Here is a 228,306-nt window from a genome sequence, read left to right on the forward strand (position 1 = left end):
CCGACAAGACCCTGCGCGATGACGACAAGCTGGGCGAAGAGCTGAAGCGCATCGCCCGTAAGTCCTCACAGGATGAACTGGGGCGTCGTCCAGAAGTGACCGTGGTGGTCAGCCGCCTAGAGTAACTGCGTATGCTCCGGACGGCTTAATTGTCGTCCGGCGGCACAAACAGTTCATGGAACCCGGCGACAATGCGTCCGGCCTGTTCAGATACCACGAAGGTGGCGGCAAACATCTCGTCCCCGCTCCAACATGTGGTGAGTTTGACTTCCGGCAGACCTTCGAGCTTCACCGCTTCGACCTTGTCGGCCTGTCCAATCAACAGGTCTGAGGCGACACGGCAGCGAAACCCCTCGAACGAGAAATCGACGATTTCCGCGGGAATATGCGCGGCGCCCACGATCAGTTCGCACTGATTGCTGATCTTTTGGCGCTTGCGCGCGCGGCGCTCGGGCAGATTCTGGTTCATTGTCGTCCCTTTCATGGCAGCTGTCTTGGCGACAGTATCGGCCAAAGGGCATAACAAATTCTTACCCCCAGCCGGGGCGGGTTGCGACAGGGCAGGGGTGATTTGCAGGGATCAGTCGCCGCGGCGTTCTTCAAAGCTTTGCGCGATGAAACCGGGCATGTGGTCACCCATGCCGACGACTTGCTTGCCACCGCCTGACGAGCGCGATGAGCGGCTGCGTGATGACGAGGACCGCGAGGACGACGACTGCGAGGGCGACGACTGTGACGTGGGTTTCGCCTCGGGCTTGCTTTCCGGCTTCGCCTCAGGTGTCACCGGTGCCGCAGCTTCGGGCTTCGGCGCGGGCTTGCGGCTGCGCGCGGAGGACGAGCGGTTTGTGCTCTTCTTCTCGGTCTGCTCAGGCGCGTGTGTCTCGGTTATCGGCTTAGCGCTGCGGCTGGTCGGCGTGACCGGGTTTTCCAACACCGGGATCTGCTGTTCGATCAGGCGCTCGACCGCGTCATAGTTCTTTTCGTCGCGCGGCTCACAGATCATGATCGCCTTGCCTTCGCGCCCGGCACGACCCGTGCGGCCGATGCGGTGCACATAGTCTTCGGCATGGCCCGGTACGTCGTAGTTGAGCACGTGGCTCACGTTCGGAATGTCCAGCCCGCGGGCGGCCACGTCCGAGGCACACAGGAACCGGATTGTTCCATCGCGGAATCCCTGAAGGACCTCCATACGCTTGGACTGGTCCAGGTCACCGTGGATCGGTTCTGCGTTATATCCGTATTTTTTCAACGACTTGGCAACGATGTCTACATCCGTCTTGCGGTTGCAGAAGATGATCGCGTTGGTGCAGGCCTCGCCTTCGCTGTCGATGATTGCGCGCAGCAGTTTGCGTTTCTCCGTTGACGCGCGGTCGCGGCGTGAGGCTTTGAACATCACCGCGCCCTGGGTGATCGTCTCGGAGGTCGTGGCCTGACGTGCCACTTCGATCCGCGCCGGGTTCGACAGGAACGTGTTGGTAATCCGCTCAATCTCGGGCGCCATCGTGGCCGAGAAGAAAAAGGTCTGGCGCGTGAACGGCACCAGGCCGAAAATGCGTTCGATATCCGGGATGAAGCCCATGTCGAGCATCCGGTCGGCTTCGTCCACCACCATGATCTGAACGCCGGTGAGCAACAGCTTGCCGCGTTCGAAATGGTCCAGCAGACGGCCGGGTGTGGCAATCAGAACGTCGACGCCCCGGTCGATCAGCTGATCCTGTTCCTTGAAGCTGACGCCGCCAATCAGCAGCGCCTTGGTCAGTTTCACGTTCTTGGCATAGGTGTCGAAGTTTTCCGCAACCTGGGCGGCCAGTTCGCGCGTCGGGCACAGAACCAGCGAGCGCGGCATGCGCGCACGGGCGCGGCCACGGGCCAGCATGGAAATCATCGGCAGGGTAAAGGCGGCCGTCTTGCCGGTGCCTGTCTGGGCGATGCCCAGGACGTCACGTCCTTCCAATGCGGGCGGAATGGCGCCGGCCTGGATCGGCGTGGGGGTGTCATAGCCGGTCTCTTCGACGGCCTTCAGGACTTTGGGGCTGAGCTTCAGGTCAGAGAATTTGGTCATTTATATCCGTGTTCCACGGACGCGTGTGGCCCGCACGTATGGGAAGGCAGGCCCGGTTGGCCAAGCGCAGCAGTCGCGCCCCTTCAGATGCCCCGTCCCTAAAGAAAAAACCGGACCGGGTCAATGATGGCCACATGTTCGGAAACAATGAGCGGAAACGCGGGGCAAATGTATCTCAACCCCGTTGATATTCCGGGAAAAAAGCCAGCGCGCTGGGGTGCAGAACAGGGCGGTATCCCTGCGCCAGAACCCGCAGAGTCGGGCTTGGTGTCAGGACCGAGGATTCCCTGTCTCCGCGCAGCTCCGGCGCGCCGTAGCCGTCGGGCGACCACGGCAGAAAGGCGTCTGCCAGCGCCAGATGAGGTTTCCCACCGTGCAAACACATGGCCCCGTCCGGCAAAACCGAAGGCGCGGCAAAGGTCCGCTTCTGGTCCCGGGTGCCAGGCACGATCCGGGCGGCGTGCAGAACGCGGTCGATCTCGGGGGCCGATGCGCCCTCGCCCCAGAACGCGCGAAAGCTGGTGTAGGCCGCGCGCCTGCACAGGGCACAAGGGCGATGCCCTGCCGCCAGCGCGGTGGCTTCGTCCAGAAAGAACAGCTCGGTCCAGCGGTTCGGCGTCATCACCTCGCGGTGCCAATCCTTGTGTGTGAGCGTGCAGATGATCCAGGCGTGGTGTTTCCAGCGTGAGACGCCCAGCGTCTTGTCAGGCCGATGCAGCACGCCGCGATTCCCAGTGAAGGTGCCGCGCGCTTGGATGGCGACGATGTCCCCGGTGGGCAGCACGCGGTTTTGCAGCGGACGGGTCAATCCCGAAACGATGCGCCATCGGCGGCGGGAAGGGTGGCAGAGCTGTCCATGTCGGGGCCGGGCGCACGGGCGGATTCAACCCGGTTCCAGATCGGGCGCCCTTCCTGTCCCTGGGGCCAAACCCCTGATAACACATATCGAAACCGCGGTGAACGGCGGGCCAGAACCTCGATCCGGTCGATGAACTCCGCGCCCGTGTCGGCGATCAGGTCCTCCATCGGACCCGAGGCCACCACCGAGGCCTGCAGCGGTGTTTCCAGCGTGTTGATCATCAAAAGCGTGACGTGAAAGGCCCGCTCCGGATCATCGATCAGCATGTCAGACAGGCAATTGAAGGCCCAGAACAGCGCATCCGCCGCGGCATCATCGGTCTCGCGCAGGGTGATCATGTCCAGATAGGAGCGCGCCAGATAAGCGGCGTCGAACTGCCCGTCAGGGGCACACAGGCGCTGTTTGCGTCCGGCGCAGTCGAAACAACGGGGTTCAGGAGTGCTCACACCATCATCTCTTTCGTTGCGGTCAGCTTCAACTCGGGATGGTCGCGTTCGATCCGGTCGATGTCCCATTGCAAGCGGGTCATATAGACAACGTCGCCGTCATGGTCATGGGCGATGTGCTGCTTGTTGACGTTCACGAATTTTTCCACGTCTGCCTTGTCGCCCGACACCCAGCGCGCGCTGGTGAATTGGGTTGCCTCGAACCGCACCGGCAGTCCGTATTCCATCTCGATCCGGCTGGCGAGCACTTCGAATTGCAACTGGCCGACCACGCCAACGATGAAGCCCGATCCGATGTTGGGTTTGAACACCTTGGCGGCACCCTCTTCAGCAAATTGCATCAAGGCTTTCTCCAGATGCTTGGCTTTCATCGGGTCGCCCGCGCGCACCGATTGCAAAAGCTCCGGCGCGAAGGACGGGATGCCGGTGACGCGGATCGCCTCGCCCTCGGTCAACGTGTCGCCGATACGCAGTTGGCCGTGGTTCGGGATGCCGATGATGTCGCCCGCCCAGGCTTCTTCAGCCAATTCGCGGTCGGACGCCAGGAACAGCACCGGGTTCGACACCGCCATCGGTTTTTTCGTGCGCACATGGGTCAGTTTCATGCCGCGTTTGAAGTGGCCTGAGGCAAGGCGGACAAAGGCCACGCGGTCGCGGTGTTTCGGGTCCATGTTGGCCTGAACCTTGAACACAAATCCCGCGACCTTCTTTTCTTCGGGCGCCACGGCGCGCGGCTGGGCGTTTTGCGGCTGCGGCTCGGGGCCGAACTCGGCAATCCCGTCCATCAATTCCTTGACGCCAAAGCTGTTGATCGCCGAGCCGAACCAGATCGGCGTCATGTGCCCTTCCAGCACCGACTGCGGGTTCAGCGCGGGCAACAGCTCTTTCGCCATCTCGACCTCTTCCCGCAGCTGCGCGACCAGGTGGTCCGGGATCAATTCGTCCAGTTTCGGGTCGTCCAGCCCGTCGATTGATATCGTTTCTGCCACCACGTTCCGGTCGGCGCGATCCATCAGCTCCAGCCGGTCATGCAGCATGTCGTAACAGCCCATGAAATCGCGGCCCACCCCGATGGGCCAGCTGGCCGGGGTCACGTCGATCGCCAGGTTTTCCTGAATTTCGTCAATGATATCGAATGTTTCGCGGCTTTCGCGGTCCATCTTGTTACAGAAGGTCAGGATCGGCAGGTCGCGCAGCCGGCAGACTTCGAACAGTTTCTGCGTCTGGCTTTCCACGCCCTTCGCGCCGTCGATCACCATCACCGCCGCGTCCACGGCGGTCAGCGTGCGATAGGTGTCTTCGGAAAAGTCCGAGTGGCCGGGTGTGTCGACCAGATTGAACCGATAGGGGCCGAAATCGAACGACATCGCCGAGGCGGACACGGAAATCCCCCGGTCCTTCTCCATCTGCATGAAGTCCGAGCGGGTGCGCCGGGCCTCGCCCTTGGCACGGACCTGACCCGCCATCTGGATCGCGCCGCCATAGAGCAGGAATTTCTCCGTCAGGGTGGTTTTACCGGCATCCGGATGCGAAATGATCGCAAAGGTGCGCCGCCGCGCAATCTCGGCGGGCAGGTCGGGGCGGTTCGGGGAAGCTTGATCCAACATGGGCGCGATATAGCGCCGCGCGGGCCGGCCCGCAATGTCTGCGGCATATGCGATGGGTGAAAAAGAGCGTGCCGTGAAGGATTGCACCCATCAAACAAACAAGCGTCGCGTCAGCGACCCCGCCGGATTACAGCGCGGCAGACGCGCGCCGCAGCAGGTCCACGGTGTCCGAGGAACGCAGATCCCCCTCGCGCAACTCGCGCGCGCCATGGCTGGCCTTGGTGTCCGCGCGCAGCCGGCGACTGACCTCTTCGGGCAAGGCTGGTCGGGTGGCAGTGTCGATGAACTGGCTCTCCGAGGCGATGCCCTCGGCATAGATTATCTCATGCTTGTCAAAAAGCAGTTGGTAGTAATCGACGAAGCCGCCTTCGGATTGCACCACGGTTGTGCCGTTGACCAACAGACGCGCCTTGACCAGCACCTCCTTGCGCCCCGCTTTCACCGCGTCGACGCGTTGATAGATGAACAGGCGGTGGTTTGGGCTCAGCGTCAGGGCATGTTCGTTGTTGAGCGCGCCCGCAGCGATGCGGATCGGCGCGAATGCCCCTGTGGCGCGTACGGTCTGGTGCCCGACCCAGCGGATTTCCTGCGGGCCAGAATCGCGCGTCAGCACCCGGTCTCCGACCTGCAATCGCTCGATCGGCATCTGGCGGCCATCCGCCAGGGTGATGCGGGTGCCTTCGGTAAAGGACACACAGGCGCTTTCTGCCAACTTTTCGCGCGCGGCGCCGGTGTCGATGGTCACCAGCGTATATCCGGCCCGCGCATGCAGCGGCGTCAGAGCATGCAGATAGATTTCGGCAATGGCGCCTTCGGGATCGACCTCGACCAGCACCAGGGCTTCGTCATGCGACCCGTTCGGCCCCATGAAGGTCACCAGGCAGTCCAGGAATAGCCGTGCGCCGGACTGTCCCAGCTCACTGTCGGCGCCGATGATGAATTCTCCGGTCTCTTCCTTGGTGGCAACCGCCAGGCGCCCGGTATGGGCGGCATCGGACAGTTCATAGATGTCTTCCATGACCAGGTCGGACGCATCACAGATCGCGTCACCTTCGTTCACCCCATGGATCACGCGAAACATGTCCGCAGGATAGACCGTCAGGTTTTGGACGGGTAGGGGAGAGGTCAGGCTCTGAAATGACATAGGCAGCACCTTCGATTTCGATCATGAAAACCGGCTGCTTGCCCCGATCCGCCCCCACGGACCTGTCGGCAAACACCCCACCACCAGTGGCACAAGGATAGGTACCAGCGGTGCCTTGGTCAACGATCCCCTAAAGGCTTGGGCGCCAAATGAACGGGGAATTGGCTTAACTGTTTCCCTTTTGGGAACGGGGGCAGGGTGCGGAGCGGCTTTGTTGCGCCGGGCCGTGGGGCGGCGTCGAATCGCATCACCGGTCTTTTCCCGGGGGCGAACCGGTGGTAACCCGTTTGGACCACAGGACGACAGGGAGGTCGAAATGGATCTGGGATTGAATGGAAAACGCGCACTTGTCTGCGCCTCCTCCAAGGGGTTGGGGCTGGGTTGCGCCCGCGCACTGGCCGCTGAAGGCGTGAACCTGGTGATGAATGCCCGCGGCGTCGAAGCGCTTGAAGCGTCGGCCGCTGCGATCCGCAACGATTTCGGCGTCGAGGTCACCGCGATTGCCGCTGACATCACCACCGAAGAGGGCCGCGCCCGCGTGCTCCAGGCGGCTGGCGCGGTGGACATTCTGGTCAACAATGCAGGCGGTCCGCCGCCGGGTCTGTGGACGGACTGGGAGCGGGACGATTTCATCGCAGCCCTCGACGCCAACATGCTGACCCCGATCGCGCTGATCAAGGCGCTGGTGCCGGGTATGATGGAGCGTGGCTGGGGCCGGGTGGTGAACATCACCAGCCAGGCGGTCAAGGCGCCGATCCCGGTGCTGGGCCTGTCCAATGCGGCGCGCACCGGGTTGACCGGCTATGTCGCTGGCACCTCGCGCCAGATCGCGGCCTCGGGCGTGACGATCAACAACCTGTTGCCGGGGCTGCATGACACTGACCGTGCGGCGTCGCTGGACAAGGGCGCGAGCACCGAACAGGGCATCACGATGGACGAGGCGCGCGCCGCGCGTCAGGCGACGATCCCGGCCCGGCGCTATGGCACGATCGAAGAGTTCGGCGCCACCTGCGCCTTCCTGTGCTCGCACCATGCAGGTTTCATCGTCGGGCAGAACATTCTGCTGGACGGCGGCGGTGTGAACGCGACGCTGTAAGCTGGAAGGGGGCAGATGCCCCTTTCTTCTCTCCGGAAAGATCCTCGCCAAAGGCAATTAGATCGCCGAACGGGGCCAGGACCACGACCTTTCGGACCTTGCCTCCGCGCGGGCGTCAGCCCGCGCGCCCGCGCGCCCCCGAAGGCGGGGGCGCCACGGCAAAGCCGCCGTCTTTGGGCAGCACCTGCCAGTCGCGCGGCGGCTCCTGCCGGTCGCGCAGGCGGTTCAGACGCCAGCGGGTCACGCCCGGCGCATGGTCCGGGGCCATCTGCCAGCGGCTTTCCACGCCCTGTGCCGCGCCTTCGGGCGTCAGGATCAGCCCCAGCGCCCGGCCATCGCCGCGCTTGCCCCCGGCTTCGCCCGCCAGGTGCATGCGCCGGACCGGGGTCAGGCCGGGTGGGCCGGGCAGATCGCCCACCATCAAGGGCACGATGCCCGCGCGCAGCACCTCCTCCAGAGTCCACAGGATGTCCTCGGCCCGATCCGCGCGCACGAAGGTCACGCGGCCGGGGTCCAGGAACGACACCATGCCGGGGCCATAGGGCTGCGCCGGGGCCCAATCAGGCGACACCCAGAACACCGGCCCCTGCATCGCGCCCGCGATCATCATCGCCAGCGTGTGTCGCGCCGGGCCGATCAGCTCATGCACCCGCCCGCGCGCCAGCGACAGCGCGCCCAGAAAAGGTTGGCCCGAACTGGGACGGTGCGCGCGGCGGGTCAGGGGCGGGTGTTGCATGGGGAAACCTAGCGTGTTCGTGATTTGTTCTCAACCCGGAATTCGCCTTGCGCTTGGGGGCGCAATCGGAAACCCTGTGGCCCAACAGGGAGAAACGCGATGCGCATGAACACACTTGCAAACGGCACGCTGGAGGTCAGCGCGCTGTGTCTGGGGTCGATGACCTGGGGCTCCACCAACACGGTGGCTGAGGGCCACGCCCAGATCGACATGGCGCTGGATCACGGCATCAACTTTGTCGATACCGCCGAAATGTATCCGGTGAACCCGATCAGCGCCGACACGGTGGGGGACAGTGAACGGGTGATTGGCGCATGGTTGGCCAGGACGGGCCGGCGCGATGATCTGGTGATCGCCACCAAGGTTTCGGGCGACAATCCTGGCTGGGTGCGCGACGGGCGCGGCTATGATGGGGATACGATTCGCGAAACCGTCGATGCCTCGCTGGCGCGGCTTCAGACCGATCATATCGACATCTACCAGACCCATTGGCCCATTCGTGGCAGTTACATGTTCCGGCAGAACTGGGGGTTCGACCCCTCGTCGCAGGATCGCGCGACGACCGAGGCGCACATGCGCGATGTGCTTGCAGCGATGGCCGACGTGGTGGCCGCGGGCAAAGTGCGCCATTTCGGCCTATCGAACGAAAGCGTCTGGGGGACCGCCCAATGGCTGCGCATCGCGCGTGAGATGGGCGCGCCTGAGGTGATCTCGATCCAGAATGAATACAGCCTGCTGTGTCGGCTGGCCGACACCGACCTGGCCGAGCTTTGCGTGAACGAAGATGTGGGCCTGCTGGCGTTTTCGCCGCTGGCGACCGGGCTTTTGACCGGCAAGTATCAGCACGGCGCGCTGCCCGATCATTCACGCAAGACCACCCAGCCCGAACTGGGTGGGCGGGTCACCGAAAGGGTGTTCCCGACGGTCGAGGCCTATCTGCAAGTTGCCGAAAAACACGGGCTTGACCCGGTGCACATGGCGCTGGCGTTCTCCGTGTCGCGTCCCTTCATGGGCTCGACCATTTTTGGCGCCTCCAGCCTGGCGCAGTTGGAGCGTATTCTGGCGGGCAAGGATCTGGTTCTGTCCGATGAGGCGCTGGCCGACATCAACGCGACCCACAAGGCCCATCCGTTGCCGTTTTGACCCGCCTTAGCGACCACGCCTGAGCGCGCTGACCGATTGTCCATGCGCCTGTTTGAACGCCCGCGCGAAGGCGGCTTGAGAATTGAACCCGGTCGCCAGGGCGATCTGGGCCACCGGCTGCGATGTGTCCAGCGCCAGCCGCCGCGCTTCGCTTAAACGCAGGTTCAGGAAAAACGCACCGGGGGTGGTTCCCAGGGCTGCCCGAAACCGGGTTTCCAGATGGCGCGGGGTCAGCCCGACCTGCGCGGCCAACTGCGCAATGCGGGGCGGGTCGTCCAGATGCTGCTCCATCATACGGATCGCCCGTGCCACTTTCGGGGCCCGCGCCCGCAACCGCGCGGGGCTGGCCAGGCTTTGCGGCGCGTCGCCTGCATGCACCGGGTCATAAATGAACGCCGCCGCCACCCGCATCGCCAGTGCTTCGCCATGGCGCGCGCGGATCAGGTGCAGCATCATGTCCAGCGCGGGCGAGGCGCCGCCGGTCGTTGTCCGCTGCCCATCGATGACATAGCGGTCGCGCTGCGCATCGATCTCGGGAAATTCCTGTGCGAAACGCTCAAGGTCTTCCCAATGGGTGGTGGCCTTGTGCCCGTTCAGAAGCCCCGCGCGCGCCAGGATCCAGGACCCGCCGTCGATCCCGGCCAGCGTCTGCACCCGCGTGGCCTGACGCCGCAGTCCGGTCAGCAGGGCGGGGGTGGATTGTTCCTCCAACTGAAAGCCCGCGACCACGAACAGTGCGTCCATTTCGGGCGCCTCGATCAGCGGCAGACCGGTCACTGGCAGGCCCGCGGTCAGGGTCACGGGGCACGCGTCTGGCGTCAGCAGGGTCCAGCGAAACACATCGCGCGCCGCGCGCCGGTTTGCCGCCCGCATCGGGTCCAGCACCGCCGACAGCGACAGCATGTTGCAGCTGTCCAGCACCAGAACGCCGACATGAAGTGGGGCGGATTCGGGTCCGAAGATGTTTTTTGCGCTTTTCATCAAGAAATGAGCGTAAAAGGTAAAGTCATTCACTGCAAGCCCGGCACAATGGCCTGAAAGAGGAGAAACGCCATGCCCCTGACCATGAACCGAGAGGTCTTCATCACTGCCGCCGTCACCGGGTCGGGCAGCACCCAGGACCGCAGCCCCCACGTGCCGCGCAGCCCCGAGGAAATCGCCAACAGCGCCATTGACGCCGCCCGCGCCGGCGCCGCTGTGGTGCATTGCCATGTGCGTGAGCCTGACACCGGCGTGCCCAGCCGCCGGTTGGAACTGTACCGCGAACTGACCGCGCGCATTCGCGAAAGCGACGTGGACGTGGTTCTGAACCTCACCGCCGGGATGGGGGGCGACATGGTGTTCGGCCCGACCGAACGCCCGCTGCCGTTGGCTGAGGCGGGCACGGATATGGTGGGCGCCGCGGAACGCGTCGAGCATATCAAACAATGCCGCCCGGAAATCTGCACGCTGGATTGCGGCACGATGAACTTTGCCGAGGCCGATTATGTCATGACCAACACGCCAGGCATGTTGGAGGCGATGGGGCGCATGATGACCCATCTGGGCGTGAAGCCCGAGATCGAGGCCTTCGACACCGGCCATCTGTGGCACGCGAAGCAGCTTGTGGCCGACGGCGTTCTGGACAGCCCCGCGCTGGTTCAGCTGTGCATGGGCGTGCCCTGGGGCGCGCCGGATGACCTGAACACCTTCATGGCGATGGTGAACAACGTGCCGGACGACTGGACCTTTTCCGCCTTCGGATTGGGGCGCCACCAGATGCCCTATGCGGCCGCCTCGGTGATGGCGGGCGGCAACGTGCGCGTGGGGCTGGAGGACAACCTGTTCCTGGATCGCGGCGTCCTGGCCACCAACGCGCAATTGGTCGAGCGTGCGGCCTCGATCGTCAGTAACATGGGCGCACGGGTGATCGGCCCGGAGGAGGTGCGTGCAAAGCTGGGTCTGGTGAAACAGGCGCAAGAAACCGTTTAAGTGTGATCCGAACCGGGGGGGCGGGCCGTATCCGGTCAAACCCCCTGTTTCGAAAGGAAACCCCATGTTTGCCCTTCTTCGCGCTGCTTTGATCGCCCTTCTTGTCCTGCCCGCCTCGGCACAGGCGGCCAGTTACCGGGACAAATCCGTGCCGATCACCGTGTCACCCAATCTCGACCTCACCCGATATCTGGGCAAATGGTACGAAATCGCCCGTTTTCCGAACCGGTTCGAAAAGGGCTGCGTCGGGGTGACTGCGGAATATGCGATGCGGTCCGATGGCAAGGTGAGGGTGCTGAATACCTGCCGCAAGGGCACGATGGACGGTGAGGTGCAGCAGGCCGAGGGGCAGGCGAAGGTCGTCGCCCCCGGCAAGCTGAGCGTGACTTTCGTGCCCTGGCTGCCGTTCGCCAAGGGCGACTACTGGGTGCTCTATGTCGATGACGCGCATAGTCTTGCGGTGGTGGGCGAACCCAAAGGGCGCACCGGTTGGATCCTTGCGCGCGACCCGGCGATTTCCACGACCGCCTATGACACAGCGTTGCAGGTCCTGATCCGAAATGGCTATGACACCTCGAAGCTCCTGCTGGTCGAGCAGGGGCAGTAGGGAAGGATCCGCGTGGCAAAGATCGGTCTGAAACTTCTGGCACTGGGCGCCCTCGTGGCGCTGTCCGCCTGTCTGGGCGGCGCGGGCGACAGCTTGTTTTACCGCGACACCAAGGTGGCGATCGCCTCGTCCACTCGGTACGAGGCCGACCGGTTTTCCGGTATGTGGCAGATCCGCGGAGAATTCGCCGAGGACAAGGCCGACGTGATCCGCGGCGCGGTCGAATTCCGCCCGGGGCGCGACGGCCGCATCGCGCAGATCGCCATTTTCGGTCCGCGCCGGGGCGGCTGGGGCGTGCTGGACGAATATGACGTCGACCAGCCGATGCCGGCCCGTTTCGTGGCGGGAGAGCCGCCATACGCCACCGAATACTGGGTGCTGTGGGTCGATGACGATTACCGCACCGCCGTGGTCGGCACGCCGTCGGGCAGTTTCGGCTGGATTCTGGACCGTAACCGGACAGGTGGCGAGGATCGGATCACGGCCGCGCGCCGGGTGCTGCAATTCAACGGCTATGACCTGTCGCGCCTGGTGACACAATGAAGCGTGGTGTCGCTCTTATCGCGCTTATCGCGCTTATTACCCTGACCGCCTGTCAAAGCGACCGCAATCCGGGCGACCCGCCCGCCGCCGAATTGCGCCAAAGCCGCGCGGCTTGCGAGGCGGACGGCGGTTCGTTCCAGCGCGGCGGCTTGCTGCAACAGTATTTCTGCCGCAACGCGCTGCCTGATGCGGGTCAGGCCTGCTCCACTTCGGCGGAGTGCGTCGGGTTTTGCATGGCGGACACACGCACTTGCCAGGCGGAAGGGCCGATTTTCGGCTGCTTCGCCTATATCGAAGACGACGGCGAAACCGTCGAAATTTGCATCGACTGAAGGATCTGAACATGACACGGACAGCGACAATTGTTGGCGGGGGCGTTATTGGCGGCGGCTGGGCCGCGCGGTTCCTGCTTATGGGGTGGGATGTGCGGGTGTTCGACCCGGACCCCGAGGCCGAGCGCAAGCTGGGCGAAGTGCTGGCCAATGCGCGCCGTTCGCTGCCCGGCCTGTCTGATGTGTCGATGCCCGACGAGGGGTGGCTGAGCCTGCATACCGATCTGAGCGAAGCCGTGCAGGGCGCGGATTGGATCCAGGAAAGCGTGCCGGAGCGGCTGGCGCTGAAGCTGAAGGTGTATGCCGAAATCCAGGCGGCGTGTCGCCCGGATGCGGTGATCGGCTCGTCCACCTCGGGGTTCAAGCCCAGCGAGCTGCAACAGGGCGCCGCGCGGCCCGGCCAGATCGTCGTCGCGCACCCGTTCAACCCGGTCTACCTGCTGCCGTTGATCGAACTTGTGCCGACGGCGGCGAACACGCCAGAGTTCCTGGACCACGCCAAACAGATCATCACGGGGATCGGCATGTATCCCCTGCATGTGCGCAAGGAAATCGACGCGCATATTGCCGACCGGTTCCTGGAAGCGGTCTGGCGCGAAGCACTTTGGCTGGTCAAGGACGGCATCGCCACCACCGAGGAAATCGACAACGCGATCCGCTATGGCTTTGGCATCCGCTGGGCGCAAATGGGGCTGTTTGAGACCTACCGCGTCGCCGGGGGAGAGGCCGGAATGAAGCATTTCATGGCGCAGTTCGGCCCCTGCCTGAAATGGCCCTGGACCAAGCTGATGGACGTGCCGGAGTTTACCGACGAGTTGGTGGACATGATCGCGGGCCAGTCGGACGAACAATCCGGCATGCATTCGATCCGCGAGCTGGAGCGCATTCGCGACGACAACCTGGTGGGCATGATGCGGGCGCTGAAGGCGCGCGACTGGGGCGCCGGCGCGCTGCTTAATGCGCAGGACAAGCGGATGAAAACCGGTGCGGGCGATCTGTCGAAACCCGTCGTCACGCTGCGCCGGGCGATCCCGGTGGATTGGCTGGATTACAACGGCCACATGACCGAAAGCCGCTATCTGCACGCCTTCGCGGATTCCACCGACAGGTTCATGGAGATCATCGGCTGCGATCAGGATTACATCGCCACCGGTGGGTCGTACTTCACCGCCGAAACCCATATTCGTCATATTGACGAGGCGCATCTGGGCCAGCGTATCCGGGTCGAGACCACCTGCCTTATGGGGGCGGGCAAGAAGATGCACCTGTTCCACCAGATGTTCGAAGGCGACCGCCTGCTGGCGACCGGGGAGCACTTCCTGTTACATGTCAGCCTTGAAACCCGCCGCCCGTCGCCGCCGTCACCCGCGATTGAGGCGAAACTGGTCGAAATTGCCAGCGCGCACGCGTCGCTACCGCGCCCTGATGGCGTGGGTCGCGCAATTGCGGTGAAGCCTTGAGTGCGCGGGTTCTGATCACCGCAGGCGGGTCTGGCATCGGCCACGCGATGGCGGACGCCTTCGCGGCGTCTGGCGCGCAGGTCTGGGTCACGGATGTGAACGCCGACGCTTTGGCGGATCTGCCGGACGGCTGGATCACCCGCCAGGTGGATGCCTCGGAAGAAGATGCCGTGTCTGAATTGTTTCGTGAAATCAACATAGAATGGGGCGGTCTTGATGTTCTTTGTGCCAACGCGGGCATTGCCGGGCCAACGGCTCCGGTCGAGGATATAGCCCTGTCGGACTGGCAGCGCTGTGTCAGCGTGAACCTGGAAGGCGCGTTTTTAGCGGCGAAATACGCGGCCCCGATGATGAAGGCGCAGAAGGCGGGCTCAATTGTGATCACAAGCTCGACCGCGGGGCAGCACGGCTATCCGAACCGGGCGCCCTATGCGGCGGCGAAATGGGCCAAGATCGGGCTGATGAAGACCCTGGCGATGGAGCTGGGCCCTTACGGGGTGCGCTGCAACGCGATCTGCCCTGGTGCTGTGGAAGGCCCGCGAATGGAGGGCGTGTTGGAGCGCGAGGCGGCGGTGAAGGGCATGACGCGCGACGCGGTGTATCAGGGATATGCGGCGGGCACCTCGATGCAAAGCTTCGTCGAGGCGCGCGACATTGCCAACATGGCGGTGTTTCTGGCCTCGGACGGCGCGCGGTTGGTGTCCGGCCAGGTGATCGCGGTGGATGGCCACACGGTGAACCCTGACCCGCAGGTCTGATGCGGGGGCGCCAACTCCACTTATTAATTGGGGCGCCACCGCAAACCCCCGGTTTTTTTCTGGAAATCTGACTTCAGGGCGTGAGGCTGTCCAGAAATGAGGGCAGATTGCGCGCAGGCACTTTCGCTTCGCGCACAAGTTGATCGAAATGACGCGTAAAGGCCTGCACCCGGTCGCGATCGCGAAAGGCGACGTAGTTGGCGCCCAGATACAGGACTGCAAGAAGCGGACCGAAGACGGTGATGGGCGAGGAAAACAGCTGGCGCGCATCGAAAAGGTAGAGGCGCAGTGACGGGTAGAGCTGTTCGTGCAAGTTGCGCAGGTGGATGAGTTGCGCCGCGCGGATGTCATCGGGCAGGCCCTGATAATACCCGGTTGCCGTGGTGAAACTGGTTACCTCGTGCAGGGGCAGAGCGATTTCGTAATCCGAGCGGCTGTCGCGCATGAAGGCAAGCCGATCTTCCGAGGCGCCGATCGCCTGATCGGTGGTCCGGCCAAGGTGCGGGGTGTATTCCCATTCCAGCATCGCACGGGTTTTCAGCATGTCGGGCAGGGCGGCGGGCACGTGGCGGATCTTGTAACCCGCGGCCTCCTGATGCCAGGCGAAGATCTGTTCATCGACCAGCGCGCGGCGGGCCTTGGTCAGGGTCAGTGAAGTGGCCAGCAGATCGGCCGCGCTTTCGGGGCGTTCGGACAGGCCCAGCAGCCAATCGGCAGAAACCCCCAGATGCGCCGCGCATTCCGCCACGAGCTGGGCATTGGGCAGGCGTGCGCCTTGACCCTTGAGCAATTGCGAAATGGTAGAGCGATCCACCCCAGCCGCGCGGGCCAACGCGCTTTGCGTGGTGTGTTTCGCCTCCAATGCCTGCGCGAGACGGGCGCGAAACAGCTGTGCGCGGGTGCGTTTGTCGGTTTTTTCGATCATTTGGTGATAAATATCATGAATGATGGAAAATGTTAACTACTGACAGAATGCCTATCCGTCGCGGCAACTGCTAGCAGGGTCAGGACGAAAGGGAACAGATGGAAACGGCACGACGATCCTGGCTGAAGGCAGTTTTGTGGAACCTGATCGGGTTCGTCTCGATGTGTGTTGTCGGTCTGGTGATGACTGGGTCCGTCGCGGTCGGGGGTGCGATGGCGGTGGTCAACACTGCACTGGGATTTGCTTTCTACGTTGTCTACGAACGGGTCTGGGCGCGAATTGCCTGGGGGCGACATGGCTGAACGCGGCTTGCGCGACGAAGTGCCGATTCTGGCCGTTTTGGTTCTGATCTATGGCCTTTATGCCTTTGCGACGATCTGGGTCGCGACATGGTCGGTAGGGCTGGCCATCTTGTTGGCGGGGTTTGCCGCGGCATTGCATTCCTCAGCCTGTCATGAGGTTTTACATGGCCATCCGGTGCGAGCGCCTTGGATCAACGGCGCGCTGGTGTTTCCGGCGCTGAGCCTGTGCATCCCCTACCTCCGGTTTCGCGATACGCATCTGGCGCATCACTGCGATGATCGGTTGACCGACCCTTATGACGACCCGGAAAGCAATTTTGTGGACCCGAAGCTCTGGGCGGGGTTGCCGCGGTCCGTGCGGGCGCTGCTCCGCGTGAACAACACGCTGGCAGGGCGGATGCTGCTGGGGCCGGCTATCGGGCAGGTGGCGTTCATGTGGACGGATGCGCGCGCGATTTGGCGGGGGGAGACCCGCGTGTTGGCGGGCTGGGTGCTGCACTTGCCAGCCGTTCTTGTTGTGGTCTGGTGGGCCGTGAGTGTCGGGCATATGCCCGGCTGGGGATACCTTGCGGCGGCCTACCTGGCGCTGTCGCTTTTGAAAATCCGCACCTTTCTGGAGCACCGCGCCCATGAGTGCGCCCCCGGTCGCACTGTGGTGATCGAAGATCGTGGCATTCTGGCGTTTCTGTTTCTGAACAACAACTTCCACATCGTGCATCACAGCCATCCCGGCGCACCCTGGTGGCGTTTGCGTGAATTGTATGACACCGACCGTGCGGGGTACCTGCGACTGAACCACGGTTATGTCTATCCGACTTACCGCGCCGTGTTCCGGCGCCATTTCCTGCAGGCGAAAGATCCAGTGCCGCATCCGCTCTGGCCCGATAGAGGCTGACATGGCATGACGGGGGCCATGCAAGCCTGGATCCCCATCACCATCGCGGCGGCGTTTTCGCAAAACCTGCGCTTCATGCTGCAAAAGCGGCTGAAGGATACGAAACTGTCGACCGCTGGCGCGACCTTTGCGCGGTTCGTGTTCTCAGCGCCCTTGGTGGCGCTGGGCGTGGCAACTTATTTGGGTGTGACCGGACAAAGCGTGCCGGCGTTGTCGCCGCGGTTCTTCCTGTTCGCCCTGACCGGTGGCATCGGCCAAGTGCTTGCAACGATGTGCGTCGTGGCCTTGTTTGCCGAACGCAACTTTGCCGTCGGCATCACCTTCAAGAAAACCGAAGTGATCCTGACCGCACTGATCGGTTTCCTCGTGTTGGGCGAGGGGCTGTCGGCCTCGGGCACAGTGGCTATTGCGATCGGATTCGTCGGGCTGGTGCTGCTGTCCGACCCGCCCGGCGGCGGGCAGGGGCTGGGCCGGTTTTTCAACCGGGCGGCGGCGCTGGGATTGGGCGCGGGGTTTCTGTTCGGCATCTCAGCGACAGGGTATCGCGGCGCCACGCTGGAATTGGGCGTGCTGGATGTCATCGCACGGGTCGGGCTGACGCTGGCCATCGTGACCGCGTTTCAATCCACCATCATGGTGCTGTGGATGCGCCTGCGTGAACCGGGTGAGATCGGGCGCGTGTTTGCCAATTGGCGGGTCGGCGCCCTGGTTGGCGTGACCTCGATGATCGGGTCGTTTTGCTGGTTCACCGCCTTTGCGCTTCAGAACGCTGCGCTGGTCAAGGCATTGGGGCAGGTTGAGCTTGTCTTCAGCTTCGCCGCCACGATTTTCGTGTTCAAACAGGTGGTTACACGGCGCGAATGGATTGGCACCGCGCTTCTGGTCCTGTCGATCATCGTGCTGGTTTTGTGGCTCTGAGCCCTTAATCCCCCAACATCCGGCTGACCATTTCCTGCGTGTCGCGTGAGATACCCGGGGTCTGGTGAATGCGCTCAAGCTCGGCACAGATCATGCCGCGCCGATCGGCGTCATAGCGTTTCCAGGTTTCGAATCCGGTCGTCATGCGCGCAGTTATCTGCGGATTTACCGGATCCAGCTTGATCAGCCAATCGGCCAAGAGGCGATAACCCGCGCCCGACACCGTATGGAAGCCCGCCGGGTTCATCATCAGCGCGCCGAAAAGTGAGCGGAAGCGGTTCGGGTTTTTCCAGTGGAAGTCCTTGTGAGTGCTGAGCTTTTCGACCAGCTCCGCGGCTTTTTCCGGGGCGGCGTGGGCGACTTGCATCGAGAACCATTTGTCGATTACCAGATCGTCGCCTTCAAATTCATGATAGAACCGCGCCAGCGCCGCGTCGCCGTTTTCGGCGTCCAGAAGGCAGCCAAGCGCGCCCAGTTTCAAGGTCATGTTGTCGGCCGCGTCATACTGCGCCTGTGCCGCAACACCACCATCCAGCCGCGTGGTCAGGGCCAGAAGCGCGAGCCCCAAAGCGCGTTTGCCGGCCTGTTCGGCGCCGGGATCGAACGGCGCGGTCACCTGCATGTCGGCCGACAGGCGCGGCAGCAGGTCCTGCAGATGCTCAGCCGTAGCCTGGGCCAGGGTTTCGGACGCGCGATAGATCGCCTGCGGGTCGGGTGTGACGCCCGCGTCCGCCAGGGTTTGCGCGATGTCGTCCTGGCCGGGTTGGCGCAAGGCAAGGGCGCGGAAGGCCGGGTCCAGGCTGTCGTCGCGCAGCATCGTGGCCAGCGCGTCCAGATAGGCCGCATCAGGGGTCTGGCCGTGGGTGACCATGCCGACCAGCACGTCCTTGGCCAGGGCGCGCCCGGCCTCCCATTTGTTGAACGGGTCGGTGTCGTGGGCCAGGAGGAAAGCGCGTTCCTGGGCGTCGGTCTTGCGCTGCACGATCACGGGCGCCGAGAAGTGGCGCAGGATCGACGGGACGGGCTTGGACGAGAGCCCCTCGAAGGTGAAGCTCTGCGCGGCCTCTGTCATCTCCAGCACCGTGGTTGGAACCACCTCATCGCCGTTTGCCCCCAGCAGGCCGACCGCGATCGGAATGACCCGCGGGTCTTTCACATCCTGACCGGGTGTGGATGGCGTTTCCTGTTTGAAGTGAAGCGTATAGGCGCCGTCCTTGAAAGTGTCCGTGACACTCAGACGCGGGGTGCCAGCCTGGGAATACCAGCGTTTGAACTGGGTCAGATCGCGCCCTGTTGTGTCCTCGAACACCCGCACCCAATCCTGGATCGTGGCCGCCTCGCCATCATGGCGGTCGAAGAAGAGCGCCACGGCTTTGTCATACATCTCGTCGCCCACAAGCGTCTTGAGCATGCCGATGATCTCGGCGCCCTTTTCATAGATCGTGGCGGTGTAGAAATTGTTGATCTCGACGAAGTGCTCGGGCTGGACCGGGTGGGCCAACGGGCCGTTGTCTTCGCGGAACTGACGTCCGCGCAGGGCCATCACGTCGTTGATCCGGCAGACCGCTTTCGAGCGCATGTCGCCTGAAAACTGCTGGTCGCGGAACACGGTCAGGCCTTCTTTCAGCGACAGTTGGAACCAGTCGCGGCAGGTGATGCGGTTGCCGGTCCAGTTGTGGAAATACTCATGCGCAATGATCGCCTCGATCCGTTCGAAATTGGCGTCGGTCGAGGTTTCCGGGCTGGCCAGCACGGCGGAGGTGTTGAAGATGTTTAACCCCTTGTTTTCCATCGCCCCCATGTTGAAATCGGACACGGCGACGATCTGGAAGATGTCGAGGTCGTATTCGCGGCCGTAGACCTGTTCGTCCCAGCGCATCGAGGCCTTCAGCGCCTCCATGCCGAAGGCGGTCTTGGCCTCGTCCGGGCCGGGACGGGTCCAGAGGCGCAGGTCAACGACTTTGCCCGACATTGTGGTGAACGTGTCGTGACGCGCGACCAGGTTGCCCGCAACCAGCGCGAACAAATAGGCGGGCTTGGGCCAGGGGTCGGTCCAGACGGCGAAGCCTTCGTCGATGTCGGTGGGGTTGCCGTTGGACAAGAGCACGTCCTCGTCACCCTCGATGCGCACCGTGAAAGGCGCCATCACGTCGGGGCGGTCGGGGTAGAAGGTGATCTTGCGAAAGCCCTCGGCCTCGCATTGGGTGCAATACATGCCGTTCGACATGTAAAGCCCTTCAAGCGCGGTGTTGGTCGAAGGTGAGATTTCCACCTCGGCCTCCCAGGTGAAGGCGCTGTCGGGCACGTCTGCGGTGAGACCACCGTCGACCAGACTGGGGGTGATCGCCTGCCCGTCGATTTTCGCGCTGATCAGGGTCAGGTCTTCGCCGTGCAGGAAAAAATCGCGCGCCGGGGTTGCCGGGTTCGGTGTGAAGCGGATGCGGGCGGTGACGCGGGTGGCGGTGGGGTGCAGTTTGAAGCTCAGATCGACCTGTTCGATCAGCCAGGTCGGCGGGGTGTAATCGGCAAGGTAGATCGGCTGCGGCGTCGGCTCGGTCATGCTGGGCTCCTGTTGGTGTTGGCGCGACGTTACAGGCGGGGGCGGGGGGCTTCAAGCGGGGCCGGGTCGGCACACGGTCCACCCACCCACCCCCGTGCGCCGACCCGGCCAATCGAGGGCCGGTGCGGCGGGTGTTTGAACCCTGCCGGCATTCTGCTAGAGAGGGGCAACTGCGCGAAAGGCCCCTTTCATGACCCGTCCGATCATCGGCATCATCGGCAATTCCTATCTGCTCAATGACCAATATCCGACCCATGCGGGCGGCACGATGAATTCGGCCGCGATTTCGGACGTGGCGGGCTGCATGCCGATGATTGTGCCGTCCGATCCGCGCTATGTCACGGTCGAGGAATTGTTGCAGACCTGCGACGGGTTCCTGTTGACCGGCGGGCGCCCCAATGTGCACCCCGAAGAATACGGTGAACCGCCCACCGCGGCGCATGGCGATTTCGACCGCTGCCGTGATGCGATCACGTTGCCCCTGGTGCGCGCCTGTGTCGAGCGTGGGCAACCGTTCTTCGGCATCTGTCGTGGCTTTCAAGAGGTCAACGTGGCGATGGGCGGCACGCTCTACCCGGAAATCCGCGACCTGCCCGGGCGCGACAACCACCGCATGCCGCCCGACGGCACGCTGGAAGAGAAATTTGCCATCCGCCACGCGGTGCATTTCGACGACGGCGGGCGTTTTCACGCCCTGTTGGGCGCGACCGAGGTGATGACAAACACGCTGCACGGGCAGGGGATCAAGACCCCGGGTGCGCGCGTGGTGATAGAAGGCCACGCCGATGACGGCACGCCTGAGGCGATCTGGATCAAGGACGCGCCGGGCTTTACCCTTTCGGTGCAGTGGCACCCGGAATGGAACGCGGCGACCGACCCGGTGTCGCGCCCGCTGTTCCAGGCGTTTGGCGATGCCGCGCGGGCCTGGGCGGCTGGCAAGAGCAAACAGGTTCTGAGAAGCGCTTGACGAATACCAACCCGAGGCATGGGGACAGAAAGGTAAGGCCGTGAAACGTTCGCGTATCAATCACATCATGGCTGAGGCGGACGAGATGATCCGCGCCTTCGGTTTTGTCCTGCCGCCTTTTGCCTATTGGACGCCAGATCAGTTCCTGGCCAGGGCCGACCAGGCGCGCGGGGTGATCGACGGGCGTATGGGTTGGGACATCACCGACTATGGCCAGGGCGATTTCGACGCGTTGGGTCTGTTCCTGTTCACCCTGCGCAATGGCCGGCTTTCAGACCTGAAGGCGGGCGGGGGCATGTGCTATGCCGAAAAGCTGTTGATCTCGCGTCGCGACCAGATCAGCCCGATGCATCGCCATGTGCTGAAGGCCGAGGACATCATTAACCGCGGCGGCGCCACGCTGGCGATCGAGCTGTTCGGCTCGGACGACCAAGGCGGGTTTGGTGGTGCCGCGGGGGGCATGGTGCGCTGTGACGGGGTGGAGCGGCACTTTGCACCGGGCGAAGTGCTGCACCTGGCCCCGGGCGAAAGCGTGACCCTGATGCCGGGGGACTGGCACGCCTTCTGGGGCGAAGGTGGTGACGTGTTGATTGGTGAGGTGTCGACGGTGAACGACGACGAGACCGACAACATCTTTCGTGACCCGATCGGCCGCTTTGCCGAGATCGACGAAGACGAAGCACCCAAGCACCTTCTCGTGTCGGACTACCGTGGCTGGTTGGGCTGAGGCGGCCCCCGGGCGTTTGGCGGCTCACGCCGCGATCTTCAGCACCCGCGCCTCGAAACCACGCAGAACCGGGCGGGCGGTATCGCCATAAGCACCCATGTCCGAACGCAGTTGTGGGAATACCCGGAACAATTCGTCCCGCGCCGCGCCGTCCACCGCTTTCAGGCCTTGGTGGCCGGGATGGAAGCTTTCCGATGCCGCACCGTTGGCGAACACCACCTCATGCCTGTCGAACAGCATGTGGTAATAGGTGACCTTGTCCTGCGCCGTCTGGGTGATCGTCGTGCCGTTTAGAAGGTGCTTGGCCGGGACCATAACTTCAGGGCTGTCGAACATCAAAACCGCGTCCGAACCTTGATAGACCATGCGGTGCTGCGGCGACACAAGAAGCGCATCTGTGTTGCCGAACGCGCCGGGCGCAAAGCGGACCGGCGCCAGATTACCCACACCCGGCACGCGGCTTTTTCCGATCCAGCGGATCGGCTGCGGGCCATGGTCGCGGGTCACAACCAGATCGCCCGCCCGCAGATCCTGAACCCGACGGTCGCCGTGCGGCGTCAGGATGCCGGTGCCGTGGGTAAAGCAGATGATGACGTTTTCAATGTTGGTGAAGGTCACCACGGTGCCATCCGACAGGGTCGCGGTGCCGTTCTCCGGGTTCCCGCCGTCAAACACCACGTCAGACCAATCGTCGACCAGGTGGTTGAAGGTCAGCGTGTCGGTGTCGCCATTGTCACCGTCTTCGCCGCCATCAATGGTGATGGTGCCGCCCGATCCGTCCAGCGCGTCGACCACGTTCAGGTCAATGGAGTCCGAGCCGAAACCGCCTTGGACCGTGTCGCCTGCGCCGACGTTCAGCGTGTCATCGCCGTCGCCGCCAAACAGGGCATCCTCGCCGATGCCGCCGGTAAGGGTGTCGTTGCCCGCTTCGCCATAGATCGTGTCATTGCCAACGCCGCCATCGATCACGTCGTTGCCACCGCTTTCGGCATCAACAAGCGTGTCGAAATGCAGGTCCGTGACCCAAAGGGCCTGACCCGCAGTATTCCCATTGGAGTAGATGATTTCGATCGAGGCAACCGGTCCGCTGATGACGATTTCGGCCGACCCATCCTGTTCATCCGGATTGTCTGCACCGGTGCCGGACGTGATGGTGTTCCCGGACACCGTATCCGTCCCATTCACAGTGATCGACACCGGAACAGGGTTTCCGTCGGCGTCATAGCCGTTGACCGTAATTATGTCCTGCCAGCTTGAGGTGTCGATGTCGTTGATGCGGAAACTGACATTTTCGACCTCGTCGGAAATGCCGTCGATGGTGGATGAAAAATCGATCGACGTGGTCGACGTCGGGCCAAGGCCTGTGCCGCCAAGAAACAAGCTTGAAGTGGTGTTGTAGGGGTCGCCCGCCCCGACAAAGTTGGTGCTGACACTATCGACCGAAATATCAGTCGAATTTCCGTCGTTGGTAAAGCTCACCGTTGCATTCATTTGGCCGGTGCTTTGGATGAATCCGGCAGATAGGTCTGCCCCATCGGAACCTGCGGCGTCCCAGTTCAAGCTTTCGGCGGTGGCTGCCGGGGCAGAGGGGCCAAGGTCACCATAGATCGTGTCGTCGCCGGTCCCACCGTCGATTGTATCGTTACCGCTGCCGCCATAAACGGTGTCGTTTTCTGCGCCGGCATCAATCGTGTCGTCGCCGCCGTAGCCATAGATCTCGTCTTCGTTACCAGCCGTCCCGGTGCCATCGCCACCGTCGACAACTTCGCCGTCTTCGTCGGTAAAGGTCGCGTCGATCACATCGGCCAAGTCCGAACCGGTCAGCTGGCCATCATACGAGGAATAACTGGGTGCCGAGACGACAGACGCCGAGGAGATCGTGTCCACCGCGCCGAAATCAGATTCGAAATAAACGTTCCCATCCGTTGCAAGGTAATAGGTGCCCGGCTCGGTCTCGTTCGTGTAAGTGGTCCCGCCGAAGGTCCCCGACCAAATCCATTGACCGGTGCCCAGAACGGTGTCCGTGGTGAAGGTGACCAGCGGACCGCCAATGCTGTCCCCGGTGTCCAGAGACCCATTCCCCAGTGTTACCAAATAGCCTTGTGGCATACTTAACCCTCATATTCACCCGCACGCGCTCGATGCATGCGTTCCCGTAGATGTCGGTTGAAAATGGGGCGGGAATACGGGAGAGATTCAGGCATTATTGAGGTTTCGCCCGCGGATTGAGGCCGCGGGCGTCACATTTGCTCCTGGTGGAGGTGAAATCTCTCAAAGATTTCGGGTCGTGATCTTTGCAAGGAAACGACGTTCGCAGTGCTGTCAGGTCAGGAAATCGAACTGATCTCCAAGCGGCAAGCGCCGCGCCCGTTCTCCGGTCAGGTCGAACAACGCGTTGGCCAGCGCAGGGGCGGCGGGCGGGGTGCCCGGTTCCCCGACACCTCCAATTTTCAGTGCGTTTTCAAGGATTTCAACGTGGAATTTGGGTGTGTTCAGCATGCGCATCGCGTCATAATCCGGGAAATTCATCTGCTCGGCCATGCCGTCCGAGAACGTCACCTGACCATGCACCGCCGCCGAAAGCCCAAAGACGGCGCCACCGGTCAACTGTGCCTCGGCATTGGCCGGGTCCAGAGCGACGCCCAGATCGGCGGCAATCCACATGTCCGAGATGCGGATCAGACCGTCCTCCTCGCGCAGTTCAATCACCTGCGCGCAGGGGGTGCCGAAGGAATAGGTGAACGCCACGCCGCGCCCGACACCTTCGGGCGTCTTGCCGGTCCAGCCGCACATGTCGCGTACGGTTTCCAGAACCTTGGCCGAACCCGCGTGTTCCGGGCGGATCAGCTCCACCCGAAACGCCATCGGGTCGGCGCCCGCCGCATGGGCAAGCTCATCAATGAAGCTTTCGTGGAAGAACGCGTTTTGCGAGTTGCCGACAGACCGCCAGAACCCAACCGGGATCGACACATCCGCCGAATGTCCGGTAATGCGCATATTTTCAATGGCATAGGGCTGATCATGGGCGCCTTCGGTCAGGGTCTGGTCCGCGGGGGCCATGTTCATGCCGGTCATCTGCTGCATCATCTGCGCCATGATGGATGGGGACGCTATGCGGCCCTCCAGCGCCACCGGCTTGCCATCTGCAAGCTTTGCCTGCATCCGAGCAATGGCGGCCGGGCGGAACACGTCGTGGGTCATGTCCTCTTCACGGGTCCAGGTGGTTTGCACCACGCGACCCGGCATTTCTTTCGCCACTCGCGCGGCCAGCACGGCGAAATCGGTGGCCGAGCGGCGACCAAATCCGCCGCCCATCAGCGTCGTGTGTACGGTCACCGCGTTGCCCTTCAGCCCGACCGCCTTGGCGCAATCGGATTGCACCATGACAGGCGCCTGGTTGGGCGACCAGATTTCCAGCGCGTCACCGGTGAACCGCGCGGTCGAGTTCATCGGCTCCATCGTCGCATGTGCCAGATACGGCACGCGGTATTCGGCCTCGATCACGTCGCCGCTCAGCGCCGCCATGTCGCCCTGATCACGCAGGGACACATTCGGGTCGGTGTCGAACGCCTCGGCGATCTTGTCGAAAATCTCTTCGTTTTCAGACGGGTAGGGGGCGTCGCCCCAGGTCACGTCGATCGCGTTCACCGCCTGCATGGCCAGCCAGGTGTTGCTGGCAATCACCGCAACCCCGTCACCCAGATCGACGATTTTCTCGACACCGGGCATCTTTTCGGCCGCGCTGGCGTCAAAGCTGTTCATGCCCCCGCCAAAGCGTGGGGTCATGCGGACCGAGGCAAACAGCATGTCCTTTTCGCGCACATCCATGCCGAAGGTGGCGGTGCCGGTGGCCTTGCCGGGCTGGTCCAGGCGGGGCTGCGATTTGCCCAGAATGCGCCACTCGGCGCGCGGTTTCAGACGCGGCGATTTCGGCGGGGCAATCTCGGCGGCGGCCTCGGCCAGGTCGGCATAGGGGATGCGGGTTCCATCAGGCGCGATCACCGCGCCGTTGTCGGTCTTCAACCGGTCCAGCCCGGTGTTCAGCCGGTCGGCGGCGGCCATCAACAGGGTCTGGCGCGCAGCAGCCCCTGCGTTGCGCATCTTGTCAAACGCATCCACAATGGTGGTGGACCCACCGGTGACCTGCAGCGACAGGATCTTGGGGAAGGCTTCGCTCATCACTGCCCCCAGGCCCGAGGGCTGTTCATGTGATGCAGAATAGTGCCGGTCGGCCATCAGCGCGCCGTTGTAGTATGCCTGCGCGGGCGGGCCGTGGTGGGTGGCGACATCTGCCAGATCCACGTCCAGCTCCTCGGCCACCAAAGCGGCCAGCGTGGTGTGCACGCCCTGACCCATCTCGGCGCGCGGGGTGATGATGGTGATGCCAGACTGGTCAATGATCAGCCAGGGGTTCAGCGCCACGGCGTCACCGCCGGGTTTCAGCGGGTTTTGCGGCGTACGCATCACCTGGTAGGTGCCGAAGGCCACGCCGCCGGCGACAGCGACCGATCCCACGATGAACGCGCGGCGGGTGAAGGTTCTCAGACGGCCCATGATCACCCCTCCTGCATCTGTTTGGCGGCCGCGTGGATCGCGGCGCGGATGCGCGGATAGGCGCCGCAGCGGCACAGGTTGCCCGACATGGCGTCATCGATCTCGGCGTCATTCGGGGCCGGGTTTTCGGCCAGCAAAGCGGCGGCGTTCATGATCTGCCCGGACTGGCAGTAGCCACATTGCGCCACTTGATGGTCGACCCATGTCTGTTGCAGCACTGACATCGTGTCCGGTGTGCCCAGCCCTTCGATCGTCAGGACCGCGCCATCCACGTCCTCCAATGCAACCTGGCAGGAGCGTTCGGCCACCCCGTCGATCTGCACCGTGCAGGCACCGCAGGCGGCCACGCCGCAACCGAATTTCGTGCCGGTCAGCCCCAGCGCGTCGCGCAGCACCCACAAGAGCGGCACGTCGCCCGGCAAGTCGACCGCCTGGTCGGTGCCGTTGACGTTGATGGTGAAGGACATGCGCGTCTCCTGCTGTGAGGTTTTCTCTTCGCTCTATATACGGTCGCCACGGCGGTTGGATCAAACACCATTGCAGGTCTCCGTCGCGTCACCCTTCAGCCGCGACCTTCCATGAAGCGGGTCAAGCGAGCCAGACCTTCGCGAATATCCTCGGTCGCGCGGGCATAGGAAAAGCGCAGCGTCTGATGGCCGCGCACCGGATCGAAGTCCAACCCCGGCGTGACCGCAACCCCTGCCTTTTCAAGGATTTCTGCGGCAAAAGCGCGGCTGTCGTCGGTGTGGGCGCTCACATCCGCATAGATGTAGAAGGCCCCATCAGGCGGCGCAAACCGGTCGAACCCGGCGCGCGGCAACCCGTCGATCATCAACTGGCGGTTCTCGGCATAGACGGCCAGGTTCGCGTTCAATTCATCGTGACAGTCCATCGCGGCCAGGGCGGTGACCTGGCTGGCATGGGGCGCGCAGATGAACATGTTCTGGGCGATGCGTTCGATCACGCGCACGTGGTCTTCGGGGACCACCATCCAACCCGCGCGCCAGCCCGTCATGCTGAAATACTTCGAGAACGAGTTGACGACATAGACGTCGTCGGAGACCTCCAGCGCCGACACCGCGCGGCCTTCGTATTGCAACCCGTGATAGATCTCGTCCGAGATGAAGCTGGCGCCCATGTCCTGCGTGGCACCGATCAGCGCCGACAGGTGGTCGTGATCCAGCATCGTGCCCGACGGGTTGGCGGGGGATGCGGTGATCAGCCCGGCCAGCCCCGGCGGCAAGTCGGCAGGCACCGGTTGCAGGCGGTTTTCGGCCGATGTGGCGATGCCGACCGGCTCCAGATCCAGTGCGCGCAGGATCTGGCGATAGGACGGATATCCCGGTTCGCCCAGCCCCACCTTGTCACCGGCGTCAAACAGCGCGGTAAAGGCCAGGATGAAAGCACCAGAACTGCCCGGCGTGACCACCACGCGGGCCGGATCCAAGTCAAGATTATACCAATCTTTATATAGGCTTGCGATACGTTCGCGCAGCTCGGGAATGCCAAGCGCGACGGTGTATCCCAGTGCATCACTTTCCATCGTCGCGCTCAATGCGGCGCGCGCGCCGGCGGGTGCCGGGGTGCCGGGCTGGCCCACTTCCATGTGGATGATGTGGCGCCCGGCGGCTTCGGCGGCGCGGGCGGCTTCCATCACGTCCATCACAATGAAGGGATCGACGCTGGATCGGCTTGAGTTTCGCATGGCTTCCTCACTAGTGTCGGTCCACGGGTCGCACCACGGGAAGGCGGAGTCAATGGCAGGCAAATGGATCGCAGCAGGGTTGGCGATGGTGGTCGCGATAACGCTGGCCGTGGCCGCCGAGGCCCGCGCCACGATCATCCGAGACCCCGACATTGAACACGCATTGAGCGAACTTGCGCGACCCTTGATCAACGCGGCAGGGCTCAGCCCCAGCCGGGTCCAGATTCTGGTGATCCGGGATGACAAGCTGAACGCCTTCGTCGCAGACCAGGACCACGTGTTCATCAACTCGGGCCTGATCCTGCGCCTGAAGTCCCCGGCTGAACTGCAATCGGTGATCGCCCATGAACTGGCGCATATCGCCAACGGGCACCTGTCGCGGCGCGCGGCGAATTACCAGGCGGCGCAGAACGCGGCCAAGATGGGCCTTTTGCTGGCGGCGGTGGCGGCGTCGGCGGGCGGGGGGAAAGCCGCGGTGGGGCTTGCCGTCGGCACGGCCTCTTCGGCGCAGCGCTTGTTTCTGGCCCACACCCGCGCTGAGGAGGCCAGCGCGGACCAAAGCGCCCTGCGGTATCTGGCGGCCAACCGGATTGACCCACAGGCGATGGTCGATGTGCTGGAGGTGTTTCGTGGGCAAGAGGCGCTGTCGGTCGGGCGCCGGGATCCCTATGCGCTGACCCATCCGCTGAACCGCGACCGCATTCGTGCGGTCAAGGGATACGCGGCGGCGGGCAAAGCGCGTGCGCAGGAAAGGCCCGATGACGCCTATTGGTTTGCTCGCGCCCAGGGCAAGCTGGAGGCTTTCATCCGCGCGCCCAAAGTCACGTTGCGCAAGGTCGGGCGCAAGGTGGGGCAGGGCAGCGAACTGGAGCGGATCCGCCGCGCCGTGGCACTGCACCGATTGCCGAAACCGGATCAGGCGATTGCGGAAATCGGGGCTTTGGTCGCGGCCAAGCCCAACGATCCCTACTTGGCTGAACTGCAGGGGCAGATCCTGCTGGAAAGCCGACAGTTCAACGCGGCGGTGACAGCCTATGGTCGCGCCGCCCGGCTGGCGCCGCGCAATGCGCTGGTGCTTGGCGGCTATGGTCGCGCACTTCTGGCGGTGAACTCTGCCGACAGCAACGCCCGCGCTCTGGGCGTGTTGCGCAAGGCCTATGGGCGCGATCCCTATTCGCCGATCATGCTGCGCGATCTGGGCCTGGCCTATGCCCGTGCTGGGCAGCCGGGTATGGCCTCGGTGGTGACGGCCGAGCGTTATGCGCTGATCGGTCGCTTGAAAGATGCGGTGCCTCATGCCAAACGGGCACAGGGGTTGTTGCCACGCGGAAGCGGCGGCTGGACCCGCGCCGAGGATATTTTATATGCCGCGCAGGTGGCAGCCAAATGACGGAGAACCAGACATGAAACGCTTTGGGCTTGCCCTGACTGTTGCCGCGGGCCTTCTGGCCGCGCCGCTTGCCGCCTCGGATCTGACCGGGTTGACCGATGACGAACGCGCCGCGTTCCGCAACGAAGTGCGTGCCTACCTGCTGGAAAACCCCGAGGTGCTGATGGAAGCCATCGAGGTTCTGGAGCGCCGCAATGCCGCCGAACAGGTGGCCAATGACGGCGCGCTGGTGGCCCACAATGCCGAAGAGCTGTTCAACGATGGCTTTTCCCATGTCACCGGCAACCCTGACGGCGACATCACGATGGTGGAGTTCGTGGACTATCGCTGTGGCTATTGCCGCAAGGCGTTTCCCGAGCTCAAGGAGTTGATCAAGACTGACGGCAATATCCGCGTGATCTATAAGGAATTTCCGATCTTGGGCGAGGAATCGACCCTGACGTCGCGCTTTGCCATCTCGGCTCAGCTGCTGGCAGGGCAGGAGGCTTATGGTCAGATTCATGACGCGATGATGGTGATGCGCGGCAATGCGACGCCGGAAACACTTGTCACGCTGGCAGGGTCGCTGGGGCTGGACGGCGCCGCGATCCTGGATGGTATGAGCAACCCGCGGGTGGATGAGATCATCGGCCAGAACCACCTTTTGGCCCAACGTATGCAGATCTCTGGCACACCGACCTTCGTGATGGAAGACCAGCTTCTGCGTGGCTACGTGCCGCTGGATGGCATGCAGCAGATCGTTGCAGAGTTGCGCGCGGCGAAAGACGGCTGACGCCTTTGGGTGCGCATGGTAGGCTGCGTTCAAAAGGGGGCCAACCCGTGCACAGGCTGATCCGGTATTTCACCATATGGACCGTTGCGGTTCTGCTCTCTGCACTGGTTTCGGCGCAGGGACAGGCTGTGGGTCAAACACAGGAGCTCAGCGCTCTGGCGCGGCTGGTGGGCGAGGGTGTGACACTGGACGACACGCGCCGGGGCATGACGCTGGATCTGGGGCTGAGCCAGCCGGTGCCGTGGCGGGTCTTTACCTTGGACGCCCCCCCCCGGCTGGTGCTGGATTTCTCTGAACTCGACTGGACCGGTCTTGACCCGGCCGGACTGCTTGCGGGCAGCGACCGGGTCGAGTCTCTGAATCATGGGCTTTACCGCCCTGGCTGGACCCGCCTGGTGCTGGAACTGGCCGAACCTCTGGCGGTGGAACAAGCCGGGATGCGTGCGGATGCGACCGGGGCCCATGTCAAAATCGTGCTGGGAAAGACCGATGCCGAGGCATTCGCACTGGCAGCCGGCGCGCCCGCCAGCGCGCTGTTTGCTGGCGAATTGGGCGCGGAAACCTTCGAGGCGAAGGCGCGTCAGACCGGTGACCAACCACTGGTCGTCGTGCTGGACCCGGGCCACGGAGGGATCGATCCGGGGGCCGAGCGCGATGAGGTGATTGAAGCCGAATTGATGCTACAATTTGCCCGCGAGTTGAAAGAGACCTTGCTGCGCACCGAGGGTTTCGAGGTCGTGCTGACGCGTGACGACGACCGGTTTGTGCCGTTGGAAACCCGCGTGAGCATTGCGCGCCAAGCCGGGGCCGACGTTTTCCTGTCATTGCATGCCGATGCGCTGGCCCAGGGCCGCGCGACCGGGGCGAGCGTCTATACGCTCAGTGCCGAGGCGTCGGACCTGGCGTCGCAGAAACTGGCCGAGCGCCATGACCGGGCCGACCTTTTGGCTGGGGTGGACCTGAGCCAGCATGATGATGCGGTGGCGCTGGTCCTGATGGACATGGCGCGCGTGGAAACAGCGCCACGCTCGGCCCGACTGGCCGATGCGCTGGTTGAGGGGATCCATTCCGCCACCGGTTCAACCCACAAGACGCCACGCCTTGAGGCAGGGTTTTCCGTGTTGAAAGCGCCTGATATTCCGTCAGTTCTGATCGAGCTGGGCTTCCTGTCGTCCGAACAAGACCGCAAGAACCTGGTGTCGCAGACTTGGCGCACTCGGGCCGCCGAGGGGATCCGGGACGCGCTACTTTACTGGGCGATCGAGGACGCGGCCGAGGCTGTGCGCCTGCGTCAGTAAAGTTCCGCGGTCACGTCAGGCCGGCCGCACGACGCTCTCCCCGTCAAACTCTTCGCAAGAATTTGCCTGTCCCGTGGATGTGCGCCTTACAATCCCTTGGCGCGGTAGCTTGCAGCCACGCGGTCGATGGCGACGATATAGGCCGCCATGCGCAGGTCGGTGACGTCGTCGCGGCCGTGCCAGACCTCGCGCATCGCCTGATAGGCTATGCGCATCGTGTCATCCAGCCCCGAGCGCACCAATTCCAGCTCATCCGCGCCACGCAGGTACTTGTTTTTGAAATCGGGCGACAGCGACCAGGCCTTGCCCATGTCATCGGACAGCCGTTCAAGTTCGTCCACCACAAGCTGGTGGCGGCTTTCCTCCTGCCGCCGCTGCATCCGGCCAAAGCGGATATGCGACAGGTTCTTGACCCATTCAAAGTAGGACACAGTTACACCGCCGGCATTGGCATACATGTCGGGGATGATTACCGTGCCTTTGTCACGCAAGACGTCATCGGCGCCGGCGGTTACCGGCCCGTTCGCGGCCTCGATGATCAGGGGCGCCTTGATCCGGTCGGCATTGGTCAGGTTGATGACCCCTTCCAGCGCGGCCGGGATCAGGATGTCACATTCGTTTTCCAGCACCAAAGCCCCGTCGTCTACATGCGCCGCGTCGGCATAGCCGGTCACGCCGCCGTGTTTGGCGATCCAGCGGTGCACTGCTTCGACGTCCAGCCCCGCCTCATCCACCAAAGCGCCATCGCGTTCGATGATGCCGGTCACCCGTGCACCGTCTTCCGAGGTAAGGAACTTGGCGGCGTGAAATCCCACGTTTCCAAGGCCTTGCACGATCACACGCTTGCCGTCGAGCTTGCCCGACAAGCCCGCCTTCGCCACATCCTCGGGGTGGCGGAAGAACTCGCGCAGGGCGTATTGCACGCCGCGCCCGGTCGCCTCGACCCGCCCCGCGATGCCGCCCGCATGGGGCGGTTTGCCGGTGACGCAGGCGCGCGCGTTGATATCGGTCGTGTTCATGCGCGCATATTGGTCCGCGATCCAGGCCATTTCCCGTTCGCCGGTGCCCATATCGGGCGCGGGCACGTTTTGCGACGGGTGGATCAGGTCGCGCTTGGCCAGCTCATAGGCGAAGCGGCGGGTGATCAGCTCCAGCTCGTGTTCTTCATACTGACGTGGGTCGATGCACAGCCCGCCCTTGGAACCGCCGAACGGGGTTTCGACCAAGGCGCATTTGTAGGTCATCAGCGCCGCCAGCGCCTCAACCTCATCCTGGTTCACGCCGATTGCATAACGAATGCCGCCCTTGACCGGTTCCATGTGTTCGGAATGGACCGAGCGGTAGCCGGTGAAAGTCTGGATTTCGCCGCGCAAGCGCACGCCGAAACGCACGGTATATGTCGCGTTGCAGACCCGGATCTTCTGTTCCAGCCCCGGCGGCAGGTCCATCAGACCGACGGCCCGGTTGAACATCAGGTCAACGGATTCGCGAAAGCTTGGTTCTTGCTGTGTGGTCATTGGACCCTCCGACGCGTGAGAACGACTCACATGAACTGCGACATTTTTACGCAGAGCCTAGGCGGGATTGGTTAACAAGACACCCTGAAATCACCGGACTTCCTGCAAAAATGGAATGAATGCGACCTTGGTTTTTGTTTCCTAGAACGCGACAAACCGCGGTGCTGCCACAAGATTACCACCTAAACCGCCACGAATAGCCCTTATTCTTCAGGCTCTTGCCCTAATTTTGCCACACGTTCAGGGGATAAAAGCAAGGCTATGGGTGTGGCAAGAATTTGGGTGTCTGCGGGGTATCGCAGGGAAAGGTCAGCGATGACACGGCTTGGGAAGTTGGAAAACGGCAAACGCGATCATGAGGCTGCGACCGGCAAACGGCGTGGTCCCCTGACCCTGTTCAAGCGCAACGAGGACGGCTCCTTCGTCATCCTCAGCTTGTTCGTGTTCGTCCTGATGCTGATGATCGGCGGCTTGGGTGTGGACCTGATGCGCTATGAGGCGCAGCGCGCGCGTTTGCAGGCCACGCTGGACCGGGCCGTTCTGGCCGCAGCGTCGATGTCGCAGCCGCTGCCGCCCAAAGAAGTCGTCATCGACTATTTCAACAAGGCAGGGCTGGGTCATCTGATTTCTGAAGACGATATCAGCGTCACCAATTTCATGACCTATCGCCGGGTCGAGGTTGACATGAAGATGGTCGTCCCGACCACTTTCATGCGCTTGATGAGCATCAATGACCTGACGGCCCCTGCCGCCGGGGCCGCCGAAGAAAGCGCGACCCAGACCGAGGTATCTCTGGTCGTCGATGTTTCGGGCTCGATGGGCAACGCGTCCGCGTCGGGCAACTCCAAGATCTATGAGCTGCGCAAAGCGGCCAAGCAATTCGTGAACCTGCTGCTGTGCGATCCGGCCGATCCGGACAAGGTCACCGGGTGCGTGGTTGAGCCGGGCAAAGTGTCGATCAGCCTGATCCCGTATTCCGAGCAGGTGGTGGCGGGACCAAAACTGTTGAAAGTGCTACCGGTGACGGAAGAGCATAAAAGCTCGTATTGCGTGGATTTCACCCCGACCGACTATACCGTGCGCAATTTCAACCTGTCCGATCCAGGTTTCATCTTGCAACGTGCTGGCCATTTCGATGGCTGGAGTGGTCGCAATAACAATCCCTCGAACTTCACCTGCCGCATTAACAACAGCTGGCGTGAGATCCTGACCTTCGGGCATTCGCATACCCAGTTGAATGCACAGATTTCACAGTTGAGCTCCGGTGGTTGGACGTCGGTGGACACCGGCATGAAATGGGCCGCGGCGCTGATTGATCCGTCGTTCCGCCCGATCCTGGACGAAATGCAAACCCGCAACTGGGTGCACGATGATTTCGCAGGCCGCCCGTTTGATTACAGCGAACCGGGCACCAAAAAAGTGATCGTGCTGATGACCGATGGCGCAAACACCTACCAGAACTATCTCAGGGACGGATACCGTGAAGGGGCGTCTGAGATCTGGAATGTGGAGTTCCGCGACTTCCGGTACCGCCGCAAGAAGTACTACTCGATCTACAGCGCGTCGCGGAACCAGTATTACTGGCCGCACAAGGGCAATTGGTACGGCCACGCCTATGGCGCGCTGGACGCGGACGGCAACAAGTACCAGGAACGCATCTGCTATGACGGGTCGTGCTGGTGGCAGGACGAGGCCCTGAACCACAAGAGTAGGTACGTTCCTGCGGACGCGAGCAAACAGGTCACTGCGGTGAACTGGGATTTCCCGACGCTTTGGACCAAGCACACGACCGAATGGTACAAGCAATGGTCCTGGTTGGGTGACCCTGATGGTCGCTATAATGGTGGCAATAAGGATGACCATCTTGAGGACATCTGTGACGCGGTGAAAGCCACAGGCAAGGTCACGATCTTCGCCGTGGGCTTCGAGGTCGGCGAACATGAGGACGCAGTCATGTCCAATTGTGCCACCTCGGTGAACCACTATTTCGCCGCGGACGGGTCAGACCTGGCCGAAGCCTTCGCTGCCATTGCCCGCGACATCTCCAAACTGCGGTTGGTGAACTGATATGAAACGCAACGGCCTTTTAACACGCTTCGCGCACCGGTTCCGACGCGACGATGGCAATGCAACGATTGAATTCGTGATCCTGTTTCCGGCAATTCTGATGTTGTTTCTGTCGGCGTTCGAGGTCGGAATCTTCCTGACCCGATCGGTGTTGCTGGACCGGGCGCTGGATCTGAACGTGCGTGCTCTGCGTCTGGGCCATCTGAACCCGGCAACGCATGATGAGCTAAAGCGCCGGGTCTGCGAGGATTCCCTGATCTTCCAGGATTGTCCGAATGCCGTGTCGCTGGAACTTCGGCCGATTTCGAACAGCAGTTGGGATCTGCCGATGGGGAGAATCCCGTGCGTCGACCGCAACGAAGACATCCAGCCGGCGGTCGAGTTCAATACAGGCGGCGACAACGAGATCATGCTGGTGCGTGCCTGCGCCGTCCTGGACCCGTTCTTTGGCACCACGCCGTTCGTGATCAACTTGCCGCGCGATGAAAGCGGCGGGATGGCCATAGCGTCAATGTCCACTTTCGTGAACGAACCGTAACGGGAAGGAGCATGTGATGTTCAAATCCATTTTTCACAAGCTGCGCCGCAAGGCTGATCGCTTCCATGGCGACGATGAGGCCAGTTTGACGATCGAAGCTGTCATCATGTTGCCGCTTCTGTTGTGGGCATTCCTGGCCACCTTCACCTATTTTGACGTCTACCGGGCCAAGAACCTGGCCCTCAAGGCCAACTATGCGGTGTCGGACCTGTTGAGCCGGGAAATCAACCCGATCAACATGAATTACATTCATGGGCTTGAGGACGTGTTCGCCTATCTCACTCGGGGCGGCGATCCGGCTTGGTTGCGGGTGACCGTGGTGCGTTGCCATGACAAATGCGACCTGCCCAACGACCGGGATCTGCGCCGCGACTGGTCGAAGGCCACGGACGGCATGCCGACCCATTCGAACACCACGATCCGCAAGGTATACCGCAAGGTCCTTCCCATGTTGTCCAAGGGCGAACGCGTCATCATGGTGGAAACCATGGCGGGCTATGAGCCGCCGTTCCCACCTGGCATGACTGGTGTCAGATCGCGACAGATGCGGGACATCGTGATGACCCGCCCGCGTTTCGCGCCCCAGCTGTGCTGGGAAGGCCAAGGCTGTGCCAACTAGCGCGTACGCGCGGCCAGCAAAAAACCGATCTGGTCTGCCATGATGCGGGTCTCAGCCGGTTGGGTCGCGCCGCCGATCGCCAGCCGGTTCCCGACGCGCCACCACAGGCCGGGCATCCAGGTCAACGGGCCAGGCGCGTCCAGCCGCAACATGAACCCATTCGAGGGTTTGAAGGCAAAAGCGCTGCGATCCACGCTGCGTATATCGTCCATACGCACCAGTATGCGCCCGGAACTGTCGCAAAGCGTCGTGTCGGTCAGGATCAGCGCCAGGTGCCAGCTGCGCAGACTGCGCGCCGCGATCCACAACGTGGCCAACCCCAGCACAAGCGGCAGCACCGCGCCGGGCAGCGAGCTGGCGGTCGCCGCCATCCATAAAAACAGCACCGACAGCGCGAAGATAAGCAGCGTCGAAAGACGGCGGCGCGTAGAGGTCGGTGACAGCGTGGCAAGTGGGGCAGACATAGGACCGTGTCTAGCGCGACAGGGGCATGGGCGCCAGCCCCGTGCACGCCAATGTCCCGGCGGCGCGTGGCCTCAGCGCCCTTTCGGAATGACCTCATAGCCGGCTTCCTCGGGTTCATCATCCAGCATTTCCGGCGGAAAGCCCGGTGCGGTGATATCCAGCCCCGTTGCGTCCTCAAGCCGCTTGATGATGTTTGGGCTCAACTCACGCGGGCCATAGCGGCTGATCCCGTCCTGAAAGATCTCGATCATTTTCGGGTTCAACTCCAGCGGCACACCGGCGCGGTCGGCGACCTCCTGAAACAGGCCGATATCCTTGGCGACAAGGTCCATGGTGAAGGAAATGTCACGGCTGCCATTCAGAATCACCTGGCTTTCGGTTTCGTGGCTGAAGCTGTTGCCCGAGGAGACGCGGATCGCCTCATAGGCCACGTTCAAATCCATACCGGCGGCTTTGGCGGTCACCAGGGCTTCGGCGCTGGCGACCAGGTGGGCGGTGGCCAGGTAATTGGTCACCACCTTCAGAACGCTGGCGCTGCCCAGGTCGCCGGTGTGCAGGATGCGCCGGCCCATCGTGGTCAGAAGCGGCAGGATGCGTTCAAACGTTGCCCGGTCGCAGCCGGCGAAGATGGCGATGTTGCCAGTATCGGCCCGGTGGCAACCACCCGAGACCGGGCAATCCACCGCAGCCCCACCCGCCGCGATGACCTCGGCGCCCAGACGGCGCACTTCGGCTTCGTCCGTGGTGGACATCTCCATCCAGATCTTGCCGGGGCCGACCTCAGGCAGCATCTCCTGCATCACCGCCGCCGAGGCCGCGGGCGAGGGCAGGCAGGTGATCACCGCGTCGCAGTCGCGCATGAGCTGTGCCGCCGAGCCGCCCGCCGTGGCCCCGCGCGCCACGAAGGCGGCAACCAGGTCGGGGTCCAGGTCGTGTACGCTCAGGTCCATACCGTTGCGCAAGAGGCTGCCTGACAGTTTCCCGCCGACATTGCCAAGCCCGATAAATCCGATTTTCATGTGAGAGTCTCCCTGTCTCTTTCGGGTGATGCTGGCGGTCAATCAGCGACAGGTCGCCTGCGTTTGCGACATTTTGTTCTGTGCGTTTTTGCAAAAAGGTCTTGCGCCGGACGCCAATTGTGCGCCGGTGTGGCGTCGCCTAACTTGATGGCAAAGGAGATCTGCCATGTCGATCCGTCCCGTTCTGTCCGCTGACACCGCCACCCCCACGATGGAGGGTGCTGGTGTGCATCTGCACCGCGCCTTCGGGTTTCACCAGCCCGAGGCGTTCGATCCGTTCCTTCTGTTCGATGATTTCCGCAATGACGTGCCCGCCCATGTGACGAAAGGCTTTCCCTGGCATCCGCATCGTGGCATCGAAACCATCACCTATGTGCTGGCGGGCGAGGTGGATCATCAGGACAGCCTGGGCAATGCGGGCACGCTGGGGGCGGGCGACATCCAGTGGATGACGGCCGGATCCGGCATTATGCACCAGGAAATGCCGCAGGCGAACGCGGCGGGGCAGATGCATGGGTTCCAGCTTTGGGCCAACTTGCCGCGTGATCTGAAGATGACCGCGCCGAACTATCAGGATGTGCCGTCGGTCGAGATCCCCGAGATCCAAGAGGACGACGGCACCGTGGTGCGCGTGGTCGTGGGCGCGTTCTGGGGGCGGACCGGCCCTGTGGACGGCATCGCCGCCGATCCGCTGTATCTGGACATCACGATCCCTGCGGGCAGGCAAAAACGCTTTCCGGTCGACACAAGGCGCCAGGCCTTTGCCTATGTGTTCGAAGGGGCAGGCGCCTTCACGGACGCCGCCGACCCCACCGGGATCTTGCTGGAGAAAGAGCTGGACGGGCAGGAGCTGCACTTGCGCGACATGTCCGGCAACCGGACACTTGTGCGGTTCGGGGCAGGGGATGAGGTCGTGGTGCAGGCGGGCGAGGAAGGTGTGCGGTTTCTTCTGGTCGCGGGCGCGCCGCTGCGCGAACCGGTAGCCTGGCATGGGCCGATCGTGATGAACACGAAAGAGGAACTGCGCACGGCCATGCGTGACCTGCGCGAGGGCACGTTCATCAAAGGCTAGGCTACGCGGCCGAAATCAAGCGTGCGTGTTGAACAGGGCCACGGTCTGGTCATAGATGCGCGCCCGCAGCTCAGGGCCTTCCATCAGAACCTCATGCTCGGCGCCGCCGATCATCTCAAGCACACCGCCGGACCAATCGCTCATCCGGGCATGGATCGGCGCGGTGTCGACGATGCGTTCGTTGGTGCCCAGAAAGGTCAGGCTGGGCATTGCAGGCGCGGGCAGGCGGGCCAGATCGCGCGTCTCGGACAGGGCAGCGAACAGCCAACTCAGCGACGGCCCCCCCAGCGCCAGCGCGGGGTGCGCGCGGGCCTGACGTTGCATGAATTCATACATCGGGCGGTGGGTGGTCAGCTGATTGTCGTCAAACGGGTTGGCGGTGACATAGGTCTCGGACCCCGTACCGGGGGCGTAATTGTGCCCCATGTTGCTGTGATGGCTGAGCCAGCTGAGCCCCCAAGCGAAGGGGCGCACGGGCGGGGCAAGTTGAATGCCCCACATCGGTGCGGAGAACATGGACGCCTGAACTGCCAGCCCCCGGTGTAGGGCCCGCAGCCCGATGCAGCCGCCCATCGAGTGGGTCAGCAAGAAGAACGGGCGCGGCAGATCCAGATCATGGGCCGCCTTAGCCAACGCATCGACATCCAGTTGATATTCGTCGAAATGATGCACATGGCCCAGATTGCGATCGTCATGGGCGCGATCCGCCAGACCCTGACCGCGAAAATCGACCGTGATCGTGGCAAAGCCGCGCTCGGCCAGATCACCGGCGGCGGGGCCGTATTTCTCGACATATTCGGTGCGGCCAGGCAACAGGAACACCGTGCCCTTTTCCGTCCCCCCGCGGGCAGCAGGCCACAGGCCAATCCGGATGCGCACGCCGTCCGCTGTCGTCAGCCAATAGGCCCCACCACCGCGGGGCCCCTCGGCCAGCTCTTCGAAGAACGGCGCACGCTCCATGATCAACTCAGGGCGGCGCCCAGCTGCATCGCCAGGCCCATGTCGCCGTCAACCGCCAGCTTGCCAGTCATGAAGGCGGTTGTTGGGTTCAACGCGCCCGACATCATGTCCTGGAACGCTTCCGCGTCGGCGGTCAAGGTCACGTCGGCGTCATCGTCGCTGGCGCGTGCGCCATTGCCGTCCACCACGACCGCGCCTTCGCCCTCGATCACAAACTTCGCCGAGCCTGCAAAGCCGCCATCCATCTTTTCGTTCAGTGCGGCAACTGCCGCTTCGATCACGTCGCTCACGTGCAAATCCTCCAGTACAAGGCGCGTTTCGCCTGTTTCTACGCTGCCAAGTTTAACGCAGGGTTGCCACTGCCGAAAGGGGCGCGGCGGTGAAGTGACGTGCGGGAAATTGGTCACGCGCGCGAATGTGAGCGTGCGTTTGCCTGCGGGACAACGCCGGGGATGGCGCGGCGCCAATCGCTGCGCTAGGCTTTCGTCATGTCGATCCGTGCCCTCATCCTTGCCGCCCTGCTTGCCCTGCCGCTGCCTGCGCTGGGCGATACGCTGGATGATCTTTTTGCCGCGCTCGCCGCGTCAGATGATACCAGCTGGGAGGTGATCGAGAACGACATCTGGCGTGAATGGTCGCAATCGGGATCGCCGGCGATGGATCTGCTGTTGGAACGCGGCCGCGCGGCGATGAACGACGAGGAACCTGCGCTGGCGCTCGAACACCTGACTGCGCTGATCGATCACGCACCGGGGTTTGCCGAGGGTTGGAACGCGCGCGCCACGGCCTTCTTCCAGCTGGGCCAATACGGCCCCGCGCTGGCCGATCTGCACCGCACCCTGACGTTGGAGCCACGCCATTTCGGCGCCTTGTCCGGCCTTGCGCTGATCCTTGAGGAGATGGGCGACGCGGCCGGGGCGCTGGCCGCCTACCGCGCGGTGGTCTCTATACATCCGCACCAGCCGCACATAAAAGAGGCCATTGCCCGGCTGGACGCTGCCACGGGTAAGGATATCTGAAGCGCGGATAAAGGGCAGTCGCATGGCCGAGATGTCAAGGATCACGGCGGTCCTGGGCCCCACAAACACCGGCAAGACGCATTACGCGATCGAACGCATGCTGAGCTATCGCTCGGGTGTGATCGGGCTGCCGCTGCGGCTTTTGGCGCGCGAGGTCTATGACAAGATCGTTGCCATTCGTGGCCCGAACGTGGTGGCGCTGGTCACTGGTGAAGAACGGATCGTGCCCGACCGGGTGCAATACTGGGTTGCCACAGTCGAAGCGATGCCCGAGGCGATCGGTGCGGATTTCGTCGCGGTGGATGAGATCCAGCTGTGTGCCGACCCGGAACGTGGCCATGTCTTCACCGACCGGCTTTTGCGCGCACGCGGCACGCATGAAACCCTGTTCATGGGGGCCGATACGATGCGCGGGGCCATCGCGTCGCTGGTGCCCAAGGCGCAGTTTTTGCACCGCGAACGGTTCAGTGAGCTGGTTTATGCCGGGTCGAAGAAAACCAGCCGAATGCCCGCGCGCAGTGCGATTGTCGGCTTTTCCGTCGACAACCTTTATGCGGTTGCTGAGCTGATGCGCCGCCAGAAGGGCGGGGTTGCGGTGGTGATGGGCGCGTTGTCGCCGCGCACCCGTAACGCTCAGGTCGAGATGTATCAGAACGGCGACGTGGATTACCTGGTCGCCACCGATGCGATCGGCATGGGGTTGAACCTGGACATCAACCACGTGGCCTTCTCGGCGTTGTCCAAATTCGACGGGCGTCGGATGCGGATGCTGGCGCCCAATGAGCTGGCGCAGATCGCCGGGCGCGCCGGGCGGCACATGAACAGCGGATCCTTCGGCGTGACTGGCGAAGCCCCGCCCTTGGACGACGAAGTGGCGCAGGCGATCATGGATCACCGGTTCACGCCCTTGAAAAAGCTCAACTGGCGCAATTCCGACCTGCAATTCGGGTCCATTGCCCGGCTGATCCAGACGCTGGAGGCGCCCACGGACGATGACCGTCTGGTGCGCGCGCGCGAAGCGGATGACGCGATGGCGCTGAAGGCGTTGGCCGCGGACGCCGAGGTCGCGGCCCGTGCCAGCGACGGGCCCTCGGTGCGGCTTTTGTGGGATGTCTGCCGCATCCCCGATTTTCGCGGCATCAGCCACGCCGAACACGCGGGGCTTCTGACCTCGATCTACAACGACCTGCACGAACATGGGCGGGTGAACCGCGACTGGTTTGCGCGCCAGGTGAAATGCATCGACCGAACCGACGGCGACATCGACGCGCTGTCGAAACGGCTGGCATTTATCCGCACATGGACCTATGTCGCACAACGTCAGGACTGGGTGGACGATGTGGCCCATTGGCGCGGCGAAACACGTGGTGTAGAAGATCGCCTGTCAGATGCGCTACACAGGGCATTGACGCAAAGATTTGTTGACCGGCGCACATCCGTGTTGCTGCGCCGGTTGAAGCAGAAGGAGGGCCTTGTGGCCGACGTGAACGACAAGGGTGAAGTGACGGTTGAAGGCGAGTTCGTCGGCCGTTTGGAGGGGTTCCGGTTTTCTCAGGATAAATCGGCCAGCCCCGAGGAAGCAAAGACCTTGCGCGCGGCGTCGCTGCAAGCGCTGGCGCCAGAGTTCCATCTGCGCGCCGACCGGTTCTACAACGCACCGGACACCGAGCTGGATTATACCGAGCAGGGTGGTCTGATGTGGGGCGAGCTTGCGATGGGCAAGCTGATCAAGGGCGACGAGGTTCTGAAACCGCGTGTCGAGGCCTTTGTCGATGAAGAGGCCGGCGCGGACGTGATCGAAAAGGTCACCCGCCGCCTGCAGCATTTCATCGACCGCAAGGTGGCCACCTTGTTCGAACCGATGCTGAACATGCAAAAGGACGAAGAGTTGACCGGGCTGGCGCGGGGCTTTGCCTTCCGCATGGCCGAGGCGCTGGGCGTGCTTCCGCGCGACCAGGTCGCGGGCGAGGTCAAGGACCTGGACCAGGACGCCCGTGGTGCGCTGCGCAAGCACGGCATCCGGTTTGGCCAGTTCACCATCTTCATGCCGCTGCTTTTGAAACCCGCACCGACGCGGCTGCGTCTGGTGTTGACCAGCCTGTTTGCCGATCTGGCCGAGTTCCCCGAAAGCCCGCCCCCGGGTCTGGTGACGATCCCGGCGTTGCCGGGGGTCGAGGCGCAGACCTATATGCTGTCGGGCTACCGCGCCGCCGGTGCACGTGCGATCCGCATCGACATGCTGGAACGCCTGGCCGACCAGCTGCGCAGCGAAGACAGCCGGGGCGGCTTTGAAGCCAACCCCGACATGCTGTCGATCACCGGCATGACGTTGGAGCAATTCGCCGACCTGATGCAAGGCCTTGGATACAAGGCCGAAAAGGGCGAGCGCGCGAAAGTGAAAGCGGCCCCCGCGGGCGAAGATCCGACCCCCACGGGTACCAGCGAGGCCGAGGCCAAGCCGGGCATCGATGTGACCGGTGACGCAGAACCAGGTGCCGCTGGCGCCTCGGAAGCCGATGCGCAGCCGGAGGCCGAAGCCCCGGCAACGCCTTCGGTCACGGTGGACGATCTGCCTGACGCTGCCCCCAGTGAAGCCGACGCGCAACCCGGCGCCGAAATGCCTGCCGAGGCGACCGATGATGTCCCAGGTGCCTCGCAAGTCGATGCCAAAGCCGAGCCTGAGAACGAAGTCTTCTATACTTTCACCTGGGGTGGCTTTGGTCGCCGTCAGAGCGGCGCCCGCAAGGGCGGTCGTCCGCAGGCCAAGCCGGGCGGCAAACCCGGTGGAAAACCGCGCGGCAAACGTGATGATCGCGGCGGCGGCGGCAAGCCCAAGTCGTTCCAGGCCCGCCCGGCGCGCAAGGAAAAGCCGATCGACCCTGACAACCCCTTCGCCGCCGCGCTGATGGGGCTGAAGGACAAAAGCTGAGTGGCGGACAAGTCCACGATGCGCGCCGACAAGTGGCTGTGGCATGCGCGGTTTTTCAAGACCCGTGGCCTGGCCACCAAGGTGATCGCAGCCGGCCACCTGCGGGTGAATTCCGAAAAGGTGGGCAAACCTGCCCATCCGATCGGCCCCGGTGACGTTTTGACCTTTGCCCAGGGCCATACGATCCGGGTGGTGAAGCTTTTGTCGCTGTCCAACCGGCGCGGACCCGCCCCCGAGGCGCAGGCGCTCTATGAGGACCTGACGCCCGAGACCCCCCGACCACCGCCAGTCGCCCCGCGCGTGGACAACCGCCGCCCGACCAAGCGTGATCGTCGGGTGCTCGACCGGATGCGTGATCGCGACCCGGAGTAGGACGCAGGCGGGCAGGGGGGAAAGATCGTCGCACGCCGTTTCTTTCCGCGCCTTGCCATCTTGATTGATGCGCCGGGCTGAATTACTCAGGCGCAAGCGAACGACCTCAAGGTGACCCATGACCTATATCGTCAACGACAAGTGCATTGCCTGCAAATACACCGACTGCGTCGAAGTCTGTCCTGTGGACTGCTTCTATGAGGGTGAGAACATGCTGGTGATTCACCCGGATGAATGCATCGATTGCGGCGTGTGTGAACCGGAATGCCCGGCCGACGCAATCCGCCCCGACACTGATCCCGGCGCCGAGAAATGGGTTGAGTTCAATCGCAAATACTCCGAGCTGTGGCCGGTCATTGTTGAACGCAAGGACCCGCTGCCCGAGGCCGAAGAGCGTGACGGGGAAGATGGCAAGCTTGAGAAGTACTTCTCGGAAACCGCCGGGGGCTAAGCCTGACGTGATTCGTCCACTCCGTGCGGCTTTCACCTTTGCGACCTGAAGAACGCGACCTAATCTGCCTGAAAACAAGAGAAAACCCGCTGTTCTGCGCTGCGGCGCTTTAATTGGGCGTGATTTTCTGCTATGGTCACTGTTGAAGAAAACACATGGGCTTGATGTGACGCGGGTGCCAGAGGCACGCGTATGATCCGAACAGATGACAATGCGCCAGGGGGTATGTGCATATCCCCGGGGTGTTCTTGTCACTCTTTTCCAAGCCTCGCGAAAGGGAGACTGAAGATGAGCAAAGCCAAGAAGCTTGATTTCCGCCCGAACGAGTTTGTCGTCTATCCCGCACATGGGGTGGGCAAGATCATCTCGGTCGAGGAGCAGGAGGTCGCCGGGCTGACGCTGGAGCTGTTCGTGATCGCGTTCGAAAAGGACAAGATGACGCTGCGCGTGCCCACCAACAAGGCGACCGAAGTCGGCATGCGCTCGCTGGCATCACCCGACGAGGTGTCGAATGCGATGGACACGCTGAAGGGCAAGGCCCGCGTGAAACGCGCGATGTGGTCGCGCCGCGCTCAGGAATATGAACAGAAGATCAACTCGGGCGACTTGATCGCGATTGCCGAGGTCGTACGCGATCTGCACCGCACCGATGATCAACGTGAGCAGAGCTACTCGGAGCGTCAGTTGTACGAAGCGGCTTTGGAGCGTCTGACCCGCGAAGTCGCCGCCGTGGGTGGCGGGGACGAACTGGCCGCGCAGAAGCGGATTGGCGATGTGCTGGTTTCGCGTGCCGCTGCGGCCTGACCCCAGTATCGGAGTGCATGAAGCCGCCGTGCCCCCAGGGTGCGGCGGTTTTTCTTTGTGCGGGCGGGATCCGGTGGTGTGGCTGCGCCACGCTTGATTCTGATTGGCGTCAGGTGGCGAGCGATGCGAACACCGCCAGCGTGGTGATCTCGGCCAATTGTTGGCCTGCGCCCAGGGTATCCCCGGTCTGGCCACCGATTTTGGACTTGGTCAGTGCGGCCAGGGCGATTCCGCTCAACGCGATCCAGAAGCCGGCCGCGATCACGACCCAGCCCGCGAGCACGAAGCCAACCGCGAGGGCAAGCGCCACTGCTTGCATCGCGACCGCTTGATCGGGGCGCCCGACGCTGTGCGACAGGCCGGTGTCGCGCGCATTGGGCAGTGCGGACGCTAGCACGGCCATTGGCGCCCGGCTAAGCGCCCCGGTGGCGACAAGCGCGACCAGAAAACCACCGGTGTCCAGAAGCAGGGTCATCGCGCTCCACCTGAGAAGCAGCGACAGGACCAGCGCGATGACGCCATAAGCGCCAATCCGGCTGTCTTTCATAATCTCAAGACGGCGGGCCGTGTCATGCCCGCCCCACAGCCCGTCCGCGGTGTCGGCCAGACCGTCCTCGTGCAGCGCGCCAGTCATCATGACCTGAGCGGCAAGTGCCAGCCCTGCGGCAATGGCAGACGGGGTGCCAAGCCAAAATGCCACCAACCCGACGCCCGCGGCCATCCCTCCGACCAGGGCGCCGGCCAAGGGCCAGGCCCAGGCGGCCTGTGCCCCGCGTGATTGCGCGTGCTCGGCATCCAGCCGCACGGGCAGGCGGGTCAGAAGGCCAATGGCGGCGGCAATGTCGCGATGGGGCATGAAAGCTTCCGATCCGGGCTGTTGCGGCTGGTGCGTCATGGGTAAAGAGGGACGGAACGGGAATCAATCGGAGAGACGACATGGGCGAGGCGCCATTTTCCACGCTGGCGGAGTTTCAGGCGATTCTGGCCGGGGCAACGAGCCCGGACGGGGCGGCCCGTATGGCGGCCGAGGCGCGCAATGGGCAACTGACCAAACCCCCCGGCGCACTGGGGCGGCTTGAGGATCTGGCGATCTGGTACGCGGCCTGGCGCGGCGACGCTCAACCCCGGATTGAAGCGCCCCAAGTGCTTGTTTTTGCAGGAAACCACGGGGTTACGGCCCGCGGTGTTTCGGCCTTTCCAGCCGAAGTGACCGAGCAGATGGTACTGAACTTTCAACACGGCGGGGCAGCGATCAACCAATTGTCGCGCACGTTCGGCGCGCGGCTGGAAGTGCATGCCCTGTCGCTGGACACTCCGACCGCTGATTTCACCCAGGGGCCAGCGATGTCCGAGGACGAGGTTGTCTCGGCGGTGTTGGCGGGCTGGGGCGCGGTTGACGCGTCGGCGGATCTGTTGGTGACCGGCGAAATGGGGATCGGCAACACCACGGCCGCAGCGGCAATCTGCCTTGCGCTGTTCGGGGGCGATGCGGGGGACTGGACCGGGCGCGGCACCGGGGTGGATGACGCCGCATTGTTGCTAAAAACCCAAGTGGTCGGTGATGGCCTTTCGGCCAATCCCGGGGCATCCGGCGACGGGTTGCAGGCGCTGCGCTGCTTGGGTGGGCGTGAATTGGCGGCGATGGCTGGGGCGATTGCGCGGGCGCGGGTTCTGGGCATTCCGGTCATTCTGGATGGGTTCATCTGCACCGCCGCTGCGGCCTGCCTGGAGGTCTCCGTGCCCGGCGCGCTGGATCATGTGGTTGCAGGCCACGTCTCGGCGGAAGCGGCCCATGCCAAGGTGCTGGACGCCCTTGGCAAGGTGCCACTGCTGGCGCTTGATATGCGATTGGGGGAAGCGTCGGGCGGAGCGTTGGCGATAGGGATCCTGCAGGGCGCGGTGGCGTGCCACTCTGGCATGGCCACCTTTGCCGAAGCCGGTGTGAGCGAGGGTTGAGACCCCTGCGAGCGCAGCGAGCCACCGCCCCGCAGCCGCAATAATAAAAAATTTGACGAAAAAGGGGCATCGCGACGCGCGGGGAACGTCGGGTCAGCCGCCTGATTTGTCGCCCTTGTCCAGGTCTTCGCCAAACAGCTTGGTCAGAAGCGCGGTCTCCATGTCCTTTTCCAGCTCCATCGAGCGTTGCACATAGCCTTCGTTTTCTTCGATCGGCGTGTTCGGATCCCAAAGATGGGCCAGTTCGCGCACAGCATAGCGGTCGTGCTTGAAATACATGCGCTCGGCTTCGCTGGCTTCGAAATCAGACAGGCCAATGTTTTCAAGCGCGTAACGTCCGGCGCGCAGGGAGCTGTCGAACAATTCCCGCACGATGTCGTTGGCGCCCGCTTTGTAGAGCGCAAAGACATGCGCCCGGTCGCGGGCGCGCACCACGATGTGCAGATCCGGACGCTGTTGGCGGGCATGGCGCACGATACGGGTGGCAGCCTTGTGGTCGTTCACCGTCACCACCAACACGCGGGCGGTGGCAAGGCCTGCGGCGTTCAGCAGGTCGGGTCGGGTGGGATCGCCGTAAAAGCTTTTCACCCCGAAACCACGCATCAGCTGAATCGTTTCAAGGTCGTTGTCCAGCACCGTGGTCTGAAACCCGGCCGAGCGCACCAGCCGGTTCACCACCTGACCGAAACGGCCAATGCCGATGATGATCACGCGATGTGTTTCCTTGATCTTGTCGGGCGCGCGGTGGGGGCGGTGCTCGGATAGGTATTTCGACAGGATGTCGTAGAAAATGAAAAACAGCGGTGTCAGCAGCATTGATAGGGTGATGACCAGCAGCAGTTCGTTGGCCAATCCAGGCGCGATCACGCCCTGGCCCAGGCTGAAGGACACCAAGACAAAGCCAAATTCCCCGGCCTGTGCCAGGCCCAGCGTGAACAGCCAACGATCCCGGCCTTTCAGACCGAACGCCAGGGCAAGACCGAAAAGCACGGCACCCTTTACGGCCATCAGCGATAGGGTGAGGGCCAGAAGCTCTCCGGGGTTTTCCAAAAATCGGGCCATGTTAATGCCCGCGCCGACGGTGATGAAGAACAGGCCAAGCAGCAGGCCTTTGAACGGTTGAAGGTCGCTTTCCAGCTCATGCCGGAATTCGGAGTTGGCCAGGACGACGCCGGCCATGAAGGTGCCCAGGGCGGGCGACAGGCCCACCATGTTCATCACAACCGCGATGCCAACGACGATCAGAAGCGCGAATGCGGTGTGCATTTCGCGCAGACGGGCCGCGTCGATGAAGAAAAACAGTGGGCGGATCAGGTATTTACCGGCCAGGATCACCGCGCCGACCGCGCTTAGGGTCACAAGGGTCACGCCCCAACCGGGCAGGCCATCGACCAGTGACAGCGCCACGTGGTCGGCATCATGCACAACCTGTCCGGCGGACAAAAGCGGCAGCACCGCCAGCATCGGGATCACTGCGATGTCCTGGGTTAAAAGGACCGAGAAGCTGGAGCGCCCGCCGCCGGTCGGCATCAATCCCTTTTCCGTCAAGGTCTGCAACACGATCGCGGTCGAGCTGAGCGCCAGCATCATGCCGATCGCCAGGGCGGTGGGAAAGCCCTGGCCAACGGCCAGAAGGGCCGCGGTGACCAGCGTCATCGTCAGCGTGATCTGAAGCCCGCCAAGGCCCAGAAGACGGTGGCGCATGTCCCACAGCGCGCGGGGTTCCAGCTCCAACCCGATCAGGAACAGCATCATCACCACGCCGAATTCGGCAAAGTGCTGCAAATCCTGTGTCTCGGAGCCGACCAGGCCCAGAAGCGGGCCAATCACCAGGCCCGCCAGCAGGTATCCCAGAACCGACCCCAGGCGCAGGCGCGAGGCGATGGGCACGGCGATCACCGCCGCGCCAAGATAGATCGTGGCCTGAAAGAGGAAACTTTCCATGCATCCGATATTGCAGCGTGTCAGGGACTTGGCAACGGGGAAATGTGCCGCGGCGGGGTCAGGGCACCGGGTTCAAAATGGTGTGGATGAGCCGCGCGTTCTTATCAATATGCCCGTCTGGATCCGGTCCCACAGTTCCCAGAACAGGTACTTCGGCGTGCCGGGGTGACGGATGACCTTGTGCGGTGCGCCCAGAAGTTCATCCCATTCAAAGCCCGAAACCCGGCGAAACACGTAGTTTCCCGTCTTAATCACATCGCGACTGTCAGCACTGGAGGAGAGGACTTCATCCAGAACGAACGTAGCCACGCCGCGGGTCGGGCGAAGTCTGATACGGCGGTCGACCTAAGGGACGGTTGGGGCACGCTCCTGCTTGGGCGGGGTTGGGGTCGCCCCCATGCGGAATCGACAGGGTTTGCCGTGTGGCAAACGCCGCGATGCTCCCGTCAGGTTGGCAGCGGCGCGTCGGGTTTCATCTGATCCATGACGATCTGGCTTTGCACCCGCGCCACGGACGGATGCACCAACAGCACCTCGTGGATCAGCGTGTTCAACGCGGGCAGGTCTTCGCAATACACCCGCAGAAGGTAGTCGGCTTCCCCTGTCAGGGTCCAGGCTGAGATCACCTCGCGCCGGGCCGCGATCAGCTGGGCGAAGGCGCGCGCGGCCTCGGGGGCGTGGCTGGCCATCTGCACCTGCACGAAGCTTTGCACGCTCAGCCCGACGCGGGCGGGATCCAACCGTGCGGCATAGCCCAGGATATAGCCCTGATCCTCCAACCGCTGGCGCCGTCGCCCGGCTTGGGAGGCAGACAGGTTTAGCCGTGCGCCCAGCTCCTGTGCGGTCAGGTGGGCGTTTTTCTGGAGCGCATCCAGAAGGCGGGAATCAGTGTCGTCCAGCATGCGGGAACCTCGCGTGTTTTCGCCACTATACGCGCAGAACCCGCGAAATTTAGCAAGTAAATCGGGTAATACGCGCGCAAACCCCGCACGACCTGCGTCAAACTGTCAGCGAAACGCTTAACATGTTACAGGAGACGCGCGATGGGACCTTTCCCGCATGATGCCCCGAAGGCCACGATTTCCGAAGAAAACCCCGCCGGCACCGACGGGTTCGAATTTGTCGAGTTCGCCCACCCGGATCCGCAAGCGCTGCGCGATGTGTTCGTGAAAATGGGCTTTACCCACACCGCCAACCACAAGACCCAAAAGGTCGAGCTGTGGCAGCAGGGCGATGTGACCTACCTGATCAACATGGAGCCGGGCAGCCACGCGGCCGAATTCATCGACACCCACGGCCCCTGTGCGCCGTCGATGGCCTGGCGCGTTGTGGATGCCAGAGTGGCGTTTGACCACGCCGTGGCCAATGGCGCGCGTCCCTATGAGGGCGACGGCAAGACGATGGATGTGCCCGCGATCTATGGTATCGGCGACAGCCTGCTTTACTTCATCGACACGTATCATGACACCTCGGCCTATAACGCCGAGTTCGACTGGATTGCCGATGCGCATCCGGCAGGGGTCGGGTTCTATTACCTCGATCACCTGACGCACAACGTGTTCACGGGCAACATGGACAAGTGGTTCAAGTTCTACGGCAATCTGTTCAACTTCCGCGAAATCCGGTTTTTCGACATTCAAGGCAAGTTCACCGGGCTGTTTTCCCGCGCGCTGACCAGCCCCTGCGGCAAAATCCGCATCCCGATCAACGAAGACCGGGGCAAGGAAGGGCAGATCGTTGCCTACCTCAAGAAATACAACGGCGAAGGCATTCAGCACATCGCCGTGGGCACCGATGACATCTATGCCTCGGTCGACCTGATCGCGGATCGCGGGTTGAAGTTCATGCCGGGGCCGAACGAGGCCTATTACGACATGTCCTATGACCGTGTGAAGGGGCACGCGGAACCCAAGGACAAGATGATGAAGCACGGCATCCTGATCGACGGCGAAGGCGTCGTGGGTGGGGGCGAAACGCGCTGCCTGCTGCAGATCTTCTCAAAAACCGTGATCGGGCCGATCTTCTTTGAGTTCATCCAACGCAAGGGCGATGACGGGTTCGGCGAAGGCAACTTCAAGGCTCTGTTTGAATCGATCGAGCGTGAGCAGATCGAAAACGGTGAGATCAGCGCAGCCGAATAGGTCTGATCCAACGGAGTGCCTTCGGCACGCTTGATATTTTGATGGGCGCCCGGCTTTGTCGGGCGCCTTTCTTCATCCGAGCGGCAGGACTTCAAGGGTCAGCGAGCGGCTGCCCTTCTGGTAGACCAGCTTGTTGCTGGAAATCGCGGTGACCTTGCCGCCGTCCAATCGGTCCCCCACACGCACTTTCACGTAGCGGCCATTGGACAGGCGGACCAGCGCGCGGCGGGAGTTCGACGCACCGTAGATGCCGATCAGGTTTACTTTGCGCAGGTTGATCGCGTTCTTCACCGTGGCCTGCTGCGCGACTGACGCGCGGGTCGGGATTTTCGGCGTCGTGGTGGCGGCCGCGGCCGAGACCGAGCTGCCATCCGAGGCGTTGGCGTTTTCACGCGCGCGTTCGACGATGCGGGCGAAGTTGCGCGGGCGGTGGTCGGGCTTGGGTGAGGTCGCAATGGCTTGTTCGGTGGGGGCAGCGGCGATGTCTTCCTCGGCCTGTTCGGCGGCTTCGGCCAGCGCCTCGGCGACCGCATCCGGGTCGGGTTGCGGCGGCAGCGCGCGTTCGGGGCGACGGCTGGGCCGGATCGCGGCCAGCTGGGCGCGGGTATAGCCCCCCAAGGTGGCGCGTTCGTTGCCCTCAACCAGACCTTCGGGGCGACGGTTGGGGCGAATACGTGGAATGTCAGGCTGATCAGGCACTTCGACCGCCGGGGCGGTGCCTGGGCGGCGTCCCGTCACAACTGGTGGCCGTCCTGCAAAGACAAAGACCCCGTCCGGGGTCAGGGTGCCTTCCGGCGTGGCGCGAACCAGACCGCGCTCATCAAGGTCGAAGGTGCTGCCACGGGGCGGGGGTGGGGCTTGCGCCGGTGGCCTGGGATCAGCGCCCGCCAGACGTTCAGGTGGTAGTGCGATGGCATCATGGCTGTCGGTGCGCGGGTCGATCGAGGCGACATAGAGGTCGTCGATCCGCCCGCCTTGTGCCTCGACCGGGGGGTCGGGCGCGCGCTGCCAGATGCCAGTGGCGGCATAGCGCGCCTCGGCAGCGGCCCGGGTCAGCGGGTCGGGGGTCTCGGGGATCGGATCAGGCGCCGCGGGGGATTCATCCAGGGCGGGCGCGAATTCCTCGGCGATGATCGCGTCGGTCGGATCTTCGTTCAGCGGTCGGGTTTCGGTTGTCGGGGTTGCAACTGTGAAATCCGGCTCGTTTCCGCCAAACAACGACGCGTTGTCATCGCTGAGAAAGAACATCGACCAGACCGCCGCAATGGCCATTGCCAGTAGCAAAAGCAGGGTCAGCATCAGACCCAGATAAGGCGGTTTGCCACCGACGTTCTGATTGTTGCGTGCTCCGAAGACGGTCAGGCTGTCCGCCTCCGAAGGCTTCGGCGGTGGGGCGACACTGGTATCGGTCGCGGTGGCATCCGCCGTGCGCTTGCCCAAAGCGGGCACGAAGGGGCGGGCAGATTTCGGCGGTTTGGACGTTTCCGGAACGGGAGCAGCTGCGACTGCGGCGCGTTTGGCGTCGCGCCGTTCGGCCGCTTTGTCACTGGCTTTGGACGCGGCCGCCTTGCCAGCCTTCGCTGCACCGGACAACCCCTTGCGGGTCGCTGACAAAAGCGCGGCACCGGACGCGGCGGCCTTTTTCGCAACGTCGGATGTGTTGGGCTCGGGCTCTTTCGCGACAACACTGTCATCGGCCAACAGGCTGGGCGCGGTGACCGGAACATGTGGTTGCGGCACATCGCGTGAGGCGACGCCCAACTTGGGCGCGCCGGGCTTGGCCGTGTCCGGGCCGTGGATCTTGGCGTCAGCGGCCGGGTGCTGAACCGGGGGCGCCATGGAGACGCGCGGCGCGATTTTGTCGAGCGAGCTGGGCGCATCAGCATCAGACGCATCCTCCGGTCCCGGCACAGTGCCGCGGCGGGTTGCGAAAGCCGGGGGGGCTGTGTCCACGGGCGGATCGTCCGGGGTTCGGTCCTGGGGCGCCGTGGCGGCAAGTTCAGCGGTGTCAGATGAGGCGCCTGGCGCCACCGGCTCAGATTTCGCCTTGGCAGGCTTTTTTACCTTTTTCTTCCTGGGCTTGGGCGCTGGCGGTGTGTCGTCTTCGGGCAAATCACGGATCACCGGGGTGATCGGTTGCAGCGGTGCGGGTTCGTCGGTGTCATCCGGCGTGGGCGGGAAGGGGGCCAGAACCGGTGAAGGGTCAGGCGCGGGTTTAGCTTTTGGCGCTTCGGGGGCGGGGGTCGGCTCTGCCGGTTCGGGATCAGCCGCGGGATCGGGCACCGAGTCCAGAAGCGCATCGATCGAGTCGTCCGTCGGGGGTGTGGGATTCGATGCAGGCTCTGGTTCCGGCACGGGGTCCGGCTCTGGAACGGCGACAGGATCCTGCAATATCGCAGCTTTGGTCTGGCGCGGCACGGGTTTGCTGTCGGGCTCGACCCGCTCGCCGGGTCCCAGAATGGCCGCCGCGCTCTTGGATTTGCCAAAGAAGGCCTCGCCACTGAAGCCTTTGCCGTCGGCCCGGGCCGCGAAACTGACCGGGTTCAACCGGTGTTCGGCGGCGAAAGCTTCAGCCTCATCCAGAGTTTCACGCGCCAGCACGGCGACATGGACCTGGTCGCCTTCCGCGCGCCAATCGAACACCAGGTCGCCCACTGCATAGGGTGTCAGCCCCTCAAGTCCGGCGCGGATCTGCACCTCGCGGGCGATGTCGTCGGGGCCGGGGGCAGTCAGGCTGGTAAAAAGAACCTGCGAGTTCGGAACGATCAGCTTGGTCGTGACGCCGCCCTGTTCCAGGTCTGACGCGGTCTTGCGCAGCAGGTCGACCTTCTGCGGCAGTTCGGGGTCATCCAGCGCAACGTCGCCCACCAGCGTCCAACCGCTTTTGGAGCGATGAAACAGCCCGATGCCGTCATGGCTGAGGTCCAGCGCGAAATTCGGTTTCATGGTCGCCTGCCTGCAAATCTTCCCACATGATCAGGTCGCCCCGGCCACAGCGTTGAAACTATAGCAGGATATTGCCCAAGGAAAGGGGCCAGTCCAGAGGGGCTTGTGGGGCGCGGGAAATGGCGCAAGGGTGGCAGGAAATGGAGAGTATCATGCGTATTTTGGCAGCAATACTAGCGCTGGTTCTGGCGCTTCCGGCCACGGCAAGCGACGCCGGGCGGATTGTGGTGACCGGCACGGGCGTTGCGTCACAGGCGCCGGACATGGCGACGATCACCCTCGGGGTGCGCGCCGAGGCGAAAACGGCGGTGGCGGCGTTGGAACAGGCCTCGATGGCGATGCGCGCGGTGTTGGAGCACCTGCGCGCGGCGGGGGTGGCCGAGGAAGATCTGCAAACCTCGGACCTGGCCTTGCGCCCCCGCTATTCCAACCGGTCTTCGTCCAGTGATGGCCCGCCGACGATCGCCGGGTTCGAGGCGTCAAACATGCTGCAAGTTCGGCTGCGCGACTTGTCTGGTGTGGGCGAGGTGTTGGATATGGTGACCGCAGAAGGAGCGAATGAATTCAGGAGCTTGCAATTCGGTCTTCAGGTTCCTGATCCGCTGCGGGATGCCGCCCGTGTGGCGGCGGTGAAGGACGCGATGGCACGCGCCACACTTTATGCCGAAGCCGCCGGTGTGCCCCTTGGCCCTGTGCTGGAAATCAGCGAAGCAGGCGCCGCCCCGCGCCCGGTGATGCGGGCTGAGATGTCGATGATGGACGCCGGCGGCGGCGTCCCGGTCGCTGGCGGAGAGTTGGACATGCGCGCCGAGGTCACGATGATCTTTGCCTTGGGAGAGTGAGACGACCGCGCCGCGCTAGGCGTCAGACAGACCAAGGATCGCCCGCGCAATCCCTTCAACATGCACAAAATCGGTGCCACAGCAGCCTCCGAACACGGTCATGTGCGGAAATCTGAGTTTGAGGTCGCGATGTTGCGCGGCCAATTCATCCGGGTCCCCTTCCTCCAGATGCCCAAGCTGGCACAAGATGCCGTGCTCAAGCGATGATGCGTTCGACCGGACCCCTTGGACCCGCCGGGTCCAATCCGCGTCGTCCAGCGCGGGGACAAAATCCACCGGATGCGCGCAATTGAGCATGTAGTAAGCCGGGGCGTTGTCCGTTGCTGCATCCACGGCCCTGATCGCGTCGCCAAGGGTTTCCCCACTGCCCAAACGCTGGTCTTTTTCGATCGTGAAGGAGATTACGACGGGGATCGCGGCGTCTTTGGCGGCACGGGTCATCCCGATTGCCTCTTCCACGGAATTCAGCGTCAGCGCGGTGACCAGATCCGCCTTGGCGGCGACGAATGTCTCAATCTGTTCAGCATGATAGGCTTGCGCCTGCGCGGCGCTCAACGTCTGGTGCAGGTCATAGGCGTCGCCTTTTGGGCCGATACAGCCGCTGATCAAAACCTGCTCGGGTGCCAACCCGACGTCCGCGGCCACGTCGCGATACAGCGCCAGGCAGCGGTGGTTCATTTCGGCCAGCGCGTCCTTGGAATAGCCCAGCAAATCCCCCCAATCGCGGCTGGCGCGGTAGGTCAGGCTGTCAAAGATGAAGCCGGTGCCAAGCGACAGGGCGATCCGGGCGAAAGCGGTGTAATACTCGCGCAGGGCCGCGGCGCCTTGGTCGTTATTGAGCAGGTGAAAGGCGCTGAAATTGGTCAGCTTTTGACCACGTTTGTATTCCAACCAGGTCTCGGTCCCGCCGTCTGTCAGAAACAGAATGTCTGATTGGTGGGGCAGGAGGGCGCTGTTCATCGGAACGATCCACTTCAAAGCTCAGGACTTTCCTGAGTGGACGCGGAAACCTGTCCCAAACGCAAGGGAAACGGCCCCGTTATGCAAACGGGGCCGTGTTTTGGGATCAGGCAGTCGCCTTGGTCAGCGCCTGGTCGAAATCGGCGATCAGGTCGTCGGCATCTTCGATCCCGATCGAGATGCGCACCACGTTGGCGCCGGCACCAGCGGCCTCTTGCTGTTCCGGCGACAGCTGGCGGTGGGTGGTCGAGGCTGAGTGGATGATCAGCGAGCGGGTGTCGCCCAGGTTGGCGACGTGGCTGAACAACTCCAGGCTATCGACCAGTTTCACGCAAGCGTCATAGCCGCCCTTGACCGCGACGGTGAACAGCGCGCCCGCGCCCTTCGGGCAGATCGTCGCGACCCGATGATTGTAGGGCGAGGAGGGCAGGCCCGCATAGGTCACCGCGTCGATGCGCGGGTCGTTTTCCAGCCAGGTGGCGACCTTCATTGCGTTTTCAACGTGACGCTCCATACGCAGCGACAGGGTTTCGATGCCCATCAGCGTGTAATGCGCCGCCTGCGGGTTCATCGTCATGCCCAGGTCGCGCAGACCAATGGCGATCGAGTGGAAGGTGAAGGCCATCGGCCCCAGCGCCTCGGCAAAGGTGAGGCCGTGATAGGCGGGCTCGGGCTGGCTGAGCGACGGGAACTTGTCCGACGCCATCCAGTCGAACTTGCCACTGTCCACAACGCAACCGCCCATGACGGTGCCGTTCCCGGTCAGGTATTTCGTGGTCGAATGCACCACCAGCGTGGCCCCCAGCGAAATCGGGTTGCACAGATACGGCGTGGCCGAGGTGTTGTCGACGATCAGCGGCACGCCGCCCTTGTCGGCAATCGCGGCAATCGCCGGGATGTCGGTGATATAACCGCCCGGGTTGGCGACGCTTTCGCAGAACACTGCGCGGGTGTCATCGTCGATGGCGGCGGCCACGGCGGCCTCGTCATCGAAATCGACGAACTTGGCGGACCAGCCGAAGCGTTTGATCGTCTGGCTGAACTGGGTCACCGTGCCGCCATACAGGCGGGTCGAGGCGACCACATTCGTGCCCGGCCCCATCAGCGGGAACAGCGCCATCAGCTGCGCCGCGTGGCCCGAGGAACAGCAGATCGCGCCCACGCCGCCCTCAAGCGCGCAGATGCGGTTGGCCAGCGCGCTGACTGTCGGGTTGGTCAGCCGGGAATAGATGTTGCCAACCTCTTCCAGATTGAACAGGCGCGCGGCGTGTTCGGCGTCTTTGAAGACGTAAGCGGTGGTCTGATAGATCGGCACCTGGCGCGCGCCGGTGGCCGGATCGGGCTCGGTGCCCGCGTGAACCTGCAATGTGTCAAAGCCAAGCTGGCGGTCGGTCATGTCGTTTCTCCCTGAAAAGTCCGGCGCAGGTTACGGGGTCTGGGCCACCGCAGCAACGAAATAAGGGCGCGCGGGGACAAGGTTTTGAAGCGCGCATTCGGGCTGGTCAAGTGTTTCGCGCCGGGGCAATCTGGCGGAACATTGTCTTGGAGGCACCCATGCTGACCCCGTTTCACCTGGCCATCAACGTCACCGACCTGGAGGCCGCGCGCAGCTTTTACGCCGGCGTCCTGGGCTGCGAAGAGGGGCGGTCGACCGACAGCTGGGTCGATTTCAGCTTTTTCGGGCATCAGCTGAGCCTGCACCGGGGCACACCCTTTGCCACCGCGGACACCGGCAAGGTCGGCGACCACATGGTGGCGATGCCGCATTTCGGGATCGTGCTGCCTTATGACGCCTGGCGCGCGCTGGCGGACCGGCTGGAGGTGGCGGGCGCCGACTGGATTATCGCCCCGACCGTGCGGTTCGCGGGTGCGCCCGGTGAACAATGGACGATGTTCTTTCGCGACCCTTCCGGAAACCCGATCGAGGTAAAAGGGTTCAAGGACCTGCAAGGGGTTTTTGCGGGTTAAGAATGTCGGCTTTGCGGACGATGCCGCCATCTGCGCATGAAAGCTCAATGCCTGGTTTTGAGCATTCGAACCGCTACTTGGAGGCAGCTTCAGATATCGCATGCCCCGCTCTAAGCAGGACTTCCCTTCGCACGATTGCATCCAGCTCTTGCCAGTCCGAGTAGGGAAACCAAGCCGTGGAAACAGAGTACTTGAGAAAAATCCGGTCCTTCAACTGGTAGGCAGTTTCACAGATAACATGTGGCTCGGGATGCGTTGCAAGCCAGTTCCGGCATGAATACAGCATTGGCTCTCCGCTGACCGGCTCCGTGAAATCCTGACTGGCCAGCAAGACCGGGCTGACGGCATAGGGAGACGCATCTTCGCCAAAAAGCCGGCCTGAGAAACCGGGAAAAATCTCCCCGAAAGAACCGTCAACGGACAAGGCCGCCGCTTGTTCACGCAGAAAATGGGTGCTGCTCCTATAACCCTCTTTGGTGTGAAGCGGGTGATTCCCCCCGAAAACCCGTATGCCGTCGGCTTGGATCAACACGCGAATGTCGATGGCACCGATCGTTATTTTGTGCCGCACGTTATCGGTGTGCACGGGTTCGGCGAAACACGGATGGGTGCCGACCTTGGGCATGTGCGCCGGGGCCCAATCGAACGATTCGACTGTATAAGGATAGTCAAGTTCAGTTGCCGGGATCGCATATAGAAAGGCCGGTTCGTCCTGTTCATCGACCACAACGTGATCCACCTGTTGGCCATAGCAAGAGATGTTTCTTGCTTCGGATGTCTCTTGCTCGCGTTCTGAAAGAGCTGTGGAAGGATACGAAAGGCCAAGTGTCAAGGTCAGGAACGTAGCCAATGCAATTTGAGGTTCAGTTTTGATCAGCATTCGTTGCAACCTTCGTAAAGCTTTCGCGGACATTCGCTGAGCCGTAGAAAAAAGTCAAAAAGGGCTCAAACCTGACATTTGCGCAGTCGCAGTTCTTTCGAAATCCTTTGGTTCGGAACGTGGGCTTTGCGTGAGAAATCCTGCATCCTGCACTTTGACCGCCTCCAGCGGATCAGTCGCCGTCGGCCACCCCTTCAGCCCGCGCCCGCGCGCGGCGCGCGCGGTAGGTGGGCAGGGCCACGAGGATGACCGCAACGACCAGAAGCGCCAGCGTCATCGGGCGTTCGAAAATGAAGCCGATCCCGTCATACAGCTGCATCGAACGGGCGAAGTTGTCTTCCATCATCCCGCCAAGAATGAAGCCGATCAGCAGCGGCGCCAGTGGGTAGTCGGCGAACTTCAGCGCTGTTGCACAGACGCCAAAGCCCACAAGGATCAGCAGCTCGGTCGCGTTGTTCTGGCCGATATAGGCCCCCATCAGGGTGAAAAACAGGATGAACGGGATCAGGTAGTTGCGCGGGATGGCCAGCACCTTGGCGATGTAAGGGATCAGCGGCAGGTTCAGGACCAACAGGACCAGGTTGCCGATGAACATTGACATGATCACGGCCCAGAACACTTGCGGTTGGTCGATCATCAGCCGCGGCCCCGGCGTCACGTTCAGAGCGATCAGCGCGCCCAGCAGAATGGCCGTGGTGCCCGATCCGGGAATGCCAAGCGTCAGCAGCGGCACGAACGACCCGGTGCACGCGGCGTTGTTGGCCGTCTCAGGCGCGGCCAATCCTTTGATCGAGCCTTTGCCGAACTCGTCCTGTTCGTCCTTCGGGGCGATGTTGCGTTCCACCGCATAGCCCAGGAAGCTTGCGATCGTCGCGCCCGCGCCCGGCAGCACCCCGATAAAGAACCCCTGCAACGATTGCCGGCCGATCACCGGGGCAATGGCTTTGGCTTCTTTGGCTGAGATACGCAGCTCCGAGATCTGCCCGCCGTCGCCGCTCATTTCCTTTTTCTTCAGAACAAGGAACAGGGCCTCGGGCAGGGCGAACATTGCCATTGCCAGCGTGATAAAACCAAAGCCCGATTGCAGGTCCATGATCCCCATCGTGAAACGGGGCATGTTGAACAGCGCGCCTTCGCCAACGGTCGCCATGATCAGACCCAGAATGGTCATCAGCATCGCCTTGGCCACTTGGCCCGAGCCTGCAAAGGCCGCAATGGCCGACAGGCCGACAACCATAAGCGCGAAGTATTCTGCCGAGTGGAACAAAAGCGCCACCGACGACAGTGCGGGGGCAAAGATCATCAACAGGATCGCCCCGATCGTGCCACCTGCGAAACTTGCGATGGCGGCGATGGTCAGCGCTTTACCCGCCTGTCCCTTGCGGGCCATCGGGTATCCGTCAAAGCTGCTGGCCACGGTCCCTGCCACCCCTGGGGCGTTGAGCAGGATGGACGAGGTCGAGCCGCCAAAGATGGCGCCGTAATACACACCGGCCAGCAGGATGAGAGCCGCCGAGGGGTCACCCATCGAAATGGCGACCGGGATCATGATGGCAATGATCGACATCGGTCCAAGGCCCGGCAACATGCCGATGAAGGTGCCGATCAGGCACCCCGCGATGACCATGAGCAGGTTTTGCAGCGAAAGCGCCGTTTGCAGTCCGATCAGAAGTCCTTCGAGCATTTTTGGTCCTCCTCAGACGAAGAAAAAGGGCAGCGGGCGCAAGAAGATGCCCAGGACCTGTTCCACCAGATACCAGACAACGCCGGTGGCGATGATGGAAACGGGCAACAGGATGTGCAGCTTGCGTTCCCCAAGCACCATCGCGCCGATGGTCAGGAAGCCCACGGTGGACAACAGAAAGCCCGCCGGGCGCAGTAGCAGCGCATAGGCCACCATGAGCGCCAGTAGGAGCAGTGCCTGCACAAGATGATATTCGCCCAGACGGCGGTAATCGATATCGGGTTCCGCGTCCGTTTCCGGGGTTTTCTCAAGCCCCAGAAGGATCACCAGCGAGGCCAGGATCGCAAGAACGGACAGAACCTTGGGGAAGGTGCTTGGCCAGATCGGATTGCGTTGCATGAACGGTGCCAAAAGCCCGTCCATTGTGAAAAACGCGGCATAGCCATAGGCCAGCGAGACGCAAAGAATGACGAATGCGATCCAACGATCCAGTGCCATGGTTCCCTCCCTAGGAAAAAGCGCAACCGGCCCGTGACGGGCCGGTTGCCTGATTTTCAGTTCGGCTTAGAGAAAGCCGAGCTTTTTCATCAGATCACCGATGACCTTTTCCTGGTCTTCCAGGAAGGTGCGGAAATCATCACCCGAATTGTGGATGTTGACCCAACCGTTGCGCGCGCGCACGGCTTCCCACTCGTCGGTTGCATACATCTTGGCGATGGCGGCCTGGTAGGCTTCCAGCTTGTCAGCCGACAGTCCCGGTGCGCCAAAGAATCCGCGCCAGTTGACGAAGGTGGTATCGATGCCCTGTTCCTTCATGGTGGGCGCGTCGCCATAAGCCTCCACGCGCTCATCCGAAGTCACGCCGATGATCTTGACCTCGCCAGCCTGCGCCAGCGCGACGGCTTCCGAGAAGCCCGTCGACAAAGCCTTGATTTCGCCCGACAGCAGCGCAGCCATCGCTTTGCCGCCCGCGTCATAGGGGATGTATTTGACGTTCAGCGCATCTTTGCCAGCCGCTTCCATCACCATCGCCGCAACCAGGTGGTCCATGCCGCCCGGAACCGAACCGCCACCGATGGCAGTGGCCGATGCGTCGGCGTCATAGGCCGCAAGCAGGTCAGCCATGGAGTTCATCGGGCTGTCCTTACCGACGACAAGTGCGGCGTAGTCACCGATCGTTCCCGACACCAGCGTCAGGTCACGGAAGTTGTGCGGGAACACGCCCGTCAGCGAACGGATCACGATGGGGGTGGAGTTCACCATCAGCGTGCCGTGCTGGCTGTCAGCGTTTTCGATCAGGTAACCGATTGCTTTACCGCCGCCGCCACCCGACATGTTCTCATAAGACGCGGTGCCAACCAGGCCTGCACCCGTCAGGGCTTCGCCCGTGCCACGCGCGGTGCCGTCCCAGCCGCCTCCAGCGCCGCCGGGGATCAGGAAGTGAATGCTGTCGAGCATCTTGTGGCTGTCAGCGGCTGCCGGACCAACCAGGGTGAAGGCCGCTGCTGCAGCAAGAAGGGCGCGACGGCCCAATTCGAATGTCATGTTATTTCCTCCCATTTGACATTGGCGGCTCCTACCGCTCATGTCGCAGGAGAATGGCAAACAAAGCTGACACCAAGCTGACACAGCTGAAATTAGTGCAAACGGGGTGAAACCGGTCCGATGCGGTTCCTGCTGATCGAGGACAACAAGCAACTGGCCAGCGCGGTGGTCGACCGGCTTATGCTGGACGGGCATGTCGTCGACCATGCGCCGGACATTCAGACCGCCCACGATTTCAGGTCAACGACAGTTTATGACCTGATTTTGTTGGATATTATGTTGCCCGATGGCGACGGACGCTCGTTTCTTGCAGCGTGCCGAAATCAGGATTCCCGAACTCCGGTGATCGTCCTGACCGCACGGTCAGAGGTCGCGGATCGGGTCGGGATGCTGGATCTTGGCGCCGATGATTACATGGTTAAGCCCATCGATTTTTCCGAGCTCGAAGCGCGGTGTCGGGCGGTCTTGCGCCGCCGGGGTGGCGAGGCGCGCAACCTTTTGACCCTCGGTGATGTGCAGTTTGATTCGAAATCCGGCACGCTCAGCGTGGGCGCACACACCGTGCAACTTCGCGCCCGTGAACTGCGCTTGTTCGAGGTCCTCGCAAACGCGCCCGACAAGGTGTTTGCGAAAGCGTCCCTGGTGGATCAGCTGGTGTCCTATGACGAAGACGTCTCGGAAAACGCGATCGAAGTCTATGTCGGTCGCCTGCGTCGGCACCTGCATGGATCGGGCGTGAAAATCACGACGATCCGGGGGCTTGGCTACAAGCTGGAAGTGGCATGAGCAAACCCACCGCCCACGGCTCGATCCGCCGCAGATTGTTGCTGTCTTTGCTGGCCAGCGCCGCCGTTCTGGCGCTCGTGGTGTATTTCGTGGTGCAATCCGTCGCCCGGCAAGTGGCGCAGGAAAGCCAGGACAACGTGCTTGCCGCGTCGGCCCTGTCGATCCTGGACAGCGCGCGATTCTTTGATGGAGAGATCAGCGTCGATCTTCCCTATTCGGCCCTGTCCATGCTGGACAGCATTTCGGACGAACGGGTGTTCTATGCGATCCGGTTGGAGAACGAATTCCTCACCGGCTACGTCGAGCTGCCCGAAGCCAACGGGCTGAGCGGGAGTGTGCCTGCCTTCCGGTCGGCGGTGTTTCTGGGCGAAGAGGTGCGGGTCGCTTCGGTCAGGCGCCGGGTGTCGACCGACATCGGCCAAAGCTTCCTTCAGGTGTCCGTGGCGCAAACACTGTCGGGCCAGAAACAGGAATTGGCCAGCATTTCACGCAGATCCATGGCGATCGGCGCGGGGTTCTTTCTGGTCTCGGTCCTTTTGGCGGCGCTGATTGCCCAAAGCACGATCCGCCCGCTGGACCGGTTGACCGCGTCGGTCTCGCGCAGGGGGCCGAAAGACCTGCGTCCTGTTGCGGCGCCGGTACCGTCGGAAATGGTGCCCCTGGTCGCCTCGCTGAATTCCTTCATGCGGCGGCTGCAGCTTTCCCTGATGCGGTCCGAAGATTTCATCGCAGAAGCTGCGCATCGCGTGCGCACCCCCTTGGCCATCGTCCGCACGAAGGCCGAGATCGTTCAGCGCAACGCGGACAACCCCGAAACCCACGCGGCCCTGCGCGAGATGATCCATGCCATCGACGACAGTTCGCGCACGGCGGGGCAACTTCTGGACCACGCGATGGTGACCTTCCGGCTGGACCACCTGTCGCAAGACAAGATCAGCCTGCGACGTCTGACACGGGACGCCGTCGACCATCTGCACCCGATTTCGGAACTGAAAGATATCGAGATGGAGGCCGTCGGGACGGACGACCTGATCATCCAGGGCGACCAGATCCTGATGCAGAACGCGCTGCACAATCTGCTCGACAATGCCCTCAAATACACGCCGTCCGGGGCCCGTATTGTCGTCACCCTTTTGCGCCACGATGATGGGGCCGAGATTCGCATAACCGATACCGGACCCGGGTTTCCCGACGGCGAGATGGACCATTTGACGGACCGGTTCGCCCGGGGGGCCAATGCCGAAAACGTTGTTGGCTCCGGTCTGGGCCTGACCATCGTGAAAGAGGTGGTGGAAGCCCACGGCGGCCAGATGCACATTACAAACAATGCAGGAGGCGGCGCATGCGTCAGTTTGCACTTTCCTTCGTCCTGATCTTTGCGGCCGGCTGGGCCGCAGCCTTTGAGATCGAGAACCGCGCCCAGTTCGGCGCGTCGGGCAGCGGCCAGGTTCTTCGGATTATTTCAACGGCCGATATCGGGTTTTTCGAACCGATGATCATCTCGTTCCTGGCCGAAAACCCCGATACGGAAATCGACTATGTGGTGGCAAGCTCGACCGAAATGATGCGCGCCATTCATGATGAGGGGCATGCCTTCGACCTGGCAATTTCAAGCGCAATGGATTTGCAGACAAAGTTGGCAAATGATGGCAAGGCGCAGCGCTACACCTCCGCCGCCACGCAATCGCTACCGGACTGGGCCATCTGGAACGACATGTTGTTTGCCTTTACCCAGGAACCCGCGGCCATCGTGGTGTCAAAGCACGCCTTCGGAGACCTGCCGCTGCCCCGCGACCGGCATGAGCTGATCAACCTTCTGCGTCAGCACCCGGACCGCTTTCGCGGCCGTGTCGGCACCTATGACGTGCGGCAATCGGGGCTGGGCTATCTGTTTGCGACACAGGACACCCGCGCCTCGGAAACCTATTGGCGCCTGACCGAGGTTTTTGGCGCGTTGGAGGCCAAGCTGTATTGCTGTTCGTCAGACATGATCGAGGCGGTGAAAACCGGTGAGCTTCTGATCGCCTATAACGTGCTGGGAAGCTACGCGATGAACCGCGAGGACCGGTCTGATTTTGCAATCATCTTGCCGTCGGATTTCACCACCGTCATGCTGCGCACGGCCATGATCCCGTACAACGCGCCGTCGCCGGTCCTGTCTGGTGCTTTCGTGGATCACCTGCTGCGCCGTTCGCACGGTCCGGAGGCGCAACCACTGTCCCATCCCGACCTTGACCTTAGCCGGGTCGAGGCCGCCCTGAACCGGATCCGCATTGGCCCCGGTCTTCTGGTCTTTCTCGATCAGCTCAAGAAACGCGCGTTTCTGTCTGAATGGGAAAGCGCGATTTTGCAGAACTGATGTTGGCGGCACAAGACGCGGGCATATCCCTTTGCGTGGCCGCGAGCAGGGGTGCTCAAACCGTCCTCAGCCTTGTTTTTCAGTCATGATCGCCTGCATTCGTTCGGCCAGGTCCGCCTCCCATTCCACCCGCGAATTGCGCACGGTTTCCAGGTAGGCCTCGTTCTCGTGGGCAGGGATCTCCGGGTCGTAATGCTCGGCCGCCATCAGCATGCCCTTCCGGTCCAGGTCCGAGAACGCTTCGACCATCCGGTCGGCCTGATCGCGGCTATAACCCAACGCCTCAACCGCCGAGCGGCTCATGCGCAGTGAGCTGTCATAGGTGTCGCGGATGATGTCGCGACAGCCCGCGAACCACAGGTCGTAGACGTGGTTTCGATCCACCGCGCGGGCGACGATATGCACATGCGGATAGGTCTTGTGCACGTATTTCGCCAGTTCCGTGATCTGTTCCTTGCCGTCGATCGCGATGACGAACAGCTTGGCCTCGGCAATCCCGGCGGCATTTAGAAGGTCAGGTCGGGTGGCGTCGCCGAAATAGGCCTGCACACCGAAGGCCTTCAGCATCTCGAGCTGTTTTGAGCTGAAATCCATAACAGTGGGGGTCATGCCCGCACCCCGCAACAGGCGGCTGACGATGCCACCGACGCGGCCGTGACCGGCAATGATGATGTTGCTGTGATGTTCAATCGCGTCCATCTCGCGGTCATCCTGCGCGGCAAAGCGGGGCGCGATCACACGGTCATACAAGATGAACAGCGCCGGTGTCAGCAGCATCGACAGCGCCACAATCAAAAGCAGCCGATCCGCTAGATCACCGGGGATCACCGCGTTGGCCACGGTGAAGGACAGCAGGACAAAGCCGAACTCGCCCGCCTGGGCCAGGCCCAACGTGAACAGGAAACGGTCGCTGCCCCCCAGCTTGAAGACCACGGCCAATACGTAAAGCACAGCCATTTTCAGCGCCATCAACCCCAGTGTGAGGGCGACGATCAGGCCCAGGTTGTCAAACAGCAGGGCAAAGTTGATGCCAGCGCCGACGGTCATGAAGAACAGGCCAAGCAACAGCCCCTTGAACGGGTCGATATCGCTTTCCAACTCATGCCGGTATTCGCTGTTGGCCAGAACGACCCCGGCCAGGAAGGTGCCAAGCGCGGGGGACAGGCCCACCAGCGACATCAAAAGCGCGATGCCGATCACGATCATCAGCGCGGTGGCCACGAACAATTCGCGCAGCTGGGCGCCTGCGATGAAGCGAAAGATCGGGCCGGTCAGGTAGGAGCCGACGATGATCACAGCGGCAATTGCGCCCAGCGTGACCAGGGCGGCGCCCCAGCCCGGCAACCCGTCGACCAGGCTCAGCGCCGGGCCGTGATCACCGCCATCGCCCGCGCCGTGGTGCAGCGCCTCGGTCAATTCTGGCAGGGCCAGAAGCGGGATCAGCGCCAGCATCGGGATGACGGCAATGTCCTGGAACAACAGGACCTGGAAGCTCGACTGCCCGCCGTCGCTTTTCATCAACCCCTTTTCGCCAAGGGTCTGCAGCACGATCGCGGTCGAGGACAGCGCCAGCACCAGGCCGACGGCCAGCGCGACGGACCAGACCTGCCCAAACGCCATCGCCACGGCCATCACCGCAAGGGTGGTCAGGGCGACCTGGCCGCCGCCAAGCCCCAAAAGGCGGGCCTTCATCGACCACAGCAGGCGGGGTTCAAGCTCCAGCCCGACAAGAAACAGCATCATCACCACGCCGAATTCGGCAAAGTGCTGGATCGAAACAACATCGACATGAAGCAGCGCCAGGACCGGGCTGATCACGATGCCCGCGATCAGGTATCCCAGCACCGACCCCAACCCAAGGCGTGAGGCAATTGGCACGGCGACGACGCCGGCAATCAGAAAGGTGAAGGCCAAAAGTAGAAAATCGGTCATGTGGGGTCCCCTGTGCGCGCTAGGGGACCATTAGTCGGATACAGGGGGCGGGTGTAAAGGGCCTGCGCGTGATTACCCCGCAAGACTTCAGGGCCGTCAGCGCATCCAGAAACCTTCGCGTTTGATCTGGTTGCGGATCTGTTGTTCGCGCCGGGGCAGGTCGTTTTGGTCGAACATCGCGCGCACCTTCTGGCCGCGGCCCTGATAGATCATGCGCAGCATCGGTTCGTATTCCTTCAGCACCTTCTTGATCTTGTTGGGGGCGGTCACCTCCTCCAACACTCGTATCGCCGTGTCGCTTTCACGCGCATACATCAGCGGCAAAATACGCCAGTGACAGGTCACGTCGCCGTCCAGCCCGGACAACTCCGGGCCGGGACGCCCGCCACCAAAGGAATGGACGACCAGCGGCAGCGCGATCTGATCCAGCCACGGATACAGCGTCTGACAGACCAGCGGTTCGGGCCGATCGTCGTGAATTGCTTGGGCATAGTTCAGATACCGTCGGCCAAATTCCTGCGGACAGGCACCAAAGAACCAGCCCGCGTTGAAATAGAGGTAACGGCCCCAGTATTCGTCCGGCTGGCTCAGGTCCATCGAGCTTTCGAATTCCAGACCAAATTTGTCATACAAGGATTTCCAGATCTCGGTGTAGCCGGGGCCGTAAAGCTCGATCTCGGGCCAGGTGCCTTCGCGTTTCATCGAGGCGGAGGGGCGGTCGAAGTCGAACGGCACCTGCGACAGCGGCCCGGTGATCAGCGTATCGGTGTCGAAAAAGACAAAAGGCTCGCCCTTGGGCAGGGCCAACAGGCCTTCAATCTTGTTGCCGTTCGGGTAAGAGGCGCCGAACACAGGCGTTTCAAACGGCACGATTTCGGCACCCAGCTCTTCCAGAAGCGAGCGAATATGGTCCTTCATGCGCGGATCGCGGTCCCAGCGCTCCCCTGGTTGCGGCTCTCCCACCAGGATACGGCCCTTGAAATCAGGGTCCGTCGCCTTAAGTGACACTACGAAAAGCACGGCCTCGTAAGACAGTCGGCCTGCTTGACCTATGATGAAGACATTGAAGTCCGAACGTTTTTTCGCTGATCGTGCCATCGGTGTTTTGCCTGCCCGGGGTTTTTCTGGCACTATAGGTTGGAACGCGGTGCGTGGGAAAGAGTCGTGTTAACAATTTCCGGACTGGAGCCGAATATGACGCCGAGAAAGACATTGAAACTGGCCCTTGCCGCGGTCGTTCTGGCTGCGCCGGCGCTGGCGCAGCAGTTCACCACCGCGGGCGAAGTGAAACCGATCCTGACCGCGACAAAGTCCAACTGGATCGCAGTGCGGGAATATGACGGCAGGGATCTTCTTTATTTCACCCATCTTCTGGCCTGGCGCTGTGGTCTGACCGAGATTCATTATGCGGTGAATGACGGTCCCGAAGAGCGCTATGACGGTGAGCCTTGCTATGAGGGCGAGGCGCAGCCCAACGCCATCAAGGCGACCGATATCATGCCGTTTCTCAGCTTCGACCTGAAGTCGATTGATAGTGTGTCGGTGAGGGTCGTTTATGATGACACAAGCGAAGACAGTGCACGCTTTGAGCGTGCGGCGGTCATGACGCAATAAGTTTTTTACCAAAGTGAGACGCTGACGCGCCGCTTTTTTGCCGCGCGCGCCGGTGGGGGCGCTCAGGCGGGCGCGGGACTTATCCTTGCGTGTCGAAACGGCCGTATTGCCCGCCAAGGAAGGCCAGTGGCGCGCCGGGTTCGGTTGTCACGCGGGTGACGCGGCCCAGCATCACGCTGTGATCTCCCGCGTCGATCAGGCGCTCGGTTGCACATTCGAACCGTGCCAGGCAGCCGTGCAGCAAAGGCACGTCATGCCCGCCCGTGATCCAGTCGCAGATGTCGAACGCGTCGCCTTCACGTGCGAAACGTTCCGCGACATTGCGTTGGTCTTCACTCAGAACGTGGATCGCGAAATGGGGCGCTGTGGTGAACGCATCATGGCGCAGGGACACTTTCGCCGGGCACCACAGCACCAGCGGCGGGTTCAGCGACACCGAAGCAAAGCTGTTGGCAGTCATGCCAAGCGGACCGTGTTCCGTGGCAACTGTTATCAGACAAACCCCGGTGGTGAACGATCCGAGGGCCGCGCGCAGCTCGCCTGCATGTTCGGGGCCGGGGGTGAAGCTTTTCATTCTTTTTCCTGTGCGCGTCTTGTCGGGCAGACATTATCCGCGCTCTGGCGGGGGGAAAAGCCCCGTTTCTTCCCTTCTGCGCCATTTGCCCCCCGGTCTTTGTCGGGAATAGGCGACGACGCAGGCTTGCGCGCGGTATGATCGGGGAAACGGATGGGGAGGATACCATGCAGACGCAGGCGAAGGTTGTGGTCATCGGGGGCGGCGTGGTTGGCTGTTCGGTTCTGTATCACCTGGCGCGGGCGGGGTGGAAAGATGCGCTGTTGCTTGAGCGATCCGAGCTCACGTCGGGCTCCACTTGGCACGCGGCGGGCGGCATGCATACGATCAACGGCGATCCCAACGTGGCCAAGCTGCAGCAATACACGATCGATCTGTACAAGGAGATCGAGGAGCTCTCGGGCCAGGCCACCGGCGTGCATCTGACCGGCGGCGTGATGCTGGCGGCGACGCAGGAACGGCTGGACTGGCTGAAGGGGGTTGTCGCCAAGGGGCGGTATCTGGGCATCGAGTGCAACATGATCAGCCCCGAAGAGGCGCATGATCTGATGCCGCTGATTGATCCCAGCCAGTTCGTCGGCGCGGTGCAGACCTATGTCGATGGGCATCTGGACCCGTCCGGTGTGACCTATGCCTATGCCAAGGCGGCACGCAAGTTGGGGGCCAGTATTGAAACCCATTGCAAGGTCGAAGGGATCGAGCGCCACCCAGATGGCTGGCGGGTCAAGACCGCCAAGGGCGATGTGATTTGCGAACATGTGGTGAATGCCGGCGGGCTGTGGGCGCGGGAAGTGGGCCGCATGGTCGGGCTGGAGCTGCCGGTGCTGGCGATGGAGCACATGTATCTGTTGACCGAGGATATGCCGGAGGTCGCCGAGATCAACGCCAAGACCGGTAAGGAGGTAATCCACGCGGTCGATTTCGATGGTGAGCTGTATCTGCGTCAGGAACGCGGTGGCATGCTGATGGGCACCTATGAAAAGGCCTGCGTGCCGTGGTCGCCCAAGGACACGCCGTGGGACTTCGGGCACGAGCTTTTGCAACCCGATATCGAACGCATCGCGCCGTCGCTTGAGGTGGGGTTCAAGCACTTCCCGGCATTCCAGAACGCGGGCATCAAGCAGATCATCAACGGGCCGTTCACCTTCGCGCCGGACGGCAATCCCTTGATCGGGCCTGTAAAAGGTCTTCCGGGATACTGGTGTGCGCTGGGCGTGATGGCGGGGTTCAGTCAGGGCGGCGGTGTTGGCTTGGCGCTGGCCAACTGGATGATCGACGGCGATCCGGGGTTTGATGTGTTCGCGATGGATGTGGCGCGGTTCGGGGATTATGCCACGCTGTCCTACACCAACGCCAAGGTGCAGGAGAACTACTCGCGTCGCTTCTCGATCCGGTTCCCGAATGAAGAATTGCCCGCCGCACGCCCGCTGAAGACCACGCCGATCTATGACCTGCTGAAGGACGCGGGCGCGCAGTTTACCGCGTCGCACGGGCTCGAAGTGCCGCTGTGGTTCGCGCCAGACGGGGTTGAGGACCAGTTCAGCTGGCGCCGCTCGACCGATTTCGACACGGTGGGGGGCGAGGCGCGGGCGGTGCGGGGCAGCGTCGGGATCATCGAGATCTCGGGTTTTGCCAAATACACGGTGACTGGGGCAAGGGCCGAGGCCTGGCTGGACCGCATCCTCGCCTGCAAGATCCCGGTCACTGGCCGCATGGTGCTGGCACCGATGCTGAAGCACGACGGCAAGGTGATCGGCGATTTCACCCTGGCCAATCTGGGTGACGGGGAATTCTTTCTGGCAGGCTCCGGCGTGGCCGAGGATTACCACATGCGTTGGTTCGACCAGCATTTGCCGGACGATGGATCGGTGCAGATCACCCCGCACGGCGCGGGATTGTGCGGGCTGTCGATCGCCGGGCCGAATGCGCGCAAGCTGTTGGAAAAGTTGACGGACCACGATGTGAGCGCCGAGGGCTTCCGCTTCATGGATATCGCCAGGATGGACGTGGGCATGGCGCCCTGTCTGGTTGGGCGGGTCAGTTTCACCGGCGATCTGGGCTATGAGATCTGGATGGACCCGGCCTATCAGCGTCATGTCTATGCGGCGTTGACCGAGGCAGGCGCGGAGTTCGACATCCGTCCCTTCGGTTTGCGTGCTTTGAACGCGCTCAGGCTGGAGAAGAATTTCGGCGGCTGGGCGCGGGAATACCGTCCGATTTATACCGCCGACGAATGCGGGCTGGGCCGGTTCGTGGCCCTGAGCAAGGGTGCGGATTTCATCGGCAAGGATGCCGCGCGGGAAAACCGCGCGGCGGGCGGCAAGATGCGGCTGTGCAGCTTCGTGGTAGAGGCCCGGGATGCCGACGTGATCGGGGATGAACCGATCTGGCAGGACGGCGAGGTGGTCGGCTGGGTCACGTCGGGCGGTTATGCCCATGCCTCGGGCGTGTCCGTCGCAATGGGCTATGTCCCGCGCGAAATGGTCGCGCGCGATGACGGCTGGCAGGTGGAGCTGTTGGGGGAACGGCTGGACGCGCGGATGCAGCGCGTGCCACTGTTTGATGCCAACGGCGCGGCGATGCGGGGATAGGTAATGGTTCCAAAGACGATGAATGCGATGGTGCTAACCGGTCACGGCGGGTTTGACGCCTATGCGTGGCGCGACGATTGGCCGGTGCCAACGCCTGACGCGGGCGAGGTCCTGATCCGTGTCGAGGCCTGCGGTTTGAACAACACCGACGTGAACACCCGGACCGGGTGGTATTCTAAAACCGTCGATGGCGCGACCGGGGGCGAGGGGCAGCAGACCGAAGACGCGGAGGATCCCAGCTGGGGCGGCGCGCCGATCCGGTTCCCCCGCATTCAGGGGGTCGATGCGGTGGGCCACGTGGTGGCCGTGGGCGCAGGTGTTGCGCAGGACATGATCGGCAAGCGCGTCATGGCGGATGGGTGGCAGCGGGACTGGCACGACCCGATGAACATGGACAAGGCGCGGTATTTCGGGTCCGAACTGGACGGAGGCTTTGCCGAGTACACCAAGATGGATGTGCGCGGGTGCCAGGTGGTGGACAGCCCCCTCAGCTCAGCCGAGCTTGCGACGTTTCAGTGTTCGTATACCACCGCCGAGGGCATGTTGACGCGTGCAGCTGTTGTGGCCAGCGATACCGTGTTGATCCCGGGGGCCTCGGGCGGAGTGGGCGGGGCCTTGATCCAGCTGTCCAAGCGTCGTGGGGCGCGGGTGATCGCCATGGCGGCCGAGGAAAAACACGATCAGGTTGCGGCATTCGGTCCGGACCTGTGCCTGCCGCGCAGTCCCGGCGATTTGCGCAAGGCGCTGGGCGCCGAGAAGGTGACGGTGGTTGCCGATGTGGTCGGAGGGCCATTGTGGCCGCAGCTGATCGACGTGATGCAGCGCGGGGGGAGGTATACGTGCTCTGGCGCGATTGCCGGGCCGACTGTCAATCTGGACCTGCGCACGCTCTACTTGCGCGATCTGACGTTCACTGGGTCGACGGTGGTGCCAACGCATGTGTTCCCGGACGTGGTCGGGTATATCGAACGGGGGGAAATCCGTCCGATCCTGGCCCAAACCTATGCGTTGAAGGACCTTGTCGCAGCGCAGCAGGCGTTTATCGACAAGCGGCATGTGGGCAACATCGTGGTTGTGCCATAGGGGCTCCGAAGGGAGCGCTCCCGCCCCGGCGTGACCCTGCGGGTCGTGCCACGTTGGGCGTGGCCTCGCGACGCTCGGAAGAGGCGGCACCGCTATTCGGCGATGGCGAACCCCGTGATCAGTTGGCGTAGCCCGAACGCAGCACCCGCGAGGATCGCGAGGAAAGTCACCGGGGCGGACCAGGCCAGAAGGGAAAAGGCCGACAAGCCCTGGCCGATCGAGCAGCCCACCGCGATCACCGCGCCCAGCCCCATGATCACCGCGCCGCCGATCTGGCGCTTCAGCTCGCGCGGGTCTTCGCAGGCTTCCCATCGGAAATGCCCTTTTATGAGCGAGCCCAGGAAGGCGCCCAGCAGCACACCCGCGACCGAGCCGACGCCGAAGCTCAGGTTGCTGCCGGACGAGGTCATCAGGAAGATGATCGTATCGCCCAGGGGTGCGGAATAGGTGTGGCTTTCGACAGGGATGGCGGAAAAGCCGTTTTCCAGAATGTACCAGGTGCCGGCCCAGCCGATCACCACGGCGATGCCGGCCATCACCGACCAGAACACTTCGTTGTAGGCCGCGCGTAGCTCGGATGAGGTGAACATGGCGGCGAAGATCACCGCGCCGATGGCCATCCCCAGCGCGGGCACGGGCAGGCCGGTCCATCCGCCCAACGAATGGGCGATGCCGGGGAGGGAGCCACCGTCGATCAAAGTGTCGGGGAACAGGATCACCCGCAGGTGCGACAGCGGGCCGGAAATGGCGACATAGGCCGACAGGCCCATCACCAACACGATGACAAAGGCGCGCAAGTCGCCGCCGCCCAGCCGCGCCAGAGCACCAAAGCCGCAATTGCCCGACAGTGCCATGCCATAGCCGAACAAAAGCCCGCCGATGATCGACGCCAGCGGGTTCCAGCCCAGCCGGAAATACACCGCCTGCTCGGCCCCAAACAAGCCAAGCGCCATCAGCGCGAAAGTGCCCATCACGGCCGTGCCGATTGCGACGCCCCACATGCGCATGCGCAGGGACGATTCGGCATAGAGCATGTCCTCGATCGCGCCGAGTGTGCAGAACCGGCCAAGCCGCGCGGCCAGGCCCAGCAGGACGCCGCCCACAAGCCCGACAATGGCTGCGAGGGTCGCGTCACTGATCCAGTCGAACATGAATGTCTCCGATCCGCAGGGGCGGGCGTGTTATTCGGCCGCCTTCTGCCGTGGTGTTCCGTCCACTGTACAGAACATGTCGTAGATCACTTCCAGAATGCGCCGCGGGCGATCATCGGTCAGGGAATAGAAGATTGTCTTGCCATCTCGCCGGGGGGTGACCAGACCCTCCAGCCGCAGTCGGGCCAGTTGTTGTGACACCGCTGCCTGACGGGCATGCAGCAGCTCCTCCAGCTCGGTCACCGACTTTTCGCCGGTCACGAGGTGGCACAGGATCATCAGCCGGCCTTCGTGGCTGATTGCCTTGAGCAGGTTCGACGCATCACAGGCGCTGGACATCATCTTGTCCAACTCCTCGGGTTCCATGTCTTCACGGATCACCGGCAGGGCCATGCTATCGTTCCTCTCTGCGTTACGCGCGCGATTGCGCCTGCATATACTGTTTTGACCTGGTTACGCAATATTCACTGCAAATTTGATCAAAATCTGGAGTTCTAACCCTGGGCCGGCTCGAACGCGGTCTGGTCTTCCAACATTTGGCCCAGAAGCCCCCAGAAGAAGTCTTCACCCGGGTAGCCTTCGATCCGCGCCAGCTCCTGCCCGTCCTCGACCAGCACAAAGGTAGGCGTGAACAGGATCGGGCGGGTCAGCTCAACGTCGAACTCCGCCTTGCGGGTGTCGCGGATATCCACCTGTCGCAGGGGGGCGAACTGCCCCTCGGCCGTCTTGGGATAGATCGGACCCAGCTTGGCCAGCCATTCGGCGCACCACGGGCAGCCCGGTTCTTCGACCATCACCAATTCAGCCGCAAATACGGGCAGGGTGACCAATACAAATGCGACCGATGCCGCAAATCCACGCAGGAACCCCATTTTTTCCACCAATTCTGTTGACCGCTGCTTACACCTGAACATAATTGAATATGTGAAATAATCAAGAACGGGACCATGCTGGACATTTCATTCGCAGGCGCGGCGTTGGCCGGGCTGTTGAGCTTCTTCACCCCCTGCATCCTGCCGATGGTGCCGTTTTATCTGTGCTATATGGCGGGCATTTCGATGTCCGAGTTGCAGGACGATGGCGACATTGCCCCCGGAGCGCAGAAACGCCTGGTGATCTCGGCGGTGATGTTCGCGCTGGGCGTCACCACGATCTTCATGCTGCTGGGCATGGGGGCCACGGCGCTGGGCCAGACCTTTGCGCAATACAAACAGGTGCTGTCTTATGTCGGGGCGGCAATCCTGTTCGTGTTCGGCCTGCATTTCCTGGGCGTGATTCGCATTGGGCTCTTGTATCGCGAGGCGCGGTTGGAATCGACGGCCGAGCCGACCACGATCTTCGGCGCCTACGTGATGGGGCTGGCCTTCGGCTTTGGCTGGACACCTTGCGTCGGCCCGGCGCTGGCTTCGATCCTGATGATCGCCAGCGGCATGGGCGACATCGGGCAGGGCGCGCTTCTGCTCATGGTCTATGGCCTGTCGATGACCGCGCCCTTCATTATCGCAGCCCTGTTTGCCAAGCCGTTCCTGCGCTGGATGGGCCGCAACCGGAAATACCTGCCCTATGTCGAAAAGGTGATGGGGGCGATGCTGGTTCTGTTCGCGATCCTCATTGCCACCAATGGTGTGAACCTGATTGCCCAATTCATGATCGATTGGTTCCCCGGTTTGACGAAAGTGGGCTGAGTTAAGAACTGAGACAAGGAGTGACACGATGCGGTTTCTAATGACAATGCTCACCACGCTTATGCTGGCCCTACCGGCGGTATCGGCCACGGAATTGGGCGACGATGGCCTGCACAAGACCGCCTGGATGCGCGATACGTTCAAGGACCTGCGCGAGGACCTGGACGAGGCGACCACCGAGGGCAAGCGCCTGTTGGTGATCTTTGAGCAACGCGGCTGCATCTACTGCACCAAGATGCACGAAGAGGTCTATCCTGACCCCAGGATCACGGGCCTTTTGGAGGACCACTACTTCGTTGTGCAGGTGAACCTGTTTGGCGATGTTGAGGTAACAGATTTCGACGGAGAGACATTGTCGGAAAAGGACATGGCGATGAAATGGGGAATCATGTTCACGCCGACGATGATGTTCTTTCCCGCTGAGGTTGAGGAAGGCGTCACCGCGCGTGAGGCCGCGGTGGTTCAGATGCCCGGTGCTTTCGCCAAAGGCACTACGGGGGATCTTCTGACCTGGGTTGTCGAGGAGGGGTATCTGGGCGATGAGAATTTCCAGAAATACCATGCCCGTAAGATCAACGAGCGCCGCGAGGCAAATAAGTAGAAGAAGGCCGCGCCGCGACGCAGCGCAAGGATGTTGCCCGGTCACGAACTATTAATTCAAATAACAGAATTTGATGTTGCGGAAATTTCGCGGCGTCGGTAGTTTGACCGGACAACGGTCTATGGGAGGAAACATGAAGCGGACAACGATCGCGCTTGCAGCACTGCTGGCAGGGCTGGGAATGGCAAACGCCGAAACGGTGGCGCCTACGAATGTAACTTATGAAGAGGGTGCCGTCGCTTTGTCGCTGACGGGCGTGCCTGGCAATCCGATGGAGGGCGCAAAAGTCGTCTCCACGAAAAGCCAGGGCAACTGCGTTGCCTGCCACGAGATCTCGGATCTGGCCGATGTGCCGTTCCAAGGTGAAGTGGGCCCGCTTCTGGACGGGGCCGGCGATCGCTGGACCGAAGCTGAACTTCGCGGCATCGTGGCGAACGCCAAGATGACTTTCGAAGATTCGCTTATGCCCTCGTTCTACAAGACGGAAGGCTTCATCCGCCTGGGCAAGGCCTATACCGGCAAAGCCCATGAAGGCGAAGTGGCCCCGCTGCTTTCGGCTCAGCAAATCGAAGATGTGGTCGCCTACCTGATGACGCTCAAATAAGCGCATCTGGCGGACGATCCTCTATACTACTCAATGGAGACACACATGACATTCACACGACGTGATGCTCTGGCACTGGGGCTCGGCGCGACCGCCGTGGCCATGCTGCCGATGCGGGCAAGCGCCGCTGCGGACGAGGCCATCGCGGCCTTCACCGGTGGTGCCGAAGTGGGCAGCGGTGACATCACCCTGACTGCACCCGAGATTGCCGAAAACGGCAACACCGTTCCGGTTTCGGTCGATGCGCCTGGCGCGGCTTCGATCATTCTGCTGGCTGCGGGCAACCCGACGCCCGGCGTGGCGACCTTCAACTTCGGTCCCGCTGCTGGTGCACAATCAGCTTCGACCCGGATCCGTCTGGCTGGCACACAGGACGTTGTTGCTGTCGCCAAGATGGCTGATGGCAGCTTCATTCAGGCCTCGTCGACGGTGAAAGTCACCATCGGCGGCTGTGGCGGCTAAGAAAAGGAGAACGGAAAAATGGCATCTGGTGTCAAACCCCGCGTGAAAGTCCCGAAAACCGCCGCTGCAGGCGATACGGTGACCCTGAAAACCCTGATCTCGCACAAGATGGAGAGCGGCCAGCGCAAAGACGGCGACGGCAATCTCATCCCGCGTTCGATCATCAATCGCTTTACCTGCGAATTCAACGGCGCACTGGTCGTCGATGTGACGCTGGAAGCGGCGATCTCGACCAACCCGTATTTCGAATTCGACGCAATTGTCGACGCAGCAGGTGATTTCAAATTCACCTGGTACGACGATGACGGTGACGTCTACGATACGACCAAGTCGATCAAAGTCGCCTAAGCGACGCGCAGGGAGGAATAATATGAAAAAACAAATGCGTACCAGCATTGCAGCCATCGCCGCTGCCTCGATCTTCGGGGCAGGGGCGGCCATGGCCGACGAAGAAGCCGAGCTCATCATCAACGGCGAGATCGAAATTGTCACAAAAACCGCGGCACCTGCCCACGCAGAAAATCTTGGTGAGGTTCTGTCGGGCTGGCGCTTCCGCTCGGACACGACGCAAGAAATGCAGATGGATGACTTCGACAATCCGGGCATGATCTGGGTCGAATCCGCCGCTGAAGCCTGGGCGACTGCCGAAGGCACCGAAGGCAAATCCTGTGCGGATTGCCACGGCGCGCCCGAGGACATGGCCGGTGTGAAAGCCGTCTATCCCAAGTGGAACGAAGACGCCGGCGAAGTTCGGACGCTGCAGATGCAGATGAACGACTGCCGGGTGAACCGCATGGGCGCTGAAGCCTGGGGCACCGACAAAGGCAATTCCATCCCGATGGAAGCGCTGATGGCGTCCGTTTCGCGCGGTATGCCGGTGAACGTGGCCATTGACGGTCCGGCACAATCCACCTGGGAGCAGGGCAAAGAGCTCTACTACACCCGGACGGGTCAGCTGGAACTGTCCTGTGCCAATTGTCACGAAGACAATTACGGCAACATGATCCGTGCCGACCACCTGTCGCAGGGTCAGATCAACGGGTTCCCGACCTACCGTCTGAAGAACACCAAGCTGAACGGCGTGCATTCGCGCTTCAAAGGCTGTGTTCGTGACACCCGTGCCGAAACGTTCAACCCGGGGTCTGCCGATTTCGTGGCGCTGGAACTCTATGTCGCTTCGCGCGGCAACGGTCTGTCGGTCGAAGGTCCGTCTGTCCGTAACTAAGAAAAAAAACATGAACCCCGCGACGGAGAATTTCCGTCGCGGGGTTTAGTCGTTCTGGACATATTCCTCAAAACGAATATAAGTCCGCCAACTGAAATAATACCAAGGGTCTGTTCCATGATCTCTCGTCGCGATTTTCTTCAGGTCGGCATGGCCGCATCGGCCCTGTATGGCACCTCGGGGTTCGGCAACTGGGCGCGCCTGGCCGCGCAGCAGGCGCTGACCCAGGACCAGCTGCTGGAGTTCGACACGTTCGGCAACGTCAGCCTGATCCACGTGACCGACATTCACGCGCAGCTGAAGCCGATTTATTTTCGTGAACCCGAGATCAACCTGGGTATTGGCGACGCCAACGGCCAGATGCCCCACGTGACCGGCGCCGATTTCCGCAAAGCATACGGCATCGAAGACGGGTCGCCCTCGGCTTATGCGATGACCTACAATGATTTCTCGTCACTGGCGCAGGCTTATGGCAAGGTCGGCGGGCTGGACCGCGTGTCCACCGTGATCAACTCGATCCGCGCCGCGCGCCCCGATGCGCTTCTGCTGGATGGCGGCGATACCTGGCATGGCTCGTACACCTGTTTCCAGACCGAAGGTCAGGACATGGTCAACGTGATGAACGCGCTGAAGCCCGACGCGATGACCTTCCACTGGGAATTCACCCTGGGGTCTGAGCGCGTGAACGAGCTGGTCGAAAGCCTGCCCTATGCCGCCCTTGGCCAGAACATCTTTGACGCCGAGTGGGACGAGCCCGCCGAGCTGTTCAAGCCCTACAAATTCTTCGAACGCGGTGGCGTGAAGGTGGCCGTGATCGGTCAGGCCTTCCCCTACATGCCGATCGCCAACCCGCGCTGGATGTTCCCGGAATACTCCTTCGGTATTCGCGACGAAAACATGCAGGCGATGGTCGACGAAGTGCGTTCGATGGGCGCAGAGCTGGTCGTGGCCCTGTCGCACAACGGGTTCGACGTCGACAAGAAGATGGCCACCCGCGTCAAAGGCATCGACGTGATCCTGTCGGGTCACACCCACGATGCGCTGCCCGAACCGGTGCAGGTCGAACAGACCTATATCATCGCGTCGGGGTCGAACGGCAAATTCGTCAGCCGCATCGATCTGGATGTGCGCGACGGCCGCATGATGGGCATCAAGCACAAACTGATCCCGATCTTCTCGGACGTGATTGCGCCCGATCCTGTCATCACCAAGGTGATCGACGAACAGCGTGCGCCCTATGAGGCCGAGCTGAGCGAAGTGATCGGCAAGACAGACACGCTGCTGTATCGCCGCGGCAATTTCAACGGATCCTGGGACGACCTGATCTGTGACGCCCTGATCAACGAGCGTGAGGCCGACATCGCCATGTCGCCCGGCGTACGCTGGGGCCCAAGCATCCTGCCGGGGCAAGAGATCACCCGCGAAGACATCTGGAACGTGACCTCGATGTCCTATGGTGAGGCCTACCGGACTGAAATGACAGGTGAATTCATCCACACGATCCTGGAAGACGTGGGCGACAACCTGTTCAACCCGGACCCTTATTATCAACAGGGCGGCGACATGGTCCGCATCGGCGGCATGGGCTATAAGATCGACGTGTCCAAGCCGCAAGGCGAACGGATTTCCGAGATGACCCTGCTGAAAACCGGCGAAGCGATTGATCCGTCCAAGACCTATGTGGTTGCGGGCTGGGCCAGCGTGAACGAAGGCACCGAGGGGCCGCAGATCTGGGACGTGGTCGAAAACCATATCAAGAAACAAGGCACTGTGAAGCTGGACCCGAACAACTCGGTCCAGGTCGTGGGCGCCTGATCCATATTCAAGACGACGAAAAGCAGGAGATTTGACAGATGTCAGACGAGTTTGAAGGGGTGAAACCTTCGCGCCGCAGCTTCCTGACCGGCGCTGCCGCTGCGGGGGCCGCGATCGGCACCGCCGGGGCCGCATCGGCTGAGGGCGAGCGCCTGATCACCGAAGTGCAGGACTGGGCCTCTGGTCTGGGCGACGGTGTGGACGCAACGCCTTATGGCATGCCGATCGAGTTCGAAGGCGACGTTGTGCGCCGCAACGTGGAATGGCTGACTGCCGACACGATTTCGTCGATCAACTTCACGCCGATCCACGCGCTGGACGGCACAATCACCCCGCAGGGCTGTGCGTTCGAACGCCACCACTCGGGCGCGATCGAGCTGAAGAAGTCGGACTATCGCTTGATGATCAACGGCCTAGTCGATACGCCGCTGGTCTTCACCTATGAAGACCTGGAGCGTTTCCCGCGGTCGCAGCAGACGTTCTTTTTGGAATGTGCGGCGAACACCGGCATGGAATGGGCCGGCGCGCAGCTGAACGGCGCGCAGTTCACCCATGGTATGATCCACAACATGGAATATACCGGCGTTTCCCTGCGCACCTTGCTGGAAGAGGCCGGTCTGCCGACCGATCTGACCGGCAAGTGGGTCTATGTCGAAGGCGCCGACGCGTCGTCGAACGGCCGCTCGATCCCGATTGAGAAGGCGCTGGACGATTGCATGGTGGCCTTCAAGGCCAACGGCGAAGCGCTGCGCAAAGAGCACGGTTACCCGGTCCGCCTGGTTGTTCCCGGTTGGGAAGGCAACATGTGGGTCAAGTGGCTGCGTCGGATCGAGATCATGGACGCGCCAGTCGAAAGCCGCGAAGAGACTTCGAAATACACCGACACGCTGGAAGACGGCACCTCGCGCAAGTGGACCTGGGTCATGGATGCGAAATCCATCGTCACCAGCCCCAGCCCGCAGGCGCCGATCAAGCACGGCAAGGGCCCGTTGGTCATCACCGGCCTTGCCTGGTCGGGCAATGGTGCGATCACCGGCGTCGACGTGACGCTGGACGGCGGCAAGACCTGGCAAGAGGCCCGCTTGGCCGAGCCGGGCAAGAAGATGGCGCTGACCCGCTTCTATCTGGACATCGACTGGGACGGTCAGGAGATGTTCCTGCAATCGCGGGCGATTGACGAAACCGGCTATGTACAGCCGACGAAAGATCAGCTGCGCGAAGTGCGCGGTCTGAACTCGATCTATCACAACAACTGCATCCAGACCTGGTGGGTCAAAGCGGACGGGGAGGCAGAAAATGTCGAAATTTCCTAAATTCATGCTGGCCACGGCGTTGGTGGGTCTGACCGCCACGCCGTTGATGGCTGAAAAGCTTGGCCTGGGCCGCCCCGCGCTGCCCGATGAGATCGCGGCTTGGGACATCGATATCGCGACGGACGGGTCCAACCTGCCCGCCGGGTCGGGTGACGTGCTGGTGGGCGAAGAGCTGTTCGCCGACTATTGCGCGGTCTGCCACGGTGACTTTGCCGAAGGTGTCGACAACTGGCCGAAACTGGCTGGTGGTGCCGACACGCTGGACCACGAAGATCCGCTCAAGACGGTCGGCTCCTATTGGCCGTATCTGTCGACCACGTTCGACTATGTGCGACGCTCGATGCCGTTCGGCAACGCGCAGACGCTGTCGGATGACGAGGTCTATGCGATCGTCGCCTACATCCTCTATTCGAACGACCTGGTCGATGACGATTTCGTCCTGTCGAACGAAACCTTCGCGGGGGTCGAGCTTCCGAATGCCGGCGGGTTTATCGTGGATGACCGGGCTGAAACGGAATACCCGAACTTCACCGAACGTTGCATGTCCGACTGTAAGGACAGCGTGGAAATCACCATGCGTGCGGCCGTTCTGGACGTGACGCCCGAGGAAACCAAAGCCCGCACCATTCAGGCGATGGTCGAAGCGACCAACCCGCGCAATGCCGACAGTGGTGAGACCGAGGCTGCTGCCGAGCCGGAGGCCCCGGCCGAGGAAGCCGCACCGGAAGCACCCGCCGAAGAGGCCGCCGCGCCGATGGAGCTGGACGCGGATCTGGTTAAGGCCGGCGAAAAGGTCTTCAAGAAGTGCAAGGCCTGCCACAAGATCGGTGACGGCGCCAAGCACGGCACTGGCCCGATCCTGAACGACGTGTTTAATCGCACCGCCGGGACTGCTGAGGGCTTCGGCTTCTCGAAAGTGCTGATCGCGGCGGGCGAGGGCGGCATGGTCTGGGACGCGGAAAACCTGGCCGGGTATCTGGCCAACCCGCGCAAGTTCCTGAAGGGCAACAAGATGTCCTTTGCCGGTCTGAAGAAGGACAAGGATCAGGCTGCGATCATCGAATTCCTGAAATCGGTTTCGCAGTAAAGACCCGAAAACGGTTGTGAAAACGGCGTCGCGGGGCAACTCGCGGCGCCGTGATTTTTTGAAAACACGGGTTTCGTGCTAGTCTTGCCTCTAACAAGGGGGACGACATGAAACAGATTGCACGCGCTTTCGCTTTTCTCATTGTTTTTGCCGGGGTCAGTCTGGCCGCCGAGCTGGGCGACGACGGGTTGCACAAACAGCCCTGGTTCCTGGACAGTTTTCTTGAAATGCAAGACGACCTGGCCGAGGCCGCCGCCGAGGGCAAGGATCTGTTGATCCTGTTCGAACAGGCCGGATGCCCCTATTGCCGCGAGTTGCATGAGGTGAATTTCGCCCGAAACGAAATCGTCAGCTTTCTAACCGAACATTATGTCGTGGTTCAGCTGGACATGTTCGGCGCGCGTGAAGTGGTGGATTTCGACGGTGAGGCGTTGGAGGAACGGGCCCTGGCGGTCAAATGGGGGGTGAATTTCACGCCCATGACGCTGATGTTCAGTCTGGACGGGGATGTGCCTCAAAATGCGCGCGCTGCCGAAGCGTTTCGCCTTCCGGGTTATCTGAAACCATTCCATTACCTGTCGTCGCTGGAGTTCGTGGCGACGGATGCCTATCAAAACCAGCATTTCCAGCGGTTTCTGCAAGCGAAGTTCGAGCATCTGGCCGAACAAGGCGTCGATCCGGACGTTTGGTAGGCGCGCAAGAAACTTGCAAACATGCAGGCATTAACATATTATAATTATTGAGTGCAGATGTATACTGGCGTATTGGTGCGGCATGGAAAAGATTCGTAAGACACTGGTGGCCGGTCTTGTTGCCGCCACCACCGCCTCGACCGCTTCGGCAAATGAATTCGGTGACGCCGAAGCCGGGCTGAAGATCTTCAATGAATGTAAGGCCTGCCATTCCGTGGGGACGGGCGCCAAGAACCGCGTTGGCCCGCAGCTGAACGGCATTTTCGGCCGCCGCGCGGGGGCGGTGGACGGGTTCAAGTATTCCAAGGGCCTGGCCCGGATGGGCAAAGACGGCCTGTTGTGGGATTTCGACAAGCTGGACCGCTATGTGCAGAACCCCAAGGCCTTCGCCTCGGATACGCGGATGAACTACAAAGGTCTGAAGGACGAGGCCAAGCGCGCCGATCTTCTGGCGTTCCTGCGTCAATATTCGGACAATCCGCAAAACATCCCCGAGGCTGCGCCGACGATCACCGGCACCGACCACTCGGTCGATCCGACCATTCTGGCGATCCAGGGCGACCCGGAATACGGCGAATATCTGTCGTCGGAATGCACGACCTGTCACCAGTTGACCGGCGACAACGACGGTATCCCCGGCATCATCGGCTGGCCGGCCGAGGATTTCGTGATCGCCATGCACGCCTACAAGGACAAATTCCGCCCGCATCCCGTCATGCAGATGATGTCGGCGCGCCTGTCCAATGATGAGATTGCGGCGCTTGCCGCGTATTTTGAGGCCGTGGAATAACACGGCCACACCCCCAAGGGAGGAGATCACTATGAAGCTCAACAGACGCGGATTTCTGGGCGCCACCGCAGGTGCGGCAGCTGCTGCCAGCCTGTCGGCCCCGATGGTACACGCAGCCGGACACGGCAAACCCAAGGTCGTCGTAATCGGCGGCGGGGCAGGGGGCGCGACCGCTGCCCGCTATATCGCCAAGGATTCGAAAGGTGAGATCGAGGTGACGTTGGTCGAACCCACGCGCACCTATTACACCTGCTTCTTCTCGAACCTCTATATGGCCGGGTTCCGGGATCTGGGTTCGATCGCGCATTCCTATGGCACGCTGGCCGCGGAATACGGCATCAACGTGGTGCATGACTGGGCCACGGGCATCGACCGCGAGGCGAAGACGGTGACGCTGGCCGGTGGCGCGACTCTGAACTATGACCGCCTGATCCTGTCGCCGGGTATCGATTTCGTCGACGGCGCGGTTGAAGGCTGGGACATCAGTGCGCAGAACAAGATGCCGCACGCTTACAAGGCCGGGTCGCAGTCGGAGCTGCTCAAGGCGCAGATCGAAGCGATGCCCGAGGGTGGCACCTTTGCGATGGTGGCCCCGCCGAACCCGTTCCGTTGCCCTCCCGGGCCCTATGAGCGGATCTCGATGGTCGCGCATATCCTGAAGGAAAAGAACCCGACGGCCAAGATCCTGATCGCGGACCCGAAAGAGAAGTTCTCGAAGATGGCGCTGTTCCAGGAAGGTTGGGGCAACCATTATGACGGCATGATCGACTGGGTCGGGGCCGATTTCGGTGGCGGCAACGTGTCGGTGAACCCGCATGACATGACCCTGACCATCGACGGCGACGTCAACAAGGTCGACGTCTGCAACGTCATCCCGGCGATGAAAGCGGGCAAGATCTGCGACATGGCGGGTATCACCGAAGGCAATTGGGCGCCGGTGATCGCGCACACGATGCAGTCGAAGGTCGATGAAAACATCCACGTGTTGGGCGATGCTTCGAACCAGGGTGACATGCCGAAATCGGGCTTTGCCGCCAACAGCCAGGCGAAAGTCGCGGCGATGGCCGTGCGCTCGGCGCTGACCGGGTCGAAACTGTTCCCGGCCAAGTTCACCAACACCTGCTGGTCGCTGATCGACACCAATGACGGTGTGAAAGTCGGCGCATCTTACGAGGCGACCGATGAAAAGATCGCCAAGGTCGATGGCTTCATCTCGAAGACCGGCGAAGACGCCGAGCTGCGTCAGGCGACGTTTGAGGAAAGCGTCGGTTGGTATGCCGGCATCACCTCGGACATGTTCGGTTAACCCCGAACCTGTTGACCAAGATCAAGGCAGGGCCCGCGTGGCCCTGCCATTTTCATTCCAGACACCTGAGGAGGATTCCCGATGTATAAAATTCTGACCGCTACGGCCGCCCTGGCCCTGACCGCAACCACCGCGCTGGCTGACAACCACGGCAGCCCCGCTGTGACCTATCCGTTCGACGGCAGCTTCGAAGACGCGACCTTTGCGGTCGAAAGCGCCATCGTGGGCGCCGGTCTGGTGATCGACTATGTCTCGCACACTGGCGAGATGTTGGCGCGCACTGGCGCCGACGTGGGCAGCGACGTGGAGTTGTTTGCTGCAGCCGACATTTTCCTGTTCTGCTCGGCCGTGACCAGCCGCAAAGTGATGGAAGCCAACCCGATGAACATCGCGCATTGCCCTTACGGCATCTTCGTGGCCGATCAGGGCGGTGAAGTCGTCGTCGGGTATCGCAAGTATCCTGAAGGCGAAATGCAGGAAGTTCAGGCGCTTCTGGACGGCTTGGTAAAGGAAGTCGTGGAGTAATTCAGGCCAACCTTTACCTTTGAAAACAACAAGATCCCGCGTGCCTCCCGGCGCGCGGGATTTTTCTTTGCGCGATCGAGCGCTTAAATATTCAAAAAAGTGAATGTTAGGGGTTTACATGGCCACAATTTGATCCATATCAAACGCAAGCGAACAATTACGACCAAGCGAGAAACAAGACAATGATCGAAACCGCCTTCACCCCTTACTCTGCCGCGATCGGTGGCGCCCTGATCGGGCTGGGCACCGTTCTTTTGATGTGGACCCGTGGCAACGTGCTGGGGGCGACCGGCATTCTGGCCGGCTTTATGAACCCTTCGTCCAGTTCCGACTGGGCCTGGCGCGCCGCCATACTGGCGGGCATGCTGACCGGACCTTTGGTCTATCTGGCGATTGCCGGGCAGATGCCCGCGGTTCAGGTGCCTGTGACGGTGCCGATGATGGTGATCGGCGGCTTTTTGGTGGGCATCGGCGTGACCTATGGCTCGGGCTGCACCTCGGGCCATGGGGTCTGTGGGCTGGCGCGCCTGTCGCGCCGCTCGATCGTCGCCACCCTGACCTTCATGCTGACCACGGGCCTGACGGTCTTTGTCGTCCGCCACCTGATCGGAGCCTGAGCCATGCAGTTGATCTTCATCTACGCCGCCGGCCTGATCTTTGGCCTGGGCATTTCCATGTCCGGCATGGGCAACCCCGCGAAAGTCATCAACTTTTTCGACGTGTTCGGCCCCTGGGATCCCAGCCTGGCCTTCGTGATGGGCGGGGCGGTGATCGTCACCTTCTTCGGCTATCGCGCCGTGTTGAAACAGCCCAAGCCGATGTTTGAGCCGACGTTCAGTGTGCCCACCTCGAAAGTCATCGACGCGCGGCTTGTCGGCGGCTCGGCCCTGTTCGGGGTGGGCTGGGGCATCTCGGGCTTCTGTCCCGGCGCTTCGATCCCGATGTTGGGCAGCGGCAATTCGTCGGTCCTCATCTTCACCGCCTCGCTGATCGCAGGCATCTTCGCGGCCCGCTGGATGATGGCGGTCACGCAAAAACGCAAAGCACTTCGCAACACCACCGCGGTCAACCCCGCAGAATGAAAGGGAAAACGTCATGAACGCCTATCCTTCCAACATCCAAGTGAAACCCGAGGTCACGCCCTTTTTCGACGCGGCCACCAACACGATCTCCTATGTCGTGAAGGACCCGAATTCGAAATCCTGCGCGGTGATTGATTCAGTCATGGACATCGACTATTTCGCTGGCCGCATCACCTATGACAACGCCGATGAGATCATCGCGTTCATCCAGGACAACGAGCTTGAGCTGGAATGGCTGATCGAAACCCATGTGCACGCCGACCACCTGTCCGCTGCGCCCTATATCCAGTCGAAACTGGGCGGCAAGATCGGCATCGGTGAACAGATCACCGTGGTGCAGGAAACTTTCGGCAAGGTCTTCAACGAAGGCACCGAATTCCAGCGCGACGGGAGCCAGTTTGACGCGTTGTTCACTGATGGCGACACTTATCAGATCGGCACGATGCAGGTCGTGGCAATCCACACACCGGGCCACACGCCCGCCTGCATGACCCATGTGGTGGGCGATGTCGGGTTCGTTGGCGACACGCTGTTCATGCCCGACGGTGGCAGCGCGCGCGCCGATTTCCCCGGCGGCGACGCGGCAGAGCTTTATGACTCGATCCAGAAGGTCCTGGCGCTGCCGGAAGAAACCCGCTTGTTCATGTGCCACGATTACGGCCCCAACGGGCGTGACATCGAATGGGAAACCTCGGTGGCGGACGAAAAAGCGCACAACATCCACGTGGGCGGCGGCGCGACGAAGGAAGATTTCGTCAAGTTCCGCACCGAGCGCGATGCGCAGCTGGCGGTGCCGAAGCTGATCATCCCGTCGTTGCAGGTCAACATGCGCGCGGGCGAGGTGCCGGCGGATGACGACGGCAACCCGATGCTCAAAGTCCCCGTGAACGCGCTGTAAGGAGGCCGATATGCAAGTCAAGAAACTGAATGACCAGGTGACGGTCGCGCCCCAGATCACGCCGGCCGATGTGGCGGTGATCGCTCAGGCCGGGTTCAAATGCGTGATGATGAACCGCCCGGATGGCGAAGAGGCGGGCCAGCCGTGCTGGAACGACATTGTCGAAGCCTGTGAGGCCGCGGGGGTCGAGGCGCGCTATGTGCCGATGGGCACTCGCGAGCTGACCGAGCGTGCCGTCGAAGGCTTTCGCGCTGCGATGGACGAGGTGGACGGGCCGATCTTCGCCTTCTGCCGCTCGGGCGCGCGCTGTGAAATCCTGTGGAACGCCGCAAGGGCGATGGCCGCGGCCAACTGATCTGATGCACGCCCGGGTGGCAACGCCCTGGGCGCGCGTCCCAACTCCTCCGATCCCCCCTGTGAAAGGTGGCTGCCGTGGCTTACCAGATGAAGCGCCCGACCCTGGGCGGGCTTAAGCGTTATTTCCCGATCCTGACCTGGGGTCGAAGCTATGACCGCGATGCGGCCACCTCCGACCTGGTCGCCGCCGTGATCGTGACGATCATGCTGATCCCGCAATCGCTTGCCTATGCGTTGTTGGCGGGGCTGCCGGCGGAAATGGGGCTTTACGCCTCGATCCTGCCGTTGGTGGCTTATGCAATCTTCGGCACCTCGCGCGCGTTGGCGGTGGGGCCGGTTGCAGTTGTATCGCTGATGACCGCCGCTGCCGTGGGAAACCTGGCGCTGCAGGGCACGGCGGAATATGCGATGGCGGCGATCACGCTGGCGTTCCTGTCGGGCCTGATCCTGCTGGTCATGGGCGTGTTCCGGTTGGGGTTTCTGGCCAATTTCCTGTCGCACCCTGTGATTGCGGGCTTCATCACGGCCTCGGGTATGATCATCGCGGTCAGCCAAATGAAACACATTCTGGGCATTGATGCCCATGGCCATTCCCTGCTTGAGATCCTGCGCTCACTGTTCGCGCATCTTGGGGACGCCAACCTGATCACCTTTGCCATTGGCGCGGGGTCTGTCGCGTTCCTGTTCTGGGTGCGCAAGGGGCTGAAGCCGCTGCTGTTGTCGCTGGGGCTGAAGCCGCGGTTGGCGGATATTCTGGCCAAGGCCGGGCCGGTGGGCGCGGTGGCCGTGACCACGCTGCTCAGCTGGGGCTTTGATTTGTCGTCGCGCGGCGTGGCCATCGTGGGCGACGTGCCGCAAGGCCTGCCGCCGCTGACGATGCCGTCGTTCGATGCCGAACTTTGGGCTTCGTTGTTCGGCTCGGCCGTGCTGATTTCCATCATCGGGTTTGTCGAAAGCATCTCGGTGGCGCAGACGCTTGCGGCCAAGAAACGCCAGCGCATCACTCCGGATCAGGAGCTTGTAGGCCTGGGCGCATCGAACGTGGCGGCAGCAATCTCGGGCGGCTATCCGGTGACCGGGGGCTTTGCCCGCTCGGTGGTGAATTTCGACGCGGGCGCGGAAACGCCAGCCGCGGGGGCCTTCACCGCCGTGGGCATCGCCGGGGCCGCCCTGTTCCTCACGCCACTATTGTTCTTCCTTCCCAAAGCCACGCTTGCCGCCACGATCATCGTCGCGGTGTTGAGCCTGGTGGATTTCACGATCTTGAAAAAGACCTGGGGCTATCACCGGGCTGATTTCACCGCCGTGGCTGCGACGATCCTTCTGACGCTTGTGTTCGGAGTGGAAATCGGCGTCAGCTCTGGCGTGATCCTGTCGATTGCGCTGTTCCTGTACAAAACCTCGCGGCCGCATATCGCCGAGGTCGGGCTGGTCCCCGGCACCGAGCATTTCCGCAACATCAATCGGCATGATGTGCTGACCCACCCGGAACTGGTGACGCTGCGGCTGGACGAAAACCTGTATTTCGCCAATTCGCGCTTCATCGAGGATTACCTGCTGGACCGGGTTGGCCAGGGGCAACCGGTGAAACACGTGGTGCTGATGTGCTCGGCGGTGAACGAGATCGACCTGTCCGCACTTGAGGCGCTGGAGGAGATCAACCGTCAGCTGTCCGACATGGGAATCACACTGCACCTGTCCGAGGTGAAAGGCCCGGTGATGGACCGCTTGCACCGCACCCATTTCCTGGACGAGCTGACGGGCCAGGTGTTCCTGACCCAATTCGGCGCGATGCGGGCGCTGGGGCCGGTGGACGGGCTGAAGCCGGTTCTGGCAGGGGACGCTGCGTAACGGGGCGCGGGATTTATTGAACGCTTGTGCAATTAATGCTAGGGCTGAGCCAACTTTTACCGGGAGGCTTGGCCATGGACATCACTGAAAACACCGCAATCGTCGTGTCGGGCGGGGCGTCCGGCCTGGGCGCCGCCGTCGCACGCGGCTTTGCCGCGGCTGGTGCCAAGGTTGGCATCTTCGATCTGAATGAAGAGGGCGGGCAGGCGCTTGCCGCCGAGCTTGGCGGGGCCTTCGCCCGTGTCGACGTGTCCGATCCGACCTCGGTTGCCGAGGGCTTCGAAACCCTGCGTGCGGTGCATGGCCAGGAACGCGTGATGGTGAACTGCGCCGGCATCGGCCCGGCCGCCAAGACCGTGTCGAAGGGCGAAGCGCATGATGCTGGCCTGTTCGCCAAGGTGATCGGCGTGAACCTGATCGGGTCGTTCAACTGCGCCAGCCAATCGGCGGCGGGCATGGTGAACGCCGACCCGGTGACGGACGACGGCGAACGCGGCGTGATCGTGAACACGGCGTCTGTTGCGGCCTTTGACGGCCAGATCGGCCAATTGGCCTATGCCGCCTCCAAGGGCGGTGTGGTGGGGATGACCTTGCCGATGGCCCGCGACCTGTCGGGCGAAGGCGTGCGCGTGGTCACCATCGCGCCGGGTCTGTTCAAAACCCCGCTGCTGGAAGGCCTGCCGCAAGAGGTGCAGGACAGTCTGGGCGCGCAGGTGCCATTCCCGTCGCGTCTGGGCGACCCGGCGGAATATGCCGCGATGGCGCGACATATCGTTGAGAACTCGATGCTGAACGGCGAAGTGATCCGTTTGGACGGCGCGATCCGCATGGCCCCGCGGTAAACGAATTCTTTCTAAGAATTCGGACCGGAATTTTTAAAACATTCCGGCACCCGGTTCAAACGGCGTCGGGCTGCTTCGGTGGTGCGGCGTCGGCGAAGGCGGGCAGGGCGTCCAGCGCCTCAAAGATGCGTGTGATCACCGGATAAGGCGCCATGTCCACCTCGAAGCGTCGGTTGTTCCAAACCTGTGCGTACAGGCAGATGTCAGCCATACCGGGGGTGTCGCCGTGGCAGAAGGTGCCAGTGTCCGGGCTGCCTGCCAGCATCGCTTCGATCGCCGGGAAGGTAACGCCGACCCAATGGCGAAACCAGTCCGCCTTGTCGCCACCCAGCGTGGCCTCAACATGTTGCAGCACTCTGAGATTGTTCAACGGGTGAACTTCACAGGCCACCATATAGCTGATCGCCCGCACGCGCGCGCGCCCCACCGGGTCGGCGGGCAGCAGGGGCGGTTCGGGGTGTACTTCGTTCAGCCATTCGATGATCGCCAGCGATTGCACAAGGTTTGTGCCGTCCTCAAGCTCCAGAACCGGCACAAGGCCGGCGGGGTTTTTCGCAAGGAATTCAGGTGTTTTCGTCTCGTCCTTCAACAGGGCATAGGACAGGTATTCATAGTCCAGGCCCTTCAAGTTCAACGCCGCCCGCAGCCGCGCCGAGGTCGAGGATCGAAAGTAATTGTGCAGTTTCAGCATCGCGCGCTCCGTTCGTTGCGCCTGCAACATGACACGGGCGCGCGGGCGGGAAAAGCCCCACTGGCATCAGTCGCGCCCAGCCATTATGGTCCGCCGGATGAGCCTGCCTGCGCACACATTGACCCAAGCCGCCCGCCTGTCCGTCGCCCCGATGATGGACTGGACCGATCGTCATTGCCGGTATTTCCACCGTCTGATGAGCCGCCGTGCGTTGCTTTATACCGAAATGGTCACAGCACCTGCGCTGGTGCGGGGGGGGGCGACGCATCTACTGGACTTTGACGCGGCCGAACACCCGGTGGCGGTGCAGCTGGGTGGATCGGACCCGGCCGAGTTGGCGCTGGCCACCCGTCTGTGTGTCGAGCGCGGCTATGACGAAGTGAACCTGAATGTCGGCTGCCCCTCTGACCGGGTGCAATCGGGCACCTTCGGCGCGGTGCTGATGACGCAGCCCGCGCTGGTTGCGGAGTGTGTGAGCGCCATGAAGGATGCGGCGCAGGGCGTTGAAATTACGGTGAAATGCCGCATTGGTGTTGATGATCAGGAGGCTGAAGAGGTGCTGCCTGATTTTCTGTCGCAAGTGGGCGCAGCCGGGGTTGGGCGTTTCACCATTCACGCGCGCAAGGCCTGGCTCAAGGGGCTCAGCCCCAAGGAAAACCGCGACATTCCCCCGCTGGATTACCCGCTGGTGCACCGGATGAAATCGTTTTTCCCGTCGCTGCACCTGTCGATCAATGGCGGCATCGCGACGCTGGACGCGGCCGAAGACCAGCTTGAGATCATGGACGGCGTGATGATCGGGCGTGCGGCCTATCATCAGCCCGCCGACATCCTGCTGAAGGCCGATCAGCGCCTTTTTGGCGAGCCAGGCGCGAAGACCGCGCACCAGGTCGCTGAAGAGATGATCCCCTACCTCGAACGCCACCTGGCCGCGGGCGGTAAACTTCACAATGTCACCCGCCACATGCTGGGCCTGTTTGCAGGGCGCCCCGGCGCGCGCGCCTGGCGCCGTGTGCTGTCCGAAGGCGCGACCCGGCCTGGGGCAGGGGTTGCGCTTTTGCGCGAGGCGCTGTCCCATGTGCCGGAAACACCACGCCAAGAGGCCTCCTGATGCCTGACATGTCCATTCTTTTGCCGATGCTGCTGCTTTTGCTGGCGATCGGGGCCTTTGCCGGTGTCATGGCGGGGCTGTTGGGCGTGGGCGGAGGTATCATCCTTGTGCCTGCGTTCTTCTATGTTTTCAGCGCGCTTGGCTACGCATCCGAGCAGTTGATGCAGATCTGCCTGGCCACGTCGCTGGCGACGATCATCGTGACCTCTCTGCGCTCGGTGCAATCGCATAACAAGAAGGGCGCGGTGGAGTGGGACATTCTGAAAACCTGGGCCATCGGCATCGTCATCGGCGCGATTGTCGGGGTGCTGGTCGCCTCCAGCCTGCGCTCGGTCGTGTTGCAGGGCATTTTCGGCGTTCTGGGCCTGATCGTCGGGGCCTACCTGGGCCTTGGTCGGGCCGAATGGCGCCTGGGTGCGGCGATGCCCACCGGGGTGAAACGCGCGGTGATGTCGCCGGTGCTGGGGTTCATGTCCGTCCTGATGGGGATCGGTGGTGGCAGTTTCGGCGTGCCCGTGATGACGCTGTTCGGCGTGCCGATCCACCGCGCTGTGGCCACGGCTGCCGGGTTCGGCGTGATCATCGCAGTGCCGTCCGTGATTGGCTTTCTGCTCCTGCCAATCGACCCCGCCGCACGCCCGCCGTTCACCATCGGCGCGGTGAACCTGCCGGCCTTCGCCGTGGTGATCGCAATGACGCTGATCACCGCGCCTTACGGGGCGAAGCTGGCCCATGCGATGGACCCGAAACCGCTGAAACGCGTGTTTGCCGTTTTCCTGACGCTGGTCGCGCTGAACATGTTGCGCAAGGCGCTTTTGGGGTAGGCTCCAAGCCCGTCGCGCCTAGTCGGTTTCACGTGCACCCTCCCACGGGTATTTCAGCCACGTCTCAAGCCCGCCAAGGTAGTTTTTCGTGTCGGACAGACGCTTGCGTTCCTGCAAGATGGCCAGAGGGGATCCGCCTTTTTCCTTCAACCGGAGGATCGACGCCTCAAGATTGGCGACCAGATCCGCGGCCTTCGCGATTTCACGTTGGAGCCGCGCCTTGCGGTCCTTTCGCTCTGTGATCTTGGTCATGTCGCGCACCAGCCGCCGTGTCGATGACCAGTTGCTCGCGGACATTTCAAGGATGTAATCCGTCATCGAGATCGAAAACCCGTCAATGACGATATCGCGCCCGCGCCGCACATTCCTGATCTGCAACACCTGCTTTCTGGTCAGCTGGTAGTATTGCGCGACGGTGTAGTGCGGTTTGAAACCCGCGTTGTCATCGTTGTCGCGCCCCTTGTTTGCAAACAGGGTGCGTGGCAGCGCAATCCCCAGGCCCAAAATCCCGATCACGATCCGTCTGTTGCAAGCTGTCATAGCGCCGCCTCCCCAAGTTGCCCTAGGGTAAACTTACGTCCGGCAGGCTCATTTTGTCAAATTGACCCGGCCTAGGTCACCGCGTTGCGGACCTTGTATTTTTCCTGATCCCAGATCCGGTTCCCGATCACCTTGGCGATGATTTCGACGGCGCGGTCCACGTCACCTTCGTCGGTATAGAGCGGGGTGAAGCCAAAGCGCATGATGTCGGGGGCGCGAAAATCGCCGATCACGCCGTGGTCAATCACGGCTTGCATCGCGGCATAGCCGTGGTCGAAGCGAAAGCTGACTTGCGATCCGCGCTGATCTGCATCGCGCGGGCTGGCCAGGGTCAAATCGGGGCAGGTGGCTTCAATCCCTTCGATGAAGCGTTCGCACAGGGCGACGGAGCGTGCGCGTAGGGCGTCCATGTCGACCTGATCCCAGATGTCCAGGGCCGCGTCGAGGGCCGCCATCTGCAACACCGGCGGGGTGCCCACGCGCATCCGCTCAATGCCCGCGCCGGGGCGGTAGTCGAGGTCGAAGGCAAACGGCGCGTCATGGCCCAGCCAGCCCGACAGGGCGGGGCGCACATGCGCGGCGTGGCGCGGGGCGACATAGATGAAAGCCGGCGCGCCGGGGCCCGCGTTAAGGTATTTGTAGGTGCACCCGACCGCGAAATCGGCTTGGGCTTCAGACAGATGCACCGGGAAGGCGCCGGCGGAATGGGCCAGGTCCCAGATCACCACAGCACCCACCGCATGGGCCGCGCGGGTCAGCGCCGCCATGTCGTGGCGCCGTCCGGTGCGGTAATCGACTTGGGTCAGCATCAGCACCGCAAGGTCGTCGTCGATGTGATCCAAGACCTCCTCGGGCGCGACGGTGACCAGTTCGTGCCCCTTGTCCAGCGCGCCGATCAACCCCTCGGCCATGTAAAGATCGGTGGGAAAGTTGCCACGGTCAGACAGGATCTTGCGCTTGCCCGGCACCAGCTCCAGCGCCGAGGCCAAGGCCTGGTAGACCTTGATCGACAAGGTGTCGCCGGTGGTGACATGGCCCGGTTCGGCCCCGATCAACCGTCCGATCCGATCTCCCAGCGCGGTGGGTTGCGCCATCCATCCGGCTGTGTTCCAGGCGGTGATCAGCATCTCGCCCCACTCATCGGTGATCGTCTGCGCCACCCGGGCCGCCGCCGTCTTGGGCAGCGGGCCCAGCGAATTGCCATCCAGATAGGTCACGCCGTCGGGCAGTTGAAAAAGCTGCTTTGTCGCGGCGAAATCCATCACACTTGTCCCCCGGAAATCTCGATCGTCTGGCCGTTCACGCTGTCCGACCCCGGCAAGCACAGCCACAGCGCCGCTGCTCCGATTTCCGCGGGGGCGATCAGGCGCTTGTGGCGGTTCTGGCTGGTCATCATCTTCAACGCCTCATCGGCGCTGGCGCCGGTTTTGTCGGCGATGATGTCGATGTTGCGGCTGACGATGGGGGTATCGACATAGCCCGGGCAGATCGCGTTGAAGGTCAGGTGCGAGCGCATGTAGTCTTCGCTCATTGCGCGGATCAGGCCGATCAGCCCATGTTTCGAGGCCGAATAGGCGGCGCCGCCTTTCAGCCCGCGAACGCCTGCGATGGAGGAGATCGCGATCATGCGCCCCCAGCCCGCCGCTTCCATGTCTTCAAGGGCCGCCCGCATGGTCAGGAACGCGCCGTCGAGGTTCGTGGCCATCGTGCGGCGCCAGAAATCGAGCGAAGTTTTCGGCACCGTGCGCCCCTCGGCAATGCCCGCATTGGCAACGTGGATGGTGATCGGGCCATTCGCGGCACGGGCGGTTTCGAAACCTGCCTTCACGCTGGCCTCGTTGGTCACGTCCATCACCAGCGGGTGCAGGCGCGGATTGTCCTGGGCGACCTGCTCCAGCACCTCGATGCGGCGGCCCGTGATGGTCACCTCAGCCCCGGCGTCTGCCAGCGCCTGCGCGATGGCCAAGCCAATGCCTGTGCCGCCGCCGGTCACCAGCGCGTGTTTTCCTGTCAGCTCGGCCATGTCGGTCCCTCCGGTTTTGCGCTACGGTATCGGGCAGGGCGCGGGACGCAAGGGCGATGTTGGCGCAAACCGGATTGCTTTTGCATTCGACATCGTGAATATGAAAACCTCTGGGGGACGACATGCGCGCACATATTTACAAACGACCGGGGATCGACCCGTGCTGAAATGGCTGGACATTCCACCAACCTGGCTGGGCGCGGCCGTGGCCGCCGCCTTTGGCCTCGACTGGCTGGTGCCGGGGCTGGGGTTCAACTGGTCGTGGTCGAAGCTGCTGGGCGACGGGTTGATCACCTTCGGCCTGGGCGCGATGGCGCTGGCGCTGTGGGAGATGCTGCGCGCGCGCACCACCTTTATCCCGCGCCGGGTGCCGACCGCCTTCGTGCAACAGGGGATCTATCGCCTGACGCGCAACCCGATCTATCTGGGGGACGCGATGATCCTGGCCGGTCTGATCCTGCGCTGGGACGTGCTTTTGGCGCTGCCGCTGGTGCCGCTGTTTGCCGGCTGGATTACCCGACGATTCATTCTGGGCGAAGAAGAGGGGCTTCTGGCCGCCTTCGGGGATGAGTTCGACGACTGGAAAACCCGCGTCCGCCGCTGGCTGTGACGCGGGGAATATGATCATACCGGGTAAGAAAATGTCGAATATCCGGGAAAAAAGGTCGCATCGTTGCGTAAGGGGGTGAAACCCGATGCTGCGGCGCGTATAGGAAACGGGAAACTGCCATGGGGACGGGATTCCCCCGCCTGTGGTGACGAACGGGAGAAGGGATAAGACACGTGAAAATCGGTGTTCCTAAGGAAGTGTTCGAGGGCGAGAACCGGGTTGCTATGACCCCGGAATCGGCCGGAATGCTGCAAAAGCTGGGTTATGACTGCGTGATCGAGACCAAGGCCGGTGCGGCCGCCGGGTTCTCGGACAAGACCTACAAGGATGCAGGCGTCGAAGTGGTGAAAACCGCCGCCGCCCTGTGGAAGGCGGCCGATATCGTCGCCAAGGTGCGTCAGCCCAATGCCACGGAATTGAAGCGTCTGCGCGAAGGCCAGACGCTGATCAGCTTCTTCAACCCCGCCGTCAACGAAGATGGCATGGCGGCTGCGAAGAAGTCCGGAGCCAACGTCATCGCGATGGAAATGGTGCCGCGCATCAGCCGCGCACAGAAGATGGACGCGCTGTCGTCGATGGCGAACATCGCGGGCTACCGCGCCGTGATCGAGGCGGGCAACAATTTCGGCCGCTTCTTCACCGGTCAGGTGACCGCCGCCGGTAAAGTGCCGCCCGCCAAGGTTCTGGTTGTCGGCGCCGGTGTTGCCGGTCTGGCCGCGATCGGCACCTCGACCAGCCTGGGTGCGATCACCTATGCGTTCGACGTGCGCCCTGAAGTGGCCGAGCAGGTCGAGAGCATGGGCGCCGAGTTCGTCTACCTCGATTTCGAGGAAGACCAGGCGGATGGTGCCGCAACGGGTGGCTACGCCGCCGTGTCCTCGCCAGAGTTCCGTGAGGCGCAGCTGGCCAAGTTCCGCGAGCTGGCCCCTGAGGTCGACATCGTCATCACAACGGCGCTGATCCCCAATCGCGAGGCGCCTGAGCTGTGGACCGAGGACATGGTGAAAGCCATGAAACCGGGCTCTGTCATCGTTGACCTTGCGGCGGAAAAGGGCGGCAATTGCAAATTGACCGTGATGGATGAGAAGATCGTCACCGACAATGGCGTGACCATCGTCGGCTATACCGATTTCCCGTCGCGCATGGCGTCGCAGGCCTCCAGCCTTTACGCCAACAACATCCGTCACATGATGACCGATCTGACGCCTGAAAAGGACGGCCAGGTCAATCACGACATGGAAGACGACGTGATCCGCGGCGCCACGGTGACCTTTGAGAAGGAAATCACCTTCCCGCCGCCGCCGCCCAAGATCCAGGCCATCGCGGTGCAGCCCAAGGCCGAGGTCAAGGAACTGACGCCCGAAGAAAAGCGCGCCGCCGAAGCGGCTGCGTTCAAAGCACAGACGAAAAGCCAGGTGACCCTGCTGGGCATCGGCGGTGCGCTGATCCTGCTGGCGGGGCTTTATGCACCCGCGAGCTTCATGCAGCACTTCATCGTCTTCGTACTGGCCGTGTTCGTGGGCTTCCAGGTGATCTGGAACGTGGCGCATTCGCTGCACACGCCGCTGATGGCGGTCACCAACGCGATTTCGTCGATCATCATCCTGGGGGCGCTGATGCAGATCGGGTCCAGTTCGTTCCTGGTGATCGTGCTGGCGGGCCTGTCCATCTTCATGGCCGGGATCAACATCTTCGGCGGGTTCCTCGTCACACGGCGCATGCTTGCCATGTTCCAGAAATCTTAAGGAGGCCGGCGTTATGGAATTCGGTTTCACGACTGCCGCCTATGTGGTTGCGGCTGTTCTTTTCATCCTGTCGCTGGGCGGTCTGTCCGGGCAGGAAAGCGCGAAACGCGCGGTGTGGTATGGCATTGTCGGCATGGCGCTGGCGGTTGCGGCGACCCTGGTCGGCCCCGGGTCTGGCCTGTGGCTGCTGTCGCTTCTGCTGATCGCCGGTGGCGGCATGATCGGTTATTACGTTGCGCAAAAGGTCCAGATGACCGAGATGCCGCAGCTGGTTGCCGCGATGCACTCGCTGGTCGGTCTGGCCGCGGTCTTCGTCGGCTATATCGCGCATATCGAGATGGGCAATGTCGCAGCTCTGATCGCGTCCGCGCCTGCCTCATTGAATGACGCGGGTATTCAGGAATGGTTGCATGGCCAGCACCTGGGCACGTTCGAGGCGCTGATCTCTCATAAGACGCCGGTTGAACTGTCGATCCTGCGGGTCGAGCTGTTCCTGGGTGTGTTCATCGGTGCGGTGACCTTCACCGGCTCTGTTGTGGCTTATGGCAAACTGGCGGGCAAACTGACCTCGTCTGCGGAAAAGCTGCCCGGCGGTCACATGCTGAACGCCGCGGCTGCGATCATTTCCGTGATCAGCCTGATCTGGTACTTCAACACCGGTGGCTTCATGCCGCTGTTCGTGATGACGCTGGCGGCGCTGTTCATCGGCTATCACCTGATCATGGGCATCGGCGGCGCCGATATGCCGGTGGTTGTGTCGATGCTGAACAGCTACTCGGGCTGGGCCGCAGCCGCCATTGGCTTCTCGCTGGGCAATGACCTGTTGATCGTGGTCGGCGCGTTGGTGGGCTCCTCCGGTGCGATCCTGTCCTACATCATGTGTAAAGCGATGAACCGCTCGTTCATCTCGGTCATCCTGGGCGGTTTCGGCGGCACCACGGGTCCGCAGATGGAGGTCGAGGGCGAACAGGTCGCGATCGACGCCGACGGCGTTGCGGCGGCTCTGGAAGAGGCCGACAGCGTGGTGATCATCCCCGGTTACGGCATGGCCGTGGCACAGGCGCAGCAGAACGTGGCAGAACTGACCCGTCGCCTGCGCGCCAAGGGCAAGACCGTGCGCTTCGCGATCCACCCGGTCGCGGGCCGTCTGCCTGGCCACATGAACGTGCTGCTGGCCGAGGCCAAAGTGCCCTACGACATCGTGCTGGAGATGGACGAGATCAACGATGATTTCCCGGACACGGATGTGGCCATCGTCATCGGGTCGAACGACATCGTGAACCCGGCGGCACAGGAAGATCCCAACAGCCCCATCGCCGGCATGCCGGTTCTGGAATGCTGGAAAGCCAAGCAGGTGTTCGTGTCCAAGCGCGGGCAGGGCACCGGCTATTCGGGCATCGAAAACCCCCTGTTCTTCAAGGAAAACACCCGGATGTATTACGGCGATGCGAAACAGTCGCTGGATACACTGCTGACGCTGATCAGCTAATCCACGGGTCACGGAAAACTGGTAAAGGGCGCCTTCGCGGGCGCCCTTTTTTCATCCAAACGGGGCAGGGCGTTTCGCAGGGGGGGAAGTGGTCGTTTCTTGCCCGCGTGGGTGCTACCAGTGGTGCAGCGGCGCTTCGCGCCATTCGCCGGGGCGCAGGTTGTCCAGTGTCCACGGTCCGATCCGAACCCGAACCAGCCGCAGCGTGGGAAACCCGATCGCCGCTGTCATGCGCCGCACCTGGCGGTTGCGGCCTTCGCTGATCGTCAGTTCGATCCAGCGGTCGGGAATGGCTTTGCGCACCCTGATCGGCGGCACACGGTCCCACAGGTCGGGCGGATCGATCAGGCGTGCCTTGGCCGGGCGAGTGCGCCCGTCTTTCAGCGTCAAACCCGTGCGCAGCGGGGCAAGGTCGTTGTCGCCGGGTTCACCTTCGACCTGCGCCAGGTAGGTCTTTTCCATTTTGTTTTTCGGATTGCTGATCTTTGCCTGAAGTCGTCCATCATCCGTCAGCAGCATCAACCCTTCGCTGTCGCGGTCAAGCCGTCCAGCGGGATATACGCCGGGCTGGTTGATGTAGTCCGATAAAGTAGCCCGCTTGGTCGGGCTTTTCGTGTCGGTGAATTGTGACAGCACGTCGAAGGGTTTGTTGAAGATGATCAGCATGCCCCTGATTAGCGGTGCCGGGGCGGTCGGAGCAAGCCCGTCTTTCGGCACCGTTCCCACCCACCCACCCCCCGGCGCCGAAAGACGGGCAGGGTTGCATCGTGGCGGGGATACGCTAGGGCTGGGGCATGAACACATCCCGCGCCATTCTTCTCAAGCTTGCCTCGGTGGCCGGGTTCGTGTCGATGGCGTCGCTGATCAAGGCCGCAAGCGATGGCGTGCCGCCGGGCGAGGCGGTGTTTTTTCGCTCTCTGTTCGCCATTCCGGTCATCCTGCTGTGGCTGAAGATTGACGGGAACCTACGCCTTGGGCTGCGCACGAAAAACCCGCTGGGCCACTTGTGGCGCGGGCTGGTGGGGACCACGGCGATGGGGCTGAATTTCTCCGCACTTGGGCTGTTGCCGCTGCCCGAGGTGACGGCGATCTTTTATGCCGCGCCGATCCTCACCGTCATTTTCGCCGCGATGTTTCTTGGCGAACAGGTGCGCGCGTTTCGCCTGACGGCGGTGGCGTTGGGCATGGTCGGCGTGCTGATCATCCTCAGTCCGCGCCTGACGGCCTTTTCGGCGGGCGATGTCAGCTCGGCCCAGGCGCTTGGAGCGATGTTTGCCCTGACGGCCGCGACTTTTGCCGCACTCGCCAAGATCTTCGTGCGCAAATTGGTGGCGACGGAGCACCCGGCGACGATCGTCTTCTACTTTTCGCTGACCGCAACCACGCTGTCGCTGGTCACGCTGCCGTTCGGCTGGGTCGTGCCAAGCGGCACACAGTTGGTGTTTCTGGTGCTGGCGGGGATCATCGGCGGCGTGTCGCAGGGATTGTTGACCACCGCGTTTCGTCACGCGGATGCGTCAATGATTGCCCCGTTCGACTATGCGTCGATGTTGCTGGCGCTGACCATCGGCTATTTCGTCTTTGACGAGGTGCCGACCGGGCCAATGCTGGCCGGGGCAGGCATTGTCATTGCGGCAGGCATCCTGATCATCTGGCGTGAACGTCAGCTGGGGCTGGACCGCAAGAAGGGGCGCCAGGCGATGACACCGGGCGGGCAATAGGGCACAATCCGGTCTGGATTCAAAGGGAAAATCACGCTAGACTGCCACTCAGACCCGGAAAACGGGCGTGTATTAAGGCAGTGTCAGGCGGTATCTCATGACCGAAATGGTTTATGGCTCCCTTCCCAAGAGGGACGGCGACCCCATTCTTCCCCGTTGGTGGCGTACGATCGACAAATGGTCGGTGTCGTGCATTCTTATTCTGTTTGGTGTCGGGCTGTTGCTTGGCCTTGCTGCCTCGCCGCCCTTGGCCGAGCGCAACGGGCTGGACCCGTTTCACTATGTCGAGCGGCAAATTATCTTTGGTTGTGCTGCACTGGCGGTGCTGTTTGCCACAACGATGCTGCCTCCGCAAATGGTGCGCCGACTTGGCGTGCTGGGCTTTCTTGCGGCCTTTGCAGCCCTTGCGCTGCTGCCCGTGCTGGGAACGGATTTCGGCAAGGGTGCGGTGCGTTGGTATTCGCTGGGCTTTGCGTCCGTCCAGCCGTCCGAATTTCTGAAGCCCGTCTTCGTGATCGTGTCGGCCTGGCTGATGGCGGCAAGCCATGAAATCAACGGCCCACCCGGTAAGTCGATGTCGCTGCTTCTGGCGATCATCATCGTCGGATTTCTGGCGATGCAGCCCGATTTCGGGCAGTCCGCGCTGATCCTGTTTGGCTGGGGGGTGATGTATTTCCTGGCCGGGGCGCCGTTCACCTTGTTGATCGGCATTGCCGGTGCCGTCGTTCTGGTCGGCATGTTTTCGTATAACAATTCCGAGCACTTTGCCCGCCGCATCGATGGGTTCCTGAACCCCGAGGTCGATCCGACCACGCAGCTGGGATACGCCACCAACGCGATCCGAGAGGGCGGCTTTTTCGGCGTCGGCGTGGGCGAGGGGCAGGTGAAATGGTCACTGCCGGACGCGCATACGGATTTCATCATCGCGGTCGCGGCCGAGGAATACGGGTTGATCCTGGTCCTGATTATCATCGCGCTTTACGCCACCATCGTGGTGCGGTCGTTCCTGCGCCTGATCCAGGAACGTGACATGTTCATCCGGCTGGCGGGCTCGGGTCTGGCGGCGATGTTCGGGGTGCAGGCGTTGATAAACATGGGGGTCGCAGTGCGGCTTCTGCCCGCCAAGGGCATGACGCTTCCCTTCGTCAGCTACGGCGGATCGTCGCTGATCGCTGGCGGGGTCGCGCTTGGCATGCTTCTGGCCTTTACGCGTACGCGCCCACAGGGGAAAATCGGGGATATCCTGATCCAACGAGGCCCCAGATGAACATTACGCAAAAGCTTCTGGTGATTGCAGCCGGAGGCACCGGCGGTCACATGTTTCCGGCGCAAGCCCTGGCCGAGGCGATGTTGCGCCGTGGCTGGCGGGTGAAACTGTCCACCGACGCGCGCGGCGCACGCTATACCGGCGGCTTTCCCCATGTGGTCGAGATCGAGCAGGTCTCCTCGGCCACCTTTTCGCGCGGCGGGGCGTTGGTGAAGCTCGGGGTGCCCTTCAAAGTGCTGGGTGGCATTCTGGGCGCCACGCGGCGGATGCGCCGGGACCGGCCCGCGATCGTCGTGGGCTTCGGCGGGTACCCGACCATTCCCGCGTTGGGGGCGGCGACGCTTCTGCGCCTGCCGCGCATGATCCATGAACAAAACGGCGTTCTGGGCCGGGTCAACCGGATCTTTTCCAAACGTGTTAACAAGATTGCCTGCGGCACCTGGCCAACCACGCTGCCCGATGGGGTCGCGGGCCTGCACACCGGCAACCCGGTGCGCAGTGCCATTTTGGAGCGCGCCGGTGCGGGCTATATCGCGCCGGGTGACTACCCGATGTCAATCCTGGTGATGGGCGGCAGTCAAGGTGCGCGGGCCTTGTCCGACAACGTGCCCGCCGCCATCGCGGCCCTGCCGCCCGATCTGCTGCGCCATGTCTCTGTCAGCCATCAGGCGCGCGACGAAGACCAAGCGCGGGTAACGGAATTCTATGACGCCCACGGCATCCGCGCCGATGTACAGCCGTTTTTTACCGACGTGCCGCGCCGGATGAGCGAGGCGCAGCTGGTGATCAGCCGGGCAGGGGCCGGGTCGATTTCGGACATCAGCGTGATTGGCCGCCCGTCGATCCTGATCCCCTATCCCCATGCGACCGAGGACCACCAAAGCGCCAATGCGCGCGGGTTGGTCGACGCCGATGCCGCCATCCTGATCCCCGAAAGTCAGCTTGACGTCGCGACGCTTTCGGCGCAAATCGCGGCTGTATTGCAAAACCCCGAAGGGGCCCGCCAGATGGCGCGCGCCGCCCTTTCGCAGGGCATTCCAGACGCGACGGACCGCTTGGTGGCCTTGGTTGAAGAATTGACAGGACATGTGACATGAGTGCAGCCGCCACCAAGCTTCCTACAGAAATGGGATTAATCCACTTTTCGGGCATTGGCGGCATCGGAATGTCGGGCATCGCTGAGGTTCTTCTGAACCACGGCTACCGGGTCCAGGGGTCGGATCTGAAAGCGTCGAAGATCACCGACCGGCTGGCCGATCTGGGCGCCGAGATCTTCATCGGTCAAAAGGCCGAGAACCTGGACAATGCCGAGGTCGTGGTGATTTCCTCGGCGATCAAGCCGGGCAACGCGGAACTGGACGCGGCACGCGCGCGCGGCCTTCCGGTGGTGCGCCGGGCGGAAATGCTGGCGGAACTCATGCGCCTGAAATCCAACATCGCGGTGGCGGGCACCCATGGCAAGACCACGACCACGACCCTGGTTGCCGAGCTTCTGGTCAAGGGCGGGATCGACCCCACCGTGATCAATGGCGGCATCATCCACGCCTATGGTTCGAACGCGCGGATGGGGCAGGGTGAATGGATGGTGGTCGAGGCGGACGAAAGCGACGGCACCTTCAACCGCCTGCCCGCCACCATCGCCATCGTCACCAACATCGATCCCGAGCACATGGAGCATTGGGGCGACTATGACAGCCTGAAACAGGGCTTTCTGAATTTCGTGTCGAACATCCCGTTCTATGGGCTTGCCGTGTGCAACACGGACCACGGCGAAGTGCAGAACCTTGTTGGCAAGATCACGGATCGGCGGGTGACGACCTATGGCTTCAACGCCCAGGCCGACGTGCGTGCGGTCAACCTGACCTACAAGGGCGGGGTGGCGCATTTCGATATCGAATTGCAGCCCGAGGACACTGTGATCGAAGGCTGCACCCTGCCGATGCCGGGCGACCACAACGTGTCCAATGCGCTGGCGGCGGTGGCCGTAGCGCGCCATCTGGGCATGAAACGCGCCGAAATCCGCGAGGCGCTGGCGTCGTTTGGCGGCGTGAACCGCCGCTTTACCCGCGTGGGTGAGGTGGACGGCGTCACCATCATCGACGATTACGCCCACCACCCGGTGGAAATCACCGCCGTTCTGAAAGCCGCGCGTCAGGCCACCGAGGGCCGCGTGATCGCCGTGCACCAGCCGCACCGCTTCACCCGCCTGCATTCTTTGTTCGACGATTTCTGCGCCTGTTTCAACGAGGCAGACGTGGTCGGCATCGCGCCGGTTTATGCGGCCGGGGAAGACCCGATCGAGGGCGCAAGTCGGGATGATCTGATTGCCGGGCTGGTGTCGCACGGGCACCGCCACGCGCTGGCGGTCGACAACGAAGACGACCTGCTGGCACTGGTGAAATCTGAGGCCAAGTCGGGCGACCTGGTGGTGTGCCTGGGCGCGGGCACGATCTCGGCCTGGGCCAACGCGCTGCCCGCGCGGCTGAAAGGCTGACTTTGTCTGGGAGCTGAGGCAATGAACGGTTTTGTAGCAGCATTTTGCTTCATCCTGGGACTGGGGCTTGCCCTGCGCCCCACTGCGCTCCTCCGCGCGTTGTTGTTCAAACCGGCCGTTCTTGCCATGGTGCTTTTTCTTGGCCTCGGGGCGGCCGCCTTGATGCGCGATCTGACGGTGGAAAACGCCACGACCATCGGGATCGGGATGGGCGTCGCCGTTTTTGGGGGCTTGGATGGGGGCGCTTTGCGCCGATGGGGTCGAGGGCGCGATGTCTGACGCACTCAAACGCCGATTGGGCCTGGGCCTTCTGACCACCTATGGCGTTGGTGTCATGGTGGGGGCGGGCATCTATGTGCTGGTGGGCGCCGTGGCGGCCGAGGCCGGAGTGTTTGCCCCGCTGGCCTTCCTGATCGCGGGTCTGATCGCCGCGCCCTCCGCGCTGAGCTATGCCGAGCTGAGTTCGCGCATTCCCGAAGCATCGGGAGAGGCGGCCTATGTCGAGAAAGGCCTGGGCCTGCATTGGCTGGCGGTTCTGGTCGGGCTGGCCATCGTCGTCGCAGGCACGATCTCGGCCGCCGCCGTATTGCGTGGTGGCGTGGGCTACCTGACTGCCATCGTCGACATCCCCGCCGAATACGCCATCATCGGCATCGGGGCTGCGCTGACCTTCGTGGCCCTGGTGGGCGTTTTGGAAAGCCTGTCCCTGGCCGCGTTGTTCACCATCGCCGAGGTCATCGGCCTGATGGGCGTGGTCTGGGCCGGGTTCAGCGCGCCGCCGGTGGCGGATCTGACCGCGCTGCCCACCCCGCATTGGCCCGGCATCGCCGCCGCGGCCGCACTTGCGTTCTTTGCCTTCATCGGCTTCGAGGACATGGTGAACATGGCCGAAGAGGCGCGCGATCCGACCCGCACGCTGCCCCGCGCGATCCTGATCGCTTTGGTCATCACCACGCTGCTGTATGCGCTGGTGTCGCTGGCGGCGGTGCGCGCCGTGCCGGTTGAAGTGCTATCGGGGTCCAATCGTCCGCTGATCGAGGTCTGGACCCGTGGCACAACCCTGACCCCGGTGGTTCTGTCCGCCATCGCGGTGGCGGCGGCGCTGAACGGGGTGCTGGCGCAGATCGTCATGGCGGCGCGGGTGCTCTTTGGCCTTGGCCGCCGCGAACCGCTGTTGCGGGTGTTTTACCACGCACATCCACGCTTGGGCACACCGGTTTTGGCCACGCTGCTGCTGGGTGTGGCGCTGATTACAACCGCTTTGACCCTGCCGGTCGCGCAGTTGGCCGAAATGACCGCAACGGTGCTTCTGGTCGTGTTCGCCATTGTGAACATCGCGCTGATCGCGCTGAAACGCGAAACGCCCGTGGCGCCGTTTCAAACCCCCGCTTTCGTGCCCTGGATTGGGCTTTTCTTCGCGCTGGCCGCCTTGGCCGCAACCGTCTGGAGCAACCTATGAGCCCCGTTCTGATCCTGTCATGCCTGTGGGTGCTGGCCGCGACCTTGACCGCGCTGTTGCCGATGCGGCTGCAATTTGCGCCGGGTATCACGCTGCTGATCGCCGCGCCGATCTTGTTGGGTTACATCGGATATCAGCACGGGGTCTGGTTTTTCATCGCGGGCATGCTTGCCTTTTTGTCGATGTTCCGTAATCCGTTGAAATACCTGATCCGCCGCGCACGTGGCGAAAAACCGGAGCTGCCGAAATGACCCTGTCGCTGTCACTGGCCTGTGCCTGGGCTGTCCTTGCGAACGTGATCGCGATGTTCCCGTCGCGCCGGGCGCATTGGCCCGCTGCCTATGGGTTGATCGCGGTAGGCATCCCGCTGCTGGGCTATGTGACATATGAAAACGGGCCGCTGGTTGGCCTGATCGTGGCGGGTGCGGGCATGTCGATCCTGCGCTGGCCGGTCATCTACCTGACCCGCTGGCTCCGCACGCACCTGGGAGGGGCGTAATGAAACTGCCGGAGGTGCGGGGCACCCTGACCGAGAACCGTGACCTGTCCAGCCTCACCTGGATGCGGGTGGGTGGCCCTGCGGACGTCTTGTTTCAACCTGCGGACGTGGATGATCTGCGCGCCTTTCTGGCCGCATTGGACCCGTCCGTGCCGGTGTTCCCGATGGGGGTCGGGTCGAACCTGATCGTGCGCGATGGCGGCATTCGCGGTGTCGTGATCCGCATGGGACGCGGCTTTAACCAGATCGAGATCGACGGAACGCGCATCACCGCAGGCGTGGCCGCCTTGGACGCCCATGTCGCGCGCAAAGCGGCCGCCGAAGGGCTGAACCTGACCTTTCTGCGCACCATTCCCGGTGCAATTGGCGGGGCTGTGCGGATGAACGCGGGCTGTTACGGCGACTATGTGGCCGATGTTTTCGTGTCTGCACGCGCAGTGACGCGCGCGGGCGATCTGGTGACGCTCACCGCCGAAGACCTGCAATTCCAATACCGTCAAAGCACCTTGCCCGAAGGCTGGGTGTTGGTCGATGCCACGTTTGAGGCGCCAAAGGGCGACGCGCAGGCGCTGGAGGCCAAGATGGCTGCCCAGCTGGCCAAACGCGATGAAACCCAACCCACCAAGGACCGCACCGCCGGATCGACGTTCCGCAACCCGGCCGGGTTTTCCTCCACCGGGCGTGCCGATGACAGTCAGGACCTGAAGGCCTGGAAAGTGATCGAGGACGCCGGCATGCGGGGTGCCACGCGGGGCGGGGCGCAGATGAACCCGATGCACGCGAATTTTCTGACCAACACCGGGGATGCCACCGCCGCCGACCTGGAGGGACTTGGCGAAGAGGTGCGAAAAAAGGTTTACGAAACCAGCGGCATAACGCTAGAATGGGAAATCAAGCGGGTCGGCGAAACGACCCCGGACTAAGCCCTTAAGGCAGAGGGCGACCAAGAAGAACGATTAAGGGTCGGCAAACGACCCAGGTACGAGGCGAACGTGGCGGACAAGTCGAGCAGGACTGTCCCGAAAGTTGCAGTTTTGATGGGTGGCCCTTCGGCGGAACGCGAAGTGTCCTTGTCATCCGGGCGCGAATGCGCGGCGGCTTTGCGGGGCGAAGGATACGAGGTGATCGCGCTGGATGCCGGTCCCGACCTTTGCGCACGCCTTTCAGAAATCAAACCCGATATCGTGTTCAACGCGCTGCATGGCCGCTGGGGCGAAGATGGCTGCGTGCAGGGGCTGCTGGAGTGGATCGGATTGCCGTATACGCATTCCGGCGTGCTGGCCTCGGCGGTGGCGATGGACAAAGAGCGCTCAAAGCAGGTGTTTCGCGACGCCGGATTGCCGGTGGTCGACAGTGTTCTGGCCCTCAAGGAAGACGTGATGGCGCGCCACGTGATGGCGCCGCCCTATGTGGTGAAGCCGAACAACGAAGGCTCCTCGGTCGGAATCTATATCGTGAACGAATCCGCCAATACGCCGCCGCAGCTGTCCGATGACATGCCCGAAACCGTGATGGTCGAAGCCTACGCGCCCGGGCGCGAGATGACGACCGCCGTGATGGGCGACCGCGCTCTGTGCGTGACCGACATCCTGACCGATGGTTGGTATGATTATGACGCCAAATATGCCGAGGGTGGATCGCGCCACGTGCTCCCCGCCGACATTCCCGCCGATATCGAGGCCGCCTGTCTGGACTATGCCCTGCGCGCGCATCAGGCGCTGGGATGTCGTGGTGTCAGCCGCACCGATTTCCGCTGGGACGAGGCGCGCGGCCTGGAGGGGCTGATCATCCTGGAAGTCAACACGCAGCCCGGCATGACGCCGACCTCCCTTGTGCCCGAACAGGCCGCGCAGTTGGGGATGTCGTTCGGCGATACCTGCCGCTGGATGGTCGAGGACGCCTCATGCAACCGATGACCGCAACCCGCCCCGCGCCTGCCGCGGCGAAACGTGACCCCGCGCCGTCGCGCGTGGCCTACAAGGCGCATCGCCTGTGGTTGACCCCGCTGTTTCGACAGTTGATGCGCGTCGGCGTGCCGGTGTTTCTGCTGACGATGGCGGTGGGCTGGTATTTCTCGAACCCGACGAACCGCTTTGCGATCATGGAAAAAGTGCAGGAAGTGCGCCGTTCGGTCGAAGAGCGCCCGGAATTCATGGTCAAACTGATGGCGGTCGAGGGTGCAAGCCCGGTTGTGTCCGACGCGATCCGCCAGATGATCCCAGTCGATTTCCCGGTCTCCAGCTTCGATCTGGACCTGGATGCAATGCAGGCCGAAGTGGCCGAGCTGGACGTGATTGAACGGGTCGACCTGCGCATCCGCCCCGGCGGGGTGCTAGAGGTTGCCGTGACCGAACGCACCCCCGTCGTGCTGTGGCGTGCGGCCACCGGGCTGGAAATGCTGGACGCGACGGGCCACCGTGTGGCCTCGATCTCGGCGCGCAACGGGCGTGCCGATCTGCCGCTTTTGGCAGGATCCGGGGCACAGGACGATGTGCCCGAGGCGCTGGCACTGTTGGCTGCCGCCGGTCCCTTGGCCCGCGACATCCGCGGTCTGGTGCGGATGGGCGAACGGCGCTGGGATATCGTGCTGGACGGCGAACAGCGCATCCAGCTGCCCGAACAGAACCCGGTGCAGGCGCTGGAACAAGTCATCGCGCTGGACCAGGCGCAGGACCTTCTGGCCCGCAACCTCACATTCATCGACATGCGCAATCCAGCGCGCCCAACCCTTCGTATGGCCGCCCCGGCCGTTGAAGAGTTGCGGCGCATCAAAGGCCTGGAACTTGGAGGCCCCGCCCAATGACCGATCTCTACGAACAACAACGCGCGATGCGCGCCATGCGAACAGCCGCGATGCAGCGAGGCGTGGTCGCGATCCTGGATGTCGGCACATCCAAGATCTCGTGCCTGGTGCTGCGCTTTGACGGCCCCGACCATTTCCGCGATGCCGACGGGGTGGGGGCGATGGCCGGACAATCGGCGTTTCGCATCATCGGGGCTGCGACCACCCGGTCACGCGGCGTGCGCTTTGGCGAGATTGACGCGATGCAGGAAACCGAACGTGCGATCCGCACCGCGGTGCAGGCAGCGCAGAAAATGGCTAACATTCGCGTCGACCACGTAATTGCCTGTTTTTCAGGTGCGCAGCCGCGTTCCTATGGCCTTGCGGGATCGGTTGAGCTTGAGGGCACCTCGGTGAGCGAAAACGACGTGGCACGGGTGCTGGCCTCCTGCGATGTGCCCGATTTCGGCGAGGGGCGCGAAGTGCTGCACGCCCAGCCGGTGAATTTCGCGCTGGACCATCGCTCGGGCCTGGGCGATCCGCGCGGCCATGTCGGCAACCGTCTGTCGGTTGACATGCACCTTCTGACCGCCGACAGCGCGGTGATCCGTAACCTGCTGTATTGTATCAAACGCTGCGACCTTGAGGTCGCCGGACTGGCCAGTTCGGCCTATGTCGCGGGCATTTCGGCCCTGGTCGAAGATGAACAGGAGTTGGGTGCGGCCTGTATCGATCTGGGGGGCGGGGCCACCGGCCTGTCGATCTTCATGAAGAAACACATGATCTATGGCGACAGCGTGCGGCTGGGCGGCGATCACGTGACGCAGGATATTTCCAAGGGTCTGCAAGTGCCGCTGGCCACGGCCGAGCGGATCAAGACCTTTTATGGTGGTGTGCATGCGACCGGCATGGACGATCGCGAAAAAATCGAGATCGGCGGCGACACCGGCGATTGGGAACATGACCGGCGCACAGTCAGTCGCGCCGAGCTGATCGGCATCATGCGCCCTCGGGTCGAAGAGATCCTGGAAGAGGTGCGCGGCTGTCTGGACGCCGCAGGCTTCGAGCATTTGCCCAGCCAGCAGATCGTACTGACCGGCGGCGGCAGCCAAATTCCGGGTCTTGACGGGCTGGCCCCGAAGATCCTGGGCCAGCAGGTGCGCATCGGTCGCCCGCTTCGCGTGCAGGGCTTGCCGCAAAGCGTCACCGGCGGTGCCTTCGCCTCCTCGGTCGGGCTGTGCCTGTTTGCCGCGCATCCGCAGGATGAATGGTGGGATTTCGACATCCCCACCGACAGCTATCCGGCCCGCAGCCTGCGTCGTGCGGTGAAGTGGTTTAAGGACAACTGGTAACGTCTTGAGAAGGTTCAAATGATCCGCTTGGGTCGACTTATCCACATACCACCACACTTTGTGTGTTGGGCGAAATCCTGCTGAAAACCCCCTGAAAACACCTACATTTTGTGGGTTTTTGGCGTTTTTTACGTGACCTGTGGGGGCATTTTGGGTAAGACTTATCCCCAATAGGCAAAAACTCCCGCGAGTCAGCGGGGCGGAATGGTACATGCGTCGGGTGGGGACACGCCGGACGTTTAGACAACAGACAGGCGGATATATCCATGACTTTGAACCTCACCATGCCCGGGCAGGACGAAGAATTGAAACCTCGTATCACGGTATTTGGCGTGGGCGGGGCCGGCGGCAACGCCGTGAACAACATGATTGAAAAAGAGCTCGACGGGGTCGAGTTCGTGGTCGCCAATACTGACGCGCAGGCGCTGCAGCAGTCGAAATCGGCCAGCCGGATCCAGATGGGCGTGAAAGTCACCGAAGGTCTGGGCGCTGGCGCGCGGGCCTCGGTTGGTGCTGCCGCCGCTGAGGAGACCATTGAAGAAATCGTCGACCACCTGGCTGGCGCGCACATGTGCTTTATCACCGCCGGCATGGGCGGGGGCACCGGCACCGGGGCCGCGCCGATCATCGCGCAGGCCGCCCGAGAGCTGGGCGTGCTGACCGTTGGTGTCGTGACCAAGCCGTTCCAGTTCGAAGGCGCCAAGCGCATGCGCCAGGCCGAGGACGGCGTTGAGGCGCTGCAAAAGATGGTCGACACGCTGATTATTATTCCGAACCAGAACCTGTTCCGTCTGGCCAATGAAAAAACCACCTTCACCGAGGCCTTCAGCATGGCCGACGACGTGTTGTATCAGGGTGTAAAGGGCGTGACCGATCTGATGGTGCGCCCCGGCCTGATCAACCTCGACTTTGCCGACGTGCGTGCGGTGATGGACGAGATGGGCAAGGCGATGATGGGCACCGGCGAAAGCGAAGGCGAAGATCGCGCCATCCAGGCCGCCGAGAAGGCGATCGCCAACCCGCTGCTGGACGAAATCAGCCTGCGCGGGGCCAAGGGTGTGCTGATCAACATCACCGGTGGTTACGACCTGACCCTGTTCGAGCTGGACGAGGCCGCCAACCGCATCCGCGAAGAAGTGGACGCCGAGGCCAACATCATCGTCGGTTCGACGCTGGATACCGGGATGGAAGGCAACATGCGTGTCTCCGTCGTGGCCACGGGCATCGATGCGGCTGACGTGACCCAGGAAATGCCGGTGCCGCGTCGCCGCATGGCCGAACCGCTGCACACTCCGACCGAGGTCGAGGAAAAGCTGGAAGCCGAAGCCCCGGCCGCTATCGCAGCCGCTGCGGCGATGGATGCCGCCCCGGCGCCTGCCGCCCATGCAGAGCCGTCGCTGTTCGACGAAGATCTGAACGCGACCGAAGCCGCCGCCGAAGAGCAGCTGGAAAATGTGTTCCCGGCCGAGGACGCTGGTGGCGACCTGCCGCCGTCCGCTTATCAGTCGCGCATGGAAGAGACCCCGGAGCCTGTTGCCCCGGCGGCATATAGTGATGAACCCGCAGTGGCGCAGTTCACAGCCCCCAAGGCCCCGGCACCGGGCACCCCTTCGCCCGAGGCACTGGCCCGTTTGCAGGCCGCTGTGTCGAGCCAGCCCAGGGCCCAGGCGCAACCCGAACCTCATGCCGAGGCTGAAAAACCGCGGTTTGGCATCAACTCGCTGATCAACCGGATGACCGGGCAGGGGACTGCCGAAGGTGCGCCGGCCCAGCCCGCCCGTCAGCAGCCGCCGGTTCAGGCGCAGCACGCCGAGCCGGCAATGGACCCGGAACAGGAAAAGGTGGAAATCCCCGCCTTCCTGCGACGCCAGGCGAACTGAATACGTCACAAATGACCACGGTGGGGCCAGCATTTGCTGGCCCTTTTCCATTTTATTTCAATGTCTTGGTCGGCACCAAACAGGAGGGTGGCAAGCGACCGCCCATCCCGTGTCGGGATGTTACAAAGCGTTGCAAAGTTTGAGTTGTGGTTACGCGGTCGTAAACCTAAGTCTCGGACAACGGGCGGAATGTGCCCACAGGCAACACACAGGTCCATCGTGCAGACCACGATCAACACATCCATCACCTTCTCGGGCACTGGCCTGCATTCGGGCCGTCCGGTGCGCATGATCCTGCGTCCTGCACCTGCTGGCCACGGTATCAAGTTTCAGCGTGTGGATATCCGTGATCGTGACAACCTGCTCCCGGCGCATTGGTCGCTGGTTGAACAGACGCCGCTGTGCACCCGCCTTGTAAATGGCGACGGGGTGGACCTGTCGACAGTCGAACACATCATGGCCGCGCTGGCGGGCTGTGGCATCCGCAATGTGCTGATTGACGTGGACGGGCCGGAAGTTCCCATCCTTGATGGCTCCTCGGCGCGGTTCGTGGCGAAGATCGTGCAGGCCGGCACACGCAGACAGACCGGCACCGCCCGGCTTCTGAGAATCGTGAAGCCGGTTCGGGTCGAACAGGGCGACGCCTGGGCACAGCTGGAACCGGCGGATGGCTTTGAAATCGGTTTTCACATCGATTTTGACGATGCTGCAATCGGAAAGCAGGCGCTGACGTTGGATCTGTCCAACGGGGCATTTGTGCGTGAACTCAGTGACAGCCGCACCTTCTGTCGGCAATCTGACGTGAACGCGATGCGCGACGCCGGGCTGGCCTTGGGTGGCACGCTGGAGAACGCGGTGGTGGTGGATGGTGACAAGGTTCTGTCACCCGGTGGGCTGCGCCATGTCGACGAACCGGTGCGCCACAAGATGCTGGACGCTCTGGGCGATCTTTACATGGCCGGGGCGCCGATTCTGGGCCGGTATACCGGCCACAAGGCGGGCCACACGCTGACCAACAAATTGTTGCGCGCGGTGTTCGTCGATGACACGGCCTGGCGGCTGGAAGCCTGCGACGCAGCGACTGCGCGCAAGCTGCCCGGTGTGGGGGTCTGCGCGGCGGACCTGCCGATGTCGGCCTAGGCCGCGAAAAGTGGTGTTAGGCCATTTTGCCCGGAATTTTTCTGTGCTAGAACTCTGGCAATTGATCCGCCTCGTTCGGGGTGGTGACAAGGATGTCATGGGGTAGGCTGCGAGCATGATGCCGAACGGGTTTGCGAAAACGACTTTGTCCGCGCTGTCCATCGCGGTGCTTTTGTCCGGATGTGGTGGCGGCAGCCTCGGTTCCGGCCCGTTTGGCGGTGGGGGATCCGGCGGCGGGTTTTTCCAACGATTCTTCCAGGGTGGCACTGACACGCGTCCAATCGAGGAATACACCGCCGAGGAAATCTTCAAGCGTGGCGAATACGACCTGGCCAATAGCAAGTATGAAGACGCGGCCAAGTGGTTCGGCGAAGTCGAGCGTCTGTATCCCTATTCCGAATATGCCAAGCGCGGCCTGATCATGCAGGCGTTTTCCTTCCACAAAGCGAAGGAATACGAAGATTCGAGGGCAACCGCACAGCGCTATATCGATTTCTATCCGGCGGATGAAGATGCCGCCTATGCCCAGTATATCCTGGCGCTGAGTTACTATGACCAGATCGACGAAATCGGACGCGACCAAGGGCTGACCTTCCAGGCGCTGCAGGCGCTGCGCGTGGTGATCGAACGCTATCCCGACACGGAATACGCGCGCTCGGCCATACTGAAATTCGACCTGGCCTTCGACCATTTGGCCGCGAAGGAAATGGAGATCGGGCGCTATTACCTGAAACGCGGGCATTACGCGTCGTCGATCAACCGCTTCCGCGTGGTTGTGGAACAGTTCCAGACTACGACCCACGTGCCTGAGGCGCTCCATCGTCTGGTCGAGGCTTATCTGTCGTTGGGTCTGGTGGAGGAAGCGCAGACAGCCGGCGCGATCCTGGGCCACAACTTCCAGTCGACCGAATGGTATGAGGACAGCTATGCGCTGTTGACCTCGAATGGGTTGGAGATGAAGGCCAAGGGCAATAGCTGGCTGGCGCAGGTCTATCGCCAACTGATCCGGGGCGACTGGCTCTGAGCCGCTGATGCTGCGCAGTCTCGACATCCGCAACATGCTGATCATTGATCGGTTGGAGCTTGAATTCCAACCGGGGCTGAACGTGTTGACCGGTGAAACCGGGGCGGGCAAGTCCATCTTGTTGGATTCATTGGGTTTTGTTCTGGGTTGGCGCGGGCGTGCCGACCTGGTGCGCACAGGCGCCGAGCAGGGCGAGGTGGTGGCGATCTTCGATCTGCCCACCGGCCACCCGGCCCATGCGGTGCTGGATGAGGCTGGGATCACGGTCGAGGACGGGGAACTGATCCTGCGCCGGGTGAACCGGGCGGACGGACGCAAGACCGCCTGGGTCAATGACCGTCGCGCCTCGGGCGAGGTGCTGCGCGCGCTGTCGGACACACTGGTCGAGTTGCACGGGCAGCAGGATGATCGTGGCTTGTTGAACCCGCGCGTGCACCGGACGCTTCTGGACGAGTTTGGCGTGCTTCACGGCGACGTGGCCACCACCCGCTCGGCCTGGAAGGCGCTGGCGGGGGCGGGCACGGCGCTGGCCCAGGCGCGCAGCGCACTTGAGGCCGCACGCGCCCAGGAAGAGTTTTTGCGCCACGCTGTCGGAGAGCTGGACGATTTGTCACCCGAGCCGGGCGAGGACGCCGAGTTGGACGCCCGCCGCCGCCTGATGCAGGGGGCCGAACGGATTGGCGAGGACATTCAGAAAGCCGCGCAGGCGCTTGGCTATGGCGACGGGGCCGAGGGTCGGATGGGCGACGCGCAACGCTGGCTTGAGGGCGTCGTGGGCGAGGCTGGCGAGGCGCTGGAAGCCCCGATCGCCGCCCTTGGCCGCGCGATGGTCGAGTTGGGCGAGGCCACGCAGGGGGTTGAGCAGGCGCTCGACCTGCTGCGCTTCAACCCGTCCGAGTTGGAAATGGTCGAAGAACGATTGTTCGCGATCCGGGCGCTGGCGCGCAAACACGGGGTTTTGGCCGACGATTTGGGCGCGTTCGCCGAAGGTCTGCGCGCGAAACTCTCTGCGATTGATCACGGTGCGGAAGATATCGCCACCTTGGAGCAGGCGCGGGATGCGGCGCAGGCCTGCTATGACGCCGCCGCCGCCAGGCTGACGGCCAAACGTGCGAAAGCGGCGGGGCGGCTGGACAAGGCAATGGCAGGCGAGCTTGCGCCCTTGAAGATGGAGCGCGCGGTGTTCTCGACCGCGCTCACGGCCACCGATCCCGGCCCCGACGGCGTAGACGCGGTGACCTTCACCGTCGCCACCAACCCCGGCGCGCCGTCCGGGCCTTTGAACAAAATCGCCTCGGGTGGTGAACTGTCGCGCTTTTTGCTGGCGCTGAAAGTCTGCCTCACGCGGCACGCGGACGGGCTGACGATGATTTTCGACGAGATCGACCGCGGTGTCGGCGGGGCGACGGCGGATGCGGTCGGGCGGCGCCTGGCGTCTCTTGCCGAAGGCGGGCAGGTTCTGGTCGTCACCCATTCGCCGCAGGTGGCCGCCTTGGGCGCACATCACTGGCGGGTTGAGAAGGCCGTGACCAAGGGCGTGACCCTGTCCACCGTCGTGCCGCTGGACGCGGCCGCGCGGGTGGACGAAGTGGCGCGCATGTTGTCGGGCGACGTGGTGACCAAGGAAGCACGGGCCGCTGCGCGGGCGCTTTTGCCGGGTTAGACCGCGTCAGCGCGCTTTGAACCAGCGCCACAGCGGGCGGATGTCCAGCGCCATGATGGCAATCCCAAGCGGGATCATCCAAAAGCCGATCACCGGCAGAAACCCGAAAAAGCCCAGCACCATCACGATCAGACCCAGCACAAGGCGCAGGCCCGGCGGCACGTTCATGCGCACCCAAGTCATCGCTTGGCGATAGCGGTTTTTCAGGTCTTCAATTCGCACGGATCACCTTGCCCGGGTTCAGGATGCCCTTGGGGTCCAGCGCCTGTTTCAGATCCCCCATGACGCCCCAGGCTGCGCCGTGTTCGGCGTCCATGTAACCCAGTTTACCCATGCCCACGCCGTGTTCACCGGTGATGGTCCCGCCCATCTCCAGGGCGCGTTCGGTCATGCGGGCGGCCAGGCGTTTTGCCTCGGCAACCTCGACCGGATTGGCGGTGTCGATCAGCAGGATGGCGTGGAAATTGCCGTCGCCGACATGGCCCAGGATCGGGCCGGGGATGTGCGAGGCATCGATATCGGCGCGGGTTTCGGTCACCGCCTGCGCCAGTTTCGAGATCGGAACGCAGATGTCGGTGACGATGGCCTGAGCGCCGGGACGCAGACCCAGGCAGGCGTAATACGCCTTGTGGCGCACGGACCAGAGCCGGTTGCGATCCTCGGCCTTGGTGGCGCTTTCAAATCCTGTCGCGCCGAACTCGGTCGCGATGTCGCCGAAGGTTTGCGCATCTTCGGCCACCGCGGCCTGGGAGCCGTGGAACTCGACCAGCAGGTGCGGCACCTCGGGCATGGAGGTCTTGGCATAGGCGTTCACCGCGCGCACCGACATCGTGTCGACAAACTCGATCCGCGCCATCGGAATGCCCATCTGGATCGTGTGTTGCACCGCGCCGACCGCTTGTTCCAGTGTCTCGAAGGCGCAGACCCCGGCGGAAATCGCCTCGGGTTGGCCCTGAAGGCGCAGGGTCAGTTCGGTGATGAGGCCCAGCGTGCCCTCAGAGCCCAGAAACAGCGCGGTCAGGTCGTATCCGGCGGCGGACTTCGCGGCCCGCGACCCGGTGCGGATCACCCGGCCATCAGCCAACACGACCTCAAGCGCCATGACGTTGTCGCGCATCGAGCCATAGCGCACCGTGGTGGTGCCGCTAGCGCGGGTGCCGGCCATACCGCCAAGCGTCGCATTGGCGCCAGGATCGACGGAAAAGAACATGCCGGTCGCGCGCAGCTCGGTGTTGAGGTCTTCGCGGGTGATCCCAGGTTGCACCACCGCAACCATATCGCCGGGGTCGGCGCTGAGCAGCGCGGCCATCCGGCTGAAATCCAGCGTCAGCCCGCCGTTGATCGCGGAGGTATGCCCCTCAAGCGAGGTGCCCGCCCCGAACGGGATCACCGGGCAGCCGTGGGCGTGGCAGGTGCGCAGGATCTGCGACACCTCCTTGGTTGAGACCGGCCAGGCTACCGCATCGGGCGGGGCGGGGGCAAAATGGCTTTCCGAACCGCCATGCGCCTCCAGATCGGACTTGGACCGGCTGAGCCGATCGCCTAACAATGTGGAAAGCTCGGATAGCGCGGTGTCGATGGTCATGCCATCCCCTCCCAAAGTGACCCGGGCAACCTAAGGCATGCGGGCAGGGGATGAAAGCCCGCGAGATCGGGCGAGGCATGGCAGTACCATTGAAATCGTTTCTGACCGAGCAGCTGGCGCAGCTGCGGGGTGGAAGCGTGGCCACCTGGCAGTTGTTGCGCGACCGCGGGCCCAGCCAGTTGCAGTTCTGGCTGATCGCGCTTTTGATCGGGATCGCAGCGGGATTTGCGGCCCTTTTGTTCCGCAAGGGCATCGAGGCGCTGCAGGCGTTTCTGTATGGCTCGCCCGATATTGCGCATCTGCATTCCTGGGCGGAGACACTGCCATGGTACTGGGTGCTGATTATCCCGGTTTGTGGTGGCCTGTTGGTGGGGGCGATCCTGAACTGGTTCACCCATGACGGGCGCGTGCGGTCTGTCGCGGATGTGATCGAAGGTGCTGCGCTGTGGGATGGCCGGGTTGAGCGGCGCGCGGGCATCGGCTCGGCGCTGGCGTCGTTCATCACGCTGTCCACCGGCGGCTCTTCGGGCCGCGAGGGGCCGGTGGTGCACCTGGCGGGCGTGATGGCCAGCTGGGTGTCGGCGCGGATCAATGCCGATGGCATCACTGGGCGCGACCTTCTGGGATGCGCCGTGGCGGCGGCGGTGTCCGCCAGTTTCAACGCGCCCATCGCAGGTGCGCTGTTCGCGCTTGAGGTCGTGCTGCGCCATTTCGCGGTGCATGCCTTCGCGCCCATCGTCATCGCTGCCGTGTCGGGCACAGTGATCAACCGGCTGGAATACGGCGATGTGACCGAGTTCGTGGTGCCTGCGGAAGGCTCATTGGCCTTCTACGTCGAGCTTCCGGCCTTCCTGCTGTTGGGCGTGGTCTGCGGGCTGGTGGCTGTGGTTCTGATGAAAGCGATCTTTTTCGCCGATGATCTGGGCACCCATGTGCACGCCCGGCTGCGTCTGCCCGCGATCCTGCGCCCGGCGCTGGCGGGGCTGCTGCTGGGCATGCTGGCGATCTGGTTTCCGCATATCATCGGCGTCGGGTATGAAACGGTATCGCTGGCCCTGACCGGAGAGCTTTTGCTTTATCAGGCGATGGTCTTTGCCGTGCTGAAGGTGATCGCGGTGGCCATCACAATGGCCGGGCGCATGGGCGGCGGGGTGTTTTCGCCTGCGCTGATGCTGGGCGCGTTGACCGGGCTGGCCTTCGGCATCATCGCCACGGCAGTGTTTCCGGACGTGTCCGGCTCGGAAACGATCTATGCACTCGCAGGCATGGGGGCGGTGGCCGCCGCCGTGCTGGGCGCGCCGATCTCAACCACGCTGATCGTGTTCGAGCTGACGGGGGATTGGCAGACCGGGATCGCGGTGATGTCGGCAGTGTCGATGTCCACCGCACTGTCCAGCCGCTTGGTGCATCGCTCTTTTTTCCTGACCCTGCTTGAACGGCGCAACATACACTTGGCGGCAGGGCCGCAGGCCTATCTGCTGGCAACGGTGCGGGTGGCCGGGATCATGCGCGACAAGGATGCGACCAACGCGGCCAGCGAAGACACCTGTTGGGAGCTGATCGAGCAGGGCGTCTATGTCGATGGCAATGCCACGTTGGAGACCGTGATGCCGATGTTCGAAAGCTCTGGCACGCAGTTCATTCCGGTCGTGACATTGGGAGGGCAGGGAGACCCGCCCGAACTGTGGGGCGCGTTGTTCCATGTGGATGCGTTGAAGGCGTTCAACCGCGCGCTGGCGGAAACGGCGGCCGAGGAACATTCCTGACGTCGTTTGGGTCGAGGGGGCGTGATCCAGAGGAGTGCCTGCGGCACGCTTTTTTCTGATGGGCGCCCGGCCTCAGCTGTCCAGCGCCCGCGCGAGCGCGCACCAGGCTTCAAGGCCGATGGTCTCGGGCCGGTCGGTCGGCTTGATCCCCACGGATGTCAGCACGTCCTCGATATCTGGGCGCACACCCTTGAGCGAAGCGCGCAGCATCTTGCGCCGTTGGTTGAAGGCTGTAGCGACGATGGATTGCAGTTTCGCGGCATCGGCGGGGAAGCGGGGTTCGGGCAGCGCCTTTAGGTGTACCACGGCCGAATGGACCTTGGGTGGCGGGGTGAAGGCCTCGGGCGGCAATTCCATCACGATGCGAGCGTCCGCACGCCATTGCGCCAGGATTGCGAGCCGTCCAAAGGCCTTCGATCCGGGCTGGGCGGTGATGCGGTTGGCAACCTCGCGCTGGAACATCAGGGTCAGGCTGTCCCAGGCCGGGGGCCAGGTGGGCGGGGTCAGCCAGCGCACCAGAAGCTCGGTGCCCACATTGTAGGGCAGGTTTGACACGATGCGGATCGGTGGCGTGAGGTGGGCCAGCGGATCGACATCCAGCGCGTCGGCGTTCAGGACCTCAAGCCGGCCCGGATAGGCCGCCTGGATCTCGGACAGTGGCCCCATCGCGCGGCTGTCTTTTTCGATCGCCAGCACCTTGCGCGCGCCTTCGGCCAGCAGCCCGCGGGTCAACCCGCCGGGGCCGGGGCCGACCTCCAACACGTCGCATTTACTCAGATCGCCCGCCTGACGCGCGATCTTGGCGGTCAGGTTCAGATCAAGCAGGAAGTTCTGCCCAAGCGATTTTTTCGGGGTCAACCCGTGCGCCTCAAGAACGGCGCGCAGGGGCGGGAGGGTGTCGATCATGCGCGCGCCTTTACCATCTGGCGCGCCATCTTCAGAGCAGCGATCAGCGAGGAGGGATCGGCCTGACCCGTGCCCGCGATATCGAAGGCGGTGCCGTGGTCGGGCGAGGTGCGGATGAAGGGCAGGCCCAGCGTCACGTTCACCCCGCTGGCAAAATCCAGCGTCTTGATCGGCACCAGCGCCTGGTCGTGATACATGCCGATGGCCACGTCATAGCGCGCGCGGGCGGCGGGGTGGAACATGGTGTCGGCGGGAAGGGGGCCAGACAGCTCCAGCCCTTCGGCGCGCAGGTCGTCCAGAAGCGGCGTGATCATCTCGACTTCCTCGCGCCCCATCGCGCCGCCTTCGCCCGCGTGCGGGTTCAGCCCGGCCACCGCGATGCGGGGGGCGGGCAGGCCGAAATCGTTTTGCATCGCGGCGTGGGTGATGCGGATCGTGGTCTCAAGCCGGTTGCGGGTCAGCGCCTTGGGCACATCGGACAGGGGAATGTGGATCGTCGCCGGCACGACCTTCAGCGCGTCGCAGGCCAGCATCATCACCACGTCGTCGACCCCGCCCAGATGCGCCAGAAATTCGGTGTGGCCGGGAAAGCCAAAGCTCGCGCCGTCCTTCAGCGCCTTTTTGTGGATCGGCGCGGTGGTCACGGCGCTGGCAGCCCCCGATTGCACCAGCCGCACGCCCTCGGCGATGGCGTCGATCACGGCCTGCGCATGGGTCGGGTTGGGCTGGCCCGGCACACGGGGCGCGCCGAAATCCCGGGGCAGGATCGGCAGCGCGTTCTTCGCAGCTTGGGGGGCCTCGTCGGGTGATGAGATCTCAGCAAGCGGGGCCAGACCGGAAAAGTGGTCGGGGTCACCGATGACGAAGAACGGCAAGTCGGCGCGCAGGCTGCCCCAGGCCTTGGCTGCGATCTCGGGTCCGATGCCCGCCGGTTCCCCGACGCTCAACGCAATCGGCGCAATGGTCATTGTGCGTCGAAGTATTCGATGAAGGCGTCGGCCTTGAGTTCCTGCAGGTAGCTCGCGGCGAAAGCAGCCAGGCGCTGATTGCGCAGCTGGTTCGTTACGTCTTCGCGTGAGACTTCCTCGGGCAGGGCACGGGTGCGGCCGCACAGCATCAGATAGACCAGCGTCTGACCCTCATTGCGCGTCAGCGCGGTCGAGGCTTCGCCGTCATCGAGCTTGGCCAGCTCCAAAGCGATGTCGGTTGGCACGTCTGCAATCGGCAGCACGTCACGGGACAGGCGTTCCTCGGGCAGCCCCTTGGCCACGCCATAAAGGTCATCGCAGGTGTCAACACGGGCAGTGATCTTGTCAGCTTCGCTCAGGGTCGCCTGAGTGTGCCCGCCAGGCAGAAAGAATTGGGCATAGTCCAGGCTGACATCTTCGGCCGCCGGGGTATCGGTTTCTTCGATCGCACGCAGCTGGAACAGGGCGATGCCATTTCGCACGGGGATCGGGTCGGTGACTTGACCGGGGCTGAGCGGCAGGATCTGGGCCGCAACCGCAGCGGGCAGGTTCGACAGTTCGATCCACTCCAACCGACCGCTGCGCCCTTTCGACGGTGCGGCCGAATAGCGGCGCGCAGCCGAGGCGAAGGCGGGCAGGGTGTCAATCTTTGACAATTGTTCGGCACGCGCCTGACTGGCCTGCTGCGATGCGGGCGTGTTGGCGGGCAGGATGATTTCCGACATCAGCACCCGCACACCTGCGCCCGGCTGGGTCAGCGCAATGGCACGGTCAATCTCGGCCTCGGAGATCTGCACACGGTTCACAAACCGCGCGCGCGCAACTTCGCGCCAGAGCAAGCCGGCCGAGACGAAATCGCGGAAGGTTTCCGCGGCGATTCCACCCTGAGCGATCGCGGCGATGAATTTCTCGGTGGTAAGGTTGGCGCGGCTGGCAAATTCTTCCATGCCGACCTGCACTTGTTCGCCGGTCAGCCTGATCTCGGCCAGTCGCGCGGCGTCCAGTTGCAGGCGTTCGTCCACCAGCTGGGTCATCGCCAGTTCACGCAGGTCTCCGGGCGCTTTCAACAGGGTCATGAACGCCATGCGCTGCGACAGCTCATAGGCGGTAATGACGCGGTCATTGACCTTGGCAACAGGGTCGAACAGCCCTTGCTGTGCGGTTGCAGGCAGGGTCATGGCACCCATGGACAGGGCGGCAACAATCGTCAGGATCCGGGTCAGGAAAAAGGACAGGGTGTTGGTCATCTTCTGGTCCATTTGTCGTTCAGGCCGGTCGGTCATCAGCGGCCACATTGGCGCGCCTGCGCCTGTTTGGTACCACCAAAGCCGGTGAGGGAGATCCCGAGCCCGATATCGGTGGTCGGGGTTACACTAGTCGAGGATGTGAAGCGACGCGAGAGGGAAAGATCAACCGTCACACATTCATTGGCGTATTGCAGGCCCAGTCCGGCCTTGGTCACCTGGTCGCGCTCGATATCGAACCGCCAATCGGCATTCGCCTTCCAGCGGTCATTGATGTTGTAGGCGGCGTCCATGGACCATTCGTTGATGGCGTCTGTCCGGTCTTCACCCGGAAAACCACCAGGTGCGGCCATGACCCAGATATAGCCCGAAGACAGTGCGATCCGGTCATCGCGCCACATGACAAGCCCTTCTGCCTTTGACACATCGAAACCATCGCTGAGCAGGGCGCGCCCCTGCAATGCGAACTGGTCGCCCAGCTGCACTTGTCCGGCGACCAGCCAGTCCGAGCTGACCCCGTCGAGGCCAGAGGCCAGCGAAAACTGACCCAGATCATTTCCACGGAAAACCTTGCCACCTGCTAGTGTCCAGGTCCAACCATCAGGTTGATAGCGGCTCCAACGCAGACCGAGATTGCCGCGCAAGCCGCGTTCATAGCGGTCGAACCCCGGGAACCGGGACAGATCGAACAGATTGGCCTCGTCAAACTCGACCAGCGGGCTGTCTTCGTTTGGCACATCCGCGCCGATCCGGTCGGTCCAGGCAAGCTGCACCACCGGTTCCAAAACCTCTAACGCGCCCGAACGTGTGGCCCGTGACATCGGCCAGCGCAGAGTGACGCCCGCACTGGGCGTGATATGCGCAAGGAAGGGATCATAGGTGCTGTCTTGGTTGATCCAGTAGGCATCGGCATTGATCGCGCCCTCGATCTCGCCAACCATACCGTTTTCAAAAATCCATTCGCGCCGCCATTCGCCAGCTGCGCCAACGCGCACCATGTCGCGGCCAAGCTGATCGGCGGTGCTTGCACGGAAATGGCCCTGAGCCGAAAACTGCCAGAATCCGTCGCCCCCCAGAATGCCATCGGTGAAGCGCCGCTCATAGAACAGGTCACCCTGGCCGAACGGCAACTGGTCCGAGATCGGGATCTCCGAAGCGCGCAGGGTGTTGTATTGCGTCACCCCGGCGAAAATGTACTCATCCCGCCGTGCGCGGGTCAGTGCGACATGGCTTTCCAGCCGGTCCGTATCGGAGTAGCCGTAATCGGACAGGTAACCTGCGTCCGATACCAGTTCCAACCCGAACGATAGGGTGAAATCGCGTTTCAGGTCGAAAGCGCCGTGGCCGAACAGGTAAAACCGCGTATCCCCTGGAAGCAGGGAATCCTGGGACACAGCCCCGTCGAAGGTGATCCCACCATTTATAAACAGCTGGCGGTAACGTGCCTCCAACGTCGATGTTACGTTTGACAGGTAGGGCGTCAGGGTCAGGTCGGCGTGATCACCCAGCTTGATGAAGTAAGGCAGACGAACCCCCGTCCCCAACCGGGTGTTGGTGCGCAGGCTTGGCGGCAGGAACCCTGTGGCGCGCTTCAACGTCGGGTCGGGCATGCGCAAGCGTGGCAGGTAGAAAATCGGCAGGTCCATCACCCGAAACTGCGCGTCGTGGAAGTAAAGCTGGCGTTCCTGCTGGTCATGAATGACGCGGCTGGCACGGATTTGCCACAGCGGCACTGGGCGTTCTGCGCAGACCTCGCAAGAGGAGGCGACGACCTTGCTCAGCTGAGTGTATCGGCCTTGCACCCGGTTGATTTCGGCGGCCGCGATTTGCAATTGCTGGTCCAGCACCAGGCGCGCGCTTTGCATCAACCCTTCACGCATGTCGCCAGAAAGCTGGGCAGCGTCGGCCAGAAGGATGGTGTCGTTTCCCTGGATCAGGGTCAGCGGTCCGGTAATGTCCAACAAGTCGGCCGACTGGTCGTAGCTGACACGCGTTGCGGTCAGGCGAATGTCTTCAAACAGAACGACCACGTTGCCTTCGGCCACGATTTGCCCGTTCCCAAGCACTTGCACGCGGTCCGCAATTAGCGACGCGGTGCCCGCCTGCGCCCCTGTTGGGACAAGCGCGGTGGCCAGCAAAAGCCACAGTGTCAGAAAAAGACGCCGCAGCATCAGCCATCCTCCAGGTGCAGCAATATGCCAAGCGAGGCCAGGATTGCCGCAACCGGCGGGGTCCAGGCGGCCACCAGGACCGGGATTTGTCCGTTTTCACCCAGAACCTGTGCGAAATTGCGGATGAAATAGATGCCAAAGCCGAACACAAGCGCCAGCATCACCATCAACCCGGTGTGGCCGAACCGAGTGTGGCGCATAGTGAACCCGGCACCGACCAACACCATCGCGACCAGAAACAGCGGCAGGGCCAGTTCCATATGCATCCAGACCTGGTGCGCTCGTGCCGAAAAACCGGCCTGCTCAAGCTGGGCGACAAAAGCAGGCAGATCCCAGATCGCGATCGACGAGGGGCGGCCGAAGCTGTCCTCGATCTGGTCGGGTGTCAGGTTCGACCTGACCCAGAAGGCCCGGTGACGCACGGCGTCCATCTCCGGGTTTTCCCCGGCAGACAAGCTCCAGACTTTCGCATCGCGCAGCGCCCAGCGGCCGGTCTGAAGCTTCGCGCTTTCAGCTTCGACCCGGTTGCGAGGCAACCCGCCTTCGGTGAACGAAAAGAAGGTGACCTCAAACAGTTCGGTGCCATCCGCCCCGGTGCGTTTGGCATTGATCACGGTCTGGCCGGTCGCGTCGCCTTGGCGTAGCCACAGGCCCTCGGCGCTGATCGACAGGATAGACGCGGTGTTGCCGCCATAGCGCGCTGCCAACACCTGGTATTGCTTCGAGGTCGCCGCCGCGATCGGGTTGATCACACTGACGCCCAGCAAGCCGATCACAAAGACGGTCGCGGCCGGAGCGATCAGGGTAATCAGGGCCGAGCGGCCCGCGGCGCGTGTCACAACCATCTCGGACGACCGCGCCAGCGCCAGAAACAACACCAGGGTGGCCAGGATCACCGTCAGCGGCAGGATACGGTACATCCATTCGGGCATGTTCATCAGGGTCAGGCGCAACAGGTCCAGAAACCCGACACTGCCGGAATCAAACCGGCCGATCTGTTCGACCATGTCGAGCAAGATGAAGACGCACCCCAACACGACAAGCACCAACAGAAAGGCCCGCAGAAAACGGCGCGCGATATAGAGATGCAGTTTCATGCCCGCACCTTTCGCCAAAACCCGCCGCGGCGCGAAAACAGCGCGGGGCGTGCCGAAATCCACAGCACCAGCGCGCTGATCGCAAGGCCGATCGGCGTGGCAACATAGGTCAGCCAGGTCACGCTTGTGTCGGCGCGGGCCATGTCAGCGAAGGAATTGTTCACCGATTGCATCACCATCAGGATCACCCCTGCCAGCATGATCTGGCGCCAAAGGCCAAAACGGCTGAATCCGCCCAAAAGCAATGTGGTAAACCCGGTCAATGCGGCCAAAAGCGTCATCAATCCCTGTTGCGTGCGCCGGTTTGCCTCGAACAGGAACCCTGCGCGATCGGCGCCGGTTTCTGCCAGCAATGCCGGGTCGGCGGCGACAAGCGCGGGCGTATAAAGATGCCCCACAGCTCGGTCAGGGAACAGATCCCCGCTCATCAGCGACGAGATGTCATAGGTGAAATCATCGAACCCGGTGGTGGTCAATTGGCGGCTTTCCAGATCCAGCGCCTGGGCCAGTCCTTGGAACATGATCAGCCTTGGCCCGTCGTCGGCACGCACCACCAGGGCGCGTTGCGCGGTATAGGTCACCTCGTGCCCAGCGTTGCGGCTGTCGGCCAGAAACACGTCGCGCAATTCCCCTTCGGGGCTAATTTCCCGGATATACAGCGTGATCCCATCTGCGGGATGCACGAACGTGCCTTCGTTCAGGAACCGCGCTGTGACGTTCTGGGCGATCTCGGCCTGGCGCTCTGCCAGGCGCAGCTGGCTCATCGGCACCAGAAGGTGGGACAGAACCAAGGCGAAAATCGCCGCGAAAATGCCGAAGGAAAACGCTGGGCGCGCCAGGCGAAATGGGCTGTAGCCCGCCGCCTCGGCCACCACCAACTCGCTTTCCGTTGTCAGGCGGTTGGCGACGAAAACGGCGGCAAAGAAGGCTGCAAAAGGTAAGATCGTGGCAATCATTGCGGGCAGCATCAGGATCGAAAACTCAAGGAACACCCACGCGGTCTGACCGTTCGCGATCAGCCGGTCAAATAGGCCCACGGCGCGGTTGACCCAAAGGATCAGCACAAGCACCAGGGCGAAAAACCCGAACAGCACCAGAAGCTGTGACAGCAGGTATCTGTCGAATCTTGCCAAGCTTGCCCCCGAAACCCCTAAATCTGGTGGTCTTGTTTCTACCTGATCCTATTGGCGGGGAAAACTCATATCTGGTCATTTCTCTGGGGCGCCGCTACCAATGGCGGATGACCGCCTGAACGGAGAATTCCATGACCCAAGTGACCAAGCCTACTTTCGCAGAACTCGACATCGAAATTCTTGCCACCGCGCCGGGGCGCATCGTGGTTTTTCTGTCTGCCGAAGGGCCGCTGGACAAGGCCGCGCGCCGTGTGAACCGCTTGACCAAAGGCGCACTGGAACGCTTCCGGGCCAGCGAGGCGTTTGCCAAGATGAAACAGGGCGACACGCATGACATGGCCTGGCCCACCGGCATGGCCTGCGACGCGGTGCAGGTAATGAAATTGGAGCGGCGTCCGAGCCGCGATGAGGCGCGCAAGGCAGGCGCCAAGATCGGCAAGGCAGGCGCGGGCAAGGCGGTGCTGGTACTGGCCGGTCCGATCCGCCACCCTGAAGAGATCGCCCTGGGTGCGGTGCTGCGTGATTATAACTTCAACGCCCACCGCACCGGCGAGGCGGGCGAGGTTAAGGTGGGAAGTCTGACCCTGACCGTGCCGAAACCCGACGAGATGGGCGAAAAGCTGGACAACCTGGTCGCTGTTGCCGAGGGCGTGTTCATGACCCGTGATCTGGTGAACGAACCTTCCAACGTGTTGACCACAACGGAATTTGCCAAGCGTGCCAAGGACTTGGAGGCGCTGGGGATGAAAGTCACGGTGCTGGAAGAGCCTGATCTTGAGAAGCTTGGCATGCGCACGCTTCTGTCGGTCGGCCAGGGCTCGGAAAGCCCCTCGAAGGTCGTGGTGATGGAATGGAACGGCGGCAAGAAGGGCGACGCGCCCTTTGCGCTGATCGGCAAGGGCGTCGTGTTCGACACCGGTGGGATCAGCCTGAAACCGGCGGCGGGCATGGAAGACATGACGATGGACATGGGCGGTGCGGGCACCGTGACAGGTGCGATGAAAACGCTGGCGCTGCGCAAGTCCAAGGCCAACGTGGTCGGTGTGATCGGAATCGTGGAAAACATGCCCGACGGCAAGGCCTCGCGCCCCGGCGACGTGGTGGCGTCGATGAAGGGTGACACGGTCGAGATCATCAACACCGACGCCGAGGGGCGGTTGGTGCTGTGCGACATCATGTGGTACGCGCAGGAGACCTTCAAGCCGGTCGGCATGATTGACCTGGCGACCCTGACGGGCGCGATCATCATCGGGCTGGGGCATGAGAATGCTGGTGTCTTCTCGAACGACGATACCCTGTGCAAAAACTTCCTGAAAGCTGCCGAGGCCGAAGGCGAAGGTGCTTGGCGCATGCCGCTGGGCGCGGCCTATGACCAGCTTTTGAAAAGCCGGGTCGCGGACATGAAGAACGTGGGCGGCCGGGCGGCCGGATCAGTCACCGCGGCGCAATTTCTGCAGCGGTTCGTGCAGGATGGCATGCCCTGGATCCACCTCGACATCGCCGGTGTGGCCAGCGTGGCCACCGACACGGCGCTTGCCCCGAAGGGCGCGACCGGTTGGGGCGTGATGGCGCTGAACCGGATGATCGCGGATCTGCACGAAGGCGCGTGATCACCCGATGAGCGAGGTATACTTCTACCACATGACCCGCACCCCGCTTGAGGAAACGCTGCCTGTATTGCTGGCGCGCTCACTCCAGGCCGGGTGGCGGGTCGTGGTGCGGGGGACGGATGCGCAGCGGCTGACGTGGCTGGACGACCGGCTGTGGCAGGGACGGGAAGAGGATTTTCTGCCCCACGGCCTGTCCGGCGGACCGCATGATGCGAACCAGCCGATTTTGTTGACCACAGACACGGCGGTGCCGAACGGCGCGAGCGCCCTGATCTCGGTTGACGGGGCGCAGGTGGACACCGAAGAGGTCGCCGGCCTGGACCGGGTGATGATCCTGTTTGACGGAAATGATCCCGACGCGGTGGCCCATGCGCGTGGGCAGTGGAAGGCGGTGACAGGCGCCGGGCTTCCTGCGAAATACTGGAGCCAGGAAAGCGGCAGCTGGGAGATGAAGGCGCAAAGCGGCGCCTGATCCAATGGGGTCGCTGCGCGACACTGGTTTGTTTGATTGGGCGCTGCCCCGACCCCCGGGGATGTTTCCGCAACGCCGAAAGGACTAGCGCGAGAGCGTCAGGGTGTCGTCCGAGATTTCGATTTTTTCGAACCGTCTGAGGTAGCTCATGCCCAGAAGCGAAATGTCCATGTCGCCTTCGTTCACGCTGACGCGCAGGTTCTCATCACGGATGCCCGACAGCGAAACCTGCGCAACACGGGCAGGGGCGGTGCGCACTTCGCCATTCGCGGTGAAAGCGCGGCCGGTATAGGTGAGCGCGGCCGGGTCCAGCCCGATCCGGCGCGCGTCATCCAGGGTGAGCACCACCTCGGATGCCCCTGTATCGACAACGAAATTGACCGGTGTGTCGTTCATGCGCAGCACCAGGTAGAAATGCCCGTCAAAGCCGCGCGGCACGGTGATCTGACCGCTTCCGGCCACAGATTGCCGGGGCGCGATTTGGTGTCGGATGTCACCCCACAGCCCGTAGCCCGCGATGACACCGAGAAACAGCAGACCCCAGACGATCAACTGGCGCGTGGTTTTGCCCAGCGACTGGCGGTTCTCGGCAATGAAATAGCCCGCGATCGCCGCGCCCAGCAGGATCAGGTAGGTCAGGTGGCCAAAATCGTCGCCGCTCATGGTGCTCTCCTGTTGATGAGGGCAATATGGGGGCGGAGGGGCCGGATGTCAGCCCAGCAGGCCGAAATCCTTCAACCCGTCCAGCACGAATTGCACCGCCAGCGCGGCCAGCAACATGCCCAACAGGCGGGTCAGCACGTTGATCCCGGTTTCGCGCAACAGGCGTTCAAGGATCCCGGCGGCGAGGAAGAAAGCCAGCACGACCAGCACCACGCCCAGCATCGCCACCAGAACCGTGATCAGGCCCATCATGCCGTCGGATTGACCGGACAGCAGGATCACCGCGGCAATCGAGCCGGGTCCGGCGATCAGCGGGGTGGCCAGCGGAAAGATCGACGGATCGTCGGCCGGATCGATCCCGGTTTCGGATTGGTCTTTGCGCCGTTGCGTACGACGTTCAAACAGCATGTCGATGGCAGTCAGGAACAAGAGCAATCCGCCCGCGATGCGAAAGGCGGCCATTGAGATGCCGAGAAAGCCCAACACCGCCTCGCCCAAGAGGCCGAAGAGCAGTAGCAGGAGGGCCGCAATGGCTGTGGCGCGCAGGGCGATGGTGCGGCGTTGCGCGCGCGGCGCGCCCTTGGTCATGGCCGCGAATAACGGCATCAGGCCGATCGGGTCGATGACGACGAACAGGGTCACGAAAACCGGGATGAAAGCTTGAAGGTCCACGCTTAAACCTCGGCTTTTTCAAGTTTATCCAGGGCCGAGAGCCACATGGCTTCGGCCCGGTCCAGCCCGTTCATCACCTCGGCGTATTTCTTTTGCCAGACTTCCATTTCGCCCAGCTTGCCGTCTTCATAGAGCGCGGGATCGGCCAGTTTCTTGGCCAGCTTGTCGCGCATCTCATTCAACTTTTCGACCCGCTGTTCGCATTTGCGCACTTCGCTGCGCAGTGCTGTGATCACATCGCGTGAGGGACGTTTGGGCTTGGGCTTTTCCGCCTTCGCCGGGGCGTCCGAGGCCAGCAGCAGCTTGCGATAGGCGTCGAGATCCTGCTCGAACGGCTCGACCCGGCCGTTCTTGACCAGCCACAGCCGGTCGGCGACCAGGCCCAGCAGGTGCATGTCGTGGCTGACCAGAATGACCGCGCCGGAATAGGCGGTCAGCGCGTCAACAAGCGCTTCGCGGCTTTCCATGTCCAGGTGGTTGGTGGGTTCATCGAGGATCAGCAGATGCGGCGCGTCGATCGTGGCGATCAACAGCGTAAGGCGCGCCTTCTGCCCCCCCGACAGCTTGGCCACCAGCGTGTCGGCCTGATCGGCATTGAGGCCAAAGCCCGCAAGCCGCGCACGCAGACGGGCCGGGGTTTCACCGGGGCGCAACCGGCGCAGGTGGTCGATCGGGGTCTCATCCGCGTGCAATTCGTCCATCTGGTGCTGGGCGAAATAGCCGATGCGCAGTTTCGACGACGTGGTCATGCGCCCGGTCAGCGCGGGCAGGCGGCCGGCCAGAAGTTTCGACAGGGTCGATTTGCCCTGACCGTTCTTGCCCAGAAGCGCGATGCGGTCGTCCTGATCGATCCTGAGCGTCAGGCGCGACAGAACCGGCACGTCGTCATAGCCCACGGCCGCACTTTCCAGCGCGATGATCGGCGGTGACAGCTCTTCGGGTTCGGGGAAAGAAAAGGCGCGTAGGGCGGCCTCTTGCGGCGTGTTGATCGGCTTGAGCTTCTCGATCATCTTGATGCGCGATTGCGCCTGCACCGCTTTCGACGCCTTGTAGCGGAACCGGTCGACAAAGCTTTGCAAATGCGCACGCTGTGCTTCGGTCTTGCGGTTCTCGGCCTCGGCCACTGCCAGACGGGCGGCGCGGGTTTCCGCGAAAGTGTCATAGGTGCCGGTATACAGCGTCAGCTTACGGTCTTCGAGGTGCAGGATCGCCCCGACCGAGCGGTTCAGAAGCCCGCGATCGTGCGAAATGATGATCACCGTATGGGGGTATTTCACCAGGTATTGCTCCAACCACAACGCGCCTTCGAGGTCGAGGTAGTTGGTCGGTTCGTCAAGCAGCAGCAGGTCAGGGGCGGAAAACAGCACCGCCGCCAGCGCCACACGCATGCGCCAGCCGCCCGAAAAGTCGGAACAGGGCATGATGTGCTGAAAATCGTCGAACCCCAGACCCTTGAGGATCGAAGAGGCCCGCGCCTCGGCCGACCAGGCGTCGATGTCGGTCAGGCGGGTCTGGATCTCGGCAATCCGGTGTGGGTCGGTGGCGGTGTCCGCTTCCTCCATCAACGACGCGCGTTCCGTATCGGCGGCCAGCACGGTGTTCAAAAGCGAGGTCGAGGAGGCCGGAACCTCCTGCGCCACACCGCCGATGCGCGCCCCGCGCGGCACGGAAATGTCGCCACCTTCCAGCGTGAGCTCGCCCCGGATCAGGCGAAACAGCGTCGTCTTGCCGGTGCCGTTGCGGCCCACAAGGCCGACCTTGTGGCCGCCGGGAATGGTGGCGCCAGCGCCTTCGAACAAGGGGCGGCCTTCGACGGCATAGGTGATATCGGAAATGCGTAACATTCGGGCGGTCTAACAGAGCGTTTCCCCCGGCGCCAGCCGTGGCTTGTGATCAGCGGTCAGAGCGGATACCGCTGGGATATGTCCGCACCCCGCACGCCCCCGACCATGACCACGCTTGTCCTTCTGACCGGACTTGCGGTGCTGTCGCTGAACATGTTCCTGCCCAGCCTGCGGCAGATCGCGGTGGGGCTTGAGGCCGACTATGCGCTCGTGTCGCTGTCGATCGGTGGTTACCTGGCGGTATCGTCGGTGCTGCAGATCATCATGGGGCCCTTGTCGGACCTGTGGGGGCGTCGCCCGGTCATCCTGATCGGGCTGGTGATGTTCACCCTGGCCTCGATCGGCTGCCTGTTTGCCGACAACATCTGGGTGTTTCTGGCGTTTCGCGTGGCGCAGGGCGGGATCGTGTCGGGCATGGTGCTGTCGCGCGCGATCGTGCGTGACTTGCACGAGCCTGACGAGGCCGCGCGCCAACTGGGTATCATGGGCATGGCGATGGCGCTGGCGCCGCTGTTGGGGCCAATGATCGGCGGGCTGCTGGATCAGATGTTCGGCTGGCGGGCGAATTTCGTCGCCTATGCGGTGATGGGCGCGGTGATGCTTGTGATCGCCTGGCGTGACCTGGGCGAGACGAACACCCAGCCCTCGGCGACCTTCACGGCGCAGTTCAAGACCTATCCGACCCTGATGCGCGATCGGGCCTTCTGGGCCTGGACCATCTGCCTGGTGTTTTCCATCGGCGGCTTCTACGCCTTCATGGGTGGCGCGCCTTTGGTGGGCGAGGGGATCTACGGCCTGACCCCCGCGCTGGTCGGGGTCGGCATGGGCTCGATCTCCAGCGGTTTCATGTTGGGCAATTACCTGACCGGGCGCTATGCAGGCCGGATCGGGCGCACGCGGATCGTCATCATCGGGCGCTGGTTTGCCACGCTTGGCCCGCTGGCAGGTGCGCTTTTGCTGGGACTGGGTCTGAACCACCCCGTGGTGCTGTTCGGCGGGGCGATCTTCGTGGGGCTGGGCAACGGTCTGACCCTGCCGGGCGCCAATGCGGGCGTGATGAGCGTGAACCCGAAGCTGGCCGGCAGCGCTTCGGGCCTGTCGGGCGCGCTGACCGTGGCAGGGGGGGCTGTGTTCGCGTCCGTGACGGCCGCGATTGTCGGCGGGGCGCTGGGGCCGATCGTTTTGCTGATCGCGATGGCACTGACCTCGGGCGTTGGTCTGCTGGCCGCGCTTTACCTGCAGCGGCTTGAGGCGCAGATGCCGCGCGCGTAATCCCCGCTTTCCAAACGCCTGCGCCCATGCTAGCAGGGCGCCAAATTCGAACCCTAAAGGACAGGAGCCTCTCATGGCCATTCAACGCACCTTCTCGATCATCAAACCCGACGCCACCAAGCGCAACCTGACCGGCGCGATCAACGCAAAGATCGAAGCCGCTGGCCTGCGCATCATCGCGCAAAAGCGCATTCACATGACCCAGAAGCAGGCCGAGACCTTCTACGGCGTGCACGCCGAGCGTCCCTTTTTCGGTGAGCTGGTCGAGTTCATGATCTCTGAGCCGGTTGTCGTGCAGGTTCTGGAAGGCGACGACGCCATCAAAGCCTACCGCACCGTGATGGGCGCCACCAACCCGGCCGACGCCGATGCGGGCACCATCCGCAAGGAATTCGCCCAGTCGGTTGGCGAAAACTCGGTCCATGGCTCGGACGCCCCGGAAACCGCCGCGGAAGAGATCGCTTACTTCTTCTCCGGTCTGGAACTGGTGGGCTAAACAGCCCCCGCGGCGCCGGACACGGGCGCCGGATCAGACGAAATTGCCGCCCGCGCCCATTCGGCGTGGGCGGTTTTCGTTTCCAGGAAGGCACGCAGCAGCGCGACGTTGCGGGTGTTGGCATTCCAGGCGATATCGAACAGATCACCGATGGCCGGCACCAGGCCGATCACCACGTCAATGCCCAGGTTCAGCGCCATTCGGATGAGCATTCGCCGCGAAGCCCCCATATCATAAGCGTTTTTCACGATATAGGCACCGGGGATCAGGGCCGCAAAGTCGCCCACCACAGGCACGAAGCCCAGCATTGCATCAATGCCAAAGCGCAAATCCGTGCCGGGAATAGGCACGAGATTCTCCAACCGGTAGGCCAGCTTTTCAAGGGCTTGCAGTCGTGCTTCAATGTTAACATCCATAACATTGATATGGGGTACACGCGCGCGTTTTAAAGGGGTCACTCGGCGGCGCGAATGCCGATCCGGTCCAGAATGCGTTCGAAATCGTCTTGAGGGGCAGGGCGATGCGCCGCTTTCAACGCGTCGAATTTGACACGCAACGCGGCCTTTTCCTTGCCTTTGCAATCGTTCCACGGCCGCCCTTGCAGCCCCATCACCAACACGTAATAGCCGATGAAATGCGGCTTCGATCCGCTTTCCAGCAGACGGGCATAGGCCTTGTCCGGCCCCAGCGCGCGCAGCTCATCTGCCGTGTGAATACCCGCACGGGCAAAGCTCGCGTCCGAGGCGGGGCCGAGATTTCGGATGGAAGAGACCGGGTCACTCATGCAACCAGTCTAGCGCGCAATCAGATGCTCGCCCAGTCCGAGTAAATCACCGGCGCGTCTTTCGGGTCCAGCTTGGTGTTTTTCACCGGCTGCACCCTTTCATGTACCGGTCGATCGGCCCGGACGTAGCGGGGGTGCTGCGGTGCCTCAACCACGGGTTTGGATTTCTGCTTGGAAGCCATCTGCCTGCTCCTTTTTGCCGGCAACATGCCGGGCCCACTGGTAACTCTGCCTCATCCTTCGCTGCGGAAGGTTGGGAACAGCGTGGCAAGGGATCACGGTCAAACCGCGGCGGAAATGTGGCAAAATTGGGGCGCACCCATGAAGCTTGTGGTGCATTTGCATCGTTTTTCGGGCGGCAGAAGGGTGGGCGACCGCGACCGCACCCGCCATGAAAGGGGCGCGGGGTCAGCTGCGGCGCAACCGGATTTCGGCGGCGCGGGCATGGCCTTCCATGCCTTCCATTCGGCTGATACGCGCGGTGCGTTGGGCCAGCTCGTGCGCGGCGTCGGGTGTGCAGCGTTGCCAAGTCACGGTCTTGGTGAACTTGTGCACTGACAGCCCGCCAGTATAGCGCGCGGCACCGTTGGTCGGCAAAACGTGGTTCGGCCCTGCGGCCTTGTCACCGAAGGAAACCGTGGTATCGCGCCCCAGGAACAGAGACCCATAGGCCGTCAATCGATCCAGCCACCAATCCAGATGCGCGGCCTGCACCTGCAGGTGTTCGGGCGCGTATGTGTCCGACATTGTCGCGGCCTCTTCGCGGGTGTCACACAAGATGACCTCGGCGCGATCCTCCCAGGCCGCGCGGGCGGCCGAAGCATTCGGTTCTGGCAGGCTGGCCATCAGCACGTGCACGCGGTTCATGACGCCCTGAGCCAGGTTGCGATCGGTTGAGATCAACCAGACCGGGCTGTCCGCCCCGTGTTCGGCCTTGCTGACCAGATCTCAGGCGACGGTTTCCACCGATGCGGTATGATCTGCAATCACCAGAGAATCTGTAGGGCCGGCGAACATGTCGATGCCAACCTCGCCAAACAGCATGCGCTTGGCCTCGGCGACATAGGAGTTTCCCGGTCCAACCAGTATGTCTGCGGGCTTGCCGCCGAAAAGGCCCTGAGCCATGGCCGCGATCCCTTGGACGCCACCCAGGTTCAGGATCAGATCGGCGCCAGACAGATCCATCGCATAGACGATAGCGTCAGGAATGCCGCCCCCGCGAGGTGGAGAAACGGCCGTGATATGACCAACGCCTGCGACCTTGGCCGTGGTGATCGTCATGAGCGCGCTGGCAATGTGACTGTAACGACCACCGGGCACGTAACAGCCTGCGCAGGACACAGGGATCTGCTTTTGCCCGGCGATCAAACCCGGCATGACCTCGATCTCGCAATCTTGCACGGTGGCCTGCTGGGCTTCGGCAAAGCGGCGGATATTGGCATGGGCGAATTGAATGTCGGCTTTCAATTCGTCCGAGACGCGGGCGCAAGCGGCGGCCTGGGCCGTATCGGACAGGACGGTGTCTTCGGTGAACCGATCCAGCTTTTTGGCATAGTCAGCGACCGCCTGTTCGCCCCCCCGTTCGATATTGGTGAGCATGATCCGCACGATGTCGCGGATATCGTTGTGTTCGGCCGCAGGGCGGGGCACGGCCTGCTTAAGATAGGTCACGGTCAATGGAGCACCTCTTGGGCGAGCGCATGTTGGTGAATGGCGTGGGCCAGCACGTCGAGTGTGTCGATAATTGGGAGCCTTGATTTCAGATCCGGCGCGAGCAGGGAAAACTCCGAACAAGCGGCGAAAAGCATAGATGCCCCGGATTGGGTAAGCTCTTCGGCGACGTTCGTCAGCACTGACAGCGCGTGCCGTGTGGGACCTTGCGCTTTGATCAGGCGAATAGTCTCCAGCAACGGGGGGGTATCCTTGGGCCACAAGGCGGTCAGGCCGGCCCGCGCCAGGGTGGCATCGAACACACCGGCGCCGCGCAAGGCGGGTGAGGCAAGAAACCCGATCGGATCACCCGGAGCCAGACTTTGGGCCGCCAGCGCGACTGACAAGTTCACCATGCTCAGGAAGGGGACAGAAGTCGCCTGGGTGATCGCAGGAGCATAGTAATGCGCGGTATTGCAGGGCAGGGCCAGCGCCGTGGCCCCGGCGCGCTGCAACCGCTGCGCTGTTTCGGCCAGCGTGAGGCCGGGGCTTGGGCCAATGCCCTCGACCAGGTGCGTAATGCGCGAGGGTACCCAACATCGGGATCTGCGCATTCATCGCGCACATGCCTGTGACAAGTCCCGCCTGGGTGCCAGATGAGCCGGTGGCATGCACCACACGGTCGATCTTCAGGTTCGCGTCATTGACCTGCGCCACCAATTCAAAGGCGCAGTTCAACTAGCCCAGGGGACCGTTCGGGTTAGACCCACCACCGGGGATGACATAGACCTTGTGCCCCTTGCCGCGCATTTTCTCGGCGGCCCGCTCCATTTCACCCGGCATGTCGTGACCGCCGGGGAAATTCTGAGTCGTGGCACCATGCAGGTGATCCAGCAACACGTTGCCGTTGTTGTTGTAGTTTTTGTCCTGATAACTGGTGCGATCTTCCAGAAGGATATGGCATTTCAGGCCAAGTTTCGCGGCGAAAGCGGCGGTTTGGCGGCCGTGGTTGGTCTGGGTCGCGTCTTGGGTCATCACCATGTCGCAACCCTGTTCCAACGCTTCGGCCATCAGGAATTCAAGTTTCCGGGTCTTGTTACCACCAGTGTGCATGCCGGTGCTGTCATTGCGTTTGATCCAAAGCTCAACGCCAAGGGCCTTGGGCAACCGTTTCATCGGTTCCAGCGGTGTGGAAAGGTGGGCGAGATGAACGCGCGGGAAGCGGGAGAGGTGCATGTTTATTTCCGTGGGACTGACGGCTTCTTGAGGCTTTGGTGGACGGGCTGGTGGGCAAGAGCGGGGTGACACGAACCTCTTGTGTTATTTGCTCACCCCCGTATCCGTGCGTGGGTGGGATCATAGGGGCTGGGTGCGATCACCGTGGCGGTCACCAGATCACCACACAAATCAAGCTGCATGGCGCTGCCATTGGCTGACATTTCGATGTCGACGAAGGCATAGGCCAGATTCATGCCGACCCGATGCCCCCAATCGCCCGAGGTGATCGTGCCCACGACCTTGCCGACGTGCATCAGCGAACCGCCCGGGTGCGCCGGCGCGTGGGTCGCGCCGATCTGAAGGGTTACCAGTTTCCGACGCGGACCTTCGGCGTGTCGTTTCACAAGGGCGTCCTTGCCGATGAAATCGGACTTGTCCAGCCTCACAAACCGGTCGAGCCCGGTTTCAAACGGGTCAAACTCGGTCAGCAGATCGGCCTTCCAATGAAGAAAGCCTTTCTCCATCCGCATCGCGTCAACAGCGCGTGCGCCGAACAATTTCATCCCGTGTTGTTCACCCGCCGCCCGCAGCGCCAGATAGACGGAATAGAGCGAGGCGTTGGGCACGTGGATTTCAAAAGCCAGTTCCCCCGAGAAACTGACGCCTAACACGGTGGCAGGCGAGAAGCCGATGAAGCATTCGCGCACGGACAGCCAGGGGAACGCCTCTTTTGACCAATCGCCGCGCGAACAGGCCGACAGCACGTCGCGTGCCTTGGGGCCGGCCAACACAAGGATAGTCTGATCATTGGTCAGGCTCCTGATCTGCACGTCTTCACCGTCGCGCTGGTGCATCTGCAACCAGTCCATGTCGTGAAATTCCGCCGCCGCTGCCGAGCCATACCAAACCCGATCCGGGCCGCGGTCACTGGCGGGAATGTTGGCCAGAGTGGCTTCACCTTTGAGCCTGCCATGATGGTTCAAGAGGTATCCCAGCCCCACGCGCCCATCGTGTTTGGGGGCGTTGCCGCAGAACATACGGTCAAAGAAGGAATGGCGGTCCGCACCGGTGATTTCGAACCGGTTAAAGCCGTTTATTTCGCACAGGCCAACGTTCTCCTGCACATTCTTCACCTCGGCCGCGACCAGTTCGAAAGCCTCGTCGAAATTAAAGGACAGCGACGGGTGGAAGTCGGGCGTGGGCTTGAGGTACTCCATCCGCTCCCACCCATTCACCACTGTGAATTCGGCACCTTCGGCGGCCAGCACCGAGGTCAGCGGCGTGGTTTTGGCCGGGCGCGCGGCCGGGCGGTGTTCGTGCGGGAAATGGAAGCGGAATTCGTTCTGATAATCCTCGATCGCCTTGAGCGCCGTCATCTCGACATTGGTGTGCCCGGTGAACCGACGCGGGTCGATGCACCAGGTGTCATACTGTGCCTCGCCATGCACGATCTGTTGCGCCAGAAGCCAGCCGTGGCCACCGCCTTCGCCCAGACCAGCGCGCAGGCCGATGATGCAGAACGCATTGCGCTTTCCCGGGATCGGGCCAACCAAGGGCGCGCCGTCGATCGTATATGTGATCGGGCCGTTCACGATGGAACGGATACCGGATTCCTCTAATGCCGGCATGCGTTCAAACGCCCCGGCCAGCACGTCCATAACGCGGTTCAGATCGTCCGGGCACAACGCGTTGACGAAGTTCGGGTCGATCCCGTCCATACCCCAGGTCTTGCAATCCTGTTCGTAGAAACCGATCAGCAGACCTCCCTTTTCCTGACGCGCGTAATAGTCCGAGATCGGACAGCGCAAGAGCGGCATTCGGTGGCCAGCCTCGGCAATCGCCGGGATATCCTCGGTCAGGAAATACTGGTGCTCCATCGAGGCGACGGGGTGATGCACATTCATCATCGCGCCCACTTCGTTCACCCGATACCCACAGGCATTTACGACGATATCGCAATCGATATCGCCCTGTTCCGTGTGCACGGTCCAGGTGTCGTCTTTGTGCTGGGTCAGCGCTGTGACCGGTGTGTTGCGGTAAACCTCGGCGCCCGCTTTGCGGGCATGGAAGGCCAGCGCCTGACACAGCTGCGCAGGGTCGATGTCACCGTCCAGCGGATCCCACAGCCCACCCTGGAGGTTGGTCGTCGAAATCAGCGGGTGGCGGCGTGCGCATTCTTCGGCGCCGATCACATCGAACGCCACGCCCATCCCACGTGCCATCGAGGCAAAATGGCGATAACCCTGCATTTGTTCGGGCGTGTTGGCCAGACGGATGCCACCGTCGCCATGATGGTAGTTGATGGGATATTCCGGGTTTTCGGCCAATGCCTTGTACAAGGCGATGGAATGGGATTTCAGACCTACCATCGTCTGGTTCATGCCAAAGTTCGTGACCTGCGCTGCCGAATGCCAGGTTGTGCCGCTGGTCAGCTCGTTGCGCTCGACAAGAACGACGTCGCTCCATCCCTCCTGGGTCAGGTGGTACAGGGTGGAGCAGCCGGCGATCCCGCCGCCGATGACAACGACTTTACAGCGTGACTTCATGGGGGCGCCTTCCGAGAAACCTTAGGCCCTTGGTGTGTTGGTTTCGAACGGATCGCAATGTCTTGTTCAAAATGATGAATAAATCGAAAACAACTTTGGATATTTTGATATCAAGTACCAGTAAGTCAGCTACTTTCCAGCGAACTGAACGTAAGGTTTGCCGCCCCCTGGAAGTTGCGGCGATGTTCGCTGAGACCTTCGGACAAAATCAACTCCCAGTCGCGATCAGTCGATCAGAGCGAGGCTGCCCTTCAGCCAGGGGGTCTTGGCATGAAGCGGGGAGATTGCGTGTTTGGTGATCAGCGCGCGCATCTGGCGATCGACCAGTTCAACCACGGATCGCGAACAATCGGGTGACGATACGATCGACAGGGTGCGCGAGAAGCTCTTGCCCGGAAATTGATTCAGCTCCAGTTTCGAGTGGAACCGTTTTGCACGCGCGAACAAAAGCGGCGTCGTGATGGTCCACCCCGCGCCGGCCGCCACCATGGCCATCAATGTCTGGTTGTTCGAGCATTCGAACCGGTGTTCTGGGACCTTCCCCATGCGCCTAAGCTGTGCCTCGATCTGACGTGCAATGATCAGGTTTAAGGAAAACCTCAGAAAAGGCAATTTTGTGGGTCCATCTGTGAGGTATTCCGACGGGTTCTTTGCTCCGACCTGGGACACGATCACAAATGGGTCACGCAACAACGGACGTTCCTGCAAATCGCGCAAGCGCTCGGTCGGGGTGGCTGTGATGCCCAGGTCAAGCTGCCGGTCGCGCAGTTGGCTGATGATCGAGGTGCTGGTGTCTGTCTGAAACAGGAAGTCACAGCGTGGCATTTGGCGTGACAGGTGGACTGCCAATTCCGGGGTTATGTCACTGTCGAAATCCTCCAATGCGCCAATTCGCAGGTAGCTGGCCTCTAGAATGTTGCCAGCCGATGCCTCGGCCTTGGCCTTGCGAATAGCTTGCAGTGCGCCTTCAATACCGCGCAAAAAAACATGCCCCTTGGGGGTCAGGACCATCGGACGGCGGCTGTGGTTGAACAGGTCAACACCCAGATGATCCTCAAGCCCACGCAAATGATGTGAAACCGTGCTGACAGTCAGGCCCGTTTCCTCGGATGTCGCCTGCAGCGACCCTTTCTGCGCGCAGATCTGAAACAATTCCAGTGACTTGAGGCTCAGGTCCTTTGGTTTTGATTGACGTGGCACAAGGCGGCTCCATTCGACCTAATTCCTAAATCATGTGAATATTTATCCGAAAACCCGAAATTACATAGCGCCGAGTGCCGAAACCACGAAGAAGGTGACTGCTTTGATGTCAGGAACCGGTGCAATTGAGAGTCTGAAAATGCAGCGGGTCGACACCGCCGTATTATTGTCGGTCTGGTCGACAGTGGATTGGGGAACAAAAAACCAGTCCACGGCCTTCGCCCTGGTCAATGCCGGGAACAAGCCACAGGTCGGTTCCTGTTGGCTCTTCCCAGCCAGCGTGAACAAATCCTTACGGTGCGGCGAAGACCAGCGCGGTCAAATTGCTTGCCATTCAAATGGTGAAACCGATCACAACAAACCAAAAGGGCCTAGCGGTCTCTAACTATGCCCAAGTATTCATTGGCTTTGGCAATATACACGAGCGAGCGCGAACCAATAACAGGCTTGTGATGGCAATCTCGCAGGACGACACCTCGAGAATAGACTTAGCTAAGGTTTTGCCCTACTCTAAAAGGTGGCGCCGAACCTGTTTTCGCAACCATAGTGCGTACTTCAGAAGTCAAAAGAAAAGGTAGATTGTTGCTCCCAAGCGTTGAGATTTGCGCGGTTAGAAGCAAATGCTGAAGTCGCATTCCGGTATTCTGGCAATTTCTTTTGGAACGACTTGGCTGGCGCTGGTCGTCTTTTTACCCGCCGGTCTGTGGGTTCCCGACGAAACAGTTATTTACGCCTCGGTCGAGAGTTTGCGCCGCGAAGGCAGTCTGGTCGTAGACAACGGATACAGCACCTTTCAAAACCACGCGCTCCTTTTCAATGACTTGCTGAAGGTAGGCCCGCGGGGGGCAGTGGTTCAGTATCCTTCGGGATATGCGGTCATGCTTGTGCCGTTTTCAGCTGCGGCTGGGCTGAAGGGCATGATGGTAGTCAACGCCGTCTCGGCGGCAGTTTCGGTCTGGCTGACTTTTCAAATCGCGCTTTTGTTGTTTGGTGAACAACGCGTGGCCTTTCGTGCTTCAATCCTTCTTGGTTTGTGCAGCTTTCTCACGATCTATGCCAAGGCCCTCTGGCCACACGCTCTTTCAACTTCGGTTGTTCTGGCAGTTAGCTGGTTTGCGTTGCGCGCGGTCCGTGATTCCATTGGTTGGCGCAAGGACGCGGTCATGTCTGGTCTTGTTCTGGGCCTGGGCTTGTCAGTTCGCGTTGACGTGGTACTAATCGCGCCCGCACTTTTGGCGGTCACCTTGTTTTTGTCACCCCGACCGACGGCAGTTATCGCAACTTCGACGGTCGGCTTCCTGCCCGGGATGCTTCTCGCATCCTGGTTCAATCACCAGAAGTTCGGAACTCTCTCACCAGTCTCTTATGGCAGCATGAACGGCAGCACTTCATTGGCGTCTTATGGTGTTTTTGCGGCTGCTATGATTGTTTTCCTTGCTCTATGCTTGGTAGCCCGCCACATGAAATCGCATCGCGGGTCCAGTGCCGCGATTGTGGTTCTGCTTGCCCTCTTGGTTTCGGCGATCATCGCGATACCGGTGCTGCATCCTATGGAAACTTGGTTAAAAAAGACCATTCGCGGCATTTTCACGCTCTGGTTTGATATGCGGCTGCTTGACGATGAAAGCCACCAAGTCACCCGGCACCAGGACGGGACACTGACGGTTTTTGGGCTTTATAAGAAGGCCGTCGCGCAAAGCATGCCGTGGATAGGCATTCTTGCCACGCTTGTGCTATACCGTGTGCGGCCATCCGAACGCCTTGGTGTGGTTTTCTGTTTTCTGGCCATCGTGATATGGACGCTGCCATTTGCAAGCACTTCGTGGCACGGTGGCTTTGCTGCCAATATGCGGTATTTCCTGCCCGTAATCCCATTTCTTTGCATGCTTGCGGCATCGGCGCTTGACGGACTGCCGCCGTTGTCACGCGCAATCTCTTTCGGTCTTTGGATCGTTGGCGGGGCAATAACGGCAGTTGGGATCGTGATGGGGGTTGGCCTGTCTTCGCAACCAGCCCAGGCGGTGATTCAACATACGCTACCGCTGATCTTCTTTTCGGGACTTGTTGGCTGCACGCTTTTTTCCATGCGCGCGCCTTTTTGGGCAGGGCTCACACGTTTGGCTTTCGCCGCCTGCGTTTTTCTGGGCCTTGTGAACACCTATGCTTTCGACCTTACCATTGACATCATGCGACGCGTCCACAACGCTCAGGACGAGGCAGCAATGTCATCGTTGCCGCAGAACAGCCTTATCTACGCGATGATCTATGAGCCCTTGCTGTTCCAGATCCGTCGTGGAGACCCGATTGCAGCACGCAATCGATTTACCAATCAACTCGATCCCGGTCTTGTCAAAGCGGCTCAGGATGAGGGCTTTACCGTCTATGTGCAGACCGATACGCTGCGCGATCAGGTGCTGGCCGCCCAGCCGGAGATGAGCGCAACGCAGGTTTTCCAGGATGTTCAACTGATCCTGCCCCTTTACCGTCTCGATCCGGCGGAATAGCGCTGTGACGGACCGAGCGTCTTCCTGGGCCAAATTGGCGCGTGCGCACCGGTAGTCCCCATGTTCATCGGGGCTTCCACTCTCAGAAGGGGTGGTGCAGGGCAGGGACGGCAAGTGAGGATAATACCACACTCCCGCCCTGGGCGCGGCGGGAAAAGGCGTAATAGGTTGACCGGCCATCGAGGTTAGGTAGAATTTCGGATTTTGACGTAGATGGTAAAAGAGACCTTGAAACTTGTCATTCAAATCCCGTGCTTCAACGAAGCCGAGACCCTGCCTGCTACGCTGGCGGATTTACCACGCGAGGTATCCGGTTTCGACAAAGTAGAATGGTTGGTTGTCGATGATGGCTCGACCGATGGGACCTCCGAAGTAGCCCGTGTGCATGGCGTTGATCACATCGTCCGGCTTGATCATAATTCGGGACTAGCCAAGGCATTCATGACCGGTCTGGAAGCGGCACTACACCATGGTGCGGATGTTATCGTCAACACTGATGCCGACAACCAATATCAAGCGGCTGCAATCCCCGATTTGACCAGTCCGATCTTGGAGGGACGCGCGGGGGTGGTCATCGGTTCTCGGCCAATCGAAGAGATCGAACATTTCTCGGTCTTCAAGCGTTTTTTGCAAAAGGCGGGCTCGAAAGTGGTGCGCATGGCCGCCGGGGTAGAGGTGCCCGACGCGCCAAGCGGTTTCCGGGCTTTCCAGCGAGAAGCCGCGATGCATCTCTACGTTTTCAACAACTATACCTACACGTTGGAGACGATTATTCAGGCCGGACGTCTTGGTATTCCGCACGCTTGGGTGCCGGTCGGGGTGAATGCGCCGACGCGTCCGTCCCGGCTTGTTCGCAATTCAGCCGATTACGTCTTGAAATCCACGCTGACAATTTTGCGAGTGTTTGTGCTGTACCGGCCGTTCCGCTTTTTTGCGACCTGTGCCTTGATTTTGTCGTTGCCCGGTATCGCGGTATTCGTGCGGTTTTCCATCTATTGGGCTTTGGGCGACGGCGGCGGGAAGGTTCAGTCGCTGACCATCGGCGGAGCCTTTATCGTGTCGGCGATGATCATTCTCATCGGCGGTGTCTTGGCTGGTATGGTTGCAGCCAACAGGATGCTTTTGGCCGAGATCCGATACCGGCAATTGCGCTCGTCTTTGGGCGGAGGTCATAGTCGTCATCGCGTAGATAGTGACCCCTAGTTTTCCTTTTCTGCCGAGTGTCCCCTATCCCGCGGCGTCTTGGTTCTGGCGGTTGTTCATGTCCTTTCGCCTCGAAGTGTTATCGTTGGTCGGAGTAGACCGCCTCACGGGTTTTGACCCTTCGGCACAGCGAAGCCACATCGGCGGGGCGAACTATGGGCGGTACGAAGCGGCAGGTGCCCAAAGGTCTTCCTCTCTCCTCTCGGCGTTTTCGTGCTAGGAGGCCTAAGTTTAGGAGCGAGGATGATGAGTGATCCGCTAACCGGCAACCTCTCGCGAATTGACTCTTTAGTTTTTTGAGGCATTTACCCGGCAACGAAACCAAATGGGCATCCCCAACGTCAACGGACCCTAGTGTTGGCCACCTGACATAAGATTCCCAACGTTGATCTGGTGTGCCATATTCCGCACTTGAGACGCGATGACATCTGCCTTTACCTTTGCTCGGCCGACCGTGCCGAGCTTCAAGTTCTGATCACCACCCGCAACACGCCGCGCAAGCTCGTCTGGCGAGCCGAGATCATACTGTCGACGGCGGATGGTCATGGCACCTTCGAGATCATGCGGCGCGCGGGCATTTCGAAGCCAACAGTCTGGCGATGGCAGCAACGGTATCTTGATGAGGTCGTGGCCGGTCTCAAGCGCGACAAGACGCGGCCCTCGCGCGTCCCGCCGCTCCCGTAGGAAGTCCGGCTGAGGGTGATTGCCAAGACCGTGCAGTAAACCCCGGCCAATGCTACGCACTGGAGCCGTGCGCTGATGGTCGAAGCCATGGGCATTTCGCCGTAGAGCATCGGCCGCATATGAGCGGAAGCTGGTTTGAAGCCGCATCTCACGAAGGGGTTCATGGTCTCGAATGATCCGATGTTCGAGGAGAAGGTCACCGATATCGTAGATCTCCATCTCAATCCGCCAGACCGAGCCGTGGTGCTCTGTGTTGATGAGAAGCCCCAGATTTAAGCGCTGGATCGCACTCAGCCCGGGTTGCAGCTGAAGAAGGGCCGCGCGGCCACAATGGCCCATGATTACAAGCGCCACGGCACGACCACGCTTTTCGCCGCGCTGGATGTGAATTCGGTCACGGTAATCGGCGATTGCATGCCGCGCCATCGTGCGAAAGAGTTCCTGAAATTCCTGCGACAGATCGACAAGGCCGTGCCCGCGCGACGCGATGTGCATCTGGTGCTCGATAACTACGCCACCCACAAGACACCCGACGTAAGAGCCTGGCTGGACAAGTGCCCACGCTTCAAACTGCATTTCACGCCCACCAGCGCATCATGGCTGAACCTTGTGGAGCGCTTCTTTGCCGCGATCACACCAAAACACATCCGACGCGGCAGCTATGTCAGCGTCGATGATCTGAAAACCGCGATCTGCGACTATCTCGCCCAGCACAACGAGAAGCCCAAGCCCTTCAGGTGGACAAGTTCCGTTGAAGACATCCTCTCCCGAGAGCGACACGCACTCAACGCGCTGGATGAAATCCGTGGAAACAGGTAGCAACTGTCAGACTGAGAACACTAGCTGAACGTGTGTCGGAACCTTATACTTTTGAAATGCGCGTACTTATCGACATCGTCCATCCTGCAGATGTGCTGTTCTTCAAGCGTCCGATCGACATGTTCCTTGCCCGTGGTGACAACCTGCTTGTCCTGTCGCGGCACAAGGATATCGCCTGCGCGCTACTGGACAATTTCTCGATCGCGCATCAGCCAGTTACCACCGCCGGGCGCGGCACCTGGGGGCTTTTCAAGGAGATGATAGCCCGTGACGCCGCTGTCTTTCGCGCGGTCCGTCGGTTCGGCGCCGATGTCATGCTTGGCTTTGGGGGGGTGTCGATCTCTCACGTTAGCCGACTTACCAGTATACCTTCGGTCGCCTTCTACGACAGTGAAAACGCTACGCTTCAGACACGTCTGACCTGGCCGTTCATATCCCACCTCTACGTGCCCGAAAGCTATTCGGGCCCGACCCCCAAGGCGCGGACCACGTGGCTTCGGGGTACAAAAGACCTTTCTTTTCTTCACCCTTCGGCCTTTCACGCGAGTGCCGAAATCGCCCGGGCGGCCGGTTGGGACCCGGAACGCCGGAATGTTTTCATAAGGGTCGTGGATTGGCGGGCGAACCATGATATGGGCAAGCAAGGCTGGGGTGCCGAGGCCTTGGTGGGCCTGATCGGTCGCCTGTCGCAACATGCCAAGGTTCACCTCTCCGCCGAAGGAGCGCTCCCCGATCAATTGTACAGACACCGCTATGCGGGGGATCCTGCGCAAGTGCACCATCTCGTTGCAAATTGCGACCTTCTGATCGGAGAGAGCGCGACGATGGCCTGCGAAGCCGCCATAATGGGGGTGCCGGGCATCTACGCAGGGCGCGATTTCCCAGGCTACACCCGCGATCTTGCCCAAGCCGGTTTGATCGACACCTTGCACGCGCATGACGCGGCAACGCTGATCGCAGCAGCCGAGAAACGGCTGCTAGATGACCGCCAGCTTGCAAGAGATAAGCGCGACGCCTATGTCGCAACCTGCCCGGATTGGGCCGAGGCGGTCGTTGGGGCAGCTGATCGTTTCGCGCGCAACAAGGGATGAACCCGAACGAAACCTCCCGTCGTGATGCGACAGTTTCATGGTTGCGACGGTACTCAGATCGCTACAATCCAGCTCGACTATCGCCCAAAGATACTTCTAAGTGACTTCCTTGCTAGCGCCGGCTCCATGACCACTTCTAACAACAGCCATGGGAGATGCCGCCGAGCAAAGAATACAAACGCAAGAAATGATCGAAAGTTCTTAGCTCCGCCGCCGCGAGAAAGTATGGCATCCGCTAAGAGGCCGGCTGTCGTCCGCCGTATCCATGCAAAGTGATGGGCGGCACCTTGTTTCTCGAAGCGCAGCATGGATTCAGCTCCCTGTACAGCTGCCGCGATTGTGCCGGGCTCCGCTTGCGCCTCGTAGGCAAACAGATCCAAAAGTGCCGACATTTCCATTTGTACATGTTCAGGGTATCGGTTTTTCAGGTGCGCCCGACCAATCTTAGAGCAGTTAACCGCCTGTTCCGCACGCCGGGCGAAGGTTATGGCTTTGTCGTGGCGACGATAATCGATTAGGACTTCAGGCAGGACAAAGGTCTCGCCCATTTTGCTCAGGCGAGACCAGAGTTCGTAATCTTGCGCCGTGAGGAAGTCTTCATTGTACATTACCGGCAAGCCCAAGGTATCGAGCCGACGAAAGAAGTACGTTGGATGAGGGGCTGGTGGGTTGAAGCTTAGCATCCACTGAATTTGCCAGTTATCCATACCACGGTTTGAAGTGCGGATCTTGCGGCTTTTGGCGTCGATCATTCGGTAACCAGCGGCACAAGCCACTACTTCAGGATGCGTTTCCATGAAATGGAACTGTTGTTTGAGACGCGCGGGCCGACAGATATCATCTGCGTCAATTCGAGCAATGTATTTTCCTGAGGCAACCTTGAGTGCCCTGTTCAAGGATCTCGTCAAGCCGATGTTGTCCGGGTTGGTCAATAGCCGGATACGTGGATCTGCGTTTGCGGCAGACTTGAGAAAGTCTGAGGAAGCGTCAGTGGATGCATCATCTACGATAATACACTCGAAGTCGGTAAAAGTTTGCAGACCGATGCCATCTAGGCAATCAGTTAGGTAGGGCATTGCGTTATGAACAGCCATAACGACACTTATGCTCGGCATCGGCATTCCCCTAGAAGTCAACCTTGTAGATAGACCGGTTCCCGTCGTGTGTGCTGTCGAAGAAGATGGCGTTTCCATCTCTATTCCAGCGAGGATGAAGATCGCAGCGAGACTCGTTTGCGTATCGCGTGGAAGCCTGGAAGGAAGACAAGGTGCGGCCGCCATCCATATCAAAAACAAGCAGCCGCTGGTCACCAAATAGGTCTGGGTAAGAATCGGTAACCCATTTGCCCGTACGATGGCACAAGCTGGGGTGGCCATCGAAACTTGGGGTGTGGCGAGACAGAGGAGACAAACTTCCCTTTAAGCAATTGTAGACCAGATACTCTGAGCTAAATCCATTATTCGAAGTGAAGAGAACTCTGTGGTCGTCAATCCACCAATAGTGAGACGCCCTGCCGGGCAAAGGAACAACCACGGTTTCTTTGCCGTCGATCGTTCCGACCACGGCGTGAACGTCCCAGTTTTCAGGGTTCTTAAGAGAAGGAATGGTTTTGTATAGGACAGAGTACCGCTTGCTTGATCGGCTCAGTTTCGCAGCGTTAATGTAATGCAGTTCCTTCCTGGAAGTGTCGTTCACTAGTTGGGAAATCTCGGTGAGTGATACAACTGGCCAGCTATCTCCGGACGTGAGATCAACGCCGATTAGCCCATCATCGGCAGGGAGGGGTATGCCGACGAACGGGTCGAGGAGGGCAGGATATCCGTATCCAGGCCTTGCATATGCCAAGCGACCAAAGTTAAGTGATAGCCCGACTTTGGACTCGAAATTCACATCGAACAAAGGGATGTCCGACAGGATCTTCGGTTTGCTGGTTGCGCTCGAAGCGACAAAGCAGGGTCGACCTTCAATCATGGCGTTGTAAGCTAGTTTTTTTTCGGCACCGGGAACCCAGCACAGTCTTGCCCCGAGTTGCCAACTCCAAAGAGTTGTCTGGCCAACTTCAACAAATCGGCGCGCCCTGGACTCGAAATATCCGACACTTGCTATCTTTGCCCCGTCCAGTTGACCAGATTCTTCTTTCACAACATGGGCAAGAACGGCACCCCCATCCTCAGATGATGGCTGAATGTCGTAGTACCCTTGAAAGCAGTCTGCACATGGAAGACTGAATCTGTCTGTGTTGAGGTGGCGCGGTTCACGTCCCACAACCCAACGAGCCCCTCGCAAGAGAGGGCGAAGAACATGGTATCGCGCCACCCGCCGCACTGGTCTTGGTAGCAATTTCAGTATATTCATTGCGGATGGTTCTCTTATTTTTTTTGGTGTTTTACATTCAAGGAACGGATTGACGTGTCACGTTGGCTATATGGTAAATCTTACCATGCGGATCGGAACGAGCAAACTCGATATGCGGCAAGAAAAGTGCTGGGCCTTGTTCTGGATTGGCATGACATCAGAAGTGTGGTCGATGTAGGATGCGGCGTTGGGACATGGCTCGCAACAGCGAAGAGTTTGGGGGCGACCAACATCAAGGGCTACGATGGGCCTTGGGTGGACAAGGCGGCACTGGTCATCCATCTAGACGAATTTCGAGTGTGCGATTTGAACATTCAACTTCCTGACGTTGAGAGATCTGATTTGGTTATCTCTTTGGAGGTTGCTGAACATCTTCGCCCGGAAAGAGCAGAGACGCTGGTAGAGGACTATTGTCGACTAAGTGACATAGTTTTGTTCTCGGCTGCTATTCCCGGCCAGGGGGGGGCCGGACACATAAACGAGCGTTGGCAAAGCTATTGGGCAGAACTCTTTGATAGGCGCGGATATGACGCATTGGATGTTCTGAGGCCTTATCTGTGGGGTGATAAGAATATTGCCTGGTGGTATCGTCAAAATATGCTGCTTTACGTTCGCCGCGGTTCTCAGTCTGCGCGTGCGTTGTCCGAACTGAGTACGGCACCCCGCGAGTATTTGGATGTTGTCCACCCTGAACAATTCAACGTGGTTAACGCTGGTTTGGCCCAGCGTGCTTTGCGTCAATTTGGTAGAAAAATTCTGGGACTGTGAGGCCGGGGAGGCGCTGTTAAAGTTTTTGGCCAAGAGTTTTCAGGTAATCCCCAAAGGGTGAGTGATTGTTGTTTGGTTGCACGGCCTACGACGGTGTGCAACGTCGTCAGGGTACTCTTCATAGTCTGTCTCCCTCGTTGGAGAGCAGACCAACCCCAAAGCGAGGGTTTTTTAAGGGAGCAGGTCAGACGAAACTCTCCTTGGGTTGAAGTGCTGGGCTAACTATTGGGAGATGCCGATTGGTACTGGGCTTCTAGGTTTGGTAAGTCCTGATAAATACGTCGCCAGTTATAGAACGACCATGACAGTTCAAAAACGAGGTGGGATAGTGCAATTCCCATGAGGCCAAGCACCGGTGTCGCAAGGAACATCGAAGTAAAGTAGATTAGGGTTGCATAGACTACAGAACGAAGAAACTCACCAGTTCTGTCTAAGGTAACTGTGAGTGGAAGAAGTGTAACGCCACTTAGGTATGTTGACTTTGCGAACAGAAGTAGGACCGTGAGGATTTCGGCCTGACGGTAGTCATCTCCAAAGAGCGTAGACAGTACAGCTCCACCCCACCAAAAAGAGGATGCGGCAAAAACCATCCCAAGTACAGCGCATACTGCAGCGATCGTCCTGGCGTACTTCACCGCGGACATTGGACCGCCAACAACCATTTTCCGGGAAATTCTCGGGCTGGCAGCTTGTTGGAGGGGCCGACCGATCTGACCAAGAAAATTAGCAAGGTCCTTAGCAACCCTTAAAAAAGCTGCTGCTCCCGGGCCAAGAAAAGTCCCTGCCACAATGATATCAGCGTCCTGACTTAGAAGGCGTAATCCAAACGTGAGGTTCGTTTGGATCAACATTCTCCAGAAGCCTTCAAGTTTACGGATTGCTGCACGAGCACCTGCACGCCAGATATCTGACATGCTGTTTTCACGCAGGGCTGCCTGTGCCCGAGATATGTACCACAGATTGGTAATCAGTTCTGCAACGAGCCAAATAAGCAAGTACGCTCCGACCTCTAGCGCGTTCCAAGAAGCAACTGTCCAGCCAAGCGCCACCAACGAGGCGAGGCAAACTTGCCTAAAGCCAATGGTCCAGAATTTCTCGAAGTTCCGGAGAATGGCCTCGGTCACACCTAGTATTCTGGAGGGAATGACGAGGCAGAACGCTATTGCAAAGGGTGTCGTCTCGTCGGACAGCCCGATCAATGCGCCCACAATTGGTAGACCTGCGACTGCCAGAGCACAGGCAATGAATGCGGTCAATCCATCGATCAGAACTCCAGCCTTAATAATGCCCTTTAGGGATGAGTAATCTTCGCTATGAAGGGTTTCTGCCACAAAACGGGTTAAAACATTCACTGACTGAAAATTAAAAAATCCGTCGATAAGTTTCGTGTAGGCCAACACGATAGCGATTTGGCCATACTCGGATATGCCAAGCGCTCGCGCGGCGATAACGTTCGCAAATAAAAGAGGGACGGCGGCCAGAAAGTTTGAGCTCACCAGCTTCGAAAACCCGACTAAAAGGCGCGGATCAGAAAAGATCATCTAGTATCACAGTTCCGTTTGGCAGAAAGCTGTTACTCTTGCTTCGATTCCGCATTTTCCAAAGACGCATCAGGCTGTACCAATAGCCCTGTAGAGTTTTCAGCGGGTATGGGGACACCAGGATTTGCAAGGCGAAGCGGGGGCACGAAGGGAAAGGGGTTTGGCGGCGTTTCAGTGGGAACCTCCAAATTGTCGCCCCAGCGTAGCCTAACATCAGCGGTTCTGATGCCCGAAATTGTAAGCAACCCCCGGTCAAGCCAGAGGACATCGCCCGGTTTATAGCGAGCGCCATTAACAGTAACATCGCTTCCTTCCACCGTATACTGTCCAGGTATCAAGTTTTCGAGTCCGAATTCTTTTGCTCCGGCGGGGATGTTTTTACCAGCTACCCAGATTGGCCCCCAATGCTGGATGTAAGAAGTGTCCAAAATGGCAGCATCTTGAGGTAGCCAATAATCACTCGCTTCTGGGTTTCCAAGTTCAGCGTTGAAAGGCAAGTAATTGGCGATAACTAGGGGAACCTCTTTTTTTGAAAGAATTGACCTTAGTTGTGGAATCCCTCTATTTTTGTAGGCCGCTCGCCCTGCACGGGATTGGTAAAACTCTAGCGCGCGGTCATACGATCCTAGTACGCCGGAAATATCAAAATAGGATATGGGATTCGGGAACAGTCTATATGCTACTGTGATAAACTCTTTCTGCTTTTGAAGAGCAAGCCGCTGGGGGCCTGATGGGAAGATGATAATGGCTAGGCCCCAAAAGGTAACAAGCAATGTTACTGCGGGGACAGTATTTCGTTTGCCTATACACCTGTCTAGGGTGGGCGCCATGGCGGATAGCAGCGGAGGTAATAGGAAGATATAAAAGTAAGGATAGCTGTTTTGATATATAAGCAAACTAAAAGAAGGCATTAAAAGAAGTGCTCTCGCAGCTCTAGTGTCGGGTTTGCTTTGGGGGCTTGTCAGCCCCCACGCGGTGAGTAAACCCAGAATGGCAATATGAGGTGAATGCGCGGTTTGTAGTTTGAAGTATTCCCATCCAGGAAAGAAGCCATTTGTAAAGAAGAACCCAACGGTTGAGCTGACTCGCTTTGCGACCGATGAAACGCTTGATGTGGATGAGAATCCGGAATGCCAAAGATACAGGCCGCAGAAGACCAGTATGCTCAGTGCAAAGCTTGTTGCTATTCTCGCGGCCACTTTACCACGCTCGTCCGCGCTTTGAATTCGCAGCCATGCAACTCCCAGAAATGCGGGTATGTAGATGACGGTTTTTACAGAAATAATACCAGCAAGCCCGCAAAGAATAGCCGATCCTACAATTGTGAAAGGATTCAGTGGTCGTCGGGTCAGAAGCCAAAGTGAGGACATCAGCAAGACAGTGATCTGAGGGTCTGATCTGAAAAAGCCTCCCCGGGAGGCGACAAAACCACCAGTGATGTAGAAAAGCCCCACTAGGGCAGACGCTCGTCGTGAAGCAAAGGCGCGCGCAACGCCGTAAATGGCGAGGATGGTGCCAAATTCACATAGCAGCATGAGGAAGCGTATGATCCGAACGTGGTCAATAACGTCTCCTGGCAGGCCGGGAACCCATTGCAAATAGTGTACGAAAAACGTTTGCAGAGGGCTGGTAAGCAATCCGTTTTTGAATTTAATGATAATGTTATAGTGGTGAAACTCATCCCAATGTAGACCACCAGAGATGGCTAAATATGATTGAGCACAGAACACTATTGCAATAGAAGCCCAGATGATAGCGAGATCATCTTTTTTCGGACTCGCACTGTGCCTCGCCACTCTTGAAGTCATGCTGGATTCTCGAGAACCGGAACTAGCCATTTTTCCAATTTTGTTCTTTCGTTATTCTTCAGGTTTAATACTACATCTGTTGATGTGCTAATGTTGGTCTGTTGTCTTTGGTGTCCGTCGTCAGGTTTTTTGGGACCAGTGGCTGCGTAAACTAAGAGAGAGTTTGGCTCATCTGGTTGGTTTGATTATGCGGCGTGCTGGCGGTGATGCAAGCGTCGCGCTTCGAGTGTCTTTCGTTTGATCCTTTCGCGTTGTTTTAGAATGGCTTTGTCACGCCCGAAGTAGACGTCAGCGGGTGTGACGTTGTTGATGTTCTCGTGATAGCGCTGGTGATTGTAGTGATCGACGAAGGCTTCGATTTGGCGTTCGAGATCACCCGGCAGGAAGTAGTTTTCGAGCAGGATGCGGTTCTTCAAGGTTTGGTGCCACCGTTCGATCTTGCCCTGTGTCTGAGGATGATATGGCGCACCGCGAGAGTGCTTCATGCCTTTGTCTTTCAGCCACTCAGCCAGATCCCCGGAGACGTAACTTGAGCCGTTGTCGCTGAGCAGACGTGGTTTGTGAACAACGTGAACTTGATCACAGCCGGACGCCCGCAATGCGAGGTCCAGCGTGTCTGTCACGTCTTCAGCCCGCATGTTGGTGCAGAGCTTCCAGGAGACGATGTAACGGCTGTAGTCATCGAGAACCGTGCTGAGATAGAACCAGCCCCACCCAAGGACCTTGATGTAGGTTAAGTCGGTCTGCCAAAGCTGATTGATCGCTGTGGTTTTGTCTGTGAACTCATTGGCTGCCTTGATGACGATGAACGCCGGGCTTGTGATCAGATCATGTGCCTTGAGCACGCGATACACTGTGGATTCTGAGACAAAATAGTGCTCCTGATCCGTGAACGTCACGGCCAGCTCGCGCGGTGACAGTTCCGTCTCTTGTAAGGCGAAGTCGACGACCTTGCGCTTCACCTCGTCAGGCACGCGGTTCCAGACATGCTTTGGTTTGGGAGATTGATCCTGCAATCCGGCCTCACCGCGCTGTAGATACCGATCGTACCAACGATAGAACGTCGTGCGTGGAATGCCCAACTTGGCCAGCGTTTGACGTGCTGACAGATGGCTCTCTTCGACCAATCTGATGATCTCAAGCTTCTCTGATGCTGCATACCTCATTCGGGGTCGCCCCCACCGTCGAACATGCTTTTTTTGAGAAGCCGCAGTTCGAGCGTTTGTTCTGCAACCACCTCTTTGAGATCCTTGGCCTCCCGGCGCAGCTCCTTCACTTCGTCGGTGTTTGCAGCCCGTGCTGTGTCCCCGGCAAGCCGCTTCTTCCCGGCCTCCATGAAGTCCTTGGACCACTTGTAATAAATGCCCTGCGATATCCCCTCCCGGCGACAAAGCTCAGCAATGCTGTCCTCACCGCGCAGGCCATCCAAGACGATCCTGATCTTCTCTTCGGATGAATAATGTTTGCGGGTCGCCCGCTTGATGTCTTTGACGATCTTCTCGCCAGGGCTCTTCGTTGTCTTTCTCATCGTCCACTCCTCGGTGGTTACGATGAGCCAAGAACACTCTCTTATCAAATCGGCCTATTTGGACCCATATACCCATCTTATGAATGGCAACATCAATGCTTTCATCTTCAGGGTGAGAGAACCAGGAATCAATCGGTACACGCGCAATACCCAGTGCTGGGTCACCCACCTTCATGTTCAGTCGGATAATAGTTTCTTGGACACCCTTCTTTCTGAGCCCATCAATAACATGCTTTGCGGTAACGGCATAAATTGGATCAGCAACTCCATTACCCTGATCTCGTCCGATGAAGAATACGGAGCCAACAGGGCCAAAGGTGTTATTGATTTGATTGGCATACCCGATGTACGCAACGCACTTTCGGATGTTTTCTGGAACACGCATGTTTAGATGGTACCACTCTGAAGGGTTTTAGCCAGTTCGTGAAATGCAACCTAACCCTGTGTAGCAGGTTACCCCCCCGTAGTCTAACCGCCGCTGAACATACCTTATCATGGGTAAATGAGGCGATTTCTGAGCCTAAAAAGAGCCTAAAAAACCAAAAGGGCTTAGCGATTTCTCGCTAAGCCCTTGAAATCTTTGGCTCCGGCGGTAGGGATCGAACCTACGACCAATTGATTAACAGTCAACTGCTCTACCGCTGAGCTACGCCGGAACTGAGGCGTGATATAGCGGCGGGGTTCGGGGGCGTCCAGAGGTTTTTTCGACTTTTTTGCGCTAGCCGATGCGGGTGAACTTTGCGGTGAAATCCAGCATGGGGGCGGGGCGCACTAGGTCTCTCGTGGTCAGGTCGATCAGGTGGGCAAAGACGTTGCGGGCGGCGGCGGGAAGCAGCGCTTTGGGTGTCTCGGTATAGATCCGGCGGGTGAGGCTGGGGATGTCCTGCGGCGGGCCGTCGAGGGCGGCCAGGATCTCGGCCTCGCGCCCCAGGCGGTGCTGGATCAGCCAATTGACCCGTGCGGCGGGGTCGGTCACCGGCGCGCCGTGGCCAGGGTAGTAGATACGGTCCTCGCGCGCGGCCAATCTACGGCAGGAGGCCATGAAGGCGGTGAGGTCGCCATCAGGGGGCGAGACCAGAGAGCTGGCCCACCCCATCACATGATCTGCTGTGAAAACAGCATCCTCCAAAGCAAAGCTCATGTGATTGGCGAAATGTCCTGGGGTCCAGATCGCTTGCATCCGCCAGTCGCCGAAGTCCAGAATATCACCATCGGCCACGCAGCTGTCGGGGTTGAAATCCCGGTCCACCCCTTCGCCGCCCGAGGCCATGCCGCGCGCCACAAGGTCGCGCATCACCGCGCTGCGCCCGGCCGTGGCGTCGCCATAGGCCAGCACCGGCGCGCCTGTCGCCTCGGACAAAGGGCGCGCCAGGGGCGAGTGGTCCAGGTGGGCGTGCGTGACCAGGATGTGACTGATCACCTCGCCGTGGTTCAGGCCGCCCAGGATTGCGTCGTAATGTGCGGGTAGGGCTGGTCCGGGGTCGATCACCGCCACGCGGCCTTCGCCGACCACATAGGTGTTGGTTCCCCAGAAGGTCATCGGCGATGGGTTCGGGGCCAGGATCCGCCTGATTCCGGGCTCCAACCGCTGCAGGATGCCGACCGGTGGTGCGTTATTCATCTGGTCCATTCCGGCCCCTTTCCGTGTTGGCGCCATTCACACCGGTTTGCGGGGTGTTGGCAAGGCACCGTCTGCACCATAGGGTCGGCGCATGTTCTGGAGCTGGCTCAAACAATTCCTACCGCGTGGCCTTTATGGCCGGGCAGCGATGATTCTCATCGTGCCGGTGGTGTCGATTCAATTGTTCGTGTCGGTCGTGTTCGTCCAGCGGCATTTTAACGGAATTACGGTGCGGATGACGGCAGCTGTTGTCTCCGAGTTGGACTACCTGACCCGGCAGGTGAATGCAGCGCCGGATGTCGAGGCGGCAAACACAACGATCGCAGCCTTGTTGGAGGCGCTTTCGCTGCGGGTGGATTTGCCCGGTGAGGGGCCAGACGAGGACGCGAAGTGGCTTTCCGATTTTACCGGGGGGTTGGTCACCCGGCTATTGCGGGAGGGCGTGGATGGGGTGCAGGCGGTCGACCTGCGTACTTTGGGCCTGGTTGTGATGTCCATCCACACCAAGCACGGTCCGATGGTGTTGGAGCTGAAACGCGCGCGGGTGTCAGCCTCGGCGCCACACCAGCTTTTGGTTTTGATGGTGGTGGCGGGTCTTCTTTTGACAATTGTGTCCTATCTGTTTTTGCGCAATCAGTTGAAGCCGATCCGGCGGCTGGCGTTAGCCTCCGAGGCGTTCGGAAAGGGGCAGGTGGTGCCCTATAAGCTGGCCGGTGCCACCGAAGTACGGTCGGCCGGGAAAGCGTTCCTGGACATGCGTGGACGGATAGAACGGCAGATGGAGCAACGCACGTTGATGTTGTCGGGGGTCAGCCACGACCTGCGCACACCGCTGACCCGGATGCGGTTGGAGCTGTCGCTGCTGGACGAAGGTGAAGCGCGCGCGGCGCTGGAGCGCGACGTGGCGGACATGGAGCGGCTGGTGGACGAGTTTCTGAGTTTTGCCCGCTCGGACGCCTTGGAAGGTGAACCCGAGATGGTGGACCCGTTGGCTTTGGCTCGCGATCTGGCCGAAAACGCTGCGCGGGCCGGGCAAGTGGTGTCGCTGGGACGGATGGCCAATGTCGGTCCGATGCCGATGCGTCCTGGACCCGTGGCACGGGCGGTGGAGAACTTGTTAAGCAACGCCAACCGATATGGCTCGGACGTGCGGTTATCGGTGATCACTGGCCGGCGCGACCTGCGGTTCGTTGTTGAGGATGACGGGCCGGGCATTGCGCCTGCCGACCGGGATCAGGCAGTGAAACCCTTTGCCCGGCTAGATGCGGCGCGCAACCAGGACCGGGGCACCGGTGTGGGCCTGGGTCTGGCCATCGCCGATGATATCGCACGCGGACACGGCGGGCGGCTGAAACTTGGGGTAAGCGAGGATCTGGGCGGGCTGAAGGCCGAACTGATCCTTGTGCGCTGATGGGGCAGGGGGATGAAAATGACACCTGAGACGCTAATAGACAGCATCGGTGATGAAATCGGCCTGTCGCGCTGGTTCACTCTGGAGCAGGCGCGCATCGACGCCTTTGCCGACGTGACCGAGGATGACCAGTTCATCCACACCGACCCCGCACGCGCTGCGCAAACGCCCTTTGGCGGCCCGATCGCGCATGGCTTTCTGACCCTGTCGATGTTGTCGGCGATGACCTATGACGCGCTGCCGCCGCTTGCGGGTGAGGCGATGGGTGTGAACTATGGCTTTGACCGCATCCGGTTCGTAAGCCCCGTGCCGGCGGGCGCGCGCATCCGGGCCCGGTTTACCTTGGTCACGGCGCGACCGGTCGGTGACGCGGCCTGGGAGCTGGGGATCGACGTTGTGGTCGAGATCGACGGGCAGGTACGCCCCGCCCTGGTGGCCCATTGGCTGCAACGACGGCTGATGACCGCGCGGGACAGCTGAGGTGGTGAAACATGTGACAGGTGCCGGGCTATGCTGTATCCGGTCCCCTCAGACAACAGCGAACAGACCCGGGAACCGACCATGACACACAGCGTCCTGCTTCAGGTTGACGGAATGTCCTGCGCGTCCTGCGTCGGGCGTGTCGAAAAGGCGTTGGCCGCCACCGATGGGGTTACCCGCGCGCAGGTAAACCTGGCCGGGGAAACGGCGCAGGTGAATTTCGCGGCCCCTGCCGATCTGCCCGGCCTTGTCGCGGTGCTGGACAAAGCGCGCTACCCGGTTGTCACCGGCGACGCGGTGCTGGAGGTCGAGGCGATGTCCTGTGCCTCCTGTGTGGGGCGGGTTGAGCGGGTTCTGGCAGCAGCACCGGGGGTGATTTCCGCCTCGGTGAACCTGGCCTCGGAAACTGCGCAGGTTCGCTTTGCCGTCGGGGCGACGGATGCGGGCACGCTGGCGCATCTGATCACCGCCAAGGGCTATCCGGCGCGGGTGCGCGATACAGATGCGCCGAACACGGACCGTAAGGCCCAAGAGGCGACGCGGCTGGGCTGGCTCGCGCTGATCGCGGCACTGCTGGCGCTGCCGGTCTTCGTGTTAGAGATGGGCGGGCATCTGGTGCCGACATTCCACCATTGGGTGGCGCGGGTGATCGGCAGCCACAACAGCCACCTGATCCAGTTCACTCTGACCGCCGCGATCCTGTTGGGGCCGGGGCGAAGGTTTTTCACCAAGGGCTATCCACTGCTGGTCAAAGGCGCGCCGGACATGAATTCCTTGGTCGCGCTGGGAACTTCGGCGGCCTTCGGGTTCTCCACCCTTGCGACCTTCGCGCCGGGATGGCTGCCGCGCGGCACAGCGAATGTCTATTTCGAAAGTGCGGCGGTGATCGTGGTCCTGATCCTGATCGGACGCTGGCTTGAGGCACGGGCCAAGGGCCGCACCGGGCAGGCGATCCGAGGGCTGATCAAGCTTCAACCGAAACAGGCGCGGGTGGACCGCGACGGCTTGGCGCGCGATCTGCCGATCGACCAGGTGGTGCTTGGCGACATCGTGCAGCTGCGCCCTGGTGAACGGGTGCCGGTGGATGGCGAGGTTCTGACCGGCCAGTCGCACGTGGACGAAAGCATGATCACGGGTGAGCCGATCCCGGTTCAGAAAGCCCCCGGTGCAGCCCTTGTGGGCGGCACGGTGAACGGGCAGGGCGCCTTGACCTTTCGCGCCACGCGGGTGGGGGGTGACACGATGTTGGCGCAGATCATCCGCTTGGTGGAGCAGGCCCAAGGCGCCAAACTGCCCATTCAAAGCCTGGTGGACCGGATCACCGCTTGGTTCGTCCCGACGGTTCTGGTGGCCGCGGTGGTGACGATCCTGGCCTGGCTTGCGCTTGGTCCCAGCCCCGCGCTGGGCCATGCGCTGGTGGCCGGGGTGGCGGTTCTGATCATCGCCTGCCCCTGCGCGATGGGGCTGGCCACGCCGACCTCGATCATGGTGGGCATTGGCCGCGCGGCGGAACTGGGTGTGTTGTTTCGCAAAGGCGACGCGCTTCAGGCACTGCAGGGCGTGCGCGTGGTGGCACTGGACAAGACCGGGACGCTGACCCAGGGCCGCCCGGCACTGACCGATCTGCACCCGGCGGGCGGGGTGGACCGTGAGCGTATCCTGACCCTTGTGGCCGCCGCTGAGACCGGGTCCGAGCATCCGATTGCCACGGCAATGGTAAATGCCGCGCCCGACGATCTGCCCCCGGCCACAGAGATTAAGGCCATTCCCGGTTTCGGTCTGTCCGCGCAGGTCGACGGCCACGCGGTGCTGATCGGCGCCGAACGCCTGATGCAGCGCGAAGGTATCGAAACCGGCCCCTTGGGTGCGGTTGCCGCAGGGTTTGCGGCGCAGGGCAAGACGCCGGTCTTCGCTGCCCTTGATGGGGCGCTGGCCGCGGTTCTGGCCGTGTCCGACCCGGTGAAACCCAGCACGCCCGCCGCGATCCGCGCCTTGCACGACCTGGGGCTGCATGTGGCGATGATCACTGGCGACGCGCGGGCCACGGCCGATGCCATCGCCGCCGAGTTGGGCATCGACACCGTGGTGGCCGAGGTTCTGCCACGCGGCAAGGTTGAGGCGCTGGAGGCGCTGTCCGCCCAGGGGGCCCTGGCCTTTGTCGGCGACGGCATCAACGACGCCCCGGCGCTGGCGCATGCGGATGTGGGCATTGCCATCGGCACCGGCACCGACGTGGCGATCGAGGCCGCCGACGTGGTGCTCATGTCGGGCGATCTGACCGGGGTCGTCACCGCTTTTGATCTGTCACGCCGCACCTTGCGCAACATCCGGCAGAACCTGTTCTGGGCGTTCGGCTATAACGTGGTGCTGATCCCGGTCGCCGCCGGGCTGCTGTATCCGCTGTTTTCCGTGCTGCTGTCGCCGATGCTGGCGGCGGGCGCGATGGCGCTGTCGTCGGTCTTCGTGTTGTCGAACGCGCTGCGCCTGCGCTGGGTCAAACCGGTCGATATGACGACCTGAATCGGGGGGCGGTGTGGTAGGCCCGGCAGGACTTGAACCCGCAACCAAAGCGTTATGAGCGCTCTGCTCTAACCAATTGAGCTACAGGCCCGCCTGAGAAGGGAAGTAGCACGATGAGGAGTGTCGTCAAGGGTGCAGGCCCGGACGGCAATGACAAACTGGACAGGGTGTGCGCCTTTCGCCTAGGCTCAGGGTATCGTGGGCTTGGGAGGGACTGGGATGCGACGCATTTTTCTGAGCAGTGTTGTTGTGATCGGGTTGGCGGTGACGCCGGCCCATGCGCTTGCCCCACCCGCGCCTGAGCGCAACTCGGGGCTTTTGATTGCCGCTGCTGTCGTGCTTTTGATCGCGGTGATTGCGGGGACGCAGAAGGGCGGCAACATGTCGACAATGGGTACCTCGTCGGCGGATGCGTCCGGGGACAGCGACGTGGTGATGGATTTCTGAACGACACTTTTTCCAATGAGGGATGGGACTATGAAGAGACTTTTAATCAGCGCGGTAATGGCCGCCACACTTGCCGCCGCACCGGCGCAGGCCGGGGTCACAGTGTCTGGCGACAACAAAGGCGCGTTGATCGGGGCCGCGCTTGTGCTGTTGTTCGTGGCGGTCGTTAGCGGCAGCGGTGGGCCTGCCACCATGTCGTCCAAAGGGACGGCCGCAGCCGACAGCGCGGACGACAACGATGTGGTGATGGACTTCTAGCGCCATCGCCGGGGCATCATGCGCCGGATCGGGAGCCACAAGGTGGTTCCAAGCGAATGGGTCATGAGCGGCGCGTCTTCGGGGTCGCTCAGCCCGATCTGCGGTGGAGCTTCGCCGCGCGAAAGGCGCAGCGTGCCAAACGCCCAATCCCACAAAGCCAGAATCTGACCGTAATTCCGGTTGTAATGATCCGGTGCAATCGAATGGTGAATCTGGTGCTGGGCCGGGGAAATGAAGATATGCTCCAACCAGACGGGAAACCTGATCCACAGATGTGAGTGATGGAAATTTGCCAGTGTCAGGTTGGCCAGGACAATGAAGGCATTGATGCCTGCGATCTGGGTCATCACCGTGTCGGGGGCCAGGCGCCCGATCAGCACCCCCTGCAAAGCGCCCAGAACCGATGACTGCAAGGCCGCGGTCACGAAATAGGACAGCGGATGCTGGCGATAGGCGGTCAGCGGGGTTAGAACCTCGGCGCTGTGATGCACGGCATGAAGTGGCCAGATCACCCGCACCTGATGGTGCAGCCGATGCGCCCAATACACTGCGAAATCCGACATCAGCCAAATCGCCAGCGCCAATACGACAGGGGACAAGACGCCGGCGCTGGCCCCTGTGTCCCCAGTCAGTCCCGCCACCCAGCCGGCAATCAGCACCGTCAACGACACCCGGCCCACCACGCCGGTGAACACGACAACGCGGCCGATGGCGAACAGCGCCAGATCCAGCTTATGTGACTTGTGGCGATAGATTTCACGCGGGAGCAGCCAGCGCCAGAAGCCGCCGCGACCACGCTGCCACCGATATAGGATCCAGGCGATCAGAACCGTCGCACCAAGGTATTCCGGTGCGACCGCAACGTCGCTGCCGAAAAAGCTGACATAGAGCTGAGGGAGCCAGTCCAACATGGCGGAAGCCTTTCGGTTTCCGACCACCGTGTCAATGCGATGAGTTGCCAAAAGCGGGGGCATGGTCTATCGCAACCGCAAAGCTTTGCGGGGGACGATATGAGCGACGGCAAGAACGGCATCACCTATGCGGATGCGGGCGTGGACATCGACGCGGGCAATGCCCTGGTTGAGCGGATCAAACCTGCGGCAAAGCGCACCAATCGCCCCGGCGTGATGGCCGGTCTGGGCGGGTTCGGCGCGTTGTTCGACCTCAAGGCAGCCGGATACAAGGACCCGATCCTGGTGGGCGCGACAGACGGCGTCGGCACCAAGCTGCGGATCGCGATCGACACCGGAAACGTGGACACGATCGGCATTGATCTGGTCGCCATGTGCGTGAACGATCTGGTCTGTCAGGGCGCCGAGCCCTTGTTTTTCCTTGACTATTTCGCGACGGGCAAGCTGGAAAGCGATCAGGCCGCGCGCATCATCGAAGGCATCGCCGAAGGCTGCATTCGGTCCAATTGTGCGCTGATCGGTGGCGAAACCGCCGAAATGCCAGGCATGTATGACGCCGGTGACTTCGACCTTGCGGGCTTTTCCGTCGGCGCGATGGAGCGCGGCGTGGACTTGCCCAAGGGCGTGAAGGCGGGCGATGTCCTGCTGGGTCTCGCCTCGGACGGGGTGCATTCCAACGGCTATTCGCTGGTGCGTAAGCTGGTCGAGGTTTCGGGCCTTGGCTGGGATGCGACCTGCCCGTGGGACGGCGACATGACGCTGGGCGCGGCCCTTCTGGCCCCCACGCGGCTGTATGTGAAACAGACGCTCGCCGCGATCCGCGCGGGCGGTGTGCATGGCTTGGCCCACATCACCGGCGGCGGCCTGACCGAAAACCTGCCGCGCGTTTTGCCCGATGGGCTGGGCGCGCTGGTCGATCTGGACAGCTATGAGCTGCCCGGCGTGTTCAAATGGTTGGCGGAAACCGGCGGCATGGCCGAGGCCGAGTTGCTGAAAACCTTCAACGCTGGTCAGGGCATGGTTTTGGTGGTCGATGAGCGTCAAGCCAGCGCGATCACCGCGCTGCTCACGGGCGAGGGCGAAACCGTGACCAAGCTGGGTCGCGTGGTTGACGGCGAGGGCGTGCAATACTTGGGCAGCCTTCTGTGAAACGCGTCGCCATTCTGATTTCCGGCGGCGGGTCCAACATGGTCTCGCTGGTCGACAGCATGGTGGGAGAGCATCCCGGACGCCCCTGCCTGGTTCTGTCGAACGTGCCGGGGGCAGGGGGGCTGGAGAAGGCAAAGGCGCGGGGCATTGCAACCGCAGTGGTCGATCACAAACCCTTCGGGCGTGATCGCGACGGGTTCGAGGCCGCGCTGAACACCGTTCTGGAACAGGCACAGCCCGACGTGATCTGCCTGGCCGGATTCATGCGGGTTCTGACCGAGGGATTTACCGCCAAATGGGCCGGTAAGGTGTTGAATATACACCCGTCCTTGCTGCCGAAATACAAAGGCCTGAACACCCATGCCCGCGCGATCGCGGCCGGTGACGCGCTGGCCGGGTGCAGTGTGCATGAGGTCACCGCCGAACTGGATGGCGGCCCCATTCTGGGTCAGGCACAGGTGGAGATCCGGCCCGATGACACAGCGGACGCCCTGGCCGCCCGCGTGCTGCCGCTCGAACACAAGCTTTACCCAGCTGTGCTGGAACGCTTCCTTCAGGGCGACCACCGTCCCATCACCCTGCCGTGACCCTTTTCTTTCGCGGCATTTCGCACTACACCCGGTGAACGCCAAACCGGGCGCGAGCAGAAAGACATCGCATGATCACGATCACCACCACTGAAGCCCTTGCTGATTTTTGCACGCGGGCGGCCTCACACCCTTATGTGACGGTCGATACCGAGTTTCTGCGCGAACGCACCTATTACTCGAAATTGTGCCTTGTGCAGATGGCGGTGCCGGGCGATGCGCCCGAGGACGCGGTTCTGATCGACCCGCTGGTTGACGGGTTGTCGCTGGAGCCGATGTATGAGCTGTTTCGCGATGAAAGCGTGGTGAAAGTGTTTCACGCGGCCCGTCAGGATCTTGAGATCTTCTTTGTCGAAGCGGACGTGTTCCCGACCCCGCTGTTTGACACCCAGGTGGCCGCGATGGTTTGCGGTTTCGGCGATCAGGTCGGCTATGAAACCCTGGTGCGCAAGATCTGCAAGGCGCCGCTGGACAAATCCTCGCGCTTTACCGATTGGTCGCGCCGTCCGCTGACGGATGCGCAGAAGACCTATGCGATTGGCGACGTGACGCACCTGCGAGTGATCTATGAAACGCTGGCGCAGGAGCTGGAAAACTCTGGCCGCGCGCGCTGGGTGCAGGAAGAGCTGCAGGTTCTGACCAACCCGAGCACCTATATCATCGAACCGGGAGAGGCTTACAAGCGCTTGAAGACGCGCACGAATTCCGGACGCTTCCTGGCCATCGCGCGTGAACTTGCGCGGTTTCGCGAAGGCTATGCCCAAGGGCGCAACGTGCCGCGCAACCGGGTGATGAAGGATGATGCGCTGATGGAGCTTGCCTCGACCAAGCCTGGCAACATGCAGGATCTTGGCCGCTCGCGCCTGTTGTTGCGCGAAGCCCGGCGCGGTGAGATCGCCGAGGGCATCCTGGCCGCCGTGGCCGCCGGGCTTGAAACCAATCCCGAGGACATGCCGAAACCGGTCGTCACCGGGCGTGAAAAGCTTCAGGTCAACCCGGCGCTGGCCGATCTGTTGCGGGTGCTGTTGAAGGCGCGTTGCGAGCAGGAAAAGGTGGCGCAGAAGCTGATCGCCTCGGCCGCCGATCTGGACGCGCTGGCAGCGGGAAAACGCGATGTTCCGGCGCTGACGGGCTGGCGGGCAGAGGTGTTCGGAAACGACGCTGTGCGACTGTGCGAAGGCAAGCTTGCGCTGGCGGCCAAAGGTCAGAACGTGCGTGTGATCGAAGTTTAATCTCGACCCGCGACCTACAGATTTACCGCAATTAACGACGCACGGACCGGCTGTTTTGTGCACCCAGAACGCGGATGCTTGTCACCCCGCGCAGCTTCACGTTCGACACGAAATGCCCGACGATGACCTGGCGTGAATAGGGTGTGCCTTCGCGGGTTAGCGCGTAAGGTTCGGCGATACGGAACGTATAGGTGAGAACGCCGTTCTCGGGTTTGTCGTTGGTGTCAGACACCAGTTCGCCGGCCCAATAACCCTGCCGCGGCGGTAGGCCGACGGCGCGAATGATCACGCCCCCCGACGCCTTTTCGACCCGCAGATCGGTCACTTGGGACACCACTTCGCGGGTCTCGGTTTCGGACAGAAAACCGCCCTCGGGGATCAGTGCCACTTCGTTGTCGCTGCCGCGCGCCCAGTTGGCCGGGTTGAACCGGCTGCCACAGGCGGCAAGGCCAAGCACCAAGGTCAAAAGTAGAACAGATCGCAGCGTCATGAAAAATCCCCCCGGGTCGTGTTCATGAGTTAGCCCAAAGCGCGCGATTTGAAAAGCGCTTCCTGCGGGCTGGACGTTTTGGGCGGGGGCGCCTAGGTGAAGGGAACGATAGACGGAGAGACAGATGGCCACCGAAGCGTTTGAAGACATTGTCGGCGATTTCGAATTCCTGGAAGACTGGGAGGCGCGCTATGCTCATGTGATCGACCTGGGTCGCGCGATGGCGCCGTTGGAGGACGCGTTCAAGGTGCAAGTCACCAAGGTCGATGGCTGTGCCAGCCAGGTCTGGCTATTGCCCGAGATCGCGGACGGCGCATTCCATTTCCGCGGTGACAGCGACGCGATGATTGTGCGCGGTCTGATAGCGGTGCTGCACGCGCTTTACGACGGCGTTCCGGTGGCGCAGGTGTGCCAGATTGATGCGGCTGCGGAAATGGCGCGGCTGGGGCTGAACGATCACCTGTCCGCGCAACGCTCGAACGGGCTGCGCGCGATGGTCGAGCGAATTCGCAAGCACGCTACCGAGGCAGTTTGACCCTTAGCCCAGGTCAGCCAGAGCGGTCGCCAGGTCGCCGTAGCCGGTGAAGCGCCGCTCATATGTCAGGCCCAGCCGTTTCGCCGCCGCCTGCGCCATCTCGTCCAGCGCCGGATCATTCGTCTGCGCCTGATAGACCAGCCGTGTGTAATGCGCGAAATACATGTCGCGCAGTTCCGGGTGACGATCCAACCCCAGCGGTTTGATCACGAAGGCGTCGAACTGCCGGGTCAGGAAATCGGTCAGGTAGAAGACGTCGATCTCCCCGTCCGCCCGCTGCTCAAAAGCCTCGTTGCCTTCGAAAAAGCTATAACAATGCGGCCCGCGGATCATCTCGACCCCCAAACGGTCACACAAGGTCTGAAGCCGCCCGCCTGTGCCACAATCAGCATACGCAACGAAGATCTGTTCATAAGCATCCCGGTGCTTTTCCACGGCCTGTTCAACGGCACCCGGGATGTGGTCCGGCGTGTTGTGCAGGTTGGCGGGCAGGCAGGTCAGGTCCAGATGGTCCCAGCCGTTGGTCTGGGTCAGGGCCAGGATCTCGTGCGCCAGCGCACCGCAGGCCAGTATCAGGATGCGCCCCTTGCCGGGCGTGGTGGCGTCTGAATGATTCATTCATCCCCCCCCCGATTGGTCAGCGCGCGCAGGGCGATCGAGGCCAGCATGACAAGGGGTAAAAGCGCCATCGCGGTCTGCCCGTTCAGGTTGCCGGATGAAGCCGCCATAGCACCCACCCATACGGTCAGCGCGGCGCACAGGATCACCAACATGATCAGAAAGACAAAGCGTTGTGTCGACATGGGTGCAATGTGGGGTTCGGTGCGGCAAAAGAAAAGGCCCCGCGCGATGCAGGGCCTTTTGTGATCGTGTGATCAAGGTCTTAGCCTGCCAGCTGGTTGTGCTTGCGGGCCATGTATTCCTTGGCGGTCTCCACCGCGACGGCCGCATCGCGGCAATAGCTGTCGGCGCCGATCGCCTTGCCGAACTCTTCGTTCAGCGGCGCGCCGCCGACAAGAACGGTATAATCGTCGCGAATGCCCTTTTCGACCATCGTGTCGATCACGACCTTCATGTAAGGCATCGTGGTGGTCAAAAGCGCGGACATGCCCAGAATGTCGGGCTGTTCGCTCTCGAGCGCGTCCAGGTAAGCCTCGACCGCGTTGTTGATGCCAAGATCAACCACTTCAAAACCCGCGCCTTCCATCATCATCGACACAAGGTTCTTGCCGATGTCGTGGATGTCGCCTTTCACGGTGCCGATTACCATCTTGCCCATACGCGGGGCGCCGGTTTCGGCAAGCAGCGGTTTGAGGATCGCCATACCGCCCTTCATCGCGTTGGCGGCCAGCAGCACTTCGGGCACGAACAGGATGCCGTCGCGGAAATCCTTGCCGACGATGGTCATGCCGGCAACCAGCGCTGTGGTCAAAACGTCATAGGGTTCCCAGCCGCGTTCCAGCAGGATGTTGACCGCTTCTTCGATCTCTTCTTTCAGACCGTCATACAGGTCGTCATGCATCTGAAGCGTCAGCTCTTCGTCATTCAGTTCGCTCAGGATGATATCGTCTTCGTCAGACATGGATCGACTCCGGCTGGGGCGTTGTTACGCGTGTTTCCCCATTCTTGCGGGGAAAGACAAGCGCGCGATAGGCAATTTGCGACATGGGGGTTTCTTGAACCGACTCCGATGCAGGTTTTGGTTGGTAAGTGTTCCCTGTATGTTCTAGTGTGGCAGCATGACGCAAGAAAACCGCAAGCCCTTCGCGCCGCAGCACCCGCGAGGGCGGGCGGCGCGATCGAACCTGGCGGGGCGATTCGAACCTTACCAGGTCGAGAGCGTCGATGATGGCTGGGAGGGGGCCGAGGGGGCACCGCTGCGCACTGAGGTGGCGATAGAACGGCCGCGCCGGGTGATCACGCGCAATGCCTCGCCCGACCTTGGGTTCGACCGGTCGCTGAACCCGTATCGGGGCTGTGAACACGGCTGTATCTACTGCTTTGCCCGGCCCAGCCACGCCTACCTCGGCTTGTCGCCGGGGTTGGATTTTGAAACCCGGTTGATTGCCCGGCCCACCGCGCCGGATCGGCTGCGAGAAGAGCTGTCGCGCCCGCGCTACCAGGTGGCGCCGCTGGCGATTGGCACCAATACCGACCCCTATCAGCCGATTGAGCGGACGCATCGGGTGATGCGTGGCGTGTTACAGGTGCTGTCGGAATTTCACCACCCGGTCGGCGTGGTCACCAAGGGCACGTTGATCGAGCGGGATCTGGACCTTCTGGGGGCGATGGCGCAGGCCGGATTGGCCAAGGTTGGCGTGTCGATTACTACCCTGGACCCGGTGGTGTCGCGGGCAATGGAACCACGTGTGCCAAGCCCGGTGCGCCGTTTGAAGATGATCGAGCGGCTGGCCCGGGCTGGCGTGTCGGTGCGCGTGATGGTGGCGCCGGTCGTGCCCGGCCTGACGGATCACGAGGTCGAGGCGATCGTGGCCGCCGCCCGAGACGCCGGTGCACAGGCGGCAAGCTATATCCTGTTGCGCCTGCCGGTCGAGGTGGCGCCGCTGTTCACAGAATGGCTTGAAGCGGCCTTTCCCGACCGGGCCAGCCGGGTGATGGGACGGCTGCGCGAGATGCGTGGTGGGGCGGACTACGACGCCACATTCGGGACGCGCATGGTCGGGCAGGGGGAATTTGCCGCGCTGTTGGCGAGGCGCTTTGCCGTGGCCTGCAAACGGGCAGGGCTGTCTCGTGACCTGCCGGATCTGCGCCGGGATCTGTTTCGAGTGCCGCCGAGAGCGGGCGATCAATTGTCGCTGTTCTAAGTTGCCCCCTTTGCCACCGCGCGCGTGGGGCTGAGGGGCGGTTGGGCCGGGGTCCGTCAGCCGCGCCGGCGGCGGGTGCGGCGGGCTTGCGGTGCGTCGTCGCCGGTGCCGTCCGAGGCCGAGGAAAAGCCGCCAAGGGCTTCGGTGATCTGCTCCAGTGTCGGGCGCGGGCCGGTCGGGCGGGTTTCCAGCGCATGGCGCATGGCGCGCAGGTGCTCGGGCGTGGTGCCGCAGCAGCCACCGATGATGCGCGCGCCGCAATCGCGGGCCAGCACGGCGTAGTCGCCCATCAGTGCGGGCGTGCCATCATAATGGATGTGGCCATCGTGGTATTTCGGGATCCCGGCGTTGCCCTTGGCAATGATTGGCCGTTCGGTGCCCTGGGCGGCAAAGCCCAGCACGGTGCGCAAAAGGTCCGATGCCCCCACGCCGCAATTTGCCCCGAAGGCGATCGGTGGGTTAGGCAGGCCTTCGACCGTCCGCGCCATGTCGGCCGAGGTCACGCCCATCATGGTGCGCCCGGCGGTGTCAAAGCTCATCGTGCCGCACCAAGGCATGCCAGCCAGCGCGGCGGCTTCACCAGCGGCCTTGTATTCCTCAGGCGCCGAAATGGTTTCGACCCAAAGCACATCCGCGCCGCCCTCTTTCAGCCCCTCGGCCTGTTCGTGGAACATCTCGACCGCGCCAGCGTATGTCAGCGACCCCATCGGCTCCATGATCTCACCGGTCGGCCCCACCGAGCCCGCCACGACAACCGGGCGCCCGGCTTTGTCTGCGACCTCGCGCCCCAGTTCGGCGGCGACGCGGTTCAATTCACGCACCCGTCCCTGGGCGTCATGCAGTTTCAGCCGCGAGGCATTGCCGCCGAAGCTGTTGGTCAGAAAGATGTCGCTGCCAGCTTCGACCGCTCCGCGATACAGCGCGCGGATGTTGTCCGGTTCGTCCACGTTCCACAATTCGGGCGCGTCGCCCGATGTCAGCCCCATGTTGAACAGCGTGGTGCCGGTGGCGCCATCAGCCATCAGCCAGTCATTTTCGTTCAAAAGCCGGGTCAGAGCATCGGTCATCTGGGCACCTTCAGGTTGAGACACGCGTTTGGCAGGCTACCTGCCACGGATCGGGATCGGGTGCAAACCCAATGCCTGCATGAAGATCATGAGCCGCGGCGCGTGCCCTGGCTGCGGTCGGGCCGGGCGATTTCTCGGCAAATGTCCCAGGCGCCCAAGACCAGGCCGGCGCGGTTTGGCGCGGCCAGGTACAGCACCTCCCAATTGGAGGCAAAACAGCTTTTGAACTGGCGCAGCCCGCCGGCGCCGCTGATCCGGTCCAGCCCGTCGCGCAGGTGGTGGAACAGCGCGGGTTCGTGGCCCTGTTTGCCCAACGGCACGGCAGCCAGCGACAGGCGCGGACACCCTTTGCGGGCGGCAGCCTTGATCGCGACTGTCAACAGCAAGTGCATGGTGCCATCGGGTGCATCCGCGCGCCCGCGCATCAGGTCCAGCGTCTGTTCGGATGCGTTCGAATGCAGGGTCAGAAAACCAACCAGTTGACCGTTCCGGCGCGCCAGAAAAACGCGCGACCAGGGCAGGGTGGCCGGGTCCCAGGTGCCCATCGAAAAGCCACGTTCGCCGCCGCGAGACCGGTTCCAGTCACGCGCGATGTCGGCCATGTCCGACAGTGGCAGGTGGCCGGTCGCCTCGGCTACGATCACACCCGCGCCCTCGGCCTTGCGCAACTTGCGGCGCAGTTGGCGGCGTGATGATCCTTCAAGGCTGAAGCTTGCGGGGTTCAACCAGGCCTCGCGCACCACGGGGAGGGTGGCCCAGCCCGCGCGTCGCGCCGTCGCGGCCAGCCGGGCGCCGCATTTGTACAGAATGGGGCTGCGGAACTGGAGATTTGCGCTGTTTCCGAGATGCGCCAACAGCTTTGTGCCATCGACTTCGCGCCGCAGCGGGTCCGCCAGCAGGATCAGGCTTTGTCCGGAAGCCGCAACCATGGCATCGGGGCGTCCTCTTGGATCGGTCAGCAGCGACAGGCGCCCGTGGCGCAGCAGGGCGGCTTCGGCGCGCGGAGCGTTCAGTAGCACCTGGTCCAGTTGTGGCGTCAGACCGGGGGCGGAAACCATCTGTTGGACGGTTTGCAGTGCCGGATCTTGCACATTGTTGCGGATCGGTCCGCGAATGACGACGGCGGCCCCCAGAAGGGCGGGAAGGGCGTAATAGGCGGCGCGAAAGGCAAGGATGGCGGCCAGTACCGGTTCGTGGTCGGTGTGAGGCAAAAGCGCCAGCAGTGTAACTTCGAACGGGCCAACGCCACCAGGCGTTCCAGAAACGAGCCCCGCGCCCAGGGCCAACAGGAAGGCCGCGATCAGCGTGACAGGGGCAATCGACAGTCCTTCGGGCAGCAGCACCCACAGCGCGGCGCCGGCGGCGATGGTGTCGATGAAGGCCAGCGTGACGATGGCGGCCATAGCCGGCAAGGTGGGTAGGTTCAGCCGGTCCAGTGCGGCAGGCCGGATCACCGACAGCGCGACAAAAAGCGCGGCGGCTACGAGCACGACAAGCGCCAACGGTGTGGCGCCAGGCACGGGTAGAGGTACCAGAAGAACTGCCAGGGCGGCCACTACGGCCCATCCGGCCAGGAAAGTCACGGCCACAGTGGCGGAAATGCGTATGGCTTGCAGCAGGCTGACCTCTGGCAACATGCGCCAGCGCACCAACGCGCCGGAAATCACGCCAAAGCCAACGGTCTGCGCCACCGCGATCGAGGCGACGCCGGCCTTGCGGGCCATGGGCGTGGGGGTAGAGGTGCCAATCAGCCGGTGCACCACGCCGTCATACCGCCCGACCGCCCAGAAACTGACGGCCGTCAGGGCAAGCGCCAGCCCCCATTGCAGCGGTCCGACGGTGCGAACCCCTGCGCCAATCGAGGTGAAGTCGAGCGCCTGAACGCGATCCCACATCAGCCAGACCAGCACCAGGGCGATCCCCAGCGGCGGGACTTGGCGTGCGGCCAGCCTGCGCAGATCGACGCTTTTCGCCTGCACGCCGGTCTCGTTGTCGGAATGGTCCATGGCACCCTCGTCTCAATAACCCCGGTGCAGTGTTGCCGTGGCATCGCAAAGAGCGGGTTAACAGATCAAATTGTCCTGAAAGAACGCTTGCGCCCTAGCGCAGCGGGGCGCTCCAATGGAACGCCCCGGATTTGGTCAGGTCTGGTGTGAAAAGGGCCGGGTTTCAGCCTTCGTTCATCAGCTGGCCCTTGGCGGTGGCCAGGAATTCGGCGCGTTTGGCGCGGATCTTGTCTGCGTCGGATTTATCGCCCAGGTCAGCGGCAACCTTGCGCACGACGTCTTCGTGTCCGGCCTCTTCGAAATCCGCGTGGATCACCGCGCGGATATAGCCGTCCATCTCGGCCTCGGGTTTGCCCAGAAGCTCCCCGGCCCACTGCGCCAGCAGCTTGTTGGCGCGTGCTTCGGCCTTGAAGGTCATTTCTTCGTCATGGGCGAACTTGGCTTCAAAGGCGCTTTCGCGATCGTCAAAGGTGGTCATGGGTACTTCCTCGGTCGTATCTGGAGTGTCCGTTGCCCCCGATATGCCAATCCCGGCGCCATCCCGCAACCCCGCTAGCGCTCGCAAAGCGCAGCAAAGCGACTTTCTTGCCCCTTTTCGGCCTTTCCCGTATAGGGCGGGCATGGCGGGAGTCGCGTGGACGCCCGCAGACTGGCCGCGACCTTGGGGGTTTTACATGGCACGACGCAAGAAGCTGTACGAAGGCAAGGCGAAAACCCTGTATGAAGGCCCGGAACCGGGCACTCTGGTGCAGTATTTCAAGGACGACGCCACTGCCTTCAACGCCGAAAAGAAGGACGTGATCGAAGGCAAGGGTGTGCTGAACAATCGCCTGAGTGAATATTTCATGACCGGGCTGACCCAGATCGGCGTGCCGAACCATTTCATCAAGCGGCTGAACATGCGTGAACAGCTGATCCGCGCCTGTGAAATCGTGCCGCTGGAAGTAATCGTGCGCAATTTTGCCGCCGGTTCGATTTCCAAACGCTTGGGGCTGGAAGAGGGCACCCCTATGCCGCGCCCGATTGTCGAATTTTCCTATAAAGACGACAGCTTGGGCGACCCTCTGGTGCCCGAAGAATACATCATCGCCTTCGGCTGGGCCACGCAGCAGGATCTGGACGACATCGTTGCCCTGGCGCTGCGGGTGAACGACTATATGTCCGGCGTCATGTATGGCGTTGGGATCAAACTGATCGACTTCAAAATCGAAATCGGCCGCGTTTACGAAGGCGATTTCCAACGTCTGATCGTTGCCGATGAAATCAGCCCGGACAGCTGCCGCCTGTGGGATATGGAAAGCGGCCAGAAGCTGGACAAGGACGTGTTCCGTCGCGACCTGGGCAGCCTTGCCGATGCCTATACCGAAGTAGCGCGCCGTCTGGGCGTTCTGCCCACCAATGTCACACATGCCCCGAAACCAACCCTGATCAACTGAGCGGGGCGCCGGAAATCTTCGAAAGACCTCCGGTCCCGCCACAAGAAAACGAACAAAGGAATACCCGATGAAAGTCCGCGTCGATGTCATGCTGAAAACCGGAGTGTTGGACCCGCAGGGCGAGGCCGTGCGCCACGCGCTTGGCAACCTGGGCTTTGATGGGGTTGAAGGGGTGCGACAAGGTAAGGTGATTGAGCTGGAGCTGGCTGCAGGCACCTCCGAAGACACGGTGAAGGACATGTGTGAAAAGCTGCTCGCCAACACCGTGATCGAGAACTACACGATCGAGGTGCTGTGATGAAAGCGGCCGTCATCGTCTTTCCCGGATCGAATTGTGACCGGGACCTGGCCGTGGCCTTCGAAAAGGCTGGCGCCGATGTCACCATGGTCTGGCACAAGGACACGCACCTGCCCGAAGGGCTGGATATCGTCGGCGTGCCGGGTGGCTTTTCCTTTGGCGATTACCTGCGTTGTGGCGCCATCGCGGCGCAGTCGCCGATCACCAAATCACTGATCCGTCATACCGAGCGCGGTGGCTATGCGCTGGGCATCTGCAATGGTTTTCAGGTGCTGACGGAAACCGGCATTCTGCCGGGCGCGCTGATGCGCAATTCCAACCTCAAGTTCATCTGCAAACCGGTTGATCTGAAAGTGGAAAGCACCGAAAGCGCCTTCACCCAGGCCTATACGCTGGGCCAGAAGATCACGGTGCCGGTGGCGCATCATGACGGCAATTACAACGTCACGCCTGAAAAGCTGGAACAGCTGCGTGACGAGGGGCGAATTGCGTTCACCTATGTCGACAACCCGAACGGCTCGACCGGGGACATTGCCGGTGTAATCTCCAAGAACCGGCGCGTGCTTGGCATGATGCCGCACCCGGAACGGGCGGTGGATGAAAACCACGGCGGCACCGACGGGCAGGCGATGTTCCGCGGGGTGATGGACGCTTTGGTCAGCGCCTGACTTGTGACCCCGCGCGTGCGGGCGTATCCTGAGGTATGAGCGAAACGGACCTTTCCGATCCCGGCGACCTGAGCGCGGGTCTGACTTGGCGTCAGCGCATGGTGCTGGCCGCCTTGATCAGTGTCGCCGTCGTGATGGTCTGGGTAACGAATTCCTGGCTGACCCAGCGTTATACCGAAACAACGCGAACCCGCGCGGAATTGCGCGTGACGCTGTATTCCGGCAACTTGATTTCCGAGCTTCAGCGAAATTCCGTTGTGCCGCTGCTTTTGTCGCGCGATCCGGCGCTGATCAACGCGCTGAACTCGGACGATTACACGCAAAGCTCACAGCGTCTGATCTCGTACCGCGATGAGATTGGCGCAGCGTCGCTGTTGCTGCTGGACGAATCAGGGCGCGCCGTGGCCGCGACCGAGCGTGAGATCCTGGGTTCGACCCACCGGCCCGAGCCTTATTTCGTAGACGCGCTGCGCTCTCCGGACACCGTGTTCACAACCGTGCGCACCGAAGCGGGCGCCTTCGATTTCACCTATTCGCGCAAGATCGAAGCGGGGGGCGAACTGATCGGCGTCATCGTCGTCGAGGTCGACCTGCGCAAGTTCGAAAGCGGCTGGGCGGGAATATCGGACGCAGTTCTGGTGATGAACTCCGAAGGCAACATCATCCTGTCCACCGAACCCAAGTGGCGCGGCTTGACCGAAGAGGCCGCGTTACAGGCCCTGTCTGCGCCCTCGGCGATCCAGCGCGCCATTCAGGCCACGGCGGATTGGGCGGCGCTGCCCTCGGACGCCTTCCTGGGCCGGTCGGTGATGCGGCAAGAGGCACGCATTCCCTTTCAGGGCTGGCGCATGACCTCGTTCACCACCTATGCCTCGGTGCGCGAACGGGTGAATGGCGTTTTGGCGCTGGAAATCATGGGGTTCGCCATCCTTCTGGCGCTGACCTTCTATGTGATCAGTCGCCGCGCCACGTCGCGATCGGTGCTGTTCCAGCAGGAATCGGCGGAGCTTCGCCAGTTGAACGCCGCGTTGCAGCGGGAAGTCGCCGAGCGCCAGAAGGCCGAGAAGAGTCTGCAGGTGGCGGAACAGACGCTGGCGCAAAGCTCGAAACTGGCGGCCCTGGGCGAAATGTCGGCGGCGGTCAGCCATGAGCTGAACCAACCGCTCGCAGCGATGAAAACCTATCTGGCCGGGGCCAAGTTGCTGTTGCAGCGCAAGCGGCCGGACGAGGCGCTGTCGAGCTTCCAACGCATCGATGATCTGATCGAGCGTATGGGCGCGATCACGCGGCAGTTGAAGTCCTATGCCCGCAAGGGCGGGGACGCGTTTGAGCCAATGGACGTTAGGCTTTGCGTCTCCTCCGCCCTGTCGATGATGGAACCGCAGCTGAAACAACGCCACGTGCGCATCACCCGCAATATCCCGCAACAACCGGTCATGGTGATGGGCGATCGGTTGCGGCTGGAACAGGTGCTGATCAACCTCATGCGCAACGCGATTGATGCCACCAAGGCGATCGACGACCCGCAGGTCGACATCCTGCTGACCGGCGGCGATCACGCGGTGATCACGGTGCGCGACAACGGCGCCGGGGTCGATGACCTCGATAACCTGTTTGAGCCGTTTTACACCACCAAGGCCCCCGGCGACGGGGTCGGTTTGGGCCTTGCGATCTCCTCGGGCATCGTGAACGATTTCGGCGGCCGCCTCAGGGCACGGAACGGGCAGGACGGGGGGGCTGTATTCGAGGTAGAATTACCTATCTTGAGTCGTGAAGACGACGAGACGACAGAGGCCGCCGAATAAGCGGTTCAGAAGGGTGAAGACATGGCACAGGCAATGAAGATCGCGATCGTCGATGACGAACAGGACATGCGGCAATCCATTTCGCAATGGCTGGCCCTGTCGGGGTTCGACACCGAAACCTTTCCGTCGGCCGAGGATGCGCTGAAATCGCTGGGGGCGGACTACCCCGGCGTGGTCGTGTCCGACATCCGCATGCCCGGCATGGACGGGATGCAGTTTTTGAAAAAGCTGATGAGCGTCGACAGCGCGCTGCCGGTGATCATGATCACCGGCCACGGCGACGTGCCGATGGCGGTCGAGGCGATGCGGGTCGGGGCCTATGATTTTCTGGAAAAGCCCTTCAACCCCGACAAGATGACCGAGCTGGCCAAGAAGGCCACCCAGGCCCGGCGCATGACGCTGGACGCCCGCGCGCTTCGGCGTGAACTGGGTGATGGCTCGACAATGATGAAAAAGCTGATCGGGTCCAGCCCGGTGATGGATCGGCTGCGCGAGGATATCCTGGACCTGGGCCAGGCCGACGGTCACGTGTTGATCGACGGCGAAACCGGCACCGGCAAGACGCTGGTGGCCCATGCGCTGCATGCGGTCGGCGCGAAGGCGGGCCGCAAGTTCGTCGTCGTGCCCTGCGCGGGGCAGGAAGAGGACGACCTGGGCCGCCGGCTGTTCGGCCCGATGGAGGAAGGTGGCACCCAGCCCTTGGTCGAGGACGCGCGCGGCGGCACCTTGGTGCTGGAAGACATCGAGGCGCTGCCTGACAAGTTGCAGGCCAAGCTGCTGTCCTGGATCAACGATCAGGGCACGCCGGCTGAAACGCGCGTGGTCGCAGTGTGCAACCTGCAAGAGCAGGGCAAGACCTGCGAAGACAGCATGCGCCCAGACCTGTATTACCGGCTGGCCGCGATGAAGATCACCCTGCCGCCGCTGCGCCAGCGTGGTGAGGACATCCTGATGCTGTTCACCCGGTTTGCCGACCAGTTCGCCGAAGAATACGGCTGCCCGGCCCCCGGTGTCACCGCGCAGGAGGCCGCGCAGCTGTTGCAGGCGCCGTGGCCCGGCAACATCCGCCAGCTGACCAACATCGCCGAACGCGCTGTGTTGCAGAACCGTCGTGGCACTGGAACGATTTCCAGCCTGTTGATGAACGACCATGACGAGGTTCAGCCGGTCATGACCACCGAGGGCAAGCCGCTGAAGGAATACGTGGAAGCGTTCGAGCGCATGCTGATCGACAACACGATGCGGCGCCACAAGGGATCAATCGTGGGAGTGATGGAGGAGCTGTGTCTGCCGCGCCGGACCTTGAACGAGAAGATGGCCAAGTATGGCCTGCAGCGGTCGGATTACCTTTAACCGGGTCTGATCCAGCGGAATGCCTGCGGCATGCTTTATGCTTTGATTGGCGAGTGGCTCTGGTGTAGCGTGAGGTAATTCACGTGTTAAACAAAGGGTTTGGGCATGGCGGCTCCGGAAAACAAGTTGAAACGGGCCTTGGCGGCGGGCGAGATGCAGCTGGGTCTGTGGTTGAATCTGGGCGACGCGGGCGCGGCTGAAATGGCCGGGCGCGCGGGCTATGATTGGGCGCTGATCGACGGTGAACACGGCCCGTATAACCCGACCACCATCTTGGGCCAGCTGCGCGCGCTTGGGCAGTTTCCCATCAGCTCGGTTCTGCGGGTGCCGATCGGTGAAGACTGGGTGATCAAGCAGGCGCTGGATCTGGGGGTGCAATCGCTGCTGATCCCGATGGTGGATACCGGTGCGCAGGCTGCGCAAATGGTGCGCGCCACGCGCTATGCCCCAGCTGGGGTGCGCGGCATGGGGGCCGCGGTGGCGCGGGCCTCGGGCTTTGGCACGGACAATGATTATGTTGCCACGGCGGATGCTGAGATTTGCCTGTTACTTCAGGCTGAAACGCGTCAGGCCATTGAAAATATTGACGACATCGCGGGAACTGAGGGCGTGGACTGTGTCTTCATCGGCCCGGCGGACTTGTCGGCAGACATGGGCCATCCGGGCAATCCTGCGGCGCCAGAGGTGAAGGAGGCCATCGCCCATGCTGTCAGCCGCATTCGGGCGTCGGGCAAGGCTGCGGGGATCATTCACTATGATCCGTCCGATTTCGCCAGCTACCGCGACCTTGGGGTCACGTTTCTGGGCACCGGATCGGACGTGTCTTTGTTGCGCGCGGGGATGCAGGCGAACCTTGCGGCCGCGCGAGCTGCTGTTGCGCCCTAGGGCATGCGGCAAAAGCGCAGGGGCGGTGAATTGCCCCTTTTGCACAGGCATATGACAGGCTAGATCGCTGCAAACCCGAGACAGGAGAGCGCCATGCAAGATGCCCCTCATTTCCCGCCGCCGCCGCCTTTGCCGAAAAAGACGCGGACGTTTCAGCGCACGCCGCCGGCGATCTTTCCGCCCATTTTCGGGGCCTTCGGCCTGGGACTTGCCTGGCGGCGCGCCGGTGAGACCTTTGCGATCCCCTCCGAATTCGGAGAGCTGATCCTGGGCGCAGTAACGTTGCTCTATTTGTTCGCCGTGGTGGCCTACCTGGCCAAGGTGGCACAACGCCCGGGCGTGTTTCGCGAAGACCTGAAGGTGCTGCCGGGTCGGGCAGGGCTGGCCGCAATGATGCTGTCGGGCATGTTGCTGGCGGCGACCCTGGTGGTCTATTCGACCGCCTTGGCGCAGCTGGTGCTGGTGCTTGCGGTCGGTGGCCATGTCATCCTGGCCCTGACCTTGATCCGCGATCTGGTCACTGGCCCCGTTGAGGCGCGGGTGGTCACCCCGGTCTGGCATCTGAGCTATGTCGGGTTCATCCTGTCCCCTCTGGCCGCACTGCCGCTGGGCTGGGGAGGCTATAATACCGTCGTTTTCTGGGTAAGCTTCACGCTGGCGATTGTGATCTGGGGGATTTCGATCCGTCAGGTCATGGTGCGCGACGTACCGCCGCCGCTGCGCCCGCTGCTGGCGATCCACGTGGCGCCCGCGTCAGTTCTGGGCACGGTCGCGGTCCTGTCGGGGATGCCGACACTGGGCCTGGGCCTGGGGCTCGTGGCGATTGTCATACTGGCGGGATTGCTGGTTCTTGGCCGTTGGATCACCACGACCGGGTTCAGCCCTCTGTGGGGGGCGTTCACCTTCCCGCTCGCGGCGTTCTCCACCCTGATGCAGATGCTGTATCTGGCAGGCTTTGGTGATGTTTTCCGTGTATTGGGTGGGCTGGCCTTGGTGGCCGCAACCCTGATCATTCCGGTCATTGCCTGGAAGGTGATGCAGTTGTGGATGAAGGGTATGCTGGCGGTAAAAACCAACGCGGCGCAGGCCTGAGGTTCAGCCGCGCGGGGGCAGGGCGGTCTGGGCCTTCTTGGTCAGGCTGCCCCGGATGATGTCATAGCTTTGGTTCAGCCGGTGCGTCAGTTCGTCGTCATCCGCCCAAGGGATCATCACCCAGGAACGGTGGTAATACGGCGCCTTTTGTCCCACGCCCGCGTCGATCAGCATCGTCGCGGTTTCGATATCGGGGGTTTTCACCGACAGGCCGGGGGCATTTGCGCCGAGGGTGGCGAAGATCTTACCGCCGACTTTCCACACGTCATTGCCGGGCCCGAAGGGCTCGGACCATTCAGCGCCGGGAAAGGCTGCACACAGGGCATTGACGTCATCGCGGGTCATGCGCGCATCTTATCAGGCTTGGCGCGGGATGCGAAGCCTGCTAGATATCTCTCATGACACAGAACACCTGCATCATTATTTGCTGCATTACCCACTGACATCGTCAGGCGGGCCGTTCTTCTATTCCAAACATGTGATGAAGTTGCTAAGCCCGCCGCGAAAGCGCGTGCGAGGACGTTATGACCGAGATCAAACTCTACAACACCAAGAGCCGTTCGAAAGAGCTGTTCACCCCGATCGACCCGGACAACGTGCGCATGTATGTCTGCGGGCCGACGGTCTATGACCGCGCGCACCTGGGCAATGCCCGGCCGGTAATCGTATTCGACGTGCTCTATCGCCTGCTACGCCATGTTTATGGGCCCGGTCATGTGACCTATGTGCGCAATTTTACTGACGTGGACGACAAGATCAACGCAACGGCTCTGGCGCGCAAGGAAGCTGGCGCGCCTGGCACCTTGGAGGAGTTGGTGCAGGGACGATCGGATGAAACAATCGGGTGGTATTTGCACGACATGGACGCCCTGGGCGCGCTGCACCCCGATCACATGCCACGCGCGACCGAATTCATCGGACCGATGGTGGCAATGATTGCCGACCTGATCGAAAAGGGTAACGCCTATGAAGCCGAGGGCCACGTGCTCTTCGCGGTTGAAAGCTATGACAAGTACGGCGCGCTGTCTGGGCGCTCGGTAGACGACATGATCGCCGGCAGCCGGGTCGAAGTTGCGCCCTACAAGCGCAACCCGATGGATTTCGTGCTGTGGAAACCGTCGACGCAAGATCTTCCGGGCTGGGACAGCCCCTGGGGGCGGGGGCGTCCGGGCTGGCATATCGAATGCTCGGCCATGAGCCACGACCTGCTGGGCGACAGTTTCGACATCCACGGGGGGGGCAATGACCTGCAATTCCCGCATCATGAAAACGAGATCGCACAATCGGCCTGCGCTCATCCACACGGCGATTTCGCGCGCTACTGGATGCACAACGAAATGCTGCAGGTCGAGGGCAAGAAGATGTCCAAATCGCTGGGCAATTTCTTCACCGTGCATGACCTGCTGGATGGCCACGACGGCCAGCCGCCGGTGCCGGGCGAGGTGATCCGGTTTGTGTTTTTGCAAACCCATTACCGAAAGCCGATGGACTGGACCGAGAAAAAGCGGGCCGAGGCCGAAGCGACATTGCGCAAGTGGCGTGGCCTGACTGCAGGGATCGACCCCGCACCCAGCCCCTCGGAGGCGGTTTTGGCCGCTATTTCGGATGACCTGAACACGGCAGGTGCAGTAGCGGAGTTGCACAAATTGGCGGCAAGCGGAAATGCAGCAGGGCTTTTGGCGTCGGCACAGGTGATGGGGCTGTTGACGGACGGTATGGGGGGCTGGGCGAACTCGCCTTTGCTGGACCTGTCCGCTTTGGCAAAAAAGCTGCACACCGCCCGGGTGGCAGCGATGCAAACCAAGGATTTCAACGAAGTTGACCGGTTGAAGACCGCGCTGACAGAGGCTGACGTTCAGGTGAAAATGTCCAAGGACAGTGTCGACTTAGTGCCGGGGCCGAATGTGGATCTGACCAAGTTGGAGGCACTGACATGACTGGCTTCAGTCCCGCCACTGAGATTTTTCTAGAAAAATCTCCCACGGAAAAATTTTCTAGAAAATTTTGGAGTTGGACATGACTGAACGCCTTTTCCTTTACGACACCACGTTGCGCGACGGTCAGCAGACGCAGGGCGTGCAGTTTTCGACACCGGAGAAACACCAGATCGCAACCGCGCTGGACGCGATGGGGATCGACTATATCGAGGGCGGTTGGCCCGGCGCGAACCCCACGGACAGCGAGTTTTTTGCAGAGGCGCCGGAAACGAAAGCCACCTTCACCGCCTTTGGCATGACCAAGCGGGCCGGGCGCAGCGCGGAGAATGACGATGTGCTGGCGCAGGTGATGAACGCCGGAACCCCTGCTGTCTGTCTGGTCGGCAAGACGCATGATTTCCACGTCACCACCGCGCTTGGTATCACGCTTGAGGAAAACCTGGACAACATCCGCGCGAGTGTGGCGCATCTGGTGGCTCAGGGCCGTGAAGCCTTGTTTGACGCCGAGCATTTCTTTGATGGCTACAAGGCCAACGCGCCCTATGCCCTGGAGGCGGTGATGGCCGCCCATGACGCGGGCGCGCGGTGGGTTGTGTTGTGCGACACGAACGGCGGCACGCTTCCCAGCGAGGTGCATGACATCACCCGTGCGGTGATCGAAGCGGGCATTCCCGGTGATCATCTGGGCATTCACACCCATGACGACACCGGCAACGCGGTGGGTTGTTCGCTGGCGGCGATCGACGCCGGTGCGCGGCAGGTGCAGGGCACGCTGAACGGCCTTGGGGAACGCTGTGGCAACGCGAACCTGACCACGCTGATCCCGACCCTTCTGTTGAAGGAACCCTATGCCAGCATGTATGACCTCAACGTGCCCAGGGCGGCGCTGTCCAGTCTGACCAAGGTCTCGCGGCAGCTGGACGACATCCTGAACCGGGTGCCGGACAAATCGGCGCCCTTCGTGGGGGCCAGTGCCTTTGCCCACAAGGCGGGGCTGCATGCCAGCGCGATCCTGAAGGATCCCACGACCTATGAACACATCGACCCGTCCGTGGTCGGGAACACGCGCATCGTGCCGATGTCGAACCAGGCCGGGCAGTCGAACCTGCGGGCGCGCCTGGCCGACGCGGGGATCGAGGTTGGTGCCAAAGACCCGGCGCTTGGCCGCATCCTGGACGAGGTGAAGGCGCGCGAAGATCAGGGCTATGCCTATGACAGCGCGCAGGCGTCGTTCGAGCTGGTCGCGCGTGACGCCCTTGGGCAGTTGCCGCAGTACTTCGAGGTGAAGCGCTACAAGGTCACGGTGGAGCGGCGCAAGAACAAATACAACAAGATGGTCAGCCTGTCTGAGGCGGTCGTCGTGGTGAAGGTGGATGGTGAGAAGAAGCTGTCGGTGTCCGAAAGCATGGACGAAACCGGGTCGGATCGCGGTCCGGTGAACGCGCTGTCCAAGGCGCTGTCCAAGGATCTGGGCCAGTACCAGCAGATCATCGACGACATGCGGCTTGTCGATTTCAAGGTGCGGATCACCCAGGGCGGGACCGAGGCGCAGACCCGCGTGATCATCGACAGCGAAGACGGGGCGGGGCACCGCTGGTCCACCGTGGGCGTCAGCCCGAACATCGTCGATGCCTCGTTCGAGGCGCTTCTGGACGCGATCACCTGGAAACTGGTGCGCGATGGGGCGCGGGCGTGACCGACGCGTTCTTCACCCTGCATGCTGATGTGCCACGCGAAGGGCCGGGCGATGCCGGGTCGTTGCATTGGGCGCTGGAACTGGCCGAGGTAAAACCGGACGCGCGCATTCTGGACGCGGGTTGTGGACCGGGCGCGGATATCGCCGACCTTTTGGTCGCCGCCCCGCAGGGCCACGTGACCGCGATCGAGGCCCATGCGCCCTTCGTGGACCGGATCAACGCAGCCTGGGCGGAGGACACCCGCGTCACGGCGCAGGTCGGCGACATGGCGCGGCCCGGTGGACCGTATGACCTGATCTGGTGCGCCGGTGCGCTGTATTTCCTGGGCATCACCGAAGGTCTGACCACATGGCGCGACGCGCTGGCGCCCGGCGGGGTGGTGGCGTTTTCCGAGTTGGTGATGCTGGGGGACAACCCAGCCGCGCCGGTCATGGCCTTCAAGAATGAATACCCGGCCTTTGCCGGGATCGAGACGTTGAAAGCGCGGATCGAGGCCGCTGGCTATGACCTCTTGGGGCTTCAGGTGCTGTCGGACGCGGCGTGGGAGGCTTATTTCGGTCCTCTGGACGCGCGTATTGCCGCGCTGCGGCCCGGGGCGGATGACGCGCTGACCGCCGTTTTGGACGAGCAGGCGAACGAGGCGGCGGTGTGGCGCGCGCATCGCGATCAGTTCGGCTATGCCCTGGTCGTGGTGCGACCCCGATGAGCATTCAGGCCTGCGCAGAGCTGGTGCAAAAAGGCGATCCGGATCGTTTTCTGTCCGCCATGACAGGGCCGGTTGCGGCGCGTGACGTGCTGTTCCCGCTCTATGCGTTCAACCTTGAACTGGCGCGGGCCGAGTTTGTGTCGAATGAACCGATGATCGCGCGGATGCGGCTGCAATTCTGGTCCGACACGCTGGACGAGATTGCGGCAGGCAAACCGGCACGCGCCCATGAGGTTGCCGCGCCACTGGCGCAGGTGGTGCGTGATACCAGCGCCGATCTGGTGCGTCTGCATGCGCTGGTGGAGGCGCGGGTGGCGGATGTCGAGGGGCACAAACCGGACAGTACAAAGGCGGTGATACGCTATGCCGAGGCGACGGCTGGCAACCTGATGGTGCTGTCGGCGCGGGCCTTGGGCGGGACCGATACGCCGACGTATGTCGCACTTGGCACCGCGCAAGGGCTGGCCAACTGGTTCCTGGCGCAATCCGGGCTTGTGGCCGCCGGGCGCGGCCATGTGCCCCCCGACACGGCGCAGATTTCTGAGCTTGCATGCGCGGGGCTTGCTGCGTTGCCGGGGCGCCTGTCCGAGGGTGATGCAACCCCGGCGCTGCGGGCCGCGTGGCGGGCGAAATCGGTGCTGAAACGCGCAGCGAAATCGCCTGAAACCGTGCTGAGTGGCGCGGTCGGCGGCTCCGAGTTCGCCCGGCGTGGAGGGCTACTGGCCCGAACGCTTCTGGGGCGCTGAGCCTAGCGGGGCAGGGTGCTGGCCGCTTTCGCCAACGCCGTGATCCCGTCCCAATCGCCGCTTTTCACCATGTCAGACGGCGCAACCCAGCTGCCGCCGACACAGAGCGTGTTGGGCAGCGACAGGTAGTCGCCTGCGTTGTCTGATCCGATCCCTCCAGTGGGGCAGAACCGGATTTGCGGCAGGGGCGAGGCGAGCGATTTCAGAAACGGCGCGCCACCGGCTGCCTCGGCGGGAAAGAATTTCTGCACGGAATACCCACGCTCCAACAACCGCATGCTTTCGCTGGCCGAGGTGGCACCGGGCAGAAGCGGCAGATCCGCGCTCTCGCAGGCCTCCAGCAGCAGGTCGGTTGCACCGGGGGACACGCCGAACTCTGCGCCCGCGGCCTTGGCGGCTTTGACGTCGGCTGGGGTAAGCAAGGTGCCCGCGCCCACAACGCCTCCCTCGACCTTGGCCATCTCGGCGATGACCTCCAGCGCCACGGGCGTGCGCAAGGTGACCTCCAACGCGGGCAGGCCGCCCGCCACAAGGGCTTCGGCCAGGGGGCGGGCGTGGGCCACGTCATGAACCACCAGAACCGGTACGACCGGGGCCAGGCGGCAAATCTCTTCGGCTTTGCGCGATGCGACTTCTGGTGTCATCGAACCCTCATATGATCGTGGCCGCGCCATCGCTGGCCAGACCGACGTTGTTGCGAAAAACCTCGAACATCTCGCGTCCGAGGCCCTGTTGATTGGCGCTCAAATCTGCCGTCGCGGCGGGGCGATCGGTGAACCCGTCGCTCAGCACCTCCAGCGTGCCCGCCATGGCGTCAAGTCTGAGGATATCGCCGTCCTGCACCCGTGCGATCGGGCCGCCGTCCATTGCCTCGGGCGCGATGTGGATCGCGGCAGGCACCTTTCCGGACGCGCCGGACATGCGGCCATCGGTGACCAGCGCCACTTTCAGCCCGCGATCTTGCAGCACGGCCAGCGACGGGGTCAGCCCGTGCAGCTCAGGCATGCCGTTGGCCTTCGGCCCCTGAAAGCGCACCACGACGATCACGTCACTGGTGAACTCGCCGGCACGAAAGGCGGCTTTCACGCTGTCCTGGTCGTGGAACACACGGGCGGGGGCTTCGATCACCTGACGATCCCCGGCCACGGCCGAGACCTTGATGACGCCGTGGCCCAGGTTGCCGTCCAGCTGTTGCAGACCGCCCGAGGGCTGAAACGGATCCGACGCCGGGCGCAGGATCTTGTCGTTCAGGCTATCGCGCGGGCCGGGTTCCCATGTCACCCGCGCGCCCGACAGTTTCGGGTCGCGCGCATAGGCCGCAAGCCCTTCACCGACAATCGTTTTCGTGTCGGGATGCAAAAGACCCTCGTCCAGCAGATTGCCGATCATAAAGCCCAGCCCCCCGGCGGCGTGGAAATGGTTCACATCCGCCAGACCATTGGGATAGACCCGCGCCATCAGCGGCACGATGCGCGACACATCCGCGAAATCCTCCAGCGTCAGGTGCACGCCTGCGGCGCGCGCCATTGCGGGCAGATGCAACACAAGATTGGTGGAGCCACCGGTGGCCATCAGCCCGACCAGCGCGTTCACGAAGGCCTTTTCGTCCAGGATGTGACCGGCAGGGGTGAAGTCGCTCCCCAGTGCCGTGATTGCCAGAGCGCGGCGGGTGCCCTCGGCGGTCAACGCCTCGCGCAGCGGTGTGCCGGGGGTCACGAAGGCCGCACCCGGCAGGTGCAACCCCATGAACTCCATCAGCATCTGATTGGTGTTGGCAGTGCCGTAAAAGGTGCAGGTACCCGGCCCGTGATAGGCCGCCATTTCCGCGGCCATCAACGCGTCGCGGTCGACGTCGCCGGTGGCAAATTTCTGGCGCACTTTGGCCTTTTCGTCATTGGCCAGCCCGCTTGTCATCGGCCCCGCAGGCAGAAACACCGCCGGGATGTGGCCGAAGGTGGCCGCGGCCATCACCAGCCCCGGCACGATCTTGTCACAGACGCCCAGATACAGGGCCGCGTCAAAGGTGTTGTGGCTCAGCCCGACGCCTGCCGCCAGCGCGATCACATCACGCGAAAACAGGCTCAGCTCCATCCCGGCCTCGCCCTGGGTGACACCGTCGCACATCGCCGGAACCCCGCCCGCGACCTGCGCCGTGGCACCGTCCTCGCGCGCGACGCGCTTGATCAGATCGGGATAGGTGCCATAGGGCTGATGCGCCGACAGCATGTCATTATAGGCTGTGATGATGCCCAGGTTGGGTGCACGCCCGGTGGCCAGCGCGCCCTGGTCGGGGCCGGCGCCGGCATAGGCATGGGCCTGACCCGAACAGCTGAGATGCGCCCGGCGCGGACCGTCTTCGGCGGCGTGGTTGATCTTGGCAAGATAGGCTGTGCGCCCTGATTTCGAACGCGCAATGATGCGGTCGGTGATCTGTTCAAGCTCGGGTCGAAGGGTCATGGTTGCGCATCCTTGGGGCTGATGCGACGGCTCTATCATGAATGGTTAGCGCTAACAACTGCACAGTTTCGCGAATGGACTGTTTCCAATTCGTCACAAATCGCAGCTTTTTCATGGGGATTTCACATTTACGCCCCAATTCGCCAGCAAAACACTCGCGAACTGCGGGCAGCTACACCCGCTGACTGGAGGACGAAAAAATGAAATCTGTTCGCGCATTCCTGGTTTTTGCAAGCACCGTGATCGGCTTGTCAGCCTGTTCAAACGGCGATCTGGTGTCGCGTGCCGACGCCCCGAACGCCCCGATCCTGGTGGCAGCGCCCGCCGATGTGGCCCCTGTCGTCCTTCGTGACTACACGGTGACCGAGGTGGACATCATCGTGCCGAAAACCCTCAAAGTGTCCGAGGCGAACCGCTTTTTCCCGAATGCTGACATTGTTTGGCGAGAGGATCCCTTGGGCGACCGCTATTCCCAGGTTGAAGCAGTGATCACCGAAGCCATCACCCAGGGTGTCGCGGGCATGGACGGCACACGCGAAGTGAAGGTGCAGCTTGAACTTACCCGCTTCCACGCCTTGACAGAAAAGACCCGTTTCGGGGCGCCGCAAGGGTCGGCAACGCACGACATCAAGATGCTTCTGACCGTTCTTGACGCCCAAACCGGTGCGGTTATCGAAGCCACGCGTCCGTTTGAAATCGAGTTTGAAGCCCACACAAACCAGTTCGCCTTGGCAGATATTGCGCAGGGGATCACGCAACGCAAACGGATCACGGAAAAGCTGGCGCAGCTCATTCAATCGGAACTGGGCTGAGCGTCTTCAAACCACCCAGAGCACATCGCACGAAAGCGCGGTGTGAGCGGTGGACAGAGAATTGAGACACTTGAGACAGTGACGGGGCAATGACCCCGGAAGGGCGGGCCATGCGGTCCGCCCTTTTCTCATGCGCCCAAAGCCGATAAGGCAGGGCCATGACACACACACTCCCCACCATCCGCCTGCGTCCCAAGGCCAATGCCCGCGCGATCCGCCACGGCTTCCCTTGGGTTTATGACAATGAACTGGTCACCGACCGGCGCACCAAGGCGTTGACGCCCGGTGTGATCGCCCGGCTTGAGGACAATGAACGCACGCCCATGGGGCTGGTTGCGGTGAACACCGGATCGCGCATCATCGCGCGCGTGCTGGACCGTGACCCCGAGGCGATGATCGACCGCACCTGGCTTGAGGCCCGCGTGGCGCGCGCGCTTGCGCATCGCGACCGGATTTACGACGCCCCGTTCTATCGTCTGGTCCATGCCGAGGCCGACGGATTGCCCGGTGTGGTGATCGACCGGTTCGGTGACGTCGCGGTGATCCAGCCCAACGCCGCCTGGGCCGAGGTGATGCTGGACGATCTGGCCGCCGCCGTCATGACCATCGCCGGCGTGTCCACCGTGGTGAAAAACGCCAGCGGCCGATCGCGCGCGCTGGAAGGGCTGGGCGAAGAAACACTTGTGATACAGGGCGCCCTGGACGGCCCGGTACCGGTGCCGATGAACGGCGCCACCTATATGGCCGACATTCTTGGCGGGCAGAAAACGGGGCTGTTCTTCGACCAACGCCCGAACCACGCCTTTGCCGCCACCCTGTCGAAAGGTGCGCGCGTGCTGGATGTTTTCAGCCATGTCGGCGGCTTCGGCCTGGCCGCACTGGCCGCCGGGGCCGACAGCGCGATGGCGGTTGACGGATCAGCGCCCGCGCTGGCGCTGGCCGAACAAGGGGCCGAGGCGACCGGTGTGGCCGACCGGTTCACGCCCTTGAAGGGCGACGCCTTTGCCGTGCTGGAGGCTTTGCAGGAAGAGGGTGCGCAGTTTGACGTGGTGATCTGCGACCCGCCCGCCTTCGCACCCTCGAAAAAGGCGCTTGAGGCCGGTCTGCGCGCCTATGAGCGCCTCGCGCGTCTGGCCGCGCCCCTGGTCGCACCGGGCGGATACCTGGGCCTGTGCAGCTGTTCGCACGCCGCCGATCTGACCCGGTTTCGCAATTCCAGCGCGCGCGGCATTGGCCGGGCAGGGCGCTCGGCGCAGCTGATCCACACCGGATATGCCGGACCGGACCACCCGCAACTGCCGCAGCTGGCGGAAAGCGGATATCTCAAGGCCTGTTTCTTCCGGTTGGACGGGTGAAAGTCCTTATCGACGCCTGCGTTCTCTATCCCACCGTGATGCGCGAGGTGGTGATGGGCGCGGCGAAGGCCGGGCTGTTCACCCCGCTGTGGTCGCCGCGCATTTTGGAAGAATGGGCGCGTGCCGCCGCCAAGCTGGGCGAGGGGCAGGAGGTCGTGGCGCGGGGCGAGATTGCCGCCCTGAACGCCCGCTGGCCCAAGGCCAGCGTGCGCCCGCATGACCGGGATCTCAGGCGGTTGTATCTGCCCGATGAAAACGACATCCACGTGCTGGCCGCCGCGATCGCTGGCGGGGCGGATGTACTATTGACGATGAACAACAAGGATTTCCCGCGCCACATGCTGGCCGAGGAATGCGTGCTGCGCGACAGCCCCGATCTGTTCCTGCGCGCGCTTTTTGACCGTCACCCAGAGGAGATCCGTGCGGTGGTGGAGCGGGTGCGGGCTGAGGCCGAGCGGCTTTCCGGTCAGGACTGGCCCCTGCGCAAGCTGATGAAAAAGGCGCGCCTGCCGCGTCTGGGCAAGGCGCTGGAGGGCGCGGGTTAAGGCACCCACTTGGCCTCGTTCGCGTCGATCGCCTTGATGCGTTCGGCGGTCTTTGGATGGCTCATCAACCAGGCAGGCGCGGCGCCCGCGCGCGACGCGGTCAGCGCGTCCAGCTTGCCAAACAGCGATTTCTGCGGCGCGGTGCCGATACCGGATTTTACCAGCAGGGCCGAGGCATAGGCATCAGCCTCATATTCGTCCGACCGTGACAGGCGCGCGGCCAAGAGCGAGGTGACGAGGTTGGCCAGGAAGGCGCCCACGCCGGGCAGGAACCGGTTGATCACCATCGCCAGCGCGGTGCGCAGGGCGTTCTGGCCGGAAAAGTCGATCATCCGCCGTTTTGAATGCCCAAGGGCGACGTGGCCCAGTTCATGCGCGATCACCGAGGCCAGCTCCTCACCCGTGACCTTGCCGTCCTTGTATTGATTGAAAAACCCGCGCGTGATGAAGATGCGGCCATCAGGTGCGGCCAGCCCGTTCACCGGCTCGACCTCATAGATATGCACCTTGATGCGCGGCAGATCGAGCGCTTTGGCCATGCGATCGGTGAGGGCTTTCAGCCTGGGGTCGGCAAGTTCAGTTGATTGTTCATCCAGCATGCGCGCAGTGCGCCAGGCGGAAAAACGATACATCGCAAGGCCATAGAGCAGGGCGAGCAGGAGGGGCGTGAACTTTAGCATGGGGTCGATATAAGGGCTGACGCGGGCCGATGCCAGCGCTCAGCGCGCAGCTTTTGCCGTGGCGCGCCTCTCGCGTTGTTGGCGCAGGGCCCCGCGGATCCAGACCGCAGCCCCCCCGGCCACGGCCAAGGCGGCCAAGAACCCGACCACGTTGCCCATCACGTCTGCCACCGCCGACACCTGGCTGGCAAAGACCATGCCAAGCCCGACATAGACGCTGACCCAGACCGTTTCGCCAAGGATGTCCCACAGCGCAAAGCGCGCCCAGCCAAGGCCGGTGGCCCCGGCAACGAAGTTGACCCAGGGGCCAAGCGGGGCGAAAAGCCAGGTTGAGAAGAACACGCCACCACCGCCGTAGCGGTCAACCAGCTTGCGCGCACGTTCCAGCACCGCGTGGCGCGCCGGGGTGCGAGCGATGCGTTCGACCAGAGGCGTGCCGCCGAAGCGACCGATCGCGAAGCCAGCCTGGTCCCCGATCACAGCACCTGCATAGGCGGCGGCGATGACCTGCCACAGGGTCAGGTCGCCGGTGGTGACGAAGGCGCCGCCGGACAGCATCATCAATGACGTCGGGATCGGCAGCGCCAGGCAGCTCAGGAACGCCGAGGCGAAGATCACATAGACACCATAGCTGGTGACAAGGGCAAACACCGTTTCGCTCATTGTGCGTCCTCGATCGGATGGGCGGCGCGGTGGGCGGCGATTGCGGCCTCCAGCGCCGCGATTAATTCGTCCACGTTGACGCCGTTTGCTTCAGCAATGTCGCGCAGGTTGCGTGGGCGGCCAGAGGTGTTTTCCGGCAAGCTCAGCGCCTCAAGCATCACCGGGCGCGGCACGTCCCAGGAATGGGCGACAAAGCGGGGCGTCATCCACGGCTTGATGGTCAGGTCCTGCCGCGCCGGGTCGTTCCAATAGACCCAATCGGCCACCATGCGCCCGCCGAAGACAAGGGCGACGGCAAGCGCGAGGCCCAGAACAGTGGTGGCGATCGGGGCTGCCGCCCAAAGGCGTTTGAGAAAAATCATGCGGGCTCTGCTCCCTCTGCCAATCGCCAACGGGCGACGGTCTGTTTCAATACGCACGCGCGCCTGGTTTCCGTCGCGACGCCCTAGAGCTCGTGCAGGTCCGGCGCGTGACGCGACAGCCGCTCAACCCCGGTTTCTGTGACCAAAACCGAATGGCCCAGGCACATGGCAAGACCTGCGTCACTGTCCATCAGGATCATGTGCAGAAAGAACACCTGACCCGCCAGCATTTGCAATGGGTTGCCTTCGTAAAACATCGGGAAATCGACCCAAATCGGATTATAGACCGCGCCCATGCCATAACCGCAGGCCTGCAGCCGCGCATGGCTCAGCCCGTGGGCGTCGAACACGCGTGCATGGGCGTCATAGACATCACCCATCGGCGCGCCGGGGCGGATCGCGGCCTCGCAGGCTTCAAGCGCTTCGCGGGCAGCGGCGTGCATCCGGCGTTGCGCGGGTGGGGCTTCGCCGATGACCAGTGTCTGCATCATTGCCGCGTGATAGCGCGCATAGGCGCCCGACCATTCGATGGTCAGCTGGTCGCGTGCGTCCAGGTGGCGGCGGCCCGAGAAATATCGACACAACAGCGCGCCGGGGCCGGAGCCGATGATGAACTCGTTGCCCGCGTAATCGCCGCCACCTTTGAACACCGCCCCCTGCATCGCGGCCAGGATGTCGCCTTCAAAGGCACCGGCGCGGGTGGTGGTCAGCGCCGCGTCCAACGCGTCGTCCGACAGGGCGGCGGCGCGACGGTGCATCATAATCTCGGCAGGCGATTTCACCCGGCGCAGGGCGCGCATCAGGTCTGACGCCTCGATCAGGCCGGGCAGGGTGGCGCGCAGGCGCTGTCCGTTGAAATCCGTCAGGCCCGGTGTCTGGCCTTCAAAGCCGATTTGCGCGCCGGTCAGGCCCAGCTCGGCCAACAGCACCACGAGGTCGCGGGTCGGATCGGCGCCTTCGTATTCGTTCCAAACGTGAATGTGGGTGCGCGGCAGGGTCGAGGTGTGCAGCGCCTGGCGCAGGTCGGGCGCGCGGGTCAGAAGGTGCACATCGCCGCGGGCGGTCAGCACCATGCACTGGAACATGGCAAAGCCGAAGGTGTCATAGCCGGTCAGCCAGAACTGGCTTTCCGGGGCAAAGAGCAGGATCGCGTCCAGCCCCTGGGCCGTCAGCGCCGAACGGGCAGCCCGGACACGGGCGGTGTATTCGGTATCGTCGAAGTGAAGCGGCATGGCAGGTGTCCCTTTGGCTTACCCCATTGGCGCCGGTCCAAGGAGCGGGGTCAAGCCCCGAAGAGGCGCGTTCCGAGCGCAGCGAGGCCATCGCCCCGCAGGTGCAGATTATTTCAAATAATCTGGCGTTCGGTGGCCTCGCTGCGCTCGGAGGGCTACCGCCCACAGGTTCGCGTATGTTGCGCGTTACCGTCCCAATTCGCGCATGCCGCGCTCGATGCCTTCCAGCGTCATCGGCACCATGCGGCCTTCGAAGATCTGGCTGATCATCTGCACCGACTGTGTATAGCGCCAGTGGCGTTCGGGCAGGGGGTTGATCCACATGTGGTCGGGCCATTGCTCGCGGGCGCGCTCCAGCCAGACCTGGCCGGATTCTTCGTTCCAGTGCTCGTTGGCACCGCCCGGATAGGCGACCTCATAGGGGCTCATCGACGCGTCGCCGACGAAGATGCATTTGTAGTCCGGTCCGTAGGTGCGCAGCACCTCCCAGGTCGGGGTCTGATCGTTCCAGCGCCGGCCGTTGTCGCGCCAGACACCTTCATACAGGCAATTGTGGAAGTAGTAGTATTCCAGATGCTTGAACTCGGCGCGGGCGGCCGAAAACAGCTCTTCCACCACCTTGATATGCGGGTCCATGCTGCCGCCCACGTCCAAAAACAGCAGTACTTTCACCGCATTGCGCCGTTCGGGCCGGGTTTTCACATCCAGGTAGCCATGTTCTGCCGTGGCGCGGATCGTGCCGTCCAGGTCCAGCTCTTCATGTGCGCCGTCCCGCGCCCAGTTGCGCAGGCGTTTCAGCGCGACCTTGATGTTGCGCGTGCCCAGTTCGACATCGCCATCCAGGTTCTTGAAATCGCGCTTGTCCCAGACCTTCACCGCGCGTTGGTGGCGGCTTTCGGCCTGGCCGATGCGCACCCCTTCGGGGTTGTAGCCATAGGCGCCGAACGGGGACGTGCCCCCAGTGCCGATCCACTTGGATCCGCCTTCGTGGCGCCCTTCCTGTTCCTTCAGTCGCTCCTTGAGCGTCTCCATCAGCTTGTCAAAGCCGCCAAGCGCCTCGATTTCGGCCTTTTCTTCGGCCGAAAGGTGCTTTTCGGACATCTTACGCAGCCATTCCTCGGGAATGTCGACGGCCTCAAGCACCTGTTCCATCGTGACCGTTTCCAGGCCTTCGAAAGCCGTGGAAAACGCGCGGTCGAACTTGTCCAGATTGCGTTCGTCTTTCACCATCGCTGTGCGGGCGAGGTAGTAGAAACCTTCGATGTCATAGGTGACAAGCCCCGCCTTCATGCCTTCGAGAAAGGCAAGGTATTCGCGCAAGGAGACCGGCACCTTGTTGTCGCGCAGGGTTTCGAAGAACGGCAGGAACATTTACAGCGACCGGTCGATGAACACCGTCACGAACAGGGCCACCAGCGTGAAGGCGATACCATAGACGACGGTATATTGCAGTTTGTCCAACCGGTTGCCGCCGCGTTTGGCGGCGTTGCGGTATCCCAGGATCCCACCAAGGATGGCGGCGGCGATGACGATCATGTTTGGCCCCTTCACGGGCCCTGCGACCCGGTTCTTAACTGGGCGAGATTGCTGCGATTTCGCGCAGCCGTTCGCCCACCTGTGCATCCGAGCCGAAGCCATATCGCGCCCATCCCAGAGAGTCGAGCCTGACCAGCTGCGCTTCGGTGCCGCGCCCTGCAAGCTCAAGTGCTTCGGCTTTAATCATCAGGAGCGTGGACAAAAGGGCGGCATTTTCCGCCTGCATTACCGGCGAGACATGGGTGTTCACGATGCCGATGGCACGCTCGGCCTGACCTGCGGACAGGGCATAGGCGGCCAGCTGCACGCCCATATGTGCGGCCTGAAGCGCGCTGCCGGGGGTGTTGCTATAGATCGTTTCCGCCTCACGGAAGGCCTGTAGCGCAACGTCGCTGTTTACGCCCAGAGACAGACGGCCCAGGGCATAGAGGCTGAAGGCCAGCCGCGTATCATACCAACCTTGCGTGCGGGCGATATGCACCGCATCCTGTGCCGCGCTACGGCGACGCGTTGTGTTGGTGGTGGCGCCCAAGGCGGTTTCGATCGCTTTTTTCCAGGCGGTTGGGGTCGGCGCAGCGCGACCGGGCGTGCCGTCGCCACCGGCCGGGTTCAGACGGGCCAGAATGCCCGGAAGCCGTGCGGCCACTTGGGATTTGCTCATGCCGCTGCGCAGATCGCGACTGTAGTAGGCGCGCAGCACCAGCATGTCGAACCCGGTCAGAACCGTGTGGAAATTGTCATCGTTGAACACGCTGTCATTCAGGCGATACAGGTCGTTCACTGGCCCCAGCGCCTGCGCGACCTCTTCGTGCAAACAGTCGCGCATCTCCTGCGGGGCGATGTCGCCGGGGATGAAAACCGCCATGCGTTTGCGGCTGGTCATCGCGGTCCAGTCGGTCGCGGGAGTGCCGCGCAGCTTGCGGAACTCGTCCCAGCTGGCAACATTGGGCGCGACGAAACAGGCGGCATGCGGGACGAGGCGTTGCAGCTGCCGTTTCGTGATGACCTCAAGCGTGATGCCTGCGGCTTGAGTGCCCGCCACCTGGCGGATGTCGATCCCCGCCTCAACGCGCAGCCGCGCCAACAACCTGTCTAGATCGAGTTGCAACGCGCTGGGGGCTTTGCCGGTAACGCGCAAGGTGACAGGGCCTTCGAACCGCGTCAGAACCGGCAGGGCGCGACCGCTTTCCAGGCTGAACGCAAGATCCAGGAAATCCGAGGCGATCTGCCCATTCGGACGGGCCGGTGCTGCGATCCGCGACCCGGCGAACGCCTTCATAGGCGGCAGCGCCGAGGGCAGCGAGGCGACCTGACGGGTCGTGATCTCGGCCTGGCGCGTGGCTGTTCCGTTCGGTGCCTGCATACAGGCCGACAGGGCCAGTAATGCTGGAAAAATCATACGACGCATGGCTCAACCCCTCCCATACCGGATGAAAGGCGTGAGCACGCCAATCCGGTCATATAGCTTGCGAGCGGTGTGATTGAAATCCTGTGTCATCCAGTAGACCCCTGGCGTGCCATTCGCATCCGCGGCGTCATAGACCGCTTCGATCAGCGCGCGCCCGATGCCCATGCCCCGAACATCGGGGTCGGCATACAGGTCCTGCAGGTAACAGACATTTTCGATCTTCCAGGCGTGACGATGGAAAAGATAGTGGACCAACCCGACCGGGCGGCCATCTACCAAAGCCAACAGGCCCCGGAACTCGTTCGGATCCTCTGACAGGATGCGCGAAAAGGTGGTTTCATAAACCTCTTCGCTCACTTCGGTCTGATAGAATCTCAGGTAGGCTTCCCACAGCCGTGCCCAATTTTCTTTGTCAGACGTCGTCAACGGTCGAACGATTATGTGAGCATTGTCTCCCAACACAATACAAACACACCTTATTATCGCCCCCCCAGGCCCGATCATGGTTAGGGGAAGGGTGCGATTCCCCCAAGTGAAATGTGGCACGATTGAGGCAAGAAACAGATTGTTGCCATATTTGGCTCAATGGCACGGGCAGATATAGTGGGTGGGCCGCGCTCTGACACAACGCATCTGTTGGGTGACGCGGGGGCAGGTGCCACATTTGGGCCGAAATGTGACGAATCGGGGGCGAGAACCGGAAATGCACCCGAATTCGCGGCTTCTGGCCGCATATGGGCAGATAAACGCTTGCGCTGTGGCGGTGGTCGGGTATCCGGGTGGGGAGTTCTTCGACAAAGCAGGCCCATGACCATACACACGCCCCCCGTTTCGCCCGATCTCGATACATCTCCCGTGCAGACGCCCGACGAAATGTCGCCCCGTGACTGGGTGAAAACCCTGGCCGGGTATCGCGAACCAAACCAGATGCGCAGCGTTGTTGAGCTGGCGATCACGATCGGACCGTTCGTGGCCCTTTGGGCGCTGGCCTGGTGGTCGCTGTCGGTTAGCTATTGGTTGACCCTGGCGATCTCGATCGCGAATGCGGCCTTTCTACTGCGCCTGTTCACCATCCAACACGATTGCGGCCACGGCGCGTTTTTCAAAAGCCGGGTGGTCAGCGACTGGGTCGGGCGCTTTCTCGGCCTCCTGACCCTGACGCCCTATGATGTCTGGCGGCGCACCCATGCGGTGCACCACGGGGCCGCGGGCAATCTGGATCGGCGGGGGATGGGTGACATCCACACGAAGACGGTGGCGGAATACCAAGCGCTGTCGTCGTGGGAACAGCTGCAGTATCGCCTGTATCGCCACCCTGTGACCCTGTTCGCCTTCGCACCCGGGTATCTGTTCTTCCTGCAAAACCGCCTGCCGCTGGGGCTGATGAATGCCGGACGCTATTGGATCAGCGCGATGGGCACCAATGCGGCCATCCTGATTGCGCTGGCGGTGATTTGGTATTTCGGCGGCATGATGCCGGTGCTTTTGATCTTCGTGCCGTCAACCCTGATCGCAGCCACTGCGGGCATGTGGCTGTTTTACGTGCAGCACCAGTTCGAGGCGACCCAATGGGATCACGAAAGCGAATGGCAGGTACATGACGCGGCGCTGTACGGCTCTTCCTATTACGTTCTACCACCGGTTCTGAACTGGTTCAGCGCCAACATCGGCATGCATCACGTGCACCACCTATATGCGCGCATCCCGTTCTATCGCCTGCCCGAAGTGCTGCGTGATCACCAGGAGCTGGCGCGCGCCAACCGGATGACGATCCGCGAAAGCCTGACCAGCGCACGGTTGCACCTGTGGGATGAAAAGACCCGCCGCCTGGTGTCCTTCCGCCAGGCCCGCGCGCTTTACGGGTGAGAGGTGGGCTGGGGCAGGGCGCCTGATCCCGGTATGACCCACCTCAGGGCGCGCGCCCCCAAACCCTGCTATACTGGACCCGCCTAGAAAGCATCCCGCCCTCCGAGATGCGAGGCGCGGGCCAGATGAAAGGGGGGCGTTATGAAACTTGTTACGATCATGCTCGCCGGGTTGGTTTCCCTTCCCGTTCAGGCATTTGCACAAGATGTCACCATCGGCACATTGGCCGACTACGATCCGGGGGTTTTCACCGTTGATGCAGCGGCCTTGCAGGGGTTCGAGAAAGCCCTGGGCGAGGCGCTGTGCGATCGTGGCGGGCTGACCTGCACTTGGAAGGTGCTGGACGCCGAGGCGCTTTTGCCCGCGTTGCAAGGTAAAGACGTCGACGTGATGATGGGCGCCATCCCGATGACGCGGGTGCTGGGTGACGGGATCGAGACCACCGCCGCCTATCTTTACCCGGACGTTTTCGATTTCGTCGGCCCGACAGGGACCGAGCTGCATGGCGACGTGCGCAAGGTGGCGTCGATCTCGGATCCGGCGATTGACGCTTGGCATGGCAGCACGGGTTATGTGCTTGAACTGATGCCGACGCTGGCGGACGCGGTGGCCGCGGTGGAAAGCGGGGCCGTGGACGTGGCGGTGGGCGAACGCGCCGACCTTGCGCCGCTGCTCGCGCAATCTGACGGTACGGTGGAGGTCGTCACCGGCAACCGACGGCTTCGCCCCGGTGTGACGATGGCGTTGCATGCCGACAACATCGACCTGCGCTTCACCTTCGAAGACCTGATCTATGACATGACGCAGGACGGCAGCCTGAATGCGCTGACCGAGGTCTGGTTCGGCAAGGATGCCTATACCTGGTAAGTCAAAGGGCGGGCGGCGGGTTTAGCGCTGCCCGCGCGCCATGAAGGCCAGGCGTTCGAACAAGTGCACGTCCTGTTCGTTTTTCAAAAGCGCGCCGTGCAGTTTCGGCAGGGCGGACGCCCCGTCGCGCTTCAGGTCTTCGGAATTCATGTCCTCGGCCAGAAGCAGCTTCAACCAGTCCAGCACTTCCGAAGTCGACGGCTTTTTCTTCAGCCCGGCCTGGTCGCGGATGTCGTAAAACTGCGTCAGCGCGGTGGTCAGAAGCTGTTCCTTGATGCCTGGGTGATGCACCTCGACGATCTGCTTCATCGTCTCCATTTCCGGAAACCGGATATAGTGGAAGAAACAGCGGCGCAGGAAGGCGTCGGGCAGTTCCTTTTCGTTGTTCGAGGTGATGATAATGATCGGGCGTTGCTGCGCACGGATCGTCTCGCCGGTCTCGTAGACGTGGAACTCCATCTTGTCGAGCTCCTGCAGCAGGTCGTTGGGAAACTCGATATCGGCCTTGTCGATCTCGTCGATCAAAAGCACCACGCGTTCGCCGGCCTCGAAGGCCTCCCACAACTTGCCGCGCTTGATGTAATTCGACACGTCATGCACACGTTCGTCGCCCAGCTGACTGTCGCGCAGACGGCTGACGGCGTCGTATTCATACAGGCCCTGCTGCGCGCGGGTGGTGGACTTGATGTTCCACTCGATCATGCGCAGGCCCAGGCTGGTCGCAACCTGGCGCGCCAGCTCGGTCTTGCCGGTGCCCGGTTCGCCCTTCACCAGAAGGGGACGTTCAAGCGCCACGGCGGCGTTTACCGCCACGCTCAGGTCTTCAGTGGCGACATAGGTCTCGGTCGATGCAAATTTCATGGTTTTTTCAGCACTCTGGCAGGGGGTCGGACATTGCGCCCTTATGCCCCAGTGAATACGGCAAGGGCAAGCGGTTTGCCCGGTAGACATCCCCTTGGCGCGGGTGTAAACGGGCGCCAGGAGGAGACCGGAGGACTTGACCTGCTGCGTGCAGGAGAGTGGACCGGCGAGCAAAAGGACCATGGTATGAAAGCCGAAACTTTCCTGCCCGACGATTATCGGCCCGCCGAAGACGAACCCTTCATGAATGACCGGCAGACGGAATATTTCCGTCGCAAGCTGGAAGCATGGAAGGCCGAGCTTCTGGATGATGGCAAGCACACGATCGAAGGGCTGCAAGCCGCCACGCGCAACATTCCCGATGTCTCGGACCGTGCGTCCGAGGAAACCGACCGGGCGCTGGAATTGCGCACCCGGGATCGCCAGCGCAAGCTGGTGGCGAAGATCGATCAGGCCCTGCGCCGGATCGAGCAGGGGGAATACGGGTATTGCGAAGCGACCGGAGACCCGATTTCGCTCAAACGCCTGGACGCGCGTCCGATCGCGACCCTGAGCCTTGAGGCCCAGGAACGCCACGAGCGCCGCGAAAAGGTGCACCGCGACACGTGATGCCGGGAAACGGGCGGACACTAATGAGAACACCGGGGCGTCCACGCTCTGGTGTTCTTTGCTTTTAAGGGGGGAGAGATGCTCGAAGGTCAGGACATAACCGTCATGGGCGGCGGCATCGGCGGCTTTGCTGCGGCCACGGCACTGGCACAACGCGGGGCCAGGGTGCGCGTGTTGGAACAAGCGGACGAGATCACCGAGGTCGGCGCCGGGTTGCAGATCAGCCCCAATGGCGTGCGGGTTCTGGACGCGCTGGGGCTGGGCGACGGCGCCCGCGCGCGGTCCACGCGGTCGCGCGGCGTTTGGCTGCGTGACGGTCCGTCCGGGCGCGAGGTGATTGACCTGGATCTGGCCAGGCTGCGCCCGGACGCGGACTTTCTTCTGTTCCACCGCGCCGATCTTCTGGACCTTCTGGCAGGCGCCGCGCGCGACGCGGGTGTTGACATCGTCACCGGCGCGCGGGTGGAAAAGGTTGACGTCGGGCCGGGGCGCCCGACCCTCCACATCGCCGGGCAAGGGGCCGAAGAGGTCGGCTTTCTAGTCGGCGCCGACGGGTTGCATTCGGTTCTCCGTCCCGAGCTGAACGGCACCCATCCGCCGTTTTTCACCGGCCAGGTCGCCTGGCGTGCGATGGTGCCCGCCACCGGGCGCGAAGAGCCCGAGGCCAGCGTGTTCATGGGGCCGGGGCGCCACATGGTGACCTATCCGTTGCGCCAGGGCCAGGTGGTGAACCTGGTCGCGGTTGAAGAGCGCAAGGAGTGGGCTGAGGAAGGCTGGTTCATCCGCGACGACCCCGCCAATCTCAAATCCGCCTTTCGCGGCTTTTGTCAGGATGCGCAGGACGTGCTGAACCGGGTTGAAGAGGTGCACGTCTGGGGCCTGCACCGCCACCCCGTCGCGTTGGAATGGCACAAGGGCTTCTGCGCACTTCTGGGCGACGCGGCGCATCCCACGCTGCCCTTCATAGCGCAGGGCGCCGTGATGGCGCTCGAGGATGCCTGGGCGCTGGCCGACAGTCTCGACAGCACCGGGCTTCTGGACGGTCCAGCGCTGTATCAGGCGCGCCGTCGCCACCGGGTCGAACGGGTGATCGAAGCCGCGAACAAGAACGCGCGCAATTATCACTACGGCAATCCGATGGCGAAGGTCCTGGGCCACAACGTGCTGCGGCTGGCCGGGCGGTTTGCGCCCGAGAAAGTGCTGGGGCGCTTTGACTGGATCTACGACTACGACGTGACGCAGGCCTAGCGGGCTTTCGCCATCAGGTCAGCGACCTCTCCGCCGCTGATGGTGTGCGACAGGGCTGAAAAATCCCCCCTGTCGAACATCGCATGGCCCAGGTCCTGGATCAGACGATGGGTGGCGCGGGCCAGCGCCGAGCCCAGGGAAATGCGCGCCACACCTGCGGTCGCGAATGCGGAGCGGCTGACCTCGGCAAAGGGACCGGCGGCCAGTGCGTTCACCGGCAAGGTCGTGGCGGCGCATATCTGCGCCTGAGCGCCCATTCCGCCGGGCATCGGCACATACAGGCAATCGGCCCCGGCACCCTCGAACCCCTGCACCCGTGCCAGCGCCTCGTCCAATCCGTGTTGCCCGTTCATGATGCCATCGGCGCGCGCCACCAGCACGAAATCTCGGGGCAGGGCGCGCGCGGCGGCCGCGGCGGCGCGGATACGCTCGATCGCCAGGTCGCGCGGATATACCGTGGTGCCGGGCAGGGCGGTGTCTTCGATTGAAATGCCCGCCAGCCCCACCTCGGCCGCCAGCCGTACCGTTTCGGCGCAGGCCTCGGGGCTGTCGCCAAAGCCGTTTTCGAAATCCCCCGACACCGGCAGGTTCACCGCTGCCACCAGGTCTTGCGCATGGGAAAGCGCCTCATCCCGGCTGATCGTGCCCATGTCGGGGCGTCCCAGGGTGAAAGCATGCGCACCCGAGGAGGTGGCGATTGCCTGCGCGCCCAGCCCGGCCAGCAGCTTGGCGCTGCCTATGTCCCAGGCATTGGCCAGGATGAACGGGTCGCCCTTCACGTGCAGCGCGCGAAAGTCGGCGCCGATATCGCGGGTCATTGTGCCACCTGCGCGGCGAATTTCAGCACCCGGCCAAGCGCCTCCTCAAACGCGGTGTCGTCCACCGTCATTGCGACACGGATATGCCCCGCCGCGGCCTTGCCAAAGCTTTCGCCCGGCATGACGGCGATTTTTTCGTTATCCAGCAGTCGGTTGGCGAAATCTTCGCCACTCAACCCGGTGTCGCGGATGTCCAGCATCAGATACATGGCCCCGCCCGAGGGCACCAACCGCACCAGGTTCTGACGGGCGATAAGCCCGCGCGCGGCGGCGCGGCGGCGCCGAAACGGGGCGGCGATGTCTTCTTCAAGCGCCGTGCCCTGGTCCAGCGCGAAGACGGCCGCATCCTGAATATAGCCCGGCACGCCATAGGTCGTATGCGTGGCCAGGGTGATCATGTGGCTGATCGCCTCTTCTGGCCCGACAACCCAGCCCACGCGACTGCCCGTCATCGCGTGGCTTTTCGACATCGATCCCACCACCAAGGTCCGCTCGGCCATGCCCGGCAGGGCGCGGGGCGACAGGTGTTCGCCCTCCCAGACCTGAGTGTCATAGACCTCGTCGGAAATCAGCCACAGGTCTCGGCGCTGGCACAGTTCGGCGATCGCGGTGAGCGTGGCGCGGGAATAGACCACGCCGGTGGGGTTGTTGGGCGTGTTGACCATCAAGCTGGTGGCCCCGTCCGCCGCCGCGTCGATATCCGCCGCGCGGGGCTGGAACCCATCCTCAGGGTGGGCCTGCACCGGCACCGGAACGGCGCCGACACCGCGGATCGTGCCGGGGTAGGTGGCATAATAAGGGTCGATGAACAGGGCCTTGTCGCCGTCGTCGCAGACGGCCGCATGGGCCGCGAACAGGCCTGATTGCCCCCCCGGGGTAATCAGCACGTTGTCGATCCCGGTCGCCACCCCGGTGCGTGCCTGCACCCGGTCGGCCACCGCCTGGCGCAGGCTGTCGATCCCCGGCACGATCGCATATCCGGTGTGGCCGCCCTTGGCCGCCCGATCCATCGCCTCAAGGATCTGCGGCGCGGTACGTATGTCATGTTCGCCGATTGTCAGCTCACAAACGTCCTCGCCGGCGGCAACCATACGGCGCGCGCGCAGGAAGATGTCCCAGCCGTCGCTGCCGCCCCCGGTCAGCCCTGTGATCCGATCTGAAAGCTTCATGTCGTCCCCTTGCATCGCTGCCCCGAAAGACGCATGCCCCCCCACATTTTGTCAATCACCTTTCCGCTTTGCCCAAATATCCCCGCCTCTGGTCCGGAATCGGGCGATTTCCCTTTCCAAACGGGGCCAGTCATGAGAAAGGACCGTGGCAAACGAACACTCCAAAGGAGACGCCCCATGGAGATTCGCGAAGCACTTACCTTCGACGATGTCCTGCTGGTGCCCGGTGCCAGCAATGTCCTGCCCTCGACGGCGGATACGACCACGCAAGTGACGCAATCGATTGCCCTGAACATCCCGCTGCTCAGTTCGGCGATGGACACGGTGACCGAGGCGCGCATGGCCATCGCCATGGCACAAGCCGGCGGCATGGGGGTCATTCACAAGAACCTGAACGTCGAGGAACAGGCCCGCGAAGTGCGTCGGGTGAAACGGTTCGAAAGCGGCATCGTCTACAACCCGATCACCCTGACCGCGGATCAGACGCTTGCGGATGCCAAGGCGCTGCAGGAACGCTACCGCGTGACAGGGTTCCCGGTGGTGGGCGAGGGTGGCCGTGTGGTCGGTATCGTCACCAACCGCGACATGCGCTTTGCGTCCGATGACGCCACGCCGGTGTCGGTGATGATGACCTCGGACAACCTGGCGATGTTGCAGGAACCGGCAGACCTGGACGAGGCGAAAAGCCTGATGAGGGCGCGGCGGATCGAAAAGCTGCTGGTCACGGATGCAAATGGCAAGCTGACCGGGCTTTTGACCCTCAAGGACACCGAACAAGCCGTTTTGAACCCGACCGCGTGCAAGGACGGCTTGGGCCGGCTGCGCGTTGCGGCGGCCACGTCGGTGGGGGACAGCGGATTTGAGCGCACCGAGGCCCTGATCGACGCGGGGGCCGATATCGTCGTGATCGATACGGCCCACGGCCATTCCGAGGGCGTGATCGAGGCGGTTCAGCGGGTGAAAGCCCTGTCCAGCAGCGTTCAGATCATCGCCGGCAACGTCGCCACCGCCGAGGCCACCCGTGCTCTGATTGGTGCCGGTGCGGATGCGATCAAGGTGGGTATCGGCCCCGGCTCGATCTGCACCACTCGCATGGTTGCGGGCGTGGGCGTGCCGCAGCTGACCGCCATCATGGATTGCGCCTCGGGCGCGGGCGACATCCCGGTGATCGCAGATGGCGGCATCAAGTTCTCCGGCGATTTTGCCAAGGCAATCGCCGCTGGCGCCTCCTGCGCCATGGTCGGCAGCATGATTGCCGGCACCGACGAAAGTCCCGGTGAGGTCATCCTGTACCAGGGGCGCTCGTTCAAATCCTATCGTGGCATGGGTTCTCTGGGTGCAATGGCGCGCGGCTCGGCGGATCGCTATTTCCAGAAGGACGCGGCGTCTGACAAGCTGGTGCCGGAAGGCATCGAAGGGCAGGTGCCTTACAAGGGTTCGGCCAGCGCGGTGGTCCACCAATTGGTCGGCGGCCTGCGGGCCGCGATGGGCTATACCGGCTGTGCCAGCGTGGGTGAGATGCGGCAGAACTGCAAGTTCGTGAAGATCACCGGCGCCGGGCTGAAGGAAAGCCATGTGCATGACGTGCAGATTACACGGGAAAGCCCGAATTACCGGATTGGGTAATGATATGTGTGTATTGCGCGGCAAACTTAAGGTAACCACATGACCCCCGGTGCCCGCGTGGCCGCCGCCATCGAGGTGCTGGATCAGGTGCGTGCCGGGCAGCCCGCGGAAAAGGTTCTGACCACTTGGGGGCGTCAGCATCGTTTTGCCGGGTCCAAAGACCGCGCGGCCATTCGGGATCACGTTTTTGACGCTCTGCGGTGCCTGCGCAGCTATGGCGCCCTGGGCGGGGCCAACACCGGGCGCGGCCTGATGATCGGCGCCTGTGTGGCGCAAGGGATTGATCCGGACACGCTGTTCACCGGCGAGGGGCACGCGCCCTCACCGATCACTTCGGCCGACTGCACGGCCCCCGAATTGAAAGATCTGCCCGAGGTCGTGCGGCTGGATTGCCCCGATTGGCTGGCACCTGAGATGAAGGCCTCTCTTGGCGATGATTTCGCCCCGGTGATGGAGGCGCTGCGCCACCGTGCCCCGGTGTTTCTGAGGGTCAACCTGGCCCGGATGACCCGCGCAGAGGCCGCCGAAATCCTGGCGCGCGACGAGATCGCGACACAGCCACATCCGCTTGCCAGCAGCGCGCTGGAAGTGACGGAAAACCCACGCAGAATCCAGATGTCACAGGCCTTTGCCGATGGGATGGTCGAGCTTCAGGATGCCGCCAGCCAGGCCATCCTGACTGCTTTGCAGCTGCGCCCCGGCCTGCGCGTGCTGGACTATTGCGCCGGGGGTGGTGGCAAGGCGCTCGCTCTTGCCGATGCGGGCTGCACGGTGTTTGCTCACGACATCACCCCCGAGCGGATGCGCGACATCCCGCAAAGGGCTGCACGCGCGGGGGCCGAGATCACGCTGCTGTCATCCGAGCAGCTGCGCAGGGTTGCGCCCTTCGACCTCGTCCTGGCCGACGCGCCTTGTTCCGGCAACGGCGCCTGGCGTCGGGCACCGCAGGGGAAATGGGATCTGACGGCGGCGCGATTGGATGAGCTTTGCGCCATACAGGCCGGAATACTCGACAAAATCATCGATTTTGTGGCGCCCGATGGCGTGCTTGCCTACGCCACCTGTTCGCTTCTCACTCGTGAAAACGAGGCGCAGATCGCCGCCTTTCAGAACCGTCACCCAAGCTGGACCCAGGTCGCAAACCGCCGGTTGACCCCACTGGATGGTGGGGATGGCTTTTTCCTGTCTGCATTGACGCGTTGATCACAGGCTGATTTAGTGCAACCTGAAGTTGTTTGCTGTCGGATGTTAATCGGGGATTAACACTCTACGGGCGAAATACTCCTGACCGAATCATGCACAGGGGATCAGACGTGTCGCAGACGGCGCTTTCACCGCGACCACTCACGCAAGTTGCGATCGACCTGTCACCCAAGGCGGGGTATCTGCTGGGCCTGGCCGGCCTGTTCGTGGCCGCGGCCTGGGTGATGCCTTTCCCCATCGTGGGACTCGCTTTGCTAATGGCCGGCCTGACGGTTCTGACGCTTGCCTTTCTGATCCGCTTGATCGCGCTGCGCCATACACAGGTTGAACTTGGACTGTTTCAGACCGTTTCGGAATTCGTAGAACACGACGCGGCGCCCAGTTTCACGACCGATGCCGATGGGCAGATCGGGTATCAGAACGCGGCCGCCATTGAACGGTTTGGCGGCAAGGATGGTGAAACATTGATTTCCGCGCTTGGCGACCTGTTCGCTTCGCCCGGTGCGGTGCTTTATCGGCTACAGAATAAAGCGCAGGCCAAGGGGGCTGCACGAGAAGACGTGGTTTTGCGCCGGGGTCACATGCGCCTGTCGGTGCACCAGGTCGGCGAAGGCGGCTTTCTGTGGCGGCTTGAGGACATGGGCGATCGCGGACCTGCGGGCCGCACTGGCGAAAACATCAGCCTGCCGATGATGACGGTGTCGAAAACCGGCACCATCTTGTTCATGAACGAGGCGCTTCGCCGCCTCCTCGGCGGGCGTGAAACGACGCTGGACCGTGTTTTCACCGACCTTCCTGTGCGGGCCGGAGAGGTCATGCAGGTTGCAGGCAAAGATGGCCCGGTGCGCGCGATGATCAGTGAGATTGCCAGTTCGGCAGGACGGCGAGAGCTCTACCTGCTGCCCGAACCGACCGGAACAATCGTGAAACCGGGTGAATGGGGCGTTGTCGACGGCCTTCCCGTGCCACTTCTGAAGCTGAATGCAGACGGCCAGATCGTCATGGCCAACCGCCGCGCCCGCGCCTTGTTGGATGATGAGGATGCGGTGGGCTCGCTCCTGTCCGATCAGGTCGAGGGCCTGGGTCGTCCGGTGTCGGAATGGCTGCGCGAGGCCTACGCGGGGCGTTTGCTGGGCCGCTCTGAGGTCGTGCGCGCCACCAAACCGGAAGAAGAGGTGTTTCTGCAGATTTCACTGGGTCAGGTGGTCGAGGAAGACGGTACTGCGCTGGTCGCCGTGTTGCACGACGCAACCGAGTTGAAGACACTAGAGGCCCAGTTCGTGCAAAGCCAGAAGATGCAGGCTATTGGTCAGCTGGCCGGCGGCGTGGCGCATGATTTCAATAATCTCCTGACCGCGATTTCGGGTCATTGCGACCTGCTTTTGTTGGGTCACGACGAAAATGACCCGGAATATGCGGACTTGGCGCAAATCCATCAAAATGCCAATCGTGCGGCCTCTCTTGTCGCGCAACTTCTCGCGTTTTCGCGCAAACAGACCCTGCGCCCGGAAAAGGTGGATCTTACGGATTCGCTCAGCGATCTGACCCACCTGCTGAACCGGCTGGTCGGGGAAAAGGTGCGCTTGGATCTCAGCCACGACACCGACCTTCTGCCGATCCGCGCGGACAAGCGACAGCTTGATCAGGTCTTGATGAACCTTGTGGTGAATGCGCGTGACGCGATGGTCGATGGCGGTGAGATTCGCATCGAAACTCGCAACGTGATCTTGGATCAGGGACTGAACCGCGACCGTGCGACAGTTCCGGCTGGCGAATATGTGACGGTTAAGGTCATTGACCAAGGCTGTGGCATCCCGGCTGACAAGGTCCAAAAGATCTTCGAACCATTCTTCACCACCAAGCGGGCCGGGCAGGGGACCGGACTGGGCTTGTCCATGGCATACGGCATCATCAAGCAGACCGGCGGATTCATTTTTGTCGATTCGATCCCCGGGACCGGCACGACCTTCACCCTTTATTTTCCCATATACAGCGCAAAAGAGGGCGACGAGACAAAAAACGCAGAGGACACAGCGACGCGTGAAACACCCGATGTCGTGGTGCTGGATCCGAGTGCGGAGGTCGAAGCGCTTCCAGATGTCTCAACCGTCGAGCCCGCATTTCCCACCAAGCCTGTTTTCGAAACGGCACGTGATGTCACGGCGTTGACTCCGATGGCCCAGCCCCCTTGTCCTGCGGTGACGGAGCCGGTGCAGGAAATGACTGCGGTCGATCTCGACCAACCAATGGACACAGGACCCGATTTTGAGCAAAACGCTGGAGCCCCGGCGGATGAGCTGCTTGGCCCGGATCCCGAGACGGATTTGCTGGCGGCGGTGCAACAGGCGGCCGGTTCTGCTTTAGAAAGTTCGCCCGATCTTGGCGAGTCCCCCGAAGACGGCTTGCCGAAACCGACGCACATTCCAGCGACCGAAGGTGGTATCGTTCTTCTGGTGGAAGACGAGGCACCGGTTCGCGCATTCGCATCCCGGGCACTGCGTATGAGGGGTTATACGGTGTTAGAGGCAGAAAACGCCGAAGAGGCTTTGAAAACACTGGAAGATGCGAACTTGAACGTTGATGTCTTCGTTACCGATGTGATCATGCCTGGCATGGACGGACCGACCTGGGTTGCTCAGGCATTGCAAGACCGTCCGGGCGTGCGCGTGGTCTTCGTCTCGGGCTATGCCGAGGACAGTGTCGCGGAACACCAAGCGCGCATTCCAAACTCGGTGTTCCTGCCCAAGCCGTTCTCACTGTCCGAACTGACCGACACGGTTCAACGTCAACTGCATTGAGGTAACACGCTGTTTCAAAAGGAAACAGCGTCCTAAAGCGCGACAGATTTAGTGTTTCATCCGAGTGTTAAGGAATTCGTTACCATTCCCGATCATACCTGAAAGTATACGATTTTACTTGAAATGTTCTCTTTTTGGTCTCATAAGGCAATGAAGAACAAGAGGCGAACACAGGCTAGCATTGCGGCGTCGCCGCGGCTGTGGAATAAGGGAAGAAACAATGGCAATGGCGAAAATTCTGGACATGGATAAGAAGCGCGACGGCGACAAGCAAAAAGCTCTGGACTCGGCGCTGGCTCAGATTGAGCGGCAGTTTGGCAAGGGTTCGATCATGAAGCTCGGCGGAGACAATCCGATAGCCGAGATCGAAGCGACCTCAACCGGGTCGCTGGGTTTGGACATCGCTTTGGGAATTGGCGGCTTGCCCAAGGGGCGGGTTGTCGAGATTTACGGACCGGAAAGTTCGGGCAAGACGACGCTGACGCTGCACTGCGTGGCAGAGGAACAGAAAGCGGGCGGTGTCTGTGCCTTTGTTGATGCCGAACATGCGCTGGATCCCCAATATGCCCGCAAACTGGGCGTGGACCTGGACGAACTGCTGATTTCGCAACCCGACACCGGTGAACAGGCACTGGAAATCGTCGACACACTGGTGCGGTCCGGGGCGGTGAACATGGTCGTGGTCGACTCGGTCGCGGCGCTGACGCCGAAATCCGAGTTGGAAGGCGACATGGGCGATTCAAGTGTGGGCGTCCAGGCCCGCCTGATGAGCCAGGCAATGCGCAAGCTGACCAGCTCGATCTCGCGGTCGAACTGCATGGTGATCTTCATCAACCAGATCCGGATGAAAATCGGCGTCATGTTCGGCAGCCCGGAAACCACCACCGGCGGCAATGCGCTGAAATTCTACAGCTCTGTTCGCCTGGACATCCGCCGCATTGGTGCAATCAAGGATCGGGACGAGGTTGTCGGCAACGCGACCCGCGTTAAAGTCGTGAAGAACAAGGTCGCGCCGCCGTTCAAGCAGGTGGAATTCGACATCATGTATGGCGAGGGCATCTCAAAAATGGGCGAGCTTCTGGATCTGGGCGTCAAGGCTGGCGTGGTCGAGAAGTCAGGCGCTTGGTTCAGCTATGGCGACGAACGCATCGGCCAGGGGCGTGAAAACGCAAAAACCTACCTGCGTGAACACAACCGTACGGCGCTGGAGATCGAGGACAAGATTCGCGCCGCCCACGGGTTGGATTTCGAAATGCCGCCGGGTGAAAAGAACGAGGATGATGACGGGCTGGTCGAAGCCTGATCCGAGCCTAATGATACAAAAAGGCCGGGTGTGACCCCGGCCTTTTTTATTGCCCGTGTTCGCACTGTGGACAGCCCCGCGGCCCCCCTGTAAACCAAGGCGAACGCCCTTGAGAGACAGACGAACATGGCCAGCCTGAACGATATCCGCTCAACCTTCCTGAATTATTTTGCCCAGAACGGCCATGAGGTGGTGGACAGTTCCCCGCTTGTGCCGCGCAACGACCCGACCTTGATGTTCGTCAACTCGGGCATGGTGCAATTCAAGAACCTGTTCACCGGGGTTGAAAAGCGGGACTACAGCCGCGCGACCACGGCGCAGAAATGCGTGCGTGCCGGGGGCAAGCACAACGATTTGGACAATGTCGGGTATACCGCGCGCCACCATACGTTCTTTGAAATGCTGGGGAATTTCAGCTTTGGCGACTATTTCAAGACCGAAGCGATCCCGTTTGCGTGGGATCTGATCACCAAGGAATTCGGCATCAATCCCGAGCGGCTTTTGACCACGGTTTACCACACCGATGACGAAGCGTTCGAGATCTGGAAGAAAGTTGGCGTGCCGGAGGACCGGATCATCCGGATCGCGACCCACGACAATTTCTGGCAGATGGGGCCGACCGGCCCCTGCGGCCCCTGCACCGAGATCTTTTATGATCACGGCGACCACATTTGGGGTGGCCCTCCGGGCAGCCCTGAGGAAGATGGCGACCGGTTCATTGAGATCTGGAACATCGTGTTCATGCAGAATGAACAATTCGAGGACGGGTCGATGGTCGAACTGGACATGCAGTCGATCGACACCGGCATGGGGTTGGAGCGGATTGGCGCGCTGATGCAGGGCAGCCATGACAATTACGACACCGACTTGTTCAAAGCGCTTATCGAAGCATCGGCAAGCGCGACGTCGACCGATCCGTTTGGGGACAAGAACGTGCACCACCGGGTGATTGCGGATCACTTGCGGTCGACCTCGTTTCTGATGGCGGACGGGGTGATGCCGTCGAACGAGGGCCGTGGTTATGTGCTGCGCCGGATCATGCGCCGAGCGATGCGACATGCGCATCTGTTGGGCGCGCAGGACCCGGTAATGCACCGCCTGGTGCCGTCGTTGGTGAACCAGATGGGCCAAGCTTATCCCGAGCTGGGCCGGGCGCAATCGATGATCGAGGAAACGCTTTTGACCGAGGAAACACGGTTCAAAGCAACGTTGGATCGCGGGCTGAAGCTTTTGGATGATGAGCTTTCGGGCCTTCCCGATGGCGCCGATTTGCCCGGGGGTGCGGCGTTCAAACTATATGACACCTTCGGCTTTCCGCTGGACCTGACGCAGGATGCGTTACGCGAAAAGGGGCGCGGCGTGGACACCGACGGGTTCGACGTGGCGATGGAGGAACAGAAGGCCAAGGCGCGGGCCGCATGGGCCGGGTCGGGCGAACAGGCGGACGCGACGCTGTGGTTCGATTTGGCCGAGGAACATGGCGTGACCGAGTTCCTGGGCTATGACACCGAACACGCCGAAGGCCAGGTGTTGGCCGTGGTTAAAGGCGGCGACGCGGTCGACACGGCTGCAAAGGGCGACGAAGTTCAGATTGTTGTGAACCAGACGCCGTTTTATGCCGAAAGCGGTGGTCAAGTGGGCGATGCGGGCCTGATCCGCACTGAAACCGGCACCGCGCGGGTCACGGACACCAAGAAGGTCGCGGATGTGTTCATTCACTTCGCGACGCTGGACGACGGCGAAATTGCCAAGGGGCAGGGGGCCGAATTGTCTGTCGATCACCTACGCCGTGGGGCGATCCGCGCGAACCACTCGGCCACGCACCTGTTGCACGAGGCGCTGCGCGCCGAACTGGGCGATCATGTCGCGCAGCGCGGCAGTTTGAACGCGCCGGATCGGCTGCGGTTCGATTTCAGCCACAACAAAGGGCTGAGCGCGCAGGAGCTGGCGAACGTGGCGTTGGAGGTGAACGCCTATATCCGCCAGAACACTGCGGTGGAAACCCGGATCATGACGCCGGATGACGCGCGGGCGCTGGGGGCGCAGGCGCTTTTTGGTGAAAAGTACGGCGACGAAGTGCGTGTGGTCTCGATGGGCCATGCGGCGACTGGCAAGGGCACCGGGGGCGAGACATATTCGATCGAACTGTGTGGCGGCACCCATGTGAAACAGACCGGCGACATCGGGTTGTGCGTGATCCTGGGCGACAGCGCCTCCAGCGCGGGCGTGCGCCGGATCGAGGCGCTGACCGGCAAGGCGGCCTTTGCCTATCTCGAGGACGAAACCAAACGGGTGGCGGAATTGGCCACAGTGCTTAAGGCGCAGCCGAGCGAGCTGGTCGACCGGGTGAAAGGGCTGCTGGATGAACGCAAGGCGTTGACGGCCGAGGTGGCGCAGTTGCGCCGAGACCTGGCCATGTCCGGTGGCGCGCAGGAAACGGAATCTGCCAAGGAAATCAACGGCGTATCCTTTGCCGCGCATGTTCTGTCCGGCGTATCCGGGCGCGACTTGCCGCCGCTGGTGGACGAGCACAAGGTGCAGCTGGGATCGGGCGCGGTGCTGTTGATCGCGGATGTCGACGGCAAGGCGGCGGTGGCCGCTGGTGTGACCGAGGACCTGACGGACAAGCTGTCGGCGGTTGATCTTGTGCGGGCGGCGGTGGCCGAACTGGGTGGCAAGGGCGGCGGTGGCCGGCCTGATATGGCCCAGGGTGGCGGAAAAGATGCCAGCAATGCTGACGCAGCCATCACGGCGGCCGAAGCCGTCATCGGAGGATAAAATGCCAGCCCTTTGGATCGCCCATGTGACTGTCACGGATGAAGACGCCTATGGTAAATACGCGGCCCTTGCCGGGCCTGCGATTGCCAAACACGGCGGGCATTTCATTGCCCGCGCCGGGCGCTATGTGCAGCTTGAGGGCAAGGATCGCCCGCGCAATGTGGTGGCGAAATTCCCATCCGTTGAGGCCGCCGAGGCCTGTTACCACAGTTCGGAATACCAGGAAGCCTTGAGCCACGCGCGCGGCGCGAGCGAGCGGGAGCTTTTGGTCGTCGAGACAACGGAATAAGAAAAAACCCCGGCCTTGCAGCCGGGGTTTTCGTTTCAAGTCAGAGGTTTGTCGGGTCTTATTGATCCGAGGAACGGGCCTGCCGCTTGCGCTCATGCGGGTCCAGAAAACGCTTGCGCAGACGGATTGAATTCGGCGTCACTTCGACCAGTTCATCATTGTCGATATAGGCGATCGCCTCTTCCAGCGACAGCGTGATCGGCGTGGTCAGGCGCACCGCCTCGTCAGTGCCCGAGGCGCGCACGTTGGTCAGCTTCTTGCCTTTCAGCGGGTTCACTTCCAGGTCGTTTTCACGGCTGTGTTCGCCGATGATCATGCCCTGATACACGTCGACTTGGGCGCCAATGAACATGCGGCCGCGATCTTCCAGGTTCCACAGGGCGAAGGCGACCGACTGGCCGTTTTCCATCGAGATCAGCACGCCCGCGCGACGGCCCGGAATGGCGCCTTTGTGCGGCGCCCAGCCGTGGAACACGCGGTTCAGAACACCAGTGCCGCGCGTGTCGGTCAGAAACTCCCCGTGATAGCCGATCAGCCCGCGCGACGGCACGTGGGCGATGATGCGGGTCTTGCCCGCACCGGCCGGTTTCATCTCGGTCATCTCACCCTTGCGGGTGCCGGTGATCTTTTCGATCACAGCGCCGGAATATTCGTCATCGACGTCGATGGTGACTTCCTCGATCGGCTCCATCGTGACGCCGTCTTCTTCGCGCATGATCACCTGCGGGCGCGAGATCGAAAGTTCGAACCCCTCGCGGCGCATGTTTTCGATCAGAACGCCCATCTGAAGTTCGCCGCGGCCTGACACTTCGAAGGCCTCGCCGCCCGGCGTGTCGGCAATCTTGATGGCGACGTTGGATTCGGCTTCTTTCATCAGCCGTTCACGGATCACGCGCGACTGCACCTTCTTGCCGTCACGGCCCGCCAGCGGGCTGTCGTTGATGCCGAAGGTCACGGTGATGGTGGGAGGGTCGATCGGTTGGGCGTCCAGCGGTTCCTCGACCGCCAGGGCGCAGATCGTGTCGGCCACGGTGGCCTTGGTCATACCGGCCAGAGACACGATGTCGCCCGCAATGGCTTCGTCGATGTCCTGCTGGGCCAGACCGCGGAAGGCCTGGATGCGGGTGACACGGAATTGTTCGATCTTCTGGCCAACGCGCGACAGCGCCTGCACGGTGGCACCAACCTTAAGGCGGCCGGTCTCGACGCGGCCCGTCAACAAACGACCAACGAAGGGGTCAGATCCCAGCGTGGTGGCCAGCATGCTGAAGTCTTCGTCCTGATGCGCCAGCTGGCGCGGGGCAGGGACGTGGTTCACGATCAGGTTGAACAGCGCGTGCAAATCCTTGCGCGGCCCGTCCAGGTCCGCATCAGCCCAGCCTGAGCGGCCCGAGGCATACATGTGCGGGAAATCCAGCTGGTCGTCATCGGCGCCCAGGTTCGCGAACAGGTCGAAACACTCGTCCAGCGCGCGGTCGGGTTCGGCGTCGGGCTTGTCGACCTTGTTCAGCACGACGATCGGACGCAGGCCAAGCGCCAGCGCCTTCGAAGTCACGAACTTCGTCTGCGGCATCGGTCCTTCGGCGGCGTCGACCAGCAGAACCACGCCGTCAACCATCGACAGGATCCGCTCAACCTCCCCGCCGAAATCGGCGTGGCCGGGCGTGTCGACGATGTTGATCCGCGTGCCTTTCCATTCGACCGAGGTCGGCTTGGCGAAAATGGTGATGCCGCGCTCACGCTCAAGGTCATTTGAGTCCATCGCGCGTTCGGCAACGGCCTGGTTTTCCCGGAACGCCCCGGATTGTTTCAAAAGCTCATCCACCAACGTGGTTTTGCCGTGGTCAACGTGAGCGATGATCGCGATATTGCGAAGGTCCATGAGTGCCGCCTTTTAAGGAGTTTGCGGGCGCATACCTTGGATGCGACGCAATTGCCAGCCCTAATGGGGCGCGGTGGTGGAAAAGAGGTTGATCACCACGATCCCGGCAAGGATCAGCCCAAGGCCCAGAATGGCGGCTGCGTCCAGTTTCTGGCCGAAAATGACCAGCCCTGCACCGGCGATCAGAACGATCCCCATCCCGGACCACAGCGCATAGGCAATGCCCACGGGCATGAACTTCAGCACCCAACCCAGCAGAATGAAGCTGATCACATAGGCCACGACCACGGTGATCGACGGTCCGATCCGGGTGAATTGCTGGCTGGCTTGCAGCGCCGTGGTGCCGATGGTTTCAAACACGACGGCGGCGAACAGGATCAGATAGGGCATGGACGGCTCCAAACAAAACGGGCGGGGACAAGCCCCGCCCGATGACCCTAGAGGGGGCGTCCTCAGCCCGCCAGAGCCTTGTTCAGGTTCTCGTCGATCTTCTCAAGAAAGCCCATCGTGGTCATCCAGCCCTGATCGGGGCCGACCAGAAGCGCCAGGTCCTTGGTCATGTGGCCGCTTTCCACCGTGTCCACGATCACTTTTTCCAGCGTTTCGGCGAAGTTTTGCAGCTGCTCGTTGCCGTCCAGCTTGGCGCGGTGCTTCAGCCCGCCGGTCCAGGCGTAAATCGACGCGATCGAGTTGGTCGAGGTGCTTTCGCCCTTCTGGTGCTGGCGATAGTGGCGGGTAACGGTGCCGTGGGCGGCCTCGGCTTCGACGATCTTGCCGTCGGGCGTCATCAGTTGCGAGGTCATCAGACCGAGCGAGCCGAAGCCTTGCGCGACGGTGTCGGACTGCACGTCGCCGTCATAGTTTTTGCAGGCCCAGACGAATTTCCCGTTCCATTTCATCGCGCAGGCGACCATGTCGTCGATCAGCCGGTGTTCATACCAAATCCCGGCCTTTTTGAACTTGTCGGCAAATTCGGCGTCGAAAACTTCCTGAAACAGCTCCAGGAACCGGCCATCATATTGCTTCAGGATCGTATTCTTGGTCGACAGATACAGCGGCCACCCCATGTTCAGCGCATAGTTCATCGACGCGTGGGCAAAGTCGCGGATCGACTGGTCCAGATTGTACATCGACATGAACACGCCGGCTGAGGGGGCATCGAACACTTCGCGCTCGATCTCGGTGCCGTCTTCGCCGACAAATTTCATCGTCAGCTTGCCAGGGCCGGGGAATTTCATGTCCGAGGCTTTGTATTGGTCGCCAAAGGCGTGGCGGCCGATGACGATCGGGTTGGTCCAGCCTGGCACAAGGCGCGGCACGTTCTTGCAGATGATCGGTGCGCGGAACACGACGCCACCCAGGATATTGCGGATCGTGCCATTGGGGCTGCGCCACATTTCTTTCAGGCCGAACTCTTCCACCCGGGCCTCATCCGGTGTGATGGTGGCACATTTGACCGCAACGCCGACCTCTTTGGTTTTCTCAGCCGCGTCGATGGTGATCTGGTCATTGGTCTCGTCGCGGACCTCGATGCCCAGGTCGTAATACAGCAGGTCGATGTCCAGATAGGGCAGGATCAGCTTTTTCTTGATGAAATCCCACATGATGCGGGTCATTTCATCGCCGTCCATTTCGACGATGGGGTTCTCTACCTTGATCTTGGTCATCTACGCGCCCTCCGGCTGGTCACTGGTTTGCGCGTGGTGTAGCGCAATCGGTGGTCAGAGGGAAGACGGTATGCGATTGCATACAATAATCTGAATGTGTCGGACTCAGTCCTGTGACCAATCAGGCGTCCGTTTTTCGATGAAGGCCTGAATGCCCTCCTCGGTATCGCGATACAGCATGTTTTCGACCATGGCCGCGCCGGTGAAGGCATAGGCATCGTCAAGCGGCATCGACAGCTGGTCATAGAAGGCCGATTTGCCGATTTTCACAGCCGCCCCCAGTTTCGCAGCGACGGTTCCCGCAAGGTCCATCGTGGCGCGGGTCACTTCGGCGGGGTCCACAACACGGTTCACCAGGCCCAGCTCACGCGCCCTGTCCGCGTTGATGAACTCGCCAGTCGTCAGCATCTCAAACGCCTGTTTGCGCGGGATGTTGCGGGTCAGGGCCACCATCGGGGTCGAGCAGAACAAGCCGATGTTCACCCCGTTCACACCAAACCGCGTGCCTTGGGCCGCCACCGCCATGTCGCACGAGGCGACCAGTTGGCAGCCCGCAGCGGTCGCAATGCCATGCACCTCGGCGAACACCGGCTGAGGCAGGCGGGGAATGGTCATCATCATCCGGGCACAGCGGTCGAACAGGTCCTTGAAATAGGCCCGCCCGCCATCTTCGGCGGCGCGTCCGGCGGTCATTTCCTTCAGATTGTGCCCGGCGCAGAACGCCTTTCCTGCGCCCGCCAGAACCACCGCACGGATCGATGTGTCGGTGGCCAATCGGTCCAACTCCTGCTGCAATGCGGCCAGCATGTCGTCGGACAGGGCATTCAGTGTTTCGGGCGTGTTGAGCGTCAACCGCGCAATTGACGCAGCGTCCTCCCGGATCAGAATCGGCTTACCCATCTTGTCCTCCCGCATGGTTCCGCCCCACGATAGGGGCGAGAAACCGGAGGGGAAAGCATGTCTTTGAAAATGTCGTTGGATGAATTGCGTGTCTTCATGGATGACCAGTTTCCGCAAGTGAAGGGGGAGTTCGAGATCCTCGATGTCGCCCCCCTGCACATCACCGTGCGCAAGCTGGTCGAGGACAAGCACCTGCGCCCCGGCGGAACAGTGTCGGGCCCGACCATGTTCATGCTGGCCGATGTCTGCATGTATCTGGCGATCCTGGCGATGATCGGACCCAAAGCGCTGGCGGTGACGACGAATTGTTCGATCGACTTCATGCGCAAACCCGTGGCGCATGCCAATTTGCGGGCCGAGGCGCGCATTCACAAGCTGGGCCGCGTTTTGGCGGTGGGCGATGTGCTGATCTACTCCGAAGGCGAAGAGGCCCCGGTGGCGCGCGCCAGCCTGACTTATTCCATTCCACCGGAACGGGATTGACCCGGAACGGGGCGACAGGCACCAATGAGACATTGAACAGGGAGAGCAGCATGTCCGAGCAAAGCCACAACCGCCTTGAGCATTTCCCGGTCACGTTCTTCGCCATCGTGATGGGGTTGATGGGGCTGACGCTTGCGATGCACGCAGGCGCCCCGGCCTTTGCCTGGCTCGGGGTGGCCTCCACCGGCATGATGGTTGCCTCGGCGGTGGCCTTCGCGGCAATCTCGGTCATTTATGTGATCAAGGCGGTGCGCTTTCCCGGCGCGGTTGCCGAGGAATGGCATCATCCGGCCAAGCTGGCCTTTTTTCCGACCATCACGATCTCGCTTTTGCTGCTGGCCACGACGGTCCATGCCTATAACCCGGCACTGGCCGAGGTGATCTGGCTGATCGGCACCGTGGGGCAGGGGGTGTTGACCATCGCGGTGATCTCGGGCTGGATCAGCCACCGCAGCTTTGAGGTCGGGCACCTGACCCCCGCCTGGTTCATTCCGGCCGTTGGCAACGTGATCGTGCCCATCGCGGGCGCACGGATGGGATATATCGAAGTCAGTTGGCTGTTCTTCTCAGGCGGCATGATTTTCTGGTTGGTCCTGCTGACCCTGGTAATGAACCGCCTGATTTTTCACGACCCGATCGGCGCCCGGCTGTTTCCCACCATGGTGATCCTGATCGCCCCGCCGGCGATCGCGTTTCTGGCCTATGTCTCGATGATGGGCTTCGTCGACGGATTTGCCCGCATGCTGATCAATGCGGCCTTCATCTTTACAGCCCTCGTGCTGGCGCAGGTGCCCCGGCTGGTGAAACTGCCCTTCGCGCTCAGCTGGTGGGCGCTTTCCTTTCCGCTGGCGGGGCTGGCGATTGCCTCGTTCCGGTTCTCCCAGCTCGAGGGCTCGCGCCTGCACCAAAGCATTGGCGTGATCGTGTTGCTGGTCCTGACCCTTGTGGTCATCGGCCTGGTCGCGCGCACGGTGATGGGGATCGCCCGAGGCGAGATTTGCCGCCCGGAATAGCGATTCATATGGGGTATAATAATACCTTATTTTCAAGCACCTGTTTTTGCAAAAGAAAAACGGAAAACCTGCGCTTGACTGGGCTTCGGAAATGCTTAGAAACGCCCCATCCGAAACCCACCAAGGGCCGAATACATGAAAACCTTTTCTGCAACTCCTGCAGACATCGACAAGAAATGGATCCTGATCGACGCTGAAGGCGTTGTTCTGGGCCGTCTTGCTTCGATCGTCGCCATGCGTCTGCGTGGCAAACACAAACCGTCCTTCACGCCGCACATGGACATGGGCGACAACGTCATCATCATCAATGCTGACAAGATCCAGATGACCGGCAAGAAGCGTGAAGAAAACTTCTACTGGCACACCGGCCACCCGGGCGGGATCAAGTCGCGCACCAAGCAGCAGATCCTGGAAGGCAAGCACCCCGAACGCGTGGTGACCAAAGCCATTCAGCGCATGCTGCCCGGCAACAAGCTTTCGCGCAAAGTCATGACCAACCTGCGTGTTTTCGCAGGCGCGGAACATGGCATGGAGGCGCAGAAGCCCGAAGTGTTGGACGTCAAGTCCATGAACCCCAAAAACTCGCGTGAGGGCTGAGCATGACCGAAGAGATCAAATCGCTCGAAGAGCTGAACGCGGTTGCCGAAGGCACCGAAGCGGCTGTTGAAGCCATTGAAATCAATCGTGAGCCGGTTCGTGACGAACTGGGCCGCGCCTATGCCACCGGCAAGCGGAAGGACGCGGTCGCCCGTGTCTGGATCAAGCCCGGGTCCGGCAAGGTCGTGGTGAACGGCAAGGACCAGGACAAGTATTTCGCGCGTCCGGTGCTGCAGTTGATCCTGCGCCAGCCGTTCCAGATTGCCGGTGTCGAAGGTGAATTCGACGTGATGGCCACCGTCAAGGGCGGCGGTCTGACCGGTCAGGCCGGTGCGGTCAAGCACGGCATTTCGAAGGCTCTGCAGCTCTATGAACCCTCGCTGCGTGCGCCGCTGAAGGCCGCTGGTTTCCTGACCCGTGACAGCCGCGTGGTGGAACGGAAGAAATACGGTAAGCGCAAAGCGCGTCGTTCGTTCCAGTTCTCCAAGCGTTAATCGCCTGCGAACACGAATTGCAAAAGGGCTGCCTTCGGGCGGCCCTTTTCATATTGCGGGGCAGGGGCGCTTGCCCTATATCCCGCGTAGACAAAATGTCACTGGCACCCGTAGCTCAGCTGGATAGAGCGCTGCCCTCCGAAGGCAGAGGCCATAGGTTCGAATCCTATCGGGTGCGCCATTTTCCGTTTCCCACAGAAAACACCCCCAAGGGTTGATTGGCAGCTGAAAAACGTCCCTAATGGTTGTGCCGAAAACCGGGGGACCGTCATGGAAACAGGCACGATCACCGCACCCGAACTCGCACACGCGCGCGATTGGGTGCCAGTTCTGGCGAAGTACCGCGAGGCGGACGATGCGCGGGCCTGGCGCGAGGTCGCCGTGACGCTGGGCCCGTTCCTGGCGCTTTGGGTGCTGGCGTGGGGGTCTCTGGACGGGCCACGATGGGTCACGCTGGCGTTGACGGTCGGGATCGGCCTGTTCCTGATGCGCCTCTTTGCGCTTCAGCACGATTGCGGCCATGCAGCGTTGTTTCGCGACCGGCGCATGAACGACCGGATCGGGCGTCTGTTCGGGGTGCTGACCCTGTCGCCCTATACGACCTGGCGCAAGATGCACGCGACGCATCACGAGAATTCAGGCAATCTGGATGGCGATTTCATGGGCGATCTGATCGTGCTGACGGTCGATCGCTACCGCGCGCTTGACCCCTGGAGGCGGCTGGCCTATCGCATCTATCGCAACCCGCTGTTCATCATGATCGTGTCGCCGCCGCTTCTGTTCTACGTGCTCTATCGCATCCCCGTCGGGCTGATGGGTCAGCGCCGGTACTGGGCCAGCTGCATGGTGAACAATGGAGTGCTGGCGGTGATCCTGGGTGCGATGTACTTTGCGCGCGGGTGGGAGCCGATCTTGTGGATCTTCATCCCCTCGACCCTTCTGGGCGCGGTTCTGGGCATCTGGATCTTCTATTGTCAGCACCAATGGCAGGGCGCGCAGTTCGATTTCGGCGAAGACTGGCAGGTGCATGAGGCCGCGTTGCACGGCTCCTCTCAGCTGCTGCTGCCGGGCTGGATGACCTGGTTCACCGCGAACTTTCCAATCCACCACGTGCACCACCTCTATGCCCGCATCCCGTCCTATCGCTTGCCCGAGGTTCTGCGCGATCACCCCCAGTTGGAGCCGATGAACAAGATCACCGTGGGGCAAAGCCTGGCCGCGTTGAACCTGGCTCTGTGGGACCCAACGCAGCGCCGTCTGATTTCCTTTCGAGAGGCGCATGGGCGGGCCGCGCAGGTGTGAGGTGGTCGTATTCGCCGGTTTTTCCCTTGAAACCGGCACGTTTGCGCAACCGGTCAATTGAAATCCCCGATCAACCGCGCTAAAGGGGGCGCAACCGCCCGTGGTCCGTTCGGACCGGGCATTCGCCTCCTGACGACTTTTGAAAAAGGGAAAGATCATGGCCGACACCTCAACCCCGGATATTCTGTATACAATTGTAGACGAAGCGCCCGAGCTGGCCTCGGCCTCGTTCCTGCCGATCATCCGCCGCTTTGCCTCGGCCGCCGGTGTCAGCGTCGGCACCAAGGATATTTCCCTGGCCGGTCGCATCCTGTCGACCTTCCCTGACGCGCTGAGCGCAGAGCAGCGCCAGTCCGACGATCTGGCCGAACTGGGCCAGCTGGTGAAGACGCCCGAGGCGAACGTGATAAAGCTGCCCAACATCTCGGCGTCGGTGCCGCAGCTGGTGGCGGCAATCGAAGAGCTGCAGGCGCAAGGCTTTGCCCTGCCGGATTACCCGGAAGATCCGCAGAGCGACGCGGAAAAGGCCGTGCGTGCGAAATACGACACGATCAAGGGCTCGGCTGTGAACCCGGTTCTGCGCGAAGGCAACTCGGACCGCCGGTCGGCCAAGGCTGTGAAGAACTTCGCCCAGAAGAACCCGCATTCGATGGGCGCCTGGGCGTCGGACAGCAAGACCAAAGTTTCGTCGATGCCTGGCGATGATTTCTATGCCAATGAGAAATCGGTTACCATCACCGCCGCGCAAGCCGGCGACGCGAAGATCGAATTTGTCGCGGGCGACGGCGCCGTGACCGTTCTGAAGGACGGCTGGCCGCTGGACGAAGGCACCGTGGCCGACGCGACATTCATGTCCGTGAAAGCGCTTGGCGCCTTCCTGGCCGAAGCGATCGAAGACACCAAGGCCGATGGCACCATGTTCTCGCTACACATGAAGGCGACGATGATGAAGGTGTCCGACCCGATCATCTTTGGCCACGCCGTGCGCGCCTGGCTGGCCCCGGTGTTCGACAAGTTCGGCGCCGAGATGGACGCGCTGGGGGTGAACCCGAATTCCGGCATGGGCGACCTGCTGGACCGGGTGAAGGACAATGCCGACATCATGGCCGCGATCGAGGCGGTGACTGGCGAGCGCCCGGCGATGTATATGGTCGATTCAGACCGCGGCATCACCAACCTGCACGTGCCGTCCGATGTGATCATCGACGCCTCAATGCCCGCCGTGATCCGTGCGGGCGGCAAGGGCTGGGATGCGGCTGGCACCAAGGGTGACACCAATTGCGTGATCCCAGACCGCTGCTATTCGACCATCTATGACGAAAGCATCAACTTCTTCAAAGCCAACGGCGCGCTTGACGTGACAACCGCTGGGTCGGTCGCCAACGTCGGTCTGATGGCGCAGAAGGCCGAGGAATACGGTTCGCACCCCACTACGTTCGAAGCACCGGCTGCGGGCACGATCCGCGTGGTTGCGGCCAACGGCGACACGCTGCATTCCCACGACGTGGAGGCCGGCGACATTTGGCGCGCCTGCACCGCCAAGAAAGCGCCGATCGAGAACTGGATCGAACTGGCGATGGATCGTCAGCGCCTGACCGGGTCCGAGGCGATCTTTTGGCTGGACGCAAACCGCGCCCATGACGCCGAGCTGATCAAATACGTGACACCCGCGCTGGAGGCCGCCGGTGTGGCCGACAAATTCCAGATCATGGCGCCGCGTGAAGCGACCGCCCAGTCGCTGAAAACCATCACCGCAGGCAACGACAGCATTGCCATCACCGGCAACGTGCTGCGCGACTACCTGACCGATCTGTTCCCGATCCTGGAGCTTGGTACCTCGGCCAAGATGCTGTCGATCGTGAAACTGATGAAAGGTGGCGGGCTGTTTGAAACCGGCGCTGGTGGATCGGCCCCCAAGCACGTGCAGCAGCTGGTGGAAGAAAGCCACCTGCGCTGGGACAGCATGGGTGAATTCTGCGCGCTGGGTGAAAGCCTGAACTTCCTGGCCGATGCCAAGGGCAACGCCAAGGCGGGTGTTCTGGGCCGTGCGGCCGAAGAGGCGACGCAGGGCATCCTGGACGACAACCGCTCGCCCTCGCGCAAGGTCGGTGAGCCGGACAACCGCGACAGCCATTACTGGTTCGCGCGCTACTGGGCCGAGGCGCTGGCGGCACAGTCCGACGATGCCGAGCTGGCCGCGCATTTCGCGCCGATCGCCACCGATCTGGCCGCGAAAGAGGGCGCGATCTTGTCCGAGCTGGCCGCAGCCCAAGGTGCACCTGCCGATCTGGGTGGCTATTACCACGCCGATCCGGCCAAGGTGGCGGCCGTGATGCGCCCCTCGACCACGCTGAACGCGATCATCGACTAGGTAGCTGAAAATAAGAATGAAAAACGCCCGGGGGAAACCTCGGGCGTTTTGCTATCTGCGGTAACGATCAACAAAATTGCGCAGGATCTGTTCGGGCGCATGCACGTCTTCGGCCTGGCACATGGCGATCAGATTGTCGGCGTCTTCGGGCGGGAAATAGCCCTTGTGTTTGTAGATTCGAATGCGAGTTTCGAACCCGTCTCCGTCGGCCTCGGGATGAAATTGCGTCGCATAGACGTTTTCCCCGAAGCGAACCATCTGAAACGGGCAATTCACACCTTCGACAAGGTGCACGGCGCCCTGTGGCAGGGTCTGCATCGCTTCCTTGTGGCCCACGAAGGCGCGGAATGCGTCGGGAATACCTTGCATCAGCGGGTCATCGCGTCCTTCGGGTGTGACACTGCAATCGGTCGCGCTGACCGGTTCGGAATAGCGCTCCTTGTTCACGCTACCCGGCGCCAGGTGGTGGCCCAAGATGCCGATCCCGTAACAACAACCCATGAACGGCACATCACGCGCGGTAATCTCGGGCATAAGCCCCAGCACCGCGCGTTCGATCCGGGCCTCGACCGGGTCCTTGTCCTCCTCGGGGTCCGAGACACAGCCGGGTCCGCCGCCGACAATCACGCCGGAAAAGTCGTCCAGCGACAGGGCGTCGGGCAGGGGGCTTTGGTCCAGCCGGATGCGCAGGACGTCGGCTTCGGACAGTCCACCCTTGCGCAAAATCGCCTGGAACTCATCATCCGAGGCTTCGGTTTCGGGGCGCAGTTGCAGGATCAAAAACGGTTTCATGGCGCCCGTGGTAACGCGGCAAGCGGGCCCATGCAATATCGGGCCGATGGGTTAAAGAAACATCACAGATGCGTCATTTTGGTCTCTTTCGTTTCATTTGCAACAGGATCACATTGCGAAACATGCATGTAAATCCGCCGCCGCGCTGTGCAGCGCGAGGAGAACTGGAATGAAACCCAAATTTATCAAAGCATTGGCGCTTGCTGTCGCGCTTGGAACCGGTCAATTTGCCTTGGCCGAGTCGACTGCGACCACCGCTCAGGCCCCTGCGGCCCCGCCGCCGATCCCGACAAGCTCAACCGCGGATCACAGCACGTTCGAGGCGTTAAAGCAGCCGTTTGCCTCGGGACCCGAGGTGACCAAGGCCTGTCTGTCGTGCCACACCGAGGCGGACAACCAGCTGATGCACTCGCTTCATTTCAAGTGGGATTACGAAAGCCCGACCGGTCAGGTTCTGGGCAAGGCGAATGTGGTCAACGCGTTCTGCGGCAACGTGGCCGGGAACGAAGCGCGCTGCACCTCTTGTCACGCAGGATACGGCTGGGA

218 protein-coding genes, 3 tRNA genes and 4 pseudogenes (2 of these 225 running past the window's edge) are annotated in these 228,306 nt (G+C 62.1%); 128 read left to right on the top strand and 97 right to left on the bottom strand.

Annotation, left to right across the window (positions count from 1 at the left end):
* Positions 1–125 carry the final stretch of a ribonuclease J gene (locus MN188_RS01385; protein ID WP_242105005.1) on the top strand. 1,540 nt of this gene lie to the left of the window's left edge, so the window shows 125 of its 1,665 coding nt (coding positions 1,541–1,665); the start codon falls outside the window, past its left edge; its stop codon occupies positions 123–125.
* A gap of 20 nt (positions 126–145) precedes the next feature.
* On the opposite strand, the gene MN188_RS01390 is transcribed toward MN188_RS01385, so the two are convergent.
* From MN188_RS01390 to MN188_RS01415, 6 genes are all read right to left on the bottom strand, one after another.
* Entirely contained in the window at positions 146–514 is a 369-nt protein-coding gene (locus MN188_RS01390; protein ID WP_242105006.1) for a hypothetical protein, read from the bottom strand.
* Between the two features lie 66 nt (positions 515–580).
* Positions 581–2,062, bottom strand: a complete 1,482-nt coding sequence (locus MN188_RS01395) for a DEAD/DEAH box helicase (protein WP_242105007.1) — start codon at positions 2,060–2,062, stop codon at positions 581–583.
* 175 nt (positions 2,063–2,237) lie between these two features.
* Positions 2,238–2,870, bottom strand: coding sequence for a hypothetical protein (locus MN188_RS01400; protein WP_242105008.1), 633 nt, complete (start codon positions 2,868–2,870; stop codon positions 2,238–2,240).
* The gene (locus MN188_RS01405) at positions 2,867–3,367 is read right to left on the bottom strand and encodes a DUF6869 domain-containing protein (RefSeq protein WP_242105009.1); all 501 of its coding nucleotides are present in this window, start codon (positions 3,365–3,367) and stop codon (positions 2,867–2,869) included. Before MN188_RS01405 ends, MN188_RS01400 begins: the two co-directional genes overlap by 4 nt.
* Complete coding sequence (locus tag MN188_RS01410; RefSeq protein ID WP_242105010.1) at positions 3,364–4,974, bottom strand: peptide chain release factor 3; 1,611 nt, start codon at positions 4,972–4,974, stop codon at positions 3,364–3,366. Before MN188_RS01410 ends, MN188_RS01405 begins: the two co-directional genes overlap by 4 nt.
* A gap of 127 nt (positions 4,975–5,101) precedes the next feature.
* Positions 5,102–6,118: a Hint domain-containing protein gene (locus tag MN188_RS01415; RefSeq protein WP_242105011.1), complete on the bottom strand. Its 1,017-nt coding sequence runs from the start codon at positions 6,116–6,118 to the stop codon at positions 5,102–5,104.
* A gap of 316 nt (positions 6,119–6,434) precedes the next feature.
* On the opposite strand from MN188_RS01415, the gene MN188_RS01420 reads away from it, so the two are divergent.
* The gene (locus MN188_RS01420) at positions 6,435–7,214 is read left to right on the top strand and encodes an SDR family oxidoreductase (protein WP_242105012.1); all 780 of its coding nucleotides are present in this window, start codon (positions 6,435–6,437) and stop codon (positions 7,212–7,214) included.
* A 115-nt stretch (positions 7,215–7,329) separates the two neighbouring features.
* Here the strand turns inward: MN188_RS01420 and MN188_RS01425 are convergent, their stop codons facing one another.
* Positions 7,330–7,950, bottom strand: coding sequence for an ImuA family protein (locus MN188_RS01425; protein ID WP_242105013.1), 621 nt, complete (start codon positions 7,948–7,950; stop codon positions 7,330–7,332).
* 99 nt (positions 7,951–8,049) lie between these two features.
* Between MN188_RS01425 and MN188_RS01430 the strand changes: the two genes are divergently transcribed.
* A complete protein-coding gene (locus MN188_RS01430) occupies positions 8,050–9,093 on the top strand; it encodes an aldo/keto reductase (protein WP_242105014.1) in 1,044 nt (347 codons plus the stop codon).
* 6 nt (positions 9,094–9,099) lie between these two features.
* Here the strand turns inward: MN188_RS01430 and MN188_RS01435 are convergent, their stop codons facing one another.
* Positions 9,100–10,074 carry a GlxA family transcriptional regulator gene (locus MN188_RS01435; protein ID WP_242105015.1) on the bottom strand — a complete coding sequence of 325 codons (975 nt, stop codon included), beginning with the start codon at positions 10,072–10,074 and terminating at the stop codon, positions 9,100–9,102.
* Positions 10,075–10,146: 72 nt separating this feature from the next.
* Here MN188_RS01435 and bcoG point away from each other — a divergent pair, with 72 nt between their 5' ends.
* From bcoG to MN188_RS01465, 6 genes are all read left to right on the top strand, one after another.
* Entirely contained in the window at positions 10,147–11,064 is a 918-nt protein-coding gene (gene bcoG / locus MN188_RS01440; RefSeq protein ID WP_242105016.1) for a 3-dehydrocarnitine:acetyl-CoA trimethylamine transferase BcoG, read from the top strand.
* A gap of 64 nt (positions 11,065–11,128) precedes the next feature.
* Positions 11,129–11,671: a lipocalin family protein gene (locus MN188_RS01445; RefSeq protein ID WP_242105017.1), complete on the top strand. Its 543-nt coding sequence runs from the start codon at positions 11,129–11,131 to the stop codon at positions 11,669–11,671.
* A 12-nt stretch (positions 11,672–11,683) separates the two neighbouring features.
* Positions 11,684–12,214, top strand: coding sequence for a lipocalin family protein (locus MN188_RS01450; protein ID WP_242105018.1), 531 nt, complete (start codon positions 11,684–11,686; stop codon positions 12,212–12,214).
* The gene (locus tag MN188_RS01455) at positions 12,211–12,546 is read left to right on the top strand and encodes a hypothetical protein (RefSeq protein WP_242105019.1); all 336 of its coding nucleotides are present in this window, start codon (positions 12,211–12,213) and stop codon (positions 12,544–12,546) included. Before MN188_RS01450 ends, MN188_RS01455 begins: the two co-directional genes overlap by 4 nt.
* An 11-nt stretch (positions 12,547–12,557) precedes the next feature.
* Entirely contained in the window at positions 12,558–14,006 is a 1,449-nt protein-coding gene (locus MN188_RS01460) for a carnitine 3-dehydrogenase (protein WP_242105020.1), read from the top strand.
* Entirely contained in the window at positions 14,003–14,764 is a 762-nt protein-coding gene (locus MN188_RS01465; protein WP_275116067.1) for an SDR family oxidoreductase, read from the top strand. The genes MN188_RS01460 and MN188_RS01465 overlap by 4 nt, the downstream gene beginning before the upstream one ends.
* Before the next feature lie 73 nt (positions 14,765–14,837).
* Here MN188_RS01465 and MN188_RS01470 read toward each other — a convergent pair whose 3' ends face one another.
* The gene (locus MN188_RS01470) at positions 14,838–15,689 is read right to left on the bottom strand and encodes a helix-turn-helix domain-containing protein (protein WP_242105021.1); all 852 of its coding nucleotides are present in this window, start codon (positions 15,687–15,689) and stop codon (positions 14,838–14,840) included.
* Between the two features lie 98 nt (positions 15,690–15,787).
* On the opposite strand from MN188_RS01470, the gene MN188_RS01475 reads away from it, so the two are divergent.
* From MN188_RS01475 to MN188_RS01485, 3 genes are read left to right on the top strand one after another with little or no spacing between them, the layout of a single operon-like run.
* A complete protein-coding gene (locus tag MN188_RS01475) occupies positions 15,788–15,991 on the top strand; it encodes a DUF2061 domain-containing protein (protein WP_242105022.1) in 204 nt (67 codons plus the stop codon).
* A complete protein-coding gene (locus MN188_RS01480) occupies positions 15,984–16,886 on the top strand; it encodes a fatty acid desaturase (RefSeq protein WP_242105023.1) in 903 nt (300 codons plus the stop codon). The genes MN188_RS01475 and MN188_RS01480 overlap by 8 nt, the downstream gene beginning before the upstream one ends.
* A gap of 18 nt (positions 16,887–16,904) precedes the next feature.
* Entirely contained in the window at positions 16,905–17,804 is a 900-nt protein-coding gene (locus tag MN188_RS01485) for a DMT family transporter (RefSeq protein WP_242105024.1), read from the top strand.
* Positions 17,805–17,808: 4 nt separating this feature from the next.
* Here MN188_RS01485 and pepN read toward each other — a convergent pair whose 3' ends face one another.
* Positions 17,809–20,364, bottom strand: a complete 2,556-nt coding sequence (gene pepN, locus MN188_RS01490; protein ID WP_242105025.1) for an aminopeptidase N — start codon at positions 20,362–20,364, stop codon at positions 17,809–17,811.
* 190 nt (positions 20,365–20,554) lie between these two features.
* On the opposite strand from pepN, the gene MN188_RS01495 reads away from it, so the two are divergent.
* The gene (locus tag MN188_RS01495; RefSeq protein ID WP_242105026.1) at positions 20,555–21,331 is read left to right on the top strand and encodes a gamma-glutamyl-gamma-aminobutyrate hydrolase family protein; all 777 of its coding nucleotides are present in this window, start codon (positions 20,555–20,557) and stop codon (positions 21,329–21,331) included.
* 40 nt (positions 21,332–21,371) lie between these two features.
* Positions 21,372–22,058, top strand: a complete 687-nt coding sequence (locus tag MN188_RS01500; protein WP_242105027.1) for a D-lyxose/D-mannose family sugar isomerase — start codon at positions 21,372–21,374, stop codon at positions 22,056–22,058.
* A gap of 24 nt (positions 22,059–22,082) precedes the next feature.
* On the opposite strand, the gene MN188_RS01505 is transcribed toward MN188_RS01500, so the two are convergent.
* The 4 genes from MN188_RS01505 to MN188_RS01520 all read right to left on the bottom strand — a co-directional run bounded on the left by MN188_RS01505 (position 22,083) and on the right by MN188_RS01520 (position 28,317).
* On the bottom strand, positions 22,083–24,167 hold the full coding sequence (locus MN188_RS01505; protein ID WP_242105028.1) for a Hint domain-containing protein: 2,085 nt from the start codon (positions 24,165–24,167) through the stop codon (positions 22,083–22,085).
* Between the two features lie 213 nt (positions 24,168–24,380).
* Positions 24,381–26,612 (bottom strand): xanthine dehydrogenase family protein molybdopterin-binding subunit, encoded by a 2,232-nt coding sequence (locus tag MN188_RS01510; protein ID WP_242105029.1) that lies wholly within the window; start codon positions 26,610–26,612, stop codon positions 24,381–24,383.
* 2 nt (positions 26,613–26,614) lie between these two features.
* Positions 26,615–27,079: a (2Fe-2S)-binding protein gene (locus MN188_RS01515; protein ID WP_242105030.1), complete on the bottom strand. Its 465-nt coding sequence runs from the start codon at positions 27,077–27,079 to the stop codon at positions 26,615–26,617.
* Positions 27,080–27,174: 95 nt separating this feature from the next.
* On the bottom strand, positions 27,175–28,317 hold the full coding sequence (locus MN188_RS01520) for a pyridoxal phosphate-dependent aminotransferase (RefSeq protein ID WP_242105031.1): 1,143 nt from the start codon (positions 28,315–28,317) through the stop codon (positions 27,175–27,177).
* Between the two features lie 52 nt (positions 28,318–28,369).
* Between MN188_RS01520 and MN188_RS01525 the strand changes: the two genes are divergently transcribed.
* The 3 genes from MN188_RS01525 to MN188_RS01535 are packed head-to-tail and all read left to right on the top strand — an operon-like array spanning position 28,370 to position 31,777.
* A complete protein-coding gene (locus MN188_RS01525) occupies positions 28,370–29,707 on the top strand; it encodes a M48 family metalloprotease (RefSeq protein ID WP_242105032.1) in 1,338 nt (445 codons plus the stop codon).
* 13 nt (positions 29,708–29,720) lie between these two features.
* A complete protein-coding gene (locus tag MN188_RS01530; protein WP_242105033.1) occupies positions 29,721–30,479 on the top strand; it encodes a DsbA family protein in 759 nt (252 codons plus the stop codon).
* 47 nt (positions 30,480–30,526) lie between these two features.
* Positions 30,527–31,777, top strand: a complete 1,251-nt coding sequence (locus tag MN188_RS01535) for an N-acetylmuramoyl-L-alanine amidase (protein WP_242105034.1) — start codon at positions 30,527–30,529, stop codon at positions 31,775–31,777.
* 86 nt (positions 31,778–31,863) lie between these two features.
* Here MN188_RS01535 and MN188_RS01540 read toward each other — a convergent pair whose 3' ends face one another.
* Complete coding sequence (locus MN188_RS01540; protein ID WP_242105035.1) at positions 31,864–33,294, bottom strand: Glu/Leu/Phe/Val family dehydrogenase; 1,431 nt, start codon at positions 33,292–33,294, stop codon at positions 31,864–31,866.
* Between the two features lie 315 nt (positions 33,295–33,609).
* Here MN188_RS01540 and MN188_RS01545 point away from each other — a divergent pair, with 315 nt between their 5' ends.
* From MN188_RS01545 to MN188_RS01555, 3 genes are read left to right on the top strand one after another with little or no spacing between them, the layout of a single operon-like run.
* Positions 33,610–35,361: a TadE/TadG family type IV pilus assembly protein gene (locus MN188_RS01545; protein WP_242105036.1), complete on the top strand. Its 1,752-nt coding sequence runs from the start codon at positions 33,610–33,612 to the stop codon at positions 35,359–35,361.
* Position 35,362: 1 nt separating this feature from the next.
* Positions 35,363–35,899: a TadE/TadG family type IV pilus assembly protein gene (locus tag MN188_RS01550; RefSeq protein WP_242105037.1), complete on the top strand. Its 537-nt coding sequence runs from the start codon at positions 35,363–35,365 to the stop codon at positions 35,897–35,899.
* A 16-nt stretch (positions 35,900–35,915) separates the two neighbouring features.
* Complete coding sequence (locus MN188_RS01555) at positions 35,916–36,518, top strand: TadE/TadG family type IV pilus assembly protein (protein WP_242105038.1); 603 nt, start codon at positions 35,916–35,918, stop codon at positions 36,516–36,518.
* On the opposite strand, the gene MN188_RS01560 is transcribed toward MN188_RS01555, so the two are convergent.
* On the bottom strand, positions 36,515–36,982 hold the full coding sequence (locus MN188_RS01560; RefSeq protein ID WP_242105039.1) for a hypothetical protein: 468 nt from the start codon (positions 36,980–36,982) through the stop codon (positions 36,515–36,517). The genes MN188_RS01555 and MN188_RS01560 overlap by 4 nt on opposite strands.
* 72 nt (positions 36,983–37,054) lie before the next feature.
* Positions 37,055–38,002 (bottom strand): NAD(P)-dependent oxidoreductase, encoded by a 948-nt coding sequence (locus MN188_RS01565; RefSeq protein WP_242105040.1) that lies wholly within the window; start codon positions 38,000–38,002, stop codon positions 37,055–37,057.
* 166 nt (positions 38,003–38,168) lie between these two features.
* Between MN188_RS01565 and MN188_RS01570 the strand changes: the two genes are divergently transcribed.
* On the top strand, positions 38,169–39,074 hold the full coding sequence (locus MN188_RS01570; protein WP_242105041.1) for a pirin family protein: 906 nt from the start codon (positions 38,169–38,171) through the stop codon (positions 39,072–39,074).
* A 15-nt stretch (positions 39,075–39,089) separates the two neighbouring features.
* On the opposite strand, the gene MN188_RS01575 is transcribed toward MN188_RS01570, so the two are convergent.
* On the bottom strand, positions 39,090–40,034 hold the full coding sequence (locus MN188_RS01575) for an alpha/beta fold hydrolase (RefSeq protein WP_242105042.1): 945 nt from the start codon (positions 40,032–40,034) through the stop codon (positions 39,090–39,092).
* Positions 40,035–40,036: 2 nt separating this feature from the next.
* The gene (locus MN188_RS01580; RefSeq protein ID WP_242105043.1) at positions 40,037–40,324 is read right to left on the bottom strand and encodes an SCP2 sterol-binding domain-containing protein; all 288 of its coding nucleotides are present in this window, start codon (positions 40,322–40,324) and stop codon (positions 40,037–40,039) included.
* A 198-nt stretch (positions 40,325–40,522) separates the two neighbouring features.
* Here MN188_RS01580 and MN188_RS01585 point away from each other — a divergent pair, with 198 nt between their 5' ends.
* The 5 genes from MN188_RS01585 (at position 40,523) to MN188_RS01605 (ending at position 45,609) form a co-directional block, all read left to right on the top strand.
* A complete protein-coding gene (locus MN188_RS01585; protein ID WP_242105044.1) occupies positions 40,523–41,053 on the top strand; it encodes a tetratricopeptide repeat protein in 531 nt (176 codons plus the stop codon).
* A 22-nt stretch (positions 41,054–41,075) separates the two neighbouring features.
* Positions 41,076–43,982: a helicase-related protein gene (locus tag MN188_RS01590; RefSeq protein WP_242105045.1), complete on the top strand. Its 2,907-nt coding sequence runs from the start codon at positions 41,076–41,078 to the stop codon at positions 43,980–43,982.
* Between the two features lie 18 nt (positions 43,983–44,000).
* Positions 44,001–44,354 (top strand): RNA-binding S4 domain-containing protein, encoded by a 354-nt coding sequence (locus tag MN188_RS01595; protein WP_242107320.1) that lies wholly within the window; start codon positions 44,001–44,003, stop codon positions 44,352–44,354.
* Between the two features lie 118 nt (positions 44,355–44,472).
* Positions 44,473–44,805, top strand: a complete 333-nt coding sequence (fdxA, locus tag MN188_RS01600; RefSeq protein WP_242105046.1) for a ferredoxin FdxA — start codon at positions 44,473–44,475, stop codon at positions 44,803–44,805.
* Between the two features lie 288 nt (positions 44,806–45,093).
* Entirely contained in the window at positions 45,094–45,609 is a 516-nt protein-coding gene (locus tag MN188_RS01605) for a CarD family transcriptional regulator (RefSeq protein ID WP_242105047.1), read from the top strand.
* Positions 45,610–45,718: 109 nt separating this feature from the next.
* On the opposite strand, the gene cobS is transcribed toward MN188_RS01605, so the two are convergent.
* Positions 45,719–46,465, bottom strand: a complete 747-nt coding sequence (gene cobS, locus MN188_RS01610) for an adenosylcobinamide-GDP ribazoletransferase (RefSeq protein WP_242105048.1) — start codon at positions 46,463–46,465, stop codon at positions 45,719–45,721.
* Between the two features lie 80 nt (positions 46,466–46,545).
* On the opposite strand from cobS, the gene cobT reads away from it, so the two are divergent.
* Positions 46,546–47,565 carry a nicotinate-nucleotide--dimethylbenzimidazole phosphoribosyltransferase gene (cobT, locus tag MN188_RS01615; RefSeq protein WP_242105049.1) on the top strand — a complete coding sequence of 340 codons (1,020 nt, stop codon included), beginning with the start codon at positions 46,546–46,548 and terminating at the stop codon, positions 47,563–47,565.
* A gap of 93 nt (positions 47,566–47,658) precedes the next feature.
* Here the strand turns inward: cobT and MN188_RS01620 are convergent, their stop codons facing one another.
* From MN188_RS01620 to MN188_RS01630, 3 genes are all read right to left on the bottom strand, one after another.
* Positions 47,659–49,509, bottom strand: a complete 1,851-nt coding sequence (locus tag MN188_RS01620) for a cation:proton antiporter domain-containing protein (protein WP_242105050.1) — start codon at positions 49,507–49,509, stop codon at positions 47,659–47,661.
* Positions 49,510–49,581: 72 nt separating this feature from the next.
* Positions 49,582–49,818, bottom strand: a complete 237-nt coding sequence (locus MN188_RS01625; RefSeq protein ID WP_242105051.1) for a hypothetical protein — start codon at positions 49,816–49,818, stop codon at positions 49,582–49,584.
* Positions 49,819–49,955: 137 nt separating this feature from the next.
* Complete coding sequence (locus MN188_RS01630; protein ID WP_242105052.1) at positions 49,956–50,411, bottom strand: Lrp/AsnC family transcriptional regulator; 456 nt, start codon at positions 50,409–50,411, stop codon at positions 49,956–49,958.
* A 141-nt stretch (positions 50,412–50,552) separates the two neighbouring features.
* Here MN188_RS01630 and hppD point away from each other — a divergent pair, with 141 nt between their 5' ends.
* Complete coding sequence (hppD, locus tag MN188_RS01635; RefSeq protein ID WP_242105053.1) at positions 50,553–51,650, top strand: 4-hydroxyphenylpyruvate dioxygenase; 1,098 nt, start codon at positions 50,553–50,555, stop codon at positions 51,648–51,650.
* Positions 51,651–51,722: 72 nt separating this feature from the next.
* Here hppD and MN188_RS01640 read toward each other — a convergent pair whose 3' ends face one another.
* The gene (locus MN188_RS01640) at positions 51,723–54,596 is read right to left on the bottom strand and encodes a hypothetical protein (protein WP_242105054.1); all 2,874 of its coding nucleotides are present in this window, start codon (positions 54,594–54,596) and stop codon (positions 51,723–51,725) included.
* 152 nt (positions 54,597–54,748) lie between these two features.
* On the opposite strand from MN188_RS01640, the gene MN188_RS01645 reads away from it, so the two are divergent.
* Positions 54,749–55,438 carry an SIMPL domain-containing protein gene (locus MN188_RS01645; RefSeq protein WP_242105055.1) on the top strand — a complete coding sequence of 230 codons (690 nt, stop codon included), beginning with the start codon at positions 54,749–54,751 and terminating at the stop codon, positions 55,436–55,438.
* A gap of 15 nt (positions 55,439–55,453) precedes the next feature.
* Here MN188_RS01645 and MN188_RS01650 read toward each other — a convergent pair whose 3' ends face one another.
* Together MN188_RS01650 and MN188_RS01655 are read right to left on the bottom strand one after the other, a co-directional pair.
* On the bottom strand, positions 55,454–56,398 hold the full coding sequence (locus MN188_RS01650; RefSeq protein WP_242105056.1) for a homocysteine S-methyltransferase family protein: 945 nt from the start codon (positions 56,396–56,398) through the stop codon (positions 55,454–55,456).
* Positions 56,399–56,504: 106 nt separating this feature from the next.
* Positions 56,505–57,794 (bottom strand): O-acetylhomoserine aminocarboxypropyltransferase/cysteine synthase family protein, encoded by a 1,290-nt coding sequence (locus MN188_RS01655; protein WP_242105057.1) that lies wholly within the window; start codon positions 57,792–57,794, stop codon positions 56,505–56,507.
* A 158-nt stretch (positions 57,795–57,952) separates the two neighbouring features.
* Between MN188_RS01655 and MN188_RS01660 the strand changes: the two genes are divergently transcribed.
* The gene (locus tag MN188_RS01660) at positions 57,953–58,366 is read left to right on the top strand and encodes a VOC family protein (RefSeq protein WP_242105065.1); all 414 of its coding nucleotides are present in this window, start codon (positions 57,953–57,955) and stop codon (positions 58,364–58,366) included.
* 73 nt (positions 58,367–58,439) lie between these two features.
* Here the strand turns inward: MN188_RS01660 and MN188_RS01665 are convergent, their stop codons facing one another.
* The 4 genes from MN188_RS01665 to MN188_RS01680 form a co-directional block, all read right to left on the bottom strand.
* A complete protein-coding gene (locus MN188_RS01665) occupies positions 58,440–59,246 on the bottom strand; it encodes a hypothetical protein (protein ID WP_242105067.1) in 807 nt (268 codons plus the stop codon).
* Positions 59,247–59,418: 172 nt separating this feature from the next.
* Positions 59,419–60,930 (bottom strand): tripartite tricarboxylate transporter permease, encoded by a 1,512-nt coding sequence (locus tag MN188_RS01670; RefSeq protein WP_242105074.1) that lies wholly within the window; start codon positions 60,928–60,930, stop codon positions 59,419–59,421.
* Between the two features lie 12 nt (positions 60,931–60,942).
* A complete protein-coding gene (locus tag MN188_RS01675) occupies positions 60,943–61,428 on the bottom strand; it encodes a tripartite tricarboxylate transporter TctB family protein (RefSeq protein ID WP_242105076.1) in 486 nt (161 codons plus the stop codon).
* Positions 61,429–61,494: 66 nt separating this feature from the next.
* The gene (locus MN188_RS01680; protein WP_242105078.1) at positions 61,495–62,475 is read right to left on the bottom strand and encodes a tripartite tricarboxylate transporter substrate binding protein; all 981 of its coding nucleotides are present in this window, start codon (positions 62,473–62,475) and stop codon (positions 61,495–61,497) included.
* A gap of 120 nt (positions 62,476–62,595) precedes the next feature.
* Between MN188_RS01680 and MN188_RS01685 the strand changes: the two genes are divergently transcribed.
* The 3 genes from MN188_RS01685 to MN188_RS01695 are packed head-to-tail and all read left to right on the top strand — an operon-like array spanning position 62,596 to position 65,620.
* A complete protein-coding gene (locus MN188_RS01685; protein ID WP_242105087.1) occupies positions 62,596–63,261 on the top strand; it encodes a response regulator transcription factor in 666 nt (221 codons plus the stop codon).
* Positions 63,258–64,634, top strand: a complete 1,377-nt coding sequence (locus MN188_RS01690; protein WP_242105089.1) for a sensor histidine kinase — start codon at positions 63,258–63,260, stop codon at positions 64,632–64,634. The genes MN188_RS01685 and MN188_RS01690 overlap by 4 nt, the downstream gene beginning before the upstream one ends.
* A complete protein-coding gene (locus MN188_RS01695; RefSeq protein WP_242105098.1) occupies positions 64,604–65,620 on the top strand; it encodes an ABC transporter substrate-binding protein in 1,017 nt (338 codons plus the stop codon). The genes MN188_RS01690 and MN188_RS01695 overlap by 31 nt, the downstream gene beginning before the upstream one ends.
* A gap of 66 nt (positions 65,621–65,686) precedes the next feature.
* Here MN188_RS01695 and MN188_RS01700 read toward each other — a convergent pair whose 3' ends face one another.
* Positions 65,687–67,552 carry a cation:proton antiporter domain-containing protein gene (locus MN188_RS01700; RefSeq protein WP_242105114.1) on the bottom strand — a complete coding sequence of 622 codons (1,866 nt, stop codon included), beginning with the start codon at positions 67,550–67,552 and terminating at the stop codon, positions 65,687–65,689.
* A gap of 96 nt (positions 67,553–67,648) precedes the next feature.
* Complete coding sequence (locus MN188_RS01705) at positions 67,649–68,650, bottom strand: hypothetical protein (protein WP_242105116.1); 1,002 nt, start codon at positions 68,648–68,650, stop codon at positions 67,649–67,651.
* 96 nt (positions 68,651–68,746) lie between these two features.
* Here MN188_RS01705 and MN188_RS01710 point away from each other — a divergent pair, with 96 nt between their 5' ends.
* Positions 68,747–69,166 carry a hypothetical protein gene (locus tag MN188_RS01710; RefSeq protein ID WP_242105117.1) on the top strand — a complete coding sequence of 140 codons (420 nt, stop codon included), beginning with the start codon at positions 68,747–68,749 and terminating at the stop codon, positions 69,164–69,166.
* 79 nt (positions 69,167–69,245) lie between these two features.
* Here the strand turns inward: MN188_RS01710 and MN188_RS01715 are convergent, their stop codons facing one another.
* The gene (locus MN188_RS01715) at positions 69,246–69,740 is read right to left on the bottom strand and encodes a flavin reductase family protein (protein WP_242105119.1); all 495 of its coding nucleotides are present in this window, start codon (positions 69,738–69,740) and stop codon (positions 69,246–69,248) included.
* A 167-nt stretch (positions 69,741–69,907) separates the two neighbouring features.
* Between MN188_RS01715 and MN188_RS01720 the strand changes: the two genes are divergently transcribed.
* Together MN188_RS01720 and MN188_RS01725 are read left to right on the top strand one after the other, a co-directional pair.
* Positions 69,908–72,331, top strand: coding sequence for a GcvT family protein (locus MN188_RS01720; RefSeq protein WP_242105122.1), 2,424 nt, complete (start codon positions 69,908–69,910; stop codon positions 72,329–72,331).
* Between the two features lie 3 nt (positions 72,332–72,334).
* The gene (locus MN188_RS01725; RefSeq protein WP_242105131.1) at positions 72,335–73,414 is read left to right on the top strand and encodes an alcohol dehydrogenase family protein; all 1,080 of its coding nucleotides are present in this window, start codon (positions 72,335–72,337) and stop codon (positions 73,412–73,414) included.
* 92 nt (positions 73,415–73,506) lie between these two features.
* Here the strand turns inward: MN188_RS01725 and MN188_RS01730 are convergent, their stop codons facing one another.
* The 3 genes from MN188_RS01730 to MN188_RS01740 form a co-directional block, all read right to left on the bottom strand.
* Positions 73,507–74,565, bottom strand: coding sequence for a YeeE/YedE family protein (locus MN188_RS01730; protein WP_242105133.1), 1,059 nt, complete (start codon positions 74,563–74,565; stop codon positions 73,507–73,509).
* Positions 74,566–74,595: 30 nt separating this feature from the next.
* Positions 74,596–74,958, bottom strand: coding sequence for an ArsR/SmtB family transcription factor (locus MN188_RS01735; RefSeq protein WP_242105135.1), 363 nt, complete (start codon positions 74,956–74,958; stop codon positions 74,596–74,598).
* Between the two features lie 101 nt (positions 74,959–75,059).
* The gene (locus tag MN188_RS01740; protein WP_242105137.1) at positions 75,060–75,437 is read right to left on the bottom strand and encodes a thioredoxin domain-containing protein; all 378 of its coding nucleotides are present in this window, start codon (positions 75,435–75,437) and stop codon (positions 75,060–75,062) included.
* Between the two features lie 75 nt (positions 75,438–75,512).
* On the opposite strand from MN188_RS01740, the gene MN188_RS01745 reads away from it, so the two are divergent.
* From MN188_RS01745 to MN188_RS01835, 19 genes and pseudogenes are all read left to right on the top strand, one after another.
* Positions 75,513–76,250 carry a cytochrome c biogenesis CcdA family protein gene (locus MN188_RS01745; protein WP_242105140.1) on the top strand — a complete coding sequence of 246 codons (738 nt, stop codon included), beginning with the start codon at positions 75,513–75,515 and terminating at the stop codon, positions 76,248–76,250.
* A 28-nt stretch (positions 76,251–76,278) separates the two neighbouring features.
* The gene (locus tag MN188_RS01750) at positions 76,279–76,851 is read left to right on the top strand and encodes a thioredoxin family protein (RefSeq protein ID WP_242105142.1); all 573 of its coding nucleotides are present in this window, start codon (positions 76,279–76,281) and stop codon (positions 76,849–76,851) included.
* A gap of 133 nt (positions 76,852–76,984) precedes the next feature.
* Positions 76,985–77,455 (top strand): sulfur oxidation c-type cytochrome SoxX, encoded by a 471-nt coding sequence (gene soxX, locus MN188_RS01755; protein ID WP_242105144.1) that lies wholly within the window; start codon positions 76,985–76,987, stop codon positions 77,453–77,455.
* Positions 77,456–77,500: 45 nt separating this feature from the next.
* The gene (gene soxY / locus MN188_RS01760; RefSeq protein WP_242105146.1) at positions 77,501–77,917 is read left to right on the top strand and encodes a thiosulfate oxidation carrier protein SoxY; all 417 of its coding nucleotides are present in this window, start codon (positions 77,501–77,503) and stop codon (positions 77,915–77,917) included.
* A gap of 18 nt (positions 77,918–77,935) precedes the next feature.
* Positions 77,936–78,265, top strand: a complete 330-nt coding sequence (gene soxZ, locus MN188_RS01765; RefSeq protein ID WP_242105148.1) for a thiosulfate oxidation carrier complex protein SoxZ — start codon at positions 77,936–77,938, stop codon at positions 78,263–78,265.
* A 22-nt stretch (positions 78,266–78,287) separates the two neighbouring features.
* The gene (soxA, locus tag MN188_RS01770) at positions 78,288–79,142 is read left to right on the top strand and encodes a sulfur oxidation c-type cytochrome SoxA (RefSeq protein ID WP_242105158.1); all 855 of its coding nucleotides are present in this window, start codon (positions 78,288–78,290) and stop codon (positions 79,140–79,142) included.
* A 117-nt stretch (positions 79,143–79,259) separates the two neighbouring features.
* Positions 79,260–80,957, top strand: a complete 1,698-nt coding sequence (gene soxB, locus MN188_RS01775; protein WP_242105160.1) for a thiosulfohydrolase SoxB — start codon at positions 79,260–79,262, stop codon at positions 80,955–80,957.
* A gap of 38 nt (positions 80,958–80,995) precedes the next feature.
* Positions 80,996–82,270, top strand: a complete 1,275-nt coding sequence (gene soxC / locus MN188_RS01780; protein WP_242105162.1) for a sulfite dehydrogenase — start codon at positions 80,996–80,998, stop codon at positions 82,268–82,270.
* Positions 82,254–83,357 carry a c-type cytochrome gene (locus tag MN188_RS01785; protein WP_242105163.1) on the top strand — a complete coding sequence of 368 codons (1,104 nt, stop codon included), beginning with the start codon at positions 82,254–82,256 and terminating at the stop codon, positions 83,355–83,357. The genes soxC and MN188_RS01785 overlap by 17 nt, the downstream gene beginning before the upstream one ends.
* Positions 83,358–83,464: 107 nt before the next feature.
* Positions 83,465–84,049 (top strand): thioredoxin family protein, encoded by a 585-nt coding sequence (locus MN188_RS01790; protein WP_242105165.1) that lies wholly within the window; start codon positions 83,465–83,467, stop codon positions 84,047–84,049.
* An 82-nt stretch (positions 84,050–84,131) separates the two neighbouring features.
* Positions 84,132–84,839 (top strand): c-type cytochrome, encoded by a 708-nt coding sequence (locus tag MN188_RS01795; RefSeq protein ID WP_242105167.1) that lies wholly within the window; start codon positions 84,132–84,134, stop codon positions 84,837–84,839.
* Between the two features lie 31 nt (positions 84,840–84,870).
* Positions 84,871–86,145, top strand: a complete 1,275-nt coding sequence (locus MN188_RS01800; RefSeq protein ID WP_242105169.1) for an NAD(P)/FAD-dependent oxidoreductase — start codon at positions 84,871–84,873, stop codon at positions 86,143–86,145.
* Positions 86,146–86,226: 81 nt separating this feature from the next.
* Entirely contained in the window at positions 86,227–86,670 is a 444-nt protein-coding gene (locus tag MN188_RS01805) for a DUF302 domain-containing protein (RefSeq protein ID WP_242105178.1), read from the top strand.
* A gap of 167 nt (positions 86,671–86,837) precedes the next feature.
* Positions 86,838–87,287 (top strand): annotated as a pseudogene (locus MN188_RS01810) (YeeE/YedE family protein); the annotation flags it as partial.
* Positions 87,288–87,290: 3 nt separating this feature from the next.
* Positions 87,291–87,752, top strand: coding sequence for a DUF6691 family protein (locus tag MN188_RS01815; protein ID WP_242105189.1), 462 nt, complete (start codon positions 87,291–87,293; stop codon positions 87,750–87,752).
* A 13-nt stretch (positions 87,753–87,765) separates the two neighbouring features.
* On the top strand, positions 87,766–88,650 hold the full coding sequence (locus MN188_RS01820; RefSeq protein WP_242105199.1) for an MBL fold metallo-hydrolase: 885 nt from the start codon (positions 87,766–87,768) through the stop codon (positions 88,648–88,650).
* Positions 88,651–88,660: 10 nt separating this feature from the next.
* Positions 88,661–89,005, top strand: coding sequence for a protein tyrosine phosphatase family protein (locus MN188_RS01825; protein ID WP_242105210.1), 345 nt, complete (start codon positions 88,661–88,663; stop codon positions 89,003–89,005).
* An 89-nt stretch (positions 89,006–89,094) separates the two neighbouring features.
* Positions 89,095–90,858, top strand: coding sequence for a SulP family inorganic anion transporter (locus MN188_RS01830; RefSeq protein WP_242107322.1), 1,764 nt, complete (start codon positions 89,095–89,097; stop codon positions 90,856–90,858).
* Positions 90,859–90,932: 74 nt separating this feature from the next.
* The gene (locus MN188_RS01835; protein ID WP_242105211.1) at positions 90,933–91,700 is read left to right on the top strand and encodes an SDR family NAD(P)-dependent oxidoreductase; all 768 of its coding nucleotides are present in this window, start codon (positions 90,933–90,935) and stop codon (positions 91,698–91,700) included.
* 55 nt (positions 91,701–91,755) lie between these two features.
* On the opposite strand, the gene maiA is transcribed toward MN188_RS01835, so the two are convergent.
* Positions 91,756–92,391 (bottom strand): maleylacetoacetate isomerase, encoded by a 636-nt coding sequence (gene maiA / locus MN188_RS01840; protein WP_242105291.1) that lies wholly within the window; start codon positions 92,389–92,391, stop codon positions 91,756–91,758.
* Between the two features lie 97 nt (positions 92,392–92,488).
* Here maiA and dusA point away from each other — a divergent pair, with 97 nt between their 5' ends.
* Positions 92,489–93,502 carry a tRNA dihydrouridine(20/20a) synthase DusA gene (gene dusA, locus MN188_RS01845; protein ID WP_242105293.1) on the top strand — a complete coding sequence of 338 codons (1,014 nt, stop codon included), beginning with the start codon at positions 92,489–92,491 and terminating at the stop codon, positions 93,500–93,502.
* Positions 93,502–94,326 (top strand): sulfite exporter TauE/SafE family protein, encoded by an 825-nt coding sequence (locus MN188_RS01850; RefSeq protein ID WP_242105295.1) that lies wholly within the window; start codon positions 93,502–93,504, stop codon positions 94,324–94,326. Before dusA ends, MN188_RS01850 begins: the two co-directional genes overlap by 1 nt.
* 18 nt (positions 94,327–94,344) lie before the next feature.
* On the opposite strand, the gene MN188_RS01855 is transcribed toward MN188_RS01850, so the two are convergent.
* The 3 genes from MN188_RS01855 to MN188_RS01865 all read right to left on the bottom strand — a co-directional run bounded on the left by MN188_RS01855 (position 94,345) and on the right by MN188_RS01865 (position 96,889).
* On the bottom strand, positions 94,345–94,866 hold the full coding sequence (locus MN188_RS01855) for a hypothetical protein (RefSeq protein WP_242105297.1): 522 nt from the start codon (positions 94,864–94,866) through the stop codon (positions 94,345–94,347).
* A 71-nt stretch (positions 94,867–94,937) separates the two neighbouring features.
* On the bottom strand, positions 94,938–96,131 hold the full coding sequence (gene kynU / locus MN188_RS01860) for a kynureninase (protein WP_242105299.1): 1,194 nt from the start codon (positions 96,129–96,131) through the stop codon (positions 94,938–94,940).
* Positions 96,128–96,889 (bottom strand): SDR family NAD(P)-dependent oxidoreductase, encoded by a 762-nt coding sequence (locus MN188_RS01865; protein WP_242105308.1) that lies wholly within the window; start codon positions 96,887–96,889, stop codon positions 96,128–96,130. The genes kynU and MN188_RS01865 overlap by 4 nt, the downstream gene beginning before the upstream one ends.
* 160 nt (positions 96,890–97,049) lie before the next feature.
* Here MN188_RS01865 and MN188_RS01870 point away from each other — a divergent pair, with 160 nt between their 5' ends.
* From MN188_RS01870 to MN188_RS01880, 3 genes are all read left to right on the top strand, one after another.
* Positions 97,050–97,499: a methyltransferase family protein gene (locus tag MN188_RS01870; protein ID WP_242105310.1), complete on the top strand. Its 450-nt coding sequence runs from the start codon at positions 97,050–97,052 to the stop codon at positions 97,497–97,499.
* A 173-nt stretch (positions 97,500–97,672) separates the two neighbouring features.
* The gene (locus tag MN188_RS01875) at positions 97,673–99,244 is read left to right on the top strand and encodes a Re/Si-specific NAD(P)(+) transhydrogenase subunit alpha (RefSeq protein ID WP_242105321.1); all 1,572 of its coding nucleotides are present in this window, start codon (positions 97,673–97,675) and stop codon (positions 99,242–99,244) included.
* Positions 99,245–99,257: 13 nt separating this feature from the next.
* Positions 99,258–100,733, top strand: coding sequence for an NAD(P)(+) transhydrogenase (Re/Si-specific) subunit beta (locus MN188_RS01880; RefSeq protein WP_242105324.1), 1,476 nt, complete (start codon positions 99,258–99,260; stop codon positions 100,731–100,733).
* Between the two features lie 114 nt (positions 100,734–100,847).
* Here MN188_RS01880 and MN188_RS01885 read toward each other — a convergent pair whose 3' ends face one another.
* Complete coding sequence (locus MN188_RS01885; RefSeq protein WP_242105326.1) at positions 100,848–101,399, bottom strand: pseudouridine synthase; 552 nt, start codon at positions 101,397–101,399, stop codon at positions 100,848–100,850.
* A gap of 128 nt (positions 101,400–101,527) precedes the next feature.
* Here MN188_RS01885 and MN188_RS01890 point away from each other — a divergent pair, with 128 nt between their 5' ends.
* The 16 genes from MN188_RS01890 (at position 101,528) to recN (ending at position 118,014) form a co-directional block, all read left to right on the top strand.
* Positions 101,528–102,454, top strand: coding sequence for a DMT family transporter (locus MN188_RS01890; RefSeq protein WP_242105334.1), 927 nt, complete (start codon positions 101,528–101,530; stop codon positions 102,452–102,454).
* Between the two features lie 97 nt (positions 102,455–102,551).
* Entirely contained in the window at positions 102,552–103,721 is a 1,170-nt protein-coding gene (ftsW, locus tag MN188_RS01895; protein WP_242105345.1) for a putative lipid II flippase FtsW, read from the top strand.
* A gap of 2 nt (positions 103,722–103,723) precedes the next feature.
* The gene (locus MN188_RS01900; protein WP_242107323.1) at positions 103,724–104,818 is read left to right on the top strand and encodes a UDP-N-acetylglucosamine--N-acetylmuramyl-(pentapeptide) pyrophosphoryl-undecaprenol N-acetylglucosamine transferase; all 1,095 of its coding nucleotides are present in this window, start codon (positions 103,724–103,726) and stop codon (positions 104,816–104,818) included.
* Positions 104,815–106,215 (top strand): UDP-N-acetylmuramate--L-alanine ligase, encoded by a 1,401-nt coding sequence (gene murC / locus MN188_RS01905; protein ID WP_242105353.1) that lies wholly within the window; start codon positions 104,815–104,817, stop codon positions 106,213–106,215. The genes MN188_RS01900 and murC overlap by 4 nt, the downstream gene beginning before the upstream one ends.
* Before the next feature lie 21 nt (positions 106,216–106,236).
* A complete protein-coding gene (locus tag MN188_RS01910; protein WP_242105360.1) occupies positions 106,237–106,494 on the top strand; it encodes a hypothetical protein in 258 nt (85 codons plus the stop codon).
* Entirely contained in the window at positions 106,487–107,674 is a 1,188-nt protein-coding gene (locus tag MN188_RS01915) for an APC family permease (protein WP_242105363.1), read from the top strand. The genes MN188_RS01910 and MN188_RS01915 overlap by 8 nt, the downstream gene beginning before the upstream one ends.
* Positions 107,671–107,925 (top strand): DUF2484 family protein, encoded by a 255-nt coding sequence (locus MN188_RS01920; protein WP_242105365.1) that lies wholly within the window; start codon positions 107,671–107,673, stop codon positions 107,923–107,925. Before MN188_RS01915 ends, MN188_RS01920 begins: the two co-directional genes overlap by 4 nt.
* A complete protein-coding gene (locus MN188_RS01925; protein WP_242105367.1) occupies positions 107,922–108,173 on the top strand; it encodes a DUF2484 family protein in 252 nt (83 codons plus the stop codon). Before MN188_RS01920 ends, MN188_RS01925 begins: the two co-directional genes overlap by 4 nt.
* The gene (gene murB, locus MN188_RS01930; RefSeq protein ID WP_242105373.1) at positions 108,173–109,096 is read left to right on the top strand and encodes a UDP-N-acetylmuramate dehydrogenase; all 924 of its coding nucleotides are present in this window, start codon (positions 108,173–108,175) and stop codon (positions 109,094–109,096) included. Before MN188_RS01925 ends, murB begins: the two co-directional genes overlap by 1 nt.
* Before the next feature lie 69 nt (positions 109,097–109,165).
* Positions 109,166–110,089 (top strand): D-alanine--D-alanine ligase, encoded by a 924-nt coding sequence (locus tag MN188_RS01935; RefSeq protein ID WP_289052981.1) that lies wholly within the window; start codon positions 109,166–109,168, stop codon positions 110,087–110,089.
* Entirely contained in the window at positions 110,077–110,976 is a 900-nt protein-coding gene (locus tag MN188_RS01940; protein ID WP_242105376.1) for a cell division protein FtsQ/DivIB, read from the top strand. Before MN188_RS01935 ends, MN188_RS01940 begins: the two co-directional genes overlap by 13 nt.
* The gene (ftsA, locus tag MN188_RS01945; RefSeq protein ID WP_242105379.1) at positions 110,973–112,307 is read left to right on the top strand and encodes a cell division protein FtsA; all 1,335 of its coding nucleotides are present in this window, start codon (positions 110,973–110,975) and stop codon (positions 112,305–112,307) included. The genes MN188_RS01940 and ftsA overlap by 4 nt, the downstream gene beginning before the upstream one ends.
* Before the next feature lie 266 nt (positions 112,308–112,573).
* A complete protein-coding gene (gene ftsZ, locus MN188_RS01950) occupies positions 112,574–114,187 on the top strand; it encodes a cell division protein FtsZ (RefSeq protein ID WP_242105381.1) in 1,614 nt (537 codons plus the stop codon).
* Between the two features lie 219 nt (positions 114,188–114,406).
* Positions 114,407–115,327: a UDP-3-O-acyl-N-acetylglucosamine deacetylase gene (gene lpxC, locus MN188_RS01955; RefSeq protein ID WP_242105390.1), complete on the top strand. Its 921-nt coding sequence runs from the start codon at positions 114,407–114,409 to the stop codon at positions 115,325–115,327.
* A 115-nt stretch (positions 115,328–115,442) separates the two neighbouring features.
* Entirely contained in the window at positions 115,443–116,351 is a 909-nt protein-coding gene (locus tag MN188_RS01960; RefSeq protein WP_420838958.1) for an outer membrane protein assembly factor BamD, read from the top strand.
* Positions 116,352–116,358: 7 nt separating this feature from the next.
* Positions 116,359–118,014, top strand: coding sequence for a DNA repair protein RecN (recN, locus tag MN188_RS01965; RefSeq protein ID WP_242105395.1), 1,656 nt, complete (start codon positions 116,359–116,361; stop codon positions 118,012–118,014).
* A gap of 6 nt (positions 118,015–118,020) precedes the next feature.
* On the opposite strand, the gene MN188_RS01970 is transcribed toward recN, so the two are convergent.
* The gene (locus MN188_RS01970; RefSeq protein WP_242105398.1) at positions 118,021–118,236 is read right to left on the bottom strand and encodes a hypothetical protein; all 216 of its coding nucleotides are present in this window, start codon (positions 118,234–118,236) and stop codon (positions 118,021–118,023) included.
* A complete protein-coding gene (locus tag MN188_RS01975) occupies positions 118,226–119,599 on the bottom strand; it encodes an FAD-binding oxidoreductase (RefSeq protein WP_242105400.1) in 1,374 nt (457 codons plus the stop codon). Before MN188_RS01975 ends, MN188_RS01970 begins: the two co-directional genes overlap by 11 nt.
* Before the next feature lie 77 nt (positions 119,600–119,676).
* Between MN188_RS01975 and MN188_RS01980 the strand changes: the two genes are divergently transcribed.
* Entirely contained in the window at positions 119,677–121,365 is a 1,689-nt protein-coding gene (locus MN188_RS01980; protein ID WP_242105402.1) for a chloride channel protein, read from the top strand.
* A gap of 72 nt (positions 121,366–121,437) precedes the next feature.
* Here MN188_RS01980 and rsmA read toward each other — a convergent pair whose 3' ends face one another.
* From rsmA to lptF, 6 genes are read right to left on the bottom strand one after another with little or no spacing between them, the layout of a single operon-like run.
* Entirely contained in the window at positions 121,438–122,271 is an 834-nt protein-coding gene (gene rsmA / locus MN188_RS01985; RefSeq protein WP_242105405.1) for a 16S rRNA (adenine(1518)-N(6)/adenine(1519)-N(6))-dimethyltransferase RsmA, read from the bottom strand.
* A complete protein-coding gene (pdxA, locus tag MN188_RS01990) occupies positions 122,268–123,239 on the bottom strand; it encodes a 4-hydroxythreonine-4-phosphate dehydrogenase PdxA (RefSeq protein WP_242105407.1) in 972 nt (323 codons plus the stop codon). Before pdxA ends, rsmA begins: the two co-directional genes overlap by 4 nt.
* A complete protein-coding gene (locus MN188_RS01995; RefSeq protein WP_242105409.1) occupies positions 123,236–124,522 on the bottom strand; it encodes a peptidylprolyl isomerase in 1,287 nt (428 codons plus the stop codon). The genes pdxA and MN188_RS01995 overlap by 4 nt, the downstream gene beginning before the upstream one ends.
* A complete protein-coding gene (locus MN188_RS02000; RefSeq protein ID WP_242105418.1) occupies positions 124,522–126,654 on the bottom strand; it encodes an LPS-assembly protein LptD in 2,133 nt (710 codons plus the stop codon). Before MN188_RS02000 ends, MN188_RS01995 begins: the two co-directional genes overlap by 1 nt.
* Positions 126,654–127,751, bottom strand: coding sequence for an LPS export ABC transporter permease LptG (lptG, locus tag MN188_RS02005; RefSeq protein ID WP_242105420.1), 1,098 nt, complete (start codon positions 127,749–127,751; stop codon positions 126,654–126,656). The genes MN188_RS02000 and lptG overlap by 1 nt, the downstream gene beginning before the upstream one ends.
* A complete protein-coding gene (lptF, locus tag MN188_RS02010; protein WP_242105422.1) occupies positions 127,748–128,884 on the bottom strand; it encodes an LPS export ABC transporter permease LptF in 1,137 nt (378 codons plus the stop codon). The genes lptG and lptF overlap by 4 nt, the downstream gene beginning before the upstream one ends.
* 131 nt (positions 128,885–129,015) lie before the next feature.
* On the opposite strand from lptF, the gene MN188_RS02015 reads away from it, so the two are divergent.
* Together MN188_RS02015 and MN188_RS02020 are read left to right on the top strand one after the other, a co-directional pair.
* Positions 129,016–130,494: a leucyl aminopeptidase gene (locus MN188_RS02015; RefSeq protein ID WP_242105423.1), complete on the top strand. Its 1,479-nt coding sequence runs from the start codon at positions 129,016–129,018 to the stop codon at positions 130,492–130,494.
* Positions 130,495–130,501: 7 nt separating this feature from the next.
* Positions 130,502–130,966: a DNA polymerase III subunit chi gene (locus MN188_RS02020; RefSeq protein ID WP_242105425.1), complete on the top strand. Its 465-nt coding sequence runs from the start codon at positions 130,502–130,504 to the stop codon at positions 130,964–130,966.
* A gap of 84 nt (positions 130,967–131,050) precedes the next feature.
* Here the strand turns inward: MN188_RS02020 and MN188_RS02025 are convergent, their stop codons facing one another.
* Genes MN188_RS02025 through MN188_RS02035 form a run of 3 tightly spaced genes read right to left on the bottom strand, consistent with a single transcriptional unit; the run spans position 131,051 to position 134,145 of the window.
* Positions 131,051–131,629, bottom strand: coding sequence for a retropepsin-like aspartic protease family protein (locus MN188_RS02025; protein WP_242105427.1), 579 nt, complete (start codon positions 131,627–131,629; stop codon positions 131,051–131,053).
* Between the two features lie 48 nt (positions 131,630–131,677).
* Positions 131,678–132,301 carry a MarC family protein gene (locus tag MN188_RS02030; RefSeq protein ID WP_242105430.1) on the bottom strand — a complete coding sequence of 208 codons (624 nt, stop codon included), beginning with the start codon at positions 132,299–132,301 and terminating at the stop codon, positions 131,678–131,680.
* A 2-nt stretch (positions 132,302–132,303) separates the two neighbouring features.
* Positions 132,304–134,145 carry an ABC-F family ATP-binding cassette domain-containing protein gene (locus MN188_RS02035; RefSeq protein WP_242105431.1) on the bottom strand — a complete coding sequence of 614 codons (1,842 nt, stop codon included), beginning with the start codon at positions 134,143–134,145 and terminating at the stop codon, positions 132,304–132,306.
* 105 nt (positions 134,146–134,250) lie between these two features.
* On the opposite strand from MN188_RS02035, the gene MN188_RS02040 reads away from it, so the two are divergent.
* Both MN188_RS02040 and ndk read left to right on the top strand, forming a co-directional pair.
* Complete coding sequence (locus MN188_RS02040) at positions 134,251–135,417, top strand: multidrug effflux MFS transporter (protein WP_242105440.1); 1,167 nt, start codon at positions 134,251–134,253, stop codon at positions 135,415–135,417.
* A gap of 73 nt (positions 135,418–135,490) precedes the next feature.
* On the top strand, positions 135,491–135,913 hold the full coding sequence (gene ndk, locus MN188_RS02045) for a nucleoside-diphosphate kinase (protein ID WP_242105449.1): 423 nt from the start codon (positions 135,491–135,493) through the stop codon (positions 135,911–135,913).
* On the opposite strand, the gene MN188_RS02050 is transcribed toward ndk, so the two are convergent.
* The 9 genes and pseudogenes from MN188_RS02050 to MN188_RS02090 all read right to left on the bottom strand — a co-directional run bounded on the left by MN188_RS02050 (position 135,910) and on the right by MN188_RS02090 (position 143,599).
* Positions 135,910–136,329, bottom strand: a complete 420-nt coding sequence (locus tag MN188_RS02050) for a DUF4112 domain-containing protein (protein ID WP_242105452.1) — start codon at positions 136,327–136,329, stop codon at positions 135,910–135,912. The two genes, ndk and MN188_RS02050, sit on opposite strands and share 4 nt — an antisense overlap.
* A gap of 38 nt (positions 136,330–136,367) precedes the next feature.
* On the bottom strand, positions 136,368–136,697 hold the full coding sequence (locus tag MN188_RS02055) for a TfoX/Sxy family DNA transformation protein (RefSeq protein ID WP_242105454.1): 330 nt from the start codon (positions 136,695–136,697) through the stop codon (positions 136,368–136,370).
* A gap of 20 nt (positions 136,698–136,717) precedes the next feature.
* Positions 136,718–136,879, bottom strand: a complete 162-nt coding sequence (locus MN188_RS02060) for a hypothetical protein (RefSeq protein ID WP_242105462.1) — start codon at positions 136,877–136,879, stop codon at positions 136,718–136,720.
* Positions 136,880–137,105: 226 nt separating this feature from the next.
* Positions 137,106–138,374, bottom strand: a pseudogene (gene hisD / locus MN188_RS02065) (histidinol dehydrogenase).
* Complete coding sequence (locus MN188_RS02070) at positions 138,371–138,961, bottom strand: aspartate/glutamate racemase family protein (RefSeq protein ID WP_242105471.1); 591 nt, start codon at positions 138,959–138,961, stop codon at positions 138,371–138,373. The pseudogene hisD and the gene MN188_RS02070 overlap by 4 nt, the downstream one beginning before the upstream one ends.
* Positions 138,938–139,583, bottom strand: a pseudogene (locus tag MN188_RS02075) (D-cysteine desulfhydrase family protein); the annotation flags it as partial. The pseudogene MN188_RS02075 and the gene MN188_RS02070, both read right to left, overlap by 24 nt.
* A 92-nt stretch (positions 139,584–139,675) precedes the next feature.
* Complete coding sequence (locus MN188_RS02080; RefSeq protein WP_242105473.1) at positions 139,676–142,111, bottom strand: GcvT family protein; 2,436 nt, start codon at positions 142,109–142,111, stop codon at positions 139,676–139,678.
* A gap of 225 nt (positions 142,112–142,336) precedes the next feature.
* A complete protein-coding gene (locus tag MN188_RS02085; RefSeq protein ID WP_242105475.1) occupies positions 142,337–143,311 on the bottom strand; it encodes a LysR family transcriptional regulator in 975 nt (324 codons plus the stop codon).
* A gap of 60 nt (positions 143,312–143,371) precedes the next feature.
* Complete coding sequence (locus MN188_RS02090) at positions 143,372–143,599, bottom strand: hypothetical protein (protein WP_242105477.1); 228 nt, start codon at positions 143,597–143,599, stop codon at positions 143,372–143,374.
* Between the two features lie 332 nt (positions 143,600–143,931).
* Here MN188_RS02090 and MN188_RS02095 point away from each other — a divergent pair, with 332 nt between their 5' ends.
* The 4 genes and pseudogenes from MN188_RS02095 to MN188_RS02110 all read left to right on the top strand — a co-directional run bounded on the left by MN188_RS02095 (position 143,932) and on the right by MN188_RS02110 (position 149,612).
* Positions 143,932–145,815, top strand: a complete 1,884-nt coding sequence (locus MN188_RS02095; RefSeq protein ID WP_242105479.1) for a glycosyltransferase family protein — start codon at positions 143,932–143,934, stop codon at positions 145,813–145,815.
* Between the two features lie 213 nt (positions 145,816–146,028).
* Positions 146,029–147,018 (top strand): glycosyltransferase family 2 protein, encoded by a 990-nt coding sequence (locus MN188_RS02100; protein WP_242105480.1) that lies wholly within the window; start codon positions 146,029–146,031, stop codon positions 147,016–147,018.
* Positions 147,019–147,429: 411 nt separating this feature from the next.
* Positions 147,430–148,521 (top strand): annotated as a pseudogene (locus MN188_RS02105) (IS630 family transposase).
* A gap of 56 nt (positions 148,522–148,577) precedes the next feature.
* Positions 148,578–149,612 carry a DUF354 domain-containing protein gene (locus MN188_RS02110; RefSeq protein WP_242105483.1) on the top strand — a complete coding sequence of 345 codons (1,035 nt, stop codon included), beginning with the start codon at positions 148,578–148,580 and terminating at the stop codon, positions 149,610–149,612.
* A gap of 77 nt (positions 149,613–149,689) precedes the next feature.
* Here the strand turns inward: MN188_RS02110 and MN188_RS02115 are convergent, their stop codons facing one another.
* A complete protein-coding gene (locus MN188_RS02115) occupies positions 149,690–150,805 on the bottom strand; it encodes a glycosyltransferase family 2 protein (protein ID WP_338023225.1) in 1,116 nt (371 codons plus the stop codon).
* Positions 150,738–151,754, bottom strand: a complete 1,017-nt coding sequence (locus MN188_RS02120; protein ID WP_242105485.1) for a TolB-like translocation protein — start codon at positions 151,752–151,754, stop codon at positions 150,738–150,740. Before MN188_RS02120 ends, MN188_RS02115 begins: the two co-directional genes overlap by 68 nt.
* A 267-nt stretch (positions 151,755–152,021) precedes the next feature.
* Between MN188_RS02120 and MN188_RS02125 the strand changes: the two genes are divergently transcribed.
* A complete protein-coding gene (locus MN188_RS02125; protein ID WP_242105487.1) occupies positions 152,022–152,735 on the top strand; it encodes a class I SAM-dependent methyltransferase in 714 nt (237 codons plus the stop codon).
* Positions 152,736–152,953: 218 nt separating this feature from the next.
* Here the strand turns inward: MN188_RS02125 and MN188_RS02130 are convergent, their stop codons facing one another.
* The 6 genes from MN188_RS02130 to MN188_RS02155 form a co-directional block, all read right to left on the bottom strand.
* Complete coding sequence (locus MN188_RS02130) at positions 152,954–154,276, bottom strand: lipopolysaccharide biosynthesis protein (protein WP_242105489.1); 1,323 nt, start codon at positions 154,274–154,276, stop codon at positions 152,954–152,956.
* 32 nt (positions 154,277–154,308) lie between these two features.
* Complete coding sequence (locus tag MN188_RS02135) at positions 154,309–156,084, bottom strand: ArnT family glycosyltransferase (protein WP_242105491.1); 1,776 nt, start codon at positions 156,082–156,084, stop codon at positions 154,309–154,311.
* Between the two features lie 185 nt (positions 156,085–156,269).
* Positions 156,270–157,612, bottom strand: a protein-coding gene (locus MN188_RS02140; RefSeq protein ID WP_242105498.1) for an IS3 family transposase whose coding sequence is annotated in 2 segments (ribosomal slippage) — positions 156,270–157,285 and positions 157,285–157,612 — 1,344 coding nt in all. Because the reading frame shifts where the segments join, the coding sequence is not laid out codon by codon here.
* Positions 157,494–157,997, bottom strand: coding sequence for a hypothetical protein (locus MN188_RS02145; protein WP_242105500.1), 504 nt, complete (start codon positions 157,995–157,997; stop codon positions 157,494–157,496). The genes MN188_RS02140 and MN188_RS02145 overlap by 119 nt, the downstream gene beginning before the upstream one ends.
* Before the next feature lie 196 nt (positions 157,998–158,193).
* Positions 158,194–158,268: transfer RNA gene (locus MN188_RS02150), tRNA-Asn, on the bottom strand.
* Positions 158,269–158,330: 62 nt separating this feature from the next.
* A complete protein-coding gene (locus MN188_RS02155) occupies positions 158,331–159,242 on the bottom strand; it encodes an MBL fold metallo-hydrolase (protein ID WP_242105503.1) in 912 nt (303 codons plus the stop codon).
* Positions 159,243–159,324: 82 nt separating this feature from the next.
* On the opposite strand from MN188_RS02155, the gene MN188_RS02160 reads away from it, so the two are divergent.
* From MN188_RS02160 to MN188_RS02170, 3 genes are all read left to right on the top strand, one after another.
* A complete protein-coding gene (locus tag MN188_RS02160; protein ID WP_242105504.1) occupies positions 159,325–160,644 on the top strand; it encodes an ATP-binding protein in 1,320 nt (439 codons plus the stop codon).
* Positions 160,645–160,662: 18 nt separating this feature from the next.
* Positions 160,663–161,124, top strand: a complete 462-nt coding sequence (locus MN188_RS02165; protein ID WP_338023226.1) for a MaoC family dehydratase — start codon at positions 160,663–160,665, stop codon at positions 161,122–161,124.
* A gap of 81 nt (positions 161,125–161,205) precedes the next feature.
* Positions 161,206–163,644, top strand: coding sequence for a heavy metal translocating P-type ATPase (locus MN188_RS02170; RefSeq protein WP_242105515.1), 2,439 nt, complete (start codon positions 161,206–161,208; stop codon positions 163,642–163,644).
* A 14-nt stretch (positions 163,645–163,658) separates the two neighbouring features.
* Here the strand turns inward: MN188_RS02170 and MN188_RS02175 are convergent.
* Positions 163,659–163,735: transfer RNA gene (locus tag MN188_RS02175), tRNA-Ile, on the bottom strand.
* Positions 163,736–163,863: 128 nt separating this feature from the next.
* On the opposite strand from MN188_RS02175, the gene MN188_RS02180 reads away from it, so the two are divergent.
* A complete protein-coding gene (locus MN188_RS02180; RefSeq protein WP_242105517.1) occupies positions 163,864–164,091 on the top strand; it encodes a hypothetical protein in 228 nt (75 codons plus the stop codon).
* Positions 164,092–164,121: 30 nt separating this feature from the next.
* The gene (locus tag MN188_RS02185) at positions 164,122–164,349 is read left to right on the top strand and encodes a hypothetical protein (protein WP_242105519.1); all 228 of its coding nucleotides are present in this window, start codon (positions 164,122–164,124) and stop codon (positions 164,347–164,349) included.
* Here MN188_RS02185 and MN188_RS02190 read toward each other — a convergent pair.
* Positions 164,346–165,260 (bottom strand): sterol desaturase family protein, encoded by a 915-nt coding sequence (locus MN188_RS02190; RefSeq protein WP_242105528.1) that lies wholly within the window; start codon positions 165,258–165,260, stop codon positions 164,346–164,348. The genes MN188_RS02185 and MN188_RS02190 overlap by 4 nt on opposite strands.
* Before the next feature lie 99 nt (positions 165,261–165,359).
* Here MN188_RS02190 and purM point away from each other — a divergent pair, with 99 nt between their 5' ends.
* The 3 genes from purM (at position 165,360) to rnd (ending at position 168,228) form a co-directional block, all read left to right on the top strand.
* Positions 165,360–166,409, top strand: coding sequence for a phosphoribosylformylglycinamidine cyclo-ligase (gene purM, locus MN188_RS02195; RefSeq protein WP_242105530.1), 1,050 nt, complete (start codon positions 165,360–165,362; stop codon positions 166,407–166,409).
* Positions 166,406–166,996, top strand: a complete 591-nt coding sequence (purN, locus tag MN188_RS02200; RefSeq protein ID WP_289052984.1) for a phosphoribosylglycinamide formyltransferase — start codon at positions 166,406–166,408, stop codon at positions 166,994–166,996. Before purM ends, purN begins: the two co-directional genes overlap by 4 nt.
* Positions 166,997–167,067: 71 nt before the next feature.
* Positions 167,068–168,228, top strand: a complete 1,161-nt coding sequence (gene rnd, locus MN188_RS02205; RefSeq protein ID WP_242105532.1) for a ribonuclease D — start codon at positions 167,068–167,070, stop codon at positions 168,226–168,228.
* Positions 168,229–168,259: 31 nt separating this feature from the next.
* Here the strand turns inward: rnd and MN188_RS02210 are convergent, their stop codons facing one another.
* Complete coding sequence (locus MN188_RS02210) at positions 168,260–168,718, bottom strand: hypothetical protein (RefSeq protein WP_242105533.1); 459 nt, start codon at positions 168,716–168,718, stop codon at positions 168,260–168,262.
* Between the two features lie 124 nt (positions 168,719–168,842).
* On the opposite strand from MN188_RS02210, the gene MN188_RS02215 reads away from it, so the two are divergent.
* Entirely contained in the window at positions 168,843–169,253 is a 411-nt protein-coding gene (locus MN188_RS02215; protein WP_242105535.1) for a SufE family protein, read from the top strand.
* A gap of 3 nt (positions 169,254–169,256) precedes the next feature.
* Here the strand turns inward: MN188_RS02215 and MN188_RS02220 are convergent, their stop codons facing one another.
* The 3 genes from MN188_RS02220 to MN188_RS02230 form a co-directional block, all read right to left on the bottom strand.
* Positions 169,257–169,871, bottom strand: a complete 615-nt coding sequence (locus MN188_RS02220) for a DUF1638 domain-containing protein (RefSeq protein WP_242105536.1) — start codon at positions 169,869–169,871, stop codon at positions 169,257–169,259.
* Positions 169,868–170,056: a hypothetical protein gene (locus tag MN188_RS02225; RefSeq protein WP_242105539.1), complete on the bottom strand. Its 189-nt coding sequence runs from the start codon at positions 170,054–170,056 to the stop codon at positions 169,868–169,870. The genes MN188_RS02220 and MN188_RS02225 overlap by 4 nt, the downstream gene beginning before the upstream one ends.
* A gap of 80 nt (positions 170,057–170,136) precedes the next feature.
* The gene (locus MN188_RS02230) at positions 170,137–170,835 is read right to left on the bottom strand and encodes a corrinoid protein (RefSeq protein WP_242105541.1); all 699 of its coding nucleotides are present in this window, start codon (positions 170,833–170,835) and stop codon (positions 170,137–170,139) included.
* A gap of 157 nt (positions 170,836–170,992) precedes the next feature.
* On the opposite strand from MN188_RS02230, the gene MN188_RS02235 reads away from it, so the two are divergent.
* On the top strand, positions 170,993–172,078 hold the full coding sequence (locus tag MN188_RS02235) for a PA0069 family radical SAM protein (protein WP_242105543.1): 1,086 nt from the start codon (positions 170,993–170,995) through the stop codon (positions 172,076–172,078).
* A gap of 56 nt (positions 172,079–172,134) precedes the next feature.
* Here the strand turns inward: MN188_RS02235 and bmt are convergent, their stop codons facing one another.
* The 3 genes from bmt to MN188_RS02250 form a co-directional block, all read right to left on the bottom strand.
* A complete protein-coding gene (gene bmt, locus MN188_RS02240) occupies positions 172,135–173,145 on the bottom strand; it encodes a betaine--homocysteine S-methyltransferase (RefSeq protein ID WP_242105544.1) in 1,011 nt (336 codons plus the stop codon).
* Positions 173,146–173,231: 86 nt separating this feature from the next.
* The gene (locus MN188_RS02245; protein ID WP_242105553.1) at positions 173,232–175,151 is read right to left on the bottom strand and encodes a phosphatidylglycerol lysyltransferase domain-containing protein; all 1,920 of its coding nucleotides are present in this window, start codon (positions 175,149–175,151) and stop codon (positions 173,232–173,234) included.
* Between the two features lie 163 nt (positions 175,152–175,314).
* Positions 175,315–175,629: a DUF1476 domain-containing protein gene (locus MN188_RS02250; protein ID WP_242105554.1), complete on the bottom strand. Its 315-nt coding sequence runs from the start codon at positions 175,627–175,629 to the stop codon at positions 175,315–175,317.
* Positions 175,630–175,825: 196 nt separating this feature from the next.
* On the opposite strand from MN188_RS02250, the gene purC reads away from it, so the two are divergent.
* From purC to MN188_RS02285, 7 genes are all read left to right on the top strand, one after another.
* Positions 175,826–176,587 carry a phosphoribosylaminoimidazolesuccinocarboxamide synthase gene (purC, locus tag MN188_RS02255; RefSeq protein ID WP_242105557.1) on the top strand — a complete coding sequence of 254 codons (762 nt, stop codon included), beginning with the start codon at positions 175,826–175,828 and terminating at the stop codon, positions 176,585–176,587.
* A 67-nt stretch (positions 176,588–176,654) separates the two neighbouring features.
* Positions 176,655–176,885, top strand: a complete 231-nt coding sequence (purS, locus tag MN188_RS02260; RefSeq protein WP_242105565.1) for a phosphoribosylformylglycinamidine synthase subunit PurS — start codon at positions 176,655–176,657, stop codon at positions 176,883–176,885.
* Positions 176,885–177,553 carry a phosphoribosylformylglycinamidine synthase subunit PurQ gene (gene purQ, locus MN188_RS02265; protein ID WP_242105567.1) on the top strand — a complete coding sequence of 223 codons (669 nt, stop codon included), beginning with the start codon at positions 176,885–176,887 and terminating at the stop codon, positions 177,551–177,553. The genes purS and purQ overlap by 1 nt, the downstream gene beginning before the upstream one ends.
* Positions 177,554–177,588: 35 nt before the next feature.
* The gene (locus MN188_RS02270) at positions 177,589–179,358 is read left to right on the top strand and encodes a sensor histidine kinase (protein WP_242105582.1); all 1,770 of its coding nucleotides are present in this window, start codon (positions 177,589–177,591) and stop codon (positions 179,356–179,358) included.
* A gap of 21 nt (positions 179,359–179,379) precedes the next feature.
* Entirely contained in the window at positions 179,380–180,711 is a 1,332-nt protein-coding gene (locus MN188_RS02275) for a sigma-54-dependent transcriptional regulator (protein ID WP_242105585.1), read from the top strand.
* Positions 180,712–180,816: 105 nt separating this feature from the next.
* Positions 180,817–181,596: an HpcH/HpaI aldolase family protein gene (locus MN188_RS02280; protein WP_242105587.1), complete on the top strand. Its 780-nt coding sequence runs from the start codon at positions 180,817–180,819 to the stop codon at positions 181,594–181,596.
* A gap of 93 nt (positions 181,597–181,689) precedes the next feature.
* On the top strand, positions 181,690–182,688 hold the full coding sequence (locus MN188_RS02285; RefSeq protein WP_242105588.1) for a TDT family transporter: 999 nt from the start codon (positions 181,690–181,692) through the stop codon (positions 182,686–182,688).
* Between the two features lie 3 nt (positions 182,689–182,691).
* Here the strand turns inward: MN188_RS02285 and MN188_RS02290 are convergent, their stop codons facing one another.
* A complete protein-coding gene (locus tag MN188_RS02290) occupies positions 182,692–183,033 on the bottom strand; it encodes an MmcQ/YjbR family DNA-binding protein (protein ID WP_242105590.1) in 342 nt (113 codons plus the stop codon).
* A gap of 179 nt (positions 183,034–183,212) precedes the next feature.
* Here MN188_RS02290 and cysS point away from each other — a divergent pair, with 179 nt between their 5' ends.
* The 4 genes from cysS to MN188_RS02310 all read left to right on the top strand — a co-directional run bounded on the left by cysS (position 183,213) and on the right by MN188_RS02310 (position 187,774).
* A complete protein-coding gene (gene cysS / locus MN188_RS02295) occupies positions 183,213–184,625 on the top strand; it encodes a cysteine--tRNA ligase (protein WP_242105592.1) in 1,413 nt (470 codons plus the stop codon).
* 79 nt (positions 184,626–184,704) lie between these two features.
* On the top strand, positions 184,705–186,321 hold the full coding sequence (gene cimA, locus MN188_RS02300; protein WP_242105594.1) for a citramalate synthase: 1,617 nt from the start codon (positions 184,705–184,707) through the stop codon (positions 186,319–186,321).
* Entirely contained in the window at positions 186,318–187,028 is a 711-nt protein-coding gene (locus tag MN188_RS02305) for a class I SAM-dependent methyltransferase (protein WP_242105602.1), read from the top strand. The genes cimA and MN188_RS02305 overlap by 4 nt, the downstream gene beginning before the upstream one ends.
* A complete protein-coding gene (locus MN188_RS02310; protein WP_242105604.1) occupies positions 187,025–187,774 on the top strand; it encodes a squalene/phytoene synthase family protein in 750 nt (249 codons plus the stop codon). Before MN188_RS02305 ends, MN188_RS02310 begins: the two co-directional genes overlap by 4 nt.
* Positions 187,775–187,776: 2 nt before the next feature.
* Here MN188_RS02310 and eda read toward each other — a convergent pair whose 3' ends face one another.
* Both eda and edd read right to left on the bottom strand, forming a co-directional pair.
* On the bottom strand, positions 187,777–188,418 hold the full coding sequence (gene eda, locus MN188_RS02315) for a bifunctional 4-hydroxy-2-oxoglutarate aldolase/2-dehydro-3-deoxy-phosphogluconate aldolase (RefSeq protein ID WP_242105606.1): 642 nt from the start codon (positions 188,416–188,418) through the stop codon (positions 187,777–187,779).
* Positions 188,419–188,425: 7 nt separating this feature from the next.
* Positions 188,426–190,231, bottom strand: a complete 1,806-nt coding sequence (gene edd, locus MN188_RS02320; RefSeq protein WP_242105607.1) for a phosphogluconate dehydratase — start codon at positions 190,229–190,231, stop codon at positions 188,426–188,428.
* Positions 190,232–190,431: 200 nt separating this feature from the next.
* Between edd and MN188_RS02325 the strand changes: the two genes are divergently transcribed.
* The 3 genes from MN188_RS02325 to MN188_RS02335 all read left to right on the top strand — a co-directional run bounded on the left by MN188_RS02325 (position 190,432) and on the right by MN188_RS02335 (position 192,943).
* A complete protein-coding gene (locus MN188_RS02325; RefSeq protein WP_242105616.1) occupies positions 190,432–191,043 on the top strand; it encodes a DUF6778 family protein in 612 nt (203 codons plus the stop codon).
* Between the two features lie 158 nt (positions 191,044–191,201).
* Complete coding sequence (locus MN188_RS02330; RefSeq protein WP_242105618.1) at positions 191,202–192,398, top strand: RSP_2647 family RNA methyltransferase; 1,197 nt, start codon at positions 191,202–191,204, stop codon at positions 192,396–192,398.
* Positions 192,395–192,943, top strand: a complete 549-nt coding sequence (locus tag MN188_RS02335) for an RSP_2648 family PIN domain-containing protein (protein WP_242105620.1) — start codon at positions 192,395–192,397, stop codon at positions 192,941–192,943. The genes MN188_RS02330 and MN188_RS02335 overlap by 4 nt, the downstream gene beginning before the upstream one ends.
* Here MN188_RS02335 and MN188_RS02340 read toward each other — a convergent pair.
* From MN188_RS02340 to MN188_RS02375, 8 genes are all read right to left on the bottom strand, one after another.
* Positions 192,940–193,623: a M48 family metallopeptidase gene (locus tag MN188_RS02340; protein ID WP_242105622.1), complete on the bottom strand. Its 684-nt coding sequence runs from the start codon at positions 193,621–193,623 to the stop codon at positions 192,940–192,942. The two genes, MN188_RS02335 and MN188_RS02340, sit on opposite strands and share 4 nt — an antisense overlap.
* 39 nt (positions 193,624–193,662) lie before the next feature.
* On the bottom strand, positions 193,663–194,286 hold the full coding sequence (locus MN188_RS02345; RefSeq protein WP_242105624.1) for a DedA family protein: 624 nt from the start codon (positions 194,284–194,286) through the stop codon (positions 193,663–193,665).
* Positions 194,283–194,648 (bottom strand): hypothetical protein, encoded by a 366-nt coding sequence (locus MN188_RS02350; protein ID WP_242105626.1) that lies wholly within the window; start codon positions 194,646–194,648, stop codon positions 194,283–194,285. The genes MN188_RS02345 and MN188_RS02350 overlap by 4 nt, the downstream gene beginning before the upstream one ends.
* 83 nt (positions 194,649–194,731) lie before the next feature.
* A complete protein-coding gene (locus MN188_RS02355) occupies positions 194,732–195,880 on the bottom strand; it encodes a M24 family metallopeptidase (RefSeq protein ID WP_242105628.1) in 1,149 nt (382 codons plus the stop codon).
* 186 nt (positions 195,881–196,066) lie between these two features.
* The gene (locus MN188_RS02360; protein ID WP_242105630.1) at positions 196,067–197,251 is read right to left on the bottom strand and encodes a vWA domain-containing protein; all 1,185 of its coding nucleotides are present in this window, start codon (positions 197,249–197,251) and stop codon (positions 196,067–196,069) included.
* The gene (locus MN188_RS02365; protein ID WP_242105632.1) at positions 197,252–197,416 is read right to left on the bottom strand and encodes a hypothetical protein; all 165 of its coding nucleotides are present in this window, start codon (positions 197,414–197,416) and stop codon (positions 197,252–197,254) included.
* A gap of 34 nt (positions 197,417–197,450) precedes the next feature.
* Positions 197,451–198,824, bottom strand: a complete 1,374-nt coding sequence (locus tag MN188_RS02370) for a DUF2927 domain-containing protein (RefSeq protein ID WP_242105642.1) — start codon at positions 198,822–198,824, stop codon at positions 197,451–197,453.
* A 3-nt stretch (positions 198,825–198,827) separates the two neighbouring features.
* Positions 198,828–199,328: a GNAT family N-acetyltransferase gene (locus MN188_RS02375; RefSeq protein WP_420838959.1), complete on the bottom strand. Its 501-nt coding sequence runs from the start codon at positions 199,326–199,328 to the stop codon at positions 198,828–198,830.
* A gap of 369 nt (positions 199,329–199,697) precedes the next feature.
* Between MN188_RS02375 and MN188_RS02380 the strand changes: the two genes are divergently transcribed.
* Positions 199,698–200,690, top strand: coding sequence for a fatty acid desaturase (locus MN188_RS02380; protein ID WP_242107329.1), 993 nt, complete (start codon positions 199,698–199,700; stop codon positions 200,688–200,690).
* Positions 200,691–200,831: 141 nt separating this feature from the next.
* Positions 200,832–201,557, top strand: a complete 726-nt coding sequence (locus MN188_RS02385; RefSeq protein WP_242105646.1) for a transporter substrate-binding domain-containing protein — start codon at positions 200,832–200,834, stop codon at positions 201,555–201,557.
* Positions 201,558–201,578: 21 nt separating this feature from the next.
* On the opposite strand, the gene MN188_RS02390 is transcribed toward MN188_RS02385, so the two are convergent.
* Entirely contained in the window at positions 201,579–202,418 is an 840-nt protein-coding gene (locus tag MN188_RS02390) for an AAA family ATPase (protein WP_242105648.1), read from the bottom strand.
* Between the two features lie 186 nt (positions 202,419–202,604).
* Between MN188_RS02390 and dksA the strand changes: the two genes are divergently transcribed.
* Both dksA and MN188_RS02400 read left to right on the top strand, forming a co-directional pair.
* Positions 202,605–203,027: an RNA polymerase-binding protein DksA gene (gene dksA, locus MN188_RS02395; protein WP_242105650.1), complete on the top strand. Its 423-nt coding sequence runs from the start codon at positions 202,605–202,607 to the stop codon at positions 203,025–203,027.
* Positions 203,028–203,105: 78 nt separating this feature from the next.
* Positions 203,106–204,275, top strand: coding sequence for an FAD-dependent monooxygenase (locus tag MN188_RS02400; protein ID WP_242105652.1), 1,170 nt, complete (start codon positions 203,106–203,108; stop codon positions 204,273–204,275).
* Here MN188_RS02400 and MN188_RS02405 read toward each other — a convergent pair.
* Entirely contained in the window at positions 204,272–205,093 is an 822-nt protein-coding gene (locus tag MN188_RS02405; RefSeq protein WP_242105660.1) for an isocitrate lyase/PEP mutase family protein, read from the bottom strand. The genes MN188_RS02400 and MN188_RS02405 overlap by 4 nt on opposite strands.
* Positions 205,090–206,262: a pyridoxal phosphate-dependent aminotransferase gene (locus MN188_RS02410; RefSeq protein ID WP_242105662.1), complete on the bottom strand. Its 1,173-nt coding sequence runs from the start codon at positions 206,260–206,262 to the stop codon at positions 205,090–205,092. The genes MN188_RS02405 and MN188_RS02410 overlap by 4 nt, the downstream gene beginning before the upstream one ends.
* A 177-nt stretch (positions 206,263–206,439) precedes the next feature.
* Here MN188_RS02410 and guaB point away from each other — a divergent pair, with 177 nt between their 5' ends.
* The 6 genes from guaB to MN188_RS02440 all read left to right on the top strand — a co-directional run bounded on the left by guaB (position 206,440) and on the right by MN188_RS02440 (position 216,259).
* Positions 206,440–207,888, top strand: coding sequence for an IMP dehydrogenase (guaB, locus tag MN188_RS02415; protein ID WP_242105665.1), 1,449 nt, complete (start codon positions 206,440–206,442; stop codon positions 207,886–207,888).
* A gap of 39 nt (positions 207,889–207,927) precedes the next feature.
* Complete coding sequence (locus MN188_RS02420; RefSeq protein WP_242105667.1) at positions 207,928–209,091, top strand: RsmB/NOP family class I SAM-dependent RNA methyltransferase; 1,164 nt, start codon at positions 207,928–207,930, stop codon at positions 209,089–209,091.
* Between the two features lie 224 nt (positions 209,092–209,315).
* Positions 209,316–211,889 carry a hybrid sensor histidine kinase/response regulator gene (locus MN188_RS02425; protein WP_242107332.1) on the top strand — a complete coding sequence of 858 codons (2,574 nt, stop codon included), beginning with the start codon at positions 209,316–209,318 and terminating at the stop codon, positions 211,887–211,889.
* 220 nt (positions 211,890–212,109) lie between these two features.
* Entirely contained in the window at positions 212,110–213,192 is a 1,083-nt protein-coding gene (gene recA, locus MN188_RS02430) for a recombinase RecA (RefSeq protein ID WP_275116072.1), read from the top strand.
* A gap of 126 nt (positions 213,193–213,318) precedes the next feature.
* Positions 213,319–215,970 (top strand): alanine--tRNA ligase, encoded by a 2,652-nt coding sequence (alaS, locus tag MN188_RS02435; protein WP_242105670.1) that lies wholly within the window; start codon positions 213,319–213,321, stop codon positions 215,968–215,970.
* Position 215,971: 1 nt separating this feature from the next.
* Positions 215,972–216,259: a DUF1330 domain-containing protein gene (locus tag MN188_RS02440; protein ID WP_242105672.1), complete on the top strand. Its 288-nt coding sequence runs from the start codon at positions 215,972–215,974 to the stop codon at positions 216,257–216,259.
* A 58-nt stretch (positions 216,260–216,317) separates the two neighbouring features.
* Here MN188_RS02440 and typA read toward each other — a convergent pair whose 3' ends face one another.
* From typA to MN188_RS02460, 4 genes are all read right to left on the bottom strand, one after another.
* Complete coding sequence (gene typA / locus MN188_RS02445) at positions 216,318–218,141, bottom strand: translational GTPase TypA (RefSeq protein ID WP_242105681.1); 1,824 nt, start codon at positions 218,139–218,141, stop codon at positions 216,318–216,320.
* Positions 218,142–218,201: 60 nt separating this feature from the next.
* Positions 218,202–218,531, bottom strand: coding sequence for a DMT family transporter (locus MN188_RS02450; protein ID WP_242105683.1), 330 nt, complete (start codon positions 218,529–218,531; stop codon positions 218,202–218,204).
* Positions 218,532–218,593: 62 nt separating this feature from the next.
* Positions 218,594–219,808, bottom strand: coding sequence for an NADP-dependent isocitrate dehydrogenase (locus tag MN188_RS02455; protein WP_242105685.1), 1,215 nt, complete (start codon positions 219,806–219,808; stop codon positions 218,594–218,596).
* A 105-nt stretch (positions 219,809–219,913) separates the two neighbouring features.
* Complete coding sequence (locus tag MN188_RS02460) at positions 219,914–220,708, bottom strand: enoyl-CoA hydratase (RefSeq protein ID WP_242105694.1); 795 nt, start codon at positions 220,706–220,708, stop codon at positions 219,914–219,916.
* Between the two features lie 57 nt (positions 220,709–220,765).
* Between MN188_RS02460 and MN188_RS02465 the strand changes: the two genes are divergently transcribed.
* The 7 genes from MN188_RS02465 (at position 220,766) to MN188_RS02495 (ending at position 226,968) form a co-directional block, all read left to right on the top strand.
* Positions 220,766–221,191: a PaaI family thioesterase gene (locus MN188_RS02465; RefSeq protein WP_242105696.1), complete on the top strand. Its 426-nt coding sequence runs from the start codon at positions 220,766–220,768 to the stop codon at positions 221,189–221,191.
* 50 nt (positions 221,192–221,241) lie between these two features.
* The gene (locus MN188_RS02470; RefSeq protein WP_242105704.1) at positions 221,242–222,204 is read left to right on the top strand and encodes an SLAC1 anion channel family protein; all 963 of its coding nucleotides are present in this window, start codon (positions 221,242–221,244) and stop codon (positions 222,202–222,204) included.
* A gap of 135 nt (positions 222,205–222,339) precedes the next feature.
* Positions 222,340–222,801 (top strand): 50S ribosomal protein L13, encoded by a 462-nt coding sequence (gene rplM / locus MN188_RS02475; RefSeq protein WP_242105713.1) that lies wholly within the window; start codon positions 222,340–222,342, stop codon positions 222,799–222,801.
* A 2-nt stretch (positions 222,802–222,803) separates the two neighbouring features.
* Positions 222,804–223,295 (top strand): 30S ribosomal protein S9, encoded by a 492-nt coding sequence (rpsI, locus tag MN188_RS02480; protein WP_242105722.1) that lies wholly within the window; start codon positions 222,804–222,806, stop codon positions 223,293–223,295.
* Between the two features lie 104 nt (positions 223,296–223,399).
* Positions 223,400–223,476: transfer RNA gene (locus MN188_RS02485), tRNA-Arg, on the top strand.
* A gap of 89 nt (positions 223,477–223,565) precedes the next feature.
* Complete coding sequence (locus tag MN188_RS02490; RefSeq protein WP_242105724.1) at positions 223,566–224,597, top strand: fatty acid desaturase family protein; 1,032 nt, start codon at positions 223,566–223,568, stop codon at positions 224,595–224,597.
* A 157-nt stretch (positions 224,598–224,754) separates the two neighbouring features.
* A complete protein-coding gene (locus MN188_RS02495; protein ID WP_242105726.1) occupies positions 224,755–226,968 on the top strand; it encodes an NADP-dependent isocitrate dehydrogenase in 2,214 nt (737 codons plus the stop codon).
* Between the two features lie 51 nt (positions 226,969–227,019).
* Here the strand turns inward: MN188_RS02495 and MN188_RS02500 are convergent, their stop codons facing one another.
* A complete protein-coding gene (locus MN188_RS02500) occupies positions 227,020–227,760 on the bottom strand; it encodes a glutamine amidotransferase (protein WP_242105728.1) in 741 nt (246 codons plus the stop codon).
* 169 nt (positions 227,761–227,929) lie between these two features.
* On the opposite strand from MN188_RS02500, the gene MN188_RS02505 reads away from it, so the two are divergent.
* Positions 227,930–228,306 carry the 5' portion of a tetrathionate reductase family octaheme c-type cytochrome gene (locus MN188_RS02505; protein ID WP_242105731.1) on the top strand. 1,297 nt of this gene lie beyond the right edge of the window, so the window shows 377 of its 1,674 coding nt (coding positions 1–377); its start codon is at positions 227,930–227,932; its stop codon lies beyond the right edge, outside the window.

It is taken from the genome of Aliiroseovarius subalbicans, from assembly GCF_022678625.1.
GTDB lineage: Bacteria > Pseudomonadota > Alphaproteobacteria > Rhodobacterales > Rhodobacteraceae > Aliiroseovarius_A > Aliiroseovarius_A subalbicans.

Coding starts and splice junctions, on each gene's coding strand:
- bmt (WP_242105544.1), bottom strand. CDS start 173,145: ATGACCGATGCTCTGACCCGGCTTTTGAACGAAAATGACTGGCTGATG.
- MN188_RS01420 (WP_242105012.1), top strand. CDS start 6,435: ATGGATCTGGGATTGAATGGAAAACGCGCACTTGTCTGCGCCTCCTCC.
- MN188_RS01620 (WP_242105050.1), bottom strand. CDS start 49,509: ATGGAAAGTTTCCTCTTTCAGGCCACGATCTATCTTGGCGCGGCGGTG.
- MN188_RS02145 (WP_242105500.1), bottom strand. CDS start 157,997: ATGCGTGTTCCAGAAAACATCCGAAAGTGCGTTGCGTACATCGGGTAT.
- soxA (WP_242105158.1), top strand. CDS start 78,288: ATGAAAAAACAAATGCGTACCAGCATTGCAGCCATCGCCGCTGCCTCG.
- MN188_RS01825 (WP_242105210.1), top strand. CDS start 88,661: ATGCAAGTCAAGAAACTGAATGACCAGGTGACGGTCGCGCCCCAGATC.
- MN188_RS01730 (WP_242105133.1), bottom strand. CDS start 74,565: ATGTTCGACTGGATCAGTGACGCGACCCTCGCAGCCATTGTCGGGCTT.
- MN188_RS02135 (WP_242105491.1), bottom strand. CDS start 156,084: ATGACTTCAAGAGTGGCGAGGCACAGTGCGAGTCCGAAAAAAGATGAT.
- MN188_RS02050 (WP_242105452.1), bottom strand. CDS start 136,329: ATGGATGTTAACATTGAAGCACGACTGCAAGCCCTTGAAAAGCTGGCC.
- MN188_RS02470 (WP_242105704.1), top strand. CDS start 221,242: ATGTCCGAGCAAAGCCACAACCGCCTTGAGCATTTCCCGGTCACGTTC.
- MN188_RS01960 (WP_420838958.1), top strand. CDS start 115,443: ATGATGCCGAACGGGTTTGCGAAAACGACTTTGTCCGCGCTGTCCATC.
- dksA (WP_242105650.1), top strand. CDS start 202,605: ATGAAAGCCGAAACTTTCCTGCCCGACGATTATCGGCCCGCCGAAGAC.
- MN188_RS02245 (WP_242105553.1), bottom strand. CDS start 175,151: ATGGACCATTCCGACAACGAGACCGGCGTGCAGGCGAAAAGCGTCGAT.
- MN188_RS02355 (WP_242105628.1), bottom strand. CDS start 195,880: ATGCCGCTTCACTTCGACGATACCGAATACACCGCCCGTGTCCGGGCT.
- MN188_RS02185 (WP_242105519.1), top strand. CDS start 164,122: ATGAAGAGACTTTTAATCAGCGCGGTAATGGCCGCCACACTTGCCGCC.
- MN188_RS01430 (WP_242105014.1), top strand. CDS start 8,050: ATGCGCATGAACACACTTGCAAACGGCACGCTGGAGGTCAGCGCGCTG.
- MN188_RS01520 (WP_242105031.1), bottom strand. CDS start 28,317: ATGCGAAACTCAAGCCGATCCAGCGTCGATCCCTTCATTGTGATGGAC.
- hppD (WP_242105053.1), top strand. CDS start 50,553: ATGGGACCTTTCCCGCATGATGCCCCGAAGGCCACGATTTCCGAAGAA.
- MN188_RS02345 (WP_242105624.1), bottom strand. CDS start 194,286: ATGAGCGAAACGGTGTTTGCCCTTGTCACCAGCTATGGTGTCTATGTG.
- MN188_RS01455 (WP_242105019.1), top strand. CDS start 12,211: ATGAAGCGTGGTGTCGCTCTTATCGCGCTTATCGCGCTTATTACCCTG.
- MN188_RS01480 (WP_242105023.1), top strand. CDS start 15,984: ATGGCTGAACGCGGCTTGCGCGACGAAGTGCCGATTCTGGCCGTTTTG.
- MN188_RS01630 (WP_242105052.1), bottom strand. CDS start 50,411: ATGCTGGACGACACTGATTCCCGCCTTCTGGATGCGCTCCAGAAAAAC.
- MN188_RS01475 (WP_242105022.1), top strand. CDS start 15,788: ATGGAAACGGCACGACGATCCTGGCTGAAGGCAGTTTTGTGGAACCTG.
- rnd (WP_242105532.1), top strand. CDS start 167,068: ATGATCACGATCACCACCACTGAAGCCCTTGCTGATTTTTGCACGCGG.
- MN188_RS01850 (WP_242105295.1), top strand. CDS start 93,502: ATGCCTGACATGTCCATTCTTTTGCCGATGCTGCTGCTTTTGCTGGCG.
- MN188_RS01865 (WP_242105308.1), bottom strand. CDS start 96,889: ATGGCCGAGCTGACAGGAAAACACGCGCTGGTGACCGGCGGCGGCACA.
- rplM (WP_242105713.1), top strand. CDS start 222,340: ATGAAAACCTTTTCTGCAACTCCTGCAGACATCGACAAGAAATGGATC.
- MN188_RS02275 (WP_242105585.1), top strand. CDS start 179,380: ATGGCACAGGCAATGAAGATCGCGATCGTCGATGACGAACAGGACATG.
- recN (WP_242105395.1), top strand. CDS start 116,359: ATGCTGCGCAGTCTCGACATCCGCAACATGCTGATCATTGATCGGTTG.
- MN188_RS02095 (WP_242105479.1), top strand. CDS start 143,932: ATGCTGAAGTCGCATTCCGGTATTCTGGCAATTTCTTTTGGAACGACT.
- MN188_RS01530 (WP_242105033.1), top strand. CDS start 29,721: ATGAAACGCTTTGGGCTTGCCCTGACTGTTGCCGCGGGCCTTCTGGCC.
- MN188_RS02080 (WP_242105473.1), bottom strand. CDS start 142,111: ATGAAGTCACGCTGTAAAGTCGTTGTCATCGGCGGCGGGATCGCCGGC.
- MN188_RS01915 (WP_242105363.1), top strand. CDS start 106,487: ATGTCTGACGCACTCAAACGCCGATTGGGCCTGGGCCTTCTGACCACC.
- MN188_RS02020 (WP_242105425.1), top strand. CDS start 130,502: ATGAGCGAGGTATACTTCTACCACATGACCCGCACCCCGCTTGAGGAA.
- maiA (WP_242105291.1), bottom strand. CDS start 92,391: ATGCTGAAACTGCACAATTACTTTCGATCCTCGACCTCGGCGCGGCTG.
- MN188_RS01740 (WP_242105137.1), bottom strand. CDS start 75,437: ATGGGGTTCCTGCGTGGATTTGCGGCATCGGTCGCATTTGTATTGGTC.
- MN188_RS01495 (WP_242105026.1), top strand. CDS start 20,555: ATGACCCGTCCGATCATCGGCATCATCGGCAATTCCTATCTGCTCAAT.
- MN188_RS01995 (WP_242105409.1), bottom strand. CDS start 124,522: ATGACCGACCGGCCTGAACGACAAATGGACCAGAAGATGACCAACACC.
- MN188_RS02250 (WP_242105554.1), bottom strand. CDS start 175,629: ATGACCACCTTTGACGATCGCGAAAGCGCCTTTGAAGCCAAGTTCGCC.
- ftsZ (WP_242105381.1), top strand. CDS start 112,574: ATGACTTTGAACCTCACCATGCCCGGGCAGGACGAAGAATTGAAACCT.
- eda (WP_242105606.1), bottom strand. CDS start 188,418: ATGACACCAGAAGTCGCATCGCGCAAAGCCGAAGAGATTTGCCGCCTG.
- MN188_RS02340 (WP_242105622.1), bottom strand. CDS start 193,623: ATGCTAAAGTTCACGCCCCTCCTGCTCGCCCTGCTCTATGGCCTTGCG.
- MN188_RS01745 (WP_242105140.1), top strand. CDS start 75,513: ATGCTGGACATTTCATTCGCAGGCGCGGCGTTGGCCGGGCTGTTGAGC.
- bcoG (WP_242105016.1), top strand. CDS start 10,147: ATGCCCCTGACCATGAACCGAGAGGTCTTCATCACTGCCGCCGTCACC.
- MN188_RS02500 (WP_242105728.1), bottom strand. CDS start 227,760: ATGAAACCGTTTTTGATCCTGCAACTGCGCCCCGAAACCGAAGCCTCG.
- MN188_RS01980 (WP_242105402.1), top strand. CDS start 119,677: ATGGCAGTACCATTGAAATCGTTTCTGACCGAGCAGCTGGCGCAGCTG.
- MN188_RS02015 (WP_242105423.1), top strand. CDS start 129,016: ATGACCCAAGTGACCAAGCCTACTTTCGCAGAACTCGACATCGAAATT.
- cobS (WP_242105048.1), bottom strand. CDS start 46,465: ATGCCCCATCGCGACATTGCCGCCGCCATTGGCCTTCTGACCCGCCTG.
- purS (WP_242105565.1), top strand. CDS start 176,655: ATGAAAGTCCGCGTCGATGTCATGCTGAAAACCGGAGTGTTGGACCCG.
- MN188_RS02165 (WP_338023226.1), top strand. CDS start 160,663: ATGACACCTGAGACGCTAATAGACAGCATCGGTGATGAAATCGGCCTG.
- cobT (WP_242105049.1), top strand. CDS start 46,546: ATGGGCGAGGCGCCATTTTCCACGCTGGCGGAGTTTCAGGCGATTCTG.
- MN188_RS01835 (WP_242105211.1), top strand. CDS start 90,933: ATGGACATCACTGAAAACACCGCAATCGTCGTGTCGGGCGGGGCGTCC.
- recA (WP_275116072.1), top strand. CDS start 212,110: ATGGCAATGGCGAAAATTCTGGACATGGATAAGAAGCGCGACGGCGAC.
- MN188_RS01690 (WP_242105089.1), top strand. CDS start 63,258: ATGAGCAAACCCACCGCCCACGGCTCGATCCGCCGCAGATTGTTGCTG.
- MN188_RS02425 (WP_242107332.1), top strand. CDS start 209,316: ATGCCTTTCCCCATCGTGGGACTCGCTTTGCTAATGGCCGGCCTGACG.
- MN188_RS01830 (WP_242107322.1), top strand. CDS start 89,095: ATGAAGCGCCCGACCCTGGGCGGGCTTAAGCGTTATTTCCCGATCCTG.
- MN188_RS01470 (WP_242105021.1), bottom strand. CDS start 15,689: ATGATCGAAAAAACCGACAAACGCACCCGCGCACAGCTGTTTCGCGCC.
- MN188_RS01525 (WP_242105032.1), top strand. CDS start 28,370: ATGGCAGGCAAATGGATCGCAGCAGGGTTGGCGATGGTGGTCGCGATA.
- MN188_RS01415 (WP_242105011.1), bottom strand. CDS start 6,118: ATGTCATTTCAGAGCCTGACCTCTCCCCTACCCGTCCAAAACCTGACG.
- MN188_RS02350 (WP_242105626.1), bottom strand. CDS start 194,648: ATGATTTTTCTCAAACGCCTTTGGGCGGCAGCCCCGATCGCCACCACT.
- MN188_RS01435 (WP_242105015.1), bottom strand. CDS start 10,074: ATGAAAAGCGCAAAAAACATCTTCGGACCCGAATCCGCCCCACTTCAT.
- MN188_RS01720 (WP_242105122.1), top strand. CDS start 69,908: ATGCAGACGCAGGCGAAGGTTGTGGTCATCGGGGGCGGCGTGGTTGGC.
- MN188_RS02225 (WP_242105539.1), bottom strand. CDS start 170,056: ATGTCGACACAACGCTTTGTCTTTCTGATCATGTTGGTGATCCTGTGC.
- MN188_RS02390 (WP_242105648.1), bottom strand. CDS start 202,418: ATGAAATTTGCATCGACCGAGACCTATGTCGCCACTGAAGACCTGAGC.
- MN188_RS01890 (WP_242105334.1), top strand. CDS start 101,528: ATGAACACATCCCGCGCCATTCTTCTCAAGCTTGCCTCGGTGGCCGGG.
- MN188_RS02055 (WP_242105454.1), bottom strand. CDS start 136,697: ATGAGTGACCCGGTCTCTTCCATCCGAAATCTCGGCCCCGCCTCGGAC.
- MN188_RS01805 (WP_242105178.1), top strand. CDS start 86,227: ATGTATAAAATTCTGACCGCTACGGCCGCCCTGGCCCTGACCGCAACC.
- pdxA (WP_242105407.1), bottom strand. CDS start 123,239: ATGACCATTGCGCCGATTGCGTTGAGCGTCGGGGAACCGGCGGGCATC.
- MN188_RS02190 (WP_242105528.1), bottom strand. CDS start 165,260: ATGTTGGACTGGCTCCCTCAGCTCTATGTCAGCTTTTTCGGCAGCGAC.
- MN188_RS02210 (WP_242105533.1), bottom strand. CDS start 168,718: ATGACGCTGCGATCTGTTCTACTTTTGACCTTGGTGCTTGGCCTTGCC.
- MN188_RS02375 (WP_420838959.1), bottom strand. CDS start 199,328: ATGATCGGGCCTGGGGGGGCGATAATAAGGTGTGTTTGTATTGTGTTG.
- MN188_RS01510 (WP_242105029.1), bottom strand. CDS start 26,612: ATGGGCCGTCTGAGAACCTTCACCCGCCGCGCGTTCATCGTGGGATCG.
- MN188_RS01910 (WP_242105360.1), top strand. CDS start 106,237: ATGAACGGTTTTGTAGCAGCATTTTGCTTCATCCTGGGACTGGGGCTT.
- MN188_RS01800 (WP_242105169.1), top strand. CDS start 84,871: ATGAAGCTCAACAGACGCGGATTTCTGGGCGCCACCGCAGGTGCGGCA.
- MN188_RS02035 (WP_242105431.1), bottom strand. CDS start 134,145: ATGTTACGCATTTCCGATATCACCTATGCCGTCGAAGGCCGCCCCTTG.
- MN188_RS01505 (WP_242105028.1), bottom strand. CDS start 24,167: ATGCCACAAGGCTATTTGGTAACACTGGGGAATGGGTCTCTGGACACC.
- MN188_RS01695 (WP_242105098.1), top strand. CDS start 64,604: ATGCGTCAGTTTGCACTTTCCTTCGTCCTGATCTTTGCGGCCGGCTGG.
- MN188_RS02060 (WP_242105462.1), bottom strand. CDS start 136,879: ATGGCTTCCAAGCAGAAATCCAAACCCGTGGTTGAGGCACCGCAGCAC.
- murC (WP_242105353.1), top strand. CDS start 104,815: ATGAGTGCAGCCGCCACCAAGCTTCCTACAGAAATGGGATTAATCCAC.
- MN188_RS01685 (WP_242105087.1), top strand. CDS start 62,596: ATGCGGTTCCTGCTGATCGAGGACAACAAGCAACTGGCCAGCGCGGTG.
- MN188_RS01675 (WP_242105076.1), bottom strand. CDS start 61,428: ATGGCACTGGATCGTTGGATCGCATTCGTCATTCTTTGCGTCTCGCTG.
- MN188_RS02130 (WP_242105489.1), bottom strand. CDS start 154,276: ATGATCTTTTCTGATCCGCGCCTTTTAGTCGGGTTTTCGAAGCTGGTG.
- MN188_RS01790 (WP_242105165.1), top strand. CDS start 83,465: ATGAAACAGATTGCACGCGCTTTCGCTTTTCTCATTGTTTTTGCCGGG.
- MN188_RS01515 (WP_242105030.1), bottom strand. CDS start 27,079: ATGTCCTTCACCATCAACGTCAACGGCACCGACCAGGCGGTCGACTTG.
- soxB (WP_242105160.1), top strand. CDS start 79,260: ATGATCTCTCGTCGCGATTTTCTTCAGGTCGGCATGGCCGCATCGGCC.
- MN188_RS01550 (WP_242105037.1), top strand. CDS start 35,363: ATGAAACGCAACGGCCTTTTAACACGCTTCGCGCACCGGTTCCGACGC.
- MN188_RS01655 (WP_242105057.1), bottom strand. CDS start 57,794: ATGACCGACCGCCAGCTTGGCTTTGACACATTGCAGGTTCACGCGGGC.
- MN188_RS02385 (WP_242105646.1), top strand. CDS start 200,832: ATGAAACTTGTTACGATCATGCTCGCCGGGTTGGTTTCCCTTCCCGTT.
- MN188_RS01715 (WP_242105119.1), bottom strand. CDS start 69,740: ATGAAAAGCTTCACCCCCGGCCCCGAACATGCAGGCGAGCTGCGCGCG.
- MN188_RS01880 (WP_242105324.1), top strand. CDS start 99,258: ATGGAATTCGGTTTCACGACTGCCGCCTATGTGGTTGCGGCTGTTCTT.
- MN188_RS01670 (WP_242105074.1), bottom strand. CDS start 60,930: ATGCTCGAAGGACTTCTGATCGGACTGCAAACGGCGCTTTCGCTGCAA.
- MN188_RS01540 (WP_242105035.1), bottom strand. CDS start 33,294: ATGACCACACAGCAAGAACCAAGCTTTCGCGAATCCGTTGACCTGATG.
- soxX (WP_242105144.1), top strand. CDS start 76,985: ATGAAGCGGACAACGATCGCGCTTGCAGCACTGCTGGCAGGGCTGGGA.
- MN188_RS02460 (WP_242105694.1), bottom strand. CDS start 220,708: ATGGGTAAGCCGATTCTGATCCGGGAGGACGCTGCGTCAATTGCGCGG.
- MN188_RS01940 (WP_242105376.1), top strand. CDS start 110,077: ATGCAACCGATGACCGCAACCCGCCCCGCGCCTGCCGCGGCGAAACGT.
- MN188_RS02110 (WP_242105483.1), top strand. CDS start 148,578: ATGCGCGTACTTATCGACATCGTCCATCCTGCAGATGTGCTGTTCTTC.
- MN188_RS02410 (WP_242105662.1), bottom strand. CDS start 206,262: ATGAAGCTTTCAGATCGGATCACAGGGCTGACCGGGGGCGGCAGCGAC.
- dusA (WP_242105293.1), top strand. CDS start 92,489: ATGAGCCTGCCTGCGCACACATTGACCCAAGCCGCCCGCCTGTCCGTC.
- MN188_RS01410 (WP_242105010.1), bottom strand. CDS start 4,974: ATGTTGGATCAAGCTTCCCCGAACCGCCCCGACCTGCCCGCCGAGATT.
- MN188_RS01785 (WP_242105163.1), top strand. CDS start 82,254: ATGTCGAAATTTCCTAAATTCATGCTGGCCACGGCGTTGGTGGGTCTG.
- MN188_RS01545 (WP_242105036.1), top strand. CDS start 33,610: ATGACACGGCTTGGGAAGTTGGAAAACGGCAAACGCGATCATGAGGCT.
- MN188_RS02450 (WP_242105683.1), bottom strand. CDS start 218,531: ATGCCCTATCTGATCCTGTTCGCCGCCGTCGTGTTTGAAACCATCGGC.
- ndk (WP_242105449.1), top strand. CDS start 135,491: ATGGCCATTCAACGCACCTTCTCGATCATCAAACCCGACGCCACCAAG.
- MN188_RS01460 (WP_242105020.1), top strand. CDS start 12,558: ATGACACGGACAGCGACAATTGTTGGCGGGGGCGTTATTGGCGGCGGC.
- MN188_RS01735 (WP_242105135.1), bottom strand. CDS start 74,958: ATGGCCCTGCCGGTGATCCGTGAAGACATGGAACCCGAGGAGTTGGAC.
- purM (WP_242105530.1), top strand. CDS start 165,360: ATGAGCGACGGCAAGAACGGCATCACCTATGCGGATGCGGGCGTGGAC.
- MN188_RS01855 (WP_242105297.1), bottom strand. CDS start 94,866: ATGACAGCTTGCAACAGACGGATCGTGATCGGGATTTTGGGCCTGGGG.
- MN188_RS02420 (WP_242105667.1), top strand. CDS start 207,928: ATGACCCCCGGTGCCCGCGTGGCCGCCGCCATCGAGGTGCTGGATCAG.
- MN188_RS01660 (WP_242105065.1), top strand. CDS start 57,953: ATGCTGACCCCGTTTCACCTGGCCATCAACGTCACCGACCTGGAGGCC.
- MN188_RS02155 (WP_242105503.1), bottom strand. CDS start 159,242: ATGGACCAGATGAATAACGCACCACCGGTCGGCATCCTGCAGCGGTTG.
- MN188_RS02280 (WP_242105587.1), top strand. CDS start 180,817: ATGGCGGCTCCGGAAAACAAGTTGAAACGGGCCTTGGCGGCGGGCGAG.
- MN188_RS02040 (WP_242105440.1), top strand. CDS start 134,251: ATGACCACGCTTGTCCTTCTGACCGGACTTGCGGTGCTGTCGCTGAAC.
- MN188_RS02215 (WP_242105535.1), top strand. CDS start 168,843: ATGGCCACCGAAGCGTTTGAAGACATTGTCGGCGATTTCGAATTCCTG.
- MN188_RS01975 (WP_242105400.1), bottom strand. CDS start 119,599: ATGACCATCGACACCGCGCTATCCGAGCTTTCCACATTGTTAGGCGAT.
- cimA (WP_242105594.1), top strand. CDS start 184,705: ATGACTGAACGCCTTTTCCTTTACGACACCACGTTGCGCGACGGTCAG.
- MN188_RS01585 (WP_242105044.1), top strand. CDS start 40,523: ATGTCGATCCGTGCCCTCATCCTTGCCGCCCTGCTTGCCCTGCCGCTG.
- ftsA (WP_242105379.1), top strand. CDS start 110,973: ATGACCGATCTCTACGAACAACAACGCGCGATGCGCGCCATGCGAACA.
- rsmA (WP_242105405.1), bottom strand. CDS start 122,271: ATGATCGACACCCTCCCGCCCCTGCGCGCCGTTCTTGAGGCGCACGGG.
- MN188_RS02025 (WP_242105427.1), bottom strand. CDS start 131,629: ATGAGCGGCGACGATTTTGGCCACCTGACCTACCTGATCCTGCTGGGC.
- MN188_RS02070 (WP_242105471.1), bottom strand. CDS start 138,961: ATGCGCAGATCCCGATGTTGGGTACCCTCGCGCATTACGCACCTGGTC.
- MN188_RS02440 (WP_242105672.1), top strand. CDS start 215,972: ATGCCAGCCCTTTGGATCGCCCATGTGACTGTCACGGATGAAGACGCC.
- purQ (WP_242105567.1), top strand. CDS start 176,885: ATGAAAGCGGCCGTCATCGTCTTTCCCGGATCGAATTGTGACCGGGAC.
- MN188_RS01565 (WP_242105040.1), bottom strand. CDS start 38,002: ATGAAAATCGGATTTATCGGGCTTGGCAATGTCGGCGGGAAACTGTCA.
- MN188_RS01590 (WP_242105045.1), top strand. CDS start 41,076: ATGGCCGAGATGTCAAGGATCACGGCGGTCCTGGGCCCCACAAACACC.
- MN188_RS02310 (WP_242105604.1), top strand. CDS start 187,025: ATGAGCATTCAGGCCTGCGCAGAGCTGGTGCAAAAAGGCGATCCGGAT.
- MN188_RS02230 (WP_242105541.1), bottom strand. CDS start 170,835: ATGTCTGACGAAGACGATATCATCCTGAGCGAACTGAATGACGAAGAG.
- MN188_RS02160 (WP_242105504.1), top strand. CDS start 159,325: ATGTTCTGGAGCTGGCTCAAACAATTCCTACCGCGTGGCCTTTATGGC.
- soxZ (WP_242105148.1), top strand. CDS start 77,936: ATGGCATCTGGTGTCAAACCCCGCGTGAAAGTCCCGAAAACCGCCGCT.
- MN188_RS02000 (WP_242105418.1), bottom strand. CDS start 126,654: ATGCTGCGGCGTCTTTTTCTGACACTGTGGCTTTTGCTGGCCACCGCG.
- MN188_RS01645 (WP_242105055.1), top strand. CDS start 54,749: ATGCGTATTTTGGCAGCAATACTAGCGCTGGTTCTGGCGCTTCCGGCC.
- MN188_RS01920 (WP_242105365.1), top strand. CDS start 107,671: ATGAGCCCCGTTCTGATCCTGTCATGCCTGTGGGTGCTGGCCGCGACC.
- MN188_RS01570 (WP_242105041.1), top strand. CDS start 38,169: ATGTCGATCCGTCCCGTTCTGTCCGCTGACACCGCCACCCCCACGATG.
- MN188_RS01485 (WP_242105024.1), top strand. CDS start 16,905: ATGCAAGCCTGGATCCCCATCACCATCGCGGCGGCGTTTTCGCAAAAC.
- MN188_RS02290 (WP_242105590.1), bottom strand. CDS start 183,033: ATGACCCGCGATGACGTCAATGCCCTGTGTGCAGCCTTTCCCGGCGCT.
- MN188_RS01815 (WP_242105189.1), top strand. CDS start 87,291: ATGCAGTTGATCTTCATCTACGCCGCCGGCCTGATCTTTGGCCTGGGC.
- typA (WP_242105681.1), bottom strand. CDS start 218,141: ATGGACCTTCGCAATATCGCGATCATCGCTCACGTTGACCACGGCAAA.
- pepN (WP_242105025.1), bottom strand. CDS start 20,364: ATGACCGAGCCGACGCCGCAGCCGATCTACCTTGCCGATTACACCCCG.
- MN188_RS02180 (WP_242105517.1), top strand. CDS start 163,864: ATGCGACGCATTTTTCTGAGCAGTGTTGTTGTGATCGGGTTGGCGGTG.
- soxY (WP_242105146.1), top strand. CDS start 77,501: ATGACATTCACACGACGTGATGCTCTGGCACTGGGGCTCGGCGCGACC.
- cysS (WP_242105592.1), top strand. CDS start 183,213: ATGACCGAGATCAAACTCTACAACACCAAGAGCCGTTCGAAAGAGCTG.
- MN188_RS01445 (WP_242105017.1), top strand. CDS start 11,129: ATGTTTGCCCTTCTTCGCGCTGCTTTGATCGCCCTTCTTGTCCTGCCC.
- MN188_RS01640 (WP_242105054.1), bottom strand. CDS start 54,596: ATGAAACCGAATTTCGCGCTGGACCTCAGCCATGACGGCATCGGGCTG.
- MN188_RS02405 (WP_242105660.1), bottom strand. CDS start 205,093: ATGACCCGCGATATCGGCGCCGACTTTCGCGCGCTGCACGTGAAGGGC.
- murB (WP_242105373.1), top strand. CDS start 108,173: ATGAAACTGCCGGAGGTGCGGGGCACCCTGACCGAGAACCGTGACCTG.
- MN188_RS01595 (WP_242107320.1), top strand. CDS start 44,001: ATGCGCGCCGACAAGTGGCTGTGGCATGCGCGGTTTTTCAAGACCCGT.
- alaS (WP_242105670.1), top strand. CDS start 213,319: ATGGCCAGCCTGAACGATATCCGCTCAACCTTCCTGAATTATTTTGCC.
- MN188_RS02220 (WP_242105536.1), bottom strand. CDS start 169,871: ATGAATCATTCAGACGCCACCACGCCCGGCAAGGGGCGCATCCTGATA.
- MN188_RS01710 (WP_242105117.1), top strand. CDS start 68,747: ATGACGCCGAGAAAGACATTGAAACTGGCCCTTGCCGCGGTCGTTCTG.
- MN188_RS01725 (WP_242105131.1), top strand. CDS start 72,335: ATGGTTCCAAAGACGATGAATGCGATGGTGCTAACCGGTCACGGCGGG.
- MN188_RS01650 (WP_242105056.1), bottom strand. CDS start 56,398: ATGAACAGCGCCCTCCTGCCCCACCAATCAGACATTCTGTTTCTGACA.
- MN188_RS02365 (WP_242105632.1), bottom strand. CDS start 197,416: ATGATCGTCATCGCCGCCGCCATCCTTGGTGGGATCCTGGGATACCGC.
- MN188_RS01605 (WP_242105047.1), top strand. CDS start 45,094: ATGAGCAAAGCCAAGAAGCTTGATTTCCGCCCGAACGAGTTTGTCGTC.
- MN188_RS01425 (WP_242105013.1), bottom strand. CDS start 7,950: ATGCAACACCCGCCCCTGACCCGCCGCGCGCACCGTCCCAGTTCGGGC.
- MN188_RS02490 (WP_242105724.1), top strand. CDS start 223,566: ATGGAAACAGGCACGATCACCGCACCCGAACTCGCACACGCGCGCGAT.
- MN188_RS01885 (WP_242105326.1), bottom strand. CDS start 101,399: ATGCTGATCATCTTCAACAAACCCTTCGACGTGCTGTCACAATTCACC.
- purC (WP_242105557.1), top strand. CDS start 175,826: ATGGCACGACGCAAGAAGCTGTACGAAGGCAAGGCGAAAACCCTGTAT.
- MN188_RS02235 (WP_242105543.1), top strand. CDS start 170,993: ATGACGCAAGAAAACCGCAAGCCCTTCGCGCCGCAGCACCCGCGAGGG.
- MN188_RS01395 (WP_242105007.1), bottom strand. CDS start 2,062: ATGACCAAATTCTCTGACCTGAAGCTCAGCCCCAAAGTCCTGAAGGCC.
- MN188_RS02170 (WP_242105515.1), top strand. CDS start 161,206: ATGACACACAGCGTCCTGCTTCAGGTTGACGGAATGTCCTGCGCGTCC.
- edd (WP_242105607.1), bottom strand. CDS start 190,231: ATGACCCTTCGACCCGAGCTTGAACAGATCACCGACCGCATCATTGCG.
- MN188_RS01680 (WP_242105078.1), bottom strand. CDS start 62,475: ATGACATTCGAATTGGGCCGTCGCGCCCTTCTTGCTGCAGCAGCGGCC.
- soxC (WP_242105162.1), top strand. CDS start 80,996: ATGTCAGACGAGTTTGAAGGGGTGAAACCTTCGCGCCGCAGCTTCCTG.
- MN188_RS02360 (WP_242105630.1), bottom strand. CDS start 197,251: ATGTTCCTGCCGTTCTTCGAAACCCTGCGCGACAACAAGGTGCCGGTC.
- MN188_RS01705 (WP_242105116.1), bottom strand. CDS start 68,650: ATGGCACGATCAGCGAAAAAACGTTCGGACTTCAATGTCTTCATCATA.
- MN188_RS02465 (WP_242105696.1), top strand. CDS start 220,766: ATGTCTTTGAAAATGTCGTTGGATGAATTGCGTGTCTTCATGGATGAC.
- MN188_RS01575 (WP_242105042.1), bottom strand. CDS start 40,034: ATGGAGCGTGCGCCGTTCTTCGAAGAGCTGGCCGAGGGGCCCCGCGGT.
- MN188_RS02115 (WP_338023225.1), bottom strand. CDS start 150,805: ATGGAAACGCCATCTTCTTCGACAGCACACACGACGGGAACCGGTCTA.
- MN188_RS01560 (WP_242105039.1), bottom strand. CDS start 36,982: ATGTCTGCCCCACTTGCCACGCTGTCACCGACCTCTACGCGCCGCCGT.
- MN188_RS01925 (WP_242105367.1), top strand. CDS start 107,922: ATGACCCTGTCGCTGTCACTGGCCTGTGCCTGGGCTGTCCTTGCGAAC.
- MN188_RS02370 (WP_242105642.1), bottom strand. CDS start 198,824: ATGCGTCGTATGATTTTTCCAGCATTACTGGCCCTGTCGGCCTGTATG.
- fdxA (WP_242105046.1), top strand. CDS start 44,473: ATGACCTATATCGTCAACGACAAGTGCATTGCCTGCAAATACACCGAC.
- MN188_RS02325 (WP_242105616.1), top strand. CDS start 190,432: ATGAAATCTGTTCGCGCATTCCTGGTTTTTGCAAGCACCGTGATCGGC.
- MN188_RS02330 (WP_242105618.1), top strand. CDS start 191,202: ATGACACACACACTCCCCACCATCCGCCTGCGTCCCAAGGCCAATGCC.
- MN188_RS02285 (WP_242105588.1), top strand. CDS start 181,690: ATGCAAGATGCCCCTCATTTCCCGCCGCCGCCGCCTTTGCCGAAAAAG.
- lptG (WP_242105420.1), bottom strand. CDS start 127,751: ATGAAACTGCATCTCTATATCGCGCGCCGTTTTCTGCGGGCCTTTCTG.
- MN188_RS01700 (WP_242105114.1), bottom strand. CDS start 67,552: ATGACCGATTTTCTACTTTTGGCCTTCACCTTTCTGATTGCCGGCGTC.
- guaB (WP_242105665.1), top strand. CDS start 206,440: ATGGAGATTCGCGAAGCACTTACCTTCGACGATGTCCTGCTGGTGCCC.
- MN188_RS01555 (WP_242105038.1), top strand. CDS start 35,916: ATGTTCAAATCCATTTTTCACAAGCTGCGCCGCAAGGCTGATCGCTTC.
- MN188_RS01795 (WP_242105167.1), top strand. CDS start 84,132: ATGGAAAAGATTCGTAAGACACTGGTGGCCGGTCTTGTTGCCGCCACC.
- MN188_RS02270 (WP_242105582.1), top strand. CDS start 177,589: ATGAGCGAAACGGACCTTTCCGATCCCGGCGACCTGAGCGCGGGTCTG.
- MN188_RS02380 (WP_242107329.1), top strand. CDS start 199,698: ATGTCGCCCCGTGACTGGGTGAAAACCCTGGCCGGGTATCGCGAACCA.
- MN188_RS01820 (WP_242105199.1), top strand. CDS start 87,766: ATGAACGCCTATCCTTCCAACATCCAAGTGAAACCCGAGGTCACGCCC.
- MN188_RS01665 (WP_242105067.1), bottom strand. CDS start 59,246: ATGCTGATCAAAACTGAACCTCAAATTGCATTGGCTACGTTCCTGACC.
- rpsI (WP_242105722.1), top strand. CDS start 222,804: ATGACCGAAGAGATCAAATCGCTCGAAGAGCTGAACGCGGTTGCCGAA.
- MN188_RS02400 (WP_242105652.1), top strand. CDS start 203,106: ATGCTCGAAGGTCAGGACATAACCGTCATGGGCGGCGGCATCGGCGGC.
- MN188_RS02495 (WP_242105726.1), top strand. CDS start 224,755: ATGGCCGACACCTCAACCCCGGATATTCTGTATACAATTGTAGACGAA.
- ftsW (WP_242105345.1), top strand. CDS start 102,552: ATGACCGAAATGGTTTATGGCTCCCTTCCCAAGAGGGACGGCGACCCC.
- MN188_RS01750 (WP_242105142.1), top strand. CDS start 76,279: ATGCGGTTTCTAATGACAATGCTCACCACGCTTATGCTGGCCCTACCG.
- MN188_RS02455 (WP_242105685.1), bottom strand. CDS start 219,808: ATGACCAAGATCAAGGTAGAGAACCCCATCGTCGAAATGGACGGCGAT.
- MN188_RS02100 (WP_242105480.1), top strand. CDS start 146,029: ATGGTAAAAGAGACCTTGAAACTTGTCATTCAAATCCCGTGCTTCAAC.